We start from the raw sequence: 172,739 nt of genomic DNA, 5'->3' as shown, positions 1-172,739 counted from the left end.
AACGCAAAAAAGCGTGGCACAAATTGGAGATTCACCACCGAAGATGCGCGAGTCAAACTCAAGTCGCTCTATCCGCAGCATGACACATAGATCCGGAACGACCACTACGGATTGTCGCGGATCGCTCCGCGGTCCTGCGTTGGGCATAAACGGCGGGTCCGTGTTCCACTCCAACCAGTCCAACAGCCGAAGAGCAATCGCTCCGGTTATTACATTCGCCCGTGCAACAGCCGGTCTGCCTGTCCTACCAGGTGCGTTTCCCCCTTCTGCGATGTGGGACATCGCCGGCGGCCAGTTCACCCGCGGAGATGATTTTGCAAAACTTTCAGATCACGCTGCATGGCATGCAAATGCTGAGGAACCAAATCGGGATCCCGATGGTCCAGGTATTCTTCGTGCAGCGACACAGGGCAACGAAGGTCGCTGGTGCGGACCATCTCGAAGAACTTTGGGTTCACCAAGCCTTCGCCGAGCGGAACGTTCTCCACCCGATTTCCGTCCCAACGGTAGTCTTTGACGTACAGCATGCGGACGCGGGGCTGGATCATTTTCCAGGTCACCGGCCAGCTCATCCCGCCTTCGACTTGGGCGTGCCGAATGTCATACACGACACCGATGTGATCCGGTGAGATGTCTCCTAGGACCCGATCGAGATCCCAAATCGCGGCCCCCATGTATTGCTCGCCGGCATGGTTTTGATACAGGGCTTGAATGCCCACCTTTTCGCAGAACTCGGCCAGTTTTGCGAACTGACGTTTCCAACGGTCGAGTTGCAACGGGATCGGTTGGTTGCGATTGTATTTTCCATATCGCATGCGGAATCGTTGGATGCCCAGATCCGCAGCGGTCTTCAGAATCGTCTCACAGTGCGGATCGTCCAGACTGGCAATGTCCGTTGTGATCAACGTGATTTCCATGTTGTGAGCTTGCATCGAACGGTGCATGTCCGGCAGCTTCTCCGCAGCGTTTTCGGGCAGCACGTTGCCACCTTTGCGAACGGTTGCCTCGACGCCATCAAAGCCAGCCTCCGCCAGTTTCAATGCCATGTTGTCAAAGCTCATGGAGTTGAGCGGTTTGGTGAACACGCAAATGGGAAAACGCGGCGCGTCGCCGGTGTCGTCTTGAGCGATCAACGATGGCGTCGCAATGGTGGCGAGCGATGTGGCGGCCAAAGAACGGGCGAGGAAGTCACGACGGTTGCACATGAGGAGACCGAAGAAAGATGGGCACGTGGGGAGCGTTGATGGCGGGTGAGAGATCGGCGATGAATCACCGAATGGCCATCAGTCTAAAGCATGCGTTGCAGCCGTGTCGGGAACGAACCGCCGTGTCCGGTGGAACCGGACCTACATAGTGCGTGTCGGCCAAGAGTGGCCAACCTACGGGGGTGACGCGGAAGCGATTGTGGAACAGTTGTCCTCAACTGTTTGTGTGCCCGGGTTGGATCGCCGGAGAGCGTGAGGCGAATGGTGTGAGAGGCAGTGATGGTGCGTGGTTGCCGGGACTTTGCCTTGGTCCGGTTTACTGTTCGTGCGTTGGGTAAGGGCGTTTTTGTCCGGTGGAACCGGACCTACGGTTGATTGGAGGGTGACGGTGCGTGCCGGCCAGGAGTGGCCAACCTACGGGGGTGACGCGGGAGCGTTTGTAGAACAGTTGTCCTCAACTGTTTGCTTGCCCGGGTTGGATTGCCGGAGAGCGTGAGGCGAATGGTGTGGGAGGGAGCGATGGCGCGTGACTGCCGGGACTTTGCGTTGGTCCGGTTTACTGTTCGTGCGTTGGGCAAGGACGTTTTTGTCCGGTGGAACCGGACCTACATGGTGCGTGTCGGCCAAGAGTGGCCAACCTACGGGGGTGACGCGGGAGCGTTTGTAGAACAGTTGTCCTCAACTGTTTGCTTGCCCGGGTTGGATTGCCGGAGAGCGTAATGTGCAGGGTGCGGGTGAGAATGTGTGGTGGAAAGCTTGTCGTTTGCTTGGGCAAGAACGCTTTAGTCCGGTGGAACCGGACCTACACGGTGCGGTTTGGTTTACAGTGCGGCGGGCACGAAGGTTGTTTTCCGGTGGGATCGGGCCTACAGGCGAACCGGAGGCGACGGCGAAGCCGTTTCCTACGAGACGTAGGCGGAGTCGATGCCGCGCATTTGAGTGAGGAACTCTTTGATCGATGGCAGTCGATTGTCGACGTTGGGTTCGATCATACGTGTGATCACGCGAGCGACTTTGGGATGGATGTCGTCGCGACGTTCCAGGATCGGTGTGGCTTCTTGCGTGTCGTGTTGAAGCGCCGCACGTCCGCTGACGATCTCACCCTGCCAAGGGTGCTGGAAGGTCAGCAAACAGTAGAACGTGACCCCCAACGAAAACACGTCGACTCGTTTGTCCGTCGCACGACGGCGGACAATCTCGGGACTCATGTAAAGCGGTGTGCCGGTTCGGTTACCTGGAGCCATGAACGGTGGCGTCGCGGGAACCGTCAGCCCAAAGTCGATCAGGCGAACACCGGACGCGGTTGTTTCACCTTCCACCGGCGGTGTGCAAATGAAGTTGCGAGGGCAGACGTCGCGGTGGATGAATCCTTGTTCGTGGACGTAGGCCAGCGACTCGGCCATCTCGCGCATCAGCAGCATTTCTTTGCCGTCGATGACGTCACGTTTCTTGCGAACAATCACGTCTTGGATACCCGCACCGGCGATGTATTCCATCACCAGGATGCGTTGGTTCTTGGCCGTGATGCCGTGTTCGTAGGTCTTCACGATCAGCGGATGCTGCATCTGCATCGCGATCTCGCCTTCGGATGGTTTGTTCAGACCTTTGAAGCGATTTTCAAACAGCTCGTACTTCTCGGGGTCGAGGATTTTGACCCCGACGTTCTCTTTGCGTTCCAAGTCATAAGCAACGAAGAAGTTGCTCATCGTCCCGGTTGCCGCGGTACGAGAACGTTCAAAACGTTTTTCGACGTCGATCCGTTTCAGCGAACCGCCGCCACCGCCTTTGGAGAACGCTCCCTTGATGGAATCGAGCAGACCCATGGGTCATTTCCCACAGTAATCGATGGCGGTGGCGATTTCCGTCTTCAGCGATTTGCGGTGAACGATGCGGTCGATGTAACCGTGTTCCAGCAAGAACTCGCTGGTTTGAAAGCCTTCGGGCAATTCGATCCCGATGGTGGCCTTGATCGTTCGCGGACCGGCGAAGCCGATCAAGGCTTTGGGTTCAGCGAAGACCAAATCCCCCAACGAAGCAAAGCTGGCGGCGACGCCACCCATGGTCGGGTTGGTCAAAACGCTGATGAACAGACCGCCGGCGGAGTGATAACGTGACAACGCGGCGGAGACTTTGGCCATTTGCATCAGCGACAGAATGCCTTCGTGCATCCGAGCCCCACCACCCGAGGCGCTGATGATGATCAACGGCAGGTTTTGCTTGGTGGCACGTTCGACCAAGCGAGTCAAACGTTCGCCGACGACGGATCCCATGCTGCCCATGATGAAGGCACTGTCGGTGACCGCGAAAGCGACTCGTCGGGCGCGGATCATGCCGGTTCCGGTGAGCACCGCGTCGGTCAGTCCGGTGCGTTTTTGTTCGCCCACCAAGCGTTCGGCGTAGGCACGTCGATCGCGAAATTCCAGTGGGTCGAGCGGACGCAGTTGCTCGTTCATCGGTTCGAACGTGCCATCGTCCAGCACATGTGCGACACGTTCCCAAGCGCTGACGTAGAAATGGTGATCGCACTGGGGGCAGACGTTCAGGCGTTGCTGAACCTCTTTGTAGAACAGCGACGCCCCGCAGGAATCACATTTGCGCCACACGCCTTCGGGCACACCCTTTTTCCGATTGCCCGCTGTGTTGGGAGCGGGACGGTTGGGGGTGGCAGTGGCGGTGGCTTGCGATTCGGCGGCGGCCGATGACGGAGTGGGGGACGATTGCCCGTTCTTTTCCACGGCGGGGTTTTCCAATGCGGGTTCCATTTCCACGTTCGGGATCAGTCCAGGAGCATGTCGTCCACGGTCAAACCACCGGGGATCATCGGCAACACGTGTTCTTGGTAAGGCACTTCGACGTCCAGCAAGAACGGACCGTTGTAGTCAATCATTTCTTGCAGGGCACCTTCCAGGTCGGCTTTCTTTTTAACCGTGGCGGCACCGCAACCGTAGCCTTTGGCGATCTGCACGAAGTTCGGGTAACGGTCACTCGCGTACTCGAAGCGGTCCGCGGTGCTTTTGCCCTTGGCTTCGTCGTGGTGGATGGGACCCAAGTACGTGTGAGCGCGGTTGCGATCCATGAACCGGTCTTCCCACTGGACCACCATGCCCAAGTGCTGGTTGTTCAGCAACAGAACTTTCACGGGCAGTTCTTCGCAGAAGCACGTGGCGAGTTCTTGGATGTTCATCTGGAAGCTGCCGTCGCCATCGATGTCGATGACCAACGCACCCGGGTGAGCCGCTTGCACGCCCATGGCGGCTGGCAAACCGAAGCCCATCGTGCCGAGTCCGGAGCTGCTCATCCAAGTCCGTGGTTGACGGAACTTGAAGAATTGGGCGGCCCACATTTGGTGTTGGCCCACGCCGACGCTGACGTAGGTTTCGCGATCCTCGGTCAGCTTGCTGAGCGTTGCGATGGCGTGTTGTTGCAAGATCCCATCGAACGAGTTGTCGTACTTCAGCGGGTACTTGGCTTTTAGATCCGTGCAGGTTTTCTGCCAAGACTCGATTTGCGGGGCTTCCACGATTGGGTTGAGAGCTTGCAAGACCTGCTTCACGTCGCCGCGAACGGGAATGTGGGCTTGTTTGTTCTTGTTCAGCTCGGACGAATCGATGTCAACGTGGATGATCTTCGCGTCTTTCGCGAAAGCTTCCACTTTGCCAGTCACTCGGTCATCGAAACGCACGCCCAATGCGATCAGCAAATCGCAATCTCGAACGGCGTAGTTGGCGTAGGCGGCACCGTGCATACCCAGCCAATCCAGCGAACGAGGATCATCCGGTGACACAGCACCCAGACCCATGATGGTGGTCACGGTTGGGATGCCGGTCTTTTGGATCAATTCGCGAAGCTCTTCGCTGGCTTCGCCCGAGATGATCCCGCCACCGGCGTAGATCACGGGACGACGAGCCAGTTTGATCGCGGCGGCCATCTGTTTGATGGTTTCCGTGGCGACCACGGGAGGAGCCGGGTTGTAGCCGGGCAGATCCATCTCAGGATCCATGTCCACGGGGAAGTTGCCCAATTGAACGTCTTTGGGCATGTCCACCAAAACCGGTCCGGGGCGACCGCTGGTGGCCACGTGGAAGGCTTCCTTCATGACGCGAGGCAGGTCCGCCAAGTCGGTCACGAGGTAGTGGTGTTTGGTGATTCCGCGGCAGATTTCCACCATCGGGGTTTCTTGGAACGCGTCGGTTCCGATCGCACCCGTGGGGACTTGGCCGGTGATGCACAGCATTGGAATGCTGTCGAGTTTCGCGTCCGCGATGGCGGTCACCAAGTTGGTCGCACCGGGGCCGCTGGTGGCCATCACGACGCCAATTTTACCCGTGCTGCGAGCGTAACCTTGCGCGGCAAAGGCACCGCCCTGCTCGTGGCGAGGCAGGATGGTGCGGATCGAATCGCCGTATCGGGTTAGGGCTTGGTGCATCGGCATGCTGCAGCCACCGGGGTAGGCAAACAGCACTTCCACGTCGTGATCGACCAACGATTTGACGAGGACATCGGCTCCGTTCATCGGTTGCTGGTCGCCTTTCGCGGCGTTGGCGTTGGAAGAGCTCGAAGCGGTACTCATCGTTGGTTGACTGCTGGGGACGGAGTGGGATTCGAAAAGCGTCGAAATGGACCTTGCTTCGGTCGCGAAAAACTTCCGAAGCTAGGACCTTCCAACGTAAATTCCTCAGCCCTTGCTGGCAATGGCGAAAACGCGGAACTGACCTCAATGACCCACGTTTCAGACCTGCTTGCGATTGCCCTGGGAGGCTCCATTGGGGCGGTGATTCGCTACCTGATCACGTTGGCGGTGGTTTCTGCCCCGCTAAGCGGATGGCTGACACTGCACGGATCAGTCGGAACGACGCTGGCGAACCTGCTGGGGTGTTTCGCGTTGGGCGGAATTTACCAGTTCACGGAAATCTGGCTGCAATCCGAGAGTCTCGCGGGGACAGATTGGTTCGCATCCTCTTGGGGCGTTTTCTGGACCCATCCGCGAACGCTGATGGCGATTCGGATCGGTGCCCTGGGGAGTTTGACCACGTTCAGCACCCTGATCGGCGAAACCGCGATTTTCGCTTCGCAGGGGCGGATGCTGGCCAGTTCGGTGCTGCTCGGGACCAATGTGGTGGTCGGATGGTGTCTTTTTTGGGCCGCCGCGGCGGTCGTTCGGAATCTCAGCTCATGATCGCGTCTGTTGTTTCCATTCCGATCGGAAATTGGCCGTTGCGTTTGGTGCCTCTGATCGCAGCCCTGCTGGCAGGCTGGATGGCCGGGACCGCTCAAGGCCAGACCATGCCCGGGTTCTACCGCGCGTTTGGCAACACAGGCGTGGCTCGCGTTAAATCGACGATCGAGCCCGATGACTCATTCGATTTGCCGGCCGCCTACGTCGACTCCGCCCAATTCGCGGACGACGCCAGTTTGCACGCGGTTTCGGTTTCGCCCGATGGACGGCACCTGATTGCGGTCGGTGATTGGGGCGTGATCGTTCGCAGCGAGGATGCGGGAAAGACTTGGCGGAATGTGAATTCCGGAATCGAAGCGATGCTTTGCGACGTGCGTTTCCTGAACGAATCTCGAGTCGTGGCCGTCGGCGGCGGCTACGAACCGGTGACCGGACTCAGTCGTGGCGTGGCGGTGGTCAGTGATGATGCGGGGCGAAGTTGGCACCGTTCCAACGCGATCGACGCGACGAAGCTTTACCGAATCGCGATTCGCAATGGGTTTGATGCGGAGCCATTGCCCGCCGGAGTCATCGAGGCCATCGGAGACGACGCCGAGTCATCGGGCGTGAACCGATTTGTATCCATGGATGGCGGACTGACGTGGCAACCGGATGCCGCACAGTCGGCCAAATCCAAATTGGCGATGAGAGATTGGTTGCGACGAGATGTTTGGATGCAAGACTCCGCCGAACCGAAGCAAACCAAAGGTCGTGAGCAAAGCGACGGATCGAGCGATGCGAGCGGGCGAACCTGGCGAGTCCGTGTCGGAACGCACGGGACAATCGAGCGTTCGGAAGACGACGGGGCGACTTGGTACGCCGTGCGAGGTTCCGATCGGCATGCCGCGGTCCTGTTTGTGGCAGCGTCGGAGAAATCCGTGCCTTGGTCACTGATTGGCCGCGAAACGTTGGAGGCTCAGCAACGAGCCGTGTTGGTCTTGGACCAGTCCGAAACTTCACCGAGCGGCGAGCTTCGCCGTTTGGGTCGATTGCGAAATGCGGCCATGCGATTGGGAGTCGCGGCGACACTCCGAACCGCATCGGCGGATTGGATCAACACCGATGAGGAAGCGCCCGCCGCGATCCTGCGAACACACCGACCCGCGGTGGTGGTGCTGGACGAGAACCTGCCGGCCGAAACCCGGGACGCGTGGGTACGTGCGACAATGGACGACGGCAATTTCGGTTCGTCACCGTTTGGAAGCATCCGGCAAAGACGACGTCTCTATCAAAGCAAGCTGCAATCGAGCGAAAACGTCGCGTCGTCGCGAGCGGTGGTTCTTCGCAGTGACGCGTTGCTTTCCAAGCGAGCGGTCTTGGCCGGCGACTTGGCTTTGGACGCCATGATGTTGGTCACACCGCAGTTGGTGGTGCCCGCCAGCGTGGAAGTGTCACCTGTTCCAGGAACCTCGACGGAGCTGCGTCGTGACTCAACGTTGACCGGTGGATTGGTGTTGGCTGACGGTCAAAGGATGGAAGCGTCCAAGGTGATCAGTGCCAGTCGCCGACGTTTGCAAATCGCGACGGCTCGCATGAGCCAACTCGGACGATTGAAAGAATTGATCGAAGAACCGCAATTGCGGAGCAAAGATCTGACGACGACTTTGGGAGTCTTGCTGCCGCGAACGGCGTCGGAGGATCGGACTCGTTTGCTGTGGTGGTTGTGGTTGCAAGTTCGCGAGCACGCTGTGACCGTTGGCGGAAGTCAGGCGGAGCTGGATCGTTGTGAACAGGTCTTGCTCGAAACCATGTTGGACGCGGTGCCGAGTGATCCGGTGCGACGTTGGGCCGATTGTATGTTGGAAGCTCGTCGGGAGAGCTTCGAACGCTCGGTCGTGGCGTCCAAGCAAAAACGACCCCAATGGCTCGCGTTTGCGGGTTCGGCTTCGCCATCCAATGCATCCGTCAACTCCTCAGACGGCGATTCAGGCGAGCAGGGGGCGATGACGGACGTGGCCACCACGGAGTTCGGCGGCGGGGCATCCGGTGAAGTGCAGTCCAGCGGTCTTTGGCAGGCTCAATCGTTGTCGCCTTTCGCGGTGAAGCCGGTGACTTTCGAGTCGGCGATGTCCAATCGAGGCAGCGGGAATACGGAGGCCGCTTCGGCGGACGTACTCGGGAATGCGCTGCCGAGCTTGCCTCCGATGACCCAGCGAACCAATTGGGAATACCATCCGATCGTGATGGCGGCTCGTCGAATTTCCGCCGTGGGTGACGAATCCATGGCGGTCGACGCTCATGAAGGTGGCGAAGCGTTGCAATCTCCTCGGCCGAGAGCATCCAAAGCGAGTTCGCTGCCACGAGTGGCATCACGCCCGCGTTTAGACTGTCAGTTGCAGGATGATTGCTGGCGGGATGTGGCCTGGCAACGCACCGATGACGTGGCGTTCGCGATGGTCACTGATCAGGAGTACTTGTACGTTGCCGTGGTCCATCCGGGGGCTTCGGCGGGCGAGTTGCCGCAAACCTTTTCGTTGTGGTTGGATGGTGATGGTGAGTTGCTGTCGTCTTTCCGGTTTGAATGTCATTCGGACGGCCAACGAAACGCGTCGGTGGATGGCTCGGTCGAATGGAAGCCGACTTGGTATGCGGCGCTGAGTGGCTGGAGTCAGGCAGAAACTGTTGACGCGTCGCCAACGGAGACCAGTGCGGGGCCCAGTGCTGGACCCAGCGTGCTGGCCGAAATCGCGATTCCGTTGTCGGAGGTGCTGCCTCGCGATGATGGTTTGCGAGTATCGAATCAATTCGCCGTGCGGGTTCGTGCGGGAAGCAATTCGGATGCGACGACCGGGCCGCATTGTTTGGCCTCGGATTCTCAAGCGATGCCCGATCCGCAACACTGGCGTTTCTACGGCATGCCTCGCTGAGCGTCTCGCGAGTTGAACGATTTCCCGATCGATGGGGGACGCTTGTGATGGATGGTGAAGGCTGCCGCCGCATCGGTAATTGAGCCGCCGCGGTTGTTCCCCTGTCATTTGAGTCCGGCTTTGTCTGATCCTGCTGGTTCGAGTCCCTCCGGCGACTCCGTCAAAACCTTTTCGCGTCCACCCGAGGAGCCTCTCTTGGCTCGCGTTCGCACGTGGACGGATGTGATGCCGTGGTTGCGACTGGTTCGCGTGGCTCGATTGGCCGGCGCGCCGGTGTGGTTGTTCCTCGTTGCGATGGTGGATCTGGTTTGGCGATTGGGGCTGAACGGGTTGACCGTGACTTTTGCGGATGCTCCCGAAGCGGCTTCGGACAGGACACAGGCGTTGTTGATCCATGAGTCGATGCCGAAGGTGGATCCTTGGCAGACGTCGACGACACTGAGCGATCTGGTCTGGTGGGTGAGCGGCCGTGGCCCTTCTTTCTCGCTTCCGTGGCAGTCGTTTTCGTTTTCGATGATGCGTCCGGAAGTGTTGCTTTGGACGGTGGTCTTGTGGACGCCGGTCGTGATGGTGTTGTTGCGATTGGGGGTGTTGCTGACGGCGGGACGCGATCTGCCGGGGTTCGTTGAGACGTGGAAGATCGTCGGCCAGCGTTTGAAGTCAGCCGTGGTGATCTCGGTGTTGCCGGGGGTCTGTGCTTTGCCGTTTGTGCTGTTCATGTGGCTGGGGGATGGATTGGCGACAGGAGAACGCAAGCACTGGGAGTGGGCGTATGCGTTGGCTCCATTGGCCATTCCCGCGGCATTGATCGTCGGGTTGTTGATGGCCGGGGCGAAGGCGGCGATCCCGTTCGGATTGGCGGCGTTGGTCAGTCAGGAGAAAGCCGACGCGATGGATTGCCTGAGCCGAGGTTACGAGGTCACGTTTCGACGGTTGCCGCAGTTGTTTCTGCTGCTCGTTCCCGCCGGTGTCTTGGTCGGGATTTTGAGTTTCGCTTGGTCATGGGTCGCGGAGGCAGCGTCGTCGTCGATGGGCAACCCGGTGTGGCAAGCGTTCCTTGCTCGGGTGCCGATCCTGGTTGGCATCACGGTTGGATGGGCGATGGTTGGCGGTGTGTATTTACTGCTGCGCCAGTTCGCGGGTGGTCAAGAAGTGGAAGACGTGTGGGATGGTCCCAAGCGGGCACCGTTGAACGTTCCCTCGGTGAAGCGACACGCGTCAGTGTAGAACCGTTGTCCTCAACGGTTTGCGTGCCTGACGTGATTCGTCGGCGAAGCGTGGCGCGAATGAGTGAGGGGCAAACAATGGAACTTGGCTGCCGGAGCTCCGCTTCGCTGCGGTCCGGCCTACGCTTGGTGTGGGGGAGGAATGTGTTTTGGCGTTGTTGTTGTCGTTTGGGTGAGAGCGTTTTCGTCCGGTGGGACCGGACCTACGGGGTGGCGAAAAAATGTAGAACAGTTGTCCTCAACTGTTTGCGTGTTGAGGTCGGGTTGCTAGGAAGCGTGACGCGAATGGGTGAGGGGCAAACGATGGGGTGTGGCTGCCGGAGCTTCGCTTCGCTGCGGTCCGGCCTACGGTTGGTGTGGGAAGGGGAGTGTTCCGGAGTTGTTGTTGTCGTTTGGGTGAGGACGTTTTTGTCCGGTGGAACCGGACCTACGGGGTGGCGAAAAAATGTAGAACAGTTGTCCTCAACTGTTTGCGTGTTGAGGTCGGGATGCGAAGAAGCTCAACGCGAATGGGTGAGGGGCAAACGATGGGGTGTGGGTGCCGGAGCTCCGCTTCGCTGCGGTCCGGCCTACGGTTGGTGTGGGGGAGGAATGTGTTTTGGAGTTAGTGTTGTCGTTTGGGTGAGAACGTTTTGTCCGGTGGAACCGGACCTACGGGGGTGTGTCGGCCAGGAGTGACCAACCTACGGGGGTGGTGCGGGACCAAATGTAGAACAGTTGTCCCCAACTGTTTGCGTGTTGAGGCGACGTTCCGAAGACTGCCAACACGCATGGTTCGGTGGCTTTTGTCTCAGAACATGCCGCCGGGCGAGTGCGTTGGTGGCTGCACATGATGGGAGCCGGGTTGATATTCCAACTTCGGTGCGGTCGTTGCTGGGGCACCTGGGGGCATCATCGTGGGTGTGGGGTAGTTCCAACCGGAATGGAATTGTCCCGAGTGCCCGCCTGGGTTCGATTTCGTTGGCGTGTCCGCGCCAACCGTTCCGGCTCGCAAGGCATCCAGCAACGCCTCGATTTTCAGGTGAACGCCGAACGTGGTCGACACGATCAGCCCCGGGCGATTGTTTCCGCTGGATGGCAGGGGAGCCATCGTGCCGACTCCGCCAAGTGCTTCCCACGTGTCGGGTTCGATGGAGGTCTGAAGGGTCTCCATGGCTTGACCCAAAGATTCCGTCATTCCGGTCGCTTCCAGGTAGTAAACCCGGTTCAGCAACTCATCTTCCGCGTCCGTCAGGGTGGTTACCAGCCAATGACCATTGCGGAACTCAAGCGTCAGTCCGTGGTCGCGCAGAATGTCGGACATCGCGGAGGCGAACTTGGCGTCGCTGATTCGTGCGGACACGGGAACGTCATCGGACAAGCCTTCGCCTTCCAACGCGAAGACATCGATGGCGATGCGAGATCCGATTTGCTGTCCGAGCATCGAGACCGCGTCCTTCAGTGGGACATCTTGGCCTTCGAAGGAGACGAACTGTTTCAGGTCCGCTTCAATTTGTTTGGCATCCTCCATCGAAATGTCCGCCCATCGGTCAGTGGCGATGCCTTGCCGGGCGAGTCGGGTGAAGTCGGCAGAGATGGACAAACCAGACTCGGTCAATCGAAACTTCAGGTTCAAGGGCTGCAGAGCATGCGTCAGCGCCACACGAAGCGGTGTTTCTCGGGCGAGCAATCTCACCGTCGTCGATGACGGTGTGATCCCGGCAATCCGCATGGCGTCCTGGTCGATGGTGGTGGGAAGCTGGAATTCGTCGCGCAGAAAGTTCGGCAGCGCGTTCAGTTCCAGCTCTTCTTCGAACTCCGCTTGCTCGTGCAATCGTTGCTGCAGAGACATTGCCCAGTCGTGCTGCATTTCTTGAATCGCGGCATGTTGCGGATGAAAACCAGGTTGGGCTCCAGATGGCTGAAGGTGCGGGACCGGAGCGTTTTGAAACTTGGGAGCTTGGAATTGGGGCGTTTGCGACTGCGGAACTTGTGGAGGCGTTGGGTAGGTTTGGGCCGCGGAGTACGTTTGAACGGGAGCTTGGGCCTGGGTCGGCAACTCCAGGAAAAGGGCGCCCAGTACCGTTGTGGCCGCCAGTGCACACAGAATCTTCATCAAGCCATTTTGTTGGCTGTGGAAGCTACGCATCGAAATCTCCCTGCGAAACGTGGGTATGGGGGCCTCCGGTCGAGCGACGGGGCCGAGAAAAGTCGTGGGACGATGGGGGGATCGGCTCGATTGTACACCGGTGGCGGGAGCAAAATGGCGGTCTGGGGTGGGGGATTGCCCTCGGGGCTTTTGTTTTTTGGGCCTCGTCGGTACGCTTTCGGGGTCTGAAATTTTGCTCCTCTTACACCGCCTCGCGTGCCGATGACTGCCACCTCCACTGACATTCAAACTCTCGCCATCGACACCATCCGCTGCCTCAGCATGGATGCTGTGCAAACCGCCAACAGTGGTCACCCTGGCACGCCGATGGCATTGGCTCCGATCGCCTACCAATTGTTCCAAAACACGATGGATTACGATCCGGCCAAGCCACATTGGCCCGGCCGCGACCGTTTCGTGTTGTCTTGCGGTCACGCCAGCATGCTGCTCTACAGCACGCTGCATCTGGTTGGTGTGAAAGCGACCGATCGATATGGCAAACCCACCGGCGGCGAGTCGATTTCGCTGGAGGACATCAAGAAATTCCGCCAGATCGGCAGCGTCTGTGCGGGGCATCCCGAGTACGCCGAGGCGGCCGGGATCGAGACCACGACCGGACCTTTGGGTGCCGGCGTCAGCAACAGTGTCGGCATGGCGATGGCCGAAAAATGGCTGGCCGCCAACTACAACACCGATGACCTGACGCTGTTCAACTACAACACCTACGCGTTGTGCAGCGACGGCGACTTGATGGAAGGCATCGCCACCGAAGCCGCCTCGATCGCGGGTCACTTGAAGCTCGACAACCTGTGCTGGTTGTACGACGACAACAACATCACCATCGAAGGCGACACCGACCTGGCCTTCAGCGAAGACATGGGCAAGAAGTTCGAAGGCCTCGGTTGGAACGTCGTCAACGTCGACGATGCCAACGACATCGATGCCCTCGGCAAAGCCATCGCGAAATTCCAGGCTTGCAGCGACAAACCCACCCTGATCATCGTTAAGTCGATCATCGGTTACGGGGCACCCAACAAGCAAAACACTCACGGTGCCCACGGAGCACCTCTTGGTTGGGACGAAGTCGCCTTGGCGAAGAAAGCCTACGGGTTGCCTGAAGACGAAAAGTTCTATGTTCCCGATGGCGTTCGCGAACACTTCGCCGAAGGCGTTGGCAAACGTGGTGCAACCGCATCGAGCCAGTGGGAAGACGTTTGGACCAAGTACCAAGCCGCTGAACCGCAAAAGGCTGCTGAACTGAAAGCCATGTTCGCCGGTGAATTGCCCGAAGGTTGGGACAAAGACATCCCCGTTTTCGAAGCCGATGAAAAAGGCGACGCCACCCGCAACAGCAGCGGCAAAGTTCTCAACGCGATCGCCAAGAACATCCCCTTCATGATCGGCGGCAGTGCCGACTTGGCTCCTTCGAACAAGTCCGATCTGAAGTTCGAAGGTGCGGGCGAATTCCTGCCCGGTCAATACGCGGGCCGCAACCTGCACTTCGGAATTCGCGAACACGCGATGGCCGGTATCGCCAACGGTTTGTGCTTGTCCGGTTTGCGTGGCTACGCCGCAACGTTCTTTGTCTTCACGGACTACATGCGGGGTGCGATGCGATTGTCCAGCATCATGCATCAACCAACGCTGTACATCCTGACCCACGATTCGATCGGCGTCGGCGAAGACGGACCGACTCACCAGCCCATCGAACATCTGACCGCTTGTCGTGCGATCCCCGGATTGAATGTCTTCCGTCCTGGTGACTCGAACGAAGTGGCCGAATGCTATCGCACCGCGATGCAAATCAACGACCACCCCAGTGCGTTTGTTCTGTCGCGTCAGAACATGCCCACGCTGGATCGCAGCAAGTACGCGTCGGCCGCCGGGTGTGCCCGCGGTGGTTACATCCTCAGCGATTGCGAAGGCACACCAGACGTGATTCTGATGGGCAGCGGCAGCGAATTGTTCATGGCTGTTGACGCGGCTGAAGCGTTGACCGCTCAAGGCAAAAAAGTTCGCGTGGTCAGCATGCCTTGCATGGATTTGTTCGCCCAACAAGACGCTTCCTACATCAACGAAGTCTTGCCACCAGAAGTCACCAATCGCGTCGCTGTCGAAGCGGGCATTCAGATGAGCTGGGACCGTTGGATCGGTTCGCAAGGCAAGTTTGTTGGCATGCACTCGTTTGGTGCCAGCGGACCTTACAGCGCCGTTTACGAGCACTTCGGCATCAATGCCGACTCGGTGGTCAAAGCGGCCAACGCCTGATCGCGAACGTTCGCGAGGTGACACCTTGGTGATCCCGCCGCCACGGATTGCGGCGGGCACGAGGAAGCCAGCGAGCCACGTGACAAGATTGCATTGAATCAAAGCCAGCATGGGCTGGCTTTTCTATTTTTGATCCTGTGCGATGTGCTGAATCCCGAGCCCAATGCTCGCGGATCCGAGATCGCAACGACCCTTTTTACCGAAAGAAAATCCCTTGTCCGGTACTTGTGTCATTGGTCTGCAGTGGGGCGATGAAGCCAAAGGCAAACTCGTCGACTTGCTGGCACCTCAGTTTGATTGGGTCGTTCGTTATCAAGGCGGAGCCAACGCCGGGCACACCGTGGTCGCTGGCGACGAAACCTACAAACTGCACCACATTCCTTCGGGGATTTTGCACAGCGACGTTCAAAACGTCATCACGCCGGGCGTCGTGATCAACCCGACCACGATGTTGCAAGAAATCGATGGGCTGCAATCTCGCGGGATCGATGTTTTTGAAAATCTGAAGGTCAGCGAGCGGGCTCACCTCGTGATGCCTTGGCACATGATCGAAGACGCGACCATCAACGCCACCGCGGTGCGAGGCGAATCGATCGGCACCACCAACCGAGGAATCGGTCCCTGCTATCGAGACAAGGTCGGACGCACACACGCGATTCGCATGATCGACTTGATCGAACCTTCACGCGATGAACGGATCTCGACCGTCGCCACGCAGAAACAAGCATTGCTGAAGAATCTGGGTGCTTCGGAAGAAGAACTCGCGTCGATCGCACCTGAAAAGATGGTTGCCCTGGCGGCGTCTTGGGCCGAGCGTTTGGCACCGATGATTGCCGACACGACCGACATGGTCTTGGACGCCGCAGAAGCCAACCAAAAGATGTTGTTCGAAGGTGCCCAAGGTGCTTTGCTCGACATCGATCACGGAACCTACCCGTTTGTGACTAGCAGCAATTCATCCGGAGTAGGCGTGTGTGCCGGTGCCGGTGTGCCACCGAAATGGATCGATCAAGTCCTGGGTGTTTGCAAGGCTTACAGCACACGCGTTGGTGGCGGTCCGTTCCCGAGCGAGCTGGAATGCGAAACGGGTGAAAAGATCCGAACGCTTGGCAACGAGTTCGGCACCACGACCGGACGCCCACGTCGTTGCGGATGGTTCGATGCCGTCGCCGTTCGCTACACGGCTCGTCTGTCCGGCGTCACCCGTTTGGCGTTGATGATGATGGACGTGTTGGCTCATTTCGATGAGCTCAAAGTCTGCGTCGCGTACGAGCTGGATGGTAAAGAGATTCATCGTGTGCCAGCTCACGCGGAACAGCTTCGTCGTTGCAAGCCGATCTACGAAACGATCCAAGGTTGGAACACGCCGGTTGATAACGCTCGTTCAGTCGATGACTTCCCGCCGCTCGCGTTGTCCTACGTCAAACGCATCGAAGAATTGGTGGGCATCCCCGTTGGCGTGCTCTCCGTCGGTCCCGACCGAGCCCAAACGATCTTCACCGAAGAAGCCCAAGCCATGGCGTTGGAAGTTTAATCTCAGCTTGGATCGTGTTCTCCAGCGGGTCTCGAGAGACAACTTCATAGTAGAACATTTGTCTCAAATGTTCGGTGGTGAAGTCGCCATTGTTTCGAACGTCACGCGCGTGTGAAATATCCACCGTGCGAACGCTTGCTGCACCTTAGCGGAATGGCGCAAGCCATCCGATGCCGCAAGTCGATTCATCTCACCGGATGACTCGCGTTCTTTGGCGAGGCGATTTGCGATTGAGCTTTTGCTTGATTGCGACTTGGGCGGAGAATTGGTGTTTGTTCCGGAACAGTTGGGGACAACTGTTCGACTCTGGGGAGCGGGACCGGATGGCTCGCGCCATGCCGCTACGTCGAAGACGCTTCGTCTTCCTCTGCCGGGACAACGTCGAATGTCTTTTCCGCGATCACGTTGTCGTCGATTTCCAGCCACATCTTCCACGGTCCGAGCTTGTCATCCAGCGGCAGCCAGATCGTGTCGCCGAGATAAAAATTCCAGTCATTGGTTTTGATGTACACGCTCCCGTCAAACGGAGCCCGCGTTTTTCCGCGGTCGTCTTGGATCCCAGGATGGTCGATGCAGAAGAACATCTCTTGGTTCTTGGCACCCTTGATGTTGACGATGAACCCAAACTCAATGTCAACGCGAGCGGGGATCGTGGTGGTGCTGTGAATGAATCGCGGCAAGTCTTTGGAGCCACTTTCCCATTTGGAGTGAATTCCAAAGGTTCGCATTCGGACTTCCAGCTTCTTCTTCGCCAACGATTTGTCTCTCAAAATTTCCAATCAAGCGGGAACGCCACGAGCGGCCACCGACAACGACACCATGCCACAATTCGTCGAGGCTGAAAATCCCTCGCCCAAGCGACGCGAACACGCCGCCTCGATGGCGAATAGAATGCTCGCTGCGTCCCATCGCGAATGATTGATCGAGGCAACGATGGGGCGGAATTCAACAACAAAACGAAGGCGAAAAGATGCATTGGATGAAGGGTGTATTGGCAATGAGTTTGGTCACATCGGCGATGACATGGAGCGATGGCCAAGCGGCGGAGCCCGAGATTCCCGCGATCTCGCAAGCGATGCAGTCATTCGTCGAGGACAAAGAAATCGCGGGCGCGGTCACGCTGGTTGTCGGTCCCGACTCGGTCGAACACGTCAACGTGGTCGGTTTGTCCGATGTCGAAAAAGAAACGCCGCTGCAACGCGACACGATCTTCTGGATCGCATCCATGACCAAGCCGATCACCGGTGCGTGTGTGTTGATGATGCAGGACGAAGGCAAGTTGTCGGTCGATGATCCGATCACAAAGTACTTGCCTGAGATGCAGCAGCTGAAGATGAAAGATGGATCGCCGGTCACGATCACCATCCGTCATCTGATGACGCACACATCGGGAATGAGCGAACTGCCGGGTGGAAGTGCCTACACAGCACCAACGTTGGAAGCGGTCGCGAAGGAGTATGCGAAATTGCCGGTGATGTTCGAACCAGGGAGCGAGTGGAAATACAGCCAAACGGGAATCAACACCGCCGCACGAATCGTCGAAGTGGTCTCGGGAATGAGCTTTGATCAGTTCGTGAAAGCACGCATCTGCAAGCCGCTCGGTATGAAGGACACGGCGTTTTACTTGAACGCGGATCAGATGAAACGACTGACGAAAACCTACCGCGTGATGCCCGCCGACCAAGACGGCCCCAAGCGATTGGAAGAAGCGACCATTCGGATTTTGTCCGGCGGAACGGCGATGAACCGCGATCGCTTTCCCGCTGCCAACGGTGGCCTGTTCTCGACCGCAGATGACTACGGGAAGTTCTGTCAAATGCTCCTTCGCGAAGGACGCGTCGGCGATCAGCAACTGCTCTCGACATCGGCGGTCGAGCAAATGCGGATCATTTGCACCGGCGACATCGTGACTGGGTTCACGCCGGGCAACGGTTGGGCGATTGGTTGTTGCGTGGTCCGCGAACCGCAAGGTGTAACGAAGGCGGTGACACCGGGAACGTTCGGCCACGGTGGGGCTCATGGAACTCAGGCTTGGATTGATCCGGCCAACCAAGTCGCGATGGTGCTGATGGTCCAGCGAGCCAACTTCCCCAATTCGGATGCGTCCAAAGTGCGGCAAGCCTTTGGCGAAGCCCTGATGGAATCGCTCAACCGCGAATGAGTGTGCCTGCGTCAAGCTATCCGGCTGAGCGTTCTCAGCCGGTTGGGAGCACGCCTTGGAAGAATCGCGTTCCGATCCGAATCAGCGTCGCACCTTCCGCGATCGCAGCGGGGTAGTCGCCGCTCATGCCCATCGAAAGCTCGGGCAATTCAATCGCAAGCTGGTTTTGAATCCGATCGCGAATCTCTGCTAATTTCGCGAATTGTCGGCGTGCGGCGTCCTGATCGGTGCCCCAGCCCGCCATCGCCATCAGCCCGCGAATTTGCAAGCCTCCGGTTTTCGGTTGCGGCAGATCTTGCCAGTGTCGCAAGATGGACTCGAGTTGATTGACCGGCAATCCCGTTTTGGCTTCTTCTTCGCTGATGTTGACTTCGATCAAACCTTCGATGCTTCGAGACTGCAACGTGCATTCTTGGTGCAAGGCGTCGAGCAAACGTTGGCTGGTGATCGCATGGATCATCGGGTTGGCAGGAAGTAGCCGTCGAACCTTGTTGCGTTGCAAATTGCCAATTTGATGCCAGCGGATTTCGGGGCGAGCAAGCGCTTCAAATTTGCTTTCCAGCAACTGTGGTCGATTCTCACCCAAATCATGGCACCCGGCGTCGACCAACCAGCCGGTGATTTCCGCATCGACGTACTTCGTCACCCCGACCACGCGAATTTCACTGGTGTCCCGACCGCACTGCTTCGCAACTTCGGCGACTGATTCTTGCACCGAGTTCCAGTTGTCCGCGATCAGACGTTTCGCAGTGGCTTCGTCACAAGCCATCTGCTGTTTTGAAATTGGAACTGCCATGGTTGAGTGGGAAGGTGGAAGGGCCGCAGAAGCAAAGGATGGGCTGAAATAATGTCTTCCCAGTGTCGTACCAAAACTCAGCTACCTTTCACACTGTGGTCCTGTGGTCCTGTGGTCCTGTGGTCCTGTGGTCCTGTGGTCCTGTGGTCCTGTGGTCCTTTCCCCTCTCCTCCCCTACGCGATGATGCTGCGGCGGTTGTTGACGTAGTCCCACAAGACAAAACGATCCAGGTTTTTACCGCTGGTGAAGAACACTCGACCGCGAGTCGATTGGGCCATGCGGTAGGCGAACCGGATGTCTTCTTCGCTTTGCGACCAACTGGGGATCAAGAAGATGTTGATCGTGATGCCCTCTTTCGCACAGAGTTGAGCTTCCCGCATTGTGGCCGCTTCCGTTTGCGGATCCGGTGGATACAGCATGTACAGCCATTCGCCTTCGAAGTGAGCGGTCGGCAGCCCGTCGGTGATCAACACAATTTGCCGATTGGGCGTGTCGCAATTGGCGAGGTTCTGACGTGCCATCTGCAACGCGTGTTGGATGTTTGTGAAGTGCGGATGGATCTCGTGTTCGCTGATGTCCGGGTTGCTCATGTCACATTTCAGACGAACCCAAGGATCGTGAATCGTGACATGTTTCGGCATGCACTCGATGATCTCGCCCGGCGATCGCAATTTGGCGAACGTGTACATCTCGATGAACTTTAAAAAGTCACCGGGGTATTCACTGTTGATTAAACCTTGCAGTGCCAATGCCATGCGTTTGACGTTGATGTATTGGCCCTCGTAACGCATCGATCCGCTCATGTCCATGATCACCGCCGTGGCGGCTTTGGGGTGATTGCGAGTCTTGTGCACCACAATGTCATCACTGTGCAGACGCAAGGGGCGCTCGTCGGGTTGACGTAGCAACGCGTTGATGATGGTTTGCGGCAAATCCAAGTTGGCAATGCTATCGCCAAACTCGTAAGGTTTGGTTTGCTGAAGTTCCACCGCGCCTTCGCCAACCACGTCGCCTTCGTGTCGTCCCGTTCGAGATGGATCCAGTTCGCTGAAGATTTGTTCCAGCAGCCTGCCTTGGAAAATCTTGTAAGCCTGTGGTGTCAGTCGAAATCCTGAGCCGTCGCGATTTCGTTCGAGGCCCTGACGCTCGGCTTGCTCCCGCATCATGTTTTCAACTTGGCGACGCATCTCCTCGAGTTGCTCCATGTCGCCCGGTTGAGCGAACTCGCTGAGCATCTCCATGTCGATCAAACCGATTTGAGCGGTCTTTTCGGCTTCGGCGAGTTGCTGCAAAAGCTCGTCGATCTTTTCGAGTTCCTCTTTGATCTCGAGAGCTTTCGGAATCGACATCGATTCGTTGCCGGTGAAGTCATACTTCGTGGCGAGTTCTTCGATGTTGTGTTTGTCTTCCATCGCCGAACCGGTGGCGAGCAATCGACGAGCGAGTTCCCCGTTGTCCCCATCGGCTTGGTACCACAGACGTTCGATCATGAACGGTTGCTCTTGATTGATCGCCATGCGGAAGAGCTTTTCCATCTTGGCCGGCGGATGAACCTTTTTGGCGGCTTGATGAAATGCTTTGCGAGCTTTCTTTTGCACGCCGTGTGTTTCGTAGGTTTCCAGAATTTTCCGCTTGCGATCCTCCAGCAAGGCTTTCAAAAAATCGATGCTGGGACCGAGTCCCGCAATCTGACTCGGATCGAGTTTGACCGCGTTGGCGAGCTGTTCTTCGGTCAACTCTTCGAAGTTGCCGTACATCAAGGCTTGCTCAAAGGCGGGCGACACCAAGTCCGGCGGCGGTTGACTGGGCGGCGGAAAGGCGACCGGGTCGTACTTCTGATAGGCGTGAATCACCCCGCCGACGGGATCGTGCCGATCGTTGGACAATTCTGGTTCTGATGAGGACATGTCGACGGATCGGCCAAAGGAGGTGTGAGAAGTCGCTCGGTCAAATTTGCTTGCACACAGTTTACGACGCTGCAAAGCGACCCGTTCGGTGAGTAGAACTCAGTTTGATTCACTACCGGGTTGAATATTGCCGGGCAACGAGAGGCACATCACATTTTGGTCGCCACGCACCAGCATTTGGTTGCCGACGACGACAGGTGCGGACCAGCATGGGTATTGCAACGCAGGCCGATCGCCCGCGGATTGGTCCAAGTTCCAAACAGCAATTTCATCGTATTGTTCCGAGTTGGGGCGAACGATGTGCAGCGGGCCGGTTTCTTTCAGCACCAGCAGCACATCGCCCATCAAGGTGGCGGTGCTTCGGCGACGTTCCAAAGCCGACCATTTGACCTTGCCGGTGTCCAGCTCAATGCATCGGAAATCGCTGTCGGGGGCGTTGCGGCCGCTGCAGGCAAACAGGTGCCCTTCGTGAAGCACTGGCGTGGACATGTGAGACCGCAGGGCTTGGGAACGTCGTCGTCCAACGGGATCCACCCAAACGGGATCAAAGCTGGCGGTCCCGTCGTCGATCGAGATTTCATAGTACGCGGCGCCCGCGTCGTAGCACTCACTGATCAATACGCGATTTCCTTTCACCACGGGGACCATCGCGTTGACGCTCTCCAGGATGTCCGCGCGGTGATAGATCTTGCCCAGCGATTTGCCGCCGACGGGATCGATCAACCACAAGTGATCTCGGGCAAACATCAGCAGGTAGTCTTTGCCATCGATCGTCATCGTTCGGGGGCTGCTGTAGCTGGCAAGGTCATCGCCACATTTCCAGATCTCTTCGCCGGTGTGCCGATCCAACGCCACCAGCAGACTGCCATTAGGAACTGCTCGATCGAGGCGTCCCGGCGCGAGGTTCTGTTGTTCCGTCGGACTGCCACCGACCATCACAATCACCAGTTGATTGAGCACCAACGGAGACGATCCCACACCGAAGAAATTTTGAACGACGTCGTATCGCTCGTTCATCGAGATCGACCAGAGAGGCTCTCCGGTTTCGCAGTTCCATGCCGCGAGTTCGCCCGCCACGCCGTAGGTGAAAATGTGGACTTCGCCGGACCCGTCGCCAACCTTCGCGATGGTCGGGCTGCATCTCGGTCCGGTCTCGTACCCGTACATATCGCGGTAGTTCAGCGGATACTCGCGCGTCCAAAGGGTTTGTCCATTGTCCATCGCGATTTTTCGCAAACGTTCGTTGCCGTTGATCGCATCGAAATGAAAATAGGCTTTATCGCGAACCACCCCGATGCCGTAGCCGTCACCCACTGGCAGCGTCCATTGGCAAGTCGGCTCATCCGCCCAATTTAAACTCGCGAATGACGCGGGGGCGTGATCGGTCAATGGAGCCTCGCCCGAAAAGTCTCGATTCAAAAACCGAGGCCAATCGCTTTGCGTCATCGGCTGCTCGCTTGCCGCGAAAGATGCGGTGCCGTCGCCGGACGTCGGTGTTTGCGAGCGGACTCGGACGGTCGAGATCCCAATCACCGCGACCGCGATTGCGATGCAAAACGCGGGGCCGGTTCGTTTCGGGAAGAAACGAGACAGCGAGCCATTGGCGAAGACGGTTGCGCGAGAGCGGCTTGATTTCATCAGCGAACTCAAAATCCAAATCAGTAATACAGCATCAGCGGTGTAGCCTCGTTCCCACGTCGGGCGTTCGTCGGCACGTTGTGATGCTAGCACGAGTCAACAAAGCATTGTAGAAACACAGGCCATGCCCGATCTGCACGTCACCAGCCGTTTTGTCATTGCCGAGTCCGAATTGAACTGGTCCGCGTCACGCAGCGGCGGGCCTGGCGGACAGAACGTCAACAAAGTCAATTCCAAGGTGACGTTGCGATGGAAGCCCGAAACGCAAACGGGATTCGACGATTCGTGGCGAAAACGATTCGTCACCCAGTTTGGGACGCGGATCAACAAAGAAGGCGAGTTGGTGCTGCACAGCGAAGCGACACGCGACCAGTCGCGAAATTTGTCGGAAGTCCGCGAGCGATTGGTTTCGATGCTGTTGGGTTGTCGGCTGCCGCCCAAAAAACGCAAAGCGACCCGCCCCAGTTTGGGCAGTAAGAAACGCCGATTGGAAGGAAAACGCCAGCAATCGGAGAAGAAACGTCGACGCCGCAAACCAGGCTGGGACGATTGAAGGTTCTCGTCAGCGAGGGCCCTGTTATACTGGGAGCGGTGCCCAGTCAGGATGGATGGCAGGAACTGGGATCGCCACGGACTTTTCTGACTTCATCCGAAATGACACCTTACTCCATGAAGCGTGCTCGGCATCTCGACGATCTCCTCCAGAATTGGGAATTTGATCCCAGTTCGCTCAACGTCCGTCTGATCAAAGGCGGCGATAAACGAGACGTCATCCAGATGCGAGTCGACATGGGCGTCCTGCAACTGGAAACCACCGGGCGTCCCGACGGTGAGCTGATCGAGGGCAGCGAATCGTACCTGCAACACTTGCAAATGGTTCGGCTGGAAAACCCCGATTACGAATTGACCGATGAGGACTGCAACGAAATCGATCGCGAATTCATGCAGTTCTATCATCGCCGGATTTGCTGGCTGCGTTTGCAATTCTATCACCGCGCGGTGATGGACGCCGATCACACGTTGCGATTGATGGATCTCTGCGAAGAGTTGTCCGAAGATCCCGAGTGGATTTCGTCACACGAACAGTACCGCCCGTTTGTTTTGTTCCACCGAACACAAGCCGAAGCACTCGGCGAGTTGGAAGAGAACACACCGGAAGAAGCCATCCAAGCCATCAACCGCGGACTGGAAACGTTGCGTGCTTTCTTCGTCAAACACGAGGCCGAAGAACACTTTGACGAAGACGAATTGATCGTGCGGTTGGTGGACCTGCGTGAATCGCTCCGCAACGAGTATTCCGTCGGTCAAACGCTTCGCGAACGACTCGATGCGGCGGTGCAAGAAGAGCAATACGAGTTGGCAGCCAAACTGCGAGACGAATTGACTCGCCGCGAAACGCACTGAGACCCGTTCGGCCGGAGTTCGCTATGCCGCTGATCGCGCCCGCACCGCTTGGGTCATCGACTTGGTTGTTGCAATTGCGAACTTTCGCGATCGTCGGACAACTCTTCACGATCTTGTTCGCGCGTCTGCTGACGCCGACGTTGTTGCCTTTGGGGGCGTTGTTGGCGTTGGTGGTTTTCACGGCAATCACCAATGGTGCTTATGGTTGGTGGCTGGCCCGAACGGAGCGACGTCGGCAAAGCGAGCCGCAGTCAACACGCGAATATGAATCGCTCAGCGGACATGGATCGTTGGTCGAGAAACGGACGGTCGGGATCTCGCCCGATGGATCTTCGGTTGCCGATTCAGATGCCACGGTTCAACTGGAAACGCCATTGCAGTTGGCTTTCGTGTTGATGGCGATGGACCTGATCACCTTGACCGCGATGCTGTATTTGACCGGCGGTGCGGACAACCCGTTCAGCTTGTTTTACTTCGTCAACATTGCCGTGGGTGGCGTGATTTTGACCGCGCCACTGACATGGACACTGACCGGATTGGCGATCCTTGGGTTCGTGGTGTTGCTGGTGGATTCGCGGCCGGTCGCTGGGTTGACCATCACCCCGCAGCAGTCGCCGGATTGGATGATCGCGAATTTGGATTTGCGTGATTGCGGCATGTTGCTGGCGTTTGTGACCTGTGCGACAGTGTTGACGTACTTCGTCACTCGGATCTCTCGGCAATTGCGTCTGCGTGAACGGGATCTGCGACGCAGTCAATCGGAACGAGCCGATGCGATGCGATTGGAAGGCTTGACCACGTTGGCCGCGGGGGCTGCTCATGAACTTGCGTCGCCGCTCTCGGCGATCGATGTGGCCTGTCGGGAATTGACGCGGCACTTGGAAGCCATTCCCAAACCAAAGTCGGTCGACGAAGACTTGTCGTTGATCGATGGTCAATTGCAGATGTGCCGGCAAATTCTTTCACGAATGCGAGCCGCTTCCGGTGACACCGCTGCTCAACGTTGGAACCGGACGACGTTGGGGGATCTGATCGACACGGCTTTGGAAGGCATTCGTGACCCTCACCGAGTCGAGATCGTCGAAACCCCAAACGATGATTCGTGGGAGGATCAGCCTCTCTGGTTGCCGGAAGAGGCCGTGGCTCAGGCGATTCGAAACCTCATCCACAACGGTTTGGATGCGAGCGAGTCGTCTCAGAGTGTCGCGGTTGAACCGATCGTGGACCATGACGCCGTGCGGCTGCAGGTTCGTGATCAAGGATTGGGGATGTCCGGTGAAGTGATGGACCGGGCTGGCGATCCATTCTTCACGACGAAAGAACCCGGACGAGGAATCGGGCTGGGGTTGTTCCTGACTCGCAACGTGATCACACGATTGGGTGGATCGCTGACCTTTGACAGCACGCCCGGGGTGGGCACGGTTGCAACGGTGCGATTGCCGCTGCCAAAGGATGGCAGCTCCGTCTGAGTGAGCCCTCGCCGTAGGAGTTGGATCAGATTGACGCACCTGGTCCGGGTCTGAATCGCGTCGACCGGCTGCTATACTGCAAGTCACGGTTTCTTTGCCCAGGATCGTTCTATTCGCCCAGGATCATGGTGCCCCATGAGTTTCTCTGACCCCAGCAACAGTAACGCCAGCAACGGTGGTGACGGCGTGCTGCCGTATCCCACGCCATCCGAGGTCTGCACGTCGGAAACGGTCGGGGCGGAGAGCATTCTGTTGGTCGATGACACGGTCGTGTTGCGTGAACGCATGGCGGTGGCGATGCAGAGTCGCGGATTTCGCGTGCTGACGGCGGGCAATTACGACGAAGCCGTCGCGGTCTTCAGCCAGTCACCGACCGATTTGGCCGTGTTGGATTTGCGAATGCCGGGACGCAGCGGTCTGGATCTGCTGCGGCGTTTGTTGGAGATCAAACCGGATTGTCGCGTGTTGATGCTATCGGGGTTCGGCAGTATTCCCGCCTCGATCGACGCGGTTCGCGCGGGCGCGGTGAACTTTCTCAGCAAGCCCGCTGACACGGACGACATCTTGTCCGCCTTCATTCGTGGCGAAGGCCAGAATGTGCCCGAAGGCGGGTTGGCTTTTCCCGCACCGTCGCTGGCACGCAATGAATGGGAGCACATTCATCGGGTGCTTTCGGATTGTGGAGGGAACATCTCCGAAGCCGCACGACGTTTGGGGATCCACCGACGGTCGCTACAACGCAAGCTTCGCAAACGAGCACCGGAAGACCCCAAGACACCGGGCGCGGACGACGTGTTTGAAGAAGGCGACGAGGACTGAGTCCTTTCACGTCGACGCGGTCGTGTTACAGAACTGAGACAAAAAAAAAGAACCCCGCACGCTGGTTGCATGCGGGGTTCTTTGATTGGGTTGATCAAGCGAGCTCGACCGTCAACATTCAGATGTCGGTGTTGGCATCTGGCGTTGGGACTGGAGGAGCAGCTTCTTCGACTTGATCGCTGCTGCTTTTGACTTCTTCTGCAGCGGGTGCTGGAGGAGCAGCTTCTTCGGCTGCTTCTGCTGCGGGAGCTTCTTCAGCGGCTTCGGCTGGAGCAGCAGGTGCTTCTTCGGCGGCAGCTTCAGGAGCGTCAGCGGCTTCATCAGCAACAGGTGCTGCTGGAGCGGCTTCTTCTGCAGCGGCTTCGGTTGCTTCGCCGGTGGTCACGCTACCAGGAACCAAGGTTTCGCCTGGAGCCAGGTCGAAGCCTTCGCTGCTTTCCATCACGGAGCCAGCGACTGGAGCGGCAACGTCGCCACCGCAGCAAGGAGCAGCTTCGACGACTGGCGCAGCCATCACGGGCGCAGCTTCGCCACAGCAAGGAGCGGGAGCTGGTGCTGGTTCACAGCAAGGAGCAGGTGCTGGCTCGCAACATGGTTCTGGAGCAGGTTCGCAGCATGGCTCTGGAGCTGGCTCGCAGCAGTGTTTGGCTTTCAGTTTGGCCAACAATCCACCGCCACATTTGTGAGCCTTCAGGCCGCTGAACAAACCGCCGGTGTTGCAGCATTTGTTGGCGTGCAAGAACTTGAAAGCGCTCGCATCATTTGTGAAAGCCAACGAAGCACCCAACATCAGTGCGACGACGGCGGTACCCTTCACCAAATTCCGATTCATGTGTTTCTCCAGAGTTAGTTCGGAGGTTTCGGTGCGATCCCTGTTCGCACGCTGAAATTGGGGTGGCATCCGGTCACCCTGATCGATTGCATTGGACTCCGGCCGTCATCCGCTCAAATGAGGGGGTTCAGGGGAGATGCGGCGACATTGCCGCTTGCATTGACTTGCGTTACGGTAGCTAGCTAGCAAACGTTGTCAATTGCCCAGACCACCCAGACTCCATGGCGAAAGCCGGCCCGCCGGGGTGTTGGCGAGGTCGGGAAACCGGCGGCTGCAACGCGTTCTGTCAGGCTCACCACCGGCGTTCGCCATTTGTCCAGTCAAGGACGCCGCCGATCCTGCTGATTTCCTCTGTGGTGGGCTGATTGCTAAACGCCCATCGCTAGGACAATTCATCGAAAGCCCGAGTGGCGGGGCAATTTCCCAGTCATTTCCGTTCGCAAGACGGCTGACATGCTAGCGCGTCTTCCATCAAGGCAAGCTGGCTGACTCATTGCGGGCTCAGGTGGACCGCCATGAAGTGTTAATGGCTTCCATGGTGCCTTACCCGAGCTGGGGAGACAATCCGCTTCGGCGACACCCGGTGGCAATCCACCGCGCAGCAAAAAGCCGAAGCGAAGTCTCACTCCGCCTCGGCAAATGGATGTTCTCGCCCTTCGCACGCTGAAAATAACGAGCGATCGGCGGGTTTGATCGAGCGATTGAAGCTCAGCGCTGCAGAGATTCGGTCGCCGTCGCGTTCGGATTGGCGGCGGTTTGAGTTTGTTCCTGAGCGTTCAGGATCCGAGCCATTTCGTCTCCATTTTCGAAATCCAGAATCAATTCGGGTTCACCGGTGGCCATTCCCAGGACCATTCCCGAAATTCGCCAGCCGTTGGTTTGTTGGACAACTGGCAGGACAATTTGGAATTCTTGCTTCGAACCGTCCGCTTCCGATGGTTCGCTCCAGATGCAGTGGACCAATCGTGTTGGCACCTTTTGATCTTCCGGAAGATGCTCCATCCCTACGGCTTCGCTGCGGGTGATGGTCACCTCGGCGTCAGGCGATCCAAGAGGCTGAACGGTGTGGCCGATTCGGTTGAGTTCGGACTGAGCCCGTTGGGTGAGCAGTTCCATGGCGGTGTTTTCGGCTCCACCACGACGAATTCGATCCAGGAATTGGCCGACCACGGTCTCCGCTTCTTTCCCCGAGGCAACCTGGGTTGCGGGGGCTGAGGCGGTTTCGTTGGAGGCGACGGTTTCAGGGGCGGACGAACCACAACCGGTGAATGTGGTCAGTGCGACCGCGACGGTGAAACCAAAAGCAAAACGACCCACGATCCGCATGAGTGAAACGGACATATGCTCCATCCCTGGAATTGAATGATTGACACAGCAGCGACGATGCGTTCGTCGCCAAGGTCCAGAAATAGCGAATCCGTTCGCCGCGGGTCAACACAATCGCGAGGGTTTTTGCAGGAAGCATGCCTGCCAGTCACAACAGCCGGACGTGGGGTGGGCACTCCTGCCCGACTGCTGATGCAAACGAGTGCAGAGATGTCGGCGATTCTGGTGAGGTGTCGGCCAAGAGTGGCCAACCTACTGAGATGTCGGCCAGCGTGGCCAACCTACGGTGGCGTGCTGCGCCTAAGTGGCGGACGCGTCTTTCGTTTTGCCACCGCGGTTGCGACGCAGTTGACCGCACGCCGCATTGATTTCATCGCCTTTGCGTTGACGGAAGTTCACATTCACCCCGGCCGACTCCAAGATCGATCGGAATCGCGCGATCGATTCTTTGCTGGGCGTTCGGTAAGGAAGCCCCGCGACTGGGTTGTACGGAATCACGTTCATCATCACGCTGCGACCGCGAAGAATCTGAGTCAGTTGACGAGCGTGTTCGTCACCATCATTGACGCCGCCCAACAGCACGTATTCAAACGTCAATCGACGACCCGACGATTGGAAATAACGATCCGCGGCTTGCAACACGGGTTCAATCCCAACCTTGCGGTTGACCGGTACCAACTCGCTCCGCAGTTCATCATTGGGAGCATGCAACGACACGGCCAAGTTGTAGGGGATACCCGAGGCGGCCAACTTGTCGATCGCGGGTGGCAATCCAACGGTGCTGATCGTGATTCGTCGTGGGCTGATCCCCAGTCCTTCTTCGCTGCGAGCCACATCCAATGCGGCCAAGACGCCTGGCAAATTGGCCAACGGTTCACCCATGCCCATCATCACGATGTGGCTGAGCCGTTCTGATTCCGGAAGCCGCTGCTGCAAACGCAACATCTGCTCCAGGATCTCGCCGCCGGTCAGGTTTCGATCGACGCCATCCAACCCACTGGCGCAGAACACGCACCCCATCGCACAACCAACTTGGCTGCTCACGCAAATGCTGCGTCGACCGCCATCACGAAGCAGGACGCATTCGACTTCACCACCGTCGGCCAACCGGACCAGCAACTTCTCCGTGCCGTCTTTGGAAACCGATGCGGTGACCTCGGCGGCATTGAAGATCGTGAAGTGTTCGTCCAACTGAGCGCGTAGCTTCGCGGACAAGTCCGTCATCTCGTCAAACGATGTCGCTCGGCCCGAGAACAGCCAACGCCGGATTTGTTTGGCACGGAAAGCTTGATGCCCGTTCTCTTTCAACCACGCCTTCAATTGATCCAGTGACCAATTCAGCAAGTGGATCTTGCGAGGCGTGGTCGACTCCGATGAATCGGTCGTGACGAGCGGCAGGGAGACCATCGAAGTCGGAACTCAAAAGGAGGTGGATCAATGGCCGCGGCGTGCACATGATCTCAGGGAGCAACACTCAACTGATTGTTCACTCGAGAAACACCCGGCTCCAATCGCATCAGCAATTCGGTCATGCGACGATCCGATTCGTTAGCAACGGAACCGGTCAGCGTCGCCGTTCGATTCTCGATTTGAACATTCACCCCAGCATACCGCGAACCGTTGGAATTCCTAAGGCCCGGCACATTTCCGCGAGTGGAAGTGAGGTTGGAACTGCCACGCAGCCGCGCGTTGGCGGCTCGCTGGACGTCGGCCGCCTGCAAGCCGGGACCCGTGACCGCACTGCGAAGTCGTGTGCGAATGGGGGCCGTCGCTCCGCCGCCTCCGCCACCGAAATTATTGCCGCCGAACAGGCTTCCGAAAGCGGCACCCAAGCCACCTCCGCCGCCGAATCCACCGCCGCCAAACGTCGATCGGGCTCCGCCGCCCGTTCCGCCACCCGCGGTCGATGCCGCCGAAGCACCCACCGGAGTCGCTGCGCCGGAACCCACCGCGCCTCCGTCACGCTGAATGCCTTGGAACACATCGTCGGGGTTCATGCCCTGATTGATCTCGCCCGCGGCTTGGCCGGTGCCGCCCTGCGCATTTCCGGCTGCCGAGTCGTCAGGCTGGGCCGAAGCCGTGGTTGCCAACAGAATCCATAGGGTTCCAGCGGTGAGGCTCGCTACAATTTGAGACGGACGTTTCATGCGACTGACACTCGGTTCGCGTGGGGGATCGGATACGATGAGAGCTGACTTTTCTGCCTCGATTGTAGCTAGCCATTCGGAAAGCTTCCAAAATGAATCCCCATCGTTTCACTTGTCTTCAACACCGATTCGCACCGAATGTTCCTGTTGTGCGGCCCGTGACGCCTGACTTTTCACTCCGTGCGACGCTCGCTGGTCGGTGGTTCGTGGCTGCGGTCCTCGCGGCAACGTTGGTCTGCTTCCAAGCGTCACCCGCAATTGCACAAAGCTCGTCGGCAACGGCCGAACCAACTCGCGCGACGGTGCCGGCACCCAAGTTGTTGCCGGCGGAAACGCTGGCCTACATTCGGGTCGACGACGTAAATTCGATTCGGGCAGATTGGGAAACGTCCTCGCTCGGCAAGATGTTGAACGACCCGCAAATGCGTCCGTTCGTCTCTGACATTTATGACATCCTGAGCGAACTGTTTGACAACGTCGGCAAAGAACTGGGGCTGACGCTGGATGAATTGCGATCGCTTCCTCAAGGTCAATTGGCGGTGGCGTTGCTGGAAGGCCCACCCCCGGAAGAGAACGCGGACAACCAGAACGCGAATTCGGAGGATGAAGACGACGACGAAGCGATTGCACGTCGGTTGCGTCAAAAACGTCGCCAACAAAATTCGTTCGCGGTGGCGGTCATGATCGATGCGGGCCCGTCCAACCGCACAATGTCGGATTTGGTCGATCGGTTGATGACACTGGCGGAGAAAAATCGCTTCGTCATCCAGACCGAACAAATCGGCTCCATCGAGATGACGCGATTGGTGCGGCAACGTGGCAACGGCGACGTGATCGAGTGGTTCGAGCAGGATGGGTTTTATGTGATCGGGTTCGGTCGCACCGTGGGCAAAGACATCGCCAAACGGTTGCTTGCGTCGCAACGCGATGACACGTCCAGCGGTCGCTCCCGCCGCAGTTCGTCCAGCAGTGAATCGTCGGAAACCTCCACCTTGGCTCAGAACACCGACTTCGTCGCGGTGATGAGCCGGTCGATTGGGGCGGAAGCCGAGATCCCACAAACGACGTTCTTCATCAATCCTTATGGCATCGTCAAACGCATCATCGCTCGCAGTGGTTCCGCGTTCTTCATTGCCCCCATCGTTCAAGATTTAGGCATCGAAAAAATTCGCGGCGTCGGCGGCAGCATGTTCCGCGGTGGCGAGATCGTCGAAACCATCGGCCATGTGCACGTGCTGATCGATCCGCCTCGCGATGGTTTCTTCGGTGTGTTGCGACCCGAAGACACCGATGTGTCGCCGCCCGATTGGGTTCCCGCGGACTCGGCAAGCTTCACCACGGTGGGTTGGGACATCGAAACCGCATTTGAAAATCTCGGCAAGATTGTCAATCGCTTCGCCGGCGAAGGACGCTTCAAGGACTTCACGGAGAAACCGGTCCAGGATCGATTCGGCGTTTCATTGGCGGAAGAAGTCTTTCCTGCCATGACCGGTCGGGTCGTGACCATCCAGCGTTATCAGCTTCCCGCCAACTGGAACTCGATGGCCCGCGTCATCGCGATCGAATTCGCCGATGCCAAGGAGGCCAAACGTTTGCTGGAACAAATGAAGTCGAAGGTTCCGCCAAAGGACATGAAACCCGAAGTCATTCGCGGAAAGACCGTCTACTTCGCCGAACGTCCTAACTTCAACGCCCCCATCATCCGCGTTCCCGAACGCAGTTTGATGTTGCTCGACAATTGGCTGCTGCTCTCCGACAGTCGCGAAATCATTGTGGAAGTCTTGAAGTCCAGCGACGGGGAAGTCGATCGCTTGTCGGCCGATGAGGACTACGTCTTGTTGACCAGTGAACTGGGCGCGAAGTTGGAGGGCGAAACGCCGTTCTTGTTCCAGTTCAATCGTGATTCGGAATCCTTCCGCATTCTCTATGAGATGGCGAACTCGGAAGGCAGTGCAACCGTGCTCGAGAATCGAGGCGGCGATAATCCGATGACCAAACGAGTTGCTGAACTGATGCGTCGCGACGATTGGCCGGAGTGGGAAACGTTGGAAAAGTACTTCAGCGTCAGCGGTATCTTCGGCTACGATGAACCTGGTGGCATCCACATCGGAACGATGAATCTACGCCCCATCGAGTGACCTCCGTTCCTCGTCCCGTCCCAGCAGAAAGTCCCCCTCGCGAAGCCCCGTAGCGAAGCTCGTCAAGAGCTTCGGGCGCGGTTGGCTCGTAGCGAAGCTCGTCAAGAGCTTCGGCTGGCTGCTGCCCGAAAGTCTTGACGACTTTCGCTACTTGGGAACTGCCTCAGAAAAGTCTTGACGACTTTCGCTACGTGTCGGAACATCGACATCGAAACGGATCCGGACCTACAGGTCCAACTCATCGAGCTCATCCACCAGCGCATCCAAATTGGTCTTCGCTTGAGACGCTGACGTGGAACGAGGCACCTCGCGGACGACCGGCGTTGGACTCACCGGTGGAGCAACCGCCGGCGACTCTTGCGAAGAAGCTTCCTCGGGATTGGCCTTCGGCACTCTCGGTTTGCGATCGCCCATCGATCCAATTTGAAACGTCGGTGTCTGACGCGTCGCCAGCAACGTTTGCAAATCTTTCAGGATCGTCTGCTGAGCCCCATCGCGTCGCATGTCAAAGTGATAGAGCTTGGCAATCGGACCTTCTACGTCGGGCGTCGGAGCGTCCACATCGCGGCGATGAGGAACGCGAGCCACTCGTTTGCCCAGCAACGCCAACGGTTGCGAAACTCGATCCGCGTCGGTCCAAGCGACACAAGCGATGTCGCCGGCGATCGACTCCACCGCCAATCGTTCCGTGCCCGCATCGTTGGGACCGGGGATCCGATCCAATAACACCAAGTCCAATCCAGGACGACCCAGCAATTGCCCCACCGCGTCATCGCAAGCGGGATCAAAGTGCCGGTGGTCACCTTCGGGACGCAAGACAATCACGTTCAAACGAACAGCCATGAACAATCAGCTCAATTCTCGGAGCAAGGAATTTCCGTCGTGACGGCAGCCCGTCCCACGACATCATAGAGCTGAGACCACAATTCGCGAACGTCTGTGACCTGATCCAACGCAACAATTTGATTCGAACCATCCGGCACGCGAATGATCAGCCGCCCCGGATCATGTGAATCGATTTGGAAGCAACTTTCGGCGGCGGGGTGTTGTTTCAGCAACTCACGCAACAATTCACGAATCACGTTTTCATCGGCTCGGGTTCGATGAATGACTGTGAATCCGACCAAATCACGATGGGCGGTCATCAGGCAGAACTGCTGAGCAGTTCGAATCCGACGTCGCAAACGAAAGCGTGCCCAGGTCGAAAGTTGTTCTCCGCCATCAACCACCAGCACCCCACCGGCGGCAACTTGTCGCTGAACCCGCAAAACCGAGCGAGCGTTCTCACGTCGCTTTTGCAATCTTTCAAAGAAGCCAGCTCTTGGATCACCGGTCAACTGCACCCATTGCCCGCCCGGAAATTCGGATTGCAGCTCCGGGGTCACGTCATGCAGCAAGGTGGATTTGCCCGTGCCGTGCGGTCCAACGATCAACCCGAAGCGATACCGACGCAGCGTTTGTATCCAACGGGCTACGAAGTCGCCCCGTCCCTTTGATTCGACTGTCGCATCATCCGCAACCGCTCGATAGCGATACGCCAGAGCACCCGGACGCGTGAATCGGCTGGAAAACGGGTTGGCCACAAAACGGATCAAATGCGAGCGTCAGATGCATCACGACGAGAGGTCATCGCAATTCATGCACATGATAGTTGTGACATCGCGTGCAGTGATCCCCCGCTGCGGACCGAGTGTGGCAACTCGCACAACTGGACTTCGTCATCGGTAGGAACTCGCTATGGAGCATCGTGTCGACTTCCGGAGAGACCGCGTCAACTGAGCTGCCCTCCGAATGCACCATGTTGGCTGCGGTGGGAGCATTCAACTGATGGCAATGCGAGCAGTCTTGCAGTCCCTGGATATTCAAATGAGGAGCATGTGAGAAACGAGTCAATCGCTCGCTCTTGGTCGGTGCCTGGAAAGCTCGCCACCGCATCGACGCCATCGCATCGTCAGCCTCACTCGAGAATGTCTTTTCAACTCGGTGACAATCAGCACATGCGGCGATCGCGGGCTGCTTCAGCAGTGCGTCTCGCAACGGATCCTCCACCGGTAACTGTTGAGCGATCTCAATCATGGAACGCAACACCGAGTCCGAATGCCCCTTGCCTCGGTAGCGAATGGACATCGTCAGATCGTCGCGGTACCAACCGCCGAAGCTTTGCGTCTTCGACGCGTCATAACGCGTTGACAATTCGGTTTGCATCTCCGCGAAGTTGTTGGGCATCGGCTCCAAACGAGGCTCCGAACTCGGTGCCGACGTGTCCTCGAAAGATGTTTCCTCGAAAGATGTTTCCTCCAGGAGAGGCTCCCCAAAGCCCAGAGGATCGTCCGAGAACAGCGGATCCTCTGACAGCAACGGATCGTTCTCCAGCAACGCGTCTTGTTCATTCCACTCGGTCAGTTCGCCATCGAGCATGCCCAACCCGGATTCCGTTTCGGAAGACAACGTCTGCGTCCTCATGCTTGGCCGCGTTGACGAATCGCCAAACCAGACCGCGATCGCATCGCGAACCAATTGCGGTGGGAACGATTCGACCAGTGGCTTTGCCGTTCGCGGATCCACGCCCGCGTCCACCAACCGCTGCATCAAAGCGTCTTGTCCGTCGCTTGCTAACTCGGACGAGAGGCCTGTGATTGATTTCGCCAACGACACCGCTTCGAGCCGCACCAAGCTGGAGTCCCAATCGACCGAGTCGACTCGTTGGAAACGTCGAACCGCGGTTTGGTTGGCCTTCGAGCGAAGCAACAACGCCATCCAACCATCGACGCCTCCGTCAGCGAACCCGGTCGCGTTTTCCGGCCAATGGCCCGCTTCCGCCGCGATGTCCTCCGGGAACGTTGGCAATTGCAGCAGCGAGGGACCGTCGGCGACTTGGACCTTCAACGCTTCGTCATGACATGCTGCACAAGCCACTTCGTACGGTAGCGTGGTGGCGATCGGATCGCTGCTGTCACCGTTCAGTCCGGTCGAACTCACATTCGGACCGACATGACAACTGCGACAATCAAACGTCGCAAACCGACTGCTATGGGAAGTCGCGTTTGGATTGCCCTTTTCAGCTTCGCTGGGAAAGTGAATTTTCGCGTGCCGAGCGTGGTCGAAATGAATGTTCGGCTGCTTCGCATAAGGCCACTCACCGAATTCGGGATGGGAAGCGGCAAAGGATCCGAACTGGTTCACGTGACACGATTGACATCGCGAATCCGTGATCGCCGCCAACTCCGCGTCGGCACCGTGATGTTCTTGATGGCAAATGCTGCACGCCAAGTTGTTCTGCAACGAGCTGGTGCGACTGACGTTGGTGGCCAGCAATTCCGCGGTCTGTGCGTCCGAGGGCGGAGTCGCTTGGTTGGCTTGTTTCAGCATCGCCGCCAACGTCAACGCTTCGCGATCGGTCGGCGAAAGGTTGTGAGCCCATCGCGCGGATTCACGTGGCATTTGTTGTTCGTGACAGTTCAGGCACAAATCCGTCATTTCGACCGTGGGCAGATTTGCATGATCGGCATCGCTTGAGGTGAACCAGCTTGCCAACCCAAACAGGCCCGCTTGTTGTCGTGTTTCGCTTGGTTCGGCGGAGGTTGCTCCGTTGCTCAGCCAACCATTGCTGATGACGTTCTGATGGCAAGCGGCACAGCGGTCCTGGCTCAGCTCGCCTGCCAAAATTTGAGCGTGTGCCGTGGTGAGATGACCGGGCTGAATGACTTTGGGTGTGATGCGAGTGAAAAACAAAACAAGCATGGCGATCGCCAGGCAAATCAATCCCGCGGTGGTCAACCGACGACGTTTACCCGTCCAAGTTCGCTTGGGGTGACAACCCAGTTGTTGCGGGTCTTGAGAATGAGCGAATGGGCATTGACCCGAGGCGTTGGGGCCTTGGGAACAAGGTTCACACGACGGTGAACGGCCACAAACGAACGACTCACCCGGTCGAACCATTCGCGGCGGCGATGGCAATTGGAAATCGTCGCGTCTCATGACTCCACAAACTGCAAAGCGTGAATGGTGTGCATGATGGCAAGTCCCACGAGAGCGGTCGACATCACCGCGTGCACGGCAACCCAAGCTCGTAGCCGCCACTGCAAGGCATGTTGCGTGTCCAATTCGTCTCGCAAACGAACCAAACCGGAAAGCTCGTTGGCAACTTCCTTGCCGTCGTCTTCCAAGTAGCGATGCAGTTCATTCAAACCGATCACCAACCGGCGACGGCGAAACGAATGGGCAAACAAACGATGTGACCAAGACAGCGGCGATTCCATGTATCGACGAAGGTATTGATCGTCAAACTCGCCGAGCACCGTTTGGGATTCGAGACTGGTCAAACTGTCCAGCCGCTCAGAGGCTCTGGCGGCAAGTTGCTCGCGGTGCCAAGCGATTTGGTCATAGCGAGGTTGGCTGCCCATGGCGGTCAATCGAGCCGGCAAACGACGACTGGCAATCAAACCGTACAGACCCGACGCACTGACCGCGAGGAATAGAAAGCTGAGTGTGCCCTCGAGCCATCCGTCCGCGATCAGTTGTCCTGATGCGATGGAAGGCACATGCATCAGAAACACGCCGGCCGCGAACAAACCGGTGAAGATATGCACCTGAGTCCACGTGCTCATCGTGCCCAGTGGCAGGATCGGAATGCGTCGCCGAATGCCGATGGCAAACAGCATCAACACACACACCAACAACGTCCAACCCGTCATCACGCTGCTGCGCATCAACGCCGCGTGCAGGGACTGCGAAGTCCAAGCCGTGACGATCAATGCGATCGCGACGACCAGCAAGCTGGCAACGCGTCGTCGCCGAAAAGTCCAGGGTTGACCGCCGCCCCATAGACGGCGATGCAGTTGCTCGCGAAAGTCTCGGCGAGTTTGTTTCCATTTTCGCGACGATTCGGATTCGCGACGTTCGACCGTGCTCATGTGCGCCGCCTCAACCAATGTTCCAATGGCGGTGACTCGCTCAAATCAATTCGAACGATCGCATCATGAGGACAAGCCGCCGCGCACGCCGGACCGCTGGGCAGTCCGCTGCACATGTCGCACTTGGTCGCTTTCGTGATTGGGCGATTGCTGGCTTCGTCGGTGTAGGGACGTCCTTTGGGATCGTTCACCGACGCCATTTCGATGTTGCCGTAGGGGCACCCTTTCGCACACGTTCCGCAACCAATGCAGATATTTTCAGAGACGTGAACGTGGCCGGTTGCCTCGTCTCGGTGCAAGGCTCCTGTGGGGCATCCGATCATGCACACCGGATCCGTGCAGTGCATGCAGGCTTGGACGAATTGCAGTCGGTCATGGTTGACGCCGACGCGTGCAAACCGCGGGTTGCCATCGTGGACCGACGCGCAAGCCTTCACACAATCGTCGCAACGTGTGCAGCGATGAAGATCGATGATCATCGCTTCACGGCCGTTGTTGAAACGGTTTTGAACGATGAACTCAAGCAACCCGGTTGGTTCGAACGAGGTCCCGGTGGGGCTGGGAAGATCCTGCCACGTTTCCTCGTTGGATTGCGATCGCCCCGTGTCGCAGACAATCGGAAGGTCCACTTTGGGACGTTTCTCGCTACGACGCTCGCGGGCCTCGGCGGTTCCTTTGGTTTGCAAGATCGCTTGTGCGGCGGCTCGCGGCAATTCACTCCGACGAACGTGTGGCAAAATTTCGGTCGCGAAACATTCCACGGGAATGTGCAGCGTGTCCAAGAACCCAACGGCTCGCAGGGAATGCTGCAGCGGCAAATTGATTGGCCCGTCGGGATTGGTGACACCCAACGCGATCTCTTCCAAGCCGAACAAGTGGCCTTTGCCGAGATAGGCCGTCGTGCGCTGTGCGGCTCCGTAGATTTGACACACGCGGCCGAAACCACTGCGGACGATGATCAGGTCCGTGACTTGATGGCCTTCCGTCGCGACGACCGGTTCACTGGCGATTTGTTCGGCGGGCGATAAGGTGCGAGTCTTCTTGTAGTCCGCGTTCCATTCCAGTCGACCAAAGGATCGCTGGATCGTCGCTGCCACGACCCGTTGCAGATTCTGCTCCGGCAAAAAACGCAGCAGGGGAATCTCTTTCAAATGCAGCGGCAACCAATTTTCGCGGTAGTGATCGTCCATCCGTTTTGAAAACGCTGGGTCGCGCCGCAGCATCTTCAGGCCTTGCAGCCGAATCTCCAGCAGTCTGCTGTTGCCCTGCGACACCACCGTGGCAGAACGCGGAGCCCGATACATCGCCGCGACTTCCCCGAACAGTTCGCCCGGACCCAAACGAACACTTTGGCCGGCCTGCACCAGCCCATCAAAATCCTGCAACTGCAGCACCGGAGGTCGCTCGTCCGCATGATGCGATGATTCGTGCAGGTCGACGTTGGGAATCACTTCGTCGCCGCGTCGAGCCTCGCGAACACCCGAGGGTTTCAGCAGTTTCCAAATCGCACGAGGCCACGAGACTTTTTCGGTTTCACGTCGGCCCAAACACTCGGGAGGCAACTCACGGGTGAGCAGCTCCGCGTGACCATCCAGCAGCAAGAACGCACTGTTGGCGTAGTCGCCCTCGCGCGCAATCACCTCGCCATGTGTGAATTGATGCAACCGACAATCGTTCCGAAGGATGCCGTCCAGCGGAATGGACTTGGGAAAAGCCGCCGGATCCAGGGTCGCAAACGGTGCCTGATCACGTAACCAGACCACGTCCGCATCGCTCATGAGCGGATCCATCGGTTCGTCCCATCGCCGGGGACGACGCACAGAAATGGCATCGTCGGTGATCATGTTTCGGTCGATAGCCATCCCCGCGGGACGACGTCAAGACACAACCAAGACCGCGGCTGTTTCACGCCTGGGTGGCGATGCGTGAAAGGTCAGGTGTCGGAGTCACGCGAAGTTTGCTTCAGCTCATTCATGCGGTGCCGCATGTGCCGCACCGTGCGAAGTGCGTCCAGCCCAGCCAGGAAGAGAATCGCGACCAAAACCAACATGACGGACGACCAACACGCCAACCACAAAGCACGACGGGCCGGCGATGCCAACGTGGCGACCAAGATCAAAACGCCGCAAACCAAGAACAGAAAGTTCACCTGACGTCGTGAACGCCAGCGACGCACCATGTACGGCCGGTCCGCCTCCTCATCAAAACGGTGCCGCGACCAACCGACTTGCTCGGATCGTTGCAGCCAAATGGCGAACCCGATCAGCGTGCAAGCAAGGATCAAACCACCGGCGAACATGAAAGCGACCCAATCAGAAAAGAAACGTCACCCGGCAAACAGACAAGGCAAACCAAGCAACATAACAAAAAGCAAACCTCCTCCACCACAACTCGCTCGCAACGTCCTGTGCCCCTACGACCTGTACCCCTGACGCCCTGTGGCCCTGCCCACTTTCCACTCCCTACCCCTGCCCACTTTCCCCTCCTCACCCCTGCTCCAACATCCATTCATGGACCACCCAAATCACCGCCGCCATGCTCTCGCCGCTGCAGTTTTCAGGGATGTCCTGCGTCGTGTGCCAATATTGCGGGGCACGGAACCCAGGTCGTGGGTAATCAAAATCGATCAAGTCCGTGGTGGGGATGCGAGCGATCTCGTTCAGCGGCAGGTGGTCATCTCGAATGGCTTGGCTGCGGACGCGAGGCACGAAGGCTTTCGCTTTCAATCGTTTCGCGGTTCTCCAGATGGACCGAGTCACATCGCCCGCGTACCGCAAACTGTTGCGTTCATAAAGCAATTGCAATTCACGATCGCCGATCATGTCCAACAACACGCCGGCTTTGTATGGCACCGCGGGCGGTTCCAATCGATATTGCTGAGCGAACAAGGTGGATCCCAAAAAGTAGTCCCCATTGCCCTCGCCGAACACAAACTCCTCGGCATCAAACAGCACCACGTCCACCCCGATGCTCTCCGGCAAATTCTCGAACTGATGACTCAGTTCCATCAAGGCCGCCGAACCGCTGGCACCATCGTTCGCACCCACGAACACACCTTTGGGATCACGACGGTCGCGGTCCGGGTAGGGCCGAGTGTCATAATGGGCGCACAGGAGGAACCGCGTCGGAGCGTCCGCATGCCAACTGGCGATCAGGTTCGCGATCGGCATGTTCTCGCCGGTCAGCGGATGACGGATTTCGCCTTTCTGCAGACGCACGTCGCCGCCGCGCTGCGTGAAAAAATCGGTCAGCAACGCTTGTTGTTGCTTCATCGCGGGGCTGCCCGACGGTCGAGGCCCCAGGTCACAGATCTCGATCAGATACCCCATCGCCCGCTCGGTGTTGTAACGATCCGGCACCGGGCCGAGCGCGGCGGGCGTCACCGGTCCGCCTTCATCCGGACGATTCAACTTCCAAACTGAAAATCCCACGAAGGCGAAGAAGGCCACGATTGAGAGTAACAGCATCCAACGCGAAAACTTGCCCGCCGCATCGGATCGTGCGGCGGGAGTGTCCGAACCCAAACGGTTGGCCGTGCTCCCCTGGTTCGCGGGAATTTCCGAGCTGTGCCGAGCCGCCTGCATCGTCGTATCAGCCGTCTGAATCACCAAATCCATTGCCAAAACATCCTGCGGAAGCCGCGGGTGAGGAGAGTTTCTGAAACTGCCCGTTCACCCTAGCGGAACCGACCGAACTTCGGTAGAGTTTGTGGCCTTCACGGGATGTGGCTCAGCCTGGTTAGAGCGCTGCACTGGGGGTGCAGAGGTCGCAAGTTCGAATCTTGTCATCCCGATTTTCTCTCGCGGTGTTGCCCACCGCTCTCTGCCGCGGCAGACCTGCCGCCGGCGTCATAGTAGAACAGTTGTCCCCAGCTGTTCCGCCGGGCCATTCTTGGCCGCCAAGCGTCGTCGCTATACCAAGTTCGCTGCCACCCGTCCGCGCGTTGCTGTTCGACGATGTCACCCTGGCACGCGAACATTTGGGGACAAATGTTCTACTCTGGCCAAGCTTCGCTTGGACGACTGAGGGGCAGCGATTGATTTCGATTCTGTGAACCACCATGGGCATGTCGAGCACGAACGGGTGATGCCGTCGTGGCGGAGGCCGGTCCCAGAGAAGCGTCGTTCTCGTGATCGAAGGTTGTTCCTCGTCGCGTCAGAGTAAAACAGTTGACCTCAACTGTTCCGCCGGGCAATTCTCCGCCGTGAAGCCTCTTTGATTCTCCAAGTTCGCTGCCACCCGTTCGCGCGTTGCTGTTCGACGGTTCCACCGTGGCATCTTCTGCCCAGCGATGGCCCCGCCATTGATACTCAGAACTGAACGCCGCGATGACTTTGACGTCGAATTCGTTTGTGCGGAGTTGATCGCGGACTATCGAACATTCGCCGTCAATCTTCCTCATCGGTGGTGGCGAGGGGCAACGCCTCATACCTTTCCGATGGACCGACGTCCGCTTTCACAATGTCAGGAACATTTGCGGTTTGGTCGAAAACAGAGTCGTACTGGTAGAAGTCGGTCGGTTTGAAACTCTTGCCTTCGTCGTCTTGAGAGCCTCTGCATTCGCTGAAAATGTTGTCGACCGCTTGGCAAAAGCCATGGTGGATGTCATCTGGATCCGGGCGATACATCTGCTTGATCGAATTCTTGACGTTTGCAAAGAAGTTCCGCTCGGCCAGCACGAGACACTGCGAATGCAACCCGATTCCATAGTCGTTGTCATTGTAAAGGCAGTTGAACACATGAACTTTTCCGTAGCCGACGCGTGGGTTTCGCGTATCGCTGCCGTCGAACCAGCAATGATGGATTGTTGTGTTCAGTGTTCCCGTGTCTTCGGGATGACTCGTTCCACTGTTGATCAGCATCGTTTTGTGATGCTTGGAAAACCTGGTCCACGATACTGTTACGTAGTCGGATTGATTGGTGATGTCGAGCAGTCCGTCGCTGCAATTCGAGAGGTCGCAGTGATCGACCCACACATGATGCGTTCGACGCAGCGCGATCGCATCGCGGGCATCGGAGATCGTCAGATTTCGAATGATGACATTGGACACGCCGCTCATGCTGAGTTCCATTCCCTTGATCGTCGCATCCGCACCAACGCCGATCAAAGTTTTGTTCGATGCGATCCCCATCTTGCCGTCGCCGGCGAATGTGCCTTCGAGCCGAATCACCAGCGGTTCATCACTTGACGCCGCTTTTTTGAGATCGTCGACCGTGCGAACGGTTATGACTTTGCCATCACCACCACCGGTCGTCGTTTCGACGCCGTTGCCGCTGACCGTTGCCCATCCGATCAACTGATCGGCGTTGCCTTTTTTCGAAGTTAAGTCTTTTCCCGACACCGAGCGGGCATCAACGTACAGAAATGACACAACGGTTAGGGCGGCAAGAAACATATGAACTGAGTGCAATCTAAAATTCTTCACGGGTTACGCCTTGCTTTCATGGTGTTTAGGGGGCGTGGAATGACCGACGGTGAGAACGCCTCAACATAGCTGTTCCAATGCTGTCTCACTTCCTGGAATCCGAGCCGAACCAACCGTATTCTGAGCCAAGGTCGAATCGGTAGAATCCAATGGGATCGCTATCAAGTTCGATCTGAAAGCACTGCGATGAAGGTCTCCGGTGAGATCAGGATGGGAGCACCCAAGCAAATTCTGCTCGGCATGAAGGACCAGCACATCGGCAGGATCAAAAACCTTGCAGAGAAACTCCCGAGGCATCGCGAGTCTCCGGCAAGGGCCAGCAAACTCACCATTGAACGCAGTCCACCGGACGCACCGATTCAGAGAAATAGGAGCCCCATCAATCGTTTCAGATCTCGACAGCGATTCCCTTTTGCCTGCGTTTCAACGCAGCGTGAATCGATGCAACTTGGGTTGCAAACTCGCTGGGCTGAGCTGATTTTCCGGCTTTAGATTCGATCCAGCAAGTCGGACTTCTTGCGATCGAATTCTTCTTGCGTGATGTAGCCTTTGTCGAGCAATCCGCCGAGACGATCGAGCGTGTCGAAAACGTCGTTCGAATGGGACGCCGTCGCAGGTGACTGGGTCGAGTCTGAGACGGAAGCTGATGAAGAGGCCTCGGTCGCGGGCGGTGCTGATGGAGCCGGTGCCGCAGGCGTTGGGGCCGGTTCGTTCGCTGTCGGCGCGGGTGGTGTCGTTGGGACGCCGTTGCGGCTGACGACCGGCAGAGTCGAGAGCGGAACCATTCCAAATTGGCTGTTGAAGGTGATGGAGCCGTCACCGGATTGCTGTTGGCTGAATCCACCGATGTCGTGTTGCAACGTGTCGTACACCCAGACGTCGTCACCGGTCGCGACCGCCAATCGCCTCGCGTTTGCGAAGTAGGCGTATCGCATGTGATTTTGTGAACCGCTCGCGGATGGCGATCCGAGTTCGCTGGGCCACCAATTTCGTCGTGGGTCAGGTGCAAACAGGCTGTTCTGCGTGAAGCCGCCGCCCGATTGTTGGTCCTGGTAGTTCGAGCCGCCGCTTTGGCTCTGGGATTGGAACACTCCACCATTGGTTCCGGTTTGGTTCTCGGCGATGGAGCGAGCACAATCATCACAAAGCGATGCAACGCGGTACTTCAGATTTTGATTGAACATGTCGCCAATCATCATCATGCCACCGGACATCCACTGTCCGGATCCACCAAATTCCGGATGTGAAAATTGGGCCATGTTGCCGTTGCCGTTGTAAACCGCGGTCAACATGTGACTGACCGCATCGGTCGAGAAACCATGGCGATTGGAGAGAGTCTGGGCGATTTGCTGGCCCATGGGAGATAGTGGCAACACGGCAAACTCACTCGAAACAACGGCGGAGACAAACGAACATCAGGAACTCAATCATCAGTGTTCGGACCATTGTCAACCAATCTGTCATTCCTTCCTAGGGCCAAAGTCGTAGGGCCAAGTTTTGGTGCAGGGACTCGTCCCGGCAAAGAAGCCGGTTCCCCGAGTAGGTCTTGGGCGATTCCTGAGCGACCGATTCAAACAACGCGCTGACCCGGTTGGTTCGCTTGTTTGCGGCAGGAGATGTTCCCCAAGAGTTCAACGTGGGAGGTGCCGGAGTATCGCTTCGCTTGATCCGGCCTACGGACGTGGGGCGGTCAGGGTGCGGCGGTTGTTGCGGGGCCGAAAGTCTTGACGACTTTCGCTACGGAGTGAATTGCCGGAGCATCGCTTCGCTCGGTCCGGCCTACGGATGTGGATCGGTCAGGACGCGGCGGTTTTGGTTCGGTGGGGGCGGAAAGTCTTGACGACTTTCGCTACGGGGTGGATTGCCGGAGCATTGCTTTGCTTGGTCCCGCCTACGGAAAGACCATGTGGGTCGAGGGAGCCGTTCTCGAGAAACGTCGAATGCGTTGGTGAACGGTCGGCACAATGTGAGTGTTGGTCTGTATGTATGTCACTCGCGGAGGAACAAGAGAAATTGTCGCGTAGGATAGGTCATGTGGACGTGGGGACTTGAATTGCCCCGGGTACAAAAGGTGAGCGATGAACCCAACAATGAGCTTCGTCCGCTTTTGTTGGCGTTTCTTTTGATCAACCACTTTCTTCTTTGCGGGAACCACCGAGTGATGCATCGTGTTGCTATCAAGATTCGATCGTTGATGCGGTCTTATTTGAGATCGTTTTCGTTCACCGGGTTGGTTTTTGCGACTCTCTTTTTCTGCGGATCGATCACGCCGTCGTTGCTGCCTCGACCCTACATCGTGCAAGGGATCTTGTCTGGGTTTTCGCTCGCCATCGGTTATGTGGTTGGGGTGCTCGCGACGTGGGGATGGGCTTTCTTGGAATTGCCGCAACCGGGACCGGCGTTGGCACGTCGCTCCAAGCAAGTCTGTGTGGGGCTGGCGGCCATCGTGTTTGCTCTTTCAATTTGGTATGCCACGGAATGGCAGAACTCCGTTCGCGTTTTGATGGAGATGCCGCCGCTGGAATCAACGGCGCGTTTTCGATTCTTTGTGATTGCGATTCTGGTCGCGTTTGTTCTGGTCTCGATTGCTCGATGGATGATTCGCTTGGGGGCGTTCTTGTCGAAGTTGTTGCAGCGATACCTGCCGCGTCGAATTGCCGTTTCAATCAGCACGCTTTGCGTGTTGGTGCTGGGTCTGATGATTGGCAATGGCGTGATTGCGCGTGGATCGTTGAAGGCTGCTGATCGTTTTTTTCTGCAGGCCGATTTGTTGATCGATGACGGGATTGAACAACCTGCGTTGGCGCTGGCATGCGGTAGCGAGGAGTCGCTGGTCGATTGGGAAGCGATCGGACGACGTGGCAAGGACTTCATCGGGGGTGGCCCAAAGGCAGACGAAATTGAACGGTTAACCGGTCAGCCTTCGAAGCGTCCCATACGTGTCTATGTTGGGATGCGAACGGACGGAGACGATCAGGCCAGGGCCACACTGGCTTTGGAAGAATTGAAACGCGAAGGCGCGTTTGATCGCAAGGTGTTGATCGTCGCAACGCCCACCGGCACGGGATGGTTGGATGAGAGTGCGGTGGACACGGTTGAGTATTTGCATCGAGGCGACACCGCTATCGTCAGCATGCAGTACTCGTACCTGCCCAGTTGGATCACGATTTTGGTTGATCCGTCTCGTTCGAAACGATCCGCTTCGGCGTTGTTTGATCAAGTCTACGCGTATTGGACGACGCTGCCCAAAGACGAGCGGCCTCGGTTGTATCTGTTCGGGTTGAGTCTGGGAGCGTTTGGCTGCGAGGATGCCGCGGATCTGATGGAGACGTTTCAAGATCCAATTCAAGGTGCGGTTTGGAGCGGGCCGCCGTTCCCCAGTCGGCAATGGGCATCGATTGTTAACTCACGCAACGCGGGCACTCCCGTTTGGTTGCCGACCTTTCGCGACGAATCGATGGTTCGCTTCACAGCGCAGCAAAACATGTTGCAAACGGGCAAGCCATGGGGACCAATCCGCAACGTGTACATCCAACACGCCAGTGATCCGATGGTTTGGTTTTCACCTTCGTTGGCTTGGCATCAACCTCAATGGTTGTCTGCGCCACGCGGCCCAGATGTCTCGCCGGGGTTGCGTTGGTATCCCATCGTGACGTTCCTGCAAATCGCGTTTGACTTGCCGATGGCGACCAGCGTCCCGCTCGGATATGGGCACAACTATTCGCCCTCGAGCTACATCGATGCTTGGATCGCTGTGACTCAACCGGACGGTTGGTCGCAGACCGATTTGGACAGGCTCCGAGAGCACTTCGCCAACCCGGCTGATCAAGCCGAGTTGCCCGCCCTCGATGTTGATCCGGAATCGACCGAATCGAGGTGATGGCGTTCTATCACGGGCGATGCAAGCTGCTTTGAGCGGGCGTTCCAATCGCAGACCGGTCTGGTTGTTTGGTGAACGGGGCGGTAAGTCATCCGCGGGTAGACTTCTTTCGTGTGCCGGTTGGCGAGGTCAGTTACAATCGAGGCTGCTTGGCCCCGTCGCGTGCTTTCGAGTGCGTCCCACCTGCGGGGCTTTTCCGTGGTGAAAGAATAGGTTTTCAATGACTTTCTCATTGATGTCTTCTCAGAGAGTGCTTCCCGTGCGGATGCAACGAACCGTCTGGTTCCTGGCGTGCATGCTGGTCGTTGCCATGCTCTGCGTTCGTGCGAAGGCGGATGGTTTGAATCCGCGTGAGTCATTCTTTGAAGAGAAGGTTCGTCCGCTGCTGATCGAACACTGCTACGAATGCCACGCGGATGCGTTGCAGGAATCCGACCTGCGACTGGATTCGCTGGGAACAATCTTGCAAGGCGGCATCAGCGGGCCGGCGGCGGTTGCCAAGAATGTCAACGAAAGTTTGATCATCGATGCGGTGTTGGGCCGTCGCGGGTTGGAGTTGATGCCGCCGGATGGACCACTCGAAGACGATCAAATCACGATCCTGCGTCGTTGGATCAACATGGGTTTGCCATGGCCGGCAAGTGCGGAGGATTCGGTTGATTCCGATGCCGCGGAGATGACACCGGCGTTGGGGGACCAGACGGCGATCCGTCAGGTCGCCAAATCGCACTGGGCGTTTCAACCGCTGAAGAAGCCGAAGCTTCCCTCGGCTTCGAAATCCATTGACCAGAATGCGGACCGTCCAAACCAATCGGCCCACCCAATCGACTCGTTCGTGGCCGCTTCGCTTGATCGCAATGGTTTGACGCCGGCCCCCAAGGCGTCTCGGGATGTGATCGTCCGCAGGCTTTTCTTTGACCTGATTGGACTGCCACCCACTTACGCCCAAGTGCAATCGTTCGTAAACGACGAACGTGCGACGGACGTCGTCATTGCGGATTGGGTCGAAACGTTGCTGGCTGATCAGCATCATGGCGAACGTTGGGCCCGGTATTGGTTGGACTTGGCCCGGTACGGGGACACTCGCGATTGGCAGGCGCAGGCGGAACTTCGTTATCCGTACGCCTACACGTATCGCGACTATGTGATCCAGTCGCTGAACAATGACAAACCCTACGATCAATTTATTCGCGAACAGATCGCGGCGGACTTCTACACCGAGGACGCCGATTCACCAACTCTGGCGGCGTTGGGATTCCTGACCGTCGGGCCACGTTTTCGTAACAACCGCCTGGAGCAGATTGCGGACAAGATCGATGTGGTCGGTCGCGGCTTGATGGGAATCACGATCAGTTGTGCCCGCTGTCACGATCACAAATACGATCCGATTCCGACGGAGGACTATTACTCGTTGTACGGCGTGTTCGCGAGTTGTGCTTTGCCGGAAACGCTGCCGCGGATTGAGACCGACGTTTCTTTCTCCGATGAAATGAAGGCTGATTTTCAAGCTCAGTTAACCGCCAAGCAAAACGAGCTTGCCAACTACAAGAAAGACTTGCGTGAGGAAGCCATTGAGGATCTGAAAAAGAAGTTGCCAACCTACCTGGATGGTTTCTATCTGCTGTCGATCGCTCGCGGAAAAGAGATCCGAGGTGTCATTGGACAGTTGAAGATCAAAGAGACCGCGATGACGCCGCTGAACGCTCGTTTGGCTGCTGATTTGAAGAATGCGGATGTGTCGCATCCCATTCTTGGGCCATGGAACCAAGCTTTAGCCGCGAACGAGAAACAGTTCGACAAGCAATTGCCTCGATGGATGAAATCTTGGCAAGCGAACAACGATCTGAACCCGCTTGTTCGTGATGCCTTGGTGAAGTCCAACCCAACGACCCAGCGTGAATTGGTCGCGGCTTACGCAGACGCGATGAACGATGTGTTGAAGGCTTGGGAAGCGATGGCATCAACGGCTGACGACACGAATGGCAAAGACGCCGTCAAGCTGGCGGATCCCAATCAAGAAGCCATCCGTCAGGTTTTGCTGGCCGATGGAGGTTGGTTTGATCTCGAGGTGGAAGCGGTCGCGAGAGCGTCGCGTTTGCTCGGTAAAGGACGCAAGGCACTGGGGGATCGAGAGAAGGCGATCGCCGCGGTCGAATCGACTCACCCCGCCGCGCCGCCCCGAGCGATGACGCTGGTTGATTTGAAGAAGCCCGTCACTCCGTTTGTGTTGCTACGTGGCGAGGCGAATCGTCGTGGCGATCGTGTGCCGCGTCAGTTCTTGTCGCTGCTGTCCAATGTCAGCGAAGGCCCGTTCAAAGATGGCAGCGGACGTCGAGAACTCGCCGAAGCGATCACGTCAGCCGAAAATCCATTGACCGCTCGCGTGTTGGTCAACCGCGTTTGGGCTCGGTACTTTGGCCGCGGTTTGGTCGATTCGTTGGATGACTTCGGGTTGCGAAGCTCGCCGCCCTCGCACCCGGAATTGTTGGACTGGTTGGCCAGCGAATTCATTGAACAAGGTTGGTCGATGAAATGGTTGCATCGCACGATCACCACCAGTCACACCTACCAGCAATCCTCGGACTTGCGGGAGGATGCTTTCGCGGCCGATCCCGAGAACCGGTGGCTGTGGAGACAGAATCGTCGACGTCTCGATTTCGAAGCGATGCGGGATTCAATCGTCTCGGTCGCAGGCACGATTGATCTCACCGTTGGTGGACGCTCAGTCAAGTTGAGCGAAACGCCGTACACGACTCGGCGCAGCTTGTACGCTTACGTGGACCGATTGGAACTTGATCCGATCTTGCGGACGTTCGACTTCGCATCGCCGACCGCATCCGCCGCTTCACGTCCGGAAACCACCATTCCACAGCAAGCGTTGTTCTTTATGAATCACCCGTTTGTCGCGGAGCAGGCCCGTGAATTGGCCGATCGGGTTGCTGACGAAGTCGATGGCAATGACCCCGACGCGGCAGCGATCACGGCGCTGTACCGACGAGTTTTCTCGCGTGATCCGTCCGCGGATGAAATCACCATGGCCAAGCGATTCCTAGTCGCCGCGACAGATACCGATGGTCAGACGCTCGGCGAGGTTTGGCAGTATGGTTGGGGGAACATTGTCAGCACGCCCAAGCGATCTGGCGATGCGAACGATGATTTTCAGTCACTTCCGTATTGGTCCGGAAAGGCGTACCAAGCATCCGAAACTTTTCCCGATCCAGAGTTGAGATTCCTGCGGTTGTCGGCCACGGCGGCGCATTGCGGCGTGGATCCGGCACACAGCATCATTCGGCGCTGGGTTGCTCCGGCCGATGGTGCGGTACGAATCGCCAGCAAGCTGACACATGCTCGGCCCAACGGGGATGGCATCACGGTGTCCATCCGAAGCGGTGAATTCCGCACGACGGACCGTGTTGTCCGAGGAACGATCAAGCCATCGGTGGATCGGTTGCCGGTGAAGACGGGCGACGTGATCGATTTTATTGCCAGCCCAGGAGCCAACTCGAACTCGGATTCGCATACGTGGACGATCACGATTGCGGGCATCGGCGGTGAACTCATGGGTGATCGTTGGCAATCGCAAAAGGACTTTGCGCCTCCCGCGCCGCCTCCGCTTGGTCGTGTTGACCAATTGGCCCAGGCTCTGATGTTGACCAACGAATTTCTCTACCTCGATTGAGTGTCACTCGTGATGTTTGAACGCAATTTCATCGACCGACGAACGATGCTCCATCGCAGCGGGATGGGCTTGGGGATGCTGGCACTGGCCGGCGTGCTGCGAGACGGTGGCATGTTGGGTGACGGCATGGGTTCTTCCAGTGGGCTGATGGCTGCCGATGCGATGTCCCCCGAAGGAAACGCCAGCAGCTTGGCGGTTCGGCCAACGCATTTTCCGGGCAAGGCCAAACGAGTGATTCACTTGTTCGCCAATGGTGGCCCCAGCCAGATCGATACATTCGATCCCAAGCCGATGTTGGCCAAAATGCACGGCAAAACATTGGATGACAAACTGAAGAACAACCGGCGATTGGGCGGCGTTGCTCACCAGTCCAAGTTCAAGTTTCAGAGACACGGCAAATCGGGAATCGAAATCAGCGAATTGTTTCCCGAACTGTCCAAGCATGCGGACAAGTTGTGCGTGATTCGTTCGATGGTCACCGATGTCCCCAACCACGAGCCTGGGTTGATGATGATGAACTGCGGCGACATCGTTCGTCCGCGTCCCAGCGTCGGTGCTTGGACCTTGTATGGCATGGGGACGGAAAATCAGAGCTTGCCCGGTTACGTCGTCATGTGCCCTTCTGGCTTGCCAACCGCCGCGACCGCGAATTGGCGGAACGCATTTTTGCCGGGCATCTTTCAAGGCACCCACGTTGATACTCAGTACACCAACCCCGAGGAGTTGGTCGCAAACATCGACAATGATTATTTGGTGCCGTCCCAACAAAAACGGCAGATGGATTTGATTCAAAATTTGAATCGGATGCACCTAGCCGATCGCAGTGACGATGCCCAATTGTCAGGCCGCATTGAGTCACTGGAGCTGGCGTTTCGAATGCAGGGCGAAGCACGCGATGCATTCGATATCTCGACCGAAACCAAAGAGACGCAGCAGATGTACGGCGATTCGTTGCAAGGCCGTCAGATGCTGATCGCTCGAAGGTTGAGCGAACGTGGGGTGCGTTATGTCCAGGTCTATCACGGTGCCGGCCAACCTTGGGACTCGCACGCATCGATCGAACGCAATCATCCGCGGTTGGCCCGTGAATGCGATGGTCCCATCGCCGCACTCTTGCAAGATTTGGATCAGCGAGGCTTGTTGGACGAAACGTTGGTGATTTGGGGCGGTGAGATGGGACGCACGCCGACGGTGCAATTGCCTGTTTCAGCGAACCCGGGACGCGACCACCATGACAACGGTTTCACGGTGTGGATGGCCGGCGGCGGTGTGAAAGCGGGCACGACCTATGGCACCACCGACGAGGTGGGCCTGAGCGTTGCCGAGAATCCGGTGCACGTCCACGACCTGCATGCCACGATCTTGCATCTGCTCGGCTTTGATCACACGCGGCTGACCTACCGCTACGCAGGCCGCGACTTCCGCTTGACCGATGTTCACGGGCATGTGGTCCATGACATCATCGGATGATGATTTGTTTTTCCCACGATGAAGGTGTCAAGAGTCTTGGGGTGATCTTCGTTTCTTGAAAACGGAGTGACCGAGTCCAGAGCGACGCGTCCTGGGGAATTGCCGGAGAGGCGATTGGCTTGATTTGGCCTGCGGTTGTGGCGGCCGAAAGTCTTGACGACTTTCGCTACGGGAGGAGCGTCGCAAGTTCACTGGCTCCCCTCGCCCCGTTTCGGGGAGAGGGGCTGGGGGAGAGGGGGTGAGCGCAAAGAATCCGGATCGCTTCCGGTTGGTTCTTGTTGTTCATTGAGGGCAGAAAGTCTTGACGACTTTCGCTACGGATGAGGATGGTGTGTGGGATCTGATGGTGAGGCTTGTTGATGACTCGGTTCGACGCTGCGAGACTGGTGGGCTTTCGTTTGCCGATTCATTCGTTGAGGCGGGAAAAGAATCTCGCCTCGAACTTACCGATGAGATGAGCGAATTTCTTTTGGGGAAGTTGTCGATGAACCATTTGTCTCGTTGTTGGATGGTTGTGTTGCTGCCGTCAACGCTGGCGTTCCTGTCGGCGATATCGTTAGACAGTGCTTGGGCGGATGGTCCGGCGACTGGCGACCACAGTCGGCCAAACATTGTTTTGATCGTGGTCGATGATCTTGGTTGGAATGATGTGGGCTATCACAATCCCGAGATGCACACGCCTCATCTCGACGAGTTGGTGCGTCAGAACGTCGAGCTGAATCGGTTCTATGTGGCACCGCAATGCTCGCCCACGCGCGCAGGTTTGTTGACAGGACGCTATCCGCACCGCTTTGGCATGTTGGATCACGTGATCTCGCCCACGCAAACCGACGGATTGCCCGAGAGCGAAACGACGATTGCGGAAATGCTGGCCGACGCGGGGTACCAACACCGTGCGATGATGGGCAAATGGCATCTCGGCTTGCGAAGCAAACTGTTTCATCCGATGAACCATGGCTTCACCGAATTTTATGGTCATTACAACGGTGCAATCGACTACTTTCGACGTGTCCGACGTGGTGAACCGGATTGGCACCGCAATGATCAATCAATCGTTGAGAGCGGCTACTCGACGGAGTTGCTGACCGAAGAGGCGACTCGTTTTATCAAACACAACAGCGCGGGTGAGTCGCCATACTTTCTCTACTTGGCTTACAACTCGCCGCATTCTCCGATGCAGGCTCTTCAAGGTGACTTGGACATCGAAGGCTTCGACAAATCCCAAGGTCGTATCGCTTCGGACGATGCTCGGTTGGCGAAACGGGAAGGTGACCCGGACTACGGACGCTCAGGAACCGGGAACAGTTTGCGTCAAACGTTTCGGGCCAATGTTCGCGCGTTGGACCGTGGGATCGGGCGTGTGATGGCGTCGATTGAACGAAGTGGCGAGTCCGACAACACGTTGGTGATTTTTACCAGTGATAATGGTGGGATCCCCAACCACGGCGGCAGCAACGTCCCACTGCGAGGCAACAAGTTTGAGATTTACGAAGGTGGAGTACGCGTGGTGGCGGCGTTGCGTTGGCCGGCCGTCTTTCCGAAGCCGTTGGTGAACGAAGACACGCTGGCTTACATCGATGTTTGGCCAACCATCGCGAAGGTGGCTGGTGTGCAAAACTTCGATCAGCCAATTGACGGGGAGAACATGTTGCCGAAGTTGATGGAGGAATCAGCGGCGTGGAGCCGAACGTTGTACCTCAGGGAGAGCGGCGTGATTCACGGGGAGTGGAAGCTGGTGGCAACCGACAAGAAGCGAAAACAGCCGGCCAAGCCGCCCGAATTGTTTCATCTTCGCCACGATCCACAGGAGGAAACTGATCTTGCAAATCAGAAGCCCGCGAAAGTCCGCGAATTATTGAAGCTCGCCAAAACATTTCGCGAGCTGAAGGGACCGGCGGCTGAATCCAAATACGATGGGCCTTGGCCGCCGAAGAACTGGGATTTGCCAGAAGAGCCCTCGTCCAGGATGCAGGACCGCTAGTCGACTTTCGGTTGAAGGCAAGCGAGCAATTTTGATTCGAACTCATCCCATCCGGGGGTTTTCCGGTCGAGGATGATCTCGAGGCGACTGTCGCGGCGATAGGCGGACGGGGCGTAGCTGGTTCCGTCTTTGGCTCGGTTGATCGTCCACCATTCGTCTTCGCATCGGAAGACACCTTTCAGACGAACGATGGGATGGACGTACCCGAGCAGGTCCAGCAATTCGTCTCGATCGAAGACGTCGTCGACGTGGAAAATCCATCCACACGCGTCGTAGTCGGCATCGCTGTTTTGAAACCGCACGGGACGGCCCGGCGTCGGTTGTGGCGATTCTTTCGCGTTGCTGCCATGATGTTCGTGTTCATCTTCATGGTGATGGTGGTCGTGATGACTGTCTGGCGAGACAGGTTGCAGCACCGGCATCTCGCCGCCCGGCTGTTCGGGCGACGGATGTGCGTCGTCGAACAGTGGGAAACGGAGTGTGTTGAATTCTCGGTCCAAAAGTTCGAGGTCGATCTCACCGAAGCTGGTTTCCAAAATCAGTTGTTTCGGTGGGCGGAAGCTCTCCACCCAAGTCCGGCAGCGGTCGATCAGTTCGCGATCGCGACTGTCGGTCCAGTTGAGGATGACGATGTCGGCGAGTTGAACTTGATCTTGAAACACCGCCGTGTCTCGCCACCGCGGATCTTCGAAATCCTTTGGATCGATCAGGCAAATGATGTTGCGCAGATCGATTGCTTTGGCAAAGTTCGGGCTGCGTAGGATATCGACCACGTTGGCGGGATGGCTGACGCCCGACGGTTCCAAAATCAACCGATCGGGTTTGGTTCGCCGGACGAACTGTGCGAGCAACGGTTTGAAAACCAACGCGAGCGTGCAGCAAGCACATCCGCCACCCAGCTCTTCGATCGCGATGCCTTCCAAACGGGACTCGACCAAGGCGTGATCGATCGAAACCTCACCGAACTCATTGATCAGGACGGACCACTTTTCACCCTCGGGACGTTTGTCAATGAGCTTGGCAATCGCGGCTGTCTTTCCCGAACCGAGAAAGCCGACAATCACATTAGTGGGAATCCGCATGGATGTTTCCAAGATTTGAACGAACAGACCCGTTCAAACTAACATCCATCTCAGGTTTTTAAGAGGGCGGTTGGAATCGACTTTGGTTGATTGATTGAGAGGATCGAACGGCCCGGTTGCGTCACAGCAGCCAGGCACCGCCCCAGGCGAGTAGAAGTGCGAAGCCGGTGGCAAAGGAGGCTTGGCGGGCGAGGAGTTTGAATGTGGTTTGCCAGCCGGTTTCTCGGCCGATGGTCATGGCGGTGACCAAACATGGTAGCAGCACTCCCGCCAGATAAACCGCGGTGAGAGCTTGGGCGGACGTCATCGGAAACGACAATCCGTCATCGGCGGACAGCAGGAAGATTCCGTCCTTACGAACGGACGCTAAAACAACGGGCAACGCGCTTTGGGCAGGCAGATCAAACAATGCCATCACTGGCCGCAGAAACTGCGAGGCCAAATCAAGAACGCCGAAGTGTGCCAACAACGAAGCGACAACACAGATCACCACGAAGATCGGCATCGCTTGGAACAGGAACTGACGTACCGTACCGGCTGCCTCTCGCCAGAGGGCTGAAGGAGTCGGCCACTGCATGAATGGTCGGCTGGGTGTCATCAGCACATTCAGTGAATTGCGAGCTTGCCGACCGGACGTCAAACGCAGGTAAACCAACGTCGTGGCCAGAAGGTAAGCAAGAAACATACACGTCAACCATGCGGCGGAGGTTTCCGTTGCGATTGCCGCTGCGGACAAGACCGCCAAGGTGGCCGGGAGTTGGTAGCTGCATGCCGATCCAAACGCGATCGCCGACACGGCGGGGCCTCGTGAACAACTCGAACAAGACCGAGTGCTGATCACCGCCGGAACGTTGCAACCGAAGCCCATCATCACGCGAACCACATCGCGTCCACTCAATCCAAACGGTCGCACCAGTGGATGCAAGGTGACATTGATGCGTTCGATCAATCCGCTGGCTTTGTAAACGCCAAGGATCAACGCGAACATCAACACGGTGGGAAACGCCCACACCAGCAGGAACGGTCCCATGTTCAGCAAGCCGTATCCAAATTCACCTTGCTGAGCCGTGAGCACGATCCGCAACCAACTTGGCCAACTGGCATTGACCGTCGCAATGATCGGATCGAACCAGCTCGCGACGATCGGATGCAGCCAATCGGCGATCGCGTTGGCACCATAGATCGTTGCGAGTGCTGGCAAGAACAACAGGGTAATTGCCATCAGCGGGCCCACCACTCGGTGCTCCATCCAGCCGGGCTTCGGTTCGATCCGCCAACCCGCTCGAGCGACTAACTTGCCTTTTTCAAACGTTGTCGGCGCTAGCAACGCATCGTCGATGCGTTGTCGTTTGGTATCCGATAGCGAGCGAGCGTCGACGGGGATGAAAGTGACACCGGCGTCGGATTCGAGCCGTTCAATGGCTTCTTGTGATGCTTCGCCGGGCTGCACCTTGTCCCAGTAGGTAACGACAACAACGCCGCGTTTGCCAATCACCAACGGCAGCATGTCGCTCAGGTCTTGATCAAGACTCGTCGCCTGCACGACCAAAAGGACGACGTCGTGCTCGTTCAACGCGTCGATCGCAAGTCGAGTTGTTTCGGTATCGGAGCTGCGAAGGATTCCAGGCGTGTCAATGTATTCCGTCGCGCCCGATCGATAACGATCAACCGTGACGGTCGAGCCACGGAAGTTGGTTTCGCCCGCGGAACGCCCGGTCAAGGAGGAGACCAGTTGCGACTTGCCGACGCTTTCTTTGCCAACCACCAGGACCGTGTGAGGTTCTGGCGGGGTGGCGAGGGTTTGGCTCAACATGATGCACACTCCTCGCCGCAACAGGACAGGTCATCAAGGTACATGCCCCATTTGCGATAGGTCTCGAGTTCATCGGCGGGCAAACCCAAAGACGTTGCGATGGCTTTGGCAACCACTGCGAATCGTTGTCGGTACTTGTAGATGAAACAGAAAACGTGGTTGTCATGTCGAACGGCGGGACCACACAAAAACAGACCCGAGGTGGTGGTCGACTCGTCGTTTTCGCTGAGCAGCGGGAAACCGTCTTCGCGTTGGTCGAACAAATCCGCGACCAGTTTGTGACTGCCTTCGAAGCCGCCCGCCAGCAGAGGTTGCGTCGTCGTGAAAAAGGTGCGTCCGTCGATGGCGGTGACTTCGTATCCACTATCCACCCGCGCAACGGATTGGATCGGCGTGTGCGGGAACAGTTCGACCTCCTGTTCAAACCATTCCTCACGCATTCGTTCCAATGAATAGGTTGAGAGGGCAACGCTTGGATCGGAGTTTTCATCGTTCCACGGACAACCGGTGTCAAACAGACGGACGGGTTTGTCGTGATAGGACAGGTGATAGGCCGCGTCGACGCCGCTCTCGTAGCCACCAATGATGAGGAAGTCGTCGCCTTCCAGATCTTCGTAGGCTGTGATCGTTGCCGTGTGTCGACACAGTTCGCTGCCGGGAAAACTGTGCAAACGTGGGTACTGAAATTCGCCAGCCGCCCAAATGACATGTTTGGCTCGCAGCGTTTCCTCCGCCGTGTCGACTCGGAAGTCTTCACCCACTTTGGCGACGCGAAGGACTTCCGTGTCCTCGCGAATTGGCAACTCGAAGAACTGAGCGACGCCGCGTAAGTGCGATGCGTATTCCTGGCCGGTCGGGTGTTCGGTTTCCAAACTGAACGCGGGCGAGACACCGACCGCAACCGAATTGAGGTCGAGCATTCCAATCGAGTTGGTCGGAAACGAGGGGGTGATGAATCGGGTTTCCGCCGGCCATGCGGCAAAGGACGCACCGACATGATGCCGATCGAGAACCACAAAGTTGTCGATACCGGCGTGCTTGAGAGCGATCGAAACACCGACCCCCGCAGCACCGCCGCCGATCACGATCACGTCGAAGGTTGATAGGGACATGTTGATTGGATGGGAAAGAAGCGGAGGTGGATTGACGCGAGAACATGACGACAACGACTAGGGACAGCCGTCTCGAGACGAGAAACGTGACGCGTCAGAAGGTTTGCACCGTTTCCTCTTCCCCGGTTTCCATTTCGATGGCGGGCAACGGGTCTTCGTAGTTCGCCCAGGCGTCGGGGCCTTGTGTGAATTCCAAATCGGTCAGCAGGCAGCGATCCAAAATGTCTACGATCCGCTGTTGATCCAAGCCTTGTCCGATGAAGACCAATTCTTGATGGCGGTCACCGTGTTCGCCGTTGAATTTCGAGCGAATTTCGTCGCGGGAATCTTCGTCTTCCGGCCACTCTTCCTCCGGTGCGGCCACCCACCAAAAGCCAGCGGGGTTCATGCGGATCGAGCAACCGGCTTGGGACCAGTCGTACGCCCAATCGTTGCGGGATGCGATCCACATCAAGCCTTTGCTGCGAAGGACTCCGGTGAACAAGCCGTCATCCATGTCGTTGTCCAACACCTCAACCAGACGCTTGGGGTGGAACGGGCGTTCGCGGCGATAGACGAAGTGCGAGATACCGTACTCTTCCGTTTCGGTTTCTTCTTCGCCGCGCGAGACCGCCAACCATTCTGGCATCGCTTCGGCTTCCGATAGTTGGAACCGCCCGGTACCCAGGATTTTCGACAGTGGGACTTGGCTCTCGGTGGAATGCAGGATCTCGGTGTTGGGATTGAGTCGGCGAATGACCTGTTCGAGTTGTTCCAGTTCGTAGGGGGTGACAAGATCGGTCTTGTTGATGATCACCACGTTGGCGAATTCGACTTGATCGACCAACAAGTCAACAATGTTGCGATCGTCTTCGTCGCTGAGACCAATTTTGCGATCGGTCAAGTCGTCCCACGAACCGAAGTCTTTCATGAAGTTGCCCGCATCAACGACGGTGACCATCGTGTCGAGTTCGGCGAGCTGCGAAAGGCTGTATCCGTCTTCGTCTTCAAAGGTGAACGTTTCAGCCACGGGCATCGGTTCGCTAATTCCCGTTGATTCGATCAGCAGGTAATCAAACCGACCTTCGCGAGCGAGTTGTGACACTTCGATCAGCAAGTCTTCTCGCAGCGTGCAGCAGATGCATCCGTTGGACATCTCCACCAATTTTTCATCGGTCCGAGACAGATTGGCTCCACCGTCTCGAACCAAAGCGGCATCGACATTCACCTCGCTCATGTCATTGACAATGACGGCGACGCGAAGCCCCTTGCGGTTGGCCAGCACATGATTGAGCAAAGTGGTTTTGCCCGCACCGAGGAAACCTGACAACACGGTGACGGGAAGGCGTTTGGCTGAATCAGGTGCAGTCATGAGTCGCGACCAAGAAAAAGCGGTTGGGCGTGGGTGTGTACCGGAGCGGGCCTCCGGAGACTCATGTTAACATGACGCAAGTGCACACAGTGTGCAAGTGCGATTTATGGTGGGTTATGCGAGCGGGTTTGGCAAGCGGGTTTGGGTGAGGTGGCTGCGGTCGCCGATCGAGGCTCCTTTTTACGAATTGAACACGCAGGGAAATTCCGTCGCCCGTTGGTCCGGTTCGTCCAAACAAGCAACCTTATTCGGGTGTCGAAGACGTTTCGGTTGATTGGGCGGTTGGCGTTTTCGGCTCAACCGGTGGAGGAACCGGAACCGTGGCGACGCCGGGATAGCGTTGCAGAGACGCTTCGGCTTGTTCGACCGCTGCGGGATCGATCTGGCGAAGCTTCTGAAGGGCGTTTTTCGCGGTCGGAAGCGGGCAGGCCTTCAGGTAAAGCACCACGTTGGGTTTGACGAAAAGGGTTTCCTGTTCGGACATTTCGAACAGCTCGACCACCCGGTCGATTGCGGTCCAGTCTTTCCAACGTGCGAGATCGGGGATCACCATGTCTGCCAAAGCGGGGATTTCGAGCACGAGACGCATCGCCGTCGCCAAACGTTCACGCGGGATGACGTCCAGCTCCGTTCCGTGAACTCGGATCGCACTGACGGCCGCGTAGCAGTCCAGGTAATTGGCATTGGAAGGTTGCAAATGATCACGTTCGATTTGGGCCAATGCGCGTTCACCGCCCAGCGAAATGAAACAGGACATCGCGGCATCCATGCCTGGATCAAACGTTGGGTCGTCTTCTCGCAAGCGAAGCATTTCCGAGAACAATTGGGCGTCGTCTTGGGTCCCGCATTGACTGAGGAATGTCCAGCACAGGCGGCGACGATGCACGGGCACGGTTTTGTCACGAAGTTGCCCGATGACCCATTCGCGGTCGATCTTGTTGGCCAAGCCGCGAATCTGTTCTAGCGACGCGTCGGCAAATTCATTGTAGGCATCGTTTGATATCAACTCGTCATCGTGTTTGAGAAAGCGTAGGAAGTACTCCAATCGTTTGGGGCCCGCTTCCGGCAGACTTGCCAGGCCACGCAGGTATGCCATGGCGTCCTTCGAAACCGGTTTGGGCTCGCTCCACAAAAAAGGTGATTCGCCGTAACCGACCAGCCAATAACTCGCGTTGGCCGAGATCGGACCCTCGGGAGCCGATTCCTGAAACGATGGCACGGTGACCACTGATCTCGTCCATTTCGCATCGCCACGCAGGACTTCCGTGATCCGCATTTGGCATTGAAGGATGCCGTCTTCATCCATGGCGGCTGATTGACAGTGGACGAAGACCGCCACGTCGGATTGCCCCAGGTCATCGCTCAAGGTCGGAGCGAGTGCCGAGCAGAATGGACAGGCAAGAACGAGTGATTGCAAACCGACGAAACCTGTTGCAGCGAAGCAAATTAGGCAGGTTAAAAGCCAGCGAATCAAGTATGAATCAAAATGGTTCTGCACAACGGCATCCCTGCGGTCAGTGGTTTCCGGCCGGGCGACTGATCACTGAAAGGCACTTACCACGCGACGCACCTTGTCGCCGATCACCCAGCCCGGCAGCAGAACAAATTAAACCATCGCCGGACGACGGGACAACAGGAATGCGATTGTCCAAATACTGCGTGACTTGCTCACGTTTGTCGAATCAGCCAGATCTGATGATCTCATGCACTCACCTGCCTGAATGCACCGACATCGAGGATGCCAGAGACAACGAGAAGAGTGCAGCAACGCCGGTGACCCGGCAGACGCTGGTCAACGCAATCGTAGAGGCTTTGCAGCATGCTTGATTCGCAAGGGATCGCTGGCGGCGGCACTCGTTCCGATGCGAAAAGTGGATGAAGCGTGTCACCGGCTGTGCTCGATCTGTTTAAGATTGGCTTCGGTCCCGTTGTCGAGCTGAAGATGACAACGTGATGGTTTGAATCAACGTGTGACGGCAACGAGCTGACACCGAAGTGGATTGGCAGAACTCCCTTTCTGAACAAGGCGACAACACGATGAAATTCTTTTGTGCAGTGATCGTGGCTTTGTTGTTTGCGAGTGTAACGCCAGCCCAAGATTGGCCAGATCGCAGTTCACTTCCCATTCCCCTGCCACCTTTTGAAGGCGAGATCGCAAAGACCTACAAGCAATCAAAGAGTGCCTGGCAAACGCCCGTCCAGGCTCCCGAGGGGGCGCCCAACGTCATTGTTATTCTGCTGGATGATGTTGGTTTTGGTCAGACTTCCACATTCGGTGGTTTGATTCCAACGCCAAACTTGGATCAGCTCGCTTCCGAAGGGCTACGGTACAACCGCTTTCACACGACGGCGATTTGTGGTCCTTCGCGGGCGGCATTGTTGACGGGGCGGAATCATCACGATGCCGGCAACGGATTCTTGATGGAATGGGCGACCGGATTTCCCAACTACTCCACCATGTTGCCCAAGGATTGTGCGACGATCGGTGAAGTCTTGAAGGGCAACGGGTACTCCACATCGTGGTATGGCAAGAACCACAACACACCGGATTGGGAAACCACAGTCACCGGCCCCTTTGATCGTTGGCCCACCGGCATGGGATTCGAATACTTTTACGGATTCAACGCGGGAGAAACCCATCAATACTATCCCGTGATCTTTGAGAACACCGTGGCCGTCGAGCCCGAGAAGACTCCGGAAGAAGGCTATCACTTCATGACCGACATGACAGATCGGGCTATTCAACGCATGAAGTTTTCCAAGTCGGTTGCACCCAAGAAGCCTTTCTTCATGTATTTCGCTCCGGGAGCAATGCATGCACCGCACCATGTGACGGCAAAGTGGCGAGACCAATTCAAAGGCAAGTTTGACATGGGGTGGGAGAAGTACCGCGAACAGGTCTTCGCGAATCAAAAACGAATGGGGATCATTCCGGAAGACACCCAACTGACGCCGCGGCCGGATTGGGTGCCGGCATGGGAATCATTGAGCGACGAACAAAAGCAGGTTTACAGTGCATTGTTCGAGAACTTCGCGGGCTACTTTGCTTTCACGGACCATGAGATTGGTCGGTTGCTAGACGAGGTCAAGAAGTTGCCGGACGCGGAGAACACGCTGATCTTCTACATCGTGGGCGACAATGGTGCGTCCGCGGAAGGTGGACCGGATGGAACATTGAACGAGATCATGAACCTGAATGGTATCCCGTCGAACATCGACGAGATTGCCAAAAACCTCGAAAAGCTCGGTGGTCCGGAATCGGAGCCTCACTATCCAGTTGGATGGGCTTGGGCTGGCAACACTCCTTTTCAATGGGTGAAGCAGGTCGCGTCGCATTTGGGTGGAACTCGCAACCCAATGGTCGTGAGTTGGCCCGCGCGAATCCAACATGACCCTCAACCCCGGGACTGTTTTTTGCACTTGATCGATGTGGTGCCAACGATCTTGGAGGCTGCCCAACTTCCGATGCCCGGCACGGTGAATGGAATCAAGCAACAACCGCTTGCCGGAAAATCGTTCTTAGCCAGCTTCGAAGACGAAGGCTATCGAGGACGAGACGAGCAGTATTTCGAGGAGTTCAGCAACCGATCGATTTACGCCGCGGGTTGGAAAGCCAACGCCCAGCACACCTTGCCATGGCGGCAGGATCTGGCCCCCGGAAATTGGGAGAGCGACACATGGGAACTGTATCACTTGGACGCTGACTTCTCAGAAGCCAACGATTTAGCGCAGCAGATGCCAGAAAAGTTGGCAGAGTTGCAGACCAAGTTTGATCGGGCCGCCGAGAAGTTTCATGTTTATCCGCTAGATGATCGTGGAGCGGGACGTCTTGCTTTACCGAAACCACCGGTGCCGGGGGCTGACACCGAATCCACCACGTACACCTACGGACCTGGTGCCGTTCGGATTGCGGAACCCGCCGCACCACCGATGAAAAATCGTTCCTGGACCTTGACTGCGACGTTGCAAACGGATGGTGCGAAGACAGAAGGGGTTGTGGTCGGCTTTGGCGGCGTCGCCGCGGGATTGACGTTGTATTTGGACCAGGGCGTTCCCGTGTTTGATTACAACTACTTTGAAAAGCACACGGTGATCAGGGGCGATGCGCCGCTACCATCGGGTGAGTCAGAAATCGCGGTTGTGTTTGACTACCAAGGTGCCGAGGGCGAGGCTGGCAAAGGGGCAAACGTCACGCTTTCAGTCAACGATCAACAGGCTGCTGAGGCGAGCATTCCCGCGACCGTTGGCGGACGATTCGGGATCGATACGTTCGGTGTTGGAGAAGACAGCGGACAACCCGTGACTCATGACTACCAAGCTCCATTCAAATTCACGGGGCAAATTGACGAGGTCGTGATTGAAACAAAGTGATTGCCATGGGGACAAGCAATCATTTGCATCTCTCGACGTGCGATCATGTTGTGTTCGATATGCAGTTGACTGGCTGCATTGTCGTTCACGGGACTCACCGATGATCGAGCCACTGTTCGATGGCCAGAAGTGCTGCTTTGGGGGTTCGCACATTAAGCGGAAATCCACCATAGAAAACTTGCAAAGTGGCACCTGAATGAAACATCGCTTCCAGCTCTCGTTGGCACTGGTCAGCATTGTTCACGTAGATACGATTGCCCAGTCGAAAGTAGGATTCAACCATCCCAAATCGAACTTCGCGTTCTCCTCTGGCTGATCGGATTTGCCGAAGAATTTCGTTGAGGTCGAATCTTGCGCCACCACGATTGTCCATGGTGAAGCCCGGTGTGGAATAGGCGTTGACCGCGGTCCAAATCGGTGGACGCAACGTACTGGCCGGTTGGACTGTCGATAGAGCAACAATGTGCGTGTAGATACGGTCACGCTTGATCCCGCGATCGTGGCACGTCTTGGAGAGACTTTCCATGTAGTCGTGAATCGCTTCGTAGCATAGTTGACGAAACTTAGCGTCGCGGCTGATGCCTTCGTTCTTGGCCGCTGTTCTCAGTCGAGTTTCGTTCCAATTTCGCCAATGCAACGACGCGAAACCAAGTTGGCTGCCGACCAACGATGGTGTCATCTCGATCCCTTGAACTGAACGCGGTGCGCCCGCCTTCACGGATCCCTTCTCTCGTTGGATCAATCGTCGCATGCCTCCGTCGTTCCAATCAGGAATATGGGCTTCCCACGCGATGTTGATGCCGGCAAATAAGTGTTCAAGGTTCTGGGATCGCCACGTTTCGAGGCGTTCGGCCAATGGGTCGAGAACGGCTTGATCGAGTTGGGAAGCGGCGAATGCGGTGAACTTGGGTGACCCGAATGCTGGCACGGCGGGGGCCGGTGAACACCACGGCCCCCAATGCAACCAAGCCCGAGGAATTTGGGTGGGAGGCGAATTGTCTGTCGGGAATTCGGTCCACTCACGCATTTCGGCGTGCGCCCAAAACCGGATCGACGGTTGTTCATTCGGTGGTAACGAGTCGTCCGCACCCCATCCATAGCACGAGTCGACATGGAAGAAGACGGGAACTCCGGTTTGCTCAGCTAGGTCTAGGGCTTGTTCGACATCACGACGAACACGCGGCACCGACCTAGATAGAATGCGCAGTTGTTGGACGCCATAGGCGACCATTCGCTTGGAGTCCGAAGGCATCGGTTCGAAACGATGTGCCAGCGAATGAAAGTTGGCTTTCACATCAGGACCAGGACCTTGGTCAGGACCACCGCCTTCCAAGACAACGTATTGAGTCGGTGAACCACTCGGTTCGGCGGTCAATGCTAGCGTGCTCGATAAAGCAGCGAATGCGATCGCGGAACCAATGATCCGCTTGATGTAAGCGATAGGATTTTCGGTGTGCATCCTGGGATGCTAATGGGATCCGTTTGACAACGAAAGTCTGAGGCGGATGTTCACCAGCGACGAACCATTCTCGGAAAAAACAGAGTTGGTCAACGGCGAGAGAATTCATTATTAGTCAATTCGGTGGTGAGTCGGGACCGGAAAATTCACCATCCTTGTTCTTCCTTTCCTGTGAATTCGTTCACCGCAACGCGTCAGACCATGCCGCCGTTGGCGCGAATGGTTTGACCGTTGATCCAGGATCCGTCCGGTCCTGCAAGGAAGGATACGACGCTGGCGATGTCATCCGGCGTTGCCAGACGTTCGAGCGGAGGTGCCTTGGACAATTTTTCGACCAATTCGTCGGGTTTGCCATCCAAAAATAAATCCGTGGCGGTCGGCCCCGGGGCGACTGCATTGACCGTGATGTTTCGTCCTCGCATTTCCTTGGCCATGATCGCGGTCATGGTTTCAACAGCGGCTTTGATTCCGGCGTAAATGCCGTACTTTTCGAACTTCATTCCCACGACGGTGGTGGACAAGTTGATGATTCGTCCATCGTCGCGAAGACGTTTTCCGGCTTCACGCAGCGTGTTGAACGTGCCCCGGAAATTGACCGCGACTTGAGCGTCAAAAGACTCGTCCTCACACTCTTCAATGGAGGCCAACTTCATGATTCCGGCATTGTTGACCAACACGTCGACTCCGCCAAAGACCGATTCAGCGGTGTCAAACATTTCTTGGACGGAAGCGGAGTCGGACACGTCAGCTTGGATCGCGACCGCTTGGCCGCCTTGGGATTGGATGTCCGAGACAACATCCTGAGCTGCTTGTTCGCTTCTCGCGTAGTTCACAATCACATGGAAACCGTCATTGGCAAGACGTCTCGCAATGGCTGCGCCAATTCCGCGAGAGGCGCCAGTGACAATTGCCGTTCGGTTGAGGGAATTTTGCATGAGTTTGGTGATGGTTGGGTGAGAAGGCAGTTGGGCAGCTTTGTATATATCAGCCTTGTGAAATCACCTTGTGAAGTCACTGTTCGCAAGGTTTGCTTGCAAGGTTGTTTTGAATCGTTTGCAGTACTTTCATTGTCTCGTTCAGTTGTGTTTTTGAGATGCCTTGAAGCGTGTGCTTGCGAAGATCATCCAGCAACGGCAGGACAGTTTGCAACCTCTTTTCGCCACGAGACGTCAAACCGACCATGACCATCCGAGCGTCCTCAGATGATACGCTCCGTTTGATGAATTTGTGATCGACCAGTCGGTCCAACTGCCGCTTGACAGTCGTCGGATCACGTACCATTCGCGACGCCAAATCGTTCATGCTCAGCGGTTCGCCCACATCGGCCAGTGTGATCAGGGTTTAAGTTTCCTCTGGTGTAAATGGCCAATCGGCTCGCTGAAGCACCGCCGTCATCCGGATTCGTATCAGATAAGCAATTCGTCCGATCGCGAATCCTGGCGTTGATTCGGAGTCAAACTGCATCTTCGTCTCCTGATGAGTCCTGAATTGAAATGGGCGTAGGGTACGGCATACGTTCGGGTGGCTTAAATGGTAGTGGACGAGGTTACGAGTCCCGAGTGGCAGGACTCGAGGCGTCGCTGCTCGGCCCGGCAAAAAGTGGTCAGTACCAATCGAAGTAGCAGTAAATCAGCAACGTACAGGCGGCGAAGTCGGGGATTCCGATCACCAGGTACTGATGTGCGAAGAACGTTACATACAGCAGGATGTTGAAGGCATACGGCAGCGACATCAGCACCGCCAGCGGAGCCGTTCGCGGAGTTCGCCCATCAATGCCGCGAGAAAGTTTGGCCATGCGAGGGAACTCCGGCGGACGCAGCGGCCGACTGTCAACGAGCCAGAGTGTTTTGTCGGGCAATTGCGACTGCAGTGCCATCGTTTGTTGATCGCGATAAGCCACCCCTTTCGAGTTGGATTGCTGTTCAATGTGTTGAACGGGCATTGTCTTGAACGGGGGATGTTCTTGCGGGATTCACTCAGTCGCAGGGGATTGCGAAGTCCTCGACCACTTTCAAATCACGCTGCAGTCGAGGTTGTTTCGGTACGCCGTGGAGGAATTCGGAACGAGGGACGAAAGTTGATATTTGAACTGTTGTGGGCGCGGTTGGCATGGATCAAGTTTGGCGCCGGCGGAGCGAAGGAAGTCGACTTCGCGTTCACCTTTTGATGGCAACCGTTGTGAAGTCCAATATCACCGATGAGGAACGACTGCGACTTGCAGTTGCCGTCGCACAGTTTGGCATCATCGAGATCGACTATCGAGTCGGAACCGCCATTGCGGACGAAACCGCGGCGAAGTTGTTTGGGCTGCCTGCGAACAAGGCGGTTTCTCGCGAAGACGTCCACCGACGTTTTCATCCTGATGATTTGGAGGAAATTGAACGTTGTGTTCGTGGCTCTCTCGCTCCTGATGGTCAGCGGGAGTTTTTCTTGGAGCATCGAGTCCTGGATGAGGACGGCAACATTCGTTGGGTCAGCGTTCGCAAACGAGTGATCTTCGAAACGTCGGGCGGCGCGAGCGTACCCGCGACCGGAATCGTGGTGGCGGTCGATGTCACCGATCAAAAAGAAACGGAACAGAGTCTCCGCAATAGTGAGAACCGTCTTCGCTTGGCGGCGGAGGCCACCGGTTTTGGAACCTACGATACTTGTTTGAGTTCGGGGGAATCCAACTGGTCTGACGAAGTGGGAAGGATCCTGGGACGCCCCGTTCCTGAATCACCGACGTGGAATGATCAGATCGCGCAGGCCCATCCGGACGATCAAGAACGTTGCGATGAGTTGTTCCAATCTCTGAGATCGAAGCAGCACGATGGACGTTTTCGGTTGGAGCATCGGATCTTGCGACCAAGCGGCGAAACCCGCTGGCTTGTCAATTCCGGAGCGGTCATCGTTGAGAGTGAACAGTGCGATCCACCGTCTGCGATACTGATCGGGACCTTGCAGGATATCACCGATCAAAAGCTGTTTGAGCAATCACTTCATGATGCGCGGGAAGTCGCCGAATCAGCCACCCGGACTCGTGGTGAGTTTTTGGCGAACATGTCGCATGAGATTCGGACGCCCATGGCGGCGATCATTGGTCACGCGGACATTCTGCGAGATCATTTAAAAGACCCGGACAATTTGCAGGTCGTTGAGACCATCCGGCGCAATGGCAATTTCCTGCTCGAAATTATCAACGATATCCTCGACCTTTCCAGGATTGATGCCGGCAACCTGGAAGTCGAGACCAATGCGGTTCGGCCGGATGCGATCGTGGCAGAGGTGCGTTCCTTGATGGACGTTCGTGCGGCTGAGAAGAAACTGCCGCTGAAAGTCGCCTTTGACGGGCCGATCCCGGAGTTGATCTACACCGACGCGGTTCGGATGAGGCAGATCCTTGTGAACTTGGTCGGAAATGCCATCAAGTTCACGGAAGAGGGCGAGGTCAGGCTGAGAGTACGCTATGACGACGAGAAAAAAACGCTCTGTTTCGACGTCGTTGATACTGGGATTGGGATTCAACCCCATCAGATCGAACGTTTGTTTCAACCGTTTGTCCAAGCCGATAGCACTTCCACACGCTCGTTTGGTGGTACTGGGTTGGGGTTAGCCATTTGCAAGCGACTGGCAAACGCATTGGACAGTCGGATTGTTGCCGAGAGCGAACCCGGCAAAGGCAGCGTGTTCACCTTGGTGGTCAACGTGCCACGAAAGGTTCAATTGGTCCAACCAAACTTGTCGATCGATCTTTCGACAAGAGTCAGACGGCAACCCATTCGTATCTCTGCCAAAGTTTTGGTCGTCGATGATCGTCGTGACATTCGTTATCTGGCTCAGCATTTCATCGAGAAAGCGGGCGGCGAAGTTCTGACCGCAACCAATGGTCGCGAGGCGATTGAATTTCTGGAAACGAATCGCGACGACGAAGTCGATCTGGTCGTGATGGACATGCAGATGCCTGTGATGGACGGCTACGAGGCAACCAAAGAGCTTCGCAAACGCGGTTTTGAAAAGCCGATTGTTGCCCTGACGGCAAACGCGATGAAGACGGATCGGCAGGACTGCATTGCCGCTGGGTGCACGGATTACACCACCAAACCGCTCGACAGTCACAAACTGATCCAGATCATTGGTGAGTTGACCGAATCCAGATGAAGTTTTCGATGAGGGCAGCGGGATACAAATCACCCATCAGTTGCAATTTTCGCGATTCACCGATTGCAAAGCTTCTGTGCTGTCGGATGTTAGGATACTTTGTCAGCCAATCGATTTGGCTTCGACAGTCTTGGAACGCGGGAACTTGTTCCTTTTCAACCAAGCCGAATCAAGATACAGTGAGCCCTCATCCCCGATCGCAATCGACCTACGGCAGCTCGATTCGAATGAATCCCGCCCTATGAGTCACGTCACGTCCTCGCGTGCCGATCTCTAGGCGAATTTTTATTGCCGTAGGAGCCAATGAATAGCCACTTTGCGCCCGGGACATTGTTGGATGGTCCGGTGGATCTCAACAATTGTGATCGAGAGCCGATTCACATACCCGCACAGATTCAAGCGTTTGGAGGCTTGATGGTGGTCCGTCTGGTGGATCGAGAAATCGTTTCGGTGAGTGAGAACCTGGATCAGTGTTTCTCACCCCAGAGATGTCCCGCTGTGGGCGAAACGTGTCCGGACGAGTTGGCGGAACTTGTTTCGCAAATCAGTGCACCGGAATCCAGCGATGAGGGGTACGCGGTACGCGATCGCTCGTTGGCGATTGGCGAACTCGGATGGATGGTGACCGCTCATCGATCCGGCGCTTTTGCGTTGCTTGAATTCGAGTTGGAATCAAACGCCACGAATGCCTCTGATTTGTCGTTGCTTGAACGGCTGTTCAAACACTCATCCACTTCCGATCTGTCGACGGTTTACCAATCGACCGTCGAGGTGATTCGAGCTTTCACCGGGTTCGATCGGGTCATGTTGTATCAGTTCCATGAAGATCAACATGGAAGCGTGATCGCGGAGATGAAACGAGAGGATCAAGAGTCTTTTCTCAATCTGCATTATCCCGCGGGCGATATTCCCGTGCCAGCGAGACGTTTGTACGAACTGAAATGGATTCGCACCGTGGCCGATTCCAGCGGTGAAACTGTTCCGATGGTTCCACCGCTGATTGCGAAGACCAGCGAACCGGACGCGGATGAACTTCCGATTGATATGAGTTACTCGGAATTGCGAGCGATCTCGCCGATCCACCTGGAATACCTTCGCAACATGGGCGTGGGTGCCAGCATGTCCATTTCCGTTTTGGACAGCGGGCGATTGTGGGGGCTGATTGCATGTCACCACGATTCACCCAAGGTCGTCGCGCCGAAACAACGAGATGCATGTGAACTCGCCGGAGTATTGCTTTCGACCTACCTTACCAGCCGGAGACAGCAACAAGCTCTGAAGCATCGTGTGGAGGTTGGTGAGCGTATCTCGGCACAGATATCAGAGATCGCGAAACAAGATGATCTGAATCAGGCGATGATCAATGCGGCTCCCTGGATGATGGAGCTGTTCAATGCGGAAGGTCTCGTATGGGTCCATGAGGGCGACGTTTACCACGCGGGGGCGACACCCAGCGAGGCACAAACGCGAACGCTGTTGTCGTCACTCGACCAGCAGAATCAAGATTCAATCGTCTACACCAATTGCGTTGCGAAATGGCAGAGATGGGATGATTCGTTTGCTGAACGATTGCCTGGAATGATGGCCATGCGAATGGGGCAACGTTTCGGCGGCATGTTGATGTTGTTTCGTGGCCCGCACGAAGAGCATCTGAATTGGGCTGGCGATCCGAACAAGTCCGTGACCGATGAAAGCGGACGCCTGTCACCACGCAAGTCATTCGAACAGTACCGGCAAACGGTCAGTGGGCAATCGCTCCCTTGGACCGCGACCGATCGTGAGACCGCTGAGTCCTTGTTGTCGGCGATGAATCTGTTGGTGGTGGAACAGGCCGCGAAGGTTCGTCGCATCAACGAAGAACTGCGAACGCTGAATGCGGATCTCGATGCGTTTGCATACGCCGCGTCACACGACTTGAAAGAACCCCTGCGTGGGATCCATCATCACGTGTACATGATGGAGCAAGCCCAAGAGTTGGCCGGCGCAACTTTCGAGAAGGGCATGCAATCGCTCAAGCGATTGACGGGCCGCATGAGTGATTTATTGGATGGGCTGCTGCGGTTCTCTCGTGCCGGTCGTCAGGATCTGCAGTGGGAGACGTTTTCACTGAGTGAGGTGATGGACCAAGCGATGGATGTGGCGTTTGGTGGTTTGTGTCCGAACGATGTTGAAGTTCAAGTGAAGCCCGATGGAGAACTCAGCGGTGACTTCACTTGTGTTCGCGAAATCTTGACGAACTTGATCACCAATTCGGTGAAGTACAACGATCAGCAATTCAAGCAAATCGTTGCCGGAATCACCGCCGTGAATGACACACCGTTGGGACGCAGGACTGAGTTTGAATCGAATGTGTTATTCCTACGCGACAACGGGATTGGGATTGCGCCGGAGTATCAGTCGAAGGTCTTTGAAATCTTCACTCGGTTGTGCGAACCGGGTGAATACAGCGGCGGTTCGGGGGCGGGGCTAACGATTGTTCGTCGTTTGGTTGAACGTCACGGAGGCGATGTGGCGGTGGAGTCCGATGGAAAAACCGGAAGCACATTCTTTGTCGGTTGGGCAGCACGATGAAGCGACAGCGAACCTCGGTGATTTGGATTTTGGAAGACAACGATGAAGACTACGAGTTGCTTGAAATGGCGTTGGTAAATTGTGAGTACCCCGTCCGCTATGTTCGATTTGCGCGGGGCACGGAATTGAAACAGCGATTAGACGAGAATATTTCGCGAGTGCCTGATTTGATTTATGCCGATCTGCGAATGCCTGGTTTGGGTGGTCTGAAAATCCTGGAGTTGTTGAAATCGCATGAACGTTTTTTAAGTGTTCCGCGGTTGGTGTTTTCAACGTCCGCCAACCCGAAGGACATTGCGGCCGCTTATCAGAGGGGCGCGAACGCCTATCACGTCAAGTTGGTTGAGACGCCGAAGATGCTGGCGAAACTTCAGCAGACGTTCTCGTATTGGCTGGGTTCCGTTGAGCCACTGCGGAGCAATGAATCGCTGCTACGATCGGACGCGACATCATGAGAGGTTCCAGGCGAGCGCAACACATTCTGCTGATCGATGACTCCGCCGATGATCGCGCGAAGATCCGATCGGCATTGGTCCAAGGCGATCCCACCCGGCGATATCGCTTTCGCGAAGCGACCAATGGTGAGGAAGGACTGCACATCTGTCACGAAACGAGTGATCCACCCATTGATTGCGTGATCGTGGACATGCAGATGCCGAGGGTTAACGGTCCTGAGTTCTTGCGAGCCTTGAAGGGCGATGACGATTACCCCCAGTTGCCAGTCGTGGTTCTCACCGGCAGTTCCAGCAGTCGCGACTCCGGCGATGCGTTGCAGCAAGGAGCGCAGGACTATGTGACGAAGGACTCCATCTACCCCTCGGTGTTGTTTCGCGTGGTGGACAATGCCATCGAGCGACATCAGTTGCTGAGAGAACTCAACGAAAGTCGCTTGGCGGCCAATCAAGCGAACCAAGCCAAGTCCGCCATGATCGGGAACATCAGTCATGAAATTCGCACGCCCATGACGGCGGTGCTGGGGCTATGCGATGTTTTGCTCGACCAAGATCCTTCGGATCATCAAAGCAACTTGCTGCAAATGATTCGCGAAAACGGGGAGTATTTGGTTGAGATCGTCAACGATCTATTGGACTTGTCGAAGCTCGAAGCGGGCGGTGTGACGATCGATCGCGAGCCGATGCTGCTTCGCCATTTGTTCTCGCGCACGGTTGGTCTGATGCAAGTGCGAGCGAAAGAAAATGAGACCACGTTGTCGCTTGAGATGGCCGACGATGTGCCGGAGGCGATCGTCTCGGACTCGGTGAGAATTCGCCAAGTGTTTTTGAATCTGGCCAGCAACGCGATCAAGTTTTCACCAGGAGCTAGCGTTCGAGTCAGGGTAGGCACGAAAGCATCCGTTAGCGACGAAACCAAACTCTTTGTGGAGGTCATTGACTCGGGGGTTGGAATCCCGAACGAAGACATCGAGCGGATTTTTCAACCATTCGTGCAGTCGGAGAGTAAAAAGCGTGCGAAGTCCGTCGGTGGAACAGGGTTGGGACTCGCGATTTCACGACGGCTGATCGAAATGCTGGATGGGAAATTGAATGTGACCAGTGAAGTCGGCCAAGGCAGCACGTTCGCCTTCGAGTTTCCATGTGAAGTTTGCGATCCGAGTCGTGTGGAATCGGTGAAGAATTCGACTCGACTTTCGAAAGCCGTCGAAGAGTTGTTGGATGGGTGCGAGATATTGGTGGCGGAAGACACACGCGCCACTCAGGTGTTGTTGGCGATGACACTGCAGTCCGTTGGAAGTGTTGTCACCATGGTGCAGAACGGTCACGAATTGTTGGAACATTATCACGCGCACCCTGGTCGGTACCGGGCGATTCTCACCGATATTCAAATGCCCGGCATGGATGGCTTGGAAGCGACCGAGCGACTACGACAGGCGGGGTGCCAGTTGCCCATTGTGGTCCTGACGGCGGATGCGGTTGGCGCGACAAGAAGGGAGGCCGAATCCGCAGGTGCGACTGATATTTTGACCAAGCCGATCGATCGCCAAGCACTCTTGGAGGTGATGGCACGTCACTGCGAGGCGGAGTCGTGCGAGGAGTCTTCCTGAATGGATTGAGCTGTTTCCGACACGAACTGGAAAACAGCTTCTGCACCGGCAATAGCATCTTCGACGCGCAGGTCCGTCTGCGTTTCAAGAGCGTCGACGAAGACCGGCCAGCGATCTTTGGCACCACTGGCCAACTCGGTCAAGTAATGGGTTGGGACATCGTCAGGCATCGTTTTTTTGACTGACGCGAGTAGGTAGCGTCCTCCGAGCGAAGAGCCTTCCACCGCATAGGCGTGTCCCCATTGCTGTGGCGTTGGGTCTGGCTTCGCTGAAACACGGGGCTTGTCCGTAGGATCTTCAACGGAAATGCCTAGAGCCTCGAAGTCGGCGGCAAAGGCGGTTCGCATTTGGTGCATTGGATCCGGCAGACCGATGTGTCGCGAAACGATGGCTAAATGCGGTCCGAAACGTGTTTGCATCCGGTGCATGCAACGGAGGAAATTCTGGTATCCATCCAGGGTATTGAGTGCGCCCAAACCTCGCATTTGAGAGTCGAGGTTTTGGTGCAATTCTCGCGTGCCCTGTTGCAGTTGCTGGCGTATTCCCATCGTTGATGCTTCATGGTGAGGCGTCGGTGTCGAATCGAGACGGAGTCCGAATTCCGTTGAGTTGTGTTTTAGAAAGCCAAGGCACCTTTGGGCAATGGTGGCTGTCACTTTCCTCGGGGCGCACGCAGGCAGGATGGCGATTGTGTGACGGAGGAAGTCGACATCGGTGCAAGGTTGCTCGGAGACGCGCGAGACGCGGGCGGTTTGGCGTAAGATGAGGACGCGTTGCGCGGAGGTCGCTCGACGTCGTCGGCACCACGATTCACCGGATCAAGATTCAGTTCATCAAGATGCACTCACTTCACTTTGTCACCGGGGCCGCGGGCGTTGGCAAGAGCACGTTTGGCCGAGAGTTGGCGACCCGGTTGTCGGCGGTCGTTTTGGACAGCGATACGGTGACGGAGCCCGTTGTGCGTGCTGGAATGCAAGCGGCGGGTTTGGATCCGACGGATCGGGACAGCCCCACGTACAAACAGATTTTTCGCGATGCCGTCTACGAGTGTTTGTTCCAGACCGCGATGGAGAACTTGCCTCACGTCTCCGTCGTCATCGTCGGCCCATTCACCCGTGAATTACGAGATCCGAATTGGCCAAGACACATGGCGGATCGTTTGGGCGTCCAGCCGACGATTTGGTTGCTGACATGCGATGACGAAATCCGCCGACAACGCATCGAGCGACGCGGCAATCCTCGGGACGAAGCGAAGTTGGTGGACTGGGCCCAGCATGTGGTGGATGCGCCGCCAGCGGAACCGGCGTTCGAGGTCGAACGGGTGGACACCAGTGATCCAGCGAGTTCCAAGCCATTCCAGGATTGATAAGATTGTGAGGAGCAGTTGACGTTGATCACTTCGATTTGTCCTCCCTTGTTGGCGATTTCTTGAATGATGCTCTCCACCTCCAGCACTGACATTCAATTGCCCTCACCGAGACCCGTGGGACTCGCGAAGTATCGCGACATGACCGAGATGGCTCGCGGTGGAAACGGCGTTTTGTATTCGGCGTACGATCAGATTGTTGGTCGCACGGTGGTTTTGAAAACGCTCTTGCCAGAACACCGTTTGGATCGCGGCTATCGACGTCGGTTGTTGCGTGAAGCTCGCGTGACAGCACAACTGGAACACCCCGGAACGGTGCCGGTGCACGAAATCGGTGAGGACGAAGAATACGGCATTTACTATGCGATGAAGCGAATCTCCGGAGAGAACTTCTTTTCGGTTTTGCGCCAGCTTGCCAAAGGAGATCAGCGGGTTGCCGAGGCGTTCCCGCTGCACCGTCGCATTGAAGTCATCCGGGACACCTGTCAAACGTTGATGTTTGCGCATGCTTCCGGAGTCATTCATCGCGATGTCAAACCGGAGAACATTTGGGTCGGTAACTTTGGCGAAGTCACGTTGTTGGATTGGGGGTCGGCGAAGGTATGGGGCGAATCCGCGTTTGGTGATCGTCGCTATCCGACTTCACGCACACGATCCAGCGAGACCGGCGACGGCTCCGACGCGGTGCAGCACACGGAAACCAGTTACGAGCTGCCGCCGCTGACCCCCGCGAATTTGATGATTGGCACGCCGACCTACATGTCGCCGGAACAGATTTCCGATCGCGAAATTGATGAACGGAGCGATGTGTTCTCGGCGGGAATTTGTTTGTACGAAGCGATGGCGATCGCGGAACCTTTTCGTGGGCGGACTCGCGATGAAACGTTCGACAACATCTGCATGCGCCAGCCGACTCCGCCGAGCGAACGGTCGCCACAGCGTCAGATTCCCAAAGAAGCGGACCGAATCGTCGCCAAAGCAATCGCGAAACGAAGAGCCAGCCGTTACCAAACGATGCGCGAGTTGATCGCAGAGTTGGACGAACTGCTGCTGGTCGTACGTCAACAGGACGACGCGACCTAAGTGGAAATGGCTTCACTCTGAGGGACGCTTTCCGGCTTGGCAAACCAACCCTGTGTCTTCAAGCAAAATCGAACGAGAGCGAGCATCAGCGGCACCTCGATCAGAACTCCCACCACGGTTGCCAAGGCGGCTCCTGAAGAAAGCCCATAGAGCATGGTGGCCGTGGCGATGGCCACTTCAAAGTGATTGGAGGCTCCAATCATGGCAGTTGGCGCCGCACTCTCGTAGCGAAATCCAAATGCAAGTGCAGCGGCATACGCAATTGCGAAGATCAGGATCGTTTGCAATGTCAGCGGGATGGCGATCCAAAGAATTGTCAGAGGGTTGGCAACGATGGTTTCGCCTTTGAACGAGAACAGCAGGACCAGCGTTGCTAACAACGCGGTGATGGTGACCGGGGAAAGGTATTTCAAGAAACGATCCTTAAACCACGTTTCGCCTTTGACCGCGATAGCCCATTTCCGAAAGACATAGCCTGTGATTAGCGGAAGAGCGACGTAGATGGCGATGGACAACAGCAATGCTTTCCATGGCACTGGCAATTGCCCAACTCCCAACAGGACGCCACCGAGCAAGCCATACAAAACCAACATCAGTAGCGAGTTGATTGCCACCATGACCAAAGTGTGTCCGTCGTTTCCTTTGGCGAGAAATCCCCAAACCAAGACCATGGCGGTGCACGGAGCGATCCCCAAGAGAATACAACCGGCGAGGTAGCTTCTCCAAAGCGGAACCTCCAGCATTTTCACACCCTCGATCATCACCGCGCGTCCGGCACCATAGTGAGCACCGACCTCCAACTCCGTTCCCAGTGGTGCTTTGACATAGTCCACCGCATCAGGACCGATCCAGCCGAGAAAAACGGTCCCCAGAAAGAAGCTCGCGATGGCATACATGGTGAACGGTTTGATGGCCCAATTGACGACGATTGTCATCGCGACTGGACCAATGGTTCGGCCAGCGCGGACGACCTTGCCAAAGTCAATTTTGACCATGATGGGAAACATCATGAAAAACAAGCAAACCGCAATCGGGATGGAAACCACCGGCGCGTCCCCTGAGTAAATCGCCATCGCATCGAGCGACTTGGCAAGTCCGGGAGCGATTTTTCCGAGTGCGATTCCGCCGATGATGCTGAGCGTCACCCAGAGCGTCAGGTAGCGTTCGAAGAACCCCATACCTTCGGCGGTGCTTTCCGTGACGTCGTCGTCGCAAGTGTTTCGGGTGTTCATGATTGTGGTCGGCTTTTTTAAAGTTTGAGTTTTTTTGAGTTGAAAGAGCGTTTATCGTCGATGGGCGAAATGCATTGCTGGGGAATACCGTCCGCGACGCCGGGCTTGTCGTATTCATGCCCCTAAACGTTTATCGTCGAATAGCGATGGATCGTGAAGGGATCAAGCCAGATTGTTAACTGAATTTGCTTCTGTGCAGGGAGGGGTGTTGGTCAAAGCCCTTCAGGGGATCTCCTGAAAAAAAGGCTGCTACCGCCGAAAATTGAGATGGACAAAGTGGATTCGCTTTGGCGAATGTAGCCTTTGTATTCGCTAGTGCGAATATGGTGTGTTTCACTTTTGCTGCTCTCTGATGAGGATCAGCGGGCAATTCCACGGAAGCGAAGGAGTTCGAATGAATTGTCTGAATTGGCCCATGCGACGGGCCGCGTTGTGTGTGTGTGCGATCGGTTGTTTGATCACGTTCGAAGTGTCACCGGTGGTGGCTCAGTCTGCGATTGGCAAACGGTCTTCCCTCACGTCGCCGGCTGAGATGGCCATGCAGAAGTCGGCTTCCGGCGGACGTTATCTGTTCGTTTATTTCTGGAAGCAGACCGACGAGAACACGCGATCCATGCGCGCCGTTTTCGAAGAAGCGACCGGCAAAATGTCAGGGGTGGCGGATGCGATCAGTGTGCGGGTGTCGGATCCTCAGGAGGCAGAATTCGTTGGGAGGCTGGGTGTCGATCGGGCGCCGATGCCTCTGGCAATCGCGATCGCTCCTAACGGCGCTGTTACTCGGGGATTGCCGTTGAAGTTCAGCGAACAGCAGTTGCGTGAATCGATCGTTAGCAGCGGTGCGGCGAGTTGTTTGAAGGCGATGCAAGAACGCAAATTGATTTTGCTGTGTGTCAAGCAGCCGTCCGCCACGGCAAGTTTTCTGGGAGCACGTGAACTAGCCAGTGACCCGCGTTTCAGTGGGTCCGTGCAGATGGTCCATGTTGATCCCCGTGACAAGTCCGAGCAAAGTTTTTTGCAATCGTTGGCGGTGGAGCCAGGCAAGAAGCCAGGCGAAAAAAACGGAGTGCTAGTTGTGATGGCACCGACCGGCCAGACCGTGGCGACTTTAACCGAAGGAGCCACCCGGGAACAAATCGTGGCTCAATTGACCAAGGCCAGTGCGGCTTGTTGTCCCGGTGGTCAATGTGAACCAGGAAGTGTCTGCACGCCGGGGCAAGCGTGTTGCCCTGACGGCGATTGTGCACCCACCAATCCCTGATCGCGTGCACCATGAACGCGTATGCGGCGAACGCATAAAAATTGAACGACACAGACAATTCATATTGAAAGGAGTCCATGACATGAGTCTTTGGAAGCTGGTTTGGCGGGAGCTCTTTGAGAGAAAGAGTCAGATGCTCACGATCTTCGTCGGAATCCTGCTGGGAATCACGACGGTGATCGCGATCAAGAACATCACTCACTATTCGGAGATGGCGATCGCCAGAGAAATGGATAGCTTGGGAGCAAACGTGCTGGTGTTGCCCAAGTCCGTCACTTTGCAGGACTATTATTCTGCGGACATTCACAACGACACGATCCCGGAGGAGTATGCCCTGCGCCTGACCCTGTCCAATTTGGCTGGGGTCGACAACCTTTCCCCGAAACTTTGTGTTCCAGTGAAGTTGCAGGATCGATCGGTCACGTTGACCGGCATTCTGCCCAAGAGCGAGTTTCAAGCCAAAGCGGCGTGGGGTGGTGCGGGAGTTTTCTCACGCCCAATTGGTTGTGGAGCCATCAATTTGGGATCGGCGGCGGAGTCGCCGGACAGGAAGTCGTTGGTGAGAAATCGTGTCATTGATGATCTGGCATCGAACGAAGCTTTGATTGGTGCGGAGACGGCAGCCGCGTTGGGCGTTAAGGAAGGCCAGAAGCTGAAATTGATGGGGCAGCAGTTTGATGTCGTGGCTGTGCTACCCGAAACCGGGACCGTGGATGATTCTCGCATTTTTGCCCATCTGCATACCGTCCAAGCCATGGCCGGCAAAGATGCGGTGGTCAGCTGCATCGAGATCGTTGGGTGTTGCAAAGAAATTTCGGCCGGGCTGGCGGGCAAGGTAGGTGATTTGTTGCCGGAAGCCAAAGTGGTCACGGTGGCACAGGTGGTGGCGACTCAGGCAAAGGTCAACGGAATGATGGAGAAACTGTCGTTGATCTTTGTGGCAATCATCGTCGTGATCGGTGGCGCGGGCATTGCCAACTTCATGTTTGCCAATGTCTACGAACGTCGTCGCGAGATTGGCACGTTGATGTCATTGGGCGCCAAATCGCAGTTGATTCTGCGAATCTTTTTGCTCAAAGCTCTTTTGTTGGGCTTTGCCGGTGGGGTTGGCGGGTACGCGCTAGGGACGTTGTTGGCGGTGACTCTCGGTCCTCGTTGGGCAAACGTTCTTGTGCTGCCAATGCCGACGCTTGCTTTTTGGGCGATCGGCATCTCGGTTGGGACGACGCTCATGGCGAGCTACTTTCCGGCACGCGGTGCCTCGAAACTTGATCCCGTCACTACATTCCAGGAGCTTTGAAACATGTTATTCATGCAGAACGTCACGAAGTCCTACAAGCTCCGACACCAAACCGTGGTGGCTTTGGATGACGCGACCTTGGAAATTCCCGACGGTGATTTTGTTTCCTTGATTGGCCCCAGCGGCAGCGGGAAGAGTTCGCTCTTGGTGATGTTGGGCGGCATGCTTACTCCCACCTCCGGAAAAGTACTGCTCGATGGCCAATCGATGTATGACTTGGACGTGGACCAGCGAGCGAGAATGCGTCAAGCGAAGATCGGATTTGTGTTCCAAACCTTCAATTTGATTCCATATCTTTCTGCCCAAGAGAACGTTCAGATTCCCTTGTTTCTGTCGGGAATGTCGGCGTTCGAGCAACTGGATCGCGCGGCTGAGTTGCTGGATCGGGTCGGGCTGGGGAATCGTTTGGACCACAAACCGATGGAATTGAGCGTGGGGCAGCAACAACGAGTTGCCTTGGCACGCATGTTGGCCAACGATCCGTCAATCATTTTGGCGGATGAGCCAACAGGGAATTTGGATCCTGAAACCAGCGAACAGGTGATCCGCTATTTCGAAGAGTTCAACCGCGAGGGGCGAACGATCGTTATGGTCACACACAATCCCGAGGCGGCGGAACGCGCAAAACGTGTTTTGCAGCTTCGCAATGGCAAGATCGTGGATGATCGGGCGACGTTGCAATGCGTCGGTGTGGCGTAGTTGAAGCACGTCTTGTTTGTGTTGCCCCCATCACGGCGCCCTCAGTACAATGCCGCGACGTTTGTTCGCGGCGATGCGGGGCCGCGCGATGATGGGCTGTTTTTTAAGAGGCGTGAAGAGTGACGACTACGAAAAGCCAGACTTCGACTGCCGACCGGCCCGCGACTGCTTCAGCAATGGTCCCGTCCGCGAAGCTTCCGTTGGCTGAGATTGGTGACGAAATCAACACGGTCTTTCGAGCGTTTGCCGATAGCACGCGATTGCGAATTTTGCATTTGCTGGTCGACGATGAAATATGCGTCGGCGATATGGTCAAAGTGTTAAGTCTTCCGCAGCCGACCGTTTCAAGGCATTTGGCGTACCTTCGCAAAGCAGCCTTGGTGGATGTTCGTAAAGTCGGTTTGTGGTCGCATTATTCGCTGGCTGCCGCCACGTCCTGTTTTCAGCAAAAACTATACGACTGTCTGGCAGACTGCTTTCATGAGGTGCCTGAGTTGCAGCAAGACGCCGAGCGTTTGAGTCAACTGCGAAATGAGGGTGGCTGTTGCGAATGAACGACTCTTTTGGGGCACGAACGTCGGTGTGTTCATGTCGTTGAGCATCGACTGACAAGAATTCCAGCATGCACGAAGAGAATAGGTGTCCGCGAGCGGTGACCTTGGTTCCTGGTTTGTTGGAGCCGAGTTTGGCGATGGTTCCTTTGCGGCGTCGGCTTCGGCGGCAGTTGGATTGCAGGCGGCCCTGGGACGATGTGCGGTGTTGGCGGGATCGGTGCATCTTTCGCAACGTTGCGAGGAGTGTGGATCGCATGGTCGCGCACATTGCGATGCGCGAAGGTCAAACTCAACCGCTTGGCATTGTCACCCACAGCTTTGGTGATTGGGTGGTGCGAGCGGCGATTGCAAAGACGCCCGAGCACCGCGTGACTCGTTTGGTCTCTCTCGCGCCGTTGATGCGTTTTGGATTTCTGCCAGGAGTATTGTTTGCGGTCAGCGGCAAATTCATTCCGGAGGTGGCCATCATCATGGATTCACACCGTGCCGCAGAGAATCTTGCGCTGGATGCGAAGGTGAAGCGGTTGGTGATCTGGTCGCGTTTTGACGAGAGCGTCCGCCAGGTGGATCTTTCGCACGTGGATCACGTGGATGTGCGACACTTATGGGGGACTCATTTGACTCTGCCCTTGCAACCCAACACCCATCGATTGGTCGTCGATTTCTTGCTTGGTGAATGACTCGCACCTGCGTGCCGGGCGACCTCTCGCCGTGTTCGTTGGCACAAGCTTTGCGTTTCGCTTCGGAGATACCGCTTGGGAGAAATTTCTTGGGCGAACCCTCTTGGGCGATACCCGCCGCGTGTCGGCATGGGGACCGTCCGCACTTCAAACGTCTCAGCAATGAATCTGTCTTCCCAACTGCAACGCCACTTTGGTTTTTCTGAGTTTCGACCTGGCCAAAAGGAAGCCTGTCAGGCCATTGTGGAAGGCCGCGACACGGTGGTGTTGATGCCGACGGGGGCGGGGAAAAGTCTGTGCTATCAACTGCCAGGCGTGATTCGCAACGGCGTGACCTTGGTCGTTAGCCCACTGATCTCATTGGCAAAGGACCAAGCGGAAACGCTTCGGGAACACAACCAACCCACGGTGGTTCTGAACAGCACGCGAACGGCGAAGCAGATTGAAAAGGCTCGTCAACGGATCTCAGCCGGTGAGGTCAAGTTTGTTTTGACGACTCCGGAGCGATTGCAAAAAACGGACATCTGCGAATTGCTGTGTGAAGTCGGCGTGGGATTGATGGTCGTGGATGAAGCCCATTGCGTGAGTCAGTGGGGGCATGATTTCCGGCCGGACTATTTGTGTTTGCCGGCTGTTCGACAGCGCTTGGGAAATCCGCCATTGGTGGCGTTGACCGCGACCGCCTCCACTCGAACGTTGGATGAGATCCGGACGTCGCTGCGATTGTCCCAACCCGAAGTGATTCGGACGGGGATCGATCGACCGAACTTGGCGTTGGAAGTGCGCCGATGCTACTCCGCCGAAGACAAGTTGGCTCAGCTTCGCCAAGCCTTGAAGGTCGAGGGGATGTTGGAGCGAACCGAGCCCGCCATTGTCTATTGCGGAACGACCAAAACCGTCGACCAGTTGTCACATGCCTTGGGCGGGCTCCGCTACCACGGGCGCATGCGAAAGGCTGAACGAGAAGCCGCGCAAGAAGCCTTCATGGATGGGCCGCCCGCCGTGATGTATGCCACCAACGCGTTTGGTTTGGGGATCGACAAATGCGATATTCGACAAGTCATCCATGTTGAATTGCCGGGGTCGTTGGAGGCTTACTACCAAGAGATCGGCCGAGCGGGACGCGATGGAAAGCGTTCTCGTTGCACGTTGTTATACGATCCCAACGACATCGATCTGCGAAAGATGTTTGCGGGCGGGATGGTCGAAGCCAGCAAGATCATGACGGCTCACCACACGTTGGTGCGAGGCGTTGAAGAATTTGGCGAGGCAGAGACGGTGGCGTTGTCCAAGCTGACCCCGATCAGCCCCTTAGGACGAGGTGCGCTCAAGTCATGTTTTCAGTTGCTTTCGTCTCGCGGCATCGTCGCACCCGCCGGACGAGGACGCTGGCGTTTGATCGATCGTGACATGGACCACGCGGTCGCGGACCGATTGGAGGAGTCAACTCGTGTTCGCTCGGAAGACCGACAGGTCGCGTTGCGAGAAATGGTGGAGTTTGCGGAAGCGTCGTGCTGCCGATGGGACATTTTGCGAGAGCATTTCGGTGTGGATGCCGCTGTGTCCGATGTGGATTGCTTGTGTGATCATTGCGGGGCGCAGGTGGCGGTCGGGGCGTGAGAGAACGTTCGGTTTTTCGGGAATTGAGTTGCGAGAAGTGGGGGCTTGTGACCTCGCTTTGTTCCAAGGCATCGTTCGGGATGCCATGTCAGACATGGCCGACCTTGGTTCATGCACCGCGGCGGTGTTTCTTTCTTGGATGTGAACTCGGAGTGCCTCCATGAAATACCCAGTGACGCCAGACGGTCGCTACTTTGTCCATCGAGGCCGGTTGTGGCGATGTACCAATCCAAATTTGGATGAAAGCGAGCGGCAACGTTGGGTTCGGAAATTGATGTCCGCGCGTCGCGGGGTGAAGTCGGCCAAGGCGGCGTCGGACGAAGAAGCCCTTCGGGAGTCTCGCCGCTTGGTCCACGAGGCCAAGGTGCATTTGGGAGAACGGGGGCCAACGTGGTGGGATGACGAATCCGACTTCAATCGTTGTCTGGTGAAGAACACGCCGTACGCGAAGTGGTGGGAGTCACGCGAGCGAGAATGAAGAGGTGAAACCGGTCTCACTGGAGGTTGGGCATTGTTTGGGAGACAAAACGTCGTTCTTCCTGTGAAAACGCATTCGTTCTTCGCCCATATCGAGATGGATTTGGATACGATGTCTCGCCCTGATTGGGCGTATAGACTTTGCTTGTCGGTGAGCGTCATGACTTCCCGACGCTTGAGACTTTCCAGAGCGAAGAGACCGTGTCTTCTCGGCCTGCGGAAAGTGCCCGCCCTCCTTCCCACCTCTATCTTGCCAATCCAAACGTGACGTACTCCGCCTTTCTTGCTCGCCTTGGTTTCGTTCTCTTGTTGCTTGGCATGCCCGGTTTGCGTGCCGACGAGTCGTCTGAAAACAGGTCATCTGAATCCGGGGCATCTGAGTCGGGGGCATTTGAAACGTTGTTCAATGGTCACGACCTCCAGGGATGGTCCGGTAACGAATCGTTTTGGTCGGTTCGTAACGGCGTGATCCACGGAGAAACGACCAAGAACAACCCGACCGATGGCAATACGTTCTTGGTATGGCAGGGCGGTGAAGTCGGTGACTTTGTCTTCAAGACCAAGGTGCGATTCAAAGGCAACAACAGCGGCGTGCAATATCGCAGCGAGTTGATTGACCCTGCGAATTTTGTGGTCAAGGGTTATCAAGCCGATTTGCACAAGTCGCCGGAATACTTCGGCATGTTGTACGCCGAGAAGTGGCGAGGCATCGTGGCCAAACGCTTCCAAAAGGTGGAAGTGGGAGCCGACGGAAAGCCCAAGGTCGTTGGGGAGGTGGGCGATCGAGATCAGTCGTTGGTCGACTGGGAATGGAACGAATTGACCATCATCGCGGTGGGCGATCGTCAGATCCATCAAGTCAACGGCGTGACCACGATGGACTTGACGGACAATCATCCGGAGGCCAAGCGAAGTGGCATCTTGGCATTGCAGCTTCATGCTGGTCCGCCGATGACGTGTGAGTTCAAAGACATTCGTTTGCGAAAGCTGAATGCCAGTGAGGGCCCCGACGTATTGAAGTCGTTGGCTCAGGCTGAGACGACATCGAAAGCGAAGTCGAAGCCGAAGAGAAACGATGCGAAGTCGTTTGAGTGGGTGGCGAAATCACCGAAGCCACAATGGATTTGGAGAAGCGAGCGGCCGGAGTCCAACGACCCGCTGTATCTGCGACACACGTTTGATTTGCCAAGTGAGGCAAATTCGGCGCGGCTCTACGCGACTTGTGACAACGAAGCCACAGTGTGGATCAATGGCAAGGTGGTCGGCGATTGCCCGGATTGGAAGTACCCGATCAAAGATACGAATGCGAAGTCGTTCTTGAAGGCAGGTAAGAACACCATTGCGGTCAAAGCAGCCAATCGAGGCGGCGTCGCGGCGTTTGTGTTCAAGCTGCATGTCGAAATGGCAGACGGTTCCGTCCAACACATTGTTTCCGACACCAACTGGAAATTGGCGGACCAGGTCTCGGGCCAGTGGCAAACCGGGGCGGTGAATGCCGCGAACTGGAATGCCAAATCGAAGACGCTGGGCGAGTTTGGTAGGCAGCCTTGGGGGCAACCGGGAATCGGAGCCGATCAAGCCTCGGGCTCGGGTTCTTACGATGCGGATCAAATCACGGTTCCGGAAGGTTTTCACGTCGAGCTGATTCATACGGTTCCCAAGCCACGCCAAGGCAGTTGGGTTTCGCTGACCGTCGATGAACAGGGCCGGTTGTATGCCAGCGATCAAGGCGACGCGGGCCTGTTCCGAATCACCGTCGAGGACAAAGACGATGGCGGCGAGCCGGAGGTCACGGTGGAGAAGATGCCGGTGAAAGTATCCGGTGCGCAGGGCATGACTTGGCACCGCGATGCGTTGTATTTCAACCGCGGAAGCAGTCCTCTGTATCGGTTGACGGATTCGACCGGTGACGGGTTGTTGGATCACGCGGAGGAGCTGACTTCTTCGCACGGCGGTGGTGAACATGGCAACCATGCGGTGATTGAAACGGAAGATGGCGACGCGTTGTATGTGGTGGCTGGGAATCACACGAATTTGCCGGAAGCGTCGATGCTGTCCGGTTCTCGTATCCCGACTTGGGACGAAGACTTGTTGTTGCCGCGTGAATGGGATGCTAATGGTCACGCTCGTGGACGTTTGGCACCCGGCGGTTGGATCACGCGGTTTGACCCCACGACAAACCTTCATGAAGTCATCTCGATGGGGTATCGCAACCAATACGATGTGGCGCTGAATCGTGCGGGTGATTTGTTCACTTACGATGCCGACATGGAATGGGACTTGGGAGCACCCTGGTACCGCCCGACTCGTATCAACCATGCCGTCAGCGGATCGGACTACGGTTGGCGAAGTGGATCAGGCAAGTGGCCGGAGTACTACGAAGACAGTTTGCCCGCCGTATTGAACATTGGTCCCGGCAGTCCCACCGGCGTGGTCAGCGGACAGGGCACAAAATTCCCCGCCAAATACCAAGACGCGATTTTTGCTTTGGATTGGACCTTTGGAACGATCTACGCGATTCATCTGCGACCGGACGGTGCGGGCTGGAAAGCGGAGCAGGAACCGTTTTGCTTTGGAACGCCTCTGCCCGTAACCGATGCGATTGTGGGTCATGACGGCGCGTTGTATTTCACCGTGGGCGGCCGCGGAACTCAATCGGCATTGTTCCGAATCACTTACGATGGCAATGCCGCGACGCAGCCGGTTTCGTCGGCGATTGCCGGCGAGCAGGCTCGTCAGCAACGACGCCAATTGGAAGCCTTTCACGGCAAAGTAGACGCCGCTGCGGTGCGGGCGGCATGGCCAATGATGTCCAGCCCTGACCGCTGGCTGCGTCACGCGGCCCGCATCGCGGTGGAGTCACAACCGACGGATCAATGGGCGGACCTTGTTCTGACGGCGGACAACACCCAGGCTCGGATTACCGGTGCGGTGGCGTTGGCTCGACGCGGAACCGAAGAGCACCGCAGTGCGTTGCTGGATGCCCTGTTGGAATTGAATCCGAGTGAGCTTCCCGAGTCGCAATTGTTGGGGCTGCTGCGTGCCTACGCGTTGACGTTCATCCGATTGGGCGATCCAACCGCTGAGCAACGCAGTGCCGTGATCGCTGAGTTGGATCCGTTGCTGCCGCACAACAGCAAGGACGTTAACACGGAGTTGGTTCGATTGCTGGTGCGTTTGGAATCACCGTCCGTGATCGCCAAGGCGATTGAATTGATGAACAGCGCGGAACCATCCCGACCGGCTTGGGTCGAGAACGTCGACTTCAGTCGCAACCAAGGATACGGTTCGCGAATTATCAAAATGCTGGAGAATCAGCCGCCATCGCACGAAATCAACTACGCGTTCATGCTTCGCAATCTGCGAAAGGGTTGGACGATGCCGCAATTGCGAGCCTACATCCAATTCATCAATCAAGCGGCGAAATACAGCGGTGGCAACAGCTATGGAAAGTTTCTGGCGAACTTGCGTGATGAAGTGCTCGGCCACCTGAGCAATTCGCAACGTGAACAGTTGTCCGACATCAGCGGGGAAGACTTCAATCCAGTACCGGACTTTCCTATCACGCCGCCGAAAGGCCCCGGCAAATCATGGACGTTGGCCGAAGCCCGCAAACACACCGGTGGTGGATCGCTGCGGGGCGCAAGTTTCGAAAGTGGGCGGAATCTTTTTCATGCGGCTCAGTGTGCGTCATGCCACCGCTTTGATGGATTGGGCGGCGACATCGGTCCGGACCTAACAACGGTGAAGAACAAGTTCAACGCTGACTACTTGCTCGAATCCATCATCGATCCCAGCAAGGTCATCAGCGATCAATACGGATCCAAGGTGGTGCTGCTGGAAGATGGTCGCGTGTTGACCGGTTTGGTGGTTGAATCCGAGGACCAAGTTGAGATCTATCCGGTCAGTCAGTCCGGTGAGACCCCCGAACCCGTGGTGGTGGAGCCAGACGAAATCGTTTCTGCGAAAGAGTCACCGATCTCGCAAATGCCAACGGCGATGTTGAATGCACTGAACGAAAACGAAGTTCGAGATTTGATCGCTTATTTGTTGTCAGGTGGCGATCCGAAGGCACGTGTTTACGGAAGGTGAGTCAAGCAAATGAGTGATTGGAATTTGCGTTTCGCGAGCGTCGTTGGTTGTGCAGCGATTGCGGTCGGATGGGTGGCGTGTGGCCGTGCGGACGAACCGACCGAAAAGCCGAATCGGCCTGATTTGGTTGTTTATCTGGCCGATGATTTGTCAGCACGAGACTTGACCGTTTACGGCGGCGAGCAAATCGCGACTCCGGCGATCGACCGTTTGGCATCGGAAGGCATGACGTTTCAACGTGCGTTCGTGGCCAGTCCGTCGTGTGCTCCCAGTCGAGCCGCGTTGTTGACCGGGTTGATGCCTGCTCGCAATGGGGCCGAGGAGAACCACACGTTTCCGCGGGAGGAATTGCTGAAGCTGCCCGAGGTGCTGAATGAGTTGGGGTACCAGACGGCAGCGTTTGGCAAGGTGGCTCATGGCAAGAGCGCTGACTCCTATCACTTCCACGTCCATGATCGAAAGCAAGACATTCCGGAAGTTCGCAAGAACGTGCGCGAGTTTCTTCAGCAGCGTAACGACACACGTCCGTTGGCTTTGTTTGTCGGCGTTTCCAATCCGCACGTGCCGTGGCCAAGCGAATCCACCGTCGATCCGAACGGATTGGAGCTGCCGAGCAAATGGATCGACACGCCACAGACTCGTGTGCAGCGTTCCCGTTACTTGCAGGAGGTAAAGGATCTGGACGCGTACTTGGATGAGCTTCGTGGCTTGGTGAGCGAGCGTCTATCAAGCGACCACGTGTTTATGTTTTCCAGCGATCACGGTGCTCAGTTTCCGTTTGGAAAATGGACGCTGTATGACGAGGGCATTCATGTGCCGTTGATTGTGCGACAGCAAGGTGTGATCGAACCGGGTAGTCGAACGGATGCGATGGTGAGCTGGGTCGATCTGGTGCCGACGTTGATTGACCTGGCTGGCGGCACCGTGCCGGAGGGATTAGATGGGAGTTCATTCGCCTCCGTTTTGCGAGGAAAAACGAACGCCCATCGCGATCGGATTTTCACCACGCACAGCGGCGACCGAAAGATGAACGTGTACTTGAGTCGCAGCGTGCGGACGGAGCGACACAAGCTGATCTGGAACCCGCATCCCGAGTTCGCTTTCACGACTCATATCGATTTGCTGTTGCGAGCGACTTCGGGGGACTACTTCAAGGAATGGACTGAGTTTGCAAAGTCAGACCCACGGGCAGCAACCGTTGTGGCGAAACATCATGGTCGTCCGCAGTGGGAACTGTATGACTTGGAGGCTGATCCCGAAGAGGCACACAACTTGGCGGATGACGAACGTATGGCAAGCGTCCGAGCCGAGTTGACGAAAGAGTTGCGTGCATGGATTGCGGACCAAGGTGACCAACTCACGGTCTTCCACGAGCCGCTTCTGCTGAGCGAACCCGAAACTTGGGTGGCGAGAAAATAAGCAATCTCTTGCCGGGTTGGGGCTTGCGCTCGTACGCGCACCTTAAGGGTTCAAATCGCTTTTGGCATTTCGGATCGGTGGATTTTATTGTGAGCGGAGGGGCTGGAGAAGGTTTGCGGGTTGTCCGGGAGGAAGCGGTGTTGCCCACGCGGGTGTGCTCATAGTGAGCGTGAAGAGGTGTCGCTGAATTCGGCAGGAAGCCGATGAAGCGTGTGACCTCTACGAATGGACTCACCGGAATGAAACGAATGACCGCTCGCATCAGTGTTCGCCCGTCTATCAATTGGGGCTCGCGAGGGACGCGAAGCCTGCGTCGGCAACTCTTGCGATTGGCCGTGATCGTCGCGGTGGCGTTTCAATCGCAGGGTGTCGTTGCGGAAGACATCGTGGTCACAAGCATCGACGACTCCGGTGATGGGACGTTGCGGGAAGCAATCACCAATGCTGCGGCGGGTGACCGGATCGTTTTCAACATCACCGGACCCGCGACGATCACTCTGGCGAGCGATTTGCCAGACATGACCGACAGCATTTCGTTCACCAATCAAAATGTCGCGCCGGTCACCATCGATTTGAACGGTCGCAATCCCCTGAATTTCACCGGTGGTGTGATTGATCTGGGGGAATTGCGAGTGATCAATTCGGTCAATCCGGAAGAGATCGTTCTGGATACTTCCACCACATGGATCGGCGGTGGGGAGCAAATCACTGGCGACATCATCGCTCGTGGGATCGTTATGCCGGGAAGCAGCAACGGCAATGGCAGCGTTGCTGAGATGGACATTGATGGCGCGCTGACTGCGGACGATTCGACGCTGCGTATGGACATCCATGGCGGCGCGGCGACGCCGAATGATCGGATCGAAGTGACCGGGACGGCGAGCATCGACAACGCCACCTTACGTCCTTTCTTCATGGGATCGGACTACAGCATTGGTGACACGTTCACGTTGATGTCGACGGGGGGATTGTCGGGGACGTTGGCCAACTCCGCGGAAGTTTTCCAGTTGCCAAACAATCCGTTTTTGGAGGCGATTTCGAATGTCGGTGCGAACGATTTGAGCTTGATCTTGCAAGACAACGGTGACAGCTTTGTCGACGCATTGAACGGATGCAACTTGACTGACGCGGCGACTGAGTTGGACTCCTTACGGGTCGGGGGATCGGCAGCTCAGATAACCGCCATCAACCAATTGCGAAGTGAGTCCTCCATGGGAGTCCGTCAGGCGGCGGGTCAATTGGCGGGTGCCTTGTATCCATCGTTGGTCGACGCCCAGATCAACGAAGCCCACAACGCGATGCATGCTCTGCGCGACCGAGTGCTGCTGCAGCAGTCCGATCTTTACACCTCCGGTCACTGGTCGCCTTGGGTGCGAGGGTACGGCATGTCACTGGACACCCAGGTCGATCATTGTCCAGCCGAAGGATATCGCCGCACGATTGGTGGGGTGGAGATCGGCACGGGATACATTGCACCGGTGGGATTGGGGGTGCATGGATTTGTGCAAATCGGTGCTGCTGATACGAACATGCTGGGTCTAGGACAGGAAGCGGACACCGATCTCTACCGTTTCGGAGGGGCCGCCCAGTACGTGGGTGAACGGTTCTATGTGTTTGGATCCGGTGGTTACGGTTACCAAGACCATTCGATCGATCGGTCCATGTCCGTCTTGCAGACGGGAACTTCCGCTCAAAGCGAGTTAGATGGCAATGATCAGTTCGCCTCGGTTGAAGTCGGCTCGGTCATGTCGTCTGACGATTGGTTGTGGCTGTCATTCATTTCGCTACAAGGCGCTCAAGCGGACTTGGGTGCCGCATCCGAGACGGGCGACAGTGACTTTGTGCTGGATACCACCGCCATCGACGGGCAATCGTTGCGAACCACCGTGGGTTGTTCTCTCGCCGGTACAAACGCGACTCAACTGGGACCCGCGACGACGCAGCTACGGTTTGGTTGGATGCACGAATACTTGGACGACCAGCAGATGACCATTGCGACAGTGCGCGCCAATGGAAACGACATGAATACGCGAAGTGCGGAGACGGGGCGAGATTGGTTGTCGCTGGGTGCCCAATTGGATTGGGGAATGATCTTGGGCGGACAAATGACGTTTGCCTATCAAGGCAACTTGAACTCCAAGTCGACTTTCCAAAGCGGTCTGGTGGGCACGCGTTGGATCTGGTGAGCGAGGTGGTCTTCTTGGTTGGGTGAACTCGTCGGCGGAACGTTGGGCGGATTCGCGATTGGAAAGCGTTGGGGATGCCAGTAATTTGATGCTGGCTGCGTTCCCGTCTGAAGCAGCCCATTTTCCAGCAGCCAATCGTCCATTTCATCGCTTCGCGCCGCCGTCATGTCTTCATCGAATGCATCCCCACGTTCCATCGGTCGTCCGAGAGGATTCGATCGGGACGAGGTTTTGCTGAAGGTCGTCGAAGTCTTCTGGCGACTCGGCTACAACGAAACCAGCTATCGCGAATTGGAGGCGGCCACGGGTGAGGGGCGGCAAAGTCTGGTTCACGCGTTTGGCGACAAAGCCGCGATGTTTGAGTTGGCACTTCGTCGCTACATCGATTCACGCGTCAATGAAGTGATCGAAATGCTGCGAGGTTCTGGCACCGCAAGTCAGCGTGTGCGTCGTGTGTTTGCTCGTTGGGAAGCGGATGCGCGGGCCGATGATCATCGTGGTTGTTTGTTGATCAACACGGGCGGTGAGATTGGCCCGAAAAATGCGGCCATTGCCGCTGTGATGGCGGATTCAACTCGGCATTTGGTGAGTGAATTTGCCAAAACGTTCCAGCAGGCGATGGATGCCGGGGAGATGGATCAAAGTCTTTCCGCGAAATCGCTGGCCAGATTGACCGTGGCGGCGGGAGACGGCGCTTTGTTGCACTCGCGAGTGAGCGGAAACGCGGCGAGTACAAAGCAAACCCTGCTGACGCTTCGAACGCTGCTCTTTGGCAGCTAATCGTTCGTTGCGAGTTTCTAGGTGCGTTTGGCTGATCTGCTGGGGCGATCCACGCCGCGAGAATGCACCGCAGGGCGAAACGATGGAACGGTCAGTCGACGAGTTCGGCGGATTAACTCCGTGGTTGCTCATTCTTTATTTGAACGGACGTTCAAGAAAAGGCGTGAAGCTTGTCCACAATCACGAAATGCCCCCAGGAGACCTGATATGAAGATCCAAGATTTTCGAAACCGCCAACAAACGATTTCGCTTGACGGAGTCATTGATGAACCACTGCAAATTGCCTACACCGACATTGGCGAAGGCGAGCCGTTGCTGTTGCTGCATGGGATTCCAACGTGGTCGTTCTTGTTCCATGAAGTGATCGACGAGCTTGCCAAGCACTACCGAGTGATCGCGCCCGACATGGTTGGCTATGGCTACTCCGACCGACGTGATCGATTTGATCGCTCGATCGAATTTCAAGCGGATGTGACCGAACGCTTTTTGGAACACCTGGGCATCGAGAGAGCTCACTTTGTCGCCCACGACATTGGCGGCGGAGTCGCGTTGATTCTTGCCGACCGTCATCCGGAATTGGTGCAATCGATGGTGTTGTCCAACAGTGTCGCCTATGACAGTTGGCCGGTCGATGAAATGTTGGCTCTCGGTCATCCACGCAACGCGAAGTTACAGCCGGAAGAGATGCGAGAGAAACTGGTCGAGAGTTTCGAGTTTGGTCTGTCGCGAAAAGAACGTCTGACGGATGACTTCAAAGAAGGCATTGTGACGCCGTACTGCGAACCCGACGGGATTGTGAGTTTGGTGCGCAACGCGGCCAGTTTGAACACGAACCACACCACGCCGTTGACCGATCGCTTGCCGAAGATGAATCAACCCACGTTGTTGTTGTGGGGTGAGGATGATAAATGGCAACCCATCAGCACCGCGGAGCAGTTGGTCAAGGACATGCCTCACGCAGAGATGCATCCCATGAAAAACTGCTCGCACTGGACTCCTCAAGACAACCCGGAGGAGTTCGCCAGTGCGACTTTGGAATTCTTGCAACGGATTCCCGTTGCCGTCTGATCAAGCAACGAATTCAAACCCACCTTTCCTCGCTGTTGAAGCAGCGGGGATGGGTGGACGAGACAAATCGGGCTCGTTTGAAACGGATTGGTTAGGAAGGGTGACGCAAGATCAAGACACGGAAACCGTCGCCCTCGGGAACTTTTACCGCTGGCCACCGCGTGATGGTTTGTTCGGAGGTTTCACTGAAGGTTCCGTCAAACGGATTGAACCACTGCAGCGACATCGTTTCACCTTGAAGGCCCTTTGGAAGTCGCAAACCGAGGAAGTCACACTCCTTGGGGACGTAGTACAGGATCAACCCCTTGTCGTTGTGCAGAGAGAAACCCGCGTTGCTACGCACGTCGCCGGCGATCAAATTGCCGATATCAAATTTATCGACCAGCGTTTCTAGGTGGCGATAATATTCCAAACGTGGGCGTTGATCCGGTGTGAGATCTTTGAGATCGTCGATCACGACGTTCCAAGCCGCACCCTGCCAGTAGTGAGTCGGAAACGTGCCAGCGAAAACGCATTGATAAGAACGTTCCAGGCAAACTTCGGGTGAGGTGTAGTTCCCGTTGAAGACGACGTAGGGGCCACGCTCGTAGCCACCGTGTTCAATGTTCAGAATGGGTTTGCCTGGAATGTTCTTGCAGACATCACGCATCACATGATGCAGTTCCGATTGCCAAAGTTGAACCGAAACAAAATCGATCTTGTCGGCGAAACGTCGGCAGTAGCTGTAATCGTGCACTGTGATCAGTCGCTGATAGGCATCCTGGTTTCTTAGTCGCTCGATACGACCGTGGATGTAGTTCACATCGTTGTGCCCGTATCCGAGGGCTTCTTTGGAAATGTCCCAAATCAAGTTCGGGTAGGCTTGGTAGCGGCGAACCACGTAGTCGAAGTAGCGGTTGTCGGCGTCACCATTGGCTTCCGGCCAGTTCACGTTCTTGTTCCAGACGTAAACCATCAAATGCGCGGCGATGCCTTTTTCGTCCAAGTATTCGATGACCCGATCAAGACGCTGAAAGTATTCAATGTTGATCTGTGAGTGGTCGGGTGATTTGTTGTGGCCCGCGAACGGATACACGTCGGGGCTGCCGTAGTCGTACTTGTCGATCAATTGGTCGTCTTTCTTCCAATTGACATCGTACGCGAACACGTTCATGACCACTTGGTTGAATCCGTTGTCCGCGATCGTGTCGATGAGACGGCTCGACTTGGGAATGCCATCGGCGTTCTCCGCGTCCAACGCAAACAGCCAATCGCACTCAAAGGCAATCGGGTAGTACCGCTTTCCATCTTGGTATTGAAATTGCCTCGGGTGATCGGGATCCAGCTCGATCCCGCCACGTCGATGGTCGCTGGCGGGTTGCACATCGAGTGTGCCCGTTTGACCGGTCAACGAACTGATATCGGATCGAGTCTTGTAGGTCCACTTGCCAGAATCAGGTGCGGTGAAGCGAATACAGTATTCATTGTTCCCGTCATAGAACCCGGGGACTTGGAAGACTCGGCCGGATTCGTGTGTGAATTCAGCGTTCAGCGACGCATCGATGGGCACATCCGGAAGTGTGTCTGCAGTCAGACGGATCTCGGTGACTTCCCATTGCCGAATGGAGTCGTCGGCATTCAGGGACGGTAGAAGTGCGAAACAAATCAGATACAACGCGAACGTGACGCGGGTGAGCATGGAGGACGACATTTGCATGACGGCTCAGGTGGGAAACGGAGGGAGGGGAATCTTTGCGGGAGACGCATGGTAGGTGAATGGAACAACTGCCTCCATTTTTTCGCCGTTCAGATTTTCGCAACCGGCGTGTTTTGCGGGGCCAAATGATTTTCGACCTCGTGGGGCTCTATGGAGACGACCTGTCACCCGAGCGTCAACGATCGGATCTTGCGACTGGTTGCACGTCGAGAGAGGAAGGCGGATGTTGGAAAGGAATCATCATTGCAACACCAATCCAAATTCTCGTCAGAACTCAATCGCACACCAATCGACATCAGACGTTGATGGGCCACATCCCACATTGAAACGAGGAGCAAACATGAGAGGCGTATTGGTTGAGAAGAGCGACGCTGGGGTGAATGCGACGCTGCAAGGCATCGACGAACAGCAGTTGCCCGATGGCGACGTGACCGTGCGAGTGGAATGGTCCAGCTTCAACTACAAAGACGTGCTGGCGATCACCGGAAAGGCTCCCGTGATTCGATCGTTCCCCATGGTGCCGGGAATCGATTTGGCCGGTGTCGTGGAAGTCAGCAAGAACCCCTCGATCATTGCAGGACAAAAAGTGGTTCTGACCGGATGGGGCGTCGGCGAAACGCATTGGGGCGGTTACGCCGAGAAGGCACGTTTGAATTCGGATTGGTTGGTCGCGTTGCCGGAGGGATTGTCGACCCGTCAGTCCATGGCGATCGGGACCGCCGGGTTCACCGCGATGTTGTGCGTGATGGCTTTGGAAGACGGAGGCGTTTCGCCGGACGACGGACCGATCTTGGTGACGGGGGCCGGTGGGGGCGTGGGCAGTGTCGCGATCAGTGTGCTGGCAAACCTTGGTTACGAGGTCGCGGCGGTGTCTGGACGTTCGGATGCAGAGGGCTATTTGAAAGAACTTGGAGCTGGCGAAATTCTGCCGCGGTCAGAGTTTTCCGAGCCTGGTAAGCCGCTGGCCAAAGAACGCTGGGCCGGGGCCGTGGATGTTGTCGGAAGTCACACGCTCGCCAATATCTGTGCCTCGACCAAGTACGGCGGCGTGGTCACCGCATGTGGACTGGCCGGAGGAATGGATCTGCCCGCGACGGTGGCCCCGTTCATCTTGCGAGGCGTGACGCTCGCTGGGATCGACAGTGTTTACTGTCCAACGTCGAAGCGTCAAAAAGCCTGGCAACGTCTGCTACAGGATTTGGACTTGGACAAGTTGGAACGAATGACCAACGAGATTGCTTTGGACGACGTGGTCCCCACCGCCCAGAATTGGGGCGACAGCAAACATCGCGGACGCGTGGTCGTTCGCGTCAACGGGTGAAAACGGCAGTGTGTCGTCTCACTCGGTTTCGTTGAACGATTCGACGATGGTGGGTAAGCGTTGAATTCTATCCCAGTCGAACTGCTCGATCATTTGTCGATGCATTTGATGCATCGTCAGACCATCCAAGGACTTCGTTGCCATCAAGCCGGAGGATTCGGCCGCCCATTGCACGATGGTTTCCGGCGGCATGCCTTGATCACGAAAGTGTGACAATCGTGTGTCGCCGTGACGTTTTGCCAGCCGGCGACCATCGGTACCGGTGACCAAGGGAACGTGAGCGTAAGCAGGAGGCGTCTGCCCCAATGATTCGTAGAGCTGCAGTTGCCGGAACGTGCTGAGAATCAGATCGTCGCCTCGAACGACTTCGGTCACACCCGCGTCGATGTCATCAATGACGACCGCCAATTGGTACGCCGCTAAGCAGTCCTCCGCATGTTCCGCTTTTCGCGTGATGGGGAAATCGCCGATGTCGGTAAGCGGGTCGCAGGTCACTTCGCCGTGAACCAAGTCCGTGAACTTGTTCGGATGGGCATTCATTCGATATCGAAAGCAGAACGGTTTGCCGGTTGGAAGTGGTTCGCCGTTTTGCCAAGTCGAACAGGTGCCGGGATAGACCGGGGCGTCGGGAGCCCATCCCGATGCCGGGCTTTCGTGCGGTGCGGACGCGGCGGCTTCGATGTCACGACGTGTGCAGGTGCAGGGGTAAATGCGATTGTCGTCGAGCAATTTCTGACGAGCTTCGTCATAAAGTGACGAGCGTTCGGTCTGGATGATTGGCTCGCCGTCCCAGTCCATTCCCAACCAACGCAAATCGGTGATGGCTTGCTGCGTGGCCCACGGTTTGACTCGCGGCGAGTCGATGTCTTCGATCCTCAAGATCAAACGAGCGTCCTGAGACCGCGCGCTCCAGTACGCGATCAGGAACGTTCTCGCATTGCCCAGGTGTTGTGCTCCGGTTGGTGAGGGAGCCAGTCGACAAACGCCGCGCGTCATTAGAATTCGGCGTTGCCGGGCGTGCGTGGAAATGGAATCACGTCACGAATGTTGGCCATGCCAGTGACGTATTGAACGGCACGTTCCAACCCCAACCCGAAACCCGCGTGGGGCACAGTTCCAAAACGACGCAGATCGACGTACCACCAGTATTCGGATTCGTCCAAGCCTCCTTCGGCCATGCGACGCTGCAACACGTCCAAGCGTTCTTCGCGTTGAGAACCACCGATGATTTCGCCGACGCCAGGAACCAACACATCCATGGCCGCGACTGTTTTGCCATCATCGCTGACTCGCATGTAAAACGGTTTGATCGTCGATGGATAATCCGTCAGGATCACGGGACCGCCCACCACGCTGGTCAAGTAACGTTCGTGTTCGGCTTGCAGATCCGTTCCCCACTGCACCGGGTACTCGAACGATTCGTCGGATGCGAGCAATCGTTCGACCGCGTCGGTGTAGGTCATGTGCTCAAAGGGTTTCTCGATCACCGATTTCAGTTGATCGATCTTTCCTTTCTCGATTCGCAGATCGAAGAATTCCATGTCTTCCCCGCAATGATCCAAGCAATCCGTGAAGATCCGTTTGAGGAAGGCTTCCGCCAATCGCATGTTGTCTTGCAGGTCGTAGAACGCGGCTTCGGGTTCGACCATCCAAAATTCGGCCAGGTGCCGCGACGTATTGCTGTTCTCAGCGCGGAAGGTCGGGCCAAACGTGTACACACGCGAAAGCGCGGTGGCGTAGGTTTCCGCTTCCAGTTGTCCGCTGACGGTCAGGTGCGTTGGCTTTTGAAAGAAGTCCTGTTTGGGATCGAGAGGGCGGCTTGATCCAGCCAGTTTTTCCAGGTCCAACGTCGTCACGCGAAACATCTCGCCGGCGCCTTCGCAGTCGCTGGCCGTGATGATTGGCGTGTGGAGGTAGTTGAATCCTTCGTCGTCAAAAAACTGGTGAATGGATTGGCTGATTCGATTGCGAACTCGCATCACCGCGCCCAACGTGTTGGTGCGGGCACGCAGATGAGCCCACTCGCGAAGTTTTTCGAACGAGTGACGTTTCTTTTGCAACGGATACGTCTCGCCATCACACCATCCGATCACGCGAACGGAGGAGGCGTGCATTTCAGTCGACTGGCCTTTGGCGGGGGATTCCACTAGCTCGCCTTGGATGACCACGCTGCATCCGGCGGTCAGTTTTTGAATTTCATCGGCGTAGTTGTCCAGTTCCGCGGGAGCGACGACTTGCAGGTTTCCAAGGCTGGTTCCGTCGTTGATTTCCAGAAAGCTGAATCCGCCTTTGCTGTCGCGCCGCGTGCGAACCCATCCGCGAATTTCGACCGGTTTCGGCAATTCGGTGCAGGTGCGGCAATCGTCAATCGTGGTCCAGTCCATGGGGTCAATCATCGCGAGTGGAAAAGAAACGGATTTTGAGGACACGATTTGTATCGTAGCGAATTCCTGTTGAAACGCCTCCACCACAACTCGATGGATTCCCATTAAGCTAAGGGTTGCTCAATTTCCCTCCTTGCTACTCAATTGCCCCCACCATCCCCATGCCCACCGCGTCCTCGTCTGACTCCAGTTCGAACCAACCCGCCTCAGCCGATGGTTCCGGATCAATCGATCACGTTTTGGTCGAAGACCGATTGTTTCACCCCACGGCTGAATTCACTTCCAAAGCGGTGATCTCAACCGAGGAACAGTATCAACAGTTGGCCACTGCGGCGCGAGACAACCCGGACGAGTTTTGGCGAGCCGAAGCCGAAGAACACCTTCATTGGTTTGAACCGTTTCAAACGGTTTGCGATTGGCAACCGCCTCACGCCAAATGGTTTGTCGGAGGCAAGACCAACGCCAGCTACAACTGCGTGGACGCTCATGTGGCCGCCGGTCGAGGTGATCGAACCGCGATCATCTGGGAAGGCGAGCCGATGGAAAACGGCCGACCCGTCGACCAACGCACACTGACCTATGCCGAGTTGCAAACCGAAGTCGCGAAGTGCGCCGAAGGTTTGACGCAGTTGGGAATCGGTCAGGGTGACGTGGTCAGCCTTTACATGCCGATGACACCGGAACTCGCCATCGCGATGTTGGCTTGTGCTCGGATCGGTGCGATCCACTCGGTCATCTTTGCCGGTTTCAGTGCCGCCTCGATCGCGGAACGAAATAACGATGCATCGGCCAAACTGATGATCACATCGGATGGTCTGTATCGGCGTGGGAAAATTTTGCCGCTGAAAGAAACCGTTAACGAAGCCTTGGCGAATTCACCCACCGTTGAGCACTGCTTGGTGTTGCGTCGCACGGGCGAAGACGTGCCGATGACGGAAGGACGCGACGTTTGGTGGCATGACGTGGTGGATTCGCAACCGGGCGAGATGGCAGCCAAGCCGCTTGATAGCGAAACGCCGCTATTCATCCTCTACACCTCCGGCAGCACGGGCAAACCCAAAGGCATCCTGCACACCACCGCCGGTTACAACTTGTGGGCCAAGCGGACGTTTCAGTGGGTGTTCGATCATCGCGAAGAAGACGTGTATTGGTGCACCGCGGATTGCGGTTGGATCACCGGGCACAGCTACATCGTGTACGGTCCGTTGTCGGCTGGTGCGACGTGTTTGATGTACGAGGGAGCACCAAACTTCCCCGCCGAAGATCGTTTCTGGGACATCGTCGAGCGGCACAAGGTCAACATTCTTTACACCGCACCGACCGCGGTTCGCGCCTTCATCAAATGGGGCGACCAACATGTCGACAAGCACGACCTTTCGAGTTTGCGATTGTTGGGCAGCGTGGGGGAAGGCATCAATCCAGAAGCCTGGATGTGGTATCACAAAAAGATCGGTGGCGAGCGTTGCCCGATCGTCGACACGTGGTGGCAAACGGAAACGGGCGGCATCATGATGAGTCCGCTGCCTGGCATCACACCCACCAAACCCGGGTCCTGCACACGGCCATTGCCTGGCGTCGTCCCGACCGTGGTGGATGAGGTTGGCAATCCGGTCGATAGCGAGCATGGTGGCAAGCTTTGCATCGCTCAGCCTTGGCCGGGAATGCTTCGCGGCATCTACGGCGATGAAGAACGTTTCGTGCAGCAGTACTGGTCGGACGTGCCCGGTAAGTATTTGACGGGCGACAACGCTCGTTGTGACACCGATGGTTACTACTGGATCATGGGACGCATCGACGATGTGATCAACGTTTCTGGTCACCGACTGAGCACGATCGAAGTGGAGTCGGCTCTGGTGTCGCACCCCGACGTTTGCGAAGCAGCCGTGGTCGGTCGTCCTGACGATTGCAAAGGTCAGGCGATCGCGGCGTTTGTCACCACGAACGACCGCGAACACAGCGAGGAATTCCGCAAAGAATTGCGGCTGCACGTTCGCAAGGAGATCGGGGCACTGGCTCAACCAGACGACGTTCGTTTCACCGCGGCCCTGCCGAAAACCCGCAGCGGGAAAATCATGCGTCGATTGTTGCGTGATGTGGCGGCCGGACGCGAATTGAAGGGTGACACATCGACGCTGGAAGACTTGTCCGCGCTCGCGAAATTGCGTGAAGAAGACTAGAGTGGTGGGGCTGCGCCCCCTACTCCATTGATTTTCACGAAACCGGTTCCAACAGGAACCGGCATTTTGCATGCCCGGTGATTCTTCCTCCCCCGAGTCCTCGAACGCGATCGGAAAGACCCTGGATGGGTTCGAACCGGTCCGAGCCAGTGAGCTGGGATCTGGCGAGCTGCGGCGGGAGGGATTGTCGCACGGCGAGACCTCCAACGCGCCATTTGGAAAAAACCTGACCGATCACTCGGGCCAGCGTGCGGCGGAAATCCGATCGCGATTGGGCGTCGCGGCCAACACCGACGTTCGATCCGGCAGCAGGACGCAGCGGACCTTGGTGTCCAAGCCTTGGTTCACGCGTCGTCGCGTGGCCACCGGAGTTTCGTTGTTGGTCGTTTTGATAGCGGCTTGCTTGGCCGGAGCCATCTTGGCTTCGGCGATCCAACGAGCCACCGAGAACTTGGTGCGGAGATCGCTGCTGTCTGTTTTGGCGGCCAACGAGCACTCGTTGAAAATGATGTTCTCGGATTTGCGGAGTGAATCCGAACGCTACAGCAAAGACGAAGTCGTGCGTCAGTTGTGTCGGCATTGTTTGCAATCCGGCGACGCTGAACGCGAACAGGTCACCAGTCAACTCTTGGTGGAGATTCCACCTCTGATTGGATCGGTGCCGTGGGTCTTGCTGGACCAAAGTGGCCAAATCGCATCCAGCAGTCGTCGATCATTGATCGATTTGCGATTGGATCTTTCGAAATCCAATTTTGATCGTTTGCATGGCGGCCAATCAACGTTGGTGCTGCCTCAGTACGTTCAGGGATGGGAAGATCGCGATGCGATCATGGTGATGGTTTCGCCGCTCATGGATCGCCACCAGTGCTACGGTGCGTTTGGTTGGGTGATGGAAGCCGACGACCGATTCAGCCACCTGTTGCAAATCACCCGCTCCGGCGAGACCGACGAATCCTACGCGATGGATGGCCAGGGCCGGTTGCTATCGTCCAGCCGGTTCGAAGAGGCGTTGGGCGACAAAGGGTTCCCGCGGAACAGCGTGCTGAACTACGAAATTCGCGATCCCGGCTATGACGTGTTGTTGGAAAACGCGGTGAACGATCCCGATGTGCGGCGTCCATTGACTCGAATGGCGGATCAGGCGACGCGGCGTGCGGACGGGATGGATTTGTCAGGGTATCGGAACTATCGCGGTGCGATGGTGGTGGGAGCTTGGAAGTGGTTGCCGGATCTGGAGTTCGCCGTGGTCACGGAAATGGAACTCTCCGAGGCGTATCTGCCAGCAACAATTCTCCGCCGCGTTTTGATTGCGACGCTGGCCGGAGTCGTGATTTTCGCGGGCATCGCGATCAGCCTGATTGCTTATTCACGTCACCGCGCATTCCGCCGATTGCAACGCGAAGAGGAAGCCATCGATGGACGACGAATTGGGCAGTACCGCATCGTCGAACTGTTGGGCGTTGGAGGCATGGGGTCCGTGTATCGCGGACGACACGAATACCTGCGTCGCGATGTGGCAATCAAAGTCTTGGAAGGCGAGCAATTGAGCAGCCGATCAGTGGCGCGTTTCCATCGCGAGGTGCAGCTGACATCGACCCTGCGACATCCCAATACGATCGCCATTTTTGACTTTGGCCAGTACAGCGCCGTGACGGGTGAATCACAAATAGGAACGGTCAGTTTGGATGAAGAAGTCGATCCCGGTGAAACGTTTTATTACGTGATGGAATACATCGACGGGATCTCGCTGCAGCAATTGATCGACTTTTATGGACCGCAGTCACCGGAACGCACGGTTCACTTCTTGCTTCAGATTTGCGGATCGATCGCGGAGGCTCACAAAGCCGGGCTGATTCATCGCGACATCAAACCAGCCAACATCTTGGTCAGTGCTCACGGTGGTTTGTGGGATCACATCAAGGTGTTGGATTTCGGTTTGGTCAAAGACATCGGTGGCGATTCCAATGTGACGTTGCAGGAAGGCGTCACACGCGCGGACTCAATGACTGGAACGCCGTTGTACATGGCGCCGGAAACCATTCGCGATCCCGCGACGGCGTCCCCTCGAGGCGATATCTATTCCATCGGTTCGGTGGGCTATGCGTTGCTGACCGGGCGGCCGATCTTTGATGGCGATTCCGTCATCGATCTGTGTTTGAAGCAACTGGAAGAGGTGCCCAGACGTCCGGAAGAACGTGTCTCGCACGAGTTACCAAACCAATTGCAAGACATCCTGATGCGATGTTTGGATCGCTCGGTCGAGAATCGATTCGCATCCGTCGCAGCCTGCACGGCTGCTTTGGAATCATTGCCGGAAGCGGGGCGGTGGACGCAGGCGATGTCAGCGGATTGGTGGGAGAACGAATTTGAACAGGCCGCGAGAACGCAGCCGGGGCAAACTAAAAATCCGACGCTGGATGACGCGGCACTGACTCGATGAAACGTCGTCGTGGCGGCAAAGACGGTCTGCTAAGCGGCGCGTCGATTCGAACGCAACGTCGTGGATGTCGACGCACTGGCCGCCCACTTGCCGTTGGTCTGACGCAGAATCGTCGTGTCCGCGTGTGAGACCTTGCCGATCACCGTTTCGATCTCGGTCAGTGTCTCGGAGTCCAACGAAGGATCCAGGATGATCGCGTCCATCATGCCCAAGCGGTGCAGCACGGTCACGATTCCACGAGCCGCGGGTTCCGGAATGATCGAAGGTCGAATCGACAGGCCAACCAGTTGACCATGAAAATCGCGAAGCTTCAGTATTCCGCCGACCATTTCAAATTGGTCGATGACGGCGTACTTCAGTTCAGGTTGGGTTTCGGTCAGCGAGTGAACGATCGCCGGCGTGCGTGACCCATCGCCCACACCCACCTCCAACACGCTGCTGGGCTGTTGTTTTGAAAGCAGCTTCACCAACGCATCGTGTTCCCCACGCGAAAGCATTGAGAGCACGCCGCGCGAGGCTGGTTTGGCTTTCGGTGCGACGGGAACCTCCGCCGCAGGAGCCGCCTTGGCCACGGCGGGCGGAACCTTCGCCTTGGCGACCGCAGGTGATGCCTTCACGGGCACGGTTGTTTTGGCGACCGGGGTCTTCGCCGCACCGGCATCGGCTTGCGCAGACGATTTGGCAGCGGGTGCCACAGGAGTCGCCTCCGAAGTCACCTTCGGTTGAGGGGTGACTCCACGCAGAGAATTCCACAGCTTCTTGAGAGGCATTGCCTGAGACCCTTCGTTGCTTGACTCGCCGAGCGGCGGGCGTTGGCGGTGATCCGATCCATCCAATGCTTCCCATCGGAACAATTGACACCGGAATTCATCGCCGCAACCGGAGGTCCGGTTAGGCAACTTTGGAAAGAGCGAACGCGAATCCAATTGGGGGAACGTTCGTTCGAAGGTCACAGATAGACACTTCGTTTGGGTGTCACCACCGGACCGCGATCGAGTTCATCCCATCCAGGCGGCGCGGTAGCTGAGCCCCAGGTTCAGAATTCGCTGGATCAGTGACTCATACGAGATTCCCGCCGCTTCGGCGGATTCCGCGAAGTCTTCGCCGTATTCAATGTTGGGATTCGCGTTGGCCTCGATGACATACACGTCGCCGCTGGGAGTCATTCGAAGGTCCATGCGGGCGTAGCCGCTCATGTGCAACGCCCGATACACACGTTTGCAGAGCTTGCCAATCTGCTTTTGCTGAGCGTCCGTCAGACCTTCCGCCGCGTGGCAAGTGATGTTGTGTTTTTCCTGGTAGTTGCGATCCCATTTGACGCGGCTGGTGGCGATCCGGGCTGACTCGTCAGGCATCTTGCCAAAGTCCATTTCCCACGCCGGGAACGTGACCAAACGCGTGTTGCCCATCACGCCGACATACAATTCACGTCCTTCGATGTATTGCTCGACGATGACATCGCCGCCCGTTTTCTCGTGCAAGAAGGCGACGCGTTCGGCCAAGGCTTCGTCGTTGTGAACAATCGAGGCTTGAGCAATGCCGAACGAGGCGTCTTCGATGGTCGATTTCACAAACAGCGGGAATTCCAGCTTCTTAGGTCGCCGGATGGCGCGTCCATTGGGGAACACCGTGAAACGCGGTGTGGGGATGCGGTGGTACATCAACAGCTTCTTGGACAACGCCTTGTCTTTGCTGAGCATCAAACCACGAGGGTTGCATCCGCTGTAGGGTTGCTGCATCAATTCGAGATAGCTGATCACCGCGAAATCGTACGTGACCACGCCGTAGAACTCTTCCAGCAACATGTACGTGATGTTGGGCTGGAACTCCTGCAAGGCCGCACGAATGGGCGCTAAGTCGTCAAAGATCCCGAGCGGAAGGACTTCGTGACCAAGCCCTCGCAAGGTTTCACAAACATCGTATTCGGCTTTCCAAGGATCGGCTTCTTTGTCGGTGAAGCCTTCCAGCGAGTCCGGCGGCACGTTGCCTTCCCGAACCAGAACCAGCACGCGGAGCTTGCTCATGGCCTGGCCTCCGCTGGACGCGCCGCGAAGGATTTGAGCTGGTTGCTCCAGTGAACACGTGAATCAGACCGCCGCACGGTGACCTCCCTCGTGCAAGAAGTTGGTCGTGCGGACGGCAACCAGGATCATCGCGTCGCGTTTGGCTTCTTCGGGGGTGGTGCCCAGACGCAATTGCAATTCGCGACAGCGTTCGATCATTTCTTGGATGACTTGATCGATCGTGTACGCGTATTCGCCGGTCCATTTCGCGACGGAGGCTCGCAGTTCCGTGCGAATTCGGCTGAGGAATGCCGCGGCGGTGACGTTGCGACGATGCGTGGGGTCGGACGAGAACAATTTCCGCAAATCGTTGTCGTAAACGCTGGGCAGATCGAGGCCATAGTGTTGGCGTTTGCGTTCGTAGTGCGTTCGCAGGGTCCGGCGGATGCGGCTGATGGGATCCAGCGTGGCTCGCGATTGAACGCTCGGTTTTTTCCCCTGCAGCGACGTCATCAGTTCGTTCACCATCTTCAACTTTTCAATCGCTGGCCAGTCTTTGTAGCGAGTTCGCCAGCGGGAACCGGGACGCAGCCAAACCGCGAATGTCTCGGCAAAGTCCTCCAACGGATGCACTTGGGCGTACCACATGTCCAGGTGCAACACGTAATCGCGGCTGGACGGTTTGGGTTGGTAGAATTCGGGGTATGGCAGCGAGGTCTTGCCGAAGGTGTTGCGGTAGATAGCTTTCCGACGCAATCGAAAGGCGGTGTCGATCGCGTGACCGGCCTCGTGTCGCAAGATTTTCATGCACCATTCGTGCGTGCCACCTTCGACCTCCAACAATTGCTTGCGTTCCAAACGCATCAGTCGCGGATGCGCCAAGTAAAACGGAATGGCGATCCCAGGGATTTCATCGGGCGAAAACCAATCCTCACTTAACCAACAGTGGGGAGTGAATCGCAGATTGCGATCCGCCAGCTCGGCGTTGAGTTGCTCGATTCGCTTCTTCAGTGGCGAATCACGGATGGTGACGCCCAAGTCGCAAATCCGCATGTCGAGCAGTTGCTCGTCGCTGAGGGAATCGAGATCGGGTTTACGTTTCGCCATCAATCCGTGGTGCTGAGGTTCCGTGGAACAAGTGTCCTTGGAGACGAACGCGGAAGACGATTCCTGGTGCAAGCGTTCACGTTTGGACTCAGTGTATTCAGGGTTTCGAATCTTGCGAGTTCAAACGCGATTGGATCCATCGGTCCAAGCGACACTGGCGTGAAACAGTCGCGGTCCATGACCATCGCGAGTCTGTCGTTCAAGGTCGCCAGCAAGTCCGCGTTTTAGTTGCCTTTGCCTTTCCATCCGCGACTGCGTTCCTCGGGATACAGACGTTCGCCGTTGCGACGTGCGTGACTGCGAGGACTCGGATCCCAGTTCTTTGTGTCGCCTTCGATTGTGATCCGCTCCAGGTCTTCCATTGAAACATCGTGCAGAGCGGAAAGCTGCATCAGCGAACGATCATGGATTGCCTGCTGGTTCTTTTCCAAGGTGGCTCGGACGGGATTGCCGTCGGGGACCAACAAAGGAGCTTCGATCGTGGTGCGAGCGGAATCGCGAATTTGATCGTAGATTCGGCGGCGTTTGTCCTCCGGAACCCTCGCGATTTGCAGGGCGGCCAGTTGGGCCTCGGTGGGCTCGACCAAGACCGGTTGATCATCGCTCGGCGTGTCCGCATTCGAGCTGACATCTGCCGTGGAGCCTGAGTTTGTGGCAACAGCGTCGGTTTCCGCGGAGCCGGAGGACAGCAGGACCATTCCCGCGGCAACGGTGCCCAGAATCAGCAGTCCCGCCAATATCCCAGCGATCACGGGAATGTTCAGGCCGGCACCTGCGGAACCGGTGGTTGCCTTCGCACGCGTCTTCGATGCGGTCATCGGAGTCTCCGCGACCAAGGCGGCTTCCACGCCAAAGACATGATCGCACGAGGGACATCGAGCGGTGACCACGGCGGCGGGAATGTTGGCTTGTGTCCGACACTGAGGACAGCGAACAGATCGGTGACTCATGTTGATAGAAACGATGAACGAAGGATCAACGGGCGGGAAGTAGTGTGGCGGTCAACGAACCAACCATTGGCAACATCTGTTCGAAACGTTCGCGAACGGATTGGGCTCGCCGACCGGACAAACCGTGCGAATCGATGTGTCCAATTTCGTCCGAGAGATCTTCCCAGATTTCCGCCAATTCCGCCGCGGTGCGTTGCAGACGGTCCAAAGGTTGGCGGCGGTCGAGTTCGTCATGCAAACGCTTGGACAAATCGTAGAGCCGATCCGTGCCCCGCAACACGTCGCGTTCGTAAGAATCCGGCGTCAGGTAGCGAGCGTAACGTTTCAAATCCGCACGGAAGTATTCGGCGGATCCTTCCAACGCGGCGGCTTCGGACAACAACGCTTGGCGTGTGCCATAGGACAGCTCCCCGTTGGACCCCGAACCTGGGAAACCGGGGCCCGGAAAAATCGGTCCAGGATAGCCAGGACTGGGATAGCCAGGACCAGGGTACCCCGGAGCCGGATAACCCGGACCAGGCAGTGGCTTGGGACGCGGCGGAGGTGGCATCCACAGCAGGGCGTAAGTCTGATCGCCACATTCAGCGATGCGTGCCAAACGACGATCCAACACAGGATCACGCAGTGCCGCGAGTTCACCCGAAAAGTCTTGCCAGCGTGCCACGAACTCGGTGAAGCGACTGACGATTTGGTCGTACTTCACGGATTCGACTCGTTCGGCCTCTTCCAAAATGGTTTGACGCAGCAAGCGACCACGATGGACCCAATCACGACATTGCTCGGTCGACACGCGGGCGGTTTCGAGATCGTCCAGCAAGGCTTGCATGTAGGTTGCGGCGATGATCATCTGATCGTGAAGCCCGTGGCGATCGAACTGAGGTTCCAAGCCGAACCGACGGGACATGCGTCGATCCGTTTGATCACAGTTGGATACAATCCGGCGCAAGTCATCGGAACGTTGTGGCAACGATCGGACTTGGAACGACAATTCTCGCCACCGTTGATCCAGCAATCGATAGGGGTCTTTCAATGGCCCCAACGATCGAGCGCCGTCACATTGGTGCAACAAACTGCGCACTTGGGCCTGCACCTGATAAACCTCCGGCAGCAACGCTCGCACGGCTGCATCCCGTCGAGACGCGGCTTGCAATGCGTCTTTCAGGGAGATCAATTCCCGATCCATTTGAACCAACTGTTCCGCGAATTCACGGACTTCTGGGGAAGACGTTCGAATCGTTCGCGGCCCATCGTTCGGACGAGATGGCGAGCTAGATGGCGGGCGACCCGGCGCGGGGCCGCCCGGAAATGGACCCAGCGGACCGGAGGGGAAATCGCCAGGACGCGGTGGTGAACCCGGTGCCGGGCGTTGAGGACGATCCGCGTTTTTCTTTGCGAGTTCTTCCTGCAGTTTCTTTTCCGCGATGGAACGAAACAGACTTTCCAAAAAGGATCCGTTCTGCGCAGCGACGGGTTGGCAAGGAAGCATGCCATAAAGAATTGCCGACACAATCGCGACGGTGGTCCAGTGACGCAGACTTGTCAACGCGGGAGGGCGTTGGATAGGAACAGTAGGTTGAGAACGTCGCATCGGAATGGCCGCCAAGAAGAATAGAGGAACAAGGGCGATCGGAACGTTGCGATGGACTCGGCATGGAACATGACAATGAACCCGGCAATGATCTGCAATCGAAACGTCCCGGATCATCCTAACAGCTTGCCAGCGCCGCGCCGTCGTTGAGGCTGGTATTGCCGCCAAGATCTGGGTAGCCGACGGCATTCAGGTGGAATCTTTCCACCTCCAATGGTTTTGACCTCAGCCATCAAGGGTAGATAGCCGTTGGCACGAGCATATGACTCGTTCTCATCGCACTCCAACCGAATCTTCTCGTCGATGGCCCTTGCGGCGATCATCGTCGGAGACATGCACTCAACGTCGCGTTGCAATGCGCATTGAGGACGATCGTTTGATTCTGGTGATCGCAACGCAATCCGCCGAAGCGGTTCAATTGGATGAACCAGCGGATCAAATGATTGTGGATCAAGTGCGTTGCTCGGACCCCAGCGGTTGGATCAACAGCGGCCGTTGGAATGAAATGGTCGAGGCGTTAACAACGCTGAAGCAACGTCATCAAATCAACGACGAAGCCGTTGCTCTGTCGCTCAGTGGTGACTTCTGCGTGACACGCATTTCGGTTGGAACGGTGGAAGACGTCGACCGCGACTTGGAAGCACTCGCGGGACGCATCCCTCGTTACTTGCAGCTCGGTCCAGGTGGAAAAGTCACCGGCCACACCCGAGAGACCATCGGTCCGGGGATGGAGCATGCTTTGACGGCGGTCGGAAATCGGGTGCGGCTGCAAAACTTGTACGAAGTGTTCCGGATGTGCGATGTTGAGATCGCGTGGGTGGAGCCTTCGTTGGTCAGCGTGTCCCGGTTGATTGGTTGGTTGGGGTTGGATCATCACGCACCCGTGTTGATCGCGAATGCGTTTGGTCGATCGTGGGAAGTTGGGATTTCGTTCCAAGGTCGGTTGCTATTGGATTACCGTCCAGCCGCTGCTCGAGATGGCACTCAATTCGCGGACGCGATCGATGGGCACTTGGAACGTTTGCAACGGTTCTGTCAACGACATCGTGGCATGTCGGATCACCGCTTGGATCAGTTGTTTGTGGGTGGTGGTGTCGACAAGGTGAATCCGGTCGTCGCACGTTTCGCGGAGGATGACAAACTGTCCGTGTCGGCGATCAGTTTGGAGACGGCGGCATGGACAATCCAGCGATACAAAGACGCGGCGGAAGATTCCGAAGCCACTGTGTGCGAAGTCCCCGTTTCGCGTACGGACACCGTGGCGGTGATGGCGGCTGTGTTGCCGATGATCACCAATCCAGATTTGCCCAAGCCGGATCTGTTGCAACAGATTCGACGTGATCGCAGTCTGTCCTTGTTTCGGCGTGTCACCAATACTTATTGGCCCGTCGCGGCGGCGGTGGTTCTGTTGATGGTTGCCTACGGCATGAAGTCCAGCGAACAGAACCGAGCCAATCAACAGATCAAGAAACGCGAGTTTGTCGAAACACAAATGCGACAAACCAAGGTTCGCTTGTCCGAAGTTCAAGACACACGCGAATATGTTACTCATTTGCAAACGGTGGAGCAAAAATCGTTTTCACCGCGAGTCAATCAGTTGGTGACCCAGTTGGCTCAGTGTTTGCCAGGTGACACTCGGCTGCGTTCGCTGGTGTTGGATTCCGAATATCAAATCCATTTGGAAGGCTGGACCGCGGACGAGAACAACATCTACGACGTCATCAGCTATGTGCGCCGCGTACCAGAGATCAACCAAGTCGCGTTGTTGGGAACGGGAGCCAGTGCGGATGACGATGGCCTGCTGTTCCAAATTCGACTTGGAATGCGCAAACCTCAGGTGGCTCAAATCGGACAAGGTGACATTCGATGAATAAACCGAATGATCGGCTAATCCGAGTGATCGTTGCGGCTGGAAGTTTCGTTTTGTTGATAGTGATCGGAAAGCCACTGGTCGATGACTACAGAGAACTACGAGCTGGGCATCGTGAGCTGTCGGAACTCGAAACCGAGTTCGACACGTTGAAGTCGCGTGACGTTCGATTGCAACGTGTTGAAGCCACCTTGAGTCAACAGCAAACGGAACTGCTGAATCGTTCCACCACACCGGAAAAGATCCAGCAAGTTCGCGACACGATGATTGGCATCGTGCGACAAAGCGGAGCGACGCTTCGTAGTTTGGAAATTGAGGATGGACAACGTCGACGATGGGCCATGGACAACGATGATCCAAAGAGTCGTCGCTTACCTGAAATGGACATGGAGTCCGACTTCGAGTTGCACACGCACTCGTTGACTTTGGTAGCCGACGGAACGCTGGACGCCATCTTGGAAGTGACAGGAAAGATTCATCAACAGCAATGGTTGATGACGGTTGAAACGTTGGGAATGGAACCTTCGGGTTCCAATGCCAAATGGATTGAATTGGAACTGCGAATCAGCTTGTACGGGTTGCAACGCTCGATTCGCGAAGACGACGAACTGGTCGCAGCGATGGATTCGACGCGACTGAAGTGACACAACGCTTTGTTGAGTCACCAGCTATTCTTCTTGAGGACACAACGCATGGCCATGGAAGGCTCCGCGTCGATCACGATTCACGCAATCAACTCTCCGAGTCCATCGCTCGGCAGTGGAAAAGGTGTGCGCAAATCGTTGAAGACTCACTCCCGTTTGGCGGTTGCCAAACGACGTCGTGCGAAGTCGTTCTTGTTGTGGGATTGCTTGAATCACCGCGGTTGGCTGCGGTCTGTGTCCGTCGGTTTCGGTTTCACCCTGGCGGTTTGTGTTGCAAATCTCTCAGGCCAATCCATCGCGGCCGAACCCAACACCAACGTTGATGTGGTGCCATCCGCGCAGTCGGCGGGTTCGGCAATCGCATTGGAGGCGACGGCTTCGGGCGAAGCACCACTTGGAAACCCAAGTCAGACCCATTCGTCGGCGAAGATGATTCCTTTGGCGGGACCGCCTCTGTCGGTGGATGAAGTGCTGAACCAACGCGGCAGCATCACCTTTCGCAAAACGTCGCTTCAGGAGGTGGTCTTCCTGCTGTCGGATTTGTGGAACATCAACATTGTGGCTGGCGAGAAGGTTTCCGGGAACGTTTCCGGTGTCTTCAAGGACGCGCCGCTTCGTGATGTGCTTTCCGCGATCTTGACTTCCTCGGGGTACGGCTACATTGCCGCGGGGAACAGTTTGGTGGTGTTGCCACTGGATGAAGTGGGAACCGCCAGTCCGGAGTTTGAATCGCGCACATTGCGTTTTCGCGCGGCGGACACGGAAGAGATGACGGCCACCATCGCGGCGGCTCAATTGTTGTTGTCCGATCGCGGTCGTATCCAACCGGTGGGACGCAGTGCGATGTTGGTCGTCGACAACGCCGTCAACATTGACCGCGTCGAAAGCATGTTGCAAACGATGCGTTCGCAGCAGCCGTCGGGTTCAATGACCGGACCGTCGGGGAACTCGGACTCGTTGACACAGTCAATCGGCCCCGGCACATCCGGATCGACTGGCGACGCAACGTCCGGCGACAGCTACTACGACGCCAACGCGACCAACCTGATCTATCTGACGCCTCAGTACACCGAAGCGTCGGAGATGCGGGAGTCGCTGGAAGGAGCGCTCGGTGACGGCACCGTGGTCGCCGTGTTCGAAGCTGAAAACCGGATCATGATCAAGGGCAATCGTGCACAGCTGAACTTGGCGACGCAAGCCTTCAAGCAGTTGGACATTCCTCGTGCACAAGTTCGCATCACGGCGTTGATCTACGACGTCGGGTTGGAGGAACTCGAGGAACTCGGCGTGAATTGGGGACGCGATTTTCGTTTGAACACGACAAACGAATCGGCGCTGGCTGATTTGGCGGGCAATGTTTCCAACGCACTGACGTTTGGAACGCTGGGCAGCGGAGGCACCACCTTGGGTGTGCGTACGTTGACGGACACATTTGATACCGGTGTGTTGTTGCGAGCTCTCGATTCCAGCGACGAAGCCAAGTTGTTGGCCGATCCATCGATCACCGCAATCGATCGTCGGGAAGCATCGATCAAGATCGTTCAGCAAATTCCAATCGTCGCGGCGCAGCCCTCCGAAGGCAGCAGCAATGTGGTGTTTGCTCAGGTGGAATTCAAAGACGCCGGCATCATCCTGAAAGTCACGCCGCGAATTAGCAACGACAATACAATCGAGCTGAAGGTCCAACCGGAATACAGCGTCAAAGTCGGTGAGATCGAGAACAATCCGGTGATCGATAGCCGCACAGCCGAGACCACCGTGCGTGTTGCCAACGGTCACATGTTCACGCTCGGTGGGCTGCGTCAGAAACGCGTGATCGAGAATGTCAACGGTGTGCCGTACCTGCGTGACTTGAAGTACGTTGGGAAATTGTTCCGAAGTCATGCGACGGAAGTTCGCGAAAGTGAGCTGATTGTCTTCTTGAAACCAGAGATCATCTCGCCCTACGACCACGGAAACGCTCGTTCGCGTCAAGCGTATTGCGTTGCGACCAAGCAATTGGACAGCATTCCGTATGCATCGGTCTGTCCGCAGGCTCCGTACTGTCACGATATCAACTGTCCCAACCACCATCCGCGTCCGCGTCTGAACGGCGGCACGCGAGAATTGGAAATGTTGGGCGGCACGGGCATTTCAACCTTTGAGGTCGCTTACCCGGATGCCTATGACGGTGCGATCACGCATTCGATCGAACCGTCCACCGACGCATTCATGCATGCACCCGATTCAAACGGACAGTTAAACGGGCAGAGTCTCTCGGCACCGAACTTGTCTGCCCCGAATTTGTCGAAACCAAATCTGTCACCCACTGGGAGCTCCTTGAAGTTTCCGGGAACGCATCCTCACGCTGGCGAGATGTTGGATGCGGACGCGGTGCAATTGGAGGCAATGGAAGCGATCTCGGCACCTGATGTGTCTTCGGCCATTCCGTTGTCGCTGAAAGTTCCTGCTCGACGTGAGTCGCCTGCCGTCGCGATCGCCCAAGAGGAGGTGGGGGCTTCGCTGCGAGATTTGATCCAGCAAAACGAGATCGCTCAAGAAAGATTCCGTTCGGGGACGACTTCGTCCCCTTGGGGAGAGCCCTTGCGAGCCGATCGGATGTCAGCACCCGATGCGACAACCGCGTCGATGTATCCGCCGGTTCACGTTCGGCCCGTGGAGATTCGGTGATGTTGTTTTCGAATCGAATGTCTTCAACCATTCAAAGCGGACCCATTTCGCCGACGCGGAATTTTCGCGGAATCGGCGCGTTGGTGTTGGGCTTCGCAATCGTCTCCGGCTGCGGTGTGGATCCCGAGTCAATCGAAACAATTCGTCGAGTGGCTTTGCAGGACCAACGCACGCAGGCGGATTTGGAAATCGGCGTGGAGTCGTCTGATTCCTCCCAGTTAGCTGCCCAGAAGTTCGATCCGCCGTTTCCGGAGCGAAAGAATCCGTTCTATTTGGACGACGATGTTCCGAGCACAACATCCGCTCAACCCACCAAGGCATCCAGCTATCAAGTTCTGGGGTTTGCGGGGTTAGAAGATTCGCGAGCCATCATGCGATTTGGTGACCAAACTCAATTCGTCTCGAAAGGCGACAAGATCGGTGACGCGGAAGTCGTCGATATCATTCCGCCTCGCGTTCGATTGAAACAGCGTGACTTCATCTGGGAAGCCAGCATGTTTCAATCGCCCTGACCTCATCATCACGCGGCAAAGCCGTTCGCAGTTCACGCAATCCGTTCGAGAAGATTTCACGACTCCTCGCCGTTCCGGCGTCGGCTGCGGTTTCTTCGTTTTCGTCGATCTGATAGGCTCTTAACTCGAAATTTGAGTCCTATCGTGAACCGGCTGAGTTCGTCTCAGGTCCGCTCGCGTCACCCCGACGGGATTGAGATATCTTTTGCCTTGAAGGCAATTCGTCCTTCCGCCTGATGATTTGCGCATGGTTTGCGTGTTTGGGGTGGTCTCTTTCTTTTCAGGCATTGCCTGTTACCGGTCAAGAACCGTCAAGTGGTTCGCTGTCGACCGACGTGGTCGAGTTTGATTCGGCGAGTCTTGGTGTTTCCCGCGAGGGATATTTCAAACTGAACTGGAAGTTTGAGTTTCCGGACGACGTCGAGGGCTCTTACCACGTCTACGAGACCGGCGTCGCGGAGTTGCCAGCCGATGCAACCGTTGCTGGTTTGGAAGGCGAAGACGTCGATTTGACGGCGGTCGCTGAGTTCAATCCCACTTCCCGATTGGTTTATCAGGGAACTTTGCCCATCGCGTTTGTCTCGGGACTGAACGACGGTATCTATCGCTATGAAGTCCAGGCAATGGATGACTCGGGGCAGGTGATCGCGAGATCGGGCGTTCCCGCCACGGTCGCTGTGATGCACTGGCCGTTGGAACAAGCCGCAGGATTGCTGATTGTCGGTGCCATCGTGTTTCTCGCGGTCGTCGTCGTGATTGCCAGCGGAACGCGAAGGTACCGCTCCGATGCGTTCGCGCTGGCCTCAACGGACAGTGAGGTCCGGGTCAGCGTGGTTCGGGACAGCGAGACCCGGGAGGGCGAATCGTGAACGGAATCGGTTTGTTTGCTGAAAGCGGAGCGATTTTGAGTCCGGAAGCGGGCTACGGATTGCTGCTGCTGTTTGGCGTGTTGTGGATCGCCCTGGGATGGTGGTGGGGGCGACAAGCGAAGTCCTACGACGGTTTTGCTGTGGCCGGCCGAAACGTGGGCCTGGCCATGGGAACCGCGACCGCGGTGGCAACCTGGATCACCTCCAATACGACCATGTTGGCTCCGCAGTACGCATTGCAATTGGGGATTTGGGGTGCCGTCGCGTATTCCACCGCCAGCTTTGGACTGTTCGCGTTTGCACCGATGAGCGGACGGATTCGGCAGTTGATGCCGACTGGCTATACCGCCGTGGAGTTCATGCGTCGTCGGTATGGATGGATGGGGACGATTCCGTTCTTGTTGATCTCGCTGTTCTACGCGGTGACTTGGTTGGTATCGATGTCGATGGCCGGCGGGAAATTGCTGAACGTGTTGTCAGGCATTCCTTACGAGGTCGGAATGACGGTCGTGGTGGTGGTTTGCGTGGCCTACACCTTGTTTGGCGGAATGTACGCGGTGATCGGAACGGACTTCATTCAGAGCCTGATCATTCTGGCCGGTTTGGTGGTCGTGGCGATTGCCGTGCTCACACAAGTCGATCTGGCGGAAATTCACGAAGACCTCCGAACCGAACGACCGATGTTGCTTTCCGCGTTCTTCCCCGCGGCGTTGATGGCTTTGTTCAACAACATGCTGTTCGGGTTTGGGGAGATCTTTCACAGCAACGTGTGGTGGAGCCGAGCCTTCGCCATGCGAGAAGGCGTCGGTCCCAAGGCGTATGCATTGGGCGGCGTGTTGTGGTTGCCCGTTCCAATTGTCGCGGGATTTCTTGGATTGGCCGCGCCGTCGTTGGGGATTGGAATCAGCGAGCCTGACACGGCGGGGCCTCTGGTCGCCGCGACGTTGTTGGGAACGGGCGGTGCGTTGCTGGTTTTTGTTGTCGTCTTTTGTTCGTTGGCGTCCAGCATCGATAGTTTGTTGGCGGCCACGTCAGATTTGATCGTCAATGACATCGCGGAACCGATTCACAAACGAGTTGGAGGCGAAGCCGCCGAGGACCGAACGAAGCGTCAATGGTCGGCGGCTGCGATCATCGTGTTGGGAGCGATCGCTTGGATCGCGGCGCTGCAGAACGTCGGAACCCTGGCAACCGTTCTGTTTTTCGCGGGCCCGATGGTTGGCAGTTGTATCTGGCCCATTTTGTGTGGTTTGTATTCGCGGCGAGCCAGTTCCCAGGCGGCATGCGCGTCGATGGTGCTGGGTAGCGTGATCGGTTTGGTGGCGTATTTCACGATCGGATGGTTCACGGCTTCGTTGATCGGTTCGGCGGTTTCAGGAGTGACCTTCGCGATTTGCTGCCGAATTTGGCCCGGTGATTTCCATTTCGAAACTTTGGCGGAGGACTGAGCCGTGTTTTCCGTTTTCTTTTTTCAGCTACTTGTGATTGGCAGTCTGGTACTTTGTGTGCTTGGCGTGGCGGTGCTAATCGGATTTTTGTGGATTGACTTGCGGGACAAGCAGATCTGGTAACCCCATGAACTCTCTTTCAAACCAACAAGTGTCCGCGGCATTGGATGCCGCTGCGTCCAATTCCAAAGGGCGACAGCTTTCGCCGCTGTCGCTGCTGGATGCGTTCGATGGCCGAATCGATCGTGAGAAGCTCAAGGATTTGGCCGGGCAATCCATCGTGAACCCGCGACAGTTTGACCGGCGAACGGTCTTGGCGATCGCTCAATTGGCCGCGTTGCTGGAGTCACGCAACGTCGAGATGGACAAGCCACTGGATGGCAAAATCGCTATCACGGCGTTCTTCGAGCCAAGCACTCGAACGCGATTGTCGTTCGAAAGTGCGGTCCAGCGACTGGATGGCAAGGTGTTGTCCGTGCCGGATGGGCAAGTCACCGGCATTGCGAAAGGGGAATCGCTGGCCGACATCGGAGAAATGTTCAACACCTACGGTGACGTCGTGATCATGCGACACCCCGACACGAACAGCATGGACGAGATCCGAAAGAATTTGCAACGTCCGCTGATCAATGCGGGCAATGGTTCCGGACATCATCCGACGCAAGCTTTGATTGATTGGTATGCGTTGTTGAAATGGCGACCACAGTTGCATTCGGTGGATTGTCCGCCTGAAAAACGCGTGCACTTGGGAATCATCGGAACGCCAGGATCCATGCGAGCTGTTAAGAGCTTCCTGCGTCTGGCGCTCATGTTCACCGGAGCGGTCAGCAAGATCACGTTGATCAGCGAGATGGCCGACCCGGTTGGATTGGATTTGACGGAGCCGATCGAACAGTCGCCAATACCGATCGAAATCACCAACGACGTGCAAGAAGTCTTGCCGGAATTGGATGTGGTTTATGTCAACTCCATCGCGTTTTTGGGTGACAGCTATCGAAACCTGGACGCACGCCACAGTTTGAATGCGGCCAGCCCGTTCAAACCGGGAGCGGTGGTCATGCACCCACTCGCGCGCAACGCGGAATTGGATGAAGACCTGGACGAAACGGATCACAATCTTTACTTCGCTCAAGCCGCTGGCGCGGTATTTGTACGCCAAGCCTTGCTGGCAGCCATTCTCGATCGCACCGACAAGATCAGCGGCATCTAACTGCCAAGTGAACCCGGTTTGGCGATCTTTCTGCGTCACGCCTGCGTTCAGACGTTGTGGCCTTCATTGATGCGGGCATGGTTTTGCCCGCACACTCACTCTCGAATTTCTTCGAAACACCAACTGTTTCTATGTGTGGTATCACCGGATTTTGGAATCCTTCTCGAACGAACGAACGCGAATTGCGGTTCTCTTTGGATCGCATGTTGGACGTGCTCGATCACCGAGGCCCCGACGAACGCGGCAGCCGATTTTTTCGCGAGCGCGGGTTGGCTATGGGGCATACTCGATTGTCAATCATCGGGCTGGCGTGTGGTCATCAGCCGATCGAAACGGACGATGGTGACTATGCGGTCACGGTCAACGGCGAGCTTTATGACTACAAACGCATTCGCACCGCACTGGCATGTGAGAACTATGTCTGCAACGGCAAAAGCGATAGCGCGATCACGCTGCCGTTGTATTTGAAGCATGATTTGGCGATGGTCGACCACCTGCGTGGCGAATTCGCGGTCGTGCTTTACGATGACCGAAAAGAGCGACTCGTTCTGATCCGCGATCGTTTCGGAATCAAACCGCTTTATTACGCGGTCAACGACAATGGGTTTGTGTGGGGATCGGAAGTCAAATCCATTCTTCAGCATCCCGACATCGAGCCTCGCTTGTGTCCGAAGGCCGCCATTCACCAAATGATGCAGGTGATGGTGCCTGGCAGCACGGCGTTCGAAGGCGTCCAAGCGTTGTTGCCGGGGCACATGTTGATCGTGCAGAAACGGGGGGGCTCGCTGGAGGTTCAATCGAAACGCTGGTGGGATTTGGAGTTTCCAGATTCGCACGATGAGAACGCGGATCCCGCTCCGTTTGTGCAGGGGGTGCAGGATCGATTGATCGATGCGGTTGCCGCACGATTGGAAGCCGACGTGCCGGTTGGCTGTTACTTGTCCGGCGGCATCGATAGTTGTTCCATTCTTGGTTTGGCCAACACGCTGCAGCAGTCTCCCGTGAAGGCCTTCACCATCGCGTTCGATAGCGATGAGTATGACGAGTCCAATATCGCCAAACGAATGGCGGAACGGACCGGGGCTGAGCAAGAGTTGTTGAGGCTGACCGAAAAGGAGCTTTATGGACCAGCGTTTGAGCGAGCGACTTGGCACGCCGAGCGAACGTTCTACAACACGTTGGCGGTCGCGAAGTGGCACATGAGTCGCCGCGTTCGGGCGTGCAACTACAAAGCGGTGATCACCGGTGAAGGCAGCGACGAGCTGTTCGGCGGCTATCCGTTCTTCAAACGCGATTGGTTGGGGCGCGATGACGAAGGCGGCATCTTCGCCGGTGCGATCCTGGCGGAAGAAGACATGCAGCACGCCGCTTGGCAGGATTTGTGTGGGTTCACCCCGTCGTGGATTCAACCTTGGATGTTGGTTCTCAAACGGTTCCAGCCCATTCTTTCGTCGTCCATGTCGCAGATGCTTCAGGAATACGACCCGGTGGGTGCGGTGGCTGGAGCGATCGATCCGGCGCAGGTGCGTGGGCGGCATCCGCTGGATGTGTCGCAGTACACGTGGAGCAAGACGATGCTCGAGGGCCAAATTTTGACCTGGGGCGGCGACCGAATGGACATGGCGAACAGCATGGAAGCCCGACCCGCCTTCCTCGATCACCATGTTGCCGAGTACGCGACAAAGATCCCGCCGAACATTCGAATTCGCGATGGCGTGGAAAAATGGGTGCTCCGCGAAGCAATGGTCAATGTCTTGCCTCGCGAGCTTTATGAACGCAAGAAGTTCGCTTTCATGGCTCCGCCCGCACACACGGATCCGGTCAAACGTGCTGCGGTGCAGGAGATGATCGATCATTGGTTGACGCCTTCGCGGGTTTCGTCAGTCGGATTCTTGGACCACGGAAAGTTGATGTCGTTCATCGATGATGCTTGGAAAGAAACCGATGGCACGATCGCGCGTCGAAACGACATCGTCATCAACCATGTTCTGCAGTTGCATATGCTGCATGGTCAGTATGTTGAGAACTTGCCATTGCCGGCGGTGGACTGATGGCAATGCGAGTCAATTTGGAACGGATCAAAGCAGACATTCTGGAACTGTCACAAATCGGACGAAATGCGGAAGATCATGGGATCTACCGGATGGCGTTCACCGATGCCGACATCGAAGGCAAGCGTTGGTTGATCGACCGGATACAGGCGGCAGGCTTTGATCATTCGTTGGACGGGGCGGCCAATGTCTCGGCGGAACTGACGGGGAAAACGGATGCGCCAAAGGTCTTGGTCGGTTCGCATATCGATACGGTTCCGTGTGCGGGTGCACTGGATGGAACGTTGGGTGTGGTCGCCGGACTGGAGTGCTTGCGGTGTCTGCGTGAAGCAGAATTTGAGAATCAACGGTCGATCGAACTGATTGCCTTCAGTGACGAGGAAGGGCGGTTCGGTGGAATGTTCGGGTCTCAGTCGCTGTGCGGTCAGATCAACCCCGAAATGATCGCCACGATGACGGACATGAACGGGGTTCCGTTGCATGATGAAATGTCGCGGCACGGTTACGATCCCGTCGCGGCACTGGATGCGGCCCGCGATCCGGAGACCTTGCACTGCTATCTGGAAATGCACATCGAACAAGGTCCCGTCTTGGATTGTTTGCATAAATCAGTCGGTGTGGTGGATCAAATCACGGGATTGTTCACGTGGTCAGTTCGACTGAAAGGTGAAGCCAATCATGCCGGCACGACTCCGATGGACATGCGACACGATGCATTCATGGGATTGGCTGATTTCGCCCACGAGGTGCCACGCATCCTGGAAGAAAATGGCAGCGACCGCAGTCGTGCGACGATCGGCAAAGCACAGATCTTGCCGGGCGCAACGAACACGGTGCCGGGATTGGTTGAGTTCGCCTTGGACGTCCGTGACACATCGATGGAAGTCTTGGACGAATTGGCCGATGCATTTCGAAAAGCACTGTCCGCAATTGCCCGGCGGCGAAGTCTGATGTTCGAATTTGAACAGAAGAGTTTGATCAGCCCCGTCACTTGCGGCGAGAGTGTGGTGGAGACCATTCGCAAACAGACCGAGCGATTGGAACTGGATTACGAGATCATGCCCAGCGGGGCTGCACACGATGCGCAGATCATGGGACGGATGATTCCCGTCGGGATGATCTTTGTTCCCAGCAAATCGGGGCAGAGCCATTCGCCGGCGGAATGGACCGCATGGCAAGACATCGAAGCAGGTGCTAACGTTTTGCTGCACTCGCTCGCTGAACTCTCCGGCACCACGGACTGATGGAACCACGCCTGAAATGAATGAATTTGCACCCCAAGACAATCACCCCGATCCGCTTCGCGAAATTTATCAGGAATCGTTCGTTGACAACCCGGCTCACGGTGAGTTTTTGGTTGGGCGTCACACGGCTCTTCTTTGCATCGATTTGCAGTACCTGGATGCGGCACCGGGGTGCGGTGTGTTCGCCGAAGGGAACAATCACGGTGTATCCCCCGAGGGTCAGAAGTATTACTTCGATCGTTTGCAACAGACGGTGCTCCCGAATGTTCGGCGGCTTCAAGAAGCGTTTCGGCGACGCAATTTGGAAGTCATTCACACGCGAATTCAATCGTTGACCAAAGACGGCCGTGATCGCGGAAAAGGGCACAAACGCCTGAATTTGCTGGCGGCTCCCGGTTCGCATGAAGCGGAGTTTTTGGAAGAGGTCGCTCCGCTGCCTGATCGCGACGAGATTGTGATCAACAAAACCGCGAGTGGTGTGTTTAGTTCAACCAACTTGCACTACGTGCTGAAAAACCTGGGCATCGAGGCCTTGTTCGTTGTGGGCGTCTACACCAATGAGTGTGTCGAGACGACCGTCCGAGACGCGTGTGACCTGGGGTACCTCGTCACCGTCGTCGAGGATTGTTGTGCGACCGTGACACCCGAACTTCACAACGCCACCTTGGCAACGCTGCGAGACCGATACGCCCGAGTCATGACAATCGGCGAAGTCATCCAAACCGTCGTGAATCTGATCCCAGCCAAGACCGAAGGTTAAACGGCCTTTCACCACCTCTGCACATTTCGTGCGTTTGGCGAGAGCAGCGTGTCAGCTAGAATGACAGGTCGTGGTGGGCAAAGCAAACACCACTTGGCCGTTGTGTCGGGGCAGCGTCCTGTTGATTCAACCGGTGCTGACCGGATTGCTGTCCAAGAGCGGATGATTGTGTCGGCTCTCTGGTTGGGGTGGGTGGAACTAGGAAGTAGGAACGGTAACGTTGAACTTGAAACGCGGGCTCATCATCATTTTGGTTGTGGTTGGCGCCGGTTGGGTGATTCGCCAATCGGTGCAGGAACATCCAGAGGATGAACTGATTCGCGATTTGGTTCGAGAACGACAGCAACAAGAGGCGAGCGAAGCCGTCGCTCCGGTTCGAACCGAGCCTTCGTCCGACATGGTGGTGAGCCTGATCCCAGAAGGCAAGGTTTGGTTCGTTGGAAAGTACGAAGACGGCGGCGGAGTGGAGATTCCCTTTCAGCCCGGCTACCGTCCAGAGAAGAGCACGGATGAAACGCCGGTCGAAGAGAACCCCGGGTTCGTGGGCGCAGAAGCGTGCCAGGAATGCCACGAGGAAAAGTACCATTCCTTTTTGGCGACGGGGCACTACAAGACCAGTCGCCCGGTGAACGAACAGACGATCGACGGCCGGTTCGACAAAGGCTTCAACGGTTTTCAAACGTCGGACCCCAACGTTTCGTTTGAGATGATTCATCGGGGCAATGAGTTTCTCCAACAGGTGCATTTCTTTGATTGGAGCTTCGAGGTCCCGATGGAAATCATCATGGGATCATCAAAAATGGCCCAGACGTATCTCTATTGGCACCGAGACCGGCTGTATCAGCATAATGTGACGCACATCACGGACGGTGATCAGTGGATCAATAGTCCGGGATACATTGACGGTGACGCGGCGTACGCTCGACCGATTCCGCAGCGATGCCTGGACTGCCACTTGACCTACTTCGACTATCGCGGCAACCGGAATCGTTACACACCCGGTTCGTTGATCCTGGGCGTGACTTGCGAACGGTGTCATGGGCCCGCTGAAGGGCATGTGAACCATCACCGTGACCATCGTGACGCAGAGAATGCGGTGGCAATCACCAACCCGGCTGACCTGGACAGGAAGCTGCAAATGGACATTTGCGGCCAGTGCCACGGTGGTTCAAGGGAGTTGAAGGGCGATGCTTTGAGTTTTCGTCCTGGAGATCCGCTGGAGGATCATTACTTTCCGCCGGACAATCAGCAGGATGCGAAGAACAGCGTTCACACCAGCAATCAGCTGAACCGATTGGCGGAAAGCGTGTGTTTCCAGCAATCGCAAATGACTTGCGTGGATTGTCACGACCCGCACCACAATGAGCGTGGCGACGACCAGTTGTTCTCGAACCGCTGCATGACTTGCCACGAAAACGAAAGTGATTGTGGATATTATCCACAGGAGGGTGTGGACTTCGGGTCCAACTGTATCGACTGTCATATGCCGCGTCGTTCGACTGAAAACCTACGGTTGGAGAGCGTTGAAGGCGATGTTTTTCCGCCACTGCGTGATCACAAAATCCGCATTGATGAAGCGGCAACCCAGCGTTATTTAGAGAGCCTTCAAGGCTCGCGATAGTCTCGCTGCCTCCTGCCGAACGGCGAGGATGCTCAAGGCATCCGAGAGGCTGAGAGGACCTTTTGAATTTCGGGGGCGAATTGCGACGCCCAAATGTCGCGACCGGCCGAGTTCAGGTGGCAATGATCATCGAACAGTGTTTCCCCGGGGATGCCATGTGGCTCTTGCTTTGCAATCGCACTTTCAATGTCTATCAGTGGGACTGAGAATTCATCCGCGAGACGGCGGAGAATGTTGTTCTCCAGTTCGCTGCACTGATGCCGGCCGGCAGTTTCCGCCAAGATCTCATTGGCGAGCTGCAATCCGGGTTCGATGGATTCCGTTTTCCATAACTCGTACACGTCCCGGTATCGCGTGGCCGCTTCTTGGGGCAGGTAGGGCATCAAGAGGTTCGATGACACGGTGCCCATGATGACGGGGATGTCTCTTTTTTTTGCTGTGGTGAGCATCACGCGCAAATTGTGCTCGTAACTTTCCATCCGTTCGCGAACATCGTCCTGGTCAAAATCATGTGACCACGCGCGGGCGAAGTTTGTTTCGCTGACCGGTTCTTCGCGTGATAGCAGACGTTGGTTGTGTTCGCGTTCCAGGCGACTGATTTCATAGTCCGTCCGGCGATCGCGAATGAAACGAATGATGGCTGAGTGGCTGATGGTGCGTTCGATGGCAAGGTGTTCAACGCCAGACAATGAGAGCTGCTCCACCTCTTCGAATTCGTTGTGTCCCGTGTAAAGCAGAATCAAATCGGGGTCGTAGTTCAGCATTTCGCGAAGAACCAGCACCAGCCGATGGCTACCGTAGGCGAAGCCACCGCAATTGATAATTTCGACCGTCTGGGTCTCGGTACTCAGTTCGTTTTCGAGTCGCTTGAATTGCGGTTCGAGCTGATTCACTGATGATCCGCCCAGTGCCACAATCCGAAAGGCATTGGATGGCTTGTCGCGTTGAAACCGCTGGCGGACAAAGCTGACGCGTTTGGCTCGATCCGTTTCCATCCGGTCCGCATCAACTGGCGATTCAACAAAGACTCGACTGTCACGATTGAATCCCAAGCCCAGGTCGACATCATGTGGTGGCCAGATCAATTCCAGGCCACGAAACGTAATCTCAGCGACACAGAAAAAGCTGATGACCACAACAAGGCTGAACAAGATTCGTTTCTTGACGCTTAACGTGACCGGGGTTTGCTGACAGGGAGAGCCTTCGTCGGACATTGGGAAGAGCAGTCAATGGGAGAGCAGTCAAAGCTTGCTTCGCGCAGGCTGGACGTCTTGCTGGCGGTTTCGGTTGTGGGTGAGGCATGGAATGAATCGACCGGGCCATCGTATCAAAACGTGCCTGTGCACATCAAAAAACCTCGTCCGCCAGCGGCGAACGAGGTTCCACGTAATTTCAGACTGAGAAGACTCTGTGAATCAGAATTCCTCGTCGATGACCTCTTTCACGTCACGCGTACCGAGTGCACCCCAAAGGCCGTAAGGGCTTTGCGAACCAGCCGGAAGTCCCGGAGCGTTGCGACAAACGGTGGGAGATTCGAGGTTTCCAGTGTCGATGCTGTCGGTGATGAACTTGACCGCACCGTCACCCATCAGCACGTGAGCCCCACCAGAGTGACGACTACCTGCAGATGAGATCACGCCCGAGTGGTTGCCGTCGCCACCATCGTGAACACAGTTCGCTCCGTTTGGCGGAAGGATTGTGTGAATGGCGGTGTAGAACGGACGGGAATCAGCCCAACGGGAGTGCTTGGCTTGCGACAGGCTTCCGCTGACGTTGGCTCCAGGAGCGTAGAATTGAGGTCGAGCTGGGTCGATGTGAGCACCGGTCGCACAGCGAGCCGGGATCAGAATCGTTTCGTTTGGATTCAGCATATCCGTGATGTTCCGCACGAAGTCGGCGTTAATTTCTCGTTTGCCGCCGGAGGTGACAACTTCCGCACCAGCGACGGTGTTCGAAAGACCGTCAAGGACATCCCGGAACTGAGTCTTGTTTCGGTTCCAGAAGAATCCACGTTGAGCCGCGCGAGCCCGAGTCACAGCCCAGTCTTCATCGCGGTTGTTTTGGTTTCCAAAGAAGCCAAAATCGTTGACCCCACCATTGTGACCGCGGTCGACTGCGTCACCCACGGAGCAAGCGTAGTTAGAACGTGCCAGTTGGCCTGGGCCGCTTGCTGATCCGCCGTCGCTCGGGCAGCGGTACGCTGGGATTTGCGTGACCCAAGGCTCGTACTGAGTCTGCCATGGGCATGGACCCATCGCTGGCCACGTGCCATTGACTTGGCTGGGGTTTGAGATGGATTCCCACATGCCTTGTTGTTCGATGTAAGGCAGGATCGGGACCAACCAGCTCAAAAACAAACGGTTACTTTGGTTCGTCGCATTGGTCATGCTCGGCACCTGTGCCGACCCAGTTCCGTTCGTTGGAACTTGGTTGAAAGCACTGTGGTAGTTGTGGATTGCGAGTCCGATTTGTTTGAAATTGTTGCTGCAGGACATGCGGCGTGCGGCTTCACGGGCAGCTTGAACGGCTGGCAAAAGCAGACCGACAAGCACGCCGATGATGGCGATGACAACCAGCAATTCCACGAGTGTGAAACCTGACCGGGACTTATGAGTTCTCGGCATAAAAAGAAGCTCCTAGAAAAGGCTTTGGACAAAACGAAGGGAAATTCCTTCAGAAAGAGCATGAAGATTAGACAAAACGATGCGGCTTGGGGAGTCGCAATTTGAAAAAACACCAGGTTAAGGTGTTTTTGCGCTCCTTTGATAATTTCGATGCGGGTTCGGCTCTTGTAAGGAACACTGGGGTCCGAATCAAGTTTCGACCGTGCTGACATTCACCGATCGAATGCACTTGCTATTCCGACGAACCCTGAAGCGGTGCCAGGCTAGGGGTGTTTATGGCGGGTTCGGCGACATTGGTGGATTGAGATTCCTTGTCACTGGCATCTTGCGACAAATGAGCGTTTTAGCGGTGCGGTGGAGGTTGCGAGGGGGGATGGCGATTTGTGACTGGTGGATATTGGCAGCCGGTGATGCTTTGAGGGGTTGTTGCTTTTTTCCATTCGGGTGGGTGTATGAAAAAACCTCGTTCGCCGTGAGCGAACGAGGTTTTCGATTAACTGAAGACGGGTGAACCGGGGATCAGAACTCTTCGTCGATGACTTCTTTCACATCACGCGTTCCTAGCGCACCCCACAAGCCGTATGGGCTTTGTGACCCTGCGGGCAGGCCCGGCCCATTCCGGCAGACAGTTGGCGATTCGAGGTTTCCGGTATCGATGCTGTCGGTGATGAACTTGACCGCACCGTCACCCATCAGCACGTGAGCACCACCAGTGTGGCGGCTACCAGCCGACGAGATCACCCCAGAGTGGTTTCCGTCATTATTCGCGTGGACACAGTTTGCGCTATTGGGCGGAAGAATAGTGTGGAACGCCGTGTAATATGGTCGCGAGTCAGCCCAACGTGAATGCTTGGCTTGCGACAGGCTGCCGCTGACTGTGGCACTTGGGTCGTAGAACTGAGGACGAGTTGGATCGATGTGAGCTCCCTGCGCACAGCGAGCTGGAATCAAGATTGTGTCGTTCGGGTTCAGCATCGTTGTGATGTTGCGAACGAACTCTGCGCTGATTTCACGTTTCCCGCCCGAAGTGAGCACTTCGCCAGCAGCGATGGTGTTCGACAGACCGTCCAGGACGTCGCGGAACTGGGTCTTGTTGCGATTCCAAAAGAAACCACGTTGAGCAGCACGCGCACGAGTCACGGCCCAGTTCTCATCGCGATCATTTCGATTTCCAAAGAAACCAAAATCGTTGATCCCACCGTTGTGAGCGCGGTCAACCGCGTCGCCGACTGAACAGGCGTAGTTCGATCGTGCCAACTGGCCGGGGCCGCTGGCAGAGGCACCGTCACTTGGGCAGCGGTAGGCTGGGATTTGCGTGACCCAAGGCTCGTACTGAGTTTGCCATGGGCATGGGCCCATCGCTGGCCACGTGCCGTTGACTTGGCTGGGGTTCGAGATCGATTCCCACATGCCTTGTTGTTCGATGTAAGGCAGGATGGGAACCAACCAGCTCAGGAACAGTCGGTTGCTCTGGTTCGTGGCGTTGGTCATTGAAATCTCTCGCTTCGAACCGGTTCCGTTCGTTGGAACTTGGTTGAAGGCCGAGTGATAGTTGTGAATCGCAAGACCGATTTGTTTGAAATTGTTGCTGCAGGACATGCGACGTGCAGCTTCACGTGCGGCTTGAACGGCCGGCAACAGCAGTCCAACCAGAACGCCAATGATGGCGATGACGACCAGCAATTCCACCAACGTGAAACCCTGGCGAGACGTACGAGATCTCGACATAGAAGACTCTCCGAGAAAAGAATAGATGTATCAACGGGGCAGAACCCCCTAGAAGGCTCTGACCCTACCAGTCTTCGTCGACGCTGTGGGGCATAATTTTTCTGAGTTTCGCCACAATGGAGAATTAATCACCGGCGTGCGAAAAGTGAGCAGGTATAGATTCGCAGCAGAATGCGTCAGCGGCTACGTTGCAGGCCTTCGGTCGCTCTCGGGTCAGATGGATCGACCATCAGGGCACGCTCGTATTGTTGGATCGCGGCTTCCCGGTAGCCCGACATCTCCAGTGCTTCGCCGAGTTGAGAATGGACTTCCACCAGGCGCGGGTCCAGGGTCAGGGCGTTTTGAAAGCACTGCGCAGCCCGACCGGGCTGGCCGCTGAGCATGTAAGCGCGGCCAAGATTGAGGTAGCCTTCCGCCATTTCTGGGAACTCAGCGATGGCTTGGTGCAGCAAACGAATTCCAGTTTGCAAATCACCGGCCTTTGCGGCGGAGATGCCCATGTTCATGTAGCATCCGGCCTGCAGCGATTGTTCCTCGTGCACAGTGATGTTGCACGCGACTGCCGCGAGCAGCAAAACCAAACCGGCGATGCCGACGGATCGCCAGTCCCGGTTTTGCACGCGTTGGTAGAGGTCCATCACGCCCGCTGCAGCGAACGGAATCAGCAGAACTGCAACAGGATTCCGATACCGACCCAAGATGAAAAACAACACCACGGCGGCAATCATCGAGAGCAGCAGCAGGTACTGCAGCCACAACACTTGCCAGCGTTGACGAGTCGCAATCACTCCCCACAAGCCGAGTGGACACAGGATTCCAAAATGCCAGAGCCGGCTGAGTTGCAATGCCGCCGAATAGTCGCGAAAGATGTACATGCTTTCGACGTCGGGCACTTCGTAATGATTGATCACCATGAATGACTTGGCGATCATCAATTGCAGCCAGCGACCGGGGGCTTCTCGGATCTCAGCCCAGGCTCGCGACATCCAAAACCGTGAGACCTCGCGTGCGGAGAGCTCATGCCCAACAGATTCTTCTGCCAAACGTTGAGCGTCCGCCCGTTCATGCATTGGCGTCTCGTGTCCTGGCACCAGGGGGATGTAGATTCCGCTGGCGAGCAGGTTGTTGCCGATGTAGAAGTTCGGGCCGGCTTGGAATGTGGTCGGCGACCATTCACCACCCAGCGAAGCATTCCGGGCTGCGACGGGCATGAGCACCGCGGCGATTCCGATCGCATAGCAGCCGACGATGGCCCAGCGTTTTCTCATGTCCGCTGAGATCCCCAGCAAGATCCACGCTGGGATCAACGGCGTCCATAGCAAGGCGTTTTCCCGGGTGATCACCAGCAGTCCGAGTGAGATGCCGACCACGACAGCATGCCACGGGCGTTTTGACACCTGGAGGAAACTGCATGCGGTCACAAAGAGACACAGCAGAAACGTCGCCAGGGCCGTCTTTTGAATGATTCCGTCGTAATAGATGGCGGGAGGGTAAATCGCCAGCATGCCCGCGGAAAGCAAACCGACTTTGTCCGAGAATAACTTGCGGCCAGTCAGCCCGATGAGCCCCACGCCGGCGACACCAAGCATCATCTGGACCAATCGGATCGCGGTGACGCTGGGGCCAAAGATCGAGATGATCACCGCCAGGAAATAGGGATACAGCGGAGCTTGGTAGAACGTTTCCGATCCATACCATTCACCTTCGCTGATTCGCAGAGCCCATTCGAAATAGCCCCTGGCGTCGCCCAGCAGACGCACCATCGTGGGCACCTCGTCGGTCTGCAGGACATTCACGAGGCGCAGAAAAAAAGCGAGCCCACAAATGCTCGCTAAGAGAACCGCGAAAGAGAAACGGTTCTTCGCTGCAGGTGCAGCCTCGGGACTCGCGGGCGTTGAGACAGCAGGGGACAAACGATTTTTGCGACTAGCCATCAATCAACGCCGTGAGCAATCGAAACCATTTGAAATGGCTGATCAGCTGTTGGTGCCCGTGTTCATTGATTCTTCCATTTGTTGTTCGTACTCAGCTTGCTCTTGCTCGATTTCCGCAGGCGTACGAGTGTCTTCGATCACTTCGTTGCTTCCGCCACCGCAACCGGCGGTCGAGAAGATGAGGCCCAATGCAAACATGGTTGAATAGCAGAATCGCGACATGACGATGACTCATTAAGAGAGGGGGAAGAAAACGCAAACATACTGCGATCAAACATTCTTCTACGGATTGTCGGTCAACGCAAGTAGCTTGCGGGGGATTCAGCACCGCCAATCGAAGCTGGCAGTCTGCGGCCGCTCGGTTGGTCACGCTTCGAGAAGCGACGTGCAAACGTAGCCATCCATTGCATGCTCCATAATCGGAGCACGAAAAAATGCGTCCGAGATAGCTCGGACGCATTGGCGATATTTTATTGGTGGACATGTCCGCGGGCTCACTTCTTCGCCATTCGCGTGATGTCGATCGTGTCACCGTCCAGCGTGACTTGATTGGCAAGCAGCATTACTCGGTCTTTCACCTGGATGGCGGGACCAGTCACGGTGATCTGGCTGCCTTCGGTGATGTTTTTGTCCAGCTTGCTCTTCAATCCCAAGTCCACCAACATCGTTTTGCCGTTGTCAGTGCTTAGCTTTGCGAGTTGGCGTTCCTGATTGTTGATCTTCACGGTCTTCGTGCTTTGCACGTTGCCCTTGTACTCACGACCGCTGCGTTCAACCTGCATTTGCTGGCCTTCGTGCTGGATCGTCTGAGACAACAACACAACGCGCTCGCCTGTCTTGAACGGCGTGCCTTTCACGGTCAGCCGGTCATTGAGCTGCGGCATTCGGTCGAGTTTGTCCGCGGGACCAAGGTCCGCGATCATCGATTGACCCTTGTCTTGATTTTGAAGTTCCACCACGACGTTGGTGGTGGCAGGAGTCTTCACTTGCTTGGCTCGCGTGATGCGACCGGCAAAGCTTTGACTCTTCGCTGAAGGGTTCTGTTGGTCAGCTTTCTGCTGTGCCTCTCGTTGCGATTGGTCGTTGCCGCCATCGTCCGAAAACGACACATAGGTCGCGTCATCGAACACGCCATCGCCATCGGTGTCCGTGTAGGAGGCAAACGCGTCGTACACGCCATCGTTGTCGTAGTCGTAGTAGTTGGATGTGTAGTCGTAGTTGCCGTCGTCATCGGCGTCACCGTAGTCCGAATACCCGTAGTCGTAGTAATCGTAGAACCAAGTGTCACCGCTCTCCGTGTCGGCATAGTAGCCGTGGTCGTTCTCGGTCCAGTTGATGTCGTTGTCTGCATCGCCAGACGTCACGGCTTCGCTTGCATCGTACGTTTCGTTGTCCCAGCGTCCGATGGCTTCATCGGTTGGGTTGTAATCGTTTCCGTCAAACCATTCGCTGACGTCGTACCACGCATCGTCTTCGTAGAATGGGGAACCGTGTTCCCATTCCCAGCCGAAACCGGCATGGGCGGTGGAAGTGGCTGCGGCGGGAGTGATCAAGCCGGCGGCGATGGCGAGAGCAAGACGTTTTCGTGTTGGAATTCGCTTTGTCATTTCGGTCTCCTTTTGGGGTCACAATTTGACACTGCGTTTTCTGCACAGTGCGTGAATTCAGGAGAACACAGGCCGCAAAGTCGATGCCAATCACGGGGAAAGCCGGGTGCCCCAACTCGCGGCTTTGCACATTGGTGGGATCCACGGACATGCCAGGCAGTATGCGTTGCAGTGCGGTGTGGCTCTGCGAAGGCAAGGCGATCTTTGCAAGCTCATGACCCGTCAAGCCACCGGATGGCGAGACCAATCCGGTGCGGCGTTCGGTCGTCATCGACTTGTGAATTGGTGCGATACCAACTGAATCGCGGTCAAGACATTTCGGTTTTGATCAGGTCGATCAAGTCTTGCGTTTGCAGTTTGGCTGCCGCGTCGGTTCCGTCCAGAACGCCCGCCACCAATTCACGTTTGTCAGCGTGCAGTTGAAGGATTTGCTCCTCAATCGTTCGCTCAGCGACCAATCGGTAAACCGTGACCGCGCGTTCTTGACCGATGCGGTGGGCACGGTCGGTGGCTTGGTCTTCCACGGCTGGATTCCACCATGGATCCAAGTGCAACACATAGTCAGCGGCGGTCAGGTTCAAGCCCGTTCCACCCGCTTTCAGCGAGATCAGGAACAGATCGCCTTCACCGTTTTGAAACGCATCGACGCGACGCTGGCGTTCATGCGATGGTGTGGCACCGTCGAGGTATTGGTAGGTGATGCCGCGTTCGTCCAATGCGTTTCGGACGACGTTGAGGTGCTTGACGAACTGGCTGAAGACCAATGCCCGGTGATCGCCTTCGCGAAGCTCGTCGACCAACGACAGCATCAATTGCAGTTTGGACGATGTGCCCTTCCAGCTCGGTTCCACGAGCGACGGGTGACACGCCAATTGTCGCAGTCGGGTCAGCCAAGACAATGTCTGGATGCGTCGACGACCTTCGTGATTGGGAGCGGCTCCACCGGTGGTCAGTTCGGCCAACGCGGCCAAGCGAGCGTCTTCGTACAGTTTTCTTTCCGGCGCCGACAGCTCCGCACGCAGGGTGATCTCCGTGCGAGGTGGTAGTTCCTTGAGCACCTTGTCCTTGGTTCGTCGTAACACAAACGGACGCACGAGCCGGGCCAGCGATTCGCGTCGGTCGGCGTCGCCGTGGCGTTCGATGGGTTCGGCAAAGCGGCTTCGGAATCGTTGCCAAGATCCCAGCAGTCCGGGGCTGAGCGTGCGGAACAAACTCCAAAGTTCGCCCAGGTGGTTCTCCAGTGGCGTCCCTGACAATCCCAATCGCCAGTCGGCTTGGATCGTGCGAATGGCCTGCGAAGTTTTGGTTTGCGAATTCTTGATGAACTGAGCTTCATCGAGCACCAACGTGTGCCACGCGCGGGAGGCAAAACGTTTGGCGTCACGCTGTAGCAATTGGTAGCTGACGATCAGCAAGTCGCCCGGGCCTGCGTTTTGGATCACTTCGTCGCGATTGCAATCTCGGTAAAGCTTGCCGGTCAATGCGGGCGTGAACTTCTCCGCCTCTCGCACCCAGTTCTCACCGACGCTGGTGGGAGCGACGACCAACGCGGGGCCGCCGGATCCTCGCTCCACCAGAATGCCCAACGTTTGCACCGTCTTTCCCAAACCCATGTCGTCGGCCAAGACACCACCAACGCCCCAGCGACTCAGCCGTGCCAGCCAGCGATAACCATCCAGTTGGTAATCACGCAGCGTGGCGTCCAATCCGTCCGGGTGATCGGGATTCCAGTCTTGCAGTGAATCCAAACGCTCGATCGCCTGATGCCACGCCGCCGTGGTTTCAAGCGTCACGTCATCGCCCAACACATCACGAGCCAGCGGCACCGCGGCACCCGCCAAACGCAGTTGGCCTTTCTCGCTGACCAACGTGTCGCCAAGCTGCGTCAATCGTTTGCGGAACGCTTCACTGATTTTGGCAAAGCGACGGTCGCCAACACGAACCAATTGCCGGTCTTCACGAACCGCCGTCAGCAAGTCTTGCAACGGAACATCGACCCCGTCGACCGTGACCGTCCCGGTCATGCCGAACCAGTCGGGAGAATCGTCGATCTTGATCCGCAGCGACTTTGGAGTGATCTCGCCACGCACACGGAACGTTTCGCCTTCGGGCCAAACAATGCGTGGGGCATCCTCACCGGCGTCGTGCAACCGTCCCAGCAAATCCAATGCGGCGTGGTCGGTCAACGCGACCCACTCCATCGTGCTGTCGTGTGACAAACGATTCAGGCCAAACGTTTGCACGATCTTTTCCGCCGAATCCAGTTCTGCCTTCAAGTCACGCTGCAATCGGATCGGACCGGTTTCTGCCAGACACGGAACCAGCTCGGGATCTTCGCCGGGAATCAACGAATCACGCAGTCGCGTCTCGTAAACACGCAGCGAAACCTTCAGCCCGGCTCCGGGACGCGGCCGCAACTGCAGCACCAATTCGCAGGGAGCGGGAACAATTGGGCCGGCCAACTGAGGCGGCAGTTCGACACGAATCAGCGAATCGATCGCACCGGCCGCCAAAGCCAAACGCGAAGCCGTTGCATGATCGAGCAATGTGTCGCGGTAGTCTTCTCGCATTAGAAATTGAACGATGCCAATCGCGGCGGGATCGGTCAGCGTGCACAACACGATGCGGTCATCTTCCGAGTCGGCCAAAATGATGGCTGGTTCCACGGGGCTCAAACCGCCGACCACCGTTTCGCATTCTTGCACGTTGATGTCGATGCCTTCGACCGACAAACGAGGTTGAAACTGAACCTCGACCTTCTCGTCATCGGCGAGCAGTTCGTCGGGAACCAACGAATCCGTCGCCGGTGCTTGAGGCAGCTCCGACTCATCAATCGTCAACGTTGCGGTGGATTGGTTCAGCAACTCTTCGGCGGATTTCGATGAACCGCGAGCCGATTTTCGCGAGGTGGCTTTGCTGTTCTTTTTCGCCGAGCTGCTTTTCTTGGACTTGTTCGAATTCGCTTTGTCTTTGCGTTCCACCTCGACCGGTTGCAACGTCAGTGTCAGTTGGCTGCAGAAGACTTCCACTGGCAAAGCGTTCTGATCGTCCCAAGCAATGTTTTCATGACCGGCCAGCAATCGCAGCGCTTCAAAGATTCCATAGTTGTCGTCATGCACCCCGTGAGTCGGCACGGAGGTCAGTGATGCGATCTTGCTATCCAGCGGATCGGTCAACAAGTTTTGATCCAGCAAGTCAAAGCTGCGAACCTCGCGGCCCTTCGTCCAGCCTTTGCCGCCTTTGCGTTGTTTCTGTTCAAACGGTGTGATGGTCACAGGTGCCGTTTGCGAGGCCATGTTGATTCGCACTCGCCATTGCAATCGAGTGGGCTCGGCGTCGTCCGGTGCGGCGGGGCGAGAGTTCTTGGCACGGCGAAGCAGTTCATCGACGAACTGTTTTCCGGCGGCGACCGCATCGGCTTTCAGGCCACCGAGGAACTCGATCAGTTGGCCGTTGCCACTGCGACGCGCGATCTGTTCTTGCAACCACCATGCGGCGGCCAAGGTGTGCGGGCACGATTGGTCGCGAAGGAAGGCGACACAACCGCAATGGCACTGGCTGGTCAGTTCGCTAGTTCCGCCCGGATCGTCGTCGTCCACCGAGGGGACGATCTCCAACGCCACCGATTGTTGCTTTTCGCGATTCCCAACGATTTGAAAATCAAATCGGACGCCGTGGTCGCCTTGCGTCAGCGTGGGCGTCTTCACCGTCAGCATCGCAGCTCGCGAATCGAAGCCTTCATCGTGAGAATCCACGAGACGCTCCACCGCCTCGCCCATCAGCAATCCTAGCGACCCGAGTTGGTCTTCCGCGATCCAGTCCATTCGTGTTGCTTCTCAGTTTGCTTTTCAGCGGGAGCGATTCAAAAACGAGCGAAACAGGGTACACGCGCAGACGTTTGGACGCGATGCCGCAACCCAACGCGATCAACCGTTTGGGAGGATTAGGGGGCGGATCCTGCCATCTCGCGAAAAGAGACCGAACCGACTACCATGTGAGCCGCGACGGGGCCCATGCATCGCCAAGCAGGCTTTGCATTCTCGTTCATTTGGTTTGGGGCGTTCCATTCCGGTCCTGTTGGACCCCACTTGATTCGAATTCGTTTGATTTTTTGAAGCGTTGGTTGCCATGGGGCAAATGCATTTCAATGTCCCTGATGCAGCAAACGAGCTCTTTTTGTCGAGTCGTTGGGAAGACGCGTACCTCTGCGGCATCGAAGGCGTGCCCTGGCAATCCCGCAATTCCTACTCGGATGGGCGGTTCACGCTGACTCGCGGAGTCGACACTTCGGCCAAGCTGTTTTTGACCTGTCCCATTCCATCGATCGGCTATCGCCAACTCAGCACGTGCAGTCTGCGGTGTTTGGATTCCGCCCATCGGTTGTTTGTCGAATTGGCCCGCGGCAGTTGTTATCGCGTTCGTGTTCAAGCCGACGTGTGGCAGCGTGGCGGATTGGTCCTGAACGATCGCTTCGACGATTTGTTGACCCGCGGCACCAAACGGTTCCTCGACGCCGCGCAGTGTGCACCGGATGATCCCGCCTGCGTGGATGCGGCTTTGGAAGCGATCGAGTCCCTGGAATTAGCATCCAGCGAATTGGGGGAGCTGTTTTCCACTCAATCCGTTGCCTACCGACGCAGTCGCGAAAGCCGGCTTTGCACCATGTTGGCCGTGGGAGTCCTGCCGCCTCTGCCTGCCACGGAAGTCACCCACGACATCCAATCCGGCACCGCATCCGGATCCATCGACGAACAAACCACGATCGCGCGAGCGTTCAACGCCGCCGCCGTTCGCATCAGTTGGGGTGAAATTGAAACGGATTCCGGCCGACCCAACTACGAACCCGTCGACGAAGCCTTGACCGCGTGTGCCCAAATGGGATTGCGAGTCATTGGCGGACCAATCATTGATTACCGCAAAGGCTTGTTGCCCGATTGGCTGACGCTGCTCGAAGACGATTTCGAAAAATTGATGTCGACGATGATGGGGTTCGTCGAGAAAACCGTCGAGCAATTTCGCGGCCGAGTGAATTTGTGGAATGCCGCGTCAGGATTGAACGTCGCCGGACCGCTGGGTTTGGATGACGAACAAGTCATGCGATTTTCAATCGGCGTGTTGCAGACGATTCGTCGTTGTGATCCCAACACACCCGTGTTGATGTCGTTGGATCAACCCTGTGGCGAGTACTTGGCTCGTGATGAACAAGGAATCAGCCCACTGCATTTCGCCGATGCCTTGCTGAGAAGCGGTTTGGGCGTGGCCGGAATCGGATTGAACTTTCGATTCGGATTTGAAAGCGGTGACACTCACCCGCGGTCCGCCGTCGAGTTTGGTCAGATCATCGACCGCTGGGCGACTTTGAACGCACCGTTGATGGTGCAATTGTCAGTCGCCGGAGCACCCGGCAAAGACGCAGCGGCTCGATTGCCAATGCAGACGCGGCCTTTGTCACCCGAGATCAACGGGGAACCCGATGCTTGGGCGAAGGCACAGTTTGATTTTGTCCAACCACTGATTCAAACGTTGTTGTCGAAGCAGGTCGTACATGCGGTCGTGTGGGACGGATGGTCGGACCAGCATCCTCACATGACGCCGCACGCCGGAGTGATTGACGCGAAAGGGCGTCCGCGGCCCATGCTGGCGTATCTCACCAAAGTCCGCGAAGAAATGCTGATGTGATCACGCCGCGCGGCGTTGTTCCTGTTTGGGTTCCAACACGGGAACGTGAGCCCGTTTGCGACGGAGGTCTCGCATGATCGCGGCACTTTCGTGCAACTTGCCTTCCAACGTTTTCATGCGTTCTTGCAGTTCCGCGTTGGTGTCGAGGCTTTGGTCCAGTTCGGCGGAGACTCGTTTGAGTTCCATCGTGAGGTCGTTGACCTGAGCTTGCATGGCCGCGGCACGAGGTTCGTGTTGACGGGCCGTTTGCAGCGACTCTTTGGACGTTTTGAGTTCCTGGGTCAAGCGTTGCACCAGCGAGGTTTGTTCGTTGACGCGTGCTTCGAATTGTTCTTGCGAACGACGCAGCGATTGAACCTGCTGATCACGTTGTTGGATCTCCGACTGAAGTTCCGTTTCACGCTGCTGTTGCTGAGCAAGCTGTTGGGTCAGCCGTTGCACTTCTTGCGAGCGATCGGTGACGGACTGTTTCAAGTTCTCGAACTCGGGACGGATGGCGTTCAGTCGTTCCAGTTCCGCGCGGTGACGCGCCACGGCGTCTTGTTGATCTTTCAGGTTGGCTTGCAGCTCATCAATGGCTTGGTCCTTGGCCGTGATGGTGCTCTCCAGTTGTTTGGCTTCCGCCCGCAATTGTTCGGTGGAAGCGTGAATTTCTTTCAGCGTTTCTTCGTGACGATCGCGTTGCACGATGGCGGCGGCCAACGACGTTTCCGTCGATTCCAAGCGTGACTTTGTCTCTTGCAATTCGCTTACGCTCTGTTCGAGCCGCGATTCCGTTTCGGCCAATTGTGAATTCTGGCTTGCCAGTTCTTGGCGAGTTTGATTCAGCGAGGCTTCTTGTGTTTCCAGTTGCGACTCGGTCGAGCTCAATTCGCTTTGTGCCTGTTGCAAACGGGACTCGGCTTGTGACAGCTTCGTCTCGGTGGATGACAATTCGGTTTTGGTCTGGTCGAGCGACGTTTCCGTGCTTTCCAATCGCGAGGTGGCTTCTTCGAGCTTGGCGTTCAGGTCCGCGATCGTGCTGTCCAAACGTTGTTCCAACTGCGAGCGTTCCGTGTCGGCTTCCACGCGGCTGTCGATGGCTTCTTGGATTCGTTGGGTGCGTTCTTCCAGCTCTTCCATCAATTCGTCGCGTTCGGTTTGGATCGCCTGCAATTTCAATTCTTGTTCTTGCAGGTTGGTTTCCAGACGTGTGCATTCTTCGACGCGAGTTTCCAGTTGCGCCTGCACGGTTTGGGTGGCTTCTTCGTGCCGCAGAGCGTTCTGGATCGCGACTTCGTGTTGCGATCGAAGGTGCTCATACTCTTTTTGCAGTTCGGTGTAGCGTTGGTCGGTTTCGTCGTACTCGCTAGCCACGTTTTCGCGTTCCGCAGCAAACTGGTCTCGTTGCAGGATCGCCGCGTCACGCTGGGTGATGGCGTCTTCGACACGTTGTTGCAACGCTTCGCAAGATTGCGTCAACGTTTCGACTTCTTGTTTGGACGAATCCAGTTCCGCCATCAAGTCTTGGTATTCGGTTGCCTTTGCATCCAGTTCGGATTGCAGCGTGGTCTGTTGTTGCTGAAGCGATTGAACCGTTTCGTTGATCGCGAAAACTTCGCCGCGTGTGGTTTCCAATTGAGACTGCAGATCGGCGTTCTCGGTCTGCAATTGCTCGTTGGCTTGCTTCAGGAAGTCCTGTTGCTTTTCACGGTTGGACAGTTCGTCGCCGGTGGCTTTGGCGGTCTCAGCCAACTCACGCATTTTGGCCGCGGATTCTTCGAACTTGGCTTCGCTGTCCGATAATGCGGCGCGGAGCGATTCGATTTCTTGTTCCGCTTTTTCGACGGAGGCGAGTGCCGCGTCACGAGCTTTCTCCGCGTCGTTGGCGGCGAGCTCAAAACGGCTGTGTTCGGTTTGCAGGTGCCCGAGTTCAGTCTTGGCTTGTCCGGTCAGTTGTTTCTGATCTTTCAACCACTGTCGCAGTTGTTCGTTCTCGGCTGACAATTCATCGCGTTTGGTGGTCAGCGAATCGATGTCGGTTTGCAGGCCCAGGAAATGATGCTTGCGACTGCGAGCCGCTGCTTTGGCCTTGGCGTATTTCTTTTCCGCGTCTTTGACCGCATTCAGGTCACGCGTTCGATCGCGGTACCACAGCAGATGACCGATGAAGACCCCGCCCATCACAAAAGCAAAGGCGGACAAAAAGGGCATTCCGATCCAGGTAATCATGACAGGCACCAGGAAAAAACAAACATAACCAAGTGGAGAACGCAGGCTCCAGTTGGCCTGTAGCAAGCCCACACGCCGCATGTCGAGACCAAACGGGCAGGTGAACCGATGTTCCGCGGCGAAGGGATCGCGGGTTTTGGACGACGACGATTTCGGCTGGGACCGATTTCAGGTTGGTTTGTGCCGGCGAGACGCGAAACAGCGCCGTCACGTCGCCGATTCAGAGGCCCGGATTGGTTGGCGATTTAGGGGATCCGCGGTTACTATATGGACTTCGTCCGGGGACGCTGTGGTCCTTTCCCCGGCCTTACGGACGGTCCTACCGTTCATCCTCCCTCCATACACTTCGGCAAAACGTTTCGCCCATGAAATCCCTCCTTTTGTCCGCACGCACGGGAACCTCGGTGTCCCGACTTGCTCGTGTGGCTGGCCGTTCCATCCTTCGCGCCGGTGTCGTCGCCGGTCTGCTGAGTGCTTCGCTGGTCTTGAGCACCCCTGCTTCGGCAGCTGGCTTGGGTGTGACTCCCGCCGATCAATTCAAAGTTCCCGACGGATTTGAAGTCGAACTGATCCACGAAGTTGCCGCTGACACGGAAGGCTCCTGGGTGAGTCTGACCGTCGACCCGAAAGGACGCTTGATCGCTTGCGACCAATCCGGTGGCCTGTTCCGCATCGACATGAGTTCGGGCAAAGCCGAAGTGGAGAAGTTGGACATCGAGTTCGTCGGTGCCCAAGGGTTGTTGTGTGCTTTCGGTTCGCTTTATGCGAACGTGAACGCGCGAGAATTTCCGTGCGGGCTGTGGCGTCTGACCGACACCGACGGTGACGACCAATACGACAAGAAAGAACACATCATTCCGCTCAATGGCGGCAGCGAGCACGGGCCTCACGCGTTGATCCTGACACCCGATGGCGAACGCATCATCATGGTGGCCGGGAACAACACGAACTTGCCGGAAAACATCGCTCATTCGCGAGTGCCGGAAGTTTGGGACGAGGATCACCTGCTCGGTCGCATGCCCGACGCCCGCGGGCACAACGCCAATCGAATGGCTCCTGGTGGTTTCATTTGTTCGCTCAAGCCAGACGGCAGCGACATTGAATTGATCGCGACCGGTTTCCGAAATCCCTATGACATTGCTCTCAACCGCCAAGGCGAACTGTTCACCTACGACGCGGACATGGAATGGGACGTCGGCACGCCTTGGTATCGCCCGACACGAATCAATCATGTGATCAGTGGATCCGAATTTGGATGGCGAAACGGGACGGGCAAATGGCCCGCATACTATCCTGATTCGTTCGGTTCGGCCGTCGACATCGGACCTGGTTCACCCACCGGCATCGTGTTCGGTTACGGGGCCAAATTCCCGAAGAAATACGAAAACGCGTTGTTCATCTCCGACTGGAGCTACGGCAATATCCACGCCGTGCACCTGAGCGAAGATGGCTCGAGCTACACGGGAAGCTACGAAACTTTCGCGACCGCGGCACCGCTGCCGGTGACCGATTTGGTGATTCACCCTGACGGTGCCCTCTACTTCGCAATCGGAGGTCGCGGCACCCAAAGTGGTCTATACCGCATTCGCTACACCGGTGATCTGTCAGCGGATGAGACCAAACCGGCTGCCGTCACCGCAGACGCCAAACAGCTCCGCGAATTGCGGCATCGCATCGAGGCATTGCACGTCGATGACGACGCACTGAACGTGAGCGTCGAAGATGCCATCCAGTTGGCAATCGCAAACTTGGGGCACGAAGACCGAGCCATCCGATTCGCGGCTCGCATTGCCCTGGAGCATCGTTCGCCCGCCGCTTGGAAAGACGCTGTTCTCAATGCGGAATCCGGTCAGGCCAAAATCCTGGGCGTTGTCGCTTTGGCCCGAACTGGCGAAGCTTCGGACCAAGTCGACGCGGTGAATGCGTTGCAGTCGATTGAGCTGGAAATGCTGACCGCGGATGAGAACATCGACTACCTGCGAGCTGCCGGTTTGGTAGCGATTCGTTTGGGCGGCTTCAGCGATTCGCAGCGGGCGGCATTGCTCGACAAGATTGCGGGGCAATTCCCGTCCGGTGTGGATTCACTGGATCGTGAGTTGGCCATCATGGCGATCTACCTGAACGCTCCCGGATCGACCGAATCAGTCTTGGCCGCGATGCAGAATTCGCCCAGCCAAGAAAGCCAGATCCACTACGCCATGGCATTGCGTGCCGCGAAAGAAGGTTGGAGCCAAGACCTTCGTCGTGACTACCTGGCGTGGTTCAACGAAATGAAGACCGCTCGCGGCGGAATGTCGTTTGGTGGTTTCTTGGACAATATCAAGAAGGTCACCGTGGACGCGTTGTCCGACGAAGACAAGCAGTCCTTGGCCGACGTGCTCGCGAAACCCAAGTCGACCGCCGAGGTGGCTGCCGGACCGCCGCGTGAGTTTGTGAAAGAGTGGAAAGTCGATGACTTGGTCAACGTCGTCAGTGATTCGGCTCGCAAACCAAACTTCGAAAACGGCAAGGCGATGTTTGCGGCGGCGCAGTGCTACAAATGTCACCGCATGGGACTGCAGGGCGGGATTCTCGGACCCGATTTGACCAGTGCCGGCGGGAAATTCAGCCCACGTGACATGCTGGTTTCGATCATCGAACCCAGCAAGGTCATCAGTGACCAATACGGCTCAACTCAGTTCCTGACCGAGGATGGAGAAGTCGTCACCGGCCGCGTGATCAACATGCGAGGCGGGGAGTTGAGCGTGATGACCAACATGTTGGATCCGTCGTCGTTGACCAAAGTGAATCGCGAAGGAGTGATCCAAACGCGAGAGTCGCAAGTCAGCATGATGCCAAACGGTCTGTTGGACACGCTGAACGAAGAGGAAATCGCGGACTTGGTCGCTTACCTGCGAGCGGGTGGCAACGCCAACCACGCGATCTACACCGATCCGATCGCGACGAAGTAAAACTTCTTCGCAAATTTGAAAGACCCGAACGGTTCGAGGAACAAGCTTTCTCGAGCCGTTTTTTTGTTGGAACCGTTTACGCACCTGAACAGAGCCAACCGAGGTTTTCTTTGCCAAGATTCGTCATCGACCACCGCGAGTCGTCTCGGAGCGGGGTTGCAACAGAGTTTGCAGCAAGATTTTTGGCGCCCAGTCGTATGGTTTTCGAAGCCAACCAATTAACAACATGGTGTGCCTGCGATCGCTCTTACCTTTCGAGGGCGAGCCCCGCTCGGATGACTTTGGTTCGGCACGCTTCACACTTCACTCTCACCAAGACTGATCCGATGCAAACCGAATATGTTGTCGTGGATGTTTTTGATCACGTGGTCGACGCGGAGATGTTGGCCATGTTGTTAACGCGAGAAGGCTTGACGCCTCAGTTGGTCGACAATCACACGGTCGGAATGAACTGGATGCACTCGGGGGCTTATGGAGGCATCAAAGTGAAGGTTCCCGAGTCGCAATCGAACCACGCAAAACAGATCGCCAGCCAATTGCGGACGCAATCCAAGGCCCGCCTTCACTCGGTGGCAAGTTCGAACGAAGACGCGTGTCTCGCGTGCGGCAATCAAATGGCGGAGGACGACGACGCTTGCCCAGAATGCGGTTGGTCCTACGCGGACACCACCACCGCGAGCGATTGAGCTGTATTTTCGAGGGAATCAAAACCGTCCAGGTCAACTCGCCAAATTGAAACGGGTGGTTTAAACTGCCGACCGTCGCCACCCCGCGACCCTCCTCGCGCCCATAGCTCAGCTGGATAGAGCAACGGACTTCTAATCCGTAGGTCGGTGGTTCGAATCCACCTGGGCGTGCCTTGTTCTCCGTTGTGAATCAACAACTACGAATCAACAGCACCTGTGTAACACAAATTTTGGGTGTCTCGATCACGGTTCATTTTGGCTGCAATTCTGGCATCCGTGCTCGGGGACTCACGGATTATCTTCTGATCCACCGCTTCTTTTTGCATCGTTGGTGCGGCGGTGCTCAGCGAGCCGCGCTGAAGCGTTCATGAATCAGGATCAGAGCAGCCGTGATCAACGTGCAGGCTGCTGCGGTGGCTTTCCCGCCAAATGAACAGACTGTTCCCACCAAGAGAAGAAAATTCGCGACGAGGTGCGGAAGGCTGATCTTGCGTTGGCGTTCCTTGAGCCGCAAGTCATCATCGTCAACTTCTGGCGGCGTTTTGTACGGGTTGGTCATTGGTTTGCTTGGTTCATCGCCGATTCTTGGCGGTGCAACCGCGAAGTGTTCATTGATGCGACAATTGTTCTCTGACTGGCCTTTTCGTTGCCGAATGCAACAATGTTGGCTGCATCAGCCTATCGTCGTTGGCTTGCTTCGTTGTCATGAAGTTGCTTCGAACGGATCGATCTCAAATGAAAAAATTGCAGTCTTCATTTCGAATCCGGTTTTCAATTCAAGCGATGCTGGTTGCCTTGCTTGTCTGTGCTGTGGGGTTCGCAATCCTCGCTCGCAAAGAGGCGGGACGCCGTGAATTGATTGCTACCATTGAAGCCGCTGGTGGATCAGTGAATATGGATGAGTCTGAGACTCCGCTCTGGCCATTTGTGTCGGTGGCCTCTGTATCGGTTCCGTATTCAGTTCTTAAGCACTTTCCGCCAGGCGAAATCGAAACGGTCATTCGACCCAAGCAGCTGACTGTTGCTCGCTGTCTGCTGAACTGCCAAGGCAACACCAGTTTCAATCGCTACTACGCGGACTTGAACTACAAGTGAGGTGCGAATGGCAAGCTGGTCACAACGTTTGGAAGCGAGCTTGGTGATTTGCGTTCTCAAGCACAAAACCCGTGAGCATCGTAAGGACAGCAACATCAGGTTGCGAAGCTTGGGTTTAGTTTTGATTCTCGATCCGACAATCGTCTAGGTTTGTAGTTTCACCTTGAAAGAACGGACGGACGCTTCGTGCCGAGGGCTGAGTGTTAACGTCTCGCGGCGCGTGGTACGAATTGTCATGGATCGCAGCAAACTTTGAGTTGTCGAAGGATTCGGCTAACAACTAGCCGCCAGTGCTTGATGATATCGTTTGCCGTGTAATGCCAGGCAACCTACTCGCGGCTTGTAATTACCTCCTGAAGATCAGGGCGTTGATTCAGCTTAGATTAAAAAGGTAGCTTGTCGTCAGCGTCCGATATCGTCGTTGGCGTCGCGTTTCTGCACGGCACGGCACGGCACGACTCGCGCCGGCCGGGGAATTTGCACGCCGCATGCGTTTCTAAACTGGGGTCAACTCAGTCAGAACGTAACTGACTTTCTCCTCGCCTGTTGAAAGACTCACGCGAGACGTACGACTCAGGACGAACGAGTATCTGCCGGGAACTTCGGCTCTGTGTTCATTGTCGATCGCATTTTCAAAAGTTCCGCGTACAACGTCGTCGGCTCCGTCAATTGACAGCTTAAACGTTTTGGGCTGAACACCAGCTTCGAGCAGTGTTCCTGTCCCTTTGATTTGCGCCACACTCTCTTCCCCTGTGGACTCGACTGCATCTTTGAAACGCTGAAACTTTTGGCACTCGATGAACATTTCGTGTCGAATCGATCCGTTTCTGCACCACTTGATGTCCGATCCGACGCCATGCTTAACGTTCGCTGTCGCCCATTTGAAAGCCGATTGAATCACTGGCCTACCAAGCTTGGCTGCGTACTCACTAATCACATCCGCGTCCTCCGCTGCAGCGATGCCAAATACCGTCTCAACACTTTCGTCTAAGTCAGACAATTCATCAAACAGCATCTGCTCACTTGGTATCGTCAGAGTGATGCCAACGGAACCGACGTAGGAGTAGCCAAACTGAAATGAAGTCTTTGTTTGAATTGACGCAGGAATGATCGATTTTGTTAACGGTTCATCTCGCTTAAGAGACCAAAAGACCATAGCAACCAGATGCTGAAATTCGTGGAGGACGGTTGAGATGGCGTCGACGGAAGGATTTCCAGCATCTTTGAATAGTCGGTAGCGACAGACCTCATGTCCGATTTGGTTGCTAGCATTCTCGAATGAGGCGACCAGCTTTTCTCGCTGCTTCACTAAAGCTTGCACGCTGTATGACAGGGCGAGCGCATCTTCAGGATAGGCAACCATGGCCCGCTCATGTGAACGAATCAGCCGGTCTGTTTCACTGATCTTGTATTTGAGCGATGCGATGATCGACATCAGATTGCTCCAAAAAACTTGATTTTCGCGATACCCTTTTCCGTCTTCTCGTCGTGCCCAGTGCCGAAAGTTTGCATCCAGTAAAGACGGTTCTCTTCCCAAAGCGGATACATCGAGCTTGATTTAGGGAACTCTGGCACTACGTCAGCGTCCAAGCCAATTTCTGCCTTTGAGTCACCGTCTCGAAGCCACCTGAAGACGTCCTGCATTTCGCTCGACGGCGAATTTAGGAAGTCGTGTGGTACGACGAGTAAAGCGTCGATATCGGAAGGATTTTCCTTCTGAGTGACAAAGCTCCCATCAATCCAAAGTTCACCGTAGATACTTGCTGCCGTTATTCTATCACACGCATATTCCAGACCTCGCATCAAGTCCGTGCGAGTCGAAGATGCACCGAAAGCGATTACGCAGCGTTCACGAATACTCGCCAGATCAAAAGGGTGCATCCCTGGCTCAAGAAGTGCGGGGTGATCAGGCTTCACGGCCCACCCTTGAAATACGGCATTTGCAAACGTTTGAATCGTGTTCAAAAGGAAGCGAGGTACTCGACGCTTCGGGTAGCGGCGTCGTTCGGTGATGCCAAGTTAATTTCATCCAGTGACTCTAGCCTCGCTTCAAAGCGAATACAACAACGCCTAGAGTTAGCGAGCAAATTTCTTGACCGCACCGCCGAATCAATCATGGCATTTATGTCAAATTGAAAGATGCAAGGGCGCACAGCAACCGAATACCCCAGTCCAACGCGACGGGGGGCTCGAGTTGAAAAAACAGGACGGGATGGGACTCCTAGCGTTGTTTCAGTCCGCTCCGACTCCCGCTGGCCCGCCGTGCTCGCTGCCGCTGCTGGGCGTATTGGCCTAGCCGAGCGTTCCGGCATCTGATTAGTTGGCTTTGCTGTTCCGTGGCCAGCGGAATGAGCAGAAACAAAACCAGCCCGGCTAGCTTGATTCGATCAGACGCTTGCGATTGATCGGCATCCGCAATCGACGCCGGTTCTCTGGCAACGCCAGGCACGCCACCTGAAGTTTCGGCCCAAGTTCGCGGAACAGGCAACCAGTTTGGCTTCGTCGTGACCGAAGATACGGCCGAGCAGTCCTTTCTGCAGTGTCTTGAGGTGACTTTTCCGTCTACACCTGGGCGTGCTGGATTTCTTTTTGTGGTGACTTTGAGGGGCCTTGTTGGCTTTCGCGATGTGGGGGCTGCATTGCTCCTTTTGCGTTCAGTGCGAATCGTTGGGGATTCGAGGTTTGCGACTCTGGCTATCTCTTTGGGCTTCGGATACGAAACGCAGCGTGTTGGTGTGGGGACCGTTGTCGAGCGGTTAGGGCGGATCGTTCGTTCGCAAATCTCTTTTGTTTGATCCGAGCGGCTGAGTGGCTACCTTGCCTGCTTCGCAACCGCGATTGCTTGGTCAGCTAAACTGGGGCTTAAGAACGCTCTCTCGACCAATTCGTTGATGAACTGGCCAATAGTCGCGTTTGCCTGCCTGGCTCTACCTCCTGCCTTTTGAGATCCGCACCATGAAGTGTTTGTTGAATCCAGCCCTATGGGCTGCTGTGGTCATTGGTTGTCTCGCGATTGCATCCGGGCCCGTGGTCTCGGCGGACGACGGGGGCAAGAAGCCGACGGAATCAAAGGAACAAGCGAAGCCCGAAACGGATGAGAGCAAAGAGTCCGCTGACGAGACCGCGTCCGCTGAGCCGGAAGCGGAAGTCGTCAAGCTGCAAGGCACTTTGGAGGCGGTCAAGAGTTGGGAGCTAACACACGGGCTGGATCAGTTTGGTCAGCTTGAAATCAAGAAAATCCTTCCGCACGGAGCGAAGGTCAAAAAAGGGCAGGCCGTGATCTGGTTCGATACCGAGGCCATCGACGAGAAAATGACCAGTTCTGAAATTGAAATTCGGCTGGCAAGGCTCGCGGCCGAAGACGATCAATTCGCCTACGATCAGTTTGTCGCTGCTCAGAAACTGGACCGCGAAGACGCGGAGCGGACACGCAAAGCTGCGAAGCAGGCCTACGACAATTACATGCAGGTCGATCGCGATCGAAAAATCAAAAGCGCTGAATTCGATATCAAGATGTCGCAGGCGTCGCTGGACAACGTGATGGAAGAGCTGAAGCAGCTCCAGCAGATGTACGACGCGGATGATTTGACGGAAGAGTCCGAAGAGATTGTTCTCAAGCGTGCCAAGCAATCGGTCGAGTCGGCGGAGTTCCGGTTGGAAAGCACCAAGATCCGATCAGAACGAACGCTCGAGCAATCCATTCCGGCGGAAGACGCTCAGAAAGAGGCAGCCTGGGAACGCGCCCAGATCGCTTACGAGAAAGCGGTCCGAGACCTGGAGAGTGCGAAGAAGAAACGCGACCTCGAACGTCGCAAGGCGGCGGATGCTTTGGCGAAAAAGGAAGCGGATTACGAAAAGCTTCGCGAACAACGCAAATCGATCGTCGTGCAAGCTCCCGGGGACGGGATTTTGCTCTACGGCGAACTCAATCGTGGTGCGTTGAATGCGAAACCAAGTCCGATCGAAGCGGGTTCGAAAGTGTCGCCCGACCAAGTCATCGCAACGCTGGTCCAGCCTGGTAAGTTGCGAGTCCGGCTGACACTCAGCGAAGCCGACGTCGCCAAGTTGAATGCGGGCGATCGATGCATGGTGCATCCAACCATCGATCCTGATCTGAAACTGAAAGGGAGTTTGGAATCAATCTCGCCGGTGCCCTTCATGGGAACGCAATTTGACGCGGTGGTGAAAATTTCGGGGAAGGTGGATGATTCTGTTGTGCCGACGACGAAAGCCTCGGTGGAATTCGAACCAATGTCTTCGACGCCTTAGGAGAATGACCATGATCTATCAATCAGATGATCACGCGGCGTCTGTGCGGTCGAGTTGGTTCTCGAGTTGGTTACCGGTGAGAAGGGCATTGCACTGCAACGCATGGTTGTTGATGGCTGGATTGATTTGCGGCGGCGTGACCATTGTCGACATGTCTTCGGCTAATGCGCAAGAGGCCGTTCTGGAACGTCCGTTTGAGTTGGACGAAACACCCGTTCCACCGAAGATTGATGAACCAACGCCCGCCGAAATTCGCGAAGCGATCCGTCGCGGCGTCGAATTCATGCTGGCGGATCAAAATCCGAATGGTTCCTGGGGATCGCCGACGCGAACCAAAGGATTGAATATTTACGCGCCGGTTCCGGGGGCTCATCATGCGTTTCGAGCTGCGACCACTTCGTTGGGCATTTCTGGTTTGATCGATACGTTCGATCGCTTGCCAGAAACCGAACAGAGCGATTTGAAATCGCGGGTTCGTGATTCGATTCAGCGGGCGGAGACATGGTTGCTTCGTGAATTGCCCAAACTGCGTCGCGCTGATGGAACCGCTTTGTACAACGTTTGGGGCCATGGCTATTCGATCCAAGCCTTGGTGCGATTGCATGGATGGCACGAAGGCGATCTCGATCAACAGACCGTGATGGTTGACTTGATCCAGGACCAGTTCGAAAAACTGCAGCGATACGAATCGGTCGATGGTGGCTGGGGCTATTATGATTTCCGGTATCAGTCCGACCAACCGACCTCCTCCTCCACCAGTTTCGTCAACGGTGCGGTTTTGGTCGCGTTGAAAGAAGCGGACAAAATTGGAGTGTCTCCGCCACAACGAATGGTGGATCGCGCGGTGGCTTCGTTGGGCCGACAACAAAAGCCCGACTTCAGCTACCTGTACAGCGAAGACTTGCAATACCAACCGATGCGTGAGATCAACCGTCCCGGCGGAAGTCTGGGACGGTCGCAGTGTTGCAACGCGGCGATGCGAGTTTGGGGAGACACCAAGATCACCGACGACGTGGTGAAGGTTTGGTTGTGCCGGCTGTACCTCCGCAACGGATGGTTGGACATTGGCCGAAAACGTCCGATCCCCCACGAAGCTTGGATGCAGGTCGCCGGCTACTTTTACTTCTTTGGTCACTACTACGCGGCCGTGGGAATGGATTTATTGCCCGAGGACGAACGTGGTCCCTATCAAGCCATGCTGGCAAAGCTGATGTTGGACCGTCAGGAAACGGACGGATCGTGGTGGGACTACCCGCTGTACGATTACCACCAACCGTATGGAACCGCGTTTGTCTTGCTGACGTTGGACTCGTGTCTGCCCACGAGTTAGCCGGCTCGGTTGGTGGTGCAGAAATCGTGAGATGTCGCCGAGGGCAAGGATCCTGCTCCGGCTGATCGTTCGGAACGTCACAATCCGAACTGGATAATTGTTCGCAGCCCGTTTTCACTCGGGCCTGGAATGGTGGAGCGGACGTTCTCTTCCGAGGGGACGTAAGCTTCAGAATCGGAAAAGTCGGATCTGTCCCGTGGCCCGTCGAGCTTGAGAGCCCGTGTCATTCTCGGTCAGTTCGCTTGGAATCGATTTTGCCCTCTCGCGAGATTGTGAACTCTGTGCCGCGACGAATCACGAAGACTCAATCCGGAACGCATCAAGCTCTCAAGAACACCTCGTACGAGAGTTTGATTGCCAGTTGGCTGATGCAGGATGGATGGCAAGTCTTTCTGCCGGTGCTCGATCACGGTCACAAAACGGATCTGTTGATCTCCGACGGCCCGCAATTTTTTCGTATTCAGGTCAAGTCATTTCTGAACAAAGGCAAGTCGCAGCAGATCCAAAATAGCTGGGCACCCAACAAGATCGACTACGTGGTGTTCTTCGCTCGTAATGGTGGTTGGGGAGTCATCGTGCCGGCATTCGAAGAACGGCAGCGCAAACTGAAGCACGTAGAGCACCGGCGTTTCCAACCGAGTCGACGCGATTTTCTCAAACAGTTTCACCTGATCTGATCGCTGCGTTGCCGCGAAGTCGCGATTCGGGCGCTGTTCTAGGCGCCCACGATTGAGTCGCATGCGGCCTAGAATGGGGGAGTCTTCCATTCACGTTCTGGGCCGGTTTGATGCAGCGACGACAATTTCTTTCACTTTCAGCGGTGGCCGCCGCGGCGTCTGTCGCGGGTTGTGACAAAGGCCAAGTGACGGCGCCGGTTGCCGCGACGGTGGATCAGGTCAATGCGGAGCTGGAAAGGAAAGTGGAGGAGACATCCACCGACCAATTGGAGAATTATCGAGTCGCCTTGCGCGGGTACGAAATCGTCTCGGGAATGATCGGTCCGCGAGTTTTCTTCTTGCCGTATCCAGGCATGCGAATTCTGTCGGTGCTGATCGTCGCCACCACCGTTTCCGCGAAGTTGGTGGTCAAGTACATCGACACCGAATTGATCCAGCGGCAGTTGGAGGAAGATTTGAACGAAGAAGAACGAACGCGAATTGAATCCGATGGCTACGTCGCTTTTAAAACCGAAAGCGGTGTCGAAGAACGAACGTTCTTGGCCCCCACGCAGTACGCTTGATCCGTTCGTTTCGAGTAAGCGATCGTCAGACAGTTCCTATCCGAACAACGCAGGCTTCCGCATGAACAAACACCGACAAGGCATCACGATCGGTTTCAACATTTTGTTGATCTTGTATTCCGCGGGCACAGGTTTTCTCACCTTTGCATTCTCGGACAAAGCGAAGGGGTATCCTGTTCAAGGCGTGGTGCTGACGTCGCTGATCGATTTCGTCCGCTATCTGGTGATGATGTTCATCAGCGCTTGGTTTGTGAACGAATTCTGGAACCGGCTGGTGACTGATTTGGTTCCTCTTCGAAAATTGGAATATCGCGAGGCGATCACCATCGTGGTTTTTCTGGGGATTTTGGCTGGTTGAACGCGGTGGGAATCGAAGGTCGCTGCGAGTTTGGCTCGCGATCCCAACGCCGATAGGGCATCCAGATCTGATAGAATCGTTTGATCGCTTCACGGCTGTGGTCAATGGGATGTTCCCTGGTCGACAGAGTGCTTTCGGCGAATGTTCCTTGGTCTCTTTGAAGGAGATGGACGATGCATTGGTCGATTGGTTTCGCGGAGCTTCTGCTTCCGGTGATGTTTGGTTTGTTTGCGGTTGGGCTGCGTGTCCGCCGGCATCGGTTCGCCTCGATGGCTGGCATGTTTTTCGTTGGAAGCATAGCGGCCGTGGCTTTGTCGCCCGCGGATGTTCTCTCCGCTTTGGTGCTGACCACTGTCTTGGTCACGTTCTTTTGGTGCGGTGCGTGGCACGCTCGTCGGCAATCGCGGTTGCCGAGCACTTCATAAAGCCCGCGTGTCCTGGTCAAAACTCTGACCGGACCGAACCTACGCTTCGCCTGTTCCGTCCCTTCGTTTGACGATGCAAAGGCATGATGGTCGCTCGGGTGGCAAATCGCCGATGACCCGAGGGATTGATTCGGGAAGCGACGAAGCATGTTAAAAGGAACAGCGAAGCTGTGGATGAATTGGATAGCCAACCCGACCCGTGTGGATTTTTAGCCGCGTGCGACATCATTGATAGCGACCAGGACGCGGTGGTGACGCGAGCACGCGGGTTGGTTAGCGGCACGGTGGAGGAGACCGCGAAAAAGTGTTTTGAGTTTGTGCGTGACTCAATCCAACACAGTGGTGATGCGCGACGCGGACCGGTGACTTGCCGAGCCTCCGATGTGTTGAAACATGGGATCGGCTATTGCTACGCCAAGAGTCACCTGCTTTGTGCGTTGTTGCGAGCCAACCAAATCCCGGCTGGGCTTTGCTATCAACGACTCTCGGTCGATGGCGATGGGGCTCCGTTTTGTTTGCATGGGTTGAATGCGGTTCATTTACCCAGCCATGGTTGGTACCGCATCGACGCACGTGGCAACAAGCCGGGCGTCCAAGCGATGTTCCATCCGCCGCGGGAACAGTTGGCTTTCCGACCCATGATCACGGGAGAATCAGATTTGCCTCGAATTTGGTCGACTCCGCACCCGGAGGTCAAACGTTGTTTGCTGTCGCATGACGATTGGAACGAGCTTGCGCGGGACCTGCTGGATGTGGATTCGAACGAACGAATCGAACGCGGCTGAAATCGTATCTGCTAGAATCTCTCGATCTCTTCCTCGCTCGTTGCGGTCACCGCGAGCGACGGGAAGCAGATTCCCGCCCTGTCCGCGATCGCGAGATTCACCTCATGAAGAAATTGTTCTGTGGCACCGTTCTGGCTTTCACATGTGCCTCGGTTGGTGTGCAAGCTAAACCGCCGATTCCCACGCCCAGGGAAACACCGGTGATTGGCGACATGGATCACTACTTTCTTCAATCCATGTACACGTGGGAGGAGCCCGATGCGTCGTTGGAAGACGTGGTTCACGATCAGGAATATCAAGAGCTGATTCAAAAGCACTCGCTGAAGTTACTGGGCGGACCCATGCTGGGTTGTGTAACTGACAACAGTGCGCGGATTTGGGTTCGAACCGTCGAGTCTGCGGAAGTGCAATTGGTTTGGGGTGGTGGAGAAAGCGACGTTGTGCGAACGTCCGCCGAGAACGACTTCACCGCGTTGCTCGATATGAAAGGGCTGAAACCCAATACACGAGTTGCGTATGACATCCTGGTCGATGGTGAGGCCGTGTTTGCTGAGCAGCGTCCTTCCTTCCGTACCTTTCCCGCGAAGGAACAACCGGCGACGGTGAGTTTTGCTTTTGGTGGCGGTGCTCGGTACAACCCACCGAAAGAAAAGATGTGGGACGTCATCGCGGAGCACCAACCGGACGCTTTGTTGATGTTGGGAGACAACGTCTACATCGACCAACCGAAGTCGCGAACGAAGCAACGCGTTCACTACTACCGCCGTCAGTTGCGACCGGAGTATCAACGGCTGACCGCGTCGACCTCGGTGTATGCGGTCTACGACGATCATGATTTGGGCAAGGATGATTCATCAGGTGGACCGAAGCGTTTCAAGCCCGAGTGGAAGTTCAAAACATGGAAAGTCTTTCGCGAAAATTGGAACAACCCGGCTTATGGCGGTGGCGATCAGTTGCCGGGATGTTGGTTTGATTTTTCGATGGGAGATGTCGACGTGTTCATGCTCGACAATCGCTACTACCGTTCTTTCGAAGATGGCACGATGTTGGGGCCGGAACAAAAAGAGTGGTTGAAGCAGCGATTGAAAGCCTCCACGGCGACGTTCAAAGTGCTCGCGTCGGGGACCCTCTGGACGGAGCACGCCGACAAAGGGGGGCGTGATTCATGGTGGGGCGTCAAAGACGAACGCAATGAGATCTTCGATTGGATCGACGAGCACGACATCGGCGGTGTCATCCTGATCTCCGCGGACCGCCATCGCACGGACATCTACAAGATCGAACGTCCCCAAGGCTATGACCTGTTCGAATTCGAAACGTCCAAGCTGACCAACGATCACACGCATCCAACCAAAGAAGAAGCGTTGTTTTCCTACAACGAAGGCAACTTCTTTGGAAAGATCACCTTCGAGTTCGAAAAGCCGGATCCGGAAGTGACCTTTGAGTGCATCACGATCGAAAACGAAACCGTGCATTCCATGACGCTGAAACGAAGCCAGCTTCAAAAGAATTAAGGTGTCACGTCGTCGATCGTTTGGTTCAACCGGTGGCGGCTTCCGTGGTTCGAAACCAATGGTGCCCGCTGGACCGCATCAGCGACAGAAACAACATCGCCATCAGAAAGTGGCTGCAATAGAAGCCAACGACGAAGGACGACACGGTGCTGTAGGTTGAATCTTCCAATTGCATTGCCAGCAGCACCAGGAACGGTTGCCCGACAAACAAAGGCACCACCAGCAGCATCCAGTACCAGCGACAACTCAGCATCGTCCACATCATCAACGTCCATATCGCAGCCACGCTGAGAATCATGGTGATGCGACTGGGTGACAAATGGACGCTCAGGCTGGCAAGTTTCAACAAGGCGTTGACCAATGCAATCGTGACCGCGATGCCCAAGATTTCGCGAATTTGTCGTCGGCCGGTGGAGACGGTTTGGCCTCGATGCAAAGGCCGGCGAAACCACTGCCAAATCACAAACGGCATCGTCCAGGAAACGACGGTTGCCAACGCGGTCGTGGCGAAGGAGTCCATGCTCTTCGTGCAGGCCGATCCAATCGCGAAAAAGGTGAGCACCGTCACCACCGCAATTCCGATCCGAAGCCGCTGAGCCGATTTTTTCGCAGGCCCGTGCGATGGCAATTCCATCAACAGGGCCCAATTTCCGATGGCCGTCCAAGTGGCGGTGCAAGCGCCCATCGCCAGCCCAATGACCAGCCACTCATCGTCCGAAGGATCCCCGCCGCGAGCATTCGATCCGGCGGCGGCGCAGGCCAGCGAAACAATCAGGGCCCAAACCCCAAACCAAGTCAGCAAGATTGGATCGTGCCACGACGATTCCTCGTCGAAGTCGTCGATGACCGGAACACTCATCACAGGCTTTGTTGGCGAAGCGTTTCGATGGACTGGTACTGCAACGGCAATTGACCATCGCGGCGATCAATCATTTGTTCCATGATGCGCGGGTCCGTTTCATTGGATTGGAAACGCACTTGACCGGACCCGAACAAAACATGAGCCCCGGCCGGGTGCAAGCTGCCGATCGATCCGACAACATTGGGTGGTCGTTTCTCAAATCGATCGATGGAAGCCTGAATGCCGCCGCCTGCATTGCGAAGGGTTGCTCGCGTCCCGCTCAACCAACCCAGATCGTCCAAGTGAATGAGTTTTTCGGAAACAAAGGCGGTGCTCGAAAGGCCGTCCGTGACATCATCCCGCGAAATTTTGGTGTTCAACAAAAAGACGCCATGATCAGTTGCGTCGATTGGTTTTTCAGTTGGGTGATGCAGTCCAACATAGCTGCTGGCGTTGCCAAGGTTGCTGACGGAAGACGGGCATCGAAAACCGTCGTACTCCAACTGCAAAACGGGTTGGTTGGCTTCGTCGTAGATGCTCACCGATCGGTCAATGCGTTTGGCAATGTTGGGTTGATCCATCAAGTCCAGCAGCCGACCAATCCAGTTGTGGTGGTTGCCGGAGGCGGTGCTTTCGATCGGCCCCGCGATGCCTTCATCGAGAATCGTGCCAACCGGAAAGTGCATCCATCGGTCGTGATAACCGTGAATGGCCAGCCCGATCGGCAACAGACGAGCTTGGCATGCCGCCCGACGGGAGGTTTCTCGCACCGATTGCACGGCGGGCGAAAGAAGCCCGACCAGCACACCGATGATGGCGATCACAACCAAGAGTTCAACCAACGTGAACGCTGCAAAACGAATTCGCGAAACGGGAGGCTTCATGGCGAACTGACGACTGGTTGGCGAAGAAAAATGGTCGAGTGTTGAGTGATTCATCATTGGCCTCGGATGGGACGTTGAATGGTCAGTCCGGGTTGTTCGTTGCGGAATAAGGTCGCTTGCAGTTGGTCGTTTGCGTCGCCAGGGTTGATGACCTTCACCTCCACCCAAACCTTGGCTTCGTCATCCACCGGCAATCGAAGAGGTGATGGCAGATCTTTTGAGAACGGACGAGCAGATCGAATCGCGGATTCAAGAATTGCAATCTGCTGTCGATCCCATTCTGCTCGGCGTTCATCGGCCGCTCGGTTGGTCACCGTCAATGCGAACGTTCCAACGAGCAACGAAAGCATCAATACCATCACCAAAGCGGATGAACCTTCGCGACGAGACGCGGTGTGGTGCAGCAACACGAATGCCTGAGACTTTGCGTTCATGTTGTGGCCTCCGATTCGGATGAATCATTTTCGGCATCATCTTCCGTTTCGGGACTGGCGTCTTCGGACGACTCATCGTTGTCTGGCATCAACTCTGAATCAGTGTCAGCCTTTGCCTCTCGCCATGCCGCTTCGATCTTCATCTCGCGAGGTGGATCGGTCTTCAGCAACAAGCTGCACCGGACCAAAACGCCACCGGACGACTCGGCTTCGGTCACACTCCAATTGGCCGGTGCGGACTGTTGAAACAGATAGAGATCGCGGGCGATCGTTTTGCCGTCGGAGGACTGAACGGAACGTGTGATCCCCGGTTCGAGTTTCGCGTCGTAGAGGACTCGCCGATCATTTTCCATCGGAAGGATAAGCGTGGTGCCCTGGTGCTTCACGGAGCTGGCAAGTTCGACATCGTGCCGCAGTTCATTGGCCAGCCGTCGGATCTCTCGGCGATCCAAAGACTCAATCGTGGATCGTTGATTGCTTTTCCGGATGACGGAAAGCAAGCCCACGGTGGATCCGATCAAGACAGAAGTCAGCGTCAGAACCAACAGGATTTCCAATAGGGTGTAGCCATCGCGTCGCATCATGGCGAAGCCTCCAGTCGCCATGCGTGGTGAAACGCCGGGTTGGCTTCCGATTTCGTCTTGATGATCAAATGCTGTCCCTTTCGACCGTCGAGCTCGAAGGATTGGACATCGATCTGCAAATTCAGTTCTTCGCTCAGTCGTTCGGCAGCATCGGCCAGTTCATCATCAGGGATCAGCGAAAGTCGCTGCCCCGCGTTCTCGACCAGCAAGCTATCCGACAAACGGTTCAGCGACGCACGGTCAAATTGTGATCTCGCTTGATGCACGCGAACGGCTAAACCGGTTGCGACAACGAGGAATGCGCAACCCAGCATGGTTTCAATCAACGTGAAACCACGTCGAAAACTCGCAGGAGGTTTCAGCGAATCGAATGCTCGGCGATCGATTGACGATGGGAATGTGGTGATGCGATTCATCAGCTCAGAACGAGTGTGAGATCATTGAGGGCTTGCAAGACGCTCGCGATGTGTGCCAGCACATAAATTCCGACCGCCACGATCGCCAACGGCATTGCCCACGACATGCGGAGCTTCCAACGGATCAACTGTTGACGTCGGATATTGCCGGCGAGTTGGGCCATGGCGGAGTCGAGATGATGGTTTTCGGAAGACAGCGTCATCCACGTCCGTTCGCGTTTGGTGATGACACCTGATCGTTGAAGTGCGACGGGGAAAGCCACTCCTTTTTGCAGCAATTTGCTCGCTTTGCGACATCGCTTTCGTGTCCATGCAACGCGAGAAGCTTCCGCGGCTTGGTTGAGCAAATCCGATTCGGCTTGATGGTTCTTCACACCCATCGCCAACGCATCCAGAAGGTCACTTCGCCAGCCATCCAAAGCGGATCGGCCGAACCAAGGCACCAAGCGTACCAAAGCAGTTGGCAATACCCGAACGGTGCAGGCGAAAAAGCACCAGATCGCAAGCAGCACCATCAGGATGTTGTACGTGTCGATCAACACAGTGGCATTCTCAACAAGCTCGCTCGGCTCGATGCCAAATTCAGCCATCATTTTTGACAGAATGTCGCCGCTCATGCCACGGATGAGCAGACTCAAGCCACATGCCAAGAACATCAACCCCGCCAAGTAAATGAGCTGTTCGATGATTGACCGTTGTGAATCTTCGGACCACCGATTTCGCCATTCGGTTTCATCGCTAAAAGTTGATGAGGCCACCTCCGACGAGGCCGGCGTTCCCGACGCATGAATCGCGGCCAAAGTCGCAATCGAAACCGGCAGCTTGGATCGGTACGCCGCATTGGCAACGGAACGACCTCGGTCGAGATGGTAGGAGAATCGACTCGCTTGTTTTGATATTGCGGTGGAGGAAGCTCGACCGAGTGCTTCCGTGAGCGAGTTCAGCGAAGATCCGGATTCATTCTCGGCGGAAATGCCGCTTCCGTCTGTCGTGAATCGCAGCCATCGATTCATGGATTCTGCTTCCTCGCGATAACGCCATCGGTTGGAAATCACGATGGACGCCACCAGCATCATCAGCAAAAGCAATGTCACGGGGTGCGGGATTGCCGCCAGCAGCGTCAGCCCACTGAGAACCCAGCACGTTCCCTCCGCGAAGGCGTACAAGGCAGCGAACCGCGGACGCGATGTCGATGGCGGACGCAGCATCAGGTTCCATTTGACGCTGCGAAAGGTGCCAGCCAACAACGCCAATCCAAACGCGATCGATAGTGCAACGATTTGATAGCTCACCTACGTCAGTCCCTCCATCATTTGAACCAAGTAGGTGTTGGAACTAAGGATGGCCATGCCGGCCAACAGCGTCGCGATGATGACTCCCGTGTGAGAAATGAATCGGATCGAGCGTCGGGTTCGTGATTGAAGCAACGCGTGGCATTCTTCGGTGGCCTGATGCCACAGGCGAACGGTCTCAGCGTGCGTCAACGTGTCTTGACCCAGCGTGATCACCGCAGCGATCGGATGGTCGATCAGGGGGACTTGTCGCATGGCCTTTTCAATCGTCTGGCCGGCTTGAAAACGTGTTGAAACGCTCGAGGCCCATCGCTTCCAAAGTGGCGATTGAATTTCATCGGCAGCGGTTTGAAAGGCATCGCCGTAAGGTTGCTCAGCCAGAACCGCGTGGTAGACCGATTGCAGGGTTTCGGCGGATGCCAGCGTTTGCTGAACTCGGCCAAGGATCGGACAGATCGCGACCAAACGGACGAGTGTGGCTGGCAAGCGGTGACGAAGTGAGAGCTGAAAAACCACAAACAAGAGGATGAAAGAAACTGCCAGTCCCGCATAAATCCACGCCAGAACGTTCATCCAGGGGAACGAGACTTCCACGACATCCCAGCCAACGAAAATGATCGTTCCATCGGTGATGGCTTCGACAGAGATCAGCAGGTACGCCCCCACGGCCAATGCTGCTAAGAGGTAGATCAAACCAAACGTGATTGCACGAAGCACTTCGCGACGTGAATCCGTGCGGATGTTGGTCCACCGTTCCAGATCGGCTTGATTCGCGATTGTCCAATCACTCATTGTGCGATCTCCCTGACCGCGTCAACCAATGGAGTGATGGCGGTTTGAAGTAGAAGGCAAATGATTGCGATCAGAATCAGTCCCGACATCCACTGCGGGACTCGTTCGGCCCAAAGACGCAGTTTTCTTTGAGACTGCTGGTGATAAAGCGATGCCAGATGTTTCAGGTCGTTGGCCACCATCCGAGCGTCCCGTTTGCCGGCCACCAAATCAACCACGCACTGCTGAACCGCGTCGGGAGTTTCGGTCGGCATTTGCAGTGCGTCCACGGATTGGCCGCCGCCGCGGATTTGGGCTGCCACCCGCCGCCATCCTTCCGCCAATTCAAATGTGGCGACTTCACCGGCGAACTCCACCGCCTGTGACACATCAATGGCGTTGGTTTCGCGAACCGTCGAAGCTGCGTTCGGATCGTTTGTCGAGGAATGAATGTCGCCTGGAAGTGAAAGCTGGATTTGCATTGCGAGCCAGCGGCAAAACGTGCTGATCGATCGCAATGGTTTGTTTTTTTCGAAAGAGCGATGCATGCTCCAACGCAACCAAAGAGCGAACAAGACCGCCACGACCAGAGCCACCAGGCATGCGAAGGTGAAGTTCTGCGCGAACGTTTGACAGATCTCGGTGACGGTTGGTGCGAACGGGCCGCGAATCAATTCGGATGCGGCCATTTGCACATAGATCCACGGCATCACCAAAAACAGCACGCACGCTCCCACCACGACATTCAGGATCGGACCGATGGATGCCAGCCGAAGTCTACGCCGGGCGTCTTCTTTTTGTCGGATCAGCCGAACTGTTTCGCGGATGGGTTCCGTGGATCCCGTCTGCGCCATCAATTGCATGGCCACGCGAATGGGCGATTGGAACGGCGCGGACAATGAGCCCATGGCCACGGCAGCAGACTGGCCGCTTTCAATTCTGTCACGAACCTGTTTGGCCGCACGTCCGAGTTTTCCCAACGCCGCATCGTTCAACCCAGTCAGTCCGGTCACCAGTGAGCGACCAGAAGCCGCCATGGCACTCACTTCTTGCAGCAGCAACACAAGCGTCTCATTGCTCAATTGAACTGTGCTCGGCTGCCCCGTGTTCGGTTGCCCTGTGTTCGATGGCGACGGAGACGTGGAGGAATCGGGGATGTGCGATGGAGTTTCCGTCACGCGTTTCTCCCCAGGACGCGAAAGACTTCCTCGCGGTCGGTGATGCCTCGCTCGACCAAGTGGTCCGCTTGCGTTTGCATGGACTCGATTCCGCTGTTCGCTAGCAAACGGTCCAGTTCTGATGCCGGTGCTTGTTGAATAAGTGCCTGGAAGACTTGCGGTCCAATATGGGAGTCTTGTAGATCCACAAGCTCAACAATAGGGATGCGTCCGCGATAGCCCGTCCCGTGGCACTGGTCGCACGAAGACGACTTGGGTGGAGAGGATTGCGGTTGGCATGCGTCGCAGCGTCGACGAAGCAAGCGTTGGCAGAGCACACCTCGTAAACCGCTTTGAATCGCGAATGTCGGCAGGTTCATTTGAACCAAACGCCGTAGCGTCCCGCCCAACGTTCCCGCATGGATCGATGAGAAGCACAGGTGTCCGGTCATGGAGGCCGCCAACACGGCCTCGGCGGTTTCCACGTCTCGGATCTCGCTGACCAGCAACACTTCCGCGTCTTGGCGTACCGCGGCACGCATCGCCGCCGCCAACGTGAGTCCACTGGATGATTGCAGCTGGCTTTGGCTGATCGAATCGATCACCGATTCGATGGGGTCTTCAATCGTCAAAACGCTGCGTCGGAAATCGCAGTTGGCGATGTGCGAGAGACAAGCGTACAGCGTCGTCGTTTTGCCACTTCCCGCAGGACCAGCGACCAGAAGCCAACCGTCTCGAGCTTCACAAATGGTTTGCAAACGGTCGTGGGTTTGCGAGTCGAAACCCAGTTCGTTCAGTTGCCGAATGCTTTCGCGATGATCCATGATTCGGATCGCAGCACGATTGCCATGCACGGTCGGGAATACGCCCAAACGCATCTCTCGAACGTTGCCGTCTGGCAACCTGAAACGAAGTGGGCCTTCTTGCGGCACGCTGTTTCGATATGAAGGCAAACCCGCCAATGCCATCAATCGCGCGACGGGATCGCTGTCTTCACTTCGCGGGACCGATTCGATGTCTTGCAAGACGCCATCGATGCGAAAAGAAATGTCCCAGCGATCCGATCGCGGATGTAGATGCACGTCGCTGGCGTTTTGCTCAACGGCGGATGCCAAACATCGTTGCACCACTTCGATGGCGAAGTTCGGATCCGAAAGCGACACGCGTGAAACGAGACTGAGCACCGACGAAGATTCTCCAGAGAAAAGCCAAGAGCACGAAACCGCCGCGTGCCTTTGCCCGTTAGACTAACGCATTCCCAAACCAGAGGTATGAACCGAAACCATAAATTGAAGACATTTATTGGTTGCGTTCATGGGTGCGGTTACAGAGCGAAACAATGCAGGCCACCGGCGCGTGGACAATGTGTTGCGACGTCGATCAAGGGCGATGGAGAAGACTGGATTGCGGTGCGCTTCCATGGCGAATCCGCAAAGGTGGATCCGGAAATGAACCGAGCGAAGGAAGACGCATGCAAGGTGATGACATGATGAATTCATGGCTGATTGAATCGTTGGATGACACGGGGCGACCGCGTCCGACTTCTCGGGGATCTTCTTCGCGAGGTTTTCCATCGCAAGGCTTCTCTTCAACGGGCGTCTTTCCACATCGAGCTGGGTTCACGTTGCTGGAGTTGCTCGTGGTGACCGGCATCATTGGCGTGTTGGTTGGTTTGTTGTTGCCGGCTGTGCAAGCGGCTCGTGAAGCGGCACGTCGCATGAGCTGTTCCAACAACTTGCAACAAATCGTTTTGGGGGTGGCTCAGTATCACGATGCCTTTGATCATTTTCCTCCGCATGGCACAGGAACGTTTCAAAACTCGAACGATCCCTTCACCACCAATCAGTTTCGGTTGAGTTTCCTTGTGTCGATCTTGCCGTTTGCGAATCAGAACGCAACTTGGGAAGCGATCACCGAACGTTATCAAGGGGATGCACCGGCCGGCGATACGCTGAGCCCCGACTACGATCCGGCTTTCGACTATGTCGAAATGGATTTCATGGACATGGAGTTGGGAGGGACGAAAGGAACGGATGGGCAGCAACATGTCTACCCGTCCATGGGGCCTTCGCCATCGGTCATTACGTATGTGCCATGGACCAATGAAATTGCTGTGTACCGATGTCCGTCGGACCCAGGCACTGGTTTGCCATCGTTGGGACGTACCAACTACGCGGCTTGTCTGGGCGATGCGATTCAAGGATTGGATGAGGGGCTGTGGCGACACGACGGAACGCAGTGGTCGCCCAGCGGCAAGTTGCAGATGGAGGCCACCGGACGAGGTCTCTTTGTGCCGCGGCAAATCACGAGCATGGACGATGTGACCGATGGATTGTCCAACACGATCGCGTTGGGAGAAATCTGCACGGATCTTGGCGACAACGACATGCGAACGGTTCCATCGATGAACAATGGTTGGGTGGGAGGCGTGTTGGACGACAAGCGGTTTTGCGACGGTCAACGCGATCCCACGCGTCCCATGTTTTGGCTGACGGGCGGGGCAACAACGCTTCCTACCAATCGTTCTCAGGGCAGAGGCTATCGCTGGGCGGATTCGATGCCGTTGATGACAGGGTTCAACACCGTGCTTCCGCCGAATGCAACATTGTGTTTTGGTGGTGATTCCACCACGGTGGGAACGTTGACGATGAGCAGCCGGCACCAAGGCGGAGGGCACGTCGCGATGGGGGATGGAGCGGTGAAGTTCATCACGGATTCCATCGACGACGGCGGAGTCGCATCGGTGATTTTAGAAGGCAAAGGCGAGCAGGCACCCGGAAGCGAAAGCCCGTTTGGATTGTGGGGCGACCTTGGGACACGGGCTCAAGGCGAGATGTTTGACACGGACTATTTTTGAGATTGGTCGCGAAAGGCAAGTGACACAGCGTGTTCACTCCAGTTCACGAATGCCTCTCAGCGCAATCCGTCGTGCAGCCAGCCTGGCTGCATGCACCCAAGCGTCAAACATTGAAAACGCAGAGTCGCGAGGACGCAGGGACGCAGGGACGCAGGGGGGAAGTGGTTCATCGCGTCTTTGCGACCTGGCGTCTTTGCGTTAGTTCCGCTGGCGACTAGATGGGTGGGACACCGGGCGGCTTGCGCCGCGTCCGCTAAGTATTGAATAAGGCATTTCGCTCGCCAGCGAATCTCATTCTTCGGGGGCTTCGCGTCGGAACACAGCGACGATGTCATCGACGGGGACCACGAACAATTGGTTGTCGTGTTCCAGATCCACCGGGATCGCGTTCTTGGGGTGGAACAGGATCTTGTCGTACTGGCGCAGTGGCAATTCTTCATCGTTTTCCACCACGGCACTGATCGTCACGATGCGACCGGTGATCGTCGGGATCTCCGCGGCGTCGGGCAGTGCAATGCCCCCGCGAGTTTCTCGTTTGGGTTCGTCCTTCCGAACCAAGACTCGATCCCCGATCGGTTCGACATATTCAAACGCGTTGGCCGCAGCCTTCTTCTTTGCCATATCTGTTTTCTTTTGGAACGATGAATTGTGTTGGGAAGAGACGTCCGCAGACGCGAGTCTGAACCGAAGGATGCACGAACGTTTGCGCGACGATGCCGGTCTCAACGTTCGCGTCTCGCCGACGATTGTCAGCGACGCCAGCCAGGCGAGAACCTGGTTTGATTAGCGAGCATCCACTTTGGTGAAGATCATTTTGCCCGCGTTGGTTTGCAGTGTGCTGGTCACGCGAACGTCGATTTCTTGGCCGATTTTGTGGCGTCCGCCTTCGACCACGACCATCGTGCCATCGTCGAGGTACCCGATGCCTTGTTCGGGGCCTTCGCCGGGTTTGATGATTCGCAAACGGAACGACTCGTCAGGCAAGAACACCGGACGCAGCGCGTTGCTGATCTCATTCAAGTTGATCACGGGGACGCCCTGCACCTTGGCGACCTTGTTCAAGTTGTAGTCGCCGGTGACGACTTTGCCTTCCAAGTGTTTGGCGAGGAGCACCAGTTTCAAATCCACGGTCTGGCCGGCCAACTCAGGCAGTTCGCGATCGAAGATTTGCAAATCCACATTCTCGTCGGCACGCAAACGGTTCAGCACATCCAAACCACGGCGACCACGCGTGCGTCGCAATTTGTCGCTGCTGTCCGCGATGGCTTGCAATTCACTGAGTGCGAAACGTGGCATGATCAACTGATTGTCAAACACGCCCGTGGCGACCAAATCGGCAATGCGGCCATCGATGACAACGCTGGTGTCCAGTACCAAAGGCTTGAACCCTTTGACCTCGCGAACAAATTCCACGTAGGGAATCAAGAAACGAAAGTCATCTTTGGTCTGCAACAAGACGGATGTACAGACGTAACACAGCACCAAACCCACCACCAACTGGAACACACGCAGGTTACTGGTCAATTCAATCAGCGGTGCCGCAGCGATCGTCAGGATGAAGGTCAGCAAGACACCGATCAGCACACCGAAGTAAACCGACGTGATCGTGTCGATTCGTTTGCGAGGCACGTAGATGTCCAGCACCACAATCGCCACCGCCAAACCCATGATCGCGGCGAACGTCAGCCACGGAACGGCTTCCGACCCGCCGCTGGGCAGGGAAGTGTTGATGATTGCGGAAACGCCACCGGCGCACAGCAAGAATATGAATCGCAGGACAATCAGTGCCATGGAATGGGCGGCGTCTTGAGAACGCCACTTCTGCAAAATGGGGATTGAACGGGGAAACTTCCAGTGTAGATGCTACCGCTTGGACGCCCAGGGGGTTCGGCTGACAGGAAAAAGCACGACTCAACGTGGGAATCACGGGCTTTTTGCGTCATTTTTGCGCGTCGAACGCCGCCTTGTGATGCCTGGTCGCGGCATCTGGTTTCAGCAACCAATCGCGGAAACGTCACGTCACACCTTTGGCGGTTACCGGTGCATCACCAATCGGACAAAGGTCCGTTCTTCGATTTCTTCAATGTCATGAATTGCTGGTCGCAAAAGCGGTCGGTCATCCCGGCGAGGTATTCACCCACGACGCGCTGCCGCGGTTTGTGCTCCAACCTTCGTCGGAATCTCAGTGGCAATCGTTCTGGATTGCGACTCAGTGTTTCAAACAACGTTCGGACCCGATCTGCCGCTGCTTCGCGAACCGGCATCAAACGAGCGTGTCGATAAACGGCCTCGAAGAGAAACGCTTCCAGCTCCGCTCGTTCCGACGCCATGGTCTGCGAGTGCCCCACTCGAATTCCGGCTTGGCAGGCTGCGTCGGCGGACAAGCCTTCCGCGTTCTGCAACCGTTCGATCGAAACATGCAATAAATCACCCACTTGCAGATCAATCAGCTCGTGCACCAACAACTGTCGCAGCGGGCCGCCTGGTAGTTCACCTGCTTTGTCGCGAACGCGTTTCAGAGTGCGGCGGATGATTGCCAGTTCGGACAACGCGTCGATGGAGAGCAAACCCATCTGCAGCGCGTCATCGATGTCGTGTGCGTCGTAGGCGATGGAATCGGCGGCGTCGACAATTTGCACCTCCAGCAATGGTGCGTGCCCCACGGCGGCTTCTGCTTTGTGAGCCCGCGTGTCTTGTCCCGCCAACGTTTCGCGTGACAGGTTCAAGCCGGGAAACGCGTGGTAGCGTTGCTCCAATTCTTGAACGATCGTCAGTGCAAATTGGTTGTGCGAGAAACCTCCGACCGACTGCATGCATTCCGATAAAACGTCTTCACCACAATGACCAAACGGCGGATGCCCAATGTCGTGCATCAACGCTAAGGCTTCCGTCAGGTCTTCGTTCAGTCTCAGCACGCGGGCCAGCGTCCGCGCGACCGATGCCACTTCAAATGTGTGAGTCAATCGCGTGCGATGGTAGGTTCCCATCTCGCCCGTGAAGACTTGCATCTTTCCCGACAGCCGGCGGAAGGCACTGCTGTGAAGAATGCGGTCTCGGTCGCGGCCGTAGGGGCCTCGGTACGCATGGGGTTCTTCCGCGTGCAGACGCCCCGCCGTGTCCGAGCTGTGCATTGCGTACGACGCCAACAGCAAATGTTCGCGGTCGGCATAGCGTCGTAAATCGATCATCGGACCGGCTAAGGACATGGTGTCGTTCCATCCGTGCCGGTTGTGACCGGCGTGTCATTAATGTGTTCCAAACGAGATGCGAACTTCCGGCCGCATTTCGGGTTCCGTTGGACGTGAACCAGCGATGGTGGATCGTGACTCGGCGGTGTTCTGTCCGCTGCGCCCGCCCCATCCCAGCAACCAAGCATTCAAAGCTGCTGCGCGTTCGGAGCGGTGGGGGCTTCGAGGCAGCAAGCTCACAGGATCCGTCACAGCAAACCTCACGCCGCGAATTTGTCGCGGCCTTCACGTCGCAAAAGCCTAGGACACTTCTACGCGAGTGCAGTCGTCTCGATCTCGTCTCTCGCGACTTTAGGGTAGCTTTTTTGCGAAAACTCTCCCATAGCAACTGCGGTGATCCGCTCAGGCAAGCGTTCGGGAAGCCTTCCTGTACCGGCGACAATTGCAGCTGAGCAATTTTCAGCGTCCGAAATTGGCTTTGGCGAGCCAGGTCCGCACTTGGCACGCGACGCGATCGGCTCGCTCCTGAAGGGCTTTGCGGGGGTGAGGCCGCCCTTAGGTGCTCTCACGGAGGGCGATCGCAACAGATTGGTAATCGCCCCAAAGCCTGCCCTTGAGCGGTCCGAAAGAGGGGGCAGCATGCGCTCAATGAACCAGTTGCGATAGGTGGACTTCCGAATAGACTGCGCCCCGGCCTAATCGGTGCGGTCGGCACAATCGATTCTCGCGTTGTATTCCGAACCACTGAATCCCCGGCTCCCTCCTCCCGCTTGATTGACAGCATGATTGATCCCACTTTGGAACCCGAGTCCACCGACCCGAGTTCCTCCAGCACCACCGCGACCACGACCAACGCACCGATCACCAACCGTTTTCGTCCGGCCAAGGTGATCATGGCGTTGCCCGCTTACAACGAAGAACAATCGTTGCCCGAGTTGTTGGAACGAATTGGCGAAGCCTTCGCCGACAGCGGTTTGCCATACGAAGTGGTCATTGTCGACGACGGCAGCAAAGACGACACGGCCAAGATCGCGTCGCAGATGTCGTTTCAAATGCCGATTCATCTCGTTCGCCACGAAGTCAATCAGGGGCTCGGTGTGACGATTCGCGATGGATTGAAAGAAGCCGTCGATCGGGCTGGTGAGCGCGACATCATCATCACGATGGATGCCGACAACACGCACCCACCAGGATTGATCAACCGCATGGTGCAATCGGTCCACGAAGGATGTGACTGCGTGATCGCGTCACGATTCCAAAATGGATCTCGAGTTGTGGGAGTTCCGATCGAGCGACACTTCCTCAGCATCGGTGCTCGTGTTCTGTTCACCTGTCTGTTCCCGACTCGCGGTGTTCGTGATTACACCTCGGGATATCGTGCTTACCGTGCTTCGGCACTGCGAGATGCGTTCGACAAATATGGCGATGCCTTCGTTGGCGAAGCCGGTTTCTCCTGCATGGCTGACATTCTGCTGAAGCTTCGCAAACAAGGTTGCGTGTTTGGCGAAGCCCCTTTGCGTTTGCGTTACGACCAAAAGGGCGGCGACAGCAAAATGCAAGTCTTCAAGACCATTTGGTTGACGCTGAAGATGCTCGGTCGCCACCGCGTCCAAGGAGTCTGATCGATGTCGGTCGCAGTTCCCACTCAGCCGACGAACGAGTCCTCCACTACCCAGCCCACCTCCACTGCAGACGGTGCCCCCAGCTCACGTTGGTTGGTGATCGGCGGCGGCGTCATGGGTTTGCAGGTCGCTCGTGATCTGATCCAGCGAGGCCAAAACGTCACCATCGCCGAAGCCGCACCGACGTTTGGTGGTTTGACCAGTGCTTGGCAACTTGGCGATGTGGTTTGGGATCGCTTCTATCACGTGACGCTGTTGAGCGACACCAAGCTGCGAGACCTGCTGAAAGACTTGGACCTTGAAAGCCAAATGGATTGGGTGGAAACCAAGACCGGTTTCTACTCCGATGGCCAACTGCTTTCGATGAGCAACACGGCGGAATTTCTGAAGTTCCCACCGCTGAACCTGATCGAGAAACTACGGCTCGGCGGGACGATTTTTTACGCGTCGAAGATCAAGAATTGGCGACGACTGGAAAAGCTTTCAGTCGAAAAGTGGTTGCGACGTTGGTCCGGCAAGGGCGTCTTTGAAAAGATCTGGCAGCCGCTGCTGAAAGCCAAACTCGGTGAAGCCTACAAGCAGACTTCGGCGGCGTTCATTTGGGCCCATACCGCTCGCATGTACAAAGCCCGCCGAAGCGGCATGAAGACGGAGATGTTTGGCTACGTGCCCGGCGGCTACGCGACGATTCTGGAAAAATGGGTGCAGTGGTTGGAAGATCGCGGTGCGAAAACGTTGGTTTCGTCTCCCGCGAAAGAAGTCCGCAAGCTGGAAGATGGCACGTTCCGTGTCGACTTTGGCGACGGACGGGTGGAGACGTTTGACAATGTCGTCAGCACCATCGCTTCGCCCGTGATCGCGGATACGGTTCCGCAATTGTCCGACGAGGAAAAGAAACGTCATCGCGGCATTCGTTATCTCGGCGTGGTCTGTGCCTCGATGCTGATGAAGAAACCGATTAGCGAATACTACGTGACGAACATCACCGACACTTGGGTCCCGCTGACCGCGGTCATCGAGATGTCGACGATCGTTAATTCAGAATCGCAGTTGGGTGGCAATCATCTGGTTTACTTGCCCAAGTATTTGCCGGACGATCATGAAGGCTTGAACGAATCAGACGAGGATTACAAAGAGAAGTGTTTGTCGACGCTTGAAAAGATGTACGACCACTTTTCGCGTGACCAAGTCATCGACTTCAAGATTGCGCGAGCCAAGTATGTCGCCGCTTTGGCAACGATCGACTATTCGACTCGGTTGCCGAATGTTGTCAGCAGCGTTCCTGGATTCTACGCTTTGAACTCGGCTCACATCGTCAAAGGCAACTTAAACGTGAATGAGACCATCACGTTGGGCGAAGAAAAGTTCGTCGAAGAAGTCTGGCCTGATTACCAACGTCGCGTCGCCAAGTGAATCACCCGGCGGTGCGATTCCACCTCGATCGCAATGCCCGCTCATCATGGAAGACCGATTCGACCATGATCCGGTTCCAACTCGCCTGATCGGCGCGGTGTTGACGGGTGGATTGTCCAGTCGCATGGGGCAACCCAAAGCGTTGCTGCCGCATTCAACCGGCGGCAGCTTTCTGAGTCACGCGATCCAGCGGATGCGGCAGGTGACCGGAGAGAAGGTTCTGCTGAGTCTGCCGAAAGACGACGACCAGCTGCCTCTGAGTGACGGTCTGCTTTCGTCGTCATCGATCATTCGCATCCCCGATACGCTTCCCAATCAAGGTCCCGCGGTGGGAGTTTGGCGATGTCTGCTGCGCGCTCAAGTCAGTGGCCATGCCGCGTGCCTCTTCACTCCGGTGGACCTGCCGGAATTGACCGCGACGGACCTGCAAGAATTGGTGCAAGTCTGGCAAAATGATCCTGAACTAATCGTGGTCGCCAACGATGAAACCGAAGAACGCTTGCAACCCCTCGTGGCGATCTATCCGAGGCGTTGTTTGCCGGCAATCGAGGGTGTCGTGAAGTCGCATCACCGAAGTTTGTACCGACATTTGCAAACGCAATCGTTTCTTCGCGTGGATCTGCCGCGTGCCAGTCTTCGCAATGTCAATTCGCCCGACGACCTATCATCCGAGCCGAGCTGATCTCATCGGCAACGGCCCCGTCACCAAACTGCATTCGTCGCATGTCATCCAACTCCATGTTCGCTTTTCAGTCACCAGCAGAAGCCATCGATGCCTTGGCGGAGAGTTTGACCGCGACGGCGAAAGAAACCGTTCCGTTTTCAAGTGACGCGGCGGCGTTGCGACGAGTTCTTGGTCGAGTGCTCGCGACGCCCATCACCGCCGATCGAGACAGTCCCGCGGCGGATGTCTCCGCGATGGATGGCTACGCCATACGTGAATCCGACTTGGCGGAGACTGGCGAGGTCGCTGTGGTTGCGGAAAGTGTTCCGGGTGCCGCTCCACCGATACGGAACGAATCTGGCATCATTCGGATCTTCACTGGAGCCATCATTCCTGAAGGCTGCGATCGCGTGATCCAACGTGAACACACGGATGAATCACCGACCATCAGCAATGCGGCAACCGCCAATCTGGGCACCGTTCGCTGGCGTGACATCGCCCGCACCATTCCCGCCGGAGCCAACATTCGGCGACAAGGCGAGAACCTTTCGGAAGGCTCCGTCGCCGTGCCTTCTGGGTTGGAGCTGACTTCACCGCGATTGGCCGCATTGACGAATTTTGGCGTCCAGGAATGCTGCCTTCATCGTCCGGTGCGTGTTGGAATTCTCACGACGGGAGACGAACTGGAAGGTGCGGACACGCAAGACTTGCCGCCATGGAAGATCCGCAACAGCAACGCGTCTGCCTTGCTTGGTTTGCTGGCCAACCGCCCTTTCATTGACGTTGGCGAACCAAGTCACGCGGTGGATGAACCTGAAACGCTGAGGGCCGCTGTCGAACAAGCCATCTCGCGAAACGACGTCGTTCTGATGACCGGTGGCGTTTCCATGGGAGACTACGACTACGTTCCCAGAATCCTGCGTGAAGTCGGAGCCGAGATCGTTTTCCACAAATTGCCGTTGCGTCCCGGCAAACCGATTCTGGGTGCGGTTCATTCAGGCGACACCGCATCCACCTTGATCTTGGGACTGCCCGGCAATCCTGTCAGTGCGACGATGGGGGCTCGCCGGTTTGCCATGCCGCTGATCCAAAAGATGGCGGGCATTCAATATTGGCAAGAGCGCGCGAGTCATGTCACGTTGCGAGAGCTCGGCCCAAAAACACTTCCGCTGCACTGGATGCGCGGCGTCCGTCTGGTGGAGCCAGGCGTTGCGGAATTGGTGATTGGACAGGGCTCAGGTGATTTGGCGTCGCTCGCATTGACCGATGGCTTCATCGAGATGCCACCTCAGGCAAATCACGCCGGCCCGTGGCCTTTCTTTGCTTGGTAAGCCGCCGATTATTGCCGCGTGGTCCATGCTGCGTGGTCCCTCTAGCCACGTTTGGTTTGGCCACAGCTTCCGATCCGAA

Annotated in this window: 129 protein-coding genes, 2 tRNA genes and 1 pseudogene; 67 read left to right on the top strand and 65 right to left on the bottom strand. The window is 56.4% G+C overall.

All coding sequences use genetic code 11. From position 1 onward, the window contains the following. Positions 1-296 precede the first annotated feature (296 nt). The 4 genes from LOC70_RS05405 to ilvB all read right to left on the bottom strand — a co-directional run bounded on the left by LOC70_RS05405 (position 297) and on the right by ilvB (position 5,775). Positions 297-1,205: a sugar phosphate isomerase/epimerase family protein gene (locus LOC70_RS05405; protein WP_230252356.1), complete on the bottom strand. Its 909-nt coding sequence runs from the start codon at positions 1,203-1,205 to the stop codon at positions 297-299. 902 nt (positions 1,206-2,107) lie between these two features. Beyond that, positions 2,108-3,028 carry a serine/threonine protein kinase gene (locus LOC70_RS05400; protein ID WP_230252354.1) on the bottom strand — a complete coding sequence of 307 codons (921 nt, stop codon included), beginning with the start codon at positions 3,026-3,028 and terminating at the stop codon, positions 2,108-2,110. Positions 3,029-3,031: 3 nt separating this feature from the next. Continuing rightward, positions 3,032-3,973, bottom strand: a complete 942-nt coding sequence (accD, locus tag LOC70_RS05395; RefSeq protein WP_230252352.1) for an acetyl-CoA carboxylase, carboxyltransferase subunit beta — start codon at positions 3,971-3,973, stop codon at positions 3,032-3,034. Positions 3,974-3,981: 8 nt separating this feature from the next. After that, the gene (gene ilvB / locus LOC70_RS05390; protein WP_230252350.1) at positions 3,982-5,775 is read right to left on the bottom strand and encodes a biosynthetic-type acetolactate synthase large subunit; all 1,794 of its coding nucleotides are present in this window, start codon (positions 5,773-5,775) and stop codon (positions 3,982-3,984) included. A gap of 147 nt (positions 5,776-5,922) precedes the next feature. On the opposite strand from ilvB, the gene LOC70_RS05385 reads away from it, so the two are divergent. The 3 genes from LOC70_RS05385 to LOC70_RS05375 all read left to right on the top strand — a co-directional run bounded on the left by LOC70_RS05385 (position 5,923) and on the right by LOC70_RS05375 (position 10,514). Further along, on the top strand, positions 5,923-6,381 hold the full coding sequence (locus LOC70_RS05385) for a fluoride efflux transporter FluC (RefSeq protein WP_230252348.1): 459 nt from the start codon (positions 5,923-5,925) through the stop codon (positions 6,379-6,381). After that, entirely contained in the window at positions 6,378-9,287 is a 2,910-nt protein-coding gene (locus LOC70_RS05380) for an exo-alpha-sialidase (protein ID WP_230252346.1), read from the top strand. Before LOC70_RS05385 ends, LOC70_RS05380 begins: the two co-directional genes overlap by 4 nt. Positions 9,288-9,407: 120 nt before the next feature. After that, complete coding sequence (locus LOC70_RS05375; RefSeq protein WP_230252345.1) at positions 9,408-10,514, top strand: hypothetical protein; 1,107 nt, start codon at positions 9,408-9,410, stop codon at positions 10,512-10,514. Between the two features lie 789 nt (positions 10,515-11,303). On the opposite strand, the gene LOC70_RS05370 is transcribed toward LOC70_RS05375, so the two are convergent. Then, a complete protein-coding gene (locus tag LOC70_RS05370; protein ID WP_230252343.1) occupies positions 11,304-12,641 on the bottom strand; it encodes a hypothetical protein in 1,338 nt (445 codons plus the stop codon). A gap of 216 nt (positions 12,642-12,857) precedes the next feature. Here LOC70_RS05370 and tkt point away from each other — a divergent pair, with 216 nt between their 5' ends. Both tkt and LOC70_RS05360 read left to right on the top strand, forming a co-directional pair. Then, positions 12,858-14,909: a transketolase gene (gene tkt, locus LOC70_RS05365; protein ID WP_230252342.1), complete on the top strand. Its 2,052-nt coding sequence runs from the start codon at positions 12,858-12,860 to the stop codon at positions 14,907-14,909. A gap of 214 nt (positions 14,910-15,123) precedes the next feature. Further along, the gene (locus tag LOC70_RS05360; protein ID WP_230252340.1) at positions 15,124-16,443 is read left to right on the top strand and encodes an adenylosuccinate synthase; all 1,320 of its coding nucleotides are present in this window, start codon (positions 15,124-15,126) and stop codon (positions 16,441-16,443) included. Between the two features lie 341 nt (positions 16,444-16,784). Here LOC70_RS05360 and LOC70_RS05355 read toward each other — a convergent pair whose 3' ends face one another. Then, complete coding sequence (locus LOC70_RS05355) at positions 16,785-17,213, bottom strand: DUF3859 domain-containing protein (protein WP_230252338.1); 429 nt, start codon at positions 17,211-17,213, stop codon at positions 16,785-16,787. Between the two features lie 200 nt (positions 17,214-17,413). Between LOC70_RS05355 and LOC70_RS05350 the strand changes: the two genes are divergently transcribed. Next, positions 17,414-18,604, top strand: coding sequence for a serine hydrolase domain-containing protein (locus tag LOC70_RS05350; protein WP_230252337.1), 1,191 nt, complete (start codon positions 17,414-17,416; stop codon positions 18,602-18,604). Positions 18,605-18,638: 34 nt separating this feature from the next. On the opposite strand, the gene LOC70_RS05345 is transcribed toward LOC70_RS05350, so the two are convergent. The 3 genes from LOC70_RS05345 to LOC70_RS05335 form a co-directional block, all read right to left on the bottom strand. Next, on the bottom strand, positions 18,639-19,400 hold the full coding sequence (locus LOC70_RS05345) for a YggS family pyridoxal phosphate-dependent enzyme (RefSeq protein ID WP_315857201.1): 762 nt from the start codon (positions 19,398-19,400) through the stop codon (positions 18,639-18,641). 174 nt (positions 19,401-19,574) lie between these two features. Continuing rightward, a complete protein-coding gene (locus tag LOC70_RS05340) occupies positions 19,575-21,308 on the bottom strand; it encodes a hypothetical protein (protein WP_230252335.1) in 1,734 nt (577 codons plus the stop codon). Positions 21,309-21,407: 99 nt separating this feature from the next. Continuing rightward, positions 21,408-22,946, bottom strand: coding sequence for an outer membrane protein assembly factor BamB family protein (locus LOC70_RS05335; protein WP_230252334.1), 1,539 nt, complete (start codon positions 22,944-22,946; stop codon positions 21,408-21,410). Between the two features lie 124 nt (positions 22,947-23,070). Between LOC70_RS05335 and arfB the strand changes: the two genes are divergently transcribed. From arfB to LOC70_RS05315, 4 genes are all read left to right on the top strand, one after another. Next, complete coding sequence (arfB, locus tag LOC70_RS05330) at positions 23,071-23,499, top strand: alternative ribosome rescue aminoacyl-tRNA hydrolase ArfB (RefSeq protein ID WP_230252333.1); 429 nt, start codon at positions 23,071-23,073, stop codon at positions 23,497-23,499. A gap of 116 nt (positions 23,500-23,615) precedes the next feature. Further along, positions 23,616-24,350, top strand: coding sequence for a UvrB/UvrC motif-containing protein (locus LOC70_RS05325; RefSeq protein ID WP_230252367.1), 735 nt, complete (start codon positions 23,616-23,618; stop codon positions 24,348-24,350). 23 nt (positions 24,351-24,373) lie between these two features. Continuing rightward, positions 24,374-25,819 carry a sensor histidine kinase gene (locus LOC70_RS05320; RefSeq protein WP_230252332.1) on the top strand — a complete coding sequence of 482 codons (1,446 nt, stop codon included), beginning with the start codon at positions 24,374-24,376 and terminating at the stop codon, positions 25,817-25,819. A gap of 135 nt (positions 25,820-25,954) precedes the next feature. Further along, on the top strand, positions 25,955-26,638 hold the full coding sequence (locus LOC70_RS05315) for a response regulator transcription factor (protein ID WP_230252331.1): 684 nt from the start codon (positions 25,955-25,957) through the stop codon (positions 26,636-26,638). 118 nt (positions 26,639-26,756) lie between these two features. On the opposite strand, the gene LOC70_RS05310 is transcribed toward LOC70_RS05315, so the two are convergent. The 4 genes from LOC70_RS05310 to LOC70_RS05295 all read right to left on the bottom strand — a co-directional run bounded on the left by LOC70_RS05310 (position 26,757) and on the right by LOC70_RS05295 (position 30,943). Next, the gene (locus LOC70_RS05310) at positions 26,757-27,470 is read right to left on the bottom strand and encodes a hypothetical protein (protein WP_230252330.1); all 714 of its coding nucleotides are present in this window, start codon (positions 27,468-27,470) and stop codon (positions 26,757-26,759) included. A gap of 708 nt (positions 27,471-28,178) precedes the next feature. Next, a complete protein-coding gene (locus tag LOC70_RS05305; protein ID WP_230252329.1) occupies positions 28,179-28,811 on the bottom strand; it encodes a hypothetical protein in 633 nt (210 codons plus the stop codon). Between the two features lie 285 nt (positions 28,812-29,096). Continuing rightward, positions 29,097-30,203, bottom strand: coding sequence for a 23S rRNA (adenine(2503)-C(2))-methyltransferase RlmN (rlmN, locus tag LOC70_RS05300; protein ID WP_230252328.1), 1,107 nt, complete (start codon positions 30,201-30,203; stop codon positions 29,097-29,099). A 53-nt stretch (positions 30,204-30,256) separates the two neighbouring features. Beyond that, the gene (locus LOC70_RS05295) at positions 30,257-30,943 is read right to left on the bottom strand and encodes a BON domain-containing protein (RefSeq protein WP_230252327.1); all 687 of its coding nucleotides are present in this window, start codon (positions 30,941-30,943) and stop codon (positions 30,257-30,259) included. Positions 30,944-31,035: 92 nt separating this feature from the next. Between LOC70_RS05295 and LOC70_RS05290 the strand changes: the two genes are divergently transcribed. Further along, complete coding sequence (locus tag LOC70_RS05290) at positions 31,036-33,081, top strand: DUF3352 domain-containing protein (protein ID WP_230252325.1); 2,046 nt, start codon at positions 31,036-31,038, stop codon at positions 33,079-33,081. A 225-nt stretch (positions 33,082-33,306) separates the two neighbouring features. Here LOC70_RS05290 and LOC70_RS05285 read toward each other — a convergent pair whose 3' ends face one another. The 7 genes from LOC70_RS05285 to LOC70_RS05255 form a co-directional block, all read right to left on the bottom strand. Then, positions 33,307-33,924 carry a hypothetical protein gene (locus LOC70_RS05285; protein WP_230252323.1) on the bottom strand — a complete coding sequence of 206 codons (618 nt, stop codon included), beginning with the start codon at positions 33,922-33,924 and terminating at the stop codon, positions 33,307-33,309. Between the two features lie 11 nt (positions 33,925-33,935). Further along, positions 33,936-34,664 carry an nSTAND1 domain-containing NTPase gene (locus LOC70_RS05280; RefSeq protein WP_230252321.1) on the bottom strand — a complete coding sequence of 243 codons (729 nt, stop codon included), beginning with the start codon at positions 34,662-34,664 and terminating at the stop codon, positions 33,936-33,938. Positions 34,665-34,707: 43 nt separating this feature from the next. Continuing rightward, complete coding sequence (locus tag LOC70_RS05275; protein WP_230252320.1) at positions 34,708-36,822, bottom strand: hypothetical protein; 2,115 nt, start codon at positions 36,820-36,822, stop codon at positions 34,708-34,710. 233 nt (positions 36,823-37,055) lie between these two features. Further along, the gene (locus tag LOC70_RS05270) at positions 37,056-37,994 is read right to left on the bottom strand and encodes a hypothetical protein (RefSeq protein WP_230252319.1); all 939 of its coding nucleotides are present in this window, start codon (positions 37,992-37,994) and stop codon (positions 37,056-37,058) included. After that, the gene (locus LOC70_RS05265; protein ID WP_315857200.1) at positions 37,991-39,856 is read right to left on the bottom strand and encodes a cyclic nucleotide-binding domain-containing protein; all 1,866 of its coding nucleotides are present in this window, start codon (positions 39,854-39,856) and stop codon (positions 37,991-37,993) included. The genes LOC70_RS05270 and LOC70_RS05265 overlap by 4 nt, the downstream gene beginning before the upstream one ends. A 71-nt stretch (positions 39,857-39,927) precedes the next feature. Then, positions 39,928-40,293 (bottom strand): hypothetical protein, encoded by a 366-nt coding sequence (locus LOC70_RS05260; RefSeq protein WP_230252316.1) that lies wholly within the window; start codon positions 40,291-40,293, stop codon positions 39,928-39,930. A 187-nt stretch (positions 40,294-40,480) separates the two neighbouring features. Continuing rightward, positions 40,481-41,461 carry a M28 family peptidase gene (locus LOC70_RS05255; protein ID WP_315857204.1) on the bottom strand — a complete coding sequence of 327 codons (981 nt, stop codon included), beginning with the start codon at positions 41,459-41,461 and terminating at the stop codon, positions 40,481-40,483. A 251-nt stretch (positions 41,462-41,712) separates the two neighbouring features. On the opposite strand from LOC70_RS05255, the gene LOC70_RS05250 reads away from it, so the two are divergent. Next, positions 41,713-41,787 (top strand) — tRNA-Pro (locus LOC70_RS05250). A gap of 595 nt (positions 41,788-42,382) precedes the next feature. Here LOC70_RS05250 and LOC70_RS05245 read toward each other — a convergent pair. Both LOC70_RS05245 and LOC70_RS05240 read right to left on the bottom strand, forming a co-directional pair. Next, on the bottom strand, positions 42,383-43,390 hold the full coding sequence (locus LOC70_RS05245; protein ID WP_230252313.1) for a pectate lyase family protein: 1,008 nt from the start codon (positions 43,388-43,390) through the stop codon (positions 42,383-42,385). A 518-nt stretch (positions 43,391-43,908) separates the two neighbouring features. Beyond that, positions 43,909-44,778: an SHOCT domain-containing protein gene (locus LOC70_RS05240; RefSeq protein ID WP_230252366.1), complete on the bottom strand. Its 870-nt coding sequence runs from the start codon at positions 44,776-44,778 to the stop codon at positions 43,909-43,911. A gap of 800 nt (positions 44,779-45,578) precedes the next feature. On the opposite strand from LOC70_RS05240, the gene LOC70_RS05235 reads away from it, so the two are divergent. The 4 genes from LOC70_RS05235 (at position 45,579) to LOC70_RS05220 (ending at position 54,430) form a co-directional block, all read left to right on the top strand. Beyond that, positions 45,579-47,300, top strand: coding sequence for an alpha/beta hydrolase (locus tag LOC70_RS05235; RefSeq protein ID WP_230252365.1), 1,722 nt, complete (start codon positions 45,579-45,581; stop codon positions 47,298-47,300). A gap of 220 nt (positions 47,301-47,520) precedes the next feature. Further along, a complete protein-coding gene (locus tag LOC70_RS05230; protein ID WP_315857199.1) occupies positions 47,521-50,979 on the top strand; it encodes a PSD1 and planctomycete cytochrome C domain-containing protein in 3,459 nt (1,152 codons plus the stop codon). Positions 50,980-50,991: 12 nt separating this feature from the next. Then, positions 50,992-52,449 carry a DUF1501 domain-containing protein gene (locus LOC70_RS05225; protein ID WP_230252309.1) on the top strand — a complete coding sequence of 486 codons (1,458 nt, stop codon included), beginning with the start codon at positions 50,992-50,994 and terminating at the stop codon, positions 52,447-52,449. Positions 52,450-52,903: 454 nt separating this feature from the next. Beyond that, positions 52,904-54,430: a sulfatase-like hydrolase/transferase gene (locus LOC70_RS05220; RefSeq protein ID WP_230252307.1), complete on the top strand. Its 1,527-nt coding sequence runs from the start codon at positions 52,904-52,906 to the stop codon at positions 54,428-54,430. Here LOC70_RS05220 and LOC70_RS05215 read toward each other — a convergent pair. The 5 genes from LOC70_RS05215 to LOC70_RS05195 form a co-directional block, all read right to left on the bottom strand. Next, positions 54,427-55,512 (bottom strand): CobW family GTP-binding protein, encoded by a 1,086-nt coding sequence (locus tag LOC70_RS05215; protein ID WP_230252306.1) that lies wholly within the window; start codon positions 55,510-55,512, stop codon positions 54,427-54,429. The two genes, LOC70_RS05220 and LOC70_RS05215, sit on opposite strands and share 4 nt — an antisense overlap. Before the next feature lie 121 nt (positions 55,513-55,633). Beyond that, complete coding sequence (locus LOC70_RS05210) at positions 55,634-57,325, bottom strand: nucleoside recognition domain-containing protein (RefSeq protein WP_230252305.1); 1,692 nt, start codon at positions 57,323-57,325, stop codon at positions 55,634-55,636. Beyond that, positions 57,319-58,437, bottom strand: coding sequence for an NAD(P)/FAD-dependent oxidoreductase (locus LOC70_RS05205; RefSeq protein WP_230252304.1), 1,119 nt, complete (start codon positions 58,435-58,437; stop codon positions 57,319-57,321). The genes LOC70_RS05210 and LOC70_RS05205 overlap by 7 nt, the downstream gene beginning before the upstream one ends. Before the next feature lie 94 nt (positions 58,438-58,531). After that, positions 58,532-59,788, bottom strand: a complete 1,257-nt coding sequence (gene zigA / locus LOC70_RS05200; RefSeq protein WP_230252303.1) for a zinc metallochaperone GTPase ZigA — start codon at positions 59,786-59,788, stop codon at positions 58,532-58,534. A 244-nt stretch (positions 59,789-60,032) separates the two neighbouring features. Then, positions 60,033-61,154, bottom strand: a complete 1,122-nt coding sequence (locus LOC70_RS05195) for a hypothetical protein (RefSeq protein WP_230252302.1) — start codon at positions 61,152-61,154, stop codon at positions 60,033-60,035. Positions 61,155-61,825: 671 nt separating this feature from the next. On the opposite strand from LOC70_RS05195, the gene LOC70_RS05190 reads away from it, so the two are divergent. After that, a complete protein-coding gene (locus tag LOC70_RS05190) occupies positions 61,826-64,159 on the top strand; it encodes an arylsulfatase (protein WP_230252301.1) in 2,334 nt (777 codons plus the stop codon). A gap of 94 nt (positions 64,160-64,253) precedes the next feature. Here LOC70_RS05190 and LOC70_RS05185 read toward each other — a convergent pair whose 3' ends face one another. The 4 genes and pseudogenes from LOC70_RS05185 to LOC70_RS05170 form a co-directional block, all read right to left on the bottom strand. After that, a complete protein-coding gene (locus LOC70_RS05185) occupies positions 64,254-65,618 on the bottom strand; it encodes a hypothetical protein (RefSeq protein WP_230252300.1) in 1,365 nt (454 codons plus the stop codon). A 194-nt stretch (positions 65,619-65,812) separates the two neighbouring features. Further along, a complete protein-coding gene (locus tag LOC70_RS05180; protein ID WP_230252298.1) occupies positions 65,813-66,553 on the bottom strand; it encodes an SDR family oxidoreductase in 741 nt (246 codons plus the stop codon). A 76-nt stretch (positions 66,554-66,629) separates the two neighbouring features. Then, positions 66,630-67,082, bottom strand: a pseudogene (locus LOC70_RS05175) (MarR family winged helix-turn-helix transcriptional regulator). Positions 67,083-67,221: 139 nt separating this feature from the next. After that, entirely contained in the window at positions 67,222-67,560 is a 339-nt protein-coding gene (locus LOC70_RS05170) for a hypothetical protein (protein ID WP_230252369.1), read from the bottom strand. A gap of 224 nt (positions 67,561-67,784) precedes the next feature. Between LOC70_RS05170 and LOC70_RS05165 the strand changes: the two genes are divergently transcribed. The 4 genes from LOC70_RS05165 to LOC70_RS05150 all read left to right on the top strand — a co-directional run bounded on the left by LOC70_RS05165 (position 67,785) and on the right by LOC70_RS05150 (position 74,391). Further along, positions 67,785-69,758 (top strand): ATP-binding protein, encoded by a 1,974-nt coding sequence (locus LOC70_RS05165; RefSeq protein WP_230252296.1) that lies wholly within the window; start codon positions 67,785-67,787, stop codon positions 69,756-69,758. A 303-nt stretch (positions 69,759-70,061) separates the two neighbouring features. Next, positions 70,062-72,329: an ATP-binding protein gene (locus tag LOC70_RS05160; protein WP_230252294.1), complete on the top strand. Its 2,268-nt coding sequence runs from the start codon at positions 70,062-70,064 to the stop codon at positions 72,327-72,329. Beyond that, a complete protein-coding gene (locus tag LOC70_RS05155) occupies positions 72,326-72,784 on the top strand; it encodes a response regulator (protein ID WP_230252292.1) in 459 nt (152 codons plus the stop codon). Before LOC70_RS05160 ends, LOC70_RS05155 begins: the two co-directional genes overlap by 4 nt. Beyond that, positions 72,781-74,391, top strand: a complete 1,611-nt coding sequence (locus tag LOC70_RS05150; RefSeq protein WP_230252291.1) for a hybrid sensor histidine kinase/response regulator — start codon at positions 72,781-72,783, stop codon at positions 74,389-74,391. Before LOC70_RS05155 ends, LOC70_RS05150 begins: the two co-directional genes overlap by 4 nt. Here the strand turns inward: LOC70_RS05150 and LOC70_RS05145 are convergent. Next, a complete protein-coding gene (locus LOC70_RS05145) occupies positions 74,355-74,939 on the bottom strand; it encodes a biliverdin-producing heme oxygenase (RefSeq protein WP_230252289.1) in 585 nt (194 codons plus the stop codon). The two genes, LOC70_RS05150 and LOC70_RS05145, sit on opposite strands and share 37 nt — an antisense overlap. Positions 74,940-75,229: 290 nt before the next feature. On the opposite strand from LOC70_RS05145, the gene LOC70_RS05140 reads away from it, so the two are divergent. Both LOC70_RS05140 and LOC70_RS05135 read left to right on the top strand, forming a co-directional pair. Continuing rightward, complete coding sequence (locus LOC70_RS05140; protein ID WP_230252287.1) at positions 75,230-75,757, top strand: AAA family ATPase; 528 nt, start codon at positions 75,230-75,232, stop codon at positions 75,755-75,757. Positions 75,758-75,823: 66 nt separating this feature from the next. Then, positions 75,824-76,840, top strand: coding sequence for a serine/threonine protein kinase (locus tag LOC70_RS05135; RefSeq protein WP_230252285.1), 1,017 nt, complete (start codon positions 75,824-75,826; stop codon positions 76,838-76,840). On the opposite strand, the gene arsB is transcribed toward LOC70_RS05135, so the two are convergent. After that, positions 76,837-78,072, bottom strand: a complete 1,236-nt coding sequence (gene arsB, locus LOC70_RS05130; RefSeq protein ID WP_315857198.1) for an ACR3 family arsenite efflux transporter — start codon at positions 78,070-78,072, stop codon at positions 76,837-76,839. The genes LOC70_RS05135 and arsB overlap by 4 nt on opposite strands. A 394-nt stretch (positions 78,073-78,466) precedes the next feature. On the opposite strand from arsB, the gene LOC70_RS05125 reads away from it, so the two are divergent. From LOC70_RS05125 to LOC70_RS05070, 12 genes are all read left to right on the top strand, one after another. After that, positions 78,467-79,330: a hypothetical protein gene (locus tag LOC70_RS05125; RefSeq protein WP_230252284.1), complete on the top strand. Its 864-nt coding sequence runs from the start codon at positions 78,467-78,469 to the stop codon at positions 79,328-79,330. Between the two features lie 133 nt (positions 79,331-79,463). Then, positions 79,464-80,630: an ABC transporter permease gene (locus LOC70_RS05120; protein ID WP_230252283.1), complete on the top strand. Its 1,167-nt coding sequence runs from the start codon at positions 79,464-79,466 to the stop codon at positions 80,628-80,630. A 12-nt stretch (positions 80,631-80,642) separates the two neighbouring features. Next, the gene (locus tag LOC70_RS05115; protein ID WP_230252282.1) at positions 80,643-81,329 is read left to right on the top strand and encodes an ABC transporter ATP-binding protein; all 687 of its coding nucleotides are present in this window, start codon (positions 80,643-80,645) and stop codon (positions 81,327-81,329) included. Positions 81,330-81,448: 119 nt separating this feature from the next. Continuing rightward, positions 81,449-81,883, top strand: a complete 435-nt coding sequence (locus LOC70_RS05110; protein WP_230252281.1) for an ArsR/SmtB family transcription factor — start codon at positions 81,449-81,451, stop codon at positions 81,881-81,883. Positions 81,884-82,137: 254 nt separating this feature from the next. Further along, complete coding sequence (locus LOC70_RS05105; RefSeq protein ID WP_230252280.1) at positions 82,138-82,563, top strand: hypothetical protein; 426 nt, start codon at positions 82,138-82,140, stop codon at positions 82,561-82,563. 162 nt (positions 82,564-82,725) lie between these two features. Then, positions 82,726-84,183, top strand: coding sequence for a RecQ family ATP-dependent DNA helicase (locus LOC70_RS05100; protein WP_230252279.1), 1,458 nt, complete (start codon positions 82,726-82,728; stop codon positions 84,181-84,183). A 160-nt stretch (positions 84,184-84,343) separates the two neighbouring features. Then, positions 84,344-84,661 (top strand): hypothetical protein, encoded by a 318-nt coding sequence (locus LOC70_RS05095; protein WP_230252278.1) that lies wholly within the window; start codon positions 84,344-84,346, stop codon positions 84,659-84,661. A gap of 200 nt (positions 84,662-84,861) precedes the next feature. Then, positions 84,862-88,752 carry a family 16 glycoside hydrolase gene (locus LOC70_RS05090; protein ID WP_230252277.1) on the top strand — a complete coding sequence of 1,297 codons (3,891 nt, stop codon included), beginning with the start codon at positions 84,862-84,864 and terminating at the stop codon, positions 88,750-88,752. A 9-nt stretch (positions 88,753-88,761) separates the two neighbouring features. Further along, positions 88,762-90,171, top strand: coding sequence for a sulfatase family protein (locus LOC70_RS05085; RefSeq protein ID WP_230252276.1), 1,410 nt, complete (start codon positions 88,762-88,764; stop codon positions 90,169-90,171). Between the two features lie 248 nt (positions 90,172-90,419). Beyond that, positions 90,420-92,357 carry an autotransporter family protein gene (locus LOC70_RS05080; protein WP_315857197.1) on the top strand — a complete coding sequence of 646 codons (1,938 nt, stop codon included), beginning with the start codon at positions 90,420-90,422 and terminating at the stop codon, positions 92,355-92,357. 165 nt (positions 92,358-92,522) lie between these two features. Next, a complete protein-coding gene (locus LOC70_RS05075; RefSeq protein WP_230252274.1) occupies positions 92,523-93,137 on the top strand; it encodes a TetR/AcrR family transcriptional regulator in 615 nt (204 codons plus the stop codon). A gap of 207 nt (positions 93,138-93,344) precedes the next feature. Further along, entirely contained in the window at positions 93,345-94,205 is an 861-nt protein-coding gene (locus LOC70_RS05070; RefSeq protein ID WP_230252273.1) for an alpha/beta fold hydrolase, read from the top strand. Between the two features lie 91 nt (positions 94,206-94,296). Here the strand turns inward: LOC70_RS05070 and LOC70_RS05065 are convergent, their stop codons facing one another. Then, positions 94,297-95,895 (bottom strand): DUF5060 domain-containing protein, encoded by a 1,599-nt coding sequence (locus LOC70_RS05065; RefSeq protein WP_230252272.1) that lies wholly within the window; start codon positions 95,893-95,895, stop codon positions 94,297-94,299. Positions 95,896-96,241: 346 nt separating this feature from the next. On the opposite strand from LOC70_RS05065, the gene acuI reads away from it, so the two are divergent. Then, on the top strand, positions 96,242-97,222 hold the full coding sequence (gene acuI, locus LOC70_RS05060) for an acrylyl-CoA reductase (NADPH) (RefSeq protein ID WP_230252271.1): 981 nt from the start codon (positions 96,242-96,244) through the stop codon (positions 97,220-97,222). Between the two features lie 18 nt (positions 97,223-97,240). On the opposite strand, the gene gluQRS is transcribed toward acuI, so the two are convergent. Both gluQRS and asnS read right to left on the bottom strand, forming a co-directional pair. Further along, positions 97,241-98,218 (bottom strand): tRNA glutamyl-Q(34) synthetase GluQRS, encoded by a 978-nt coding sequence (gene gluQRS / locus LOC70_RS05055; protein ID WP_230252270.1) that lies wholly within the window; start codon positions 98,216-98,218, stop codon positions 97,241-97,243. Further along, the gene (asnS, locus tag LOC70_RS05050; protein WP_230252269.1) at positions 98,218-99,606 is read right to left on the bottom strand and encodes an asparagine--tRNA ligase; all 1,389 of its coding nucleotides are present in this window, start codon (positions 99,604-99,606) and stop codon (positions 98,218-98,220) included. Before asnS ends, gluQRS begins: the two co-directional genes overlap by 1 nt. 161 nt (positions 99,607-99,767) lie before the next feature. On the opposite strand from asnS, the gene acs reads away from it, so the two are divergent. Both acs and LOC70_RS05040 read left to right on the top strand, forming a co-directional pair. Further along, positions 99,768-101,783, top strand: coding sequence for an acetate--CoA ligase (gene acs, locus LOC70_RS05045; protein ID WP_230252268.1), 2,016 nt, complete (start codon positions 99,768-99,770; stop codon positions 101,781-101,783). A gap of 70 nt (positions 101,784-101,853) precedes the next feature. After that, positions 101,854-104,223 carry a serine/threonine protein kinase gene (locus LOC70_RS05040; RefSeq protein ID WP_230252267.1) on the top strand — a complete coding sequence of 790 codons (2,370 nt, stop codon included), beginning with the start codon at positions 101,854-101,856 and terminating at the stop codon, positions 104,221-104,223. 29 nt (positions 104,224-104,252) lie between these two features. Here LOC70_RS05040 and LOC70_RS05035 read toward each other — a convergent pair whose 3' ends face one another. The 5 genes from LOC70_RS05035 to LOC70_RS05015 form a co-directional block, all read right to left on the bottom strand. After that, positions 104,253-104,993, bottom strand: coding sequence for a hypothetical protein (locus tag LOC70_RS05035; protein ID WP_230252266.1), 741 nt, complete (start codon positions 104,991-104,993; stop codon positions 104,253-104,255). Positions 104,994-105,221: 228 nt separating this feature from the next. After that, entirely contained in the window at positions 105,222-106,247 is a 1,026-nt protein-coding gene (locus LOC70_RS05030) for a D-alanine--D-alanine ligase family protein (RefSeq protein WP_230252265.1), read from the bottom strand. Between the two features lie 63 nt (positions 106,248-106,310). Beyond that, positions 106,311-107,333 carry a putative zinc-binding metallopeptidase gene (locus tag LOC70_RS05025; protein ID WP_230252264.1) on the bottom strand — a complete coding sequence of 341 codons (1,023 nt, stop codon included), beginning with the start codon at positions 107,331-107,333 and terminating at the stop codon, positions 106,311-106,313. Positions 107,334-107,557: 224 nt separating this feature from the next. Continuing rightward, complete coding sequence (locus LOC70_RS05020; RefSeq protein ID WP_230252263.1) at positions 107,558-108,283, bottom strand: zinc-ribbon domain-containing protein; 726 nt, start codon at positions 108,281-108,283, stop codon at positions 107,558-107,560. 25 nt (positions 108,284-108,308) lie between these two features. Continuing rightward, positions 108,309-109,769, bottom strand: a complete 1,461-nt coding sequence (locus LOC70_RS05015; protein ID WP_449314291.1) for a hypothetical protein — start codon at positions 109,767-109,769, stop codon at positions 108,309-108,311. Between the two features lie 457 nt (positions 109,770-110,226). On the opposite strand from LOC70_RS05015, the gene LOC70_RS05010 reads away from it, so the two are divergent. The 11 genes from LOC70_RS05010 (at position 110,227) to LOC70_RS04960 (ending at position 124,770) form a co-directional block, all read left to right on the top strand. Further along, positions 110,227-111,741, top strand: a complete 1,515-nt coding sequence (locus LOC70_RS05010) for a hypothetical protein (protein WP_230252261.1) — start codon at positions 110,227-110,229, stop codon at positions 111,739-111,741. Continuing rightward, positions 111,738-112,385, top strand: coding sequence for a hypothetical protein (locus tag LOC70_RS05005; protein WP_230252260.1), 648 nt, complete (start codon positions 111,738-111,740; stop codon positions 112,383-112,385). The genes LOC70_RS05010 and LOC70_RS05005 overlap by 4 nt, the downstream gene beginning before the upstream one ends. Before the next feature lie 48 nt (positions 112,386-112,433). Next, positions 112,434-115,055: a type II secretion system protein GspD gene (locus LOC70_RS05000; RefSeq protein ID WP_230252259.1), complete on the top strand. Its 2,622-nt coding sequence runs from the start codon at positions 112,434-112,436 to the stop codon at positions 115,053-115,055. 17 nt (positions 115,056-115,072) lie between these two features. Continuing rightward, positions 115,073-115,567, top strand: a complete 495-nt coding sequence (locus tag LOC70_RS04995; RefSeq protein ID WP_230252258.1) for a hypothetical protein — start codon at positions 115,073-115,075, stop codon at positions 115,565-115,567. A 236-nt stretch (positions 115,568-115,803) separates the two neighbouring features. Beyond that, positions 115,804-116,436 (top strand): hypothetical protein, encoded by a 633-nt coding sequence (locus LOC70_RS04990; RefSeq protein WP_230252257.1) that lies wholly within the window; start codon positions 115,804-115,806, stop codon positions 116,434-116,436. Further along, positions 116,433-117,884, top strand: coding sequence for a sodium:solute symporter family protein (locus tag LOC70_RS04985; RefSeq protein WP_230252256.1), 1,452 nt, complete (start codon positions 116,433-116,435; stop codon positions 117,882-117,884). The genes LOC70_RS04990 and LOC70_RS04985 overlap by 4 nt, the downstream gene beginning before the upstream one ends. Before the next feature lie 127 nt (positions 117,885-118,011). Continuing rightward, complete coding sequence (locus tag LOC70_RS04980) at positions 118,012-119,094, top strand: aspartate/ornithine carbamoyltransferase family protein (RefSeq protein WP_230252255.1); 1,083 nt, start codon at positions 118,012-118,014, stop codon at positions 119,092-119,094. A gap of 131 nt (positions 119,095-119,225) precedes the next feature. Further along, positions 119,226-121,145 carry an asparagine synthase (glutamine-hydrolyzing) gene (gene asnB / locus LOC70_RS04975; RefSeq protein ID WP_230252254.1) on the top strand — a complete coding sequence of 640 codons (1,920 nt, stop codon included), beginning with the start codon at positions 119,226-119,228 and terminating at the stop codon, positions 121,143-121,145. 5 nt (positions 121,146-121,150) lie between these two features. Then, entirely contained in the window at positions 121,151-122,389 is a 1,239-nt protein-coding gene (locus tag LOC70_RS04970; protein ID WP_230252253.1) for a Zn-dependent hydrolase, read from the top strand. Positions 122,390-122,405: 16 nt separating this feature from the next. Then, positions 122,406-123,149, top strand: coding sequence for a cysteine hydrolase family protein (locus LOC70_RS04965; protein WP_230252252.1), 744 nt, complete (start codon positions 122,406-122,408; stop codon positions 123,147-123,149). A 220-nt stretch (positions 123,150-123,369) separates the two neighbouring features. Beyond that, the gene (locus tag LOC70_RS04960; protein ID WP_230252251.1) at positions 123,370-124,770 is read left to right on the top strand and encodes a cytochrome c family protein; all 1,401 of its coding nucleotides are present in this window, start codon (positions 123,370-123,372) and stop codon (positions 124,768-124,770) included. 32 nt (positions 124,771-124,802) lie between these two features. Here the strand turns inward: LOC70_RS04960 and LOC70_RS04955 are convergent, their stop codons facing one another. The 7 genes from LOC70_RS04955 to LOC70_RS04925 all read right to left on the bottom strand — a co-directional run bounded on the left by LOC70_RS04955 (position 124,803) and on the right by LOC70_RS04925 (position 136,487). Continuing rightward, a complete protein-coding gene (locus tag LOC70_RS04955; RefSeq protein ID WP_230252250.1) occupies positions 124,803-125,921 on the bottom strand; it encodes an SGNH/GDSL hydrolase family protein in 1,119 nt (372 codons plus the stop codon). Between the two features lie 264 nt (positions 125,922-126,185). Beyond that, positions 126,186-127,394, bottom strand: coding sequence for a DUF1559 domain-containing protein (locus LOC70_RS04950; RefSeq protein ID WP_230252249.1), 1,209 nt, complete (start codon positions 127,392-127,394; stop codon positions 126,186-126,188). Positions 127,395-127,913: 519 nt separating this feature from the next. Further along, on the bottom strand, positions 127,914-129,122 hold the full coding sequence (locus tag LOC70_RS04945) for a DUF1559 domain-containing protein (RefSeq protein ID WP_230252248.1): 1,209 nt from the start codon (positions 129,120-129,122) through the stop codon (positions 127,914-127,916). A gap of 176 nt (positions 129,123-129,298) precedes the next feature. Beyond that, positions 129,299-130,918: an ArnT family glycosyltransferase gene (locus LOC70_RS04940; protein WP_230252247.1), complete on the bottom strand. Its 1,620-nt coding sequence runs from the start codon at positions 130,916-130,918 to the stop codon at positions 129,299-129,301. 180 nt (positions 130,919-131,098) lie between these two features. Then, entirely contained in the window at positions 131,099-131,278 is a 180-nt protein-coding gene (locus LOC70_RS04935) for a hypothetical protein (RefSeq protein ID WP_230252245.1), read from the bottom strand. A gap of 272 nt (positions 131,279-131,550) precedes the next feature. Continuing rightward, entirely contained in the window at positions 131,551-132,663 is a 1,113-nt protein-coding gene (locus LOC70_RS04930; protein WP_230252243.1) for a hypothetical protein, read from the bottom strand. Positions 132,664-132,971: 308 nt separating this feature from the next. Next, the gene (locus LOC70_RS04925) at positions 132,972-136,487 is read right to left on the bottom strand and encodes a DEAD/DEAH box helicase (RefSeq protein WP_230252241.1); all 3,516 of its coding nucleotides are present in this window, start codon (positions 136,485-136,487) and stop codon (positions 132,972-132,974) included. Between the two features lie 304 nt (positions 136,488-136,791). Here LOC70_RS04925 and LOC70_RS04920 point away from each other — a divergent pair, with 304 nt between their 5' ends. Beyond that, a complete protein-coding gene (locus LOC70_RS04920; protein ID WP_230252239.1) occupies positions 136,792-138,342 on the top strand; it encodes a glycoside hydrolase family 10 in 1,551 nt (516 codons plus the stop codon). On the opposite strand, the gene LOC70_RS04915 is transcribed toward LOC70_RS04920, so the two are convergent. Next, entirely contained in the window at positions 138,343-140,553 is a 2,211-nt protein-coding gene (locus tag LOC70_RS04915; protein WP_230252238.1) for a hypothetical protein, read from the bottom strand. A gap of 365 nt (positions 140,554-140,918) precedes the next feature. Here LOC70_RS04915 and LOC70_RS04910 point away from each other — a divergent pair, with 365 nt between their 5' ends. The 3 genes from LOC70_RS04910 (at position 140,919) to LOC70_RS04900 (ending at position 144,361) form a co-directional block, all read left to right on the top strand. Next, on the top strand, positions 140,919-143,504 hold the full coding sequence (locus LOC70_RS04910; RefSeq protein ID WP_230252237.1) for a c-type cytochrome: 2,586 nt from the start codon (positions 140,919-140,921) through the stop codon (positions 143,502-143,504). A 326-nt stretch (positions 143,505-143,830) separates the two neighbouring features. After that, positions 143,831-144,190, top strand: a complete 360-nt coding sequence (locus LOC70_RS04905) for a hypothetical protein (RefSeq protein WP_230252236.1) — start codon at positions 143,831-143,833, stop codon at positions 144,188-144,190. Between the two features lie 97 nt (positions 144,191-144,287). Next, a tRNA-Arg gene (locus LOC70_RS04900) sits at positions 144,288-144,361 on the top strand. A 172-nt stretch (positions 144,362-144,533) separates the two neighbouring features. On the opposite strand, the gene LOC70_RS04895 is transcribed toward LOC70_RS04900, so the two are convergent. Next, positions 144,534-144,749 carry a hypothetical protein gene (locus LOC70_RS04895; RefSeq protein WP_230252235.1) on the bottom strand — a complete coding sequence of 72 codons (216 nt, stop codon included), beginning with the start codon at positions 144,747-144,749 and terminating at the stop codon, positions 144,534-144,536. A 176-nt stretch (positions 144,750-144,925) separates the two neighbouring features. On the opposite strand from LOC70_RS04895, the gene LOC70_RS04890 reads away from it, so the two are divergent. Then, the gene (locus tag LOC70_RS04890) at positions 144,926-145,285 is read left to right on the top strand and encodes a hypothetical protein (RefSeq protein WP_230252234.1); all 360 of its coding nucleotides are present in this window, start codon (positions 144,926-144,928) and stop codon (positions 145,283-145,285) included. A gap of 496 nt (positions 145,286-145,781) precedes the next feature. Here LOC70_RS04890 and LOC70_RS04885 read toward each other — a convergent pair whose 3' ends face one another. Both LOC70_RS04885 and LOC70_RS04880 read right to left on the bottom strand, forming a co-directional pair. After that, positions 145,782-146,720, bottom strand: a complete 939-nt coding sequence (locus LOC70_RS04885) for a hypothetical protein (RefSeq protein WP_230252233.1) — start codon at positions 146,718-146,720, stop codon at positions 145,782-145,784. Next, positions 146,720-147,202 carry a DUF6932 family protein gene (locus tag LOC70_RS04880; protein ID WP_230252232.1) on the bottom strand — a complete coding sequence of 161 codons (483 nt, stop codon included), beginning with the start codon at positions 147,200-147,202 and terminating at the stop codon, positions 146,720-146,722. The genes LOC70_RS04885 and LOC70_RS04880 overlap by 1 nt, the downstream gene beginning before the upstream one ends. A 1,038-nt stretch (positions 147,203-148,240) precedes the next feature. Here LOC70_RS04880 and LOC70_RS04875 point away from each other — a divergent pair. Continuing rightward, a complete protein-coding gene (locus tag LOC70_RS04875) occupies positions 148,241-149,554 on the top strand; it encodes an HlyD family efflux transporter periplasmic adaptor subunit (RefSeq protein ID WP_230252231.1) in 1,314 nt (437 codons plus the stop codon). A gap of 30 nt (positions 149,555-149,584) precedes the next feature. Here the strand turns inward: LOC70_RS04875 and LOC70_RS24210 are convergent, their stop codons facing one another. Beyond that, a complete protein-coding gene (locus tag LOC70_RS24210; protein ID WP_255715433.1) occupies positions 149,585-149,707 on the bottom strand; it encodes a hypothetical protein in 123 nt (40 codons plus the stop codon). Here LOC70_RS24210 and LOC70_RS04870 point away from each other — a divergent pair. From LOC70_RS04870 to LOC70_RS04840, 7 genes are all read left to right on the top strand, one after another. Continuing rightward, a complete protein-coding gene (locus LOC70_RS04870) occupies positions 149,706-150,884 on the top strand; it encodes a hypothetical protein (RefSeq protein WP_230252229.1) in 1,179 nt (392 codons plus the stop codon). The genes LOC70_RS24210 and LOC70_RS04870 overlap by 2 nt on opposite strands. A 281-nt stretch (positions 150,885-151,165) precedes the next feature. Further along, positions 151,166-151,561: a hypothetical protein gene (locus tag LOC70_RS04865; protein WP_230252228.1), complete on the top strand. Its 396-nt coding sequence runs from the start codon at positions 151,166-151,168 to the stop codon at positions 151,559-151,561. 110 nt (positions 151,562-151,671) lie between these two features. After that, a complete protein-coding gene (locus LOC70_RS04860) occupies positions 151,672-152,124 on the top strand; it encodes a hypothetical protein (protein WP_230252227.1) in 453 nt (150 codons plus the stop codon). A 61-nt stretch (positions 152,125-152,185) separates the two neighbouring features. Next, positions 152,186-152,482, top strand: a complete 297-nt coding sequence (locus LOC70_RS04855) for a hypothetical protein (protein WP_230252226.1) — start codon at positions 152,186-152,188, stop codon at positions 152,480-152,482. A 173-nt stretch (positions 152,483-152,655) separates the two neighbouring features. After that, the gene (locus LOC70_RS04850) at positions 152,656-152,907 is read left to right on the top strand and encodes a hypothetical protein (RefSeq protein ID WP_230252225.1); all 252 of its coding nucleotides are present in this window, start codon (positions 152,656-152,658) and stop codon (positions 152,905-152,907) included. A gap of 170 nt (positions 152,908-153,077) precedes the next feature. After that, positions 153,078-153,692, top strand: a complete 615-nt coding sequence (locus LOC70_RS04845; protein WP_230252224.1) for a transglutaminase-like domain-containing protein — start codon at positions 153,078-153,080, stop codon at positions 153,690-153,692. 104 nt (positions 153,693-153,796) lie between these two features. Beyond that, entirely contained in the window at positions 153,797-155,206 is a 1,410-nt protein-coding gene (locus LOC70_RS04840) for an alkaline phosphatase D family protein (RefSeq protein ID WP_230252223.1), read from the top strand. Positions 155,207-155,231: 25 nt separating this feature from the next. Here LOC70_RS04840 and LOC70_RS04835 read toward each other — a convergent pair whose 3' ends face one another. From LOC70_RS04835 to LOC70_RS04795, 9 genes are read right to left on the bottom strand one after another with little or no spacing between them, the layout of a single operon-like run. Continuing rightward, complete coding sequence (locus tag LOC70_RS04835; protein ID WP_230252222.1) at positions 155,232-156,065, bottom strand: hypothetical protein; 834 nt, start codon at positions 156,063-156,065, stop codon at positions 155,232-155,234. Next, positions 156,065-156,931 carry a DUF1559 family PulG-like putative transporter gene (locus LOC70_RS04830; RefSeq protein ID WP_230252219.1) on the bottom strand — a complete coding sequence of 289 codons (867 nt, stop codon included), beginning with the start codon at positions 156,929-156,931 and terminating at the stop codon, positions 156,065-156,067. The genes LOC70_RS04835 and LOC70_RS04830 overlap by 1 nt, the downstream gene beginning before the upstream one ends. Positions 156,932-156,984: 53 nt before the next feature. After that, complete coding sequence (locus tag LOC70_RS04825; protein ID WP_230252217.1) at positions 156,985-157,365, bottom strand: hypothetical protein; 381 nt, start codon at positions 157,363-157,365, stop codon at positions 156,985-156,987. Beyond that, positions 157,362-157,949, bottom strand: coding sequence for a prepilin-type N-terminal cleavage/methylation domain-containing protein (locus tag LOC70_RS04820; RefSeq protein ID WP_230252215.1), 588 nt, complete (start codon positions 157,947-157,949; stop codon positions 157,362-157,364). Before LOC70_RS04820 ends, LOC70_RS04825 begins: the two co-directional genes overlap by 4 nt. Next, positions 157,946-158,365: a type II secretion system protein gene (locus LOC70_RS04815; protein ID WP_230252213.1), complete on the bottom strand. Its 420-nt coding sequence runs from the start codon at positions 158,363-158,365 to the stop codon at positions 157,946-157,948. The genes LOC70_RS04820 and LOC70_RS04815 overlap by 4 nt, the downstream gene beginning before the upstream one ends. After that, entirely contained in the window at positions 158,365-159,657 is a 1,293-nt protein-coding gene (locus LOC70_RS24440; protein ID WP_230252211.1) for a type II secretion system F family protein, read from the bottom strand. The genes LOC70_RS04815 and LOC70_RS24440 overlap by 1 nt, the downstream gene beginning before the upstream one ends. Further along, positions 159,658-160,449 (bottom strand): hypothetical protein, encoded by a 792-nt coding sequence (locus tag LOC70_RS04805; RefSeq protein ID WP_230252209.1) that lies wholly within the window; start codon positions 160,447-160,449, stop codon positions 159,658-159,660. After that, entirely contained in the window at positions 160,446-161,606 is a 1,161-nt protein-coding gene (locus LOC70_RS04800; protein WP_230252208.1) for a type II secretion system F family protein, read from the bottom strand. The genes LOC70_RS04805 and LOC70_RS04800 overlap by 4 nt, the downstream gene beginning before the upstream one ends. Further along, positions 161,603-162,769 (bottom strand): GspE/PulE family protein, encoded by a 1,167-nt coding sequence (locus LOC70_RS04795; RefSeq protein ID WP_230252207.1) that lies wholly within the window; start codon positions 162,767-162,769, stop codon positions 161,603-161,605. Before LOC70_RS04795 ends, LOC70_RS04800 begins: the two co-directional genes overlap by 4 nt. A gap of 287 nt (positions 162,770-163,056) precedes the next feature. On the opposite strand from LOC70_RS04795, the gene LOC70_RS04790 reads away from it, so the two are divergent. Continuing rightward, positions 163,057-164,442, top strand: a complete 1,386-nt coding sequence (locus tag LOC70_RS04790; RefSeq protein ID WP_230252206.1) for a DUF1559 family PulG-like putative transporter — start codon at positions 163,057-163,059, stop codon at positions 164,440-164,442. A gap of 291 nt (positions 164,443-164,733) precedes the next feature. On the opposite strand, the gene LOC70_RS04785 is transcribed toward LOC70_RS04790, so the two are convergent. The 3 genes from LOC70_RS04785 to dgt all read right to left on the bottom strand — a co-directional run bounded on the left by LOC70_RS04785 (position 164,734) and on the right by dgt (position 167,630). Beyond that, complete coding sequence (locus tag LOC70_RS04785; RefSeq protein WP_230252205.1) at positions 164,734-165,063, bottom strand: co-chaperone GroES; 330 nt, start codon at positions 165,061-165,063, stop codon at positions 164,734-164,736. A 162-nt stretch (positions 165,064-165,225) separates the two neighbouring features. Beyond that, positions 165,226-166,233 (bottom strand): PIN/TRAM domain-containing protein, encoded by a 1,008-nt coding sequence (locus LOC70_RS04780; RefSeq protein ID WP_230252204.1) that lies wholly within the window; start codon positions 166,231-166,233, stop codon positions 165,226-165,228. A 254-nt stretch (positions 166,234-166,487) separates the two neighbouring features. Beyond that, a complete protein-coding gene (gene dgt, locus LOC70_RS04775; protein WP_306796778.1) occupies positions 166,488-167,630 on the bottom strand; it encodes a dGTP triphosphohydrolase in 1,143 nt (380 codons plus the stop codon). A 782-nt stretch (positions 167,631-168,412) separates the two neighbouring features. On the opposite strand from dgt, the gene LOC70_RS04770 reads away from it, so the two are divergent. The 4 genes from LOC70_RS04770 to LOC70_RS04755 are packed head-to-tail and all read left to right on the top strand — an operon-like array spanning position 168,413 to position 172,660. Beyond that, complete coding sequence (locus LOC70_RS04770; protein ID WP_230252202.1) at positions 168,413-169,252, top strand: glycosyltransferase; 840 nt, start codon at positions 168,413-168,415, stop codon at positions 169,250-169,252. Between the two features lie 3 nt (positions 169,253-169,255). Beyond that, on the top strand, positions 169,256-170,665 hold the full coding sequence (locus LOC70_RS04765) for an NAD(P)/FAD-dependent oxidoreductase (RefSeq protein ID WP_230252200.1): 1,410 nt from the start codon (positions 169,256-169,258) through the stop codon (positions 170,663-170,665). A 46-nt stretch (positions 170,666-170,711) separates the two neighbouring features. Beyond that, on the top strand, positions 170,712-171,347 hold the full coding sequence (locus LOC70_RS04760; RefSeq protein WP_230252198.1) for a molybdenum cofactor guanylyltransferase: 636 nt from the start codon (positions 170,712-170,714) through the stop codon (positions 171,345-171,347). 41 nt (positions 171,348-171,388) lie between these two features. Continuing rightward, a complete protein-coding gene (locus tag LOC70_RS04755) occupies positions 171,389-172,660 on the top strand; it encodes a molybdopterin molybdotransferase MoeA (RefSeq protein WP_230252197.1) in 1,272 nt (423 codons plus the stop codon). Positions 172,661-172,739 lie beyond the last annotated feature (79 nt).

This window comes from Rhodopirellula halodulae, assembly GCF_020966775.1.
Taxonomy (GTDB): Bacteria; Planctomycetota; Planctomycetia; order Pirellulales; family Pirellulaceae; genus Rhodopirellula; species Rhodopirellula halodulae.
The sequence above is the reverse complement of the archived record's forward strand: the minus strand, read 5'-3'. Positions and strand labels throughout refer to the sequence as shown.

Coding starts and splice junctions, on each gene's coding strand:
- LOC70_RS05405 (WP_230252356.1), bottom strand. CDS start 1,205: ATGTGCAACCGTCGTGACTTCCTCGCCCGTTCTTTGGCCGCCACATCG.
- LOC70_RS05400 (WP_230252354.1), bottom strand. CDS start 3,028: ATGGGTCTGCTCGATTCCATCAAGGGAGCGTTCTCCAAAGGCGGTGGC.
- ilvB (WP_230252350.1), bottom strand. CDS start 5,775: ATGAGTACCGCTTCGAGCTCTTCCAACGCCAACGCCGCGAAAGGCGAC.
- LOC70_RS05385 (WP_230252348.1), top strand. CDS start 5,923: ATGACCCACGTTTCAGACCTGCTTGCGATTGCCCTGGGAGGCTCCATT.
- LOC70_RS05380 (WP_230252346.1), top strand. CDS start 6,378: ATGATCGCGTCTGTTGTTTCCATTCCGATCGGAAATTGGCCGTTGCGT.
- LOC70_RS05370 (WP_230252343.1), bottom strand. CDS start 12,641: ATGCGTAGCTTCCACAGCCAACAAAATGGCTTGATGAAGATTCTGTGT.
- LOC70_RS05350 (WP_230252337.1), top strand. CDS start 17,414: ATGCATTGGATGAAGGGTGTATTGGCAATGAGTTTGGTCACATCGGCG.
- LOC70_RS05345 (WP_315857201.1), bottom strand. CDS start 19,400: ATGGCAGTTCCAATTTCAAAACAGCAGATGGCTTGTGACGAAGCCACT.
- LOC70_RS05340 (WP_230252335.1), bottom strand. CDS start 21,308: ATGTCCTCATCAGAACCAGAATTGTCCAACGATCGGCACGATCCCGTC.
- LOC70_RS05335 (WP_230252334.1), bottom strand. CDS start 22,946: ATGAAATCAAGCCGCTCTCGCGCAACCGTCTTCGCCAATGGCTCGCTG.
- arfB (WP_230252333.1), top strand. CDS start 23,071: ATGCCCGATCTGCACGTCACCAGCCGTTTTGTCATTGCCGAGTCCGAA.
- LOC70_RS05325 (WP_230252367.1), top strand. CDS start 23,616: ATGAAGCGTGCTCGGCATCTCGACGATCTCCTCCAGAATTGGGAATTT.
- LOC70_RS05320 (WP_230252332.1), top strand. CDS start 24,374: ATGCCGCTGATCGCGCCCGCACCGCTTGGGTCATCGACTTGGTTGTTG.
- LOC70_RS05315 (WP_230252331.1), top strand. CDS start 25,955: ATGAGTTTCTCTGACCCCAGCAACAGTAACGCCAGCAACGGTGGTGAC.
- LOC70_RS05310 (WP_230252330.1), bottom strand. CDS start 27,470: ATGAATCGGAATTTGGTGAAGGGTACCGCCGTCGTCGCACTGATGTTG.
- LOC70_RS05305 (WP_230252329.1), bottom strand. CDS start 28,811: ATGTCCGTTTCACTCATGCGGATCGTGGGTCGTTTTGCTTTTGGTTTC.
- rlmN (WP_230252328.1), bottom strand. CDS start 30,203: ATGGTCTCCCTGCCGCTCGTCACGACCGATTCATCGGAGTCGACCACG.
- LOC70_RS05295 (WP_230252327.1), bottom strand. CDS start 30,943: ATGAAACGTCCGTCTCAAATTGTAGCGAGCCTCACCGCTGGAACCCTA.
- LOC70_RS05290 (WP_230252325.1), top strand. CDS start 31,036: ATGAATCCCCATCGTTTCACTTGTCTTCAACACCGATTCGCACCGAAT.
- LOC70_RS05285 (WP_230252323.1), bottom strand. CDS start 33,924: ATGGCTGTTCGTTTGAACGTGATTGTCTTGCGTCCCGAAGGTGACCAC.
- LOC70_RS05275 (WP_230252320.1), bottom strand. CDS start 36,822: ATGCTTGTTTTGTTTTTCACTCGCATCACACCCAAAGTCATTCAGCCC.
- LOC70_RS05270 (WP_230252319.1), bottom strand. CDS start 37,994: ATGAGCACGGTCGAACGTCGCGAATCCGAATCGTCGCGAAAATGGAAA.
- LOC70_RS05265 (WP_315857200.1), bottom strand. CDS start 39,856: ATGGCTATCGACCGAAACATGATCACCGACGATGCCATTTCTGTGCGT.
- LOC70_RS05260 (WP_230252316.1), bottom strand. CDS start 40,293: ATGTTCGCCGGTGGTTTGATCCTTGCTTGCACGCTGATCGGGTTCGCC.
- LOC70_RS05255 (WP_315857204.1), bottom strand. CDS start 41,461: ATGCTGTTACTCTCAATCGTGGCCTTCTTCGCCTTCGTGGGATTTTCA.
- LOC70_RS05245 (WP_230252313.1), bottom strand. CDS start 43,390: ATGTTTCTTGCCGCCCTAACCGTTGTGTCATTTCTGTACGTTGATGCC.
- LOC70_RS05240 (WP_230252366.1), bottom strand. CDS start 44,778: ATGGGCCAGCAAATCGCCCAGACTCTCTCCAATCGCCATGGTTTCTCG.
- LOC70_RS05230 (WP_315857199.1), top strand. CDS start 47,521: ATGACTTTCTCATTGATGTCTTCTCAGAGAGTGCTTCCCGTGCGGATG.
- LOC70_RS05225 (WP_230252309.1), top strand. CDS start 50,992: ATGTTTGAACGCAATTTCATCGACCGACGAACGATGCTCCATCGCAGC.
- LOC70_RS05220 (WP_230252307.1), top strand. CDS start 52,904: ATGAGCGAATTTCTTTTGGGGAAGTTGTCGATGAACCATTTGTCTCGT.
- LOC70_RS05215 (WP_230252306.1), bottom strand. CDS start 55,512: ATGCGGATTCCCACTAATGTGATTGTCGGCTTTCTCGGTTCGGGAAAG.
- LOC70_RS05210 (WP_230252305.1), bottom strand. CDS start 57,325: ATGTTGAGCCAAACCCTCGCCACCCCGCCAGAACCTCACACGGTCCTG.
- LOC70_RS05205 (WP_230252304.1), bottom strand. CDS start 58,437: ATGTCCCTATCAACCTTCGACGTGATCGTGATCGGCGGCGGTGCTGCG.
- zigA (WP_230252303.1), bottom strand. CDS start 59,788: ATGACTGCACCTGATTCAGCCAAACGCCTTCCCGTCACCGTGTTGTCA.
- LOC70_RS05190 (WP_230252301.1), top strand. CDS start 61,826: ATGAAATTCTTTTGTGCAGTGATCGTGGCTTTGTTGTTTGCGAGTGTA.
- LOC70_RS05185 (WP_230252300.1), bottom strand. CDS start 65,618: ATGCACACCGAAAATCCTATCGCTTACATCAAGCGGATCATTGGTTCC.
- LOC70_RS05180 (WP_230252298.1), bottom strand. CDS start 66,553: ATGCAAAATTCCCTCAACCGAACGGCAATTGTCACTGGCGCCTCTCGC.
- LOC70_RS05170 (WP_230252369.1), bottom strand. CDS start 67,560: ATGCCCGTTCAACACATTGAACAGCAATCCAACTCGAAAGGGGTGGCT.
- LOC70_RS05165 (WP_230252296.1), top strand. CDS start 67,785: ATGGCAACCGTTGTGAAGTCCAATATCACCGATGAGGAACGACTGCGA.
- LOC70_RS05160 (WP_230252294.1), top strand. CDS start 70,062: ATGAATAGCCACTTTGCGCCCGGGACATTGTTGGATGGTCCGGTGGAT.
- LOC70_RS05155 (WP_230252292.1), top strand. CDS start 72,326: ATGAAGCGACAGCGAACCTCGGTGATTTGGATTTTGGAAGACAACGAT.
- LOC70_RS05150 (WP_230252291.1), top strand. CDS start 72,781: ATGAGAGGTTCCAGGCGAGCGCAACACATTCTGCTGATCGATGACTCC.
- LOC70_RS05145 (WP_230252289.1), bottom strand. CDS start 74,939: ATGGGAATACGCCAGCAACTGCAACAGGGCACGCGAGAATTGCACCAA.
- LOC70_RS05140 (WP_230252287.1), top strand. CDS start 75,230: ATGCACTCACTTCACTTTGTCACCGGGGCCGCGGGCGTTGGCAAGAGC.
- LOC70_RS05135 (WP_230252285.1), top strand. CDS start 75,824: ATGATGCTCTCCACCTCCAGCACTGACATTCAATTGCCCTCACCGAGA.
- arsB (WP_315857198.1), bottom strand. CDS start 78,072: ATGAACACCCGAAACACTTGCGACGACGACGTCACGGAAAGCACCGCC.
- LOC70_RS05125 (WP_230252284.1), top strand. CDS start 78,467: ATGAATTGTCTGAATTGGCCCATGCGACGGGCCGCGTTGTGTGTGTGT.
- LOC70_RS05120 (WP_230252283.1), top strand. CDS start 79,464: ATGCTCACGATCTTCGTCGGAATCCTGCTGGGAATCACGACGGTGATC.
- LOC70_RS05115 (WP_230252282.1), top strand. CDS start 80,643: ATGCAGAACGTCACGAAGTCCTACAAGCTCCGACACCAAACCGTGGTG.
- LOC70_RS05105 (WP_230252280.1), top strand. CDS start 82,138: ATGGTCGCGCACATTGCGATGCGCGAAGGTCAAACTCAACCGCTTGGC.
- LOC70_RS05100 (WP_230252279.1), top strand. CDS start 82,726: ATGAATCTGTCTTCCCAACTGCAACGCCACTTTGGTTTTTCTGAGTTT.
- LOC70_RS05095 (WP_230252278.1), top strand. CDS start 84,344: ATGAAATACCCAGTGACGCCAGACGGTCGCTACTTTGTCCATCGAGGC.
- LOC70_RS05085 (WP_230252276.1), top strand. CDS start 88,762: ATGAGTGATTGGAATTTGCGTTTCGCGAGCGTCGTTGGTTGTGCAGCG.
- LOC70_RS05080 (WP_315857197.1), top strand. CDS start 90,420: ATGACCGCTCGCATCAGTGTTCGCCCGTCTATCAATTGGGGCTCGCGA.
- LOC70_RS05075 (WP_230252274.1), top strand. CDS start 92,523: ATGTCTTCATCGAATGCATCCCCACGTTCCATCGGTCGTCCGAGAGGA.
- LOC70_RS05070 (WP_230252273.1), top strand. CDS start 93,345: ATGAAGATCCAAGATTTTCGAAACCGCCAACAAACGATTTCGCTTGAC.
- LOC70_RS05065 (WP_230252272.1), bottom strand. CDS start 95,895: ATGTCGTCCTCCATGCTCACCCGCGTCACGTTCGCGTTGTATCTGATT.
- acuI (WP_230252271.1), top strand. CDS start 96,242: ATGAGAGGCGTATTGGTTGAGAAGAGCGACGCTGGGGTGAATGCGACG.
- gluQRS (WP_230252270.1), bottom strand. CDS start 98,218: ATGACGCGCGGCGTTTGTCGACTGGCTCCCTCACCAACCGGAGCACAA.
- asnS (WP_230252269.1), bottom strand. CDS start 99,606: ATGGACTGGACCACGATTGACGATTGCCGCACCTGCACCGAATTGCCG.
- acs (WP_230252268.1), top strand. CDS start 99,768: ATGCCCACCGCGTCCTCGTCTGACTCCAGTTCGAACCAACCCGCCTCA.
- LOC70_RS05040 (WP_230252267.1), top strand. CDS start 101,854: ATGCCCGGTGATTCTTCCTCCCCCGAGTCCTCGAACGCGATCGGAAAG.
- LOC70_RS05035 (WP_230252266.1), bottom strand. CDS start 104,993: ATGCCTCTCAAGAAGCTGTGGAATTCTCTGCGTGGAGTCACCCCTCAA.
- LOC70_RS05030 (WP_230252265.1), bottom strand. CDS start 106,247: ATGAGCAAGCTCCGCGTGCTGGTTCTGGTTCGGGAAGGCAACGTGCCG.
- LOC70_RS05025 (WP_230252264.1), bottom strand. CDS start 107,333: ATGGCGAAACGTAAACCCGATCTCGATTCCCTCAGCGACGAGCAACTG.
- LOC70_RS05020 (WP_230252263.1), bottom strand. CDS start 108,283: ATGAGTCACCGATCTGTTCGCTGTCCTCAGTGTCGGACACAAGCCAAC.
- LOC70_RS05015 (WP_449314291.1), bottom strand. CDS start 109,769: ATGCTTCCTTGCCAACCCGTCGCTGCGCAGAACGGATCCTTTTTGGAA.
- LOC70_RS05010 (WP_230252261.1), top strand. CDS start 110,227: ATGCGCATTGAGGACGATCGTTTGATTCTGGTGATCGCAACGCAATCC.
- LOC70_RS05005 (WP_230252260.1), top strand. CDS start 111,738: ATGAATAAACCGAATGATCGGCTAATCCGAGTGATCGTTGCGGCTGGA.
- LOC70_RS05000 (WP_230252259.1), top strand. CDS start 112,434: ATGGCCATGGAAGGCTCCGCGTCGATCACGATTCACGCAATCAACTCT.
- LOC70_RS04995 (WP_230252258.1), top strand. CDS start 115,073: ATGTCTTCAACCATTCAAAGCGGACCCATTTCGCCGACGCGGAATTTT.
- LOC70_RS04990 (WP_230252257.1), top strand. CDS start 115,804: ATGATTTGCGCATGGTTTGCGTGTTTGGGGTGGTCTCTTTCTTTTCAG.
- LOC70_RS04980 (WP_230252255.1), top strand. CDS start 118,012: ATGAACTCTCTTTCAAACCAACAAGTGTCCGCGGCATTGGATGCCGCT.
- asnB (WP_230252254.1), top strand. CDS start 119,226: ATGTGTGGTATCACCGGATTTTGGAATCCTTCTCGAACGAACGAACGC.
- LOC70_RS04970 (WP_230252253.1), top strand. CDS start 121,151: ATGCGAGTCAATTTGGAACGGATCAAAGCAGACATTCTGGAACTGTCA.
- LOC70_RS04965 (WP_230252252.1), top strand. CDS start 122,406: ATGAATGAATTTGCACCCCAAGACAATCACCCCGATCCGCTTCGCGAA.
- LOC70_RS04950 (WP_230252249.1), bottom strand. CDS start 127,394: ATGCCGAGAACTCATAAGTCCCGGTCAGGTTTCACACTCGTGGAATTG.
- LOC70_RS04945 (WP_230252248.1), bottom strand. CDS start 129,122: ATGTCGAGATCTCGTACGTCTCGCCAGGGTTTCACGTTGGTGGAATTG.
- LOC70_RS04935 (WP_230252245.1), bottom strand. CDS start 131,278: ATGTCGCGATTCTGCTATTCAACCATGTTTGCATTGGGCCTCATCTTC.
- LOC70_RS04930 (WP_230252243.1), bottom strand. CDS start 132,663: ATGACAAAGCGAATTCCAACACGAAAACGTCTTGCTCTCGCCATCGCC.
- LOC70_RS04925 (WP_230252241.1), bottom strand. CDS start 136,487: ATGGACTGGATCGCGGAAGACCAACTCGGGTCGCTAGGATTGCTGATG.
- LOC70_RS04920 (WP_230252239.1), top strand. CDS start 136,792: ATGGGGCAAATGCATTTCAATGTCCCTGATGCAGCAAACGAGCTCTTT.
- LOC70_RS04915 (WP_230252238.1), bottom strand. CDS start 140,553: ATGATTACCTGGATCGGAATGCCCTTTTTGTCCGCCTTTGCTTTTGTG.
- LOC70_RS04910 (WP_230252237.1), top strand. CDS start 140,919: ATGAAATCCCTCCTTTTGTCCGCACGCACGGGAACCTCGGTGTCCCGA.
- LOC70_RS04905 (WP_230252236.1), top strand. CDS start 143,831: ATGCAAACCGAATATGTTGTCGTGGATGTTTTTGATCACGTGGTCGAC.
- LOC70_RS04895 (WP_230252235.1), bottom strand. CDS start 144,749: ATGACCAACCCGTACAAAACGCCGCCAGAAGTTGACGATGATGACTTG.
- LOC70_RS04890 (WP_230252234.1), top strand. CDS start 144,926: ATGAAAAAATTGCAGTCTTCATTTCGAATCCGGTTTTCAATTCAAGCG.
- LOC70_RS04885 (WP_230252233.1), bottom strand. CDS start 146,720: ATGTCGATCATCGCATCGCTCAAATACAAGATCAGTGAAACAGACCGG.
- LOC70_RS04875 (WP_230252231.1), top strand. CDS start 148,241: ATGAAGTGTTTGTTGAATCCAGCCCTATGGGCTGCTGTGGTCATTGGT.
- LOC70_RS04870 (WP_230252229.1), top strand. CDS start 149,706: ATGTCTTCGGCTAATGCGCAAGAGGCCGTTCTGGAACGTCCGTTTGAG.
- LOC70_RS24210 (WP_255715433.1), bottom strand. CDS start 149,707: ATGTCGACAATGGTCACGCCGCCGCAAATCAATCCAGCCATCAACAAC.
- LOC70_RS04860 (WP_230252227.1), top strand. CDS start 151,672: ATGCAGCGACGACAATTTCTTTCACTTTCAGCGGTGGCCGCCGCGGCG.
- LOC70_RS04855 (WP_230252226.1), top strand. CDS start 152,186: ATGAACAAACACCGACAAGGCATCACGATCGGTTTCAACATTTTGTTG.
- LOC70_RS04850 (WP_230252225.1), top strand. CDS start 152,656: ATGCATTGGTCGATTGGTTTCGCGGAGCTTCTGCTTCCGGTGATGTTT.
- LOC70_RS04840 (WP_230252223.1), top strand. CDS start 153,797: ATGAAGAAATTGTTCTGTGGCACCGTTCTGGCTTTCACATGTGCCTCG.
- LOC70_RS04835 (WP_230252222.1), bottom strand. CDS start 156,065: ATGAGTGTTCCGGTCATCGACGACTTCGACGAGGAATCGTCGTGGCAC.
- LOC70_RS04830 (WP_230252219.1), bottom strand. CDS start 156,931: ATGAAGCCTCCCGTTTCGCGAATTCGTTTTGCAGCGTTCACGTTGGTT.
- LOC70_RS04825 (WP_230252217.1), bottom strand. CDS start 157,365: ATGAACGCAAAGTCTCAGGCATTCGTGTTGCTGCACCACACCGCGTCT.
- LOC70_RS04820 (WP_230252215.1), bottom strand. CDS start 157,949: ATGATGCGACGCGATGGCTACACCCTATTGGAAATCCTGTTGGTTCTG.
- LOC70_RS04815 (WP_230252213.1), bottom strand. CDS start 158,365: ATGAATCGCATCACCACATTCCCATCGTCAATCGATCGCCGAGCATTC.
- LOC70_RS04805 (WP_230252209.1), bottom strand. CDS start 160,449: ATGAGTGATTGGACAATCGCGAATCAAGCCGATCTGGAACGGTGGACC.
- LOC70_RS04790 (WP_230252206.1), top strand. CDS start 163,057: ATGCAAGGTGATGACATGATGAATTCATGGCTGATTGAATCGTTGGAT.
- LOC70_RS04785 (WP_230252205.1), bottom strand. CDS start 165,063: ATGGCAAAGAAGAAGGCTGCGGCCAACGCGTTTGAATATGTCGAACCG.
- LOC70_RS04780 (WP_230252204.1), bottom strand. CDS start 166,233: ATGGCACTGATTGTCCTGCGATTCATATTCTTGCTGTGCGCCGGTGGC.
- dgt (WP_306796778.1), bottom strand. CDS start 167,630: ATGATCGATTTACGACGCTATGCCGACCGCGAACATTTGCTGTTGGCG.
- LOC70_RS04770 (WP_230252202.1), top strand. CDS start 168,413: ATGATTGATCCCACTTTGGAACCCGAGTCCACCGACCCGAGTTCCTCC.
- LOC70_RS04765 (WP_230252200.1), top strand. CDS start 169,256: ATGTCGGTCGCAGTTCCCACTCAGCCGACGAACGAGTCCTCCACTACC.
- LOC70_RS04760 (WP_230252198.1), top strand. CDS start 170,712: ATGGAAGACCGATTCGACCATGATCCGGTTCCAACTCGCCTGATCGGC.
- LOC70_RS04755 (WP_230252197.1), top strand. CDS start 171,389: ATGTCATCCAACTCCATGTTCGCTTTTCAGTCACCAGCAGAAGCCATC.